Origin of the sequence: Dehalobacter sp. DCA (assembly GCF_000305775.1) — a bacterium.
In the GTDB taxonomy this organism is placed as follows: domain Bacteria; phylum Bacillota; class Desulfitobacteriia; order Desulfitobacteriales; family Syntrophobotulaceae; genus Dehalobacter; species Dehalobacter alkaniphilus.
Genome location: NC_018866.1, coordinates 2526371 through 2757056, shown reverse-complemented (window position 1 = coordinate 2757056; position 230686 = coordinate 2526371). Strand labels below are relative to the sequence as shown.

Genomic DNA, 230686 nt, shown 5'->3' with positions numbered 1-230686 from the left:
ATCATTCATTAAATGGAATAATATTGACCTTTTCCGGCAAGCAGCACTTCTTGTCGGAATTTTGTTTATGAGCGTTTATGCGGCTTTCAGCGATTTGGAAAAATTTTGGGGAAGGAAAATTTGTCTCTAAGACGAATTTATTTACTCTAAACTTCTTTCAAGTTTTGTGACGGCTACGAAGATGGCATACGATGTGCCTGGTGTCGAATGCGTCAGGATGATAAAGCATTTGACTGGTCTAATGCCGCGATGTCCATGGATAGACTAGTGCAGCGTTGCCACGGACGGCAAAGAGCTGCCGGTGCCATGGATGGTAAGGAGCGGCGGTTTCTGTGTTTCTGATTAGGAGGTAATTAATGCGTTCGAAAAAATATATCCGGTTATTCCTGACCGTGCTTTTCAGCATTTTGCTGCTGATTCCGGCCAGGCCGCTGCCTGTTCAGGCAGCAAACCAGAATCCTACTCCCGAGGAGATATCCCAGATCTTTGACCAGGTGGCCCTGGAGGAGAAAGTTCCTGCGGAGATCCTCAAAGCGATTGCGTTCAAAGAATCAGGCTGGCGTCAATGGAATAGTTCGGGCAATGTTGTGACGGGGGGCTCAGGCAGCAGGCCTTACCTCGGCATTATGCAGATTGGGGTATATGATCCTTCCGATTCAGAGACGATTAACCACCTGAAAACGGATATTGCCTATAATATTGCCTATGGGGCTGAAGTCCTCAAATCCAAGTGGAATATGACACCGACGATCGGAGACGGAGACCCCGGAAAACTGGAAAACTGGTATTTTGCGATTTGGGCCTACAACAGCTGGTCTACCGTCAATAATCCGAATACTGCGGCTGCTTCAGGCAGAGTAGCCTACCAGGATAAAATCCTAAAACTGATTGCCACCGATTATTATGAGAGTCTGACTGATCCTGTTAGTATCACACCGGTGCCGAAGTCGCTGCTGCCGGCGGGGACACTGCCATCAAAGAATTCTGTCTGGAAGACGCCCGAACCGATTCACTATGCTGGTTACACTCTGGGCCTTCCCATGATTTCCAGAAGTCAAAACAATTTGCTGCTCTCAACTGTGAAAAGAATTTCCGGCATGGACCGGATCGACACAGCTGTAAAAATTGCTTATGAAGGGTGGCCTTACGGTTGTGAGACGGTCGTAATCGCGAGATCCGATGCTTTCGCAGACGCCTTGGCCGGTGTATCCCTGGCGAAACAGAATCATGCGCCAATTCTTCTTACTTCAAGGGACCAGCTTGACCAGCGGGTGGAAAACGCTTTAACGGTTCTGAAACCACTGAAAGTGATTATTCTTGGCGGTGAAACTGCGTTGTCATCTGGGGTGGAGAACAGACTGAAGGAAGTTGTTTCCTGGACAGAAGATTTTGAGCGGATAGCGGGTCAGGACAGATATGAGACCGCAGCGCTCATTGCGTCCCATTTTCCTGAAGGCAGCGGAGTTGCTGTTGCGACCGGATCAAACTTCCCGGATGCTTTAGGTATTGCTTCAGCTGCCGCGGCCAAAGGATATCCGCTGCTGCTGACGGCAAAAGACAGCCTGCCACAGGCAACCGCAGAACTTCTACAGACCCTGAAACCGTCTGAATTATATATTGCCGGCGGGGAGGGTGCGGTATCTGCCGGGGTCGCCGGCAGCATCACCGGCATCGCAGGTCTCTCCGCAGATAAAGTCCGGCGTTTTGCCGGTAATAACCGCTACAATACTTCGCTTACAGTCGTGCAGTCCCTGTATCCCGATGCCCAAAAAATCTATCTGGCAACCGGGGAGGGTTTCCCGGATGCTTTAGCGGGAGCAGCGCTTGCTGCGAATATGGATACGCCGCTGTTGCTGATTCCGACGGAAGGGCCTGCAGCCGGTTCCGATACCGAGAAATATTTTCAGAGTATCTCTCCGGACGTGGAACTGGTGGTTTTCGGAGGTAAATCCGTCATCAGTGACAATGCGATTATCCGGATCAAATACCAGATGGTTAAAATATAGCATGAGGGGGGACAAGGAGACGGATCTTTGTCCCCCTTTGAATTGTAAAATGAGGAAAACTGTAGTAAACTGATAAACGGTGAAAACGAATTACGTCCTGAAAGGTCGGAACCGATAACGTGGCACATCCCAAACGCACCCTATTTTTCATGCTTACCGATGCTATACTGATTAATCTTGCCCTTTTTTTAAGCTTCTACCTGCGCCTTTCCGAAGAGGCTGATTTGCAGGTGGAGTTTGTTAAATATTTGGGTACTTATTTGAATGCCGCGATCGTATCAACTTTTGTGCTCATCGTGGTGTTTCACTTCTTTGGGTTGTATAAAAATATTTGGCGATATGCCAGTGTCAGAGAGCTTCTTTCTATTGTCTACGCTGTAACCGTCGGTGCGGCGCTTACAGTCATGGTGGTCTATTTTATTTCCCCGCTCAGACTTCCGCATTCGGTCAGCGTTTACTTCTGGCTGATGTTGATTGTTTTGATCGGCGGACTGCGGTTCAGTCAGAGGATGCGCCAGGAGAATGCTATTTTTGCTGTATCCAACAGATCACAGCGAAAAGTGCTCATTATCGGAGCCGGTGACGCGGGCGTTCTTGCTTTACGGGAACTCAAGAAAAGAGATTTTCAAGAAGGTGTACCCGTCGGTTTTATTGACGACAGCAAAAGCAAAATTAATCTTCATGTTCAAGGATTTCCGGTGTTGGGTTCCCGTGACGACATCCGGCGGATTGTTGAGGACTATGCTGTTGACGAGATTATCATCGCGATCCCTTCTGCCGATGGAGAGACTGTCAGGGAGATCGTGGAAATATGCAAGGAGACCCGGGCGGTCTTAAAGATTATGCCCGGCGTATACGACATCCTGAGCGGCAAGATTACGGTGAGTTCTTTAAGGGAAGTACAGGTCGAAGACCTGCTGGGACGTGAACAGGTATCGGTGGATCTGGAAGAGGTGGCAGGCTACCTGAAAAACCAGGTTGTCCTGGTGACCGGTGCCGGAGGCTCCATCGGATCGGAACTTTGCAGGCAGATTGTCAAGTTTTTCCCCTCTAAGCTTATTCTGGCTGGTCACGGAGAAAACTGTATTTTTGATATTGAACAGGAACTGAAGAATTCCCCGATAGTGACGGAGATTTTTGATATTAAGGACGCCGGTAAGGTTAACCTTGTTTTTGAAAAGTACAAGCCTTACGTGGTTTTCCATGCAGCCGCGCACAAGCATGTGCCGCTGATGGAGGTAAATCCTGAGGAAGCATTGAAAAATAATGTTATGGGCACGAGCAATCTGGCTGCAGCGGCCGACAAAAACGGAGTCAGGACGTTTGTACTGATCTCCACGGATAAGGCGGTCAACCCTACCAGTATCATGGGTGCATCTAAAAGGATGGCCGAGATGGTCATCCAGGACTATGACAAGAGATCTGAGACCAAGTTTGTCGCCGTTCGCTTCGGCAATGTTCTCGGAAGCCGCGGAAGCGTCATCCCGACATTTAAAAAGCAGATTATGGCGGGGGGACCGGTAACGGTAACGGATCCTAGGATGACCCGTTACTTTATGACTATCCCCGAAGCAAGCCAACTGGTCATTCAGGCCGGCGCGATGGCCTCAGGCGGAGAAATTTTTATTCTTGATATGGGCAAGCCTGTGAAGATCGTTGATCTGGCCAAGGACCTTATCCGTTTATCAGGTTTTGAACCGGGTAAAGATATTCAGATTGAGTTTACCGGCGTGAGACCGGGTGAGAAACTTTTTGAAGAAATTCTGACTTCGGAAGAAGGAACGACAGCAACGAAACATAAACGTATTTTCGTAGCAAGGCCCAACCATATTGATCATGAGGCGATTGAAGGACTGGTGCAGAAAATACGCGAACGTGGCAGCTATATGGACAGGGAGGAAATCAACACTTCCATCAGGACGCTTCTTCCTGACTTTGGGAAGACCATTAATACTCAGGCAGCGCAGTCCTGACCATCATGAACGCTTGCACCACAGATATAAGGAGGAACTTCTATGCTGGAAGTTAAAAATGTCATTACGCAGAATCATCCTGTTGCCCTGGAACTTAAAAAGAAAATTGAAAACCATACCGCCCGGATCGGCGTGATCGGTCTTGGTTACGTTGGCCTGCCACTGGCAGTTGAGAAAGGTAAGGTTGGTTTCCCGGTTCTCGGATTTGATATTAATGCCGAGAAAGTTGCCATGGTATCAGCCGGAGAAAATTATATCGGAGATGTCAAGGACGAGGAGCTTAAAGAACTTGTCGATAAAAAGATCCTTCAGGCAACCACTGATTTTGCCAAGCTTGCTGACTGTGATGTGGTGATCATTTGTGTACCGACACCGCTGACCATTACCAGGGATCCGGATATTTCCTATATGAAAGCTTCCGCTGAGGAAGTCGGAAAAACCATTCGTCAGGGGCAGCTTATCACACTTGAGAGCACGACATATCCTGGAACCACGCAGGAAGTGATCCTGCCGATTCTGGAACAGTCGGGGCTTAAAGTCGGGATAGACTTTTTCCTGGCCTTCTCGCCGGAAAGAGTTGACCCCGGCAACAAGCGTTTTTCAACGAAGAACACCTCCAAAGTTGTCGGCGGCGTAACGCCTTACTGCCTGGAGATTGCTTATACCTTATATGCACAGACCATTGTGAATGTCGTACCGGTCAGCTCACCGGCTGCAGCCGAACTCACCAAAGTATTTGAAAATACCTACCGCGCAGTCAATATCGCACTCGTAAATGAAATGATGCTGTTATGCGACCGGATGGGGCTTGATGTTTGGGAGATCGTCGAGGCTGCTTCAACGAAACCTTTTGGTATCCATACGTTTTATCCGGGACCGGGTGTTGGCGGCCACTGCATTCCGATTGATCCGTTCTACCTTACCTGGAAAGCCAGAGAGTATGACTTCCATACCCGCTTTATTGAACTGGCCGGCGAGATCAATGTTGAAGTCTCTTCTTATGTCGTCAATAAAGTATACCGGGCTTTAAATTCCCTGAATAAGAGCGTTAAAGATGCCAAACTCCTGGTCGTAGGTGTCGCCTATAAAAAGGATATTGAGGATGTCCGTGAATCACCGGCCCTGATCATTATGGAACTCCTGCGCAAGGAAGGCGCCGTTTTAAGCTACCATGACCCCTACGTACCGGTCATTGAGCCACATGGCGGCAGCACCATGCATCTGGAAAGCATCGCGCTAACCCCGGATGTATTGCAGGAGGCTGACTGCGTCTTAATTATTACTGACCACAGTACTATCGACTACGAACAAATCGTCCAATATGCGCCGTTAGTCGTTGATACGCGCAATGCGACCAAAGACGTGCGGCAGATGCGTGAAAAAATATTCAAGATCTAAGTAAAAGAAGCCCTGTCCCCATGATTGGAGAGTGGAATTTTTGACAGAAGACAAAATAGTATTTGGCGTAATCGGATGCGGAAGAATTGCCCCGAAACATACGGAATCAATTATAGCTATCCCCGGCGCAGAGTTGGCGGCTGTCTGTGACATTGTGCCGGAAAGGGCTGAAGATTTTGCCAGCAAGTACAAGGCGCAGCCGTATCTGGATTATCACGATCTTTTGAAGAGAGAAGATATCGATATTGTCACGATCGCAACCCCGAGCGGAAGCCATGCGGAGATCGGGATTGCAGCGGCCAGGGCCGGCAAACATGTGATGGTTGAGAAGCCCATGTCTATGACGCTCCGCGAAGCAGATCTGCTGATCCGGACCTGCAGGGAGAACGGCGTCAAACTGGCGGTCATTCACCAGAATCGTTTTAACAAATCAATTAAATTACTGAAAAACGCTTTGGAAGCAGGACGTTTTGGGAAACTGACACACGGTCAGGCGACAGTCCGCTGGAACCGGGGCATGGACTATTATCTGCAGGCACCTTGGAGAGGGACCAAACTGCAGGATGGCGGCGTCCTGATGAATCAGTCCATTCATAACATTGATTTATTACAATGGATGTTTGGTCCTGTGGAATCCGTTTTTGGCTATACCCATACCGCGTTAAGAAATATTGAAATGGAAGATGTCGCCGGAGCGGTACTGAAGTTTAAGAACGGCGCAATCGGGCTGATTGAGGCTGCTTCCACGATTTATCCAAAGAATATCGAGGAAACGCTGAACGTTTTTGGGGAAACAGGCTCAGCTGTGATCGGCGGGATTGCAGTGAACCGCGTCGAAGTATGGGAATTTCCAGGCAGCGAAGCTGAAAAACAGCAGATATTCGCTGCCCAGGAGACCGATCCGCCTGACGTGTACGGATTTGGCCACCGGGAAATCATTGAGGATATGATCCAAGCAGTCAGGACCGGCGGGATTCCGGCAGTTCCTGGTGAAGAGGGACGGAAGGCACTTGAAATCATTTTATCCATCTATAAATGCCAGGAAACCGGGGTACCGGTTAAACTTCCGTTAATTGAAGATTAAAAAAAGCCATGCACTTCCTTTCCGGTTGGTACATATTTGTATAGTACACTAAAACCGGAAAGGAGACAGAAAAATGAGACCTCCTTATGATGGACCGGGACCGGGAACATATTCGATGATGCCGGATTATCACCAGACAATGATGCAGGTCGAGCTTGCCGTCAGGCATGGAATGAGAGAAGCGGGGACTGTGAATGTTAGACACGGTGTTATGGAAACAGCCCTTATTGCTTACCTGTTAGGCAAAGGCTTTGACTATTATCAGGCAGTCCGGATCGTAGAATCCTGGGAACGGAATGAAACTTTCCCTATGTAAATGTTATTTATCAAGGTGAAAGTCACTACATGTGAGGATGTTTATGGCAAAACATCCTCGTTTATTTGTATCAGAAAGTATAAGTACTTATTAATACATCTAAAGGAAACTAAGGCTTGGTGCAAGCTAAGTATTCTTAGTGATAGCTTGTTCTTAGAATATTGATAAATTAAATTGTATAGAAAGAAGGGTTTGATTTGGCAGCTGAAATTCATTCCGGAGCGGTTATCGCGGCTAGCGCTATGATTGGGAAACAGGTAAGTATCGCTCCTTTTTGCGTAATAGGGGAGAATGTCGTGATTGAAGACGGGGCAATACTGGAGCCGGGGTGTGTACTGGCGGATGGAGTGAAGGTTGGTAAAGATGTTAAACTTGGATGCCATGTCACCTTGGGAAATCAGGCAGTTTTGGAAGCCGGGGTTACCGCAGGGGATCATACCGTGGTATATCCGGGGACGGTGATTGGAGAAGGTACGTTTATCGGCAGCAATTCCGCCGTAGGGCGTCCGCCGCGCGCAGCAGCAACCAGTACGGTCAAAAACACGGAAAACCTGCCGCCGCTTAAAGTTGGCAAAAAGTGTACCATTGGCTGCTCATCAGTGATCTACTCCGGTACAGAGCTCGGCGACGGGGTCTTTATCGGAGACAGGGCCTTGGTCCGGGAACGTTGCACGCTTGGTGAGAAAGTCGTTGTCGGCAGCGGCAGTGCTGTCGAAAATAATACCAGGATCGGATCTTTTACGAAGATCCAGACAGGCTCCTACATTACCGCATATATGGAGATTGAAGAAAATGTCTTCATTGCGCCGATGGTGACAACGACGAATGACAATTATATGGGGCGGACCGAAAAACGTTTTAAACATATCAAGGGAGCCGTAATCCGCAGGGCAGCGCGGATCGGAGGAGGAGCAATCCTGCTTCCGGGCATCGAAGTCGCGGAAGAGACATTTGTCGCGGCAGGTTCGCTCATTACAAAAGATACAGTTGCCGGGAAGGTCTACAAAGGATTTCCTGCCAAAGCCGTCCGGGATGTCCCGGAAGATGAGCTGATCTAGCTAATGTATTACCGAGACCTACCAGGATAAACAATGATATTAATTCTTGAAATTAACTCGTGCAGGGTGTACCCTAAATATATTGTCTGCAGTTGCTCCATGCCATCCATGGAATAAGCGAAGTGCCAACGCTATCCAACGCTTACAACACGGTATGATGAACTCTAAACAAGACAATTTGTATTCATAGGATCTTTGTTCGACATTAGGCCATCCGGGGCCGTCAGAAAGGGAGGATGCATGTGTCAATTCCACTTTTGGATTTAAAGGCGCAGTACTTATCGATAAAAGAAGAGATTGATCAGGCGGTACTCGGGGTTCTGGACTCCTGTCATTTCATTCTCGGACCGAATGTGAAAGCAATGGAGGAAAAAACAGCAGCGTACTGCGGGACAAAGCACGCTGTTGCTGTTGCCAATGGTACGGATGCACTTGTACTGGCTCTCAAAGCCTGCGGCATTGCACAGGGTGATGAAGTCATCACGACGCCGTTTACTTTTTTTGCTTCGGCAGAGGCAGTTGCGAGTCTCGGGGCAACACCTGTATTCGTAGATATTGATCCGGTCACGCTGAATATGGATATTGACCAATTGGAAAGTAAAATTACCTCCAGGACAAAGGCGATTATTCCTGTTCATATTTTTGGCCAGATGGTCAATATGGATAAGGTCATGGACCTGGCCCAAAAATATGAGCTTAAGATTATAGAGGATGCAGCCCAGGCGATTGGTGCCGAATTTAAGGGCAAAAGAGCCGGAGCTTGCGGAACAGCTGGAACGTTTAGCTTTTTCCCGACCAAGAACCTCGGCGGCTATGGTGATGGCGGCATGGTGGTGACCAACTGCGATGAAATTGCGGAAAAGGTCAGACTGTTCCGTTTCCATGGTTCCAAGACAAAATATTTCCATGAAGAGATTGGCTATAACAGCAGGCTGGACGAGATCCAGGCTGCTATTCTCCGCGTCAAGTTTCAGTATCTGGATAAATGGAACAAAGCCCGCAGGCAAAAAGCCGAACTCTACGACAGCCTGCTTAAACCGTTGGCAGATCAGGAGAAACTGATCCTTCCCGGCAGAGACCCGGAAGCCTATCAGGTGTTCCATCTGTATGTCATGAGAGTCCAGCAGAGAGAAAAAGTCATGGAGAAATTGAAGGAAGCAGGCATTGCTTCAGCGGTCTATTATCCGCTTCCGCTCCATCTGCAGAAAGCTTTCGCGTATTTGGGCTATAAGGCCGGTGATTTCCCTGAGGCCGAAAAGGCCAGCGAACATGCACTGGCGATCCCGTGTTATCCCGAACTGACCTCGCAGCAGCAGGAAGAAATCGTACATGTTATCAACGATTGTTTAATACCTAGCTAAAACTGGCATGCAGACTTAGCGTAATAAACTTATAATCAGTCTGTAAGCCACAGTTCCGCTGTGAGCGGAGCATGGAGTGCGCAGCGCGGCTGTTTGTGCCATGGATGGCACAACAGCCGAAAAGCGGTATTGTGGCTTACAGACCAGCCCCAAAAAGAGTACAATTTAACAGGAGGCACAATGTTTTGGAATAACGGCATTACGAGAAGGAATGAAACCAGGCTTTTTATTTTAGCAATGGCCATGCTTTCAGCAATGATCCTGCCTTCATTTCCTATTCATCCTTCTCTTCCAAATATTCGATTGGACGAGCTGCTGCTCTTCGGTGTCTTTGGCCTGAACATCCTGCTGTTTGCAGCGAAAGGATTCCGCTTCAGTCCCGAAGAAAAACAGCAGTTGTTAAAACGCAAACAAGAACATAAGTGGATTCTGCTGATTTTTGTTTTACTCGTATTCTCCTACGCCATTTCCAACATCTATGGCGTGATCATCAAAGGAGCAGGTTATTACGGTCTCCGGGATGTCATGGAACTGGTGACATTCTGCAAATATTATCTGGCCGTAACGCTGGCCTTATCCATCAATCTGCGTACAGAGGAATTTGACTTCCTGGGCAAGGCTTTCCTCGGAGGCCTAGCTTTTCTGATTATTTTCGGCTGGGGACAGCATTTCAACGTGCTGAATATGAATACCTGGCTGTCGCCCTATTTTGACCAGCAGCATTGGCAGCTGCTTTTGGTCGGCAATCCGGCCAGGGTGCAGGGTACCTTTGACAACCCGAATTTCTTCGGGATATTTACTGTGATGACGCTAGCTTATCTGACCGTTCGCTATTATTTCGGTGAAGATCACGAAAAATTTCCGGTTCTGCTGTTTATTTTGATCGGCTTTGTGATCAAACTGGAATTCCTGACGATATCGCGGACAGCCCTGGTCTGTATTGGGTTGCTTTTCCTTATTTTAAGCATCTGGGCGTTTAGTTATCACCGGCATAATAAAAAAGTACTGGTTAAAATAGCGGCGCTGTTTGTGTTGACGGCAGTTCTTTTCCTGACAGCCTCAGGTGATTTCTTCTACAGGCTGCAGGAAGGACTCGACTTTTCCAACAGTACTTCTTTCCAGGGCCACCTCGACCGCTGGGGAAAGGCAATCGGCAGCATTTGGGATTCTCCGGTCTTTGGCTGGGGTACGCAGAAATACGTGATGACAACACTGGTAGACAATGAGTATGCGTTGTATGCCAGAAGGTATGGTTTTTTCGGACTGGCGATCTATCTGAGCTTCTTTTTGCTCCCGTTTATTCTTGGTATCAGAAACCTTCGCGCTAAGATTGCTGCCTCAGGACGGGGGCTCGTATTCAGCCAGCCGATGCAGTTCATGGCTGCGTATGCCGCAGTGCTGCCGTCCATCTTTGTGTTTAACATCATGGCAGGTATATTCTATAATCTTCAGTTGATGACTTTCTTTGCAATTTGTATGGGTCTGGCTTATAATTCGTTTGCGGAGCAAAGGGGGATAAACGATACATCCTTAAGATCCCTCAGTTCCCTCAAGTAAGGTGGTTTAACGGTGAAGATATTAGTGATCTCTCATATGTATCCTTCATCTCAGAATCCGGCTTACGGCATTTTCATTCATAAGCAGGTTAAAGCGCTGCAGGATCAAGGCTGCAAGATTAAAGTTGTATCGCCTGTGCCTTATGCGCCCTGGCCTCTGCCGACACTCCAGCCGAAATGGCGGGCCTATGCCTCGATACCTGATCACGAAGTAGTGGACGGAGTTGAAGTATACTATCCGCGTTATCTCGAGTTTCCGCGCTCATATTTCCTGGAGCAGTCGGGCTATTTCATGTACCGGGGAATCCGCAGGCAGGTCGCGCAGATTCGCAGGGATTTTCCATTTGAGCTGATTCATGCCCATGTGGCCCTTCCTGACGGCCATGCGGCATTCTTGTTAAAGAAAGACGATGGTGTGCCGCTTGTGGTTACCATCCACGGGCAGGATTTCCAGTCGACAATGTCTAAAAATGAAAAATGCCGCCGGAGACTGTTTGAGGTACTGGAAGGTACGGATAGGATCATTACAGTCAGCTCCAAACTGAAGAACATCATTAGGGACCAAGCTTTTTTCTCGAAGACAGAGGTTATCAATAATGGTATCGACCTGAATGACTGTGTACCGCCGCCGGATATTTTTCCCGGCCATCATTCAGATAGGCACGGTTTTTCCGCTGATATTCTCAGCACAGATCGTAGCGAAAATATTCTAAGTACTGATAGCAGCGGCATTTCCGGTAATACCCGAAAAGAAATCAGGATCCTGAGTGTTTCAAATCTGAAGAAAACCAAGGGCATTGATCTGAATCTCCGGGTGGTTTCATCTCTGGCCGGAAAATATCCTTTACTCAAATATTTTATTGCAGGGGACGGGGAAGAGAGAAAAGCCCTGGAGGATCTGACTGAAAGTCTAAAACTCAAGGATAAGGTTGTCTTCCTAGGGAAACTTGCTCACCCTGAAGTGATGAAAGAGATGGCTGGGGCCGATATTTTCTGTCTGCCAAGCTGGCAGGAAGGCTTTGGCGTCGTCTATATTGAAGCGATGGCCCAGGGGTTACCGGTTATCGGTGTCCGCGGCGAAGGGATCGAAGATGCATTGATCCATGGCCAAAACGGTCTGCTTGTCGCTCCCCGGAATGTCGAAGATCTCACCGGAGCACTTGATTCACTGCTCAGAGATCCTGTTTATTGCCGAAGGCTCGGTAAGGCAGGCAGGCAAACGGTGCTTGACCGGTTTACCTGGTCGAATAATGCGGCCCGAACAGCCGGAGTCTATCAAGGTTTAATAGGAGGCAGGAAAGTTTGAAAATATGCATTCTTACAACAGGCCATCCAGCTCTCGATAACCGAATATTTTACAAGCAAGCTTTGTCTCTTAAGAAAAAATATAATGACATTACCCTGATCGTTCCTGATGAGAGAACTGAATATCTGGAACAGGGAATCCGGATCATTGGCGTGCCAAGAGCGGGGTCTCTTTACGGCCGCTTTAAGCTCGGGGATACCGTTGTTGCCAAAGCGATCGAACTTCAACCGGATATCTGCCATTTCCACGACTTTGAACTGATCTACAAAGTGTTAAAGATTAAAAAAGCACTGCCTGCGTGCAAGCTAATTTACGATGTCCACGAGCATTACCCGGACATGATGCGCATGTCCAGGAAGATCCCGCGGATGTTGAGGCCCTTGGCTACTTTTTTGGTCGATAAAAGTGAACTGTATTATGCTAAAAAATTTGATCAGATCATCACGGCTGACGGTGCGGTCAAAGACCGGTTTGCGGGCAGGAATCCCAGAGTTGATGTGATCTATAATTTTACGGAATTTATACCGCCGGAAGCTGACGCTTCGTCAAAAGAAACGGAGCTCCCGGAAAAGGAATACGATGCCATTTACCAGGGGGATATTACCCTTGAGCGCGGCGTATATATGACCGTCCAGGCTATCAAGCTGCTGAAGGAGAAGTATCCGGACATCCGGATGGTTTTTGTCGGTCCTTTTAACGACGCTGAAGGCAAAGAACTTGTCACCCAATACATAGAAGAAAATGATCTGAGCAAAAATATCCTTTTCACAGGACGGGTGCCCCATGTCGAGGTCCAGGAGTATATCCGAAAGTCCAGGGTTGGCGTTGTTACGCTGCTGCCGCTGCCCAAATATTTTAAGAACATACCGATTAAACAGTTTGAATACATGAGCTGCGGCATCCCTGTTGTCGGCAGCAATCTTCCTCCGATCCAGCATTTTTTGACCAGCTACAACAGTGGGATCATTGTTGATCCGACCAGACCTGAGGATATTGCCAAGGGTCTCGGCATCCTGCTGGCTGATCCCCGACTCTGCAAAGAAATGGGTGATAACGGCATCAAGGCTGTCAGACAAGAATACAACTGGGGCAAGATGGAGGAAAAACTGCTTAAGATTTACAGCAGATTTGAGAATTAAGGCTTAAGAACATACTGAAAAGATGGAAATAGATAGAAGCCTCCAAGAGAAGCCTTAAAGTCTAATAAAGAAAAGCTAAAGAAGAAGTGATAGAGTTTGGATACCCGCCTGATCGCTAAAAATGCTGCGGCCCTGGGAATATCAGGAGTACTTGCCAAGGCCATTGCCGCCGTGGTGGGTATATTTGTTACCCGCTACCTTGGCCCAGGACCATTTGGAGATTACTCCACAGCGTACGCGTTCGTCGGAACGTTTATTCTGTTTGCGGAGCTTGGAATCAGCCAGCTCATGGTGCAGGATTGTTCGAGGAACCTGGCCGAATTGCCGCGGTATTTCGGCAACACGCTGTTTGTCAAGACCGTAATCTCCATTGTGTGTTTTCTATTAATGGTTATCTTTATGTTCCCGGCCGGATACAATACGTCGACCAAAGAAATGGTTGTCGTTTTGGGCGTGGCTGTATCTTTCAATGCGCTGAATCAGTCGGTCTATAACTATTATCAAGCCGTTCAGAAGCTCTACCTGGCTGCAGCGTTCCAGTTTTTGACCACATTTCTGATCGGAGGACTGACCATTGCGGTGATCTTTACCGGTATGGGGGTCGTCGCAATTACGTTTACACATTTGTTTACGTATATACTGATTAGTGTGCTCCTGTTTTTTGCCCTCAGAAGGGAAATCAGGCCGCGCGTTGAACGGAGCAGCCTGATGCTGATGGTCAGGAACGGATTGCCGTTTGGGATTCACCGGATATTTTATAACGTCTTTTTTCAGCTCAGCATTCTGGTTTTGTCACTGACGGCCAGCAATGTCGAGGTAGGGATTTATTCCGCGGCGTACAAGCTTGTCCTGATGCTGATCTTCCTGCCGAGTCTAATGACCAGCGCGCTTTATCCTGTGCTGTATCAGCTCGGGGAAACGGATAAGGACGGTCATCGTAATACGACTGAAAAGGTCTTCAAGTTGCTTTCCGGGATTGGGATCCCAGGTAGCATTCTGATTTTTGTTTTAGCAGGACCGCTGACAACATGGCTGTATGCCGGAAAATTCGATGAATCGATTCCGATCCTGATGATCGTGTCCTGGTTCTTTGCACTGGAATGCATGAGCTTTTCCCTCGGCGATGTCCTGACAACAACCAACCACCAGTGGCAAAGAACCATCGTGCAGGGTTCTGCGCTTGTACTGATGTTTATTCTGATTATGGTCCTGAATCCGCTGTTCGGGATCAGCGGTACAGCGTATGCGCTGATCATTGTCGAGATCTTTATCTTTTGCGGATACTACCTGTTGGTCCGAAAAGGGGTTTATAAGATTCGGATCTGGCGCCAGCTGCCATCAATCATGCTTGCTTCCTTACTGATGGCAGGGACCGCCTGGTTGACAAACAGCTTTCATCCGCTGATATCTGCTGTAATGGCTGGAATCATTTATTGCCTGGCGCTCGTGATATTGGACAGGGATTTCCGGAAGATCGGTGGATTTGTTATTCAAAAGGGTCTTCGAAAATAAAAACTGGGAGGAATCGAACATGCTTCAGTGGCCGGTATTCGTGTTGACCATCATACTTCTTGGTTACCTGGCTGTCAAAAAGCCGCTATGGCTCGTGCCGTCTCTGGCAGTGGCAGTCGCGCTGGAAATATCGATTAGCTGGTATCCTAACCTTGGCTTTTTGGAAAAAATTTTGGGAGAAGTCTCCCTGACCAGGCTTACCAGTATTGTTCTGATCCTGGCGGCATTTTCCCGCGTGTTTTTTTCGGAGGAGATGCGCAAAAAGCTTAGAGCGGTTCTAAAAGATCCACTGACGCTTGTTTTATTGGCTTTTATCATTCTTGGTGGGATAAGTGTTGTATACTCCGCCAACTTTGGCAACACTGTTACTGAAACCATCCGGCTGCTGATTTTATTTGCTGTGTTTATCTCTGCCGCACTTTTGATGGATAAAGAACGCGCCCTGCTGCCTTTCAAAGCCGTACATATCATGGCACTCCTGCTTGCGCTGGTCAGTTTCTATGAAGGAATTACGGGGAACCTGATCTGGCAGGGAGACAAATTGCTGATTGAGCAGACGCTGCGTGTCAATGCTACCTTTGTCGACCCCAATATTTTTGCACGTTACATCATCCTCGGGATTGCGTCGAATTTTGTTCTGCAGATTTATACCCGGGAAAGAAGCCATAGACTGATTTATATGGCGTGTCTGGCCGTCCTGCTGGCAGAATTAGTACTAACCGGTTCCCGCGGTGGATTCCTGACGCTTCTGGCAATTCTGATTGCTACTTTGATCTTTTTGCCGAACAAAAAGGCTGTTCTCTGGGTTCTTGGTTTAGGTGCCCTTTGCGGGGCGATTGTGATCTTCCTGCGCCCGGAGATCTGGGAGAGGATGCTGACGATAACGAAGGGTTTCGCATATTCGAGCGAGCAGCGTTTATACCTCTGGAAGGCTGCAATAGCAATATTCAAGGACCATCCGCTGATTGGGACCGGACTTGGCACTTTCGAGACTGTGTTTAAACAGAGTTATTTTGAGTTTATGAATATCCCCGGCGGAGCGATACGCTCCCACACCACCATTCTGACGATTGCTTCGGAACTGGGGGCCGTGGGGTTGGCCGTACTCACAGCGATCTGGGCAGCGATCCTGTACAGGCTGGCCAAATTGTTCAGCCTCGGACATGATTACCTTGGTATGTTTCAGGAGCAAAACCAATACTTTGCAGGCACGGGCTATGTGCTGTGGGCTGCAACCGTATTTATCAGCTCTCAAGCTGAGGGACGCTTCTTTGAGGATCCGATATTCTGGCTCAGCTGCGGGATGCTAGTTGTATTGAAGCTTTCGCGGAAGTACCGGCTGGAGCTTGACTAATTTGTTAGAGATAGTTCGTTGGCTCAGATTAGTCCAATTTTCTGGGCCTGTCTGTGGGCCACAGATTGATTGCATTTTTAGGGCTTGTCTGTGGGCCACAATACCGCTTTTCGGCGAATTGCGCCATCCATGGCGCAAATGCCGCGCTACGCACTCCATGCTCCGCTTGTCGCGGAACTGTGGCCCACAGACTGATTATAAGGTCGTTTATGTAAGTCTGCATGTATTAGACCATCCATGGCTTGCGTTCATGGTATCACGGTATTAAGCTATCCATGGCCGTCGATGCGTTCCGCATCAGCAGTCCAGCTGGACGCGCTTAGCACATCTTTTTATTACTAGCACAACGTTCTCAAATTCCCTGCTCAAATAATTCATACAAGCTTGATCACCCTAAATTAGGTCTGGGGGTCACAATTCCAGCGTTAAGCGGAGCATGGAGGCGGAGCGCGGCTGTTTGCGCCACGGACGGCGCAACAGCCGAAAGCGGAATTGTGGCGCACAGGCCAACTCGGGAGTTTAACGCAATCATATATTTGAGTATTTATTTCAGGAACGTTGTACTAGAAGAAGCCAAAATAAGTTTAGTAAAGTAGTATGAACCAGGAGTAAAGATGAATATGCGTATTTTGCTTTTGACGCAGTATTTTCCGCCGGAGAAGGGGGCAGCTCAGGTAAGGCTCTGGGAGCTGGCCAAAGGCCTGCGGAACCAGGGGAATACGGTTACGGTCGTGACAGCCTTTCCGAACCATCCCACCGGGATCATCCCAGATGAATACCGGGGGAAAGTGTTTGCGCGTGAGGATATGGAAGGGATCGTTGTTCTGAGAACCTGCATCTATCCAGTGAAGCGGGGCAGATTCTGGCTGCGTTTGCTGAACTATTTTTCTTTTGTGTTTTCCGCTTTTTTAGGGATCTGCCGCAGTGGTCCTCAAGACCTGATCGTTGTGGAATCTCCGCCGCTTTTTATCGGTTTTACAGCTGTCATTACTTCTTTCTTCAAAAGAGCACCCTATATCTTCAATGTCTCCGATCTGTGGCCGGAATCCGCAGTGCAGCTCGGACTTGTCACGAATAAACAGCTTATCGGCATGTGTGAGTGGCTGGAACGCTGTTTTTACCGCAAGGCATTTAAGCTTTCGGCGCAGACTCAGGGGATTGTGGAAGGGTTGAAAAAGAAAGGGGTCAAAGCTGAAGATATCTTATTCCTGCCTAACGGCGTGGATACCGAACTATTTACACCAAGGCCCAAAGACGTGGTATTGGAACAGCAACTCGAACTTGAGGGGAAATATGTGATCCTGTATGCTGGGACGATGGGGTACGCTCATGGGATTGAGACAGCGCTTGAGGCCGCCGATCTGATGCGTGCCGAGCCGGAAATATTTTTTCTGTTTGTCGGCGACGGGTCCGAAAGACCGCGGCTCGAACAGATCGCCCGGGAAAAGGATCTGCCCAATGTCCGCTTCATCGATTTCCAGCCGCTCGAAGAGATTCCACGTTATTATTCGCTGAGCAGTATCAGTCTTTCGACCCTCAGACGCTATAAGCTCTCGGAAGGGGTAAGGCCTTCCAAAGTATTTCCGGCGATGGCCAGCGGTCAGCCGCTGATCTATGTCGGAGAGGGTGAAGGCGCAGAGATTGTCAAAGAAAGCGGCGGCGGAGTGGTGCTCGAACCCGAAAATCCCAAGATCCTTGCCGAGACGGTCTTGCGCCTAAAGGCAGATCCGGAAACCTGCAGGGTACTCTCCGAAAAGGGCCGGGAATATGTCATCAGGCACTATTCCTGGGACAGTATCGTCAGAAACTGGCTTGAGCAGCTTCATTTGAAGAAAGCCTAACGTTGTTTTTTGGCCAAAGCGTAGTAAAATAAAGTAGTCAATAAATAATGAATAAGGAAATAAAAATTTAAGAATAAACGAAGTATAAAAACAATCAATGGATAAATTAAAAAAACAAAAATCAAATAGAACAATAAAACAACATAATAACATGATAGCAGATACTGAAACTAAGAAAGAGGCGTAAGTTTATGAGTCCACGACGAGAACAGTTCCTTCCCTATGCGCTACCGCTTATTGAAGATGATGATATTGAAGCTGTTGTCGACAGCCTAAAATCAAATTGGATTTCCAAGGGTCCAAAGACCGGAAAATTTGAAAAGCGTTTTGCTGAATATATCGGCGTTAAACATGCCATTGCGCTGAATTCCTGTACTGCAGGACTGCACATAGCACTGCTTGCTGCCGGAGTAGGAGCGGGCGATGAGGTAATCACCACGGCGATGACGTTTGCAGCCTCATCAAATGTGATCATTCACTGCGGGGCAACTCCTGTTCTGGTGGATATTGACCCGCAAACCATGAATATCGATCCGGCAAAAATCGAAGAGAAGATAACATCTAAGACCAAGGCAATTATCCCGGTTCATCTTGCTGGGCTTCCGTGCGAGATGGATAAAATTATGCAGATTGCGAAAGAATACAACCTTTTTGTATTGGAAGATGCGGCCCACGGCACGTATACGAAGTATAAAGACAGAATGGTCGGCACGATCGGTGATGCGGCAGCCTTTTCGTTCTATGCGACGAAGAATCTGGCAACCGGAGAAGGCGGCATGGTGACGACCAACGATGATGAGCTTGCCAACAAGATGAGGGTTTTGAGCCTCCACGGCATGAGCCGGAATGCCTGGAACAGGTTTTCTGAAAAAGGCTCCTGGTATTATGAGATTGAATACCCGGGATATAAATACAATATGACGGATATTCAGGCTGCGATGGGGATGACCCAGCTGGCTAAACTGGAATCCATGCAGGCCAGAAGAGAAGTCATCTGGCAGCGTTATAACGAAGCTTTCAGCAAACTTCCAGAGCTTGAAGTTCCGGCCGATTTTGACTATGCCCGCCATGCCCGCCATCTGTATATGATCAGGCTGAATCTTGCTAAGCTTACGGTAAATCGTGCAGAAGTCATCGAGCTGCTTAAGGAAGAAAATATCGGCACCAGCGTTCACTATATTCCGCTTCCATATCATCCATATTACCGGGATACCTATGGCTACAAACCCGGAGATTTTCCAAAGACGGAAGCGCTTTACGAAAGAATTATTTCTCTGCCGCTTTATCCTAGAATGAGTGACGCCGATGTTCAGGATGTTATTGAAGCCGTACAGCGTGTTATTGAAAAGATCAGGTTATAAGAAGGAAGAACAGACTTTCTCCTCCGTTTCTTATAGAATTTAGGAAATTGTTCGAAATCATCTACGAAAGATAGTAAGAATATTTTAAAGGAGTAAAATCCCAAGGAGTGGTAATTTGTTTGCGAAAAGGGTTTTAGACCTGTTGATTTCCATCCCGCTGCTCATTATTTTATCCCCATTGTGGCTGATGATTGTCCTTTGGATCAAAGCCGATTCCGAAGGTCCTGCAGTCTTCAGGCAAGAAAGAGTCGGACGGAACGGAGCGCTCTTCACAATCTATAAATTCCGGACCATGGTTCCGAATGCTGATGCTGTGATGAAGGAAAAAATCGAGCTGCTGAAAAAAGAAGGCAAGTTTGATCCGGACAACTTCATCTTTCAGGATAAGGATGATCCGCGGATTACGAAGAGCGGCAGATTCTTAAGGAAAAGCAGCCTGGATGAGCTGCCCCAGCTTTTGAATATTATCAACGGTACGATGAGCATCGTCGGTCCGAGGCCGGAAGTCCCGGAAATTGTGGACCAGTATACGCCTGAACAGCGTCATCGGCTGGACATGCCGCCAGGAGTGACCGGTCTAGCCCAGGTCAATGGCCGCAGTGAGCTGACACTCACGGAAACCCTGAATTATGACGTGGAATACGTCCAAAACTGGCGTTTCGGCCTTGATCTGAAGATACTTTGGAAGACCCTTTTTATTGTTTTAAAGGGCAAGGGCGCGTACTAATATTGGAATGGTTCAGCACGTTTCTATAATGACTTACGTACTCTTCATGTATGATAAAAGAAACTTTTCCCGTGAGGCGCTTCAGGTGTCTCTTCTTTTTTGGGGGTATTGCTGATTTCGTTCCTTTCCTATTCCAGCAGTGCCGCAAATTGCCCGGCGCTTGTCTGGTCGTGCCAGGCCAGGGACCAGCAGCCTATCCCTCCGAGGCTGAATTCTTTAAGCAGGCAGAGCTTAGCTGCCCAGCTCCGGCTATCATCGTAGTACATGGTCCAGCGATGACCGTGTTCATCTGTATAGCAAAAAGTTGGTGTACCGATGGGATCGGAGGAAGAGGCCTTTCTCGTGCTTACTGCACGGAAGTGTTCAGCAGTTCGCGTGGCAGCGGAAAGACCTAGCGCTTTGGATAACCAGCGCCTACCGTCCTGCCGCCAGGTTCTACCGTAAAACGGTATACCCATCAGGATCTTTGAGGGAGGAATCCGCGTAACGGCATAAGCCATGACCTTGCGCACCCAGCCCAGCGGTGCGATTGGACCCGGCGCAGAGGTTGCATAATGCAGGTCGTAGGACATGATCTGTACGTAGTCGGCATATCCGGCTAGCTCGGCGTAGTTATACTGAACGCACCAGGGCTCCGTTGTGTCGGAAGTCCGGGACATCACAGAGACGAGCGTGAGCTTTTCTAAGGCCGATAGTTGCGTATAGAGGTCTTTCATTAAAGCGGTAAGTCCTGGACCCGTATCGGTCGGGAGCGCTTCAAGATCGACCAGAATTCCGTCCGCTCCGGTATCCCGGATGAGCTTCAGACAGCTTTCCTTGAAAATACTGCGTTTCAGAGGATCACGCAGCATATTCCCGGCAGACTTACCGCTGCCCAGGACCATCGGAACCACTTTGGTGCCGCTGCGCTGTCCGAGAGCGACCAGGTACTTCGGTATTTCAGGATCGGTGAAGACACAGCCAAAGCTGCCATCCGCCTGCAGCAGCCCTGCAAAATTCGGGACTAAGATATCAATTGATTTCAGAAGATTGCCGGAAACGCAGGCCAATTGTTTCTCGTAAGCTGCCTTACTGCCGTATCCATCCCAGAACTGAAGGTTAGTTATCATCTTGAAACCCCACTTCTTAGTTTCTTATCTTCTGATATGAATATTCAGTAAGAAAAAAGAGGGTGCGTGAACACCCTCTAGCATGACTTAATATTCATAAGATCAACGTCATGGAGTCTATCCGCGCCTAAGCGGAGCACGACGCGAAGCGCGGCTGTTTGTGCCATGGAGGGCACAACAGCCGAAGAGCGGTTAGAGTCCATGACGTACACCAGAAATATTTTGTAATTATTTGATCCGCTCTTTCAGCAGCGGGTACAGCTCCGGAGTACTGACTTCGTTGATCCAGCCCATGGACCAGCCGCCGATGCCACCGAGATTGTATTCGTCCATGATATCCAATTTTTCTCCCCAGCTGAGCCGGTCATCGAAATAGGCTGTTCTGCTGTAGCCGCTTTCATCAACGTATTTAAAGGTTGGCACGCCGATCGGGTCCGTCAGGGTGGTCTCTCTGGAGATGGTTGCGCAGAACTGGTCTGCGGTCTGCGTAGCGACTGCCCAGCCAAAAACTTTGGATACCCACCCGCTTCCTTCCGTTCTCCAGGCCCTTCCGTAGTAAGGGACGCCCATCAGGATCTTCTCCGAAGGAATTTCAGTCACGGCATAAGCGATAACTTCTCTGACCCAATCCAATGGCGCGATCGGGCCGGGAGCGGAGGTCGAATAATGTTTGTCATAGGACATGATTTGGACATAATCGACATACTGCGCAAGGTCGCTGTAATCGTACTCGTCGTACCAGGGTTGAGCGGTCTCGGAGGTTTTGGACATGACAGAGACCATGACCAGCTTCCCCTGCGGATGAAGCCGCGTGTACAGATCCTGCATCAGGGCAGTCAGGCCTTCTTCAGAGCTTTCGGAGAGTGCTTCCATATCGACCAGAATGCCGTCGGCATTGGTTTCCGCAATCAGTTTGAGGGAACTGTTCACAAAAGTACTGCGTTTGGTCGCGTTCTGCAGCACGGAATCAGCCGTACTGCCGCTGCTCATGACCATCGGCACAACCTGGGCGCCTTTGCTGTGGCCAAGAGTAACGAGATACTTGGGTGTTTCGGCACTGCTGAATCTGTAGGCAAAGCTGCCGTCGGCCTGAACGGCTCCTGCAAGGTTTGGAACCAGAATATCGATATAGTCCGACAGATCACCCGGAACATAAGACAGCTGGTTCTCATACGTTGTCTTATTAGCATAGCCGTCCCAGAACTGCAGCGAGATTTTTGAATTAACGCTTCCAATCTGGACAATGTTCTGGACTTCGGTACTAATCACGTCAAATCCGCCCAGAAAAAAGAAATTACTCACATTAGCTCTGTTGGTTCCAAGATAAACGGTCGTCGGAGTATTTTGCAAGGCACCTTCGTCTTTGGGAACCAGCAGGATCGGATTATTATTCCTGGCAGCGAGTACAGAGCCTGCCAGCGCATCCGGAAAGGAGCTGCCTGTCGCGACGATCATCTTATCCATATTGAAAGGAAGGCCTTTCAGAATGGCCACATTGGTCTTGTAGCGGTCCAGATCACTCAGCCTGCTGACAGTATACCCGGCTGTTTTGAGCTGATTTGCAGCCGAAGCGCTAATTGCGCTTTCACCGCCGATCAAGGTGATCTCCGTGACACCGAGCTTCTGCAGTGCATTCAGGGTTGCCATGGGGACTTTCTGCGTATCGGTCAGAAGGAGTGGAATTCCATTGGCTGCTGCGTACGAAGAAATGCTGAGCGCGTCAGCAAAGACTTTGCCGGAAGCCAGAAAGGCCCGGGTGTTGCTTTCCACAGAAGTGGTTGAAATATTAGCAGCTGTTTCATAACGATCATTTCCTTGAATCCGGTAGGTCGTTAAGCCATTTGCTTTCAACGCATTTTCCACGCTTGCCGATATCGCTCCCGTCCCGCCAAGAATAAAGACCGAGGAAGCATTTAGCCGCTGGATTTCCGCAAGGACTTCCGGGCGCAGCCGGTTGGATTCGGTCAGCAGCAGCGGCCCGCCGCCTACTACGGCACTGTTGGCCAGAACAGCTCCGGCCAGGGCGTCAGGAAACGCATCTCCGCGGGTCAGGACGACGCTGCTGGCATTGGTCCAGTTATTTGAAGATATTTCGACTGCGGTCTCATATCTGGTTTCTCCGGCAAAACGGGTAAAGGAAGTGGTACTGCTGTCTGCAGCATAGGCAGATTTAGGCGTTTCTCCTGTCCCCATAAACAGGCTGCACGTAAAGAAAGAAGCCAGGGTCAGAGTTGCTATTCCTTTTCTAACCAGGCTTGTCGCTTGCTTTTTTTGATGACGATTCATTTTTAACTTGAACATAAAGATTCTCCTCCATATATTCTGTCTGGCAAAAAACTGGATATCTCTTTATTTCGCCATCAGACTCGAAAGTCCTGTTCAAAATGCAGGAAAATATAAGATCTTGCCGAATTTGTGAAAAACATACAAAAACACAAATCTAAATACAAATACAAAACACAAAAATGTGAGGACAAAAAAATGCTGCCTATAAGCACCAGGAATCCGCTAAAACAAAAAACGATCGGATTGAAAATAAATTTCTTTCTAAACGTAAAAAGTTTTTCAGCACTTTTGCTTTGTTTTATTCTGGTATTTCAAGGCATACCAGACGGCCTGGGGGAGGCCACAGCTGCTATAGAGATATCTGATTCTTCAACACTGCCGGCCCAATCTGAGCAAACGCCAAGCGAAAACAGCGAGCAGCTGTTTATAACGGAAAAATATGATCCGGCAGCCGTACGTTTGGTCGTTGAGAAAACTCAGAACACCGATCTCGATACACTGGCTGAAGCTGTCGGAGGCGAGCTGGTAAGGACCGGGCCGCTTGATTATTGCACACTGCAGTTCGAAGGAACCAAAGATACAAATGAAGCAGCGGATATCCTGCAAAAAACACTTCAAGTCCCGGGAGTTCTAAATGCGTCCTGGAGTAAAAAATATCAGACGGAAGGCGTTGCAGATACGAAAGTTTTCACTACAGCTGTCAGTGATCCCGAATACAGTTACCAGTGGGGGCTGCAAAGGGTAAGGGCCGACCAGGTCTGGCAAGAAGGTGTAACCGGCCAAGGAGTCGTGATTGCCGTGATTGACACCGGCGTAGACCTCGATCATCCGGATCTGGCGGATGCAAACGGCAGCAATCTTGTGAAAGGGTATAACGCGATTACGCGAAGTACTGCGACCTTAGCTGTACAGGACGACAACGGACACGGCACTTCTGTGGCCGGACTGATCGCCGCCCGGAATAATAATAAAGGCATTATCGGAGTCGCCTATAATGCGAAAATCATGCCGATCAAGGCCATGGACAGAAACGGTGAAGGAGAGGATGCCGTCATCGCGGACGGTATTATCTGGGCCGTCGATAACGGTGCTAAGATTATCAATATGAGCCTGGGTTCTGATGAAGAAACCAAAATCCTTGACGACGCGCTGCAGTATGCCGCTGATAAAGGGTGCCTGCTGATTGGAGCTTCGGGTAATGTTTCCGGAAGCACTTCCCAGGTCTACAGCCACCAGACTGTTGCGGGAACCAGCGAGGTGTCTTATCCTGCGGCGAATCCAAACGTTTTGGCTGTCTCGGCTTTGGATTCCTCTGATGTGATTACGGATTTTTCCCTGACAGGACCGGAGGTGCTGCTCTCCGCTCCGGGCAAAAGGATCCTTACCGATTACTGGTCCAGTACAGAGACGGGCTGTGCCTATATGACGGGGACCTCGATCGCGGCACCGTTTGTTACGGGCGCCGCAGCCCTGCTCTGGAGCAAATATCCAGGATTGATGGCCGATCAAATCAAGCAGGCCCTGATAGAATCCGCCTATGATCTCGGGCAGGAGGGCAGGGATGATGACTACGGGTACGGCAGATTGGATATCTACTGTGCGCTGAAGACGTTTGGAACTTTGCAGAGATATGCATCCCCAACCGTTCTGGGCTGGGAAGGCGGCACCGTAGCTGCGGGTAGTGCCGGAGAGGAACCGGCTGTCGAGCTGACCGTCCCGACCGGAGCCTTTGCGTTGCAGGTCGACAGCGCCGGAACGGAAAAAAAGATTAACATTTCCATATCTGAAGCAAAATCTCCGGGCAGTTTTCCTGAAGGGATCATTTCCGGCAGTGGGGTGTATGCAGTCAGCTGGGGAGAAGTACTGCCTGAAAAAGTCCTTAACCTGACGGTCAAAGCAGAGTTGCCTGCCTCATACGCGTACGGATCAGAATCAGACTATCTTGCCTATTTATATCGGTGGAGCGGATCGAGATGGATTAGGATTGGCGGTGGATTCTCTACGAACGCTGCAGAGGTGGAAGTCTCCATCTATGAGCCCGGTACTTATTGGGTTGGCTGGAGTCCGAATTCTAATACGGACAGGATCGCCGGATCGGACCGGATCATGACAGCCTTAGCCATTGCAAGGGAAGTGTTTCCGACCGGTGCAGATACCGTTGTGATTGCCCGCGCTGATGATTTTCCCGATGCGCTGGCCGGAGCACCGCTTGCTTACAAATACCACGCACCTGTCCTGCTGACATACTCTAACGAGCTGCCGCAGGAAGTTTATCAGGCAGTTCAGGATTTGAACCCAAATGAAATTATTATTCTCGGCGGCACGGGGGCTGTTTCAGCTGCCGTCGAAGCAAAGCTCGCCAATATTGCCGCTGTAAAGCGGCTGGCCGGAAACAACCGATATGACACTGCGGCGGCTGTCGCCGACATGCTTGGCACAAAAGGGCAGGCAGTCGTGGTCAGCGGGGCCAACTTTCCGGATGCAATTGCAGCGGCTTCTTTCGCGGCAGTAGAGGGCAAACCAATTTTGTTGACGTCTTCCGGGATCTTAAACAGCGAGACGCTGATTGCTCTGAAGAAAAGTTCCATTATTACTACGGAAGTGATCGGCGGGAACGGAGCGGTCTCAGGAAATGTACTGTCAGAGCTGCCTTCCCCGGTCAGAATCGGCGGTGCGGATCGTTATGCAACGTCTGCAGGCGTTCTCCAAGAACATAAAACTACAGGACAGGTACTATATATAGCTACAGGAATGAATTTTCCCGATGCACTGACCGGAGGAATATTGGCAGCGACAGGCTCATCCAATATTTTGCTCGTTTCCCAAAGTGGTCTGTCTGCCGGTCAAAAAGTTTTGCTGTCATCCTACAAAGGCAAAACGGTGATAGCGATCGGCGGGGCAAAAGCATTGCCGAGTAGTGTCTTGACGGAGATACGGCAGCTCGGATTACTGTAAAATAAGAAGCAATTTGTCTCCTGCGTCAGGTAAATGCCCCAAAAGCCGTCTTATAGAGGGACTGTGAACAGAATGTCACTAAAAAAACAGTGGAAATTTTTGCGCGAATATTGTAGAATAACATAGCGCGATTAATTTGGGTGATTATGTCAATTTCTTAAGGAATACCAATGTTTCCTGTGAAAAAAGTTGTGTGCTTTAGCAGGAATATTGAGTTCTTTAAAGAATAATATATGGAGGTATGAGAAGCTCATTACATAAGCTTCTCTTTACCCATAGAACGTCTAAAGGGATAACCGCCCCTGAGGAACGAGGCTCAGAGGGGGGACGCCCCCGGGTTGGGTGGTGCCTTTAGATATTGCGCAATGTCTAAGGATAATCTTTGCGACACTGTAAAGGGGGGTGAAGAAGAAGATTCCGCATCGAGTAAGGGAGACTGATTCAAAGACAGAAATTAAATTGAATCAGGTTTGCCCGAAGACAAAAAAACCCTTTTTAAAGAAAGAGAGGAGATTTGACTAAATGAGTAGAACGAAGAAGATAGCCGTATTAGCTATCATTGCTATGGTTCTGACCTTGATGCCTGCTGCTATGTTTGCTGCAACAGCTGACAGCACCAGACTTGCAGGTACAGACCGAATTGGAACATCTCTAGAAATTGCTGGCGCAGGCTGGACTACTGCTAGTACAGTAATCCTTGTTCCTGCCGATCAAGCCAACCTCGTTGACGCTCTGGCTGCCGCACCTTTAGCCGGCCAGGAAAACGCCCCGATCCTTTTAACAGGCAAAACAGCCCTTGATGCTAGCGTAAAAGCTAAAATCGCTGCCCTGGGTGCTACCAAAGTTTATGTTATCGGTGCTATTTCCGATGCAGTTGTTGCCGAAGTCAATGCGATTTCCGGTGTTACTGCTACGAAGCTTGCTGGTGCTGATCGCTGGGCTACTGCTAATGCAATCAACGCTAAACTGACCAGCCCTGCTGGTACTTTCGTTGTTGGTTACAATTCGCTGGCAGATGCTCTTTCTGTAGCTTCCTATGCTGCAGCTAAAGACTTCGCTATCGTACTGACCAAAGCTGACGGAACTGTAGATTCCTCCAAAATTGTTGGATCCACCACCTACCTGGTAGGCGGAACCACAGTTGTCAAGGATTATGCAGGTGCTACCCGTCTTTCTGGCGCTGACCGTTTTGCAACCAATACTGCAGTTGTATCCACCCTCGGCTTCAACCTGGGCAAAGTTTATATTGCCAATGGCTTAAGCCTTGTTGATGCTCTTGCAGCTTCTTCACTGGCTGGTAAATACACTGCTCCTATTCTTCTTTCCAACGGTTCCAGCGTTCCTGCTGCAAGCGTTGTAAAAGATAAAGTAGAGACAGTTATTGCTCTAGGCGGAACTAATGCCGTTTCTGATGCAGTAAAAAACAGCGTTACAGCTGCACCGATCAAAGAAATCACCTCTGTAGCTGGTGTTGACGGCAAAGTATATTATTCTACTAACGCCGGACAGTTCTTGGCTTTCACCGTAAATGGTGGACGCACAATTAGCCTGAACGCTTTAGAAAACCTTGGTTATGATATTGAGTTTACTGCAACTGACAATGTTTTCTTCGGTACGGATGTCAGCCTTACGGGCGAATTATTCAAGGATGATCTCGATGGCCTTCTGGTTGACAGTTTCTTTGATTTTGACTATACCATCGTAGTTAAGAAAGATGGGCTTATTGTCGCCGAGTCAGATCCTGTAACAGTAAGAGTTATTGATGGTGACTACGCTGCTGCTAGCGCAATCACCTCCTACAAACTGGCTAAAGTTGATGATGCTGATGCAACCACTACCCTTATTGACAAACTCAGCAGCAACACATTGGTTAAGGGCGAGTATGCTGCCGTTACCGAAGTTAAGGCAGATACTGTCAATGGCAGCAAAAACGTTGACATCTTAGAAGATGTTGTACTAAGTTCTTCGAATCCGTATGTTGTATCTATCTCTGACACTACTCCTACGGTTATGCGTGCAGAAATGCCTGGATCTGCAACGATTACAATCGAATCGGGTTCGGTAACAAAAACATTTACCATCAATGTAGTAGGTGCTTCCGGAGTACGTAAAGCGAGCAAAGTTACAGCTAGCTCTTCTTCTCTAAAAGTTGCTACTACCGGTACAGCATTTCTTCAATTGACTGTTTTAGACCAGTACGGCGATCCATTCGTTGGTGATGAAGATGATGCATATAGTTACGCTATTGATGCTAACGTCTATAATGCAGACAGCGAGATAATTGCTGATTGTGCTGGTGGAGACCCTGATACTAAAGGAAAAATAAACATTGCAGTGGTTGACAATGCTGCAGCTACAACAGGATCCGGTTCCCTCTTTATTAAAAAAGTTAACGCTGATGGTTTAGTTGGTTCCTCAGTGTTAAGCTTACCAGTCGCTGTTTCCGCCCAATCTGCTGTTGCTAAATATGTTATTGAAGCTGCTAATGGGGATTCTGCCGATTACACAATCGACCTTAACCCAGAAGCTGCTGCAAAAGACAAAAATGTAAATGTAGGTCTCTATATTATGGGATACACTTCGGGCGGATATGCGGTAGCTCCTGCAGAAGCTGCTGAGATTGCTGGAATCACAGAAGTATGTCCTTCTAGCTTCCCTGGTATGATAACCGCAGATGCTGCTCCGGCTCTTGGTGGCCTTGTTACAGTAACTGGAAGCCTTATTCCTGGATTTACTGGAACTTCCCAGGTTAAGGTCACAACAACATCTGGTATAGCTGTTGCCAACAGGACGATTACGGTTAAAAACACTGCTCCTGCAATTACAGATGTAACTTTTGAATCTGTAGGCACAGTAACAGACACCAGCCTGCCGATTTCCGAAGTTCTGCAAGTTAAGAATATTGCAACCAACGGTTCCGCTGGTTATGGTAAAATCAAGATCGACGATGCTACTGGTTATATCTTCTATGATGTAAATGTTGCTGGTGACGGCGAAGATGATACCTATGATGTTGGCGATGTACCGATTGGTAAAGTTGAAGTTAAGAAATATGGTACTGGAACCCTTAGCGGTGTGGCTCTGGCAGCTGGTGATATTACCTGGGATGCTGGCACAACTGGCAAAATCTCCATCGGTGTCACTAAATGGGGAGCTCCTACGCCATTCAAGACTATCGTAGTAACAATTAAATAAATTTTATAAAACAAATTACCTTATTAAAATGAGGTAATGAAGAAGGAATCGCTTAAGGGCGATTCCTTCAGGTTACTGACTGACCCCATGATTAAAAAATCATGGGGTCATTTCTTTAGGCGCGCTACGCATGGCGCGTAACTAGACGGTGAAAGTCCGCTATGGGGATGGCAGTTGCATCAATGGAATCATTTTTTACTTTTGTCATTAGAGGATTCCAAAGGCATCTCGCTTAGCATTTAATACCTAAATAGGTGATTCTGCTTGGAAGAAGAATATTTTTCATCTTTACTTCTTTATTACTGATAAATAAGGAGTTATAATAAAGATAGTAAAGCAGTAGTGAGCAATTTATCAACACTTTAGGAGGATAAAAATGAAAATGAAACCCTTATATATACTGCTTCTATTTACGTTTTGTTTAATGATACCGGCGCCGGCGCTTGCACTGGATTATTGGGATCAATTTCCTAATACTATCCATAAGATTGAGTTTAATGATATCAGAACATTGCTGATGAGTCGTAATCCTACAATCAGATATAATACAGAGATGCTTGATAGTATGGCTGGAACGGGTATAAGTGTTTATGATTCAGCACTCAATGCTCAGATTCAGAATTTAACGCTTGCTTACGCTAAGGAAGCTCAGTATATTCAGTATAATACCCAGGTTCAGCAGGTTGAAGTTACCGCACAACAGCTGATTTTAGCAGAAAAAAGCTACCAGGTGTCTTGTAAACAATATGAACTTGGCATGATTTCAAAAAATGCCTTGTCAAAAGCAGAAAATGATGTAAAGAGCCTTACAACTCAGATGAGAGATTTACAAGACTCGCAAAAAAATATTATCAAGCAATTCAACCTTGCCATTGGGCAGGATGCTGATATTCAACTGGAATTAGGTCCGGTTCCTCTAGTACAGGACAAATGGATTAAAGAAATTGATGCTAACAAGGACTATGAAAGCATTAAAAACAATAGTTATAAGGAACGAGCTGCTAATGATTACAATATCCAATCCGATGAAGAGAGAAAATTTAAAGACAGTTTTTATCAGACTTATCAGACGCTTTTAGATAAACAAAAAGCCTTATTGCTTGAGCAGCAAAAAATGACTGTGGCTGGAAACGAATTGAAGTGTGCCCAATTAAAGGCGGATCTAGGAATGCTTTCGCCGATTCAGCTCCAATCCCAAAAATTAAGTTATGAAGGCCAGAAACTTGCACTTATTAGTGCTCAGAATATGTTATTCCTAGCCTATCGGAACTATGAATGGGCTCAGGAAGGTCTAATTGTATCTTCTTCGTCTTCAGCATCATACTAGATGAATCTGTAATCAAATTACTACGAGTGAAATATCTTGGAGAGCAACAGTTAGCTGAAATAAGAGCTTAAGCTACTTAAATGATATACTCCCCTTAAAGTGGACAGTGGAAAAGATACTACAAAAGAGGATAAATAGCCTTCAAAGGTCGTTGATTTAATCAATGACCTTGTTTTTGTTCAGCGTAAGCGATTAATTAATATTAGGGTACCTTGACAATACTAAACCCCGGTACGATGTACTTTCGTTACCGGGGTTCAACGTCATTTATCATTCTTCCATATTCCGGCAGTAGGCCGGAAGTATTGGGGACTAAGGCATAAAATCTTTTATTTTGAAGGGTCTGTTTTGAAGTCAATACTCGGCATCTTGCTAAAGATATGTACCAGGTATGTAAACTATTAAGTCCGTTTTTTTGGCTGTTTCTACAGTGCTGGAAATCACAGCACTAGCCTGGGTTCCCTTTGTTAATATACCAGCTCTTTCTGCCTATTACAAATGGACGGATCGCATTTTCAGCCCGGTTATTAGACAATTCAATTTGACCGTTTTCCAGGAATGTTGTGAGTACCAGCTGGAATACAAACTGGCAAGTGCAAGTATCTGGAGCATTATCAGCAGCAGCCTGAGCGCGGAAACAGTAACTTATACCAAAACGGGCCTGGTTAATGGAACGAGCTACGGGGTTAGAATCAAAACCAAAGACAGCCCCAGCAGCTGGTCGGGCTATTCGGATATTGTTGAAGAAATATCAACAGCTATAATTTGATTTAAACGGGATAAATTGGGATTATTTTTGCCCAAAGCAAAAGGAGACAGCTAGATTTAACAATTATGGATGTCTCTTAAATTTTTCTAAGGCCGATGACAATATCTTTGATAGCGAATTATTCAGCGATATATAAAGGCATTTTTGAAGAAATTATTCACACAACCTTACGGAATCGTTCACCAAACGTTCACAAACATTATCTAAAATGATAGAGGGAAGAATTCCCTTGGAAAAATGGAAACAGGAATAAAACACACATACAAGCATTGATACACGAAAAGGTACAATATACAGAGAGAAGTAATAAAAAAGGAGAATGAAAATGCGAAAACAGTATCGAAAAAGAGCAGTCTCAGTGGCAGCTATCTTATTTATATCGTTCATCTTAGTACCTATACAAGTCATGGGGACGGAAACCGATTCGACAAATGCGGCAAATATGATAACTACTTATACCCTGTTATTTGATAAGATTCAACAAGAAGTTCTTGAAAAGAGTCCAGATGTGGCTGATAATATGGAAACCTTTCTCGACAGTGATACCGGACTGCAAGCCCAGTACACGCGCGATAAGGCAAACTATAGTGTTGTATGGGAGGTTCAGAGCTACTTTTTCCAATACAATGGACTTCAAAAACAGCTAAACAGTGGCCATGCCCAGTTACCAATACTAGAAAATCAATATAATTTGACTAAAATAAAGGCGTCCTATGGAGTGGCTACTGAGCAGGACGTTCTTACAGCTGAAAAAAGTTTGACTGATCTGAAGAATAACTTGACGTCCTATCAAAAAGAAATGGACGATATCCTCAAACAGGTAAGATATCAGCTTGCATTAAAAAGTGATGTAAAAATCATCGTCGACAGTGTACCATACGAGAACATTGATTTTGCCAATATAGAATATGATCAAGATTTACCGAATGCAATGGGAAATAGTTATGATATCGGTCTTGCAGACTGGTCAGGGGATAGCACCAAACTATCTAAAACAGTAATTGAGTTTAAAAGCTCTTTTCAAACTGCCTATGGCAATCTAAAAACGGCTGTTGAAAAAGTAGAATACAATGATCACTATGCAACAATCGATCAAAAAACCTTTAAACTGGCAGAGATAAAATATAAGTATGGCTCAATAACAAAACAAGAATATTTAACTGAGGAATATAATTATATTAATGCCCAGATTAGCAACGATCAAGACAAAAATGATTTATATAAAGCCTATGTCAAATATGAATGGGCCAAAAAAGGCTTAATTGTGAACTAGTTAAGATGTGAAAAGCGGAGGAGCAGGAATGAAAAGACCAAAGAAAAAATGGGTGATCCTGATTGTTGTACTTATTATCTTAATAGTCGCGGGCATTGCAGTAAAAACCTTTGTGTCTGCTAAAAATGAGACTATGAGCACAGTGGTACCGATGCAGACAGCGACATTAAGCAAAGGAACGCTCATAGACAGCATCTCATCCTCAGGAACGATCTACAGTTCGAAAGTAGAAAATGTCTGTTCAAGTGTAAGTGCTCCGATTGACAAGATCTATGTTAAGGTTGGAGACAAAGTCAAGGCAGGACAGCTTTTAGCAACGCTAGATATGGAAGAAGTATACAATAATTGCGAAAAGGCCAAAGCAACTTTAAATGCAGCAAAAAGAGACTTGGATGCGAAAACCACTACATATGAAACAGATAAAGCGCTATACGAGTATGATGGTGTGACAGCGGAAGAACTTAAATCTGCCGAATCAGCGCTTGAAAGTGCCAAAGAAAGCTACGAAAATGCGCAAACAAGTTATAATACTTTGAGTAAAGACCTCAATGAAGGCAATATTACGGCGCCAATAGATGGTACCGTGACAGAATCGAACGCGGAGGTCGGACTGCAGCCGCCGACCGATGATATCCTGTTTGTGGTCGAGAATATCAATGATTTATATGTAACGGCTAATGTCAGTGAGTATAATATTGCGAGCATTAAGGTTGGCCAGGATGTCCAAGTGACGACCAACGTCACTGGGAATACAATTTATCAAGGAACATTATCCTATATTTCTCCTAAAGCCGTTAGTGAGTCTGGCTCAACTGATGTTGAATTCGAGGTTAGGGTGAAAATTCTGAAGCCTGATCCACTGATTAAGATTGGCATGAATGCTTTCCTCGAAATCATCCTCACATCAAAGGAGAACGTTTATTCTGTTCCTTTCGATGCAGTTGTTACTGCAAAAGACGGTACAAATTTCATTGATACAGTGAAAAATAATACCATTGTTCAAATCCCTGTCGAAACCGGTCTCGAAAACTCCACAAATGTTGAGATCTCAGGAGCTGGCTTGGAAGATGGCTTGATTGTTGTTACCAATCCTACAAGTGTGACGGTTGGGCAGACGGTTGACCTGTCAGCGAACTCAAATAGGGCGGCGGTAGGAAAAGATCGAAATGGAACGGCACCATCCGGAACAGCTCCAAGCGGAGCAGCAGGGGGTACGGCTTCTGGGCAATCATCAACGGACGGAACTGCTTCAAAAGGCGTAACTGCGCAATGAACTATAACAAAATGATCAGTGAATCTATAGGGATAGGGTTGATGAGTTCATGATTGAAATTAATAATGCGATCAAAAAATACTATGTTGGAATGCCAAATGAACTGACTATTTTGAAAAATATCAATTTGAATATCAAGGAAGGTGAATTTGTCTCCATCGTAGGGGCTTCTGGTTCCGGCAAAAGTACCCTGATGAATATTATCGGAGCTTTGGACCGTCCAACCTCAGGAACCTATACCCTTGACGGGATATCCATTGAGGATATGAGCCAAAATGAATTGTCAGAAATTCGCAATAAGAAAATAGGCTTTGTTTTTCAGACGTTTAATTTGATTCCCAGATCTACGGCTTTAAGCAATGTTGAATTGCCACTGTTTTATCTGGGGATCCATAAAGAAGAAAGAAGAAAAAAAGCCGTGGAGTTACTAGAACTTGTAGGAATGGGAGACCGGATGACACATATGCCCAATGAGCTTTCGGGGGGGCAAAAGCAAAGGGTTGCCATTGCCAGAGCTTTAGCTAACGATCCGGCAATCATTTTAGCAGATGAACCGACAGGTGCCCTAGATACCCAGACGGGGAAAATGGTGATGGATATTTTTTTGAAAATCCACCGTGAGGAACATAAAACAATTATTTTGATTACCCATAACCCTGAATTGGCCGAAGAGGCAGAACGGCAGATTACGCTGAGTGATGGTATGATTACCGGAGATTTCTATAACAGCGATATTTCCCGCCTAAAGTGTGAAGCAATGGGGGTGAAGGCATGATCTGGGAGAATATCGTTTTGGCCTTGGCCTCCTTAAGAGCCAATAAAATGCGGGCATTGTTAACAATGCTTGGCATTATCATCGGGATCACCTCTGTTATCGCGATCGTGACCATTGGAAATGCTATGACAGCCTCCGTGAGTTCCAATATGTCATCTTTTGGCACGAATAATATTACCGTCATGGTTCGGGAAAAATCGGAGAAACAGCGGACGATGCCCGGAGGCATGATGATGATGACAGGCGGAGGCGGTGGAGCTCCTCCCGGGAGCGGAGGAAAAGGAATGCGCGGAAGCGGCAATACGTCCGAACCTCAGGATTCGGATTTAATTTCGGAAGAAATGATCACAAAAATGGAACAAACCTTTCCAACGGAAATAGCAGGAGTTTCTCTGTCAGAATCAGTCGGGAGTGCGACAGCAAAAGACGGAGACCTCGATGCCAATGTGATGATCACAGGGACTAATACGGATTATCAACTGGCAAATGACTTAGAAATTCTTGAAGGGCGATATATTTCAGACAAAGATATAGAGAACTATCGCAATGTTGCCGTTGTCTCAGATAAATTCGTCAAAAACATGTTTCCGGATGGAACGGATCCGTTGTCCAAGGTAGTCAAGGTCTACACAGACAGCAAAATCGAGCTATATACCATCATCGGCGTGTATAAATATGATGAATCAACGATGGGTCAGCAGAGTACCTCGTCTGAAGAAGACGTATCAACTAGTTTATATATTCCGTTCCCTATCGCTAAATTGGATTCAGATCAAAAAAATTACCAGAGTATTACAGTCATTGCGAGCAGTGGTACGGACGTACTGACATTTTCAGATGACTTACAAACTTACCTTGATAATGTCTATCGCACCAATACTGTCTGGGGTGCCAAGGTGAATAGCATGGAATCTGCACTGGAATCAATAACGAGTACTTTGAATACGATTAAGACGGCGATTGCGTTTATAGCAGGCATATCCTTGCTTGTCGGTGGGATTGGCGTCATGAATATCATGCTGGTATCCGTAACGGAAAGGACAAGAGAAATTGGGACGCGGAAAGCTCTTGGCGCGAAAAACTTCCATATCCGACTTCAGTTTGTGACGGAGGCAGTGATTATTTCCGGCATAGGCGGTCTCATTGGAATCATCATCGGCACGACAGTCGGAGCCATCGTTTCGGTTACGCTCAATGCTCCTGTAACGATTTCTCTGTTGGTGACGATTATCAGCTTCCTATTCTCGATGGCTATCGGCGTATTCTTTGGTTATTACCCGGCCAATAAGGCAGCGAAGCTTGATCCGATCGAGGCGTTAAGGTATGAGTAGATTTTAAAATATAGATTGTATAGAACTTCAAATGAAGTCGCTGAAGTAACCCCGGTACGATGTATTATTGCGCCGGGGTATATTTGCAATTTGTTGTATAAATGGCTAATTATGGCGGACAATTCGTAATGTAGATATGGTATAATATGCATATATTGTATAGATGAAGTATTCGTAGTATCAAATAGGGATAGAAAAGAAAGTCATTCTAAAAGTATTTATTTAAAAAAGTCTAGAATCAGATTTTCTTCTGTCTGGTACTATTTATGTAATAGCTGACGATATTATCTAAGGGGTATTTGTTTAAACAACGGGAGGCAGAGTAATGAGGAAAAGAATTCTAATTGCACTTTCTTTAGTAATATTGCTAATAGGCAATTCTTTACCGACAAATGCTGTGGAGCAAGTGAATAAGGTTACATATAGCAAAAGATACTATTTGCAAGAAAGCCATAAAAAAATTAGTTCCGATCTCTTAAAATTGATTGATGAGCAATATCGGACAAATAAAGAAACGAAAGAGCAAGTAAAGTCAGCCATAAAAAATATGAAAGCGCTGATTAAAGCCGAAGATTCGTCTTCATATGGACTGAATAAATCGAATGATGACTTAGTTTACGTTTATATTCGTGTTAATGATAATGAATCTACCCATATTATTGATAACTACGCCAATAAAGTGAAGAATAGAGACGAGAAAAATCATGTTATTACAGCATGGGTGGAAGTAAATAAAATCAACGTTATTGCCTCTTTAGAAGGAGTAAGATCTGTTAATACTGTTCTTCCTCCTCAAGTCAATGTGGGGTCTGTGACAAGCCAAGGGGACGCTCTTCAAAATGTAGATAGTTTTCGAAATCTTTCGGGTATAGATGGGACAGGTGTAAAAATTGGAATTATCTCTGATGGGGTGGATAATCTCGCAAGTGCTCAAGTGACCGGTGACTTGCCGGGAGATGTTATCACACTCAGTAACACTGTCGGCGGCGATGAGGGAACAGCCATGTTAGAAATCGTTCATGATTTAGCTCCTGGTGCACAACTATATTTTCATGATTGTGGTGACAATGAATTAGCATTTAATGATGCGGTTGATGCATTGGTCAATGCGGGTTGCCAAGTAATTTGTGATGATATTGGCTGGATCACTCAGCCGTTCTTTGAGGATGGCATTATAGCCAGTCATATCAGCAGTGTAATTGACAGCAATAATATTGTTTATGTTTCATCAGCTGGGAATGAAGCACAAAACCATTATCAGGGAATTTATCGGGCTGATAATACCGGATACTACTTCCACGATTTTGATCCTTCTTCAGCAGGTTATTCTCCTTTACTTGTATATATTCCATATGGGGAAACAGTAAGAGTAGTCTTGGAATGGAACGATCGATGGGGAGCTTCAAGTAATGATTACGATTTAATTTTAGCCGATCTAGATGGAACCTCCTTTGTATCTTCAATCGAGGAACAAAATGGTGATGGCTACCCGTTAGAATTTGTGTATTGGACGAATACCAATGCCTCAGGTTATTACCAGATCGTAGTTCCTAAATATGCAGGTGTAGCCAAAACCCTTGAACTATATGTTTACGGGGGCTATATTGCAGATGGGTATTATACATCCTCTGATTCAATATTTGGGCATGCGGCAGTACCTAAAGTAATTGCCGTAGGTGCTGCAAACGCAGATTCTCCTAACAAAATTGCATACTATTCATCACAAGGACCAGTAACTATTTCCTATCCATCAGCAGTCAAAAGAAATAAACCTGACATTATCGGAATAGACGGCGTCAGTGTTACGGGGGCGGGTAGCTTCTCTAATCCATTTTATGGTACGAGTGCTGCAGCACCAGATGTTGCTGCCATAGCAGGCTTGCTCTGGGCGCAGAATCCTTCAAAAAGTGCCAGTGAAATTAGAACAATGATAACTAAGGGCGGTATAGACCTTGGGACTGCTGGTTATGACACGGTATACGGATATGGTATGTTAAATATGATTTTAGCGGCTTCTCCCTGTATACCTGAGAATCTAGCTGCAGCGCCGAGCGATAAAAGTGCGATAATAAGCTGGACGGCAAATGCGGAGAGTGATATAGCCGGATATCAACTGGAGTATAAGACAACAGCGGCGACCAACTGGACCGTCAAAACACTCGCAGGTACAGTAACAAGTACGACCGTAGGCAGTTTGAGCAATGGAGGAACCTATCAGTTCCGACTAAAGGCCAAGGATAGTGCCGGAAACTTCTCAGGATATACAGATATCGTAACTTGTATGCCAGTGGATAATGTAGCACCGGGCGTTCCAACAAACTTTAGGATGACATCGGTTAATGACGGCAGGATAGTGCTGGCGTGGACAGCGCCGACAGCGACGGATCTATCGGGATACCGAATCGCTTATCAAAAAGCCGGAGATACAGAATGGACCGAAATAGGAACAATAGCGAAAATTGTAACGTATACAATGACGGGACTGGAAAACGATATAAACTACAAACTAAAAATACAATCTAGGGATAGTACAGGGAATTGGTCGGCATACAGTTCGGAAATTGAAGCAATGCCCCAGGATAAAACACCACCTGCAGTACCTACGGGACTGACAACATTAGTGGGGACGGATAAGACGATACAAATTAGCTGGACAGCTAATACGGAGACGGATCTGGACGGATATGAAATAGTATGGCAGAAGTATGGAACAACCATTTGGCAGAGTGAAGTCGTAGGGAAAGAAACACTAAGTAAAACAGTAGAAAACTTGACGCATAATACACGATATTACTTTAAAGTTAGAGCCAAAGATTTGAAAGGGAACTGGTCGAACTATTCAACTGTCGTATATGCGATAGCCAAGGATCAAGTCGCTCCGACTAGTCCAGTGGGTCTAGCTGCAGCACCGAGCGATAAAAGTGCGATAATAAGCTGGACGGCAAATGCGGAGAGTGATATAGCCGGATACCAACTGGAGTATAAAGCAGAAGGGGCGGCCTATTGGACCATCAAAACATTTGCGAGTACAGTGACGAGTACAACAATCGGAAGTTTGTACAATGGAAGAACCTATCAGTTTCAGCTAAAGGCCAAGGATAGTGCTGGAAACTTTTCCGGGTATACAGACATCGTAACTTGCGTTCCAGATCTATAGATGAATTCTTAATTTATGATCTCACTCTAGAAAATGGAAAATTTGTAGGGATCAATTAAAAGTGCCTTGACGAAGGTGAACCCCGGAACGATGTTCTTTCGTGCCGGGGTTTAGCGTCATTTAATCATTCTTTTTACCGTCTATTTGGAGGTAACCAAGAAAGCCTCTTTTACAGGTTTGCAACGTTAACAATATCCTATATTTACCGATTACACAGTAATAATGGAAAAGTATAAAATTGAATCTCTTACAATATATATTAAAAAATTGGATATTATTATGGTATAATATGTAAGAAAATGAGTATTTTACAATAGTTCTAAAAATAAATCTCGTATAGTACAGTCAATAGAGGTCAAGATCACATTCAGGAGGCCATCAACATGAAAAAAAACAGATTCTTTTTTTCAGCTGCGATTATCCTTTGTTTCTTACTGGTAGCAACAGCATTGCCAGCAAGTATTCAAGCAGCAACGGCACCTACAGTACCGACCAACTTAACTGCGGCTGCTGCAAGCTCCAGCTCAATTGACTTGACCTGGGATACTGTCGATGGGGCTACCTCATACTGGGTTTATCGGTCGCAGTCTTCAACAACAAACTTTCTGAAGATTGCAACGGTCACGGATGTATCTTATACCAATACAGGCTTATGCGCGAACACAACATACTATTACAAAATAAGAGCTTATAATAGCAGCGGGACAAGCACTTATACATCAGCCGTATCCGCAAAGACCTCTGCTCCCACTGGGGAACCGTTAACCCCAACCGGTCTGGAGGCAACAACGCTTAGTTCGAGTCAGATTGAGCTTGTCTGGGATCCGTCAACAGATGCAGAATCTTATTATCTCTTTAGAGATACTTCGTCTTCAGGCTCTTTTACTACAAAAATCGCCACAGTGAAGACGACCACGTATACCAGCACTGGGCTGACTGCAGGCAAACGGTATTATTTCAAGGTTCAGGCGTATAACAGCGGTTTTGGGACCAGCAGTAAATCATCTTACGCCTATGCCACGACGGAAACGGCAGTGCCTGATATGCCGGATAATCTGGCTGCAACTTCAGTGAGTTCCAGCCAGATTAATCTGACCTGGAGTTCGGTGTCTGCAGCAACATCATATTATGTTTACCGAGCCACCAGTTCTTCCGGGACGTACTCCAAAATAGCAACAGTTACGGATGAAAGTTACAATAATACGGGACTTTCTGCGAATACGACCTATTATTATAAAATTAGATCTTACAATAGCTATGGAACAAGCGATTATTCTTCATATGCCTATGCGACAACTAAATCTGCAAGCAGTACTGGAGACACCTCGAATGCCTATCGACTGGCCGGTACAGACCGTTATGCTACTGCTGCCAAAATTGCAGAAGATGGTTGGGACTCTTCCTATTATGCAGTAATTGCCAGCGGAGAAGGTTTCTCGGATGCTTTATGCGGATCACCACTGGCGGCTAAATACGATGCGCCGATCTTACTGACATCGAGGTATGAACTGAATGCGCAGGCAAAAAGTGAATTGGCCAGCCTTGGGGTAAAGCAAGTATTTATTATCGGAGGAACTGGAATAATATCGTCCTCGGTCGAACAGGCAATTAAAAACCTTGGTATCAGCGTTACCAGAATTGCCGGTACGGACCGCTATAATACATCCTTGCTGGTAGCGGAAAAGATAGGAACTTTTGACCAGGCAGTGGTTGCTACCGGGAGCAATTTCCCTGATGCATTGTCTATTGCTTCGATAGCCGGGATTAAAGGGTATCCGATTCTGCTAACGGACAAGTATTCGATCCAGTCTGATATTCTTTCTTACTTAAAAAGTAAAGTCACGACTACGATTGTGGTCGGAGGTACCGGTGCAATTAGCGACAGCATTTATAACAAGCTGCCTTCCCCTGTGAGACTGAACGGTGATAGCCGGTACACAACGAACCTCAGTATTATCAAATATTTTGCGAGTAGCTTTGATTTTAAAAACTGTTACGCTGCAACCGGTGAAAACTACCCGGATGCATTAACCGGCTCGGCACTTGCAGCTAAAAATAATGCGCCAGTCTTTCTGGTCAGCAGTTCGGTGAGCCTTTCTCTTTTAAACTATATTAAGGATCAAAATATATCGTCATTTACCGCATTTGGAAGTTCCAATGTCCTGTCATCATCTGTCTTAAACAGTATGGTCGCATCAGTGTCGGGAACAAGCAGCAAGATACCTGCCATACCGGATGATCTGACTGCTATTGCCTCAAGCCCGATCGAGATTGATCTGGACTGGGATGCGGTAACCGATGCGACAGGCTACTATGTTTATAGAGCGACATCATCTACCGGGACCTATACAAAAATTGATACCGTCCAAACGAGCTCTTACACGGATGATGGTCTCACAGCTGGAAAAACTTACTATTATAAAGTTAAAGCCTATAACAGCTATGGAGAGAGCGACTATTCCACAAGGGCGTATGACACAACAGATGCAGACTATGCGTTGGATACCCCTTCAAACCTTGAGGCAACTGCCTTGAATTCAAAAGAAATTTACCTGAGTTGGGATGAAGTTGATGGTGCCAGTTATTACTATATCTACAGGTCAACCTCATCCTCAGGTACTTACACCAAAATCAAAACTGTTTCGACCAATTCGTATACCGATACAGGGCTCACAGCGGAGGAAACTTATTATTACAAGATACAGGCATACGGAAGCGATGGGTTGAGCGCCTTTTCATCTGTGAAGTATGACAAGACAGACGCAGTAAGCGTACCTGCTACGTTGACAGCTACAGCATTGAGTTCCAGCCAGATCAAATTGACCTGGGAGACCGTCAGTGATGCCGAGTCCTATTATATTTACAGGGCAACCTCCGAGACCGGAACGTATACCAAGATTGCAACCGTAACCGCTCTTGAATATACAAATACTGGGCTCACTTCAGGAAAAACATACTATTACAACATCAAGGCCTATAATGGCAGCAGTCTAAGTGATTATTCCTCAGTGGCTGAGGCAACGACCGAATAGATATGACCAAAGTCCTATTCTCTGTGCTCCGTTGGTATCAAAATGCCTGTCAACAGTTGTATTAAGTTTTTTGGTGAATTATAATAACCATATTAACACGATAAGGGCAAATCCGTCGAAAGGCGGAGACGCAAAGCCACGGGTCTAAAGCCGAAAGGTTATGGCAGCCGGGTTGCCGAATGGGTAACTGAATTAACACTTAATTAGGGTACCTGTTCCAGAACTTGGAGCAGGTATTTTTTTCTCCCCAGGCGGCAAGAACAACAAATTAAGGTTTTGAAAGGAGTAGAAAAATGTTCAAAAAAAGGATTTTGGTATCGGTTCTGTGTTTGCTTTTTACTTTTGCTGTTGCTCCAACTTATGTTTTTGCTGAAACAGTGACGGGTGACACTACAACAACTGAATCCGAGACCATAACAACTGGCGAGGATGCTACGAATACAACAGACGATACTGCTAACGAAACTACGAATGATGCTACAAATGATACTACAGCTGATACAGTCGATGAAGAAATTGCCGATGAAGCTGGTGTAACGCCGGACAGCTGGCTGTACTCACTCGAACAAATGATTGAAAGTGTTCAGGTGGCCGTGACCTTCTCTGCGGAAGGAAAAGCAGAACTGCTGGTCGAGTTTGCGAATGAAAGACTGGCTGAAGCGGAAATCATGTCCGAGCAAAACCAGTTGGATTTGATGGAACAGGTTTTGAAAGTCTATTCAGATACGATAAAGAAAGCCAATTTCCAGGTTCAACAGATCATTGAGGATACCGAAGCAGTTGACGGAACGGATACTACGGGTACAGATGCCACCACTGCCGAGGAAGAAACCACCGCAGCTACCACTGAAGAAACAACTACGGATGAAACAGCCATGGATGAAACGGTGGCAGTTGACACAGAAGAAAATACCGTCATCAGCAATCTACTTGCCAGCATTGAACTTGTCCAAAGTGATGCCGACAAAATTGTCCTGAAAATCAGCGGCAATCTGACGGAAGAACAGGCTGAGATCATGCAGAATATCATCCAAGCCGAAGTCCAGAATACCATTGCCATTAAAGCCTATGTAGCTGCGAAAGTAGCCTATGCTGAAGCTGTGCAAGAATTTGCAGCAGCCAAGGCGGAATTGGGACAAGCCCGTGCTTCAGGTGATGAGGCTGCCATCGCAGCCGCTCTGGGAAAAGTAGAACAGGCTCAAGCATATAAAAATGACATGCAGGACCTCAGAAAAGATGTTCAGAAAATCAAAGTTGAGACGATGAAAGAAACCAAAGAAGTCCTGAAAGAGCAAGCTCAGAACATAAAGGACTACAAGAAAGCCAATAAAGATCAGGCCGTAAGCGGCGAGGAAGAGAGCCTGGAAGCAGGGGACGAACAGGATGCAACAGTTGCAGACGATCAGAATGCCACAGCCGATGGCCAGTCTACTTCGGATGAAACAACAGTCGATGCACAGGCCGTTCAGAACACGGTCATAAATACCTCTTCAAATAACGGACATAACGGTAAAGGGCAAGGAAAAAGATAGGATTTTATATTTTCGATAACTGAGAATCATTCAAATCACATTAAATACCTCCTTAGAAGAAATAGACAGCTATCAGGCAGATAAAGTGCCAGGGCTGTCTGTTTTTGTGGTTTACAAGGAGAAGAACGCGTCTTTTGAAATAAGCTATCAATCAAAACAGAAGGGTTAGGAAATGACATGTACTATTTTTTTGAATTTTTTATAGTTCAAACTTAGCTAAGAGGTTGTTGTTTCGATGACCTTTATATCCTTTACTCCTGTAAGGGAACCGTTTGCCGTAAGGAATATCCCGCCTGCTATAAGCGAGTTCATAACGTCCATGGCTTCAGTCAGCTGAATATCCTCTCGCGGTTGGGGAACCGTTAGGGAAAACGTGTTCCCTCCGGCAGTTGCGAAGGTTAATCTTGCTGTTCGGTTGGTGGTCACAGCCAATTGAATCACCTCCTTGATGCCTGAAGTTGCCCTCTGCTTTACGCTTCGTTTGTTAATTCATCCGTTCTTCTGAAGTAAACGTCAAGCAGCGTATATTCCGACAGACCGAAGATGGCGTGAGCCGTCTCATAGACAGCTTGATCCGAAGCATTGTAAACAATATTGTTAAGGGTTCGCTGTTTGGTTATCGGAGCGCCGGCGGGGCTGACTCCGGTTTGATAAACCAATACCAGAGCCGCGCCGGATGGTGCTGAAACAACGGCCATTCCAATCATCTCCTTTCTCTTTTATTGGACAGCTTACGGCTGTCTTGTACATATTATGCTTGGCTTGTCCAAAGGTTCCCAAAAAAAATCAGGAATTAACTCTAAGCGGCTTCTTAGGGGGCGGCCACATCTTAATTGTCTCTGCCATATATTCAATCAGCTGGTTGGCCCCTTTTCTTTTTTCTTCTTTCAGGTTCGGATCGATATGCGCCAGATTGGTGAGCGCTGTCGTCAGATCGAAGAAGGTATCGGCGATCGTTTTGCAGTAAGCGTCGCATTTTTCTACATACTTGATGTGAGCGTCGGGGTCATGTTCGGTTTTAAGGTTGTGGGTAAAAGGGGCTGTCGTTGCAGAGGGGGCATCACCGGCAGAGGAGGCATTGTTGGCAGATTGGACTTCTGCTTTGACATTCTCAGGATTCGTTGGCATTGACGCAGCCTTAGCCTGCTCATTTTTTAATTCGGAGATGGTGCTGTCGATCGTCTCCAGTCCTTTTTTAAGTACTTGATTCTCCTGAAGCGCCTGCTCTTTTGCCTGATTGGCCTGATCTCTGTCCTTAAGAGCCTGCTGCAGCTCCTGTTTCGTCATATTGCCGACGTTATTGCGCGCGATAAATTCCTCCCGCTCCTCTTCCGGTAAACCCAGTAAGAGGAGAGCCTGGGTGTAAGTCAAATGGGACACTGGTGTCCCATTTGAGCTGTCGGCTTCTTCAGGGAAGCTAGGCTCGTACTCTTCGTAGAGCTTTATCAGCCTGGAGGCAGTTCGGCGAGAATAGTTCACAGACTCTTCCAGCCACTTAATCCATTCCCCGTGTTTGAGCATGGCCTTGGCTTCCTGCAAATGACGGCCGATTTCAATGGCGCTGGTAAGCAATATTTTCTTAGTTTGGTAGGTTATCATATTTATTTCAGCCGCAATGACAAGCGGTGTGCGTTCGGTAGCCGGATTATCCATACCGCCCATCCGTCCTTTCATTATGAGTCTAATTACAGCATATGTAGATAGGCTTCGGATGGTGAGGGCTTGGTTTTGTGACGTAACAGACAAAAGTAATGGCAATGGCAAAAGATAGCTAAAGATAGCAGGAATAGCTATAGACAATAAACGCAGCGCAATAATAAATAAATCCCACGGGTTTTGAATCCGTGGGATTTTTAATATCAAAATGATTTCACGAAGCACGATAGTCTGAAACTCATCATTGGACATAGCGGCTTCCCTCCAAAACAAAATGGATCCTTTAACAGATATTATGCAATATAAAAAAGAAAAAAACACCCATAAAATACCAAAAATTTACAAAATAATGTTGCCATTTATGGGAAGAAAATATTTGGTAATATCTAACTTAAACCCATTGACCCAAGGCACAAAGGAAGATAAGATAAGAGAGGTGGTGTGCCGACCGACCAGTCGGTTTTTAACGACTATCACATTCATGAATATGTCCTAAAAAGAATACACTTAGAAAGATATTGATTTACGGGGGAGTAGAAAAATGAAATTCAAAATGAAACGGTCTGAGCAGGGTGGCAGCCCGGACTTAAAAAAACCGACCGGGAAGAAGAAAATGATCATTACCGTGATCGTAATCCTGCTTGTCCTTCTGATCGGGGTAAGAATCTACGGGGCAGCGCAATCCGCAGCGGAAAAGAAGGCGGCAGAACAAAACAGACAGAATTATGTCCCGGTGGAAGCCTTGACCTTACATAAACAGAGCATCTCCTCTGCGATTACCTTAAGCGGTAAAGTTGAAGCGGATAAAGAAGCTTCCGTGGTCGTCGGCACCCCGGCCAAAGTGGCGGCGGTCTATACCAAAGTTGGGGACCGGGTCAGCAAGGGCCAGGTACTTTTCAGCCTTGATAAAACCGATTTGATGTCCGGCTATAACCAGGCCGCAGCGGCCTATCAACTGGCGCAGGCCGGCTATGAAACCAATATGGCCAATTATGAAAACAGCAAAAAGAATTATGAGAATATGAAACAGCTGTATGAAATCGGCGCGGTCAGCAAGTCCGAGCTTGATCAGGCTGCCGTGGTGGCTTCGGATGCGGTTCTGGAAACGTATAAAGGCCAGTTGGCCCAGGCCAAGGCTGCCTATGATGCGGCGCAAAAATCCCTGAATGATATGGATGTTAAGGCGCCGATCGACGGTGTCCTTACGGCGCTCGATGTGAAAATTGGGTCGATGGTAACGAGCGCCGTTTCTCCGGCCAGGGTGGTGGACCTGAGCAAAGTATTTGTAACGGTCAGCATTAGCGAGCAGGAGATTAACCGTGTGCACAGCGGCCAGTCTGTCCAGATTGAAGTGCCTGCAGCTTTAGTGAAAGTCAAAGGGGCTATTGACAGTGTAAGTATCGCAGCCAATGCCCAGGGGAAATATACGCTAAAAACCTACATTGACAATAAAGACAGCATGATCAAACCCGGCATGTTTGCCAATGTGACCTTAAACATTGCCGGCAAAGATAATGTCTTGGCTGTGCCGACCGATGCGGTGATTTTTCACGGCGGAAAAGACGTCGTGTATGTTGCCAAAGATAATGCTGCAGCCGAGATGGAAGTAACGACAGGACTTGAGAGCGGCACCGAGACTGAGATCGTCAGCGGACTGACGGAAGGGGACATCGTCATTATCAAAGGGCAGAACTTTGTACAGGATGGTACGGAAATCAAAGTCGTAACTGTTGACGGCAAGCAGGTTGCTCAGGAAACGACGGATACGGCAGCTTCGGCGCAAACAGGGGGAGGCGTTCAGAAGTGAAAATATCTGAAACGTCGGTAAAACGCCCTGTTACAGTCCTGATGCTTGTTTTTATTATCATCATTCTCGGATTTGTGTCCTTCACGCGTATTCCGCTGGACTTGATGCCCGAAATGGAATTGCCTTATGCAATCGTGAGTACATCCTACAATGGAGCAGGCCCTCAGGAGATTGAAAACCTGGTCACGCAGCCAATCGAAAAGGCTGTTTCCACAGCCCAGAATGTCAAAAATATCAGCTCCATCACTTCGGAAGGCAGTTCGCTTGTTATTCTGGAGTTTAATTATGGAGTCGATATGGATCAGGTTGCCCTCGACCTCAGAGAAAAAATTGACCTGATTAAAGATTACTTCCCCGACGGCGTCAGCAGCCCAATGGTCTTGAAACTCAATATGAATTCAACCCCGGTCTTGACGCTTTCTATTTCGTCATCGACGATGAGTCTCTCCGAACTGCAAACCCTGTCGGAAGATACGATCCAACCGAGACTGGAAAGAGCGGAAGGGGTTGCTTCCGTGTCCGTGACCGGCGGAACCAAGGATATTATTGAAATCCGGACAAAAAGTGAGAAATTAGCCGGTTATGGCATTAGCCTCGCTTACCTTCAGGGAATCCTGGCTTCGGAGAATGTCAACCTGCCCGGAGGTACGGTCAAGAAAGGGACCCAGGAGCTGACTGTCAAAACGACCGGGGAATTCATGTCGGTAGCTGAGATCGAGCAGCTGCTTATTCCGCTGCCTACCGGCGGAAATGTTCAGCTGAAAGATTTAGCCGATATCGAATTAAAGCCGGATCAGCAGACAACCATTTCCAAAGCGAACGGCAATCCCGGTGTCAATATTTCGATCCAAAAACGTTCCGACGCCAATACAGTCCAAGTTGCGGAAGCAGCCTATGTAGAGATCGACAAAATCCAGGATGAACTAAAAGATGTCAAGATTACGGTGGTCATGGATAATGCAGCCTATATCAAGGCTTCATTGTATTCGGTCGCGGAGCATGGGGTTATCGGCGCTCTCCTGGCGGTACTGGTCCTGTACATTTTCCTGCGAAATATCCGTTCTACCCTGATTATTGCTTCAGCTATCCCGATTTCCATTATTGCGACGTTTTGTCTATTATATTTTACCGGCATTACGCTGAATCTGATGACGCTGGGCGGATTAATGCTTGGTATTGGCCGTCTGGTTGACGATTCGGTCGTGGTGCTCGAAAATATCTACCGCTTCCGACAGAACGGCTATTCCAGGGTCGAAGCGGCAGTGAAAGGATCTTCGGAAGTAATCATCGCTGTCATGGCTTCCACGCTGACGACGGTCGCAGTCTTTTTACCGATCGTCTTTGTCCAGGGATTAACCTCCACACTATTCCGGCAGTTTGCCTTGACGATCGCGTTTTCGCTCGGAGCATCGCTGGTCGTTTCGATGACGGTTGTCCCGATGCTCGCTTCCAAGCTGCTGAAAGTAGAGCGGAAGAATCAGACTGCTGGTTTTGCTGATGCTGGTAAGACAGGGGAAACGGATAAAGCATATACACAGACCGAAGCGGCTGAAGCATCCGAAACATCCGAAACATCCGAAACAGTGAAAGTAGCCATAACGGATGCAGCGGAAGATGAAGAAAATGGCAGGGGATTCTTCCGTACTCCTGCGTTCCTGGCGAAAGCCCACGATAAATTTGACCAGGGCTATGAAGCGCTGCTCCAGGGGTATAAGAAACTGCTCAGATGGGCCCTGGGCCACAGGAAACGCGTTTTTATCGTTACAACCATTGTCTTTGTCGTTTCCATTGCCTCTGTTGCCGCTGTTGGGACAGAATTCTTCCCGACGACGGATGAAGGCATGCTCTCGATCAGCGTTACGCTTCCTGACGGGGCAAAGGTCGGCGATACCTCGGCGGTCATGCGTGAAATTGAAACGAAGATAGAAGATATTCCCGAGATCGATACCATCTTCCTGGATGCCGGATCATCCGGAACCATGAGCCTGACAGGCGCACAAGGCAACGTTGGTACCTTTACCGTGAAGCTGCTTCCTTTAACGGATCGGAAACGCGGCGTCGTGGAGATCTCCGATGAAATCCGGGACCGGATTAAGGACGTACCCGGGGCCAAAACCAGTGTCGCAGCAACCCAGTCCGTGATGAGTGCCGGTGATCCGATCAGCATCACCATCAAAGGTGAAAATCTGGATCAGCTGAAGAAGATCGGAGACGATTTTGTCACCGTGATTAAAAAAGTCCCGGGAACCCGCGAAGTTAAATCCAGCTATGAAGACGGAATACCGGAAGTTGAAATCAACGTGGACCGTAAGGCGGCCAGCCAGTATGGTCTGAGTGCCGGAACAATCGCCTCTGCGGTAAAAGCATCGATCAGCGGGGCAACCGCGACACAGTTCAAATACAATGGGACCGAAATCGATGTAAAGATCAAAGGGGACGAAACGTTTAACCGGAATCTCCAAGCCCTTGAGCAAATTCCCATTACCACGGGCCTCGGCTATACCGTTACGTTGGGCCAAGTGGCGGATGTTTCCGTCAGCCGCGGTCCTGTCAGCATCAGCAGGGACAACCAGGCGAGGACCCTGACGGTCTCCGGTCAGATCAGCGGCAGGGACGTCGGCAGTGTCTCCAAAGATATTCAGACGGCGCTGGCAGATTACCGGATGCCGAATAATTATACCTATGAAATGGGCGGACAGCAGCAGGAAATGGTCGATGCATTCAGTGACCTGTTCCTTGCGCTCGGACTTGCCGTGGTTCTGGTCTATATGGTCATGGCTTCCCAATTTGAGTCGCTGGTTTATCCGTTTGTCATCATGTTTTCCATCCCGCTTGGATTTGCCGGAGCGTTCTTAGGATTATTCATCACCGGTAAACCATTAAGCGTTATGGGGATTATTGGTATTATCATGCTGGCCGGTATTGTCGTTTCCAATGCGATCGTTCTGGTCGACTATATCAATACACGACGAAGAACGTACAAGGAGGACGTGCATGAGGCAATAATCAATGCAGGACCGATCCGCTTGCGGCCGATCATCATGACGACGCTAACGACTGTTCTAGCCATGCTGCCGCTTTCACTCGGGATCGGGGAAGGCTCGGAGTTTCAGGCGCCGATGGCCATTGTCGTTATCACAGGTCTCCTATTTTCAACCCTGGTTACCCTGGTGCTGATTCCGGTCATGTATTCTTTCACGGATGATCTGTCCAACAAATTCAAACGCAAATTCAGAAAAGACAAAAAGTCTAAACCGGTGATCGCAGTAAACACGGATCAGCATACCCTTTAACTTGTAACAAGGGAAAAAGCTTTACTCAAAAAAAGCTGTAATTAAAAGACGAAGAATTTGATTTTACAGGCATCGGATCGGATAAAGGGGGGAACAACGGTGACCAAGGAACGGAAAAAAACTGAAATCCTCCAGGCAGCCGGCAAAGTATTTTATATCAAAGGCTTTGAAGGAACAAAAGTGGACGATGTCGCCAAAGAAGCCGGGATCGGCAAAGGGACCGTCTATGAATATTTTGATAGCAAGCAACAGCTCTTTGAGGAAATGGCCGTTTATAACTGCGAAGAGCATGGACGCAACATTCAGGACATTTTGGAAAAAGGAGGCTCTTTCAAAGAAAAAATCAGAGTTCTGGCAAAATATCAGGCAGAGTTGGTCAAGGAGCATATGCCGATTGCCAGGATGATGTCCTGTTCCAAGATTATGGTCAGGGAGATGGGAGCGGTCTTTATTGAACAAAATATCCGGGTCGGAGAGATTATCAAAAAGCAAGTCGTGCAGGCCATGGATCAAGGGGAAGTCAGGGCTGATATCGATCCGGAATTTGCTTCGGCGGCAATCATGGGCATAATCATGCAGTATTGCGGCAAAAAAGTGATATTTGCTGAGGCCATGCCTGAGGAAGCGGACTATGACAAAATCGTTCAGATCCTGATGTCGGGAATTGGAATAAAGCCGGATGATAACAGAAGATAGTGAGCAGATCATAAAGAATCAATAAAAAACAGGTACGTTTCCGATGGGCTGAAGGTGCTCTCTGCGGGACGTACCTGTTTTTTATTATATAGAATGTTGACTAGTACCATGTAACCCTAAATCTTGTATATCCTGGCGGCGGATTTCTTTTCATACTGCGTTGTCGTCAATCGCCATACACTCGGTATGGCTCAATCCTCCGCCTTGTCTTAAAAGAAATCTGCTCACCATTATATTACAATTTTAGGGGTTACAAGGTACTAGAATATAGCTTAGTTATATCTTGAAATTCAGTTTGATGACGCCGACCTTGACAAGGGCTCTATAGAAAATACAGGCCAGCGGGAACAGGAATACGCCGAGGACCCCCATCACTTTGAAACCAATCCAGATACTGATCAGAGTCGTCAGAGCGCTTAAACCGATGCGCTCGCCCAGTATCTTGGGTTCAATCACTCTCCGTACGACAATGATAATGATATACAGAATGGCCAGACCTGCGGCCAAGAACAGCTGATCCTGGAAAAGCGAGACAACAGCCCAGGGCATTAGCACGGATCCGGTACCGAGGATCGGCAGGATATCTACGATTACGATCAACAATGAAATGACTGCCACGTATTTTACATGGAGGATAGCGAGACCGGCAAAAGCAATAATATAGGTGATTGTGCTCAAAATGACCTGCGCTTTAAAAAACCCTAATGTAGCATTGCGCAAATCACTTAAGACGTAAGCGACTTTCAGCTTGGAGGAATCTTTGAAGAAGGAGTAGAAGAAACGGTGGATATTGCTTAACTGGAATGTGAACAGGAAAACGGATACCAGGTAGATAATCGACAGGAAGAACATGTTCGGTATCGCCGTGGAGATACTAAGTGTTGAGGAACCGATCGCGGATACCAGGTTGATGTTAGCCAGGTCATTGATCCATTTCATGATCATATCGTTTATTTCGGGAGGCAGCAATCCGATCGTTTCCTGGATACGCCCCGTAACGTTCAAAAACCAAACCTGAATTGCCGGGCCGTTCGATTGAATAAAGTCAAGCAGGTCCAAAAATTGAACATAGAGCTTACTGATGATCAAGTAGAGGAAAATAACAATACTGGCAAGAAAAAACAGGTAGGTCACAGACACGGAGAGTGTCTTGCTTTTAAATCTGGAGACCTTGCTCAACCATGCTGCTGCAGGTTCCAGAAAAAGGGCCGTGAAGTAAGCAAGGACAAATGGCATAAAATGCGGAAGAATCTTATAAAGGCCATATGGAATGACGAGGGTTGCAACAATGATTAATACGGCGATAAATACTTTTTTGGAGTAATCAAGAAGATTTGACATTGTCCGAACCTTTCTTATCAGCGATGATCAGAAAAATATGTTTTTAAAATAGTCCTGTTTAGATAATATTATCGGAAAAGCCTTGAATATGCAATCAAAGTCTGGGAAGCACATGACAAATAATCCTGAAACGGAAAGGGGAATGCCCGTTTTCGTCGAATTACTGCTCAGATAAAAAATTTGAACGAAACTTAAACGAAGCCTGAACATGCAAGATCATTGAATTTAGGCCGGACCTGCAAATCATACAGGAGGGAAAAAAGAACGTGAAATTTGGTAAAAGTCTAAGGTTTTTGATGACAGTGCTTCTGGTATTCTGTCTGGGTTTGGGACTTCCGCTGCAGGCTTATGGCGCGGAAAACGATGCCCTGGATGAAGTCAGAACAATTTTGCAGGAGCAATATGTCGATGTTGTTCCGGATGAGATACTGAACGCGCCGACGGTCGAAAAAATGCTTCAAGGGTTGGGTGATAAATACACCGAGTATCTGACCGCAGCCGAATATGATGACATGATCAATTCACTGAATATGTCCTTTTCCGGAATCGGGATAGAACTGGAAATGGTACAGCAGGGGGTCAAGGTTACCCGGATCATTACTGGTTATGGGGCTGATAAGGCAGGAATCAAACAAGGGGACATTATCCTCGAAGCAGATGGCTATTCCCTGGCGGGAAAGACCTCGGAATATTGCGCTGGCAAACTTCGGGGGACGGAGGGAACCAAGGTTCAGGTAAAAGTCAAAAGAAACGCTCAAATCCAGAGCTTCACTGTCGTACGGATGAAGATTGTGATGCCGCTGGCTGAAGGCCGGGTGCTGGAAGGGCATATTGGCTATATCGCAGTTAATTCCTTTGGCGAGGATGTTGCAACCCAGTTCGGCAAGCAGGCCCTGGCCCTGCAGGAAAAAGGCGTAGACTGCTGGATTATTGACCTGCGTAATAACTCCGGAGGGTATACGAAAGCGGCAATGGAGCTGTTGGGTTATTTTATCGGGGATAAAAGCGCGTATATCATGAAAGCAAGGGGAAACCTGGGTATTGTCGATACAGCCGTCAAGCAGGCTTTCACGATGGAAGGGCCGATTGTCTTGTTGATCAATGGGTACACGGCAAGCGCTTCTGAGATTACATCGGCCGCGCTGAAGGACTATGGCAAGGCGACCGTCATCGGGGAAACGACCTACGGTTCAGGCCGGGTTAAGGCTTTGATCCCATTAAGCAACGGAGACTATTTGAAAATGTCCGTTTACAGGTTTTTCTCTCCGTACTATAACCCGATTGATGAGATTGGAATCAAGCCTCATCTGGATTTGACCGGCGTCAATGAGCTGAATACGGCTGTTTTGATGCTTAAAAACTATAAGTCTGAAGATAAATCACAAGATAAATCAGGGTATATCCAGCTGGAGGCGGGCCCTTATCTTTATCCGCTTTCGGTAAAAGAGCTTCGTCAAACTGAAAATTGGGTACTTGGCAAGAAAATCCTGGATTCAGCTTATGTAACCACAACACTTAAACTCGGAGGCCCCAACGGTTGGGAGCCATTTCCTGAAGAGGTTCTCCAGGACCGCTGGCAGATCTACTACCCGGGATATGAAGAGTCCGGAGATCTTAAAAATATCCCGCTCGGCAAGGTGTTCAACGTGAGCTTTAACCGGGAAATGGATTGGAATTCCGTAACGGCAGACAGTATTGAACTGATCAATACTGCTACAGGAGAAAGAGTCAAGTGCGCATACGTGTTTGTCGATCAGCAGCGTATGACTGTGAAACCGGAAATGAAACTTCAAGCCAATACTGGGTATTGGCTGGTGATACATCCTACAATCAAGGATGCTAAAGGTCAGGCAATTACCGGGGGTGTAGCGTCAGCCACAACGGCGAAATAACTTTTCTTTGTGATTCTTATAACAAACAACGTATAAAAATCACCTTTTATGGGAAAGAATAGAAATAGATTAATCCCAAGAGGTGATTTTTTTGGAAGACCGACGATGCCGGAAAGGTTTGGCAGTGATGCTGACCACGGCGATTATCCTGACTGCTACTGCCCAGACAGTATATGCTGTACCTGAAAAATCAAGAGAATTGCTCTATTCCCGGGTATTGGAAATCCAACAGACTGTCCTTGAGAATGTCATGTCAGATGCCAGAGACATTATTCTGACGAAAGCAAATGAGAATCGTATATTCCGGATTCTTTTGGACAAATTCTCCGGACAGCCGGAAAATCAGATTTCCTTTGTGATCGAACAGCTGCCTTTGGAAAATAAAGTTGTTACCGCAAACATAGAATCAGATACGGTGATTGAGACGGCTAAACTGGCCGAATCGACTGATTCAGCAGATTTGATTAATTCGGTGGATTCAGCCCGGGAGCCTGAAAGGGTTACTTCGGATATTTCCCGCAGCAGTCAAATTGTTTATGACCAGGAAGATGTGATACTTTTAGCAAAAATCATTTATGCGGAAGCCCGTGGAGAAAGCTTTGAAGGTCAGGTTGCCGTAGGGGCAGTGGTTCTGAACAGGGTGGAAAGCCCGAAGTTCCCGGATACGATCCGGGAGGTCATTTACCAGCCGGGACAGTTTTCTGCAGTCCTTGACAGGCAGATTGAACTGACACCGGGAGATGAGGCCTATCAGGCTGCGCTGGAAGCGCTTGAGGGGCAGGATCCAAGCGAGGGCGCTCTCTTCTATTACAATCCGCGGACAGCGACCGACAGTTGGATCAAAACCCGCAGTGTGGTAAGAAACATCGGAAACCATAATTTCTGCGTCTAACACAGGAAGATATATGGTTAATAAGATCAAATAAGGGTATATGGCTATAAAGCTATAAGACTTAGGGTTCTTTCCTCAAAGGAAGGCAGCTGAAACGAATCAAAAGATTTGTCTGCAGCTGCCTTCTGTCGTGAAGAACGCTTAACAAAATAGTTTTATATAAAAAGTTAAGTAAGCTTCACGGTGTCACAGCTGCAGCCTGCTTTTCATATTATGACATAGCACAACACAGCGCAATTTGTAAACATACGAGGAGGTTAAAAGATGTTCGGACATAACAAAGGGTTAGGAATCTTTCCCCAGGGTATTGGGGGTATGCCCGGAGAATCGATGGGTATGACGCCGAGACAGCTCAATTTAGTCGCTTCGGAAGGCTTCAGCGGAAACGGAATGGCGACGATCGGAATGGATAACAATTTTTCGGTCATTGCGCACCTACCGCCCGCCCATACATTTAGTCCTTATGCTCCGGCAGTTTATGCGGCTTATCTGGTTGACGGCAAGGGAAAAAACGGATTTTATGCAGGAACGCTAAGACCGACCGGCAATGGAATGTATCAGGCCAATTTTAGGAGTCCTGTGCCACTCGTACATTATGACAAAGTTGTCATTTCACTGGAGAGCCCGCAGTCCATCATGCAGTCCCCGCAGGGTCCTATTGTCATGAAAGTCAAGGAAGGCTTTTTCCCGGGGCTGGGACCGGTCAAGAAAGCCGGCAGCAATATGTGGGGAAAGGTGAGAGGCTTTGTCGGCAGCAGGTTTGGCAGCAAAGATGAAATCAGCCAGAATCAGCCTGCTCCCGGGCAAAATTCCGGGCAGGTCCCTGCCCAGCGGCCAGTTCAGCAGTATCCCCAGCAGCCCCAACAGTCCCAGATTCCGCAATATTCACAGCAGCCTCAAAATCAGCAGTATCCCAATTATTCGCAGAGCCCTCAGTATCTTCGGAACTCACAGCAGCAGTATCCTCAGTATGCCGCCCAGCAACGTACTTATCCGCAGCAGGGTTATCCACAATGGGGAACGCAGATGCAGCCAAACAGGCAAAGATATGACCGACCGTATATGCCTCAGGGCGGATATCAACAGGGACCGGTTTATGGGCAGAATCCTGCTTCACAAGTTTCAGCTATGCAAAATCCGATGATGCAAACTCCAGCGTCTCCGGCGCCGGTTCAACCTCTGGAATTTCAGCCGGCTGCTCAAGTCATAGAACAACCCAAGAATCAGACGATACAGCAAGTATCGGCCGACGAGCCGAAGGAATCATAACGGGCAGCAAAGTTCATCTTTGCCGGAGTCCGAAAAAATAAATATTAATAATACCTGATAAGACGCACGTGGCCGTAAAGGTCAGGTGCGTTTTAATGATTAATTACCGTTTGCCGTATTCGCCGTGTCCGTCCTGCCAAAAATGGTCAGCAGGCCATAGAGAATAAGGCAAGCCAGCGGTACCACGTATCCCGGAACACTGTCGATGGATTTGAGTTTAAAAGCATATAAGGTGGAAGCACGGCTTTGCACAGGCGTAAAAGGGACACTAAAAGAAACATTGATTGTCATTCCTTCCTTCGGGATCAGCGGAGTCTGAGTCATCTTGAGACGAAGTATTCTGTCCTCCCTTAAAGCACTGATGTCCGGCAGGGACTGACCGTATTCTCCCGGAAAGAATATTCGGGCTGAAACCGGAACAGCGGACCATTTATAAAATAGGGCCGTTGCAAGTTCCAGACCAATAATAATAAAATACCCATGCGGAATCATGATTTTGGTCAGCGGGATGATCAGGGTGCCGACTGGACTGTTGTTACTTGGATGGAGTGCGTTGGAGATCAGGAGGGAGATATAAAAAGGGACCGCTGCCTCTATTATTTTTTCCCCAGTCAAAGATTCGGCAGGAGAGGTGTTCTGATAAATTTGACTGCGGTGATGGAATACGGCAGACATTTTTTGCATTGGCCCCCTTTTAATTATTCAGTATTGCCCGGATCATTTTTGTATTTGGGGTAGAACAGGAAGTAAATAAATAAGATAAGCAAGGGGATAATCGTTTTCGGGAGTTTCTTAATTTCAAATATTTCAATGCCATAAATTAATACAAATTTGGTGCCGGTACTTTGAGGCACTCCGGAGTAAGGTGTAATCAAAGCCAAATTAAACGCCAAACCTTTCGGTTCCAACGGAGTTTCGGGTTCCTGCTGATTTCCTGTGTCATTACCACCTGCTCCGGCATCATTTGACTGGGGAGATAAGGGCAGGCCATTAAGGAATAGCCTGATATCCGGATAAGCCTGCTGATATTGACTGAGAGCAGGAATACCCGAGAAAGCAGAAGACCACTTTGCCAGCAGAGAAGTTGCGAGTCCAAGCGCAATAACTGTCAGGTAACTGAGGGGGATGTTTAATATTTTCAGCGGTATCAGCAACGCTCCGGCGGGGCTGTAGCTATTTTGCGGAAACAAACTGTCAGTCAGAAAAAGGGCCAACGTTAAAGGGATAGGTGTTAAGGGCGGGAACATTTCTGCAGAGGAAGAACTTCCAAAGTATTGATTATTCAGATATTGGTTGCTGTTCAAAAACGTCATTAAAAAAATCTCCTATCCCTTATAATAAGAAAAGACAAACGGCAGAATAAGACGTGGTTTATTTGCTCTTGGGATTTAACCGGCTTAGCAGTTCGGAGACATTGAGCCCTTCAGGGATTCGAAAGCCTTCCGGGATCGTCATGGCAGGGCCGTTTTTGTCGCCTCCGATCGTATCCAGAAGCTGCTGGGCAAGATTTTGGATTTCTTTGGGGAAAGGCAGCTGTTCGGCACTGGGCATACCGTAAATTGTGGTTGTGATCGTCAGGTTCACAGTTGCCATTATTTTCTCCAGATCCTGCTGGATGGAGAAGAAGCTTCGGATGGAAGGATATAGTTTGATCAGGCGCATTTTTAAGTCGATGAGCGCTAAGGTATCCTTTTCGGATACCACTTTACTGAACATTTGAGCGGTCAGGATTTGGCGTTCTTTATCCTGATATGCCGCAAAAGCTTTGGCAGCTTCAGGGTCGTTTTGGATTTCGGCTTCTGCTTCTTTCAGCCTTTGTACTTCCGGTGTTTGCAGAAGCGCTTCGCCGAGTTCGCGTGCTTTAACAATGTATTCCATATGAATTAGGCACCTCCTTATGTATCAGGTTATGCAGTTTAAAATGCCGGAGTGCCTTAAAATGCTAAACAAACTGTAATCAATAGGAAACGAAGAACGAAAAAAGTTTTATTCGGGAAGGATTTAAGGGAAATATGTAGAAAAATATTGCGATGAGGAGGAATGAACATTGCGCACTTACCGTTTGGAAATTAGGGTTATTCAGCTTTCCGTATTGATGGCTGTTATTGTATTGGTCTTTGGGTATGTAAATGTTTGGAACGGAGGAACACCGGAACAGTCCGCCAGCGGCAGCTCGACAGTCCAGAACGGCGGAGCAAGCACTGAGGGCGGTGCAGAAAATGAAGCCGGCAATACCGACGGTGATGCTGTTTTGAATGGCAGCGGTACGACTGTCAATACCAAAATGGTGTGTCTGGGTGATTCATTTACGTACGGTTACCCGGGTGAACCAAGTAATTCCTGGCCGCAGCATCTTGCGGATGTCCTGAAAGTGGAAGTGGTAAATTCCGGTCAGACTTATCAGAATGCATCCAGCCTGCTGGATCGCTTTGAAGAGGATGTAATTGCTGAGAAACCGGGCACAGTTATTATTTTTGCCGGCGTTGGAGATGCCATCCGCGGCACACCACTGGAAGAATACCAAAACAATATCAAAGCCATAGTCGAAAAAGCTATAGCCAATCAAATCAAGCCTGTCCTGGTGCTGCCGATTCCTTTCCCTGACACGGATGAGCTCTATAAACAATACAGGGAATGGGAAACTGCTTATGCACAGGAACAAAAGATTACAACACTTGATTTTAAAGGGGTGCTGTTTGGCGATGGGGACGAGATCCTCAGAAAATATTCCGATGACGGGAGATATCCGAATAAGGACGGCTATCAGGCCATGGGCGATTATGCCGCCACAGTCCTGCAGTAATAATTTAACGTATTAACAAAGAGTCAGAGACAGCCTTCGGGCTGTCTTTTTGACGTCGCGGATGGACTAATGCCGAACAAAGATCCTGTGAATAGCGAATTGCTATGTCTATACCTTCATACCGTGCATGCGTAGGATAGAGTTGGAGCTCCACTTATACCATGGATGGCAAGGAGCGGCGGTATTAATGCGGTAAGAAGACGGAGATAAATCCGAAGAAAATAAATCCGCCCAGTCCTCCAAGAAAGGCCCAGACCGGGTGGTTTTCGCGGGACAGCGGCCATAATTCGGCCAGAACCAGAAACACCATCGCCCCAGCGGCCAGGGCCACAAAAAAACAGAGCGAGGTATGGACAAGCTCCATGGCCACCCTGCCGAGCAAGGCACCCAGCGGAGTAAATATTGCAATCAGGAGAGTCAGCGCCAGAATCTTCGGTTTTCTGATCCCGGCCATTACCAGAGGTGTAGCAGTGGCCATTCCTTCAGGCAGGTTATGCAGAGCAATACCAAGGGCGATGAATGTACCCAATTGACCGGCGGATTCGTGCCCCGCAGCAATGGCCATTCCTTCAGGTATATCATGAAGCGCTATGCCTGAGGCAATCAGGATGCCCATCCGTTTCAAACGGCTGTATCTATGATTGGGAAGCTGACGGTTTCTTGCTTTGAGCAGTCTGTCGGCAGAAGACATCAGTATCATACCGGACAAAATCCCGCCCAGGAGCAGTCCCGGCTGTTTGAAGGATGCAGCCAGCGGCAAAAGATCAAAGGCCACCACAGCAAACATGACGCCCCCTGCTGCGGACAGTAGAACGGCCAGAATCCAATCCGGAGGGTCTCCCAGGAAAAGCACAATCAGGCAGCCGGCTGTTGTGGCCAGTCCGGCAATTGTGCTAATGTACAACAAATACAGTGGAGACTGGAAGTCCAGGAGCATTTTTCCACCCGATTCCTTCGGCAGATTGTCAGCAAATTTGACAGGGCCTTATGAATCTTATTTTCAGACTTCAATAAATATTCGCACTGCCTAAAAAACTTCTGAGACGCACTGAATAGAAAACTTCTTTGTTGGAAATAATTGACATAGAAAGAAGTATTTTGTATATATGAATTTCAAGGTACTGAGAGAGGGAAATTAAATGTTAATATTTGTGAATAAAAGCATAATAAAGTTAATTGTCTGCCTGATCTTGTGTTTTAGTTTCTTGGTGATCAATCCCTGCGGCCAGTCAGCAAACAGTGCGGAAACCGAAGCGTATGACAGTACAAGTCTCATTCGCTTTCATGTTATCGCGAATTCGGACAGTGAACAGGATCAGCTGCTGAAATATGCGGTAAGGGATGAAGTTTTGAAGGCTGCTTCCCCGAACCTGGCTGAATCACAATCTCTGGCCGAATCCAGAGAAATCCTTCTGAGCATGGAAGGCCAGTTACTGGAGATTTCCAGGAGCGTAGTCAAAGAGTGGGGGAAAACCTATCCGGTGACCCTTGATTATGGTGTATTTGCTTTCCCAACAAAATCTTATGGTAATATTGTACTCCCGGCGGGAGACTACGAAGCGGTTGAGATCAAGATAGGAAATGCTGAAGGGGCTAATTGGTGGTGTGTCTTGTTCCCGCCTTTATGCTTTGTTAATGTTGAGGAATCCACATCACTTCCTGTTGACGGCAAGCCTGCTGTGCCGTTGAATACAGCGGCCAAACAAAAAAAGCCGACCTATCAGGGGAAAGAAATCGGCTTTTATCTGGAGCGTTTTTTCTAGTACTTTATTAACCGTATAATGATCATATAGTGGCAAGCAATTTTCCACAATAAAGCGTTGCCGTCAATATATGAAGATTAGGGTTAACATGGTACTATATCCCAAGGATCTCTTTGAGTCGGCGGGCCTGAGTGCGGCTGACTGGGACTTCACTTTTGTCCTTGTCCTGCACGATCACAGTATACGTACCATTAAAATAAGGGACAAGCTCCCTCATTTTTTTTATATTGACCAGATAGCAGCGGTGGGTTCTGAAAAAAGTTTTTGGATCGAGTCTGGATTCCAAATCCCGCAGCGTATAACGAGTCAGGTAGAAGTCAGCTTCTGTTTTGACGTAAACATTGTCCTTATCTGTGGAAATATATATAATTTCTTCCGGCCGGATCAGGATGGTTTTCCCGTTATATTCAGCGGCAATCACTTCCAGGGGTTTGAATTCAGGGATATCCTCCTTGACCGGTTCAGTTTTAGGTTGACCTGGAGCAGGCGTTTTACGCTTTCTTACCGTATTTAAGGCTTCTTCAAGCCGCTTCGGATGAATCGGCTTAAGAAGATAATCGTAAGCATGAACACTGAACGCATCAAAAGCAAATTCTTCATGGGCAGTCGTAAAAATTACCGCCGGTTGTTTCGGGCTCTGGGAAAGCTTTCTGGCAAGTTCAATGCCGTTTAAGCCGGGCATATTGATATCGAGAAAAATAACGGAATAGTCGACACTGTCAATTAGTTCCATGGCTTCAAGCGCGTTTTCTGCTTCCCCAACAATTAGCACGTCTTCAAATGATTTCAAGAGATAACGCAGTTCTTTACGGGCCGGGGATTCATCATCAACCAACAAGGCTCTTATTTTCATATTTTTTGACCTCCCTGAATTCTATTTCTTTAGGACAAAGCATATTATCTTTTTAGAAATTTCTTTTTAGCGGACATTTTTATTATTATTTTAGAAAGGAGAACTTCCTATGAGAAAAATACGGCTGCTGCTGACTTTCATTCTGCTGATCGCAGTCATTACACTTCTGGTCGGCTGCAATATCCTGAATGATCTGATCAAGGAAGGCGGAGGTAATGCTCCTTTAAGCAAACTTCTGGATAAGACTGCTCAGGAAGACACGGTTGAAGTGACTACACAATCTCAGCAGACGGAACAAACTGTAAAACTTTATTTCGCAGATGCTGACGGAAAAGTCTTAATCGAAGAGAATCGAACAATTCCCAAGACACTGAGCCTGGCTCGCGAAACAGTAAGCCAATGGCTGCTGGGGCCGGCCGGAAAATCAAGCGCTTATCCGATGGTAAACCCGCAGACGGTGTTATTGGACATTGGAATCAAAAACGGCATTGCCACAGTAGATCTTAGCAAGGAATTCCTTGAGCCTTACAGCAATGTCGCGGCCGAAACTGCTCTTTATGGTTTAGTCAACACCTTGACTCAGTTTCAAACTGCCCAAATCGTGAAGATCCGGGTCGAGGGGCAGGACATTAAAACCTATCGCGGAATCGGTCTGGAGAACTTAAGGTACCGTAATGATTTGATCGGCTACGCCTCAGGAACCGTGCAGGATGATGAAGTAACTGCTAAAGTATCCCCAAGCGGAATCAATCTTTTCGAACAATAACTTCAATATTTTACCATTTGTTGAAAAGATCAAGATACGTTATGATATTAATTATATAACACCTATCGTTAAAATCATCAATAATATTTGAATTATGAAAATTTTACTAGTGTTAATTTCCGGAATATGGTAAAATACTTTAAAAATGATATGTGCAAATATATACTTATATATAGGGGTTATCTATTTGATTTTTTGAGGTGGGGTGTTCGCATGTTAGAGAACAGAGAGTTAGCAGGTCATCTTGACCATTTGCTTCAGAGGCTCACCGTTTCTACCCAAAGGCAAAAGAGTGATTTCGCAGAAAAGCTTAGTATTTCCCGTCAGCAGTTTGAAGTTTTAACGATTATTTTTGAAAAGGGCCAGATTACGATGGGTGAGCTTTGCAAGGAAATTTCTTCAGCCTGTAGTACGGCAACGGATCTGGCTGACAAGCTGGAAAGAGCCGGCTATGTGGAGCGAATCAGGGAAAAACGGGACCGCAGGATCGTAAGGCTTAATATTTTACCCAAGGGAGAAAAACTGGTCAAATCGGTAATTGAGACAAGGACCGAAAGGCTTGAAAGTATTCTGGAATTTTTTGAACAGGAAGACCGGATGCGTATTATCGGCATTCTGGAAACTTTATCCGATAAATATGAGAGGCTTTCCAGAAAAGAATAAAAATCGAATACAACGTTTATCGAACATTTTTGTCGAAGTAAGATCTTTCTGGCAAAGATGTTTTTTTTTGACGGCAAACCTTTTTTAAAAGTTATATTTCTTGAATCCCGTATTTGCGCTATACTGAATAAAAGTGTTCCGGACAAAAAGCGGAGGTAAATTGTGAAAGAGATTCATGTTAACGAGGTCATTTCCGCAGTGGAGAGACTGTGTATTGAGGCGAACTGTATTCTGAATCAGGATGTTATTGATGCTTTGAACAAGGCTCTTGGCACTGAGGAATCCCCCCAGGGCAGAGAAGTACTTCAGCAGCTTTTGGAAAATGCGGAGATTGCAGGCAAAGAAAATATACCGATATGTCAGGATACCGGGATGGCGGTATTGTTTGTAGAAGTTGGCCAGGACCTGCATATTATCGGCGGAGATTTGACGGGAGCCTTGAATGAGGGCGTACGCAGGGGCTATGAAAAGGGTTTTTTGCGTAAATCTATCGTCAAAGATCCTTTTAACAGGATCAATACCGGAGATAATACACCTGCGGTTATTTATTATGAAATCGTATCAGGGGACAAGATTGGGATTACGATTGCACCGAAAGGGTTTGGCAGCGAAAACATGGGTGCCTTGAAAATGTTTAAGCCTTCGGATGGTTTGCCTGCTGTAAAGAATTTTATTGTGGAAACGGTGGATAAAGCCGGGCCTAATCCCTGTCCACCCATCGTGGTCGGAGTTGGACTCGGCGGCACGATGGAAAAGGCTACCTATTTGGCTAAAAAGGCCCTGCTTCGTCCGATCGGGGAATCCAATCCGGTTGAGGAATATGCCCGGCTGGAACAGGAGCTTCTGACTAAAATTAATCATTTAGGGATAGGCCCCCAGGGTTTTGGCGGTCGGACGACAGCACTGGCCGTAAATATTGAGGTATTTCCGACGCATATTGCAGGGCTGCCCGCAGCTGTAAATATTAATTGTCATGTTACCCGACATCGTCAGGTGGTTTTGGAAGGGAGGGTTTCTTCCTGTGAGTAATGATAAAACGGTTGAAACCCGGAAAATTTCAGCACCGCTGGATGATACGACTGCTGCTTTTCTCAGATGCGGTGAAAAGGTGCTGATCAGCGGAGTCATCTATACCGGAAGAGATGCGGCTCATAAGAAAATGGTTGAGGCCTTAGCTCGGGGAGAGGGGCTGCCCTTTGATATTAAGGGACAGGTGATCTATTTTGTGGGACCCGCCCCGGCTTCTCCAGGTAAAGTTATCGGATCTGCCGGACCGACAACCAGTGGCAGAATGGATGCCTATTCTCCTAGTCTGCTGGCCAAAGGTTTAAAGGGGATGATCGGAAAAGGGCTTCGTTCTCCCGAGGTCATACAGGCCATCAGGGAAAACGGTGCAGTCTACTTTGGGGCGATCGGCGGTGCCGGAGCACTCCTGGCTTCCTGCATCAAGGAAGCTGAGATCATTGCCTATCCGGAACTCGGAACGGAGGCAGTCCGGAGACTTGTTATTGAAGATTTTCCTGCCATTGTCCTGATTGACAGCCTCGGGCAGAATCTTTACGAGACAGGAAGGAAAGAATATCAAATATTGGGGTGATGGTTTGTTCTATTCTTTTGAACTGGAAAGGTACCTCGAAGAATTGCTTCCTGCCAGGGATGGGCTGCTTCGTGAGATGGAAAGCGTTGCTTTGGAGGAAACAATTCCTGTGGTTACACCGGCAGTTGGTCACTTCCTTGAGCTAATGGTCAAGATGACGGATGCCAAGCGTATTCTGGAGATCGGTACGGCGATCGGTTATTCCACCGTTTATCTGGCCAGAGGTGCAGCCGAAACCGGAGGCAGGGTTTATACGCTGGATATGAACAGAGGGAGGCTCAACAGAGCAGAAGAATATCTGAAAAAGGCCGGGCTTACCCATTTGGTTGACTTCAGCTGTGAGAATGCACTGCACGGCCTGTCGAAACTGACGGAAACTTACGATTTGATATTTGTAGATGCAGCCAAAGGGGAGTACCTGGATTACCTTAATCTTATCACACCGCTTATTTCCTCTGGCGGGGTTCTGGTGGCGGATAATGTTCTATTCAGGGGCTGGGTTGTGCCTGGTTCGGTTTTTGACCGAAAGTATGATCGAATGGTCGGTTGTATGAGGGATTTCTTGCAGCGTCTGGCCTGTCTGCCGGGATTTGAGGTAAGCGTGCTTCCGTTTGGAGACGGCATTGCGTTGGCCAGAAAGAACAAGTAGGAATTTGGGCAAGATACGAAGTGAGGATTAACGTATTTAACTAGGATATTTGGTTAATGTATTTGGTAAGGATATTAGGATATATGAGGAGAAATGATGTCAGGTAAGAAGGCTGCGAACGGGTTTCTTGCAATTGTCAGCGGATTGATTCTAATCGCTGTCATGTTGCTGACGGTGATTGAACAATGCGTCTTTGATCTCAATTTCTTCCGGTCGGAATATAACAAACTGGACACGGTATCTGTGACCGGGATGCCGGAAAAAGATCTGATGGTGACGACCACGGAACTGCTGGCTTATATCCAGGGGGACAAGGATAACCTTGAAATCCGTGCAGAGATTAACGGTCAGGAAAGACAGGTGTTTAATCAGCGGGAAATCGTCCATATGGCAGATGTTCAAAGGTTGTACCTGAGCAGCCGCATGGTCCGCAACGCAGGTCTGATTGTCCTGCTTCTGTTTCTGATCTTACTAAGGATAAGCAACGGGAAGAAATACTTCCGTTCCTGGGCCGGCGGCTTTCTGGCCGCGGCAGTCATATTTCTCTGTATATTCGGGGCAGTAGGGATTGCGGTCTGGCGGGATTTTCAAGTGTTTTGGGACAGCTTTCACTATCTGATTTTTACGAATGACCTTTGGCTGCTTGATCCGGAGACCGATATCCTGATCCAAATGGTGCCGGAGCAGTTTTTCTTTGATCTGATTGTCAAAATTCTGGCTCTTTTTGGCTCTGCTGTACTGATCCTCGCTCTTGTCGCTGCAAGAATCCGGTTCGTCTATCAGAAAGTATAAGTACTGATTTAATAATAAATTCTTGAAACAGAAAGGGAGTTCGATAATATGCTAAGATTTGACGGAAGACAGCCCGATGAAATCCGGCCTGTGAAGATTACCAGGAAGTTTACGGACCTTCCCGAAGGCTCCGTCCTGATTGAGGTCGGGAAAACCAGGGTGATTTGCACGGCTACTGTTGAAGATAAAGTACCGCCATTTAAAAAGGGGACCGGCAGCGGCTGGGTCACAGCGGAATACTCTATGCTTCCGAGGGCGACGGCCGTGCGCAATCAGCGTGAGGCTTCCAAGGGGAAATTGGGCGGAAGGACAATGGAGATCCAGCGGCTGATCGGCAGGGCGCTGCGTTCCATTGTCGACCTGAGTAAACTTGGAGAAAGGACCATCTGGCTGGATTGTGATGTCCTTCAGGCAGATGGCGGGACCAGGACGGCTTCGATTACGGGTGCTTATGTTGCCCTGGCTGATGCTGTAAACTACCTGCTCAAAAATCAATTGATTAAGCAGGACCCTTTAACGGACAGTATTGCGGCCATTTCTGTAGGCAAAGTAGATGGGATACCTGTAGCCGATCTTGCCTATGAGGAGGATTCCAAAGCCGAAGTCGATATGAATATTGTGATGACCGGTTCGGGGCGTTTTGTAGAGATTCAGGGTACTGCAGAAGGTCAGCCGTTTGACAAAGAGGATCTGAATTCATTCTTAAACCTCGGTGAATCAGGTATTCAAAAACTCAGCGCTTTGCAGGAGGAAGCGCTGGCCAAAGAGCTTCCGGTAACATAGTCCGAAGGAGGTTTGTAAGGATGAAGGTCTTGCTTGCGACAATGAATAAGGGCAAAGTAATGGAACTGGAGGGATTGCTTAATGACGGAAAAATTGAAATTCTGTCGTTAAGCGATCTTTCGGATTACCAGGAGGTTGAAGAGTCTGGCAGTACATTTGCCGAAAATGCTTTTATTAAGGCGCGGGCTGCCTGTGCCACGGGGAAAATGATTACGCTGGCAGACGATTCAGGGCTTGAAGTGGATGCTCTGGCGGGAGCGCCCGGCGTTCTTTCGGCACGCTATGCCGGGGAACCGAAAAATGATGAGCATAATATAGAAAAACTTCTGACAGACCTGGAAGGCGTACCTGAGGAAAACAGGACTGCCCGCTTCCGCTGTGCACTGGCAATCATCTGTCCTGACGGCCAGGAATATTTGACGGAGGGATCGGTTGAAGGAAGAATACTGACCGAGAGGATTGGAACCGGTGGGTTCGGTTATGACCCTGTGTTTTACCTGCCTGACCTCCAGAAAACGATGGCAGAGCTTAGTCTGGATGAAAAAAATTGTCTCAGCCACAGAGCCCGGGCTTTTGCAAAAGCAGTTCCATTGCTGACAGCGTTAATGAAATCACTTTGATCGTTATTTGATAGTTAAATGACAATCTGAAGTATAAAAAATTAATAGAAATTTGAAATGCATAAAATAAAAATGCTTCTTGACTAGTTTTTTCTCTTGGGATATACTATTCATTGTCACAAAAAGCGGCGGGGTATAGCGCAGTTTGGTAGCGCGCCTGCCTTGGGAGCAGGAGGCCGGGGGTTCGAATCCCTCTGCCCCGACCATAATCAATGCTGCAGTGATTAAAACGTGCGCCTGTAGCTCAGCCGGATAGAGCATCTGCCTTCTAAGCAGGTTGTCGGGGGTTCGAATCTCTCCAGGCGCGCCATTTTTCATTTGAAGTGTATTTCTCAAAAACAAAAAATTATTCATGGTGGATGTGGCGAAGTGGTTAACGCACCGGATTGTGGCTCCGGCACTCGTGGGTTCAAGTCCCATCATTCACCCCATATAAAAAGATTAAGCTTTATCGCAAGATAAAGCTTTATTATTAGGAATGATGGGACTTGAACGGGCGGAAAAAGGAAATGCGACCTATGGAAGCATTTACCCGCCCCGGCGTGATAGCCGCGAAGCGGCGGAGCAAGTCCCATCATTCACCCCATATAAAAAGATTAAGCTTTATCGCAAGATAAAGTTTTTATTTATATTTTCACGGAACAGCTGCCTGCGTCGTGGCGGATGCTTCCGCGGATAGACCGCTCTGGCCGCTGCTGTTTAGTGCAATGATTTTATAATAATAGGTTGTCTCCCGATCAAGGCCTGTATCCGTGTAAGGAGGTGCTGCCACATTTTCCGCTATCGCACTGTAGGTGCCCTCGGGAGAGGATGCCCTGTAAATGGAATAGGATGCTGCCCCGCTGACAGAGGACCAGGAAAGTGTGATCTGACTGGAACTTTTCGATGTTGCCGTAAGATTTGTCGGGGCAGACGGGACGCTGAGCGCAGTCGTAGCACTTGCGACAGGTGAAAAGGCGCTCGATCCGGTACCGTTCATAGCTTTTATCTTATAATAATATGTTGTGTTGGCGGATAAGCCGTTGTTGATATACGAGGTTGAGGATAATGTTGCGATTTGGAAGAAAGATCCAGAGTAGGAAGAAGCGCGGTATACAGCATAGGAAGTGGCACCGTTCACTGTTGGCCAGGATAAGGCAATTTGATGGATACTTTGCGATTTCGCTGTAAGATTCGCCGGAGCAGCCGGGACAGAAGCAATATCGTCCAAAAGGGTGTTCACGACGTTTTGCGGTATTACGGCTGTACCGCCGAAGACAATCAATTTGCTGATCAGATCACTTTTCTGACTGATATAATTCCCGGCAGAAGTGTTGGTCAGAGTGTTGACCAAAATAACCGGGGAATTTGTCTGTGCTGCCAGGGCCGAACCTGCGAGCGCATCGGGAAACGATTGCCCGGTTGCGATACAGCAGGCTGCCAGATTGAGTTGAGCTGAAAATTCATTAATGATTTTAAGGTTGGTTTCATAGCGGTCTGCACCACTCAACCTTTTCCCCGCAGGAAGAAGATTTAAAACACTGATGCTGATGACACCGGTACCGCCAACAACATATGTACTGGTGACATTTTGCAGAGCTTGCTGGATGTTACCGGGCAAGCTGTTTTTGGCCGTAAGCAGGATCGGAATTTCCTTGATCGCGGCGATAGGAGCAGCAGACAAAGCATCCGCAAAGTTTTCGCCCGTGGCAATGATTGCCTGGCTATAGCTTCCCAGCGTCTGGGCGATTCTGACTGAGGTGTCATAGCGGTCAGAACCGGCAATCCTGGATATGGATATCCCCATATAATAGATCTCCCGCTCCACGCTTGTGGAGATGGCTGAAGTCCCACCAATAAGAAAGACATGTGAGACGTGCAGACGGGAAAGTTCGGTCCTGGTCTTGGCGCTTAATGATCCGCTTGAGGTCAGTAGAATAGGAGCATTATACTTCGAGGCGAGCGGAGCGCTGCATAAGGCATCCGGATAATTTTCACCGTTGACGATGACGGCATAGCTGGAAGAACTCCAGCCATACTGGGAAATCAAAGCAGATGTCTCATATCTGTCACTGCCTGACAAACGATTTGAGGTTATGAAAGATGATCCTGGACTGCCAGCGGTCGCGTTAACGATATTGGAAAAATAGCCTATACCGGAACTCCCAACAGCTTTGATCTTGTAATAATAAGTATTGCCTGATGTCAGGCTGCCATCTGTATAATTGGTATATACCGTCGAGGAAATCTCTGTATAGGTCCCTGAATACGAAGCCGAGCGGTAGACCGCGTAAGAGGTCATTCCACTGATTGAATTCCAGGAAAGATAGATTTGCCCTGGTCCGGAGGATTTCGCTGAAAGACTTGAGAAAGATGCAAGGGTCGTGGCGCCAGCATAGGAAGAAAGTGCGCTTGTTTCGTTGTTGTCGGCAGTCTGGACCTTATAGTAATAGGTTTGGCTGGAGGTTAAACCGGTGTCGGTATATTGGTTTGTGGTGACCGAGTTAGTAAAAGAGTAGGTTCCGGAATGGGAAGTTGACCGGTAGATATTGTACTTGTCCGCGCCGTTTACGATAGTCCAGGTTAACGCAATTTCATTCGGACTGAGCGTAGAAGCGGATAAGTTTGTCGGAGCCGACAAAGCGGCGGCAGAAATCTGAGGCATAGTCAGGAAATTGACGAGGAAACATAAGAGTATCACCAATGATTTAGACCTGATTTCTCCCATATGATATTCACCTTCCATCGCATTCTCTTTTAGGGGACCATGAAACAAGTATACCATTTCTTGGTTTATTATCTGTAAATCATTTGTAAATCCTTTGGAGTATTCAATTTAATTTTTTATTGTTATTCTTATTAAAATCATCCATAATAGAAATCAGCAAGAAGATGGGAGGCCTGTTTGTGACAGAAAGATATGTTCAGACTGTGGAAAGAGCGCTGGATATATTGGAAGTGCTGGCCAGTTCTAGGGAATCATTCGGCGTGACTGAAATTGGCAGCAAGATAGGGCTGCATAAAAGCACGGTACATCGGATTATTCAGACTTTATGCTATCGGGGATATGTCGAAAAAGAGAAAGACAGGGAACGGTACCGTCTCGGGATAACAATAGCCGAAGTTGGCAACGCATTTTTCAATCAGCTTGAAGTCCGGAAGGTTGCCGAGCGCTATCTGGAAAGCCTGGCTAAAACCTTTGATGAAGTAGTTCATCTGGTCCTGCCCGACAACGGCGAAGTGGTGTTTATCGATCATAAGGAAAGTTCCCAGTTGATCGGCATGCACTCCAAGGTAGGCAGCAGAGGTTACATGCATTGCACGGCGGTTGGTAAAGCAATCCTTTCCACTTTGCCGGAAGAGGAAGTAAGGCTTATTCTGCAGAAAAAGGGTATGCCCCGTTTTACTCAGCAGACGATTACAGATCCGGAAAAACTGATCAAACAGCTGAAGGAAATAAGAAGAACAGGTATTGCAGTTGCCGCTGAAGAAACTGAAGTCGGGGTCATTAACATAGGAACACCCATTTATGATTATTCGGGCGGAACTATTGGCGCGATCAGCATTTCCGGACCAATTAACAGGCTGATGGAGAAAGGGATTGAAAAGGTCGGTCAGGAAATCAAGCGTGTTGGTCAGGATATATCCTTCAGATTAGGATATTCTGGCCGCTGATATTACAGTAATCTGCCAAAAGAAACGCTTGACGGAAGTAGAAAACTAGTACATAATATTAATACTACATTTTCAAATATTTCAGAATCCTTCTGTATTAGTTTGCATAAAATAACCAAAAGATCAGAATCAAGCTTGAGCAAAAAAAATGAAAAGATGGACATGGAAATAGGTTTAGATCAAATATGAAACGGTGTTTCAAAGAATAAAACAAACTTATTTTTATGCGTACAAAATGAAACAGTGTATCATATAGTGAGACAAGAGTGGGGGGGTAATTGATTATGATGAGAATTTCATCAATAGCTTATAATCAGGATAGAGATTGTATAGGATGCGCTATCAGAGATGAAAAGCAAATATCCACCTATATTCTGTCTTTTCAGATTGCAGACCAGTTGCTGTCGCGTTATCAAGGAAAATGGGGTATTTCCGGCAACGCGATTACACTTCTTTTTACGGATCTAGACCATCCACTGACGATTGATTATGATTCCGGGATCATTAATTACGGATCCCTTACGACAGCATTTTATCATCGCTATAACCCTGCCAAGGGGCTGACAGTGCTGGTCGAGGATATTTGTTCCGACCTTGCGATCCCGCAAAGTGAGCCCATTGAATATGAAGAATATTTTTTTAGATTGTTCGTCAAACTTGTAGAAATTTTCCATGCCCGATGCAATGTTCAGATCTTACCTGGTAAAAATGAAGGCAAATGGGAAATCCGTTTAGGCGAGGGGGAAGCTTCAGGCTGGATCGGAAAAGATGGAATTGCCGAGAACCGGTTTGGTGAAAAAATCGATATAAAACAATGGCAGAGTCTTAGAATTGAAAAAGCAGCGCTTTATGTCTTTGGTTTTAACTCTTTCTGCAAAAACTTCCAGTGTCCGATCAAATAAGGACACTATTTTTTTGTATAATTTTGTTTGACAGGGCAAATTTTTTTAAGTATAATACTGTTTGCGTGTTAGAACTGTCAGGGAATTGCATAACCGATTTTCATTCCAATGGGGTATCGCCAAGCGGTAAGGCATCGGACTCTGACTCCGACACCGGTGGTTCAAATCCATCTACCCCAGCCAACTTTTACATGCGGGAGTGGCGGAACTGGCAGACGCACTGGATTTAGGTTCCAGCGGGTAACTCCGTGCAGGTTCAAGTCCTGTCTCCCGCACCAAAATTGATGATTTCGAGGCAGTTGACCTATAAAGAAGGTTGACTGTCTTTTTTGTTTCTGCGTTTCCAGCCTTAGATTTTCGTTTCTTACGCACTAGATCACAAATTGGCAAAATGGAGGTGCTGCAACAAAGAAGTTGCAGAAGATATAACACCGATTGTGAAAAAATCGAGAAAAAGTATTTAAATGTCGACCGGCAATTATTATAATATGGATGTAGCAGAATAATCCCGGATCCTTGGACTAGAATATCTTTCATATATAATTATTTGATCCGGTCCATAATATGAATAGTAATGACACCAAATGAAGAGAGTGTTTGGAAGGGGAAAAAGAAGTGTCGGGAATTCTAATTTTTTCATCAAACTATGGTGAAGGACATTTCCAGGCAGGCGAAGCACTCGCCGAAGCTTTTCGTCATCAACCTTCGCCAATAGAGGTAAAGCACTTAGATTTTGGTTCTTTTTTTTACTTTAACACGGATTATTTTATGAGGAAAGCCTACGCAACAATGATTAAGAAGACGCCAAAACTCTGGAGAATACTCTTTGAAAAGACGGCAGGATTGACTGCCGAAGATTGCCGGAAGTTTGTGCGGGGATTGGAAACGAAGAAGCTGTTGGACTGCATCTGGAAGTTTAATCCTGATGTGATTGTAAGTACTCATTTTATACCGGCTGCCCTACTGGGTGAACTGAAGCTGAAAGGGCTCCTTTCTGTTCCGCTGGTCACGGTGGTGACGGACTACCTTGTTCACGGCGTATGGATCCACTCCGGAACGGATAAGTATATTGTAGGTTGCAAGGATGCCTGTACCAGGCTCGTGGAGGCAGGAATAGCGCCCCAGAACGTGATTCAGTCCGGGATCCCTCTCCGGTTAAGATTTGAAGAACCCATGCAAAAAAGCGCTGCTAAACAAAAACTACGGCTTGACCTGGACCGGAAGACGGTACTTATCATGGGTCTTAACGGTAAGCCCGTAAGCAATGTCGCAGAACTGAAGGATATTGTCCGGAACCTGGCTCAGGATATTTCGGCACAATTATTGGTGGTTTGCGGCTACAATAAAGAACTGTACCATGCGCTTAACAGTGAAATTCGGGAAACAAATCTCTGCATCAGACTCTACGGTCATGTCGACAATGTTCAGGAACTGATGGCAGCTTCTGATCTTATGATCACTAAAGGAGGAGCACTGACGATTTCCGAAGCGCTGACCATGGGGCTTCCCTTGCTGATGTACAGACCGATCCCAGGGCATGAAAAAGGAAATGCTTATTTCGTTGAACAAGCGGGAGCGGGGAAGGCTTTCGGGACCCCGGATGAACTGATCCACTACACAGTAGAGCTGTTCAAGCATTTGGCCAGACTGGAGACAATGAGTTCTGCGGCCCGGATGATACTGCCGGTCAATCCTTCACAGAATGCAGCCGCGTATATTTTGACACTTAGGAAAAGTACCAAAACCGATTCGTTCAAAACAGAAGCGATTTAGTACCCGGCAGGAAATCTGCTCGCCATTATATTCCAAAATTAGGGTTAACAAGGTAGTAGATTTAAACAGAATATCAAGCGTTTTCCTTGATTCTTTGAAAAACTTCTGATAATATTAACTGGTCAATATCAGGTTTACTGGAAAGGGGAAACGGATGTTTCCTCTTTCTGAGCTTATTGCTTTTTTCCAGGGATTTACGCTTAAGCTAGGTTTGCATTTTTTTGAAAAAGGGCAGAATATCCTGGTGTGAAATGTTGATACTATTTAAATATAAAAAATAATGTAAGGTTAAATTCCAAGGAGGAGCGGACATGTCTGTCAAGATCGAAAAGAAGAACAATAACATCTACGAAATGGAAATTATGGTTGGGGTTGAAGAGGTTTCTGCAGCTTTTGACCGGGTGATGAAAAGAGCTGGCCAGGGACTCAGCATACCAGGTTTTCGCAAAGGAAAAGCCCCCAAGCATATAATAGAAAGGTATGTTGATAAAGACGCTGTGAATAATGAAGTGATGGAGCAGGTCTCTTACCCGGCTTTATTTGAAGCCTATAAAGAGCATTCTATTACGCCAGTTTCCAGACCGGCTATGCAGGTCGTCCAATTCGAGGCAGATAAAGATCTCATTTTTAAAGTTACGGTAGAGACCAAACCTGATGTAGAGCTGGGACAATATAAGGGTCTTGGCATCGAAAAACAGGCTGTTGAGGTTACAGACGAGCAGGTGGCCGAAGAACTGGAACGCCGTCAAAACAGACACGCTAAACTTATTCCGGTTGAAGACGGAGAAATCATTGACCAGGATATCGTCACGATTGACTTTGAAGGATTCCTCGGTGATGTGCCGTTTGAAGGAGGAAAAGGCGAGAATCACGAGTTAACTATCGGTTCCGGCACTTTTATCCCAGGATTTGAGGAACAAATAAAAGGTTCTAAGAATGGTCAGGAACTCGAAATTAATGTCAAGTTCCCGGAAGGCTATCACAGCGAAGAGCTATCTGGAAAAGATGCCATATTTAAAGTCAAGATCAACGGTATTAAGAGAAAAGAACTGGCTGCTCTGGATGACGAGTTTGCCAAAGACGTCAGCGAATTTGACACGTTGGAAGAATTGAAGCAGGATATTAGAGAAAAGATGATTTCAGCTGCAGAAACCAGACGTGACAATGAATATAAGACCGAAGTTATTAAGAAGGTCGCTGAAAACGCAGTCTGTGAAATTCCTGAAGGAATGAAACAGGAGCGCATTGATGCGTTAATGGAAGACCTGCAGCAGAACATGTCCTATCAAGGGATTTCCATGGAGCAGTATTGCCAGTATGTCAATACCAGCAGAGAAGCGCTTCGCGAATCCTTTAGCCAACAGGCAACTGATGGACTAAAAACTGAACTTGTCCTCGAAGCAATTGCGGAAAAAGAAGGAATTACGGTTACCGATGAAGAAATTGAATCCGAGATTAATAGAATGGCTATGCAGTATGGCAGGACAGCTGAAGAACTGAAGTCAGCTCTTGAAGCTCGCGGCGAGATGCAGATGTTCAAAATTAGTTTAACATCAGAGCATACCGTTGATTTCCTGGTCAAGAACAATGGAGCAGGGCAGGAAAGTGCTGCAGCACAGAACACGGATTCAGAGAGTAATGTTGCGGAGGAAAATGAATAAGATAGTTATTGCGACAATGATAAGGGAATTCTCAGTAAAGGGGTGAGCATATGGCAAAGTTTAACGATGAAAAGAATCAACTGAAGTGTTCCTTTTGCGGTAAAACACAGGAACAGGTCAAGAAACTGGTAGCAGGTCCCGGGGTATACATTTGTGATGAATGCATCGAGCTCTGTAATGAAATCATAGAAGAGGAGCTCCAGGATGATGTAGGTTCAGAAATTGGAGAGATACCTAAGCCAAAAGAAATCAGAAGTATTCTTGATCAATACGTTGTCGGTCAGGACGAAGCAAAAAAAGCATTATCTGTTGCAGTTTATAACCATTACAAGCGTATCAGCATTGGCATGAAGGTCGATGATGTCGAACTTCAGAAATCCAATATCATTATGCTCGGTCCAACAGGTTCCGGTAAGACGCTGCTTGCTTCTACACTGGCTAAAGTTCTTAATGTTCCATTTGCTATAGCGGATGCAACCTCACTGACGGAAGCCGGCTATGTCGGAGAAGATGTCGAGAATATTCTCCTCAAACTGATTCAGGCTGCTGATTATGATATTGAGAGGGCAGAGCGAGGGATCATCTATATTGATGAGATCGATAAGATTGCCCGGAAATCTGAGAATCCATCCATTACAAGGGATGTATCAGGTGAAGGTGTCCAGCAGGCACTGCTCAAAATTCTGGAAGGCACAGTAGCCAGTGTTCCTCCACAGGGAGGACGCAAGCATCCCCACCAGGAATTCATCCAGCTCGATACCACGAACATCCTGTTCATTGTCGGCGGGGCTTTTGATGGGATTGACAAGCTGATTCAAAACCGTATTGGCAAGAAAGTGATGGGTTTTGGGGCGGAAATTCAAAAGAAGAATGAAAAGAACGTCGGGGAATTCTTAAGGCAGATCCTGCCGGTAGACCTCTTAAAATACGGGTTAATTCCCGAGTTTGTCGGAAGGCTTCCTGTTATTGTTACCTTGGATGCCCTGGATCAGGATGCGCTGGTTAGCATTTTGACCCAGCCCAAAAACGCTCTGGTTAAACAATATGAAAAATTGCTGGAGATGGACGGTGTAGGGCTGGAGTTTAAAGAAGATGCGCTTAGAGCCATTGCTGAAGAAGCGATTCGCCGTAATACAGGAGCGAGGGGTCTCAGGGCGATTATGGAAGAAATCATGCTGAATGTCATGTATGATATTCCAACCCGTTCGGATGTCACCAAATGCATCGTTACCAAGGATACAATCCTTCAGCGGATTGAGCCTGAGCTTATCACGGTGGACAACAAGAAGGAAGAATCAGCTTAAACAGAATAAATCTAAACCTATGAGATACTGTTAATAGTTTTATGCTATTGGCAGTATTTTTTGTAAACTTAGGGTTTACGTCATGTACCCTAACCGCTCTTTGGCTATTGCGCCATCCATGGCGCAAAAAGCCGCGCTCCGCATCGTGCTCCGCTTGGCCGCGGATAGACTACATGACGTTAAATTTTGGGTCTATTAAGCCATCATATAAAGAATGCGGGATCAGAATCGAGGGGAATTCCGTATAAAGCTTCCAAGCAAATTTTACAGCCGCCGACGAATGAGCTTTGCCAGCGGCTGTTTTTAGTTTGAACCGCTAGTACCACAAATAATGAGTTGTATTCTAGCATGCAAACCTACTTAACCCTAAGATCAGTCTGGGGGACACAGTTCGCTGTGAGCGGAGCAGGATAGCGCAGCGCGGCTTTTTGCGCCAAGGATGGCGCAATAGCCGAAAAGCGGTATTGTGGCTCACAGACTTACCCTCACATAATGGTAATGTAATATACAAAATGAAAAAACAACAATTTGAGGATACTGTTCTAGTCGATCTTCGCTGCAGCAATGATCCTTACTGTTAGCACTGCAAAGCAATGGGACATTTCCAGTATGGCATCGTCAATGGAGCTGCAGAAAATTAAGAAATCATTCAAAGGATCATGCAGGAAATCCTCCGGTAAATCATAACTTCTCTTGAGACGTTCAATGATGATTTTGCCTTCGGAGGCAGCCTGGGCAGGTGATAATAACTGCCAGTCCAATTGATCCATCAGATGGGCATAGAGCGTAGTGAGGACCACCAGTTCCTCTTCGCGTTCTATCTTTATTAACCTGTTCAGGAACTTTTGCTTATCCAGCGATCCTAGTTTTCTCGATTCCGCTTGATTCGGAACTCCCGTTCGAGACGTAGATCCTTGACATTCCAGGACACCGATGCCCTTCTGGTATTCCTGCCAGAGGGTTTCTTCATTGATACCGAATCTTTTCAGGCGGTTCAACAGACTGAATTGGTATTCCGGACAAAGACCGGTCTGCAGGAAAAGAGCCTCTTTCAAAGCCTGTTTGACGGTAATTCCAATCAGTTCTCCCAATTTGCTGTGTTTGCCGGCATAGAAAAGCCGGGAGCCAGACTTGCTGTTGCAGATGATGACCGTCCCGTCTGTGCCTGATCCTGTGGCGATGCCTCTGGAATAACAGCTGCCGGCCATAAGCTCCTGCAGGGCAGCCGTTTTGGCTTCTGTACAGGTCACAAGTGCTCGGGTCAGGGTCTCTTCCGGAAGATCGGCATTGATATACAGCAGAATATTAATCGTTCCAGCCGGAATGTTTACCGTTTCCCCCTGCCGTTCATGGAAGAAAGCTGGATCACCGATCCGGCCGCCGTTCATTTCGACGCCGCCGGTTACCACTGCGGTGACGGTCAGATCTTCGTAGCTTGCAGTCTGAATGGTCACATTGTTCATGGCAGCGGCCGTTAGCAGGCCTGCGGAGGCTTCAGGATCAAGACCCAATTCCGTGGCAATCAACTTCATATGTTCCTCATAGACGGCTGGAGTGATGTCACATGTTAAGCCCATTCCGGAATTAATATCGTGGTTAAAAACAAATTTCAGGTTTTCACGGTAGCCGCCGTTCAAATGGGCGGTACTCAGAACCTTGCGGTCGTCCTTGAAAGAAATAATGATACTGTCTTTATAGCGCTCAACGGTATCACCTGTTTCGTAAGTCCACAGAAGCAAATCATTTTCCTCCGATCCTACCTAATAGTTCCCGGATGCTTTCGAACTTCTCTGCACCATGCTGTAACATGCCGGTGAGAAGGCTGTCAGCTTTGCCACCGGTAAAATCTCCTGTGTAATCCCACTGTTCCGATTCAGGTTCCACAATCATTACTTTTTTGTTTTTAAGGTGTAAAGCCGCTGAAACTTGTTCTAAATTGACGATGTTCCCGTACCCGAAAGGGACAGACAAAACAATGATCAAGTCCGCTTCGTTTAGAAGGTCTTCGTTCATGTTAAACGCTTCGGCGGAGATGGGGGCAAAAGGAGCTTCTTCTGATACGGCAATGCCAAGCTCTTTGGCTTTTTTCCAGTCCGAATCTCCAACATTCAGGACGCCGCAGCTCACCTGATAACCGGCTTGAACCAACTGTTCCATCAGATAGACACCGCTTCCGCCGCCGCAGAGTAAATGGATACGTACATCCCTGGCAGCCTCACTTCGGTCCTTCTTTTTACTTAACGGAATAATATTAAAGCGTCCGGTGATTTCATTCGTAGTAATCGCAACTTCGATATGGTAGCTGTCCCGGATCTTCCGGGCGGTCAGCACTTCAACAGGACTGCCATAAGCCACAATTCTGCCTTTATCGAGAAGAATGATTTTATGGCTGAACTGGGCAGCAAGGTTAAGATCGTGCAAAACAGTAATCACGGTCAGGCCTTTGGTCTTATTCAAACGATCCAGAAGCTCCAGTAATTCGTATTGGTGCTGGATATCTAAATGAGAGGTGGGTTCATCAAGCAGCAGCACTTTGGGTTCCTGAGTTAAGGCTCTCGCCACAATGACCCTTTGCCGCTCGCCTCCGCTTAGTTCGTTCACAGAACGGTCCCTCAAATGCCAAACGTTTGTCAGTTCCATCGCCCATTGAGCAATCTCCATATCCTTTTCAGAATCGCCCTCAAATCTCTTTTGATGGGGCATTCTGCCCATCAGTACCGTCTCCATGACAGAAAAAGCAAAATCCCCTCCGGTATCCTGGGGGACCACTGCAATCGTTTTGGCAAGATCTTTTTTCCTAATCTTAAAAATATTCTGATCATCGAGCAGGACAACTCCCTTTTGGGGAGTAATTTCTGCGGTAATATTTTTCAGCAGGGTAGACTTGCCGGACCCGTTGGGGCCGATGATGGACACAAAACTGCCCTTGCTGATTTCCAGACTTAAGTCTTCCAGAATATTTTTACTGCCATAGGCGAATGTAAGGTTGCTGGCGATGATTGAAGAATCCACTTATATTACTCTCTCTTTCTTTTTCTTCAGCAGATAGATGAAGAAGGGTCCGCCAAAAAGCGCAGTGATGACACCAACAGGGATTTCCTGTGAACCCAGGCATGTCCTGGCAATCGTATCGGTAATCACCAAAAAGGTCCCACCCACCAGAAAGGAGAGTGGAAGCAGGACCCGGTGATCCGGACCAACCATAATCCTGACAATATGTGGAACGATTAGTCCGACAAAACCAATGGAGCCGCAGGATGCCACGGCTCCCGCTGTTGTCAGGGAGGTGGCCATCAGCAGAATGATTTGCAGTTTCCCAAGATTGATGCCAAGATGCTGGGCGGTACTGTCGCCAAATACCATCGCATTCATTTCCTTTGCTAAAGCGAATAAGACAATCACGCCAATAATGATAAACGGTGCGGCAAGTTGGATATGCTCCCAGCTCTTGTTGGCAAAACTGCCCATGAGCCATAGATAAATTTTATCGATATCATCCGTATTCAAAACCATCAGAAAAGACATGACTGCTGACAGAAACGCACTGAGTGCGACCCCTGCCAGCAGCAGTGTCGTGACAACGACTTTTTTCCCGACTTTGGCTAGGGAGTAGACGATCCAGGTTGTCAGAAAAGCACCGATAAAACTGAAAACAGGAATTTCGATCATGCCCAGGAGACCGCCTGCTCCGGTAATGATGGCGACCGTCGCACCCAAACCTGCTCCGGAGGATACACCCATTACGTAAGGATCGGCCATCGGGTTTTTAAAAAAACCCTGCAGGGTACCTCCGATGACGCCCAGAGCTCCGCCAACCAAAGCTGCCAGAATGATCCTCGGAACACGCAGAGACCAGATAATCGTTTGATGGACATGGGGATAGTCTTCGGCATGAAACCAGTGATTCAATAAAGGTACTTTGCTCATGATAATTCCGGCGCTCTCTTTAAACGAAATATCTGCTGAGCCAACCGTTGTGCAAAAAATGCCCACAGCAATCAAAAACAAGGTGAAGCAGATCAGCAGGTACTTCCAACTTTTCCGGTTTTTTAAAACATCCATGATTAATAGCACCGTTAATTTCCAAAAATTTCAGGATGAATAATTTTTGCGATTTGCTCCAGACCGTCAATGACTCTTGGGCCTGAGCGGCTGATTAGGTTGTCGTCGACTGCATATACCTTGTTGTCTTTCACCGCACTTAAGACTTCATAGCCGGTCCTGTTTTGAATATCAGCTGGGGTATGGGCATGAGTATTGATGATGTAATAATTTGGATCGGCTTGGAGCAGACTTTCCATGCTGTAATTATAAAATTTTTCAGTATTGCCGGCAGCAATATTGACGCCTCCGGCAACTTCGATAAGGTTATTGACAAAACTGGTTGAACCGGCCGACATCAGAGGATCGTCCCAAATTTCCACAAATACAGTCGGTTTGGCGACGTCTTTGAGTTTGGAGGTTATATTTGTCATTCTGGTTCTCATATCTGCAGTGACTTTCTTGGCTTCTGCTTCCTTACCGGTCAGAGAACCGGCCAATTCGATATTGCTGATAACCTGATCGATCGTATCGGCGTCGAGTACAACAACCGTCACCTTCAGCTCTTCAAGCTTCTTGATGACATCTTCCTGCACGCCGGCGGCAATAAAGACCATATCGGGCTCGGCAGCGACAATCGTTTCCAGATTCGGGTTCTTAAATCCGCCCATTTTTTCTTTAGTCAACGCTTGCTCGGGATAATCACAGTAATCGGTTACACCGATAATTTCCTGATCAAGGCCAATGGCAAAAAGTATTTCAGTAATAGCAGGGGCTAAAGAAATAATTTTCTGGGGGTACGCGTCAAGGGTGATCTGTCTGCCCATCGTGTCTGTAAATGTTTTTCCCTTCAAGGCTTGCTCATTTTGCGATGAACAGCCTGTGGCCAGCCCAAGGGCCAGGGTAAGCACCAGGGGCAGAATCAACAGCAGTGCAATTGGTTTCTTCTTCATAATCATTTCTCCTTTGTTTCGATTCATTTTAATAAAACAAAATAAAAGTCTCTTATATTCTAAGAGACTTTCCCATTCTAAGTCATTTAATCATTGAAGGAAGTGTTCTTACCATTACATCATCTTCCCAATCCTAGGCAGGTCTCCTGGCTTACGGGTCATTCTCCTCCCGGCCTTCCCAGATCATATCCAGTGGCATTCGGAATTCGTCTCCGCATACAGTGGTGGGTCCGCGCCGGTTTCCCGGTCTTCCCTATTATCCTTATCCTGAGGCACCTGGGATTAATCATTCATTTCTCATTTCCCTACGCTAACAATATTGCATAGAAGGCACTTTTTGTCAATCTGATTTTTTTTTAGGAATCCTTCCGGCTTTTCGGACGCTTTCCCGCAGGAGATATTCAATGTGAGCGTTGACGCTCCGGAATTCGTCGGACGCCCATTCTTCAATAATGCTGAATAGCCTTGGATCGATACGCAGCGGAAAGTTCTTCTTGTCTGCCATTATCCTGCTCCTGCCGACGTTCTTTAATATAGGGTGCCGGTATTGAGTACTGGCTGGGCTGAACGGTCGGAGACAATTGCCACAAGTAGATTGTTGATCATTGCCATCTTGCGTTCGTCGTCAAGTTCAATTGTCCCGCTGTTTTCCAACTGCTGAATGGCCATCTGGGCCATTCCGACAGCACCTTCCACAATTTTCTGACGGGCAGCCAGGATTGCGTTGGCCTGTTGCCTCTGAAGCATAGCGCTTGCAATCTCGGTGGCATAGGCCAGGTGGGTCAGGCGGGCTTCAATTACTTCCACGCCGGCAAGTGTAAGGCGCTCCTGAAGTTCCTTCGCAATTTCTTCGGCTACTTCCTCGGTGTTGCCCCTTAAGGAAACGTCACCTTCTTCATAATTGTCATAAGGATATTTAGTTGCAACATGGCGCAATGCTGTCTCACTTTGGATTTCTACAAACTGTTCATAATTGTCCACATCAAATACAGCTTTAGCAGAGTCCACCACTTTGATCACGACAACCGCAGCAATTTCAATCGGATTGCCGTCGACATCATTGACTTTCAAACGCTCACTGTTGAAGTTGCGGACTTTTAGGGAAATCTTTTTTGCGGCAACGAACGGAACCGTCATCCAGATACCGGGTTCGCGGATACTGCCAATATAGCTGCCGAAAAATGTCAGTACTTTGGCTTGATTCGGCTGGATAACCTGGATGCCGGTTGAGACAATCAGTGCCAGAAGAAGCAGAACCACTGCCAGTACGATATTCGTGAATCCTGTTTCTTGGACTGAGGCGACAATATTAAATGTTGCAGCAGCTAAAAGGGCTAAAAAAATGAGAATGCCTAAGAACCCGTTAATTTTCCATACTTTTTTTTCGATCATAGTTTACCATCCTTTCTTGGAGAAAAATCCAGTCTGATCGAACTGGATCAAACAGCTGGATCATACATTTAATTGATATGATAATGATATCACTTTAATATAATTAATGCAACTGGTTCTGCGGGCGATTTTGGCAATATGTTTTGAATCTTCTGATCTGGTAAATACTACATAGAGAGTCTTGAGCAGGAGGTACAAGAATGGAAGGTTTAGGGTTTGGGTCACTACTGGCGATGATTCAGCTGGCTTTTGTCTTGGTTGTCGGGATTTATTTCTGGACGATGTTAAGGCAGCAGTACTCGACGAGATCTGCTGTGGAGAAGGAGTCCGTGAAACAAAAAGAAAAGCTGCAAAGAATGCGTAAAATATCTTTGACGATCCCACTGTCGGAAAAGACCAGACCGGAAGTCTTTGCGGAGATCATTGGACAAAAAGAAGGCGTGAAAGCACTTCGGGCTGCTTTGTGCGGGCCGAATCCCCAGCATGTCCTGCTGTACGGGCCTCCGGGCGTCGGTAAAACAGCCGCAGCCAGGCTTGTCCTTCAAGAAGCTATGAAAAATTCGCTCTCACCGTTTAAAAGTGAGGCAAAATTTATTGAAATTGACGGTACGACAGCCAGATTCGATGAGAGAGGGATCGCTGACCCGTTGATTGGTTCTGTCCATGATCCGATTTATCAGGGAGCTGGCGCCATGGGGATGGCGGGAATACCGCAGCCTAAGATGGGTGCAGTCACCAAAGCCCACGGTGGGATTCTTTTTATTGATGAAATTGGTGAACTTCACACTATCCAAATTAATAAACTGCTTAAAGTGATGGAGGACCGCAAGGTTATTCTGGAAAGCTCGTACTACAGCTCTGAGGACAGCAATGTCCCTGAGCACATCCACGATATTTTCCAAAACGGCTTGCCGGCAGATTTTAGAATGATCGGTGCGACGACCAGAAGACCGGAGGAAATACCAGCGGCAGTACGCTCACGCTGTATGGAAATTTTCTTCAGGGCGCTTCAGCCGGAGGAAATTGCAGTCATCGCCAAAAACGCTGCCGAAAAAATTGATATAGAGATCACAGACAGAGCATTGGAAGTTCTTGAAAAATACGCCACGAACGGCAGAGAAGCTGTCAATATCGTGCAGCTGGCAGCCGGAGTCGTTCAAAATGAAGGTCATTGCTGTATCGATGAGGAGAACATCGAATGGGTGGTTACGACCGGACAATACACGCCAAGGCCGGAGAAAAAAATTCCGCCTTTCCCCCAGATAGGATTGGTCAACGGCCTAGCAATCTACGGAGCGAACCTTGGCATGCTCCTGGAAATCGAGGTCACAGCCTACCCGGTCAGGAACCGTAAGGGAGAGCTCTATGTAACCGGAATTGTTGAAGAGGAAGAATCAGGTTATGAGGGTAAAAAAACGCGCCGGAAAAGTATGGCGCGCTCCTCACTAGAAAATGTTCTGACGGTGCTTTGCCGGGAGCATAGGATTGAACCGCGTCATTACGATATCCATGTCAATTTCCCTGGGGGAGTTCCAATGGATGGTCCGTCTGCAGGGACGGCAATGGCGACCGCAGTGTATTCAGCAATTAAGAAATGCAAGGTAGACAATACCGCAGCTATGACCGGGGAGTTATCGATCCGGGGCAGAGTAAAACCGGTTGGCGGGATCAGTGCCAAAATTGAGGCAGCCGTCCAGTCAGGGTGTAAAAAAGTATTTATTCCGCAGGAAAACTGGCAGGCCAGGTTTGCTCACTGGGAAAAGGACATCCAGATCATTCCGGTGGAAACGCTCGATGAGATATTGAATGCAGTACTGCAACCTGTTCTGCCGATCACCGACATGGTCGAAGTGGATTTGTCGGAAAAGGAGGTATCGCTGAATAAAGTGCTGAAAAGGATAAAAATTCCATCCGGCAATTTGCATGAACAAGGTAAACCGTGTTAAAATATAGCACTGACAAGTCTTTTGAGGGGAGATAAATTATGCAAGAAAGAGAGATACCGATCCTTCCGCTTAGAGGAATCCTTGTCTTTCCCTATATGGTGATTCATCTTGATGTTGGCAGGGAAAGATCCATGGCAGCCATTGAGGAAGCAATGCTCTTGGATCGCCAGATTCTTCTACTATCGCAAAAGGAAATGGAAATAGACAGCCCGACGATTGATGATCTGTATACAGTAGGCACAATTGTCGATATTAAACAGCTTTTGAGACTTCCCGGCGGGACAATGCGCGTTCTCGTCGAGGGGATCTGCCGTGCCGAGATCAAGGAATTTTTGGCGGAAGATCCTTTCTTTAAAGCGCAGGTAGAAAGATTCCCCGGTAATGAGCGTATGACCCCAGAACTGGAGAATATGACCAGAAGTCTGACCCACCAGTTTGAAGAATATGCGCGTCTCAGTAAAAAAGTATCCCCTGAAGCGATTGGATCGGTGCTTGCTGTAAAAGAGCCTGGTCGGATGGCTGATTTGGTGGCTTCCCACCTGAATTTAAAGATAGAAGATAAACAGGCGGTTCTTGGCGCGATTGATGTAAGCGAACGCCTGGAAAAGCTCACCGAACTGATCATGCGTGAAATCGAGATTCTTGAGCTGGAAAGACGCATTGGGCTCAGGGTACGAAAACAGATGGAAAAGGCCCAGAAAGAATATTACCTGCGGGAGCAGATTAAAGCGATCCAGAAAGAACTGGGCGACAAGGATGAAAAACAGGCTGAAATTGAAGAATATAAAGAGAAGATCGAAAAGGCGAATCTGACGGATGAGGCCAGGGAAAAGGCCTTGAAAGAACTGGACCGCCTCGAAAAAATGGCTGCATCTTCCGCTGAAGGAACCGTTGTCCGGACGTATATTGACTGGATCATCGCGCTTCCCTGGAATAAGGCGAGCAGGGACAAAGGGGATATGCATAAGGCTGAAAAAATATTGGAAGAAGACCACTATGGTCTGGAGAAAGTCAAGGAGCGGATCCTGGAGTATCTTTCTATCCGTAAACTCACGCCAAATATGCGCAGCCCGATACTTTGCTTTATCGGACCGCCCGGAGTAGGTAAAACCTCACTCGCGAAATCCATTGCGAGGTCTCTGGACCGCAAGTTCGTCAGAATGTCCCTGGGCGGCGTTCGCGATGAGGCGGAGATCAGGGGTCACCGCCGGACGTATATCGGCGCATTACCCGGCAGGGTGATTCAGGGGATACGCAAGGTGGAAACGAAAAATCCGGTCTTCCTATTTGATGAAATTGATAAAATGTCTTCAGACTTTCGCGGGGATCCTGCTTCTGCCATGCTTGAAGTGCTTGATCCGGAGCAGAACCATTCCTATGCGGATCACTATCTGGAGGTTCCATTTGATCTTTCCAAAGTGCTGTTTATCATGACAGCCAACTATATCGAAAATATTCCGCGTCCGCTTCTGGACAGGATGGAAGTCATTCATTTAAGCGGCTATACCGAAGATGAAAAAGTCAATATTGCGGTTCGGCACCTCGTACCGAAACAGATGAAAGTGCACGGGTTGAAAGAGATTGTTGTCCGGCTGGATAGCGCCTGCGTCCTGAAGATTGTCCGGGGTTATACCAGGGAATCCGGAGTCAGGAATTTGGAACGCGAAATTGCTAATGTGTTGCGTAAAGTAGCGGTCCGTGTTGTGAAAAAGGAATGGAAGCCGAGGACACTGACACCGGAAGATATTGAAACCCTGCTCGGAGCCCCCCGCTATTTTTACCGAACAGTGGGCTTCGAACCGGAGATCGGCGCTGCCGTCGGCCTGGCTTATACTGAAGTCGGAGGAGATGTACTGACCATTGAAGCTACGCCTCTGGCAGGCAAAGGAAGACTGACGCTGACGGGAAAACTCGGCGATGTGATGAAAGAATCGGCGCAGGCAGGATTGACATTTGTCCGTTCCCAGGCTGAAAGCTTGGGGATTAGCAAGGATTTTTACGATCAGCTTGATTTGCACATTCATGTGCCGGAGGGAGCTGTACCGAAGGACGGACCGTCCGCCGGCATCACGATGGCGACGGCAATGGCTTCGGCGCTTTCTTCCAGAGCTGTCCGGCAGGATGTCGCGATGACCGGAGAGATCACGCTACGCGGCAATGTGCTGCCGATTGGCGGGCTGAAGGAAAAGGTGCTGGCCGCACATAGGGCGGGGATCAAAACGATTATTCTTCCCGAAAAAAACCTGAAGGACCTGGAAGAAATTCCGGAAGAAATCAGGAAAGAACTGGAATTCCGTTTTGTCAAACGAATGGAGGAAGTTCTGGATATAGCCCTTCTTCCGGTTTCTAAATCACAAGAATTCCTGCCGCAGCTGCCGGTCTACAACACGGATTTTACGCAGCCTGAAAGCAGGCCGCTGTAAGCAGCTTAAATAATCTGCTGCTAAACAGGTTTCAGTCTTATATACTGGCAGACGGGAGACAGAGGGGCGTTTTAGTATCTTGTTTCAGAGGAAACAAAGAAAACGTCCCTCTGTGTTTTCCTTTGTTTTCTAACTCCTTAGTCGGTCTCCCGATGTATTTGTCTCCCTTGGATTAATCCCGATTTTGGAGTACAATATTAGCTGTTGATGTTTAAGGACATAGTTGGGACATAACATAGTTGGGATATTGTACTCACGATGTTCCGTTGAGGTGATAGTGTGATTTTTCGTAAAGCAGAATTTATGATTTCGGCAGTGAAGCCGCAGCAGTATCCTGAGGGAACAAGGCCGGAGCTGGCTGTCTCAGGCCGTTCCAATGTAGGAAAGTCTTCTTTGATCAATAAGCTTGTCAATCGGAAGGGGCTGGCCAAGGTTGGCAAAACGCCCGGCAAAACGCAGACGATCAATTTTTTTAATATTAATGATGAATGGTATCTTGTTGATTTACCGGGTTATGGCTATGCAAAAGTGTCTCAGGAGACCCGAATGCAGTGGGGGAAGATGATGCAGACGTACTTTCGTCTGCGTGAAAATTTGAAAGGCGTCATTCAGCTGGTTGATATTCGCCATCAGCCGACCGAGGAAGACAGGATGATGCTGGAAATGCTTAAGGTCAACAACATACCTGTTCTGGTGGTAGCGACAAAAGCAGATAAGATTGCGAGGGGGCAACGACCCAAATATCTCAAAATCATTGCGGAATCTTTCAAAATGTCGGACTGGAAGACGATTATTCCTTTTTCTTCAGAGGACGGTACCGGCCTTCAGGAGCTAAATCAGGCCATGGATGATATTATCTTTCCTGATGCGGAAGACAAGCCCGGAGAGTGATCCGGAAGAATAATCAATGGAGAAGAACAATAGATTTTGAAGAGTAATGCAAAATAAAACATAGAATAATTAAGATTTTTATGGAAAATAATAACATTAATAGCTTTGAATTAATAGTTTAAGAGAAATAGTTTATTGAGCTAAACGGGAGATAAAAAATGATCGATATAATTTTTTTGGTTGTCAGTCTGGGTATTATTCTTCTTGGTGCAGAAGTGTTTACAAACGGAATAGAGTGGCTTGGCAGGAAACTCAATTTGGGTGAAGGGGCTGTTGGCAGTATCTTTGCCGCGGTAGGAACCGCTTTGCCTGAAACATTGATTCCGATTCTCGCGATTCTAACCTCCAGCGGTGCAAGCGGGCATGACATTGGAATAGGGGCAATTTTAGGAGCGCCGTTTATGCTTGGAACACTTGCTTTTTTCGTCACAGGGATTGCTGTGCTGATTTTCCGAAGAACAAACAGACCGATGTATATTCATCCGGAAGTCATTGAGCGGGATCTGAAGTTTTTTCTGATTGTCTATTTACTCGCAATCGTTGCTTCCTTTTTACCGACACACTCTTTGAAAATGCTGATTGTGATTGTTCTTGTGGGGGCTTATTGTGCCTATGTTTACCGGACAATCAAATCAAGCCATGGTGAAGCGAATTTAGAAGAGGAACTTCCTGTGTGCTACTTTTCCCGCAGGGGGGAGCCTAAGCTGATTGTCGTATTCGTTCAGATTATAGCTGCGCTTGCAATTATCATTGCGGGTGCGGAACTGTTCATCAATTCTGTTCAGGCTGTATCGACGGCTGCCGGAATCTCAGTGTTCATCCTGGCAATTATCATTACGCCAATTGCAACTGAACTGCCGGAGAAATTCAACAGTGTTCTCTGGGTGCGTCGTGGTAAAGACACATTGGCCATGGGAAATATCACCGGAGCAATGGTCTTCCAGAGCTCGGTCATTCCGGCAATTGGCATTTCGCTGACCTCCTGGGTTCTGGAACCGCTGGCCCTGGTCAGTGCGCTGCTTGCCCTAGCCTCCGCATCCCTTCAGTATTTCATCATCGTCAAAACGAAAACCCTCTATCCTGCAATCCTGATGATTGGTGGGGTATTCTATGCGATCTTCCTATTCCTTTCCCTAAGAGCGATTTAATCCCGAATGGAAGATATCACAGAAAAAAATAGACAAATGTTCCCAAAACTATGAATAAAGGTTATCCCGGTTTTAATATATTATAATAGGATAATATACGAAACCGGGTGATTTTTTATGGGAACAAGCATTCTAAAAGGCATTACCATAGGCCTGCTCGTCACGGTTCTGACCCTCCTGGCTGTACTGGTCACAACACTGGCTGGAATTGATGAAAAGATAATCGCCTATCTTGTGGATTTTGGTCTTTTGCTGAGTTGCCTGATAGCCGGTTTTCGAGCCAGCAGAGATTCCGGCCGGCTACTTCCTGCAGGACTGGCTGCCGGGGGATATGCTGTGGTTGGCATACTGCTTTTGGCTCTTTATTTTCCGATTGAAAGCCTTGGCGCCGTCAAAATCATTTCCGAGGGAATAGGTCTCGGATTGCTGGCAGGGGTACTCGGTACAGGTTTTCTTGGCTCTGAACGTGTCTCTTATGAACGGCTAAACAGTATATCGTATCCAAACAGTCTGGTGCGATCGAAATGGCCGTTAGAGGAAGACCGGAAATCCACAACTGAGATTCGGAGCAATTCCAGTTGGTACGGTGAAGACCCGGATGCGGAAAGGGCCCGGATCTACGAACTGTGCAGCAAAAAACCGGAACTCACGGAGGAAGAAGAAGCTTTCAACTGGTGGGAAGTTGAAACCAAGAGGCAGCTTCGGCGACGGTAACTATACAATCCAAAAGCGTTGACTTCATTTAAGCTTCTTTTCCACTTGCATTGTTTCAGGGCGAACGAGCAAGAGGGAAGAGGTTTTTTCTTCATTTGAAAAGAGTTTTAGTATAGGTAATCCATATACAGGAAAAGCTAAGCCGAATGATGAGTGCCGCGGTGGACAGAGCAAAAAATGAAAGCAATTGGATAGCTGAAAACAGGGGTGCCGATGATGACGAAAAGAGAAAAAGCCATCCTATTTTTCTTATTGACTTTTATTCTTCTGCTCAGGCTCTATCATATGAATGTCGGTCCTGTTGAAATTGAGGAGAGCTGGCGGCAGGCTGACACAGCATCAATCGCCAGGAATTTTGCGGGTTATGACTTTCATCCGTTTCATCCCAATTTGAACTACGACGGGATGTTTCCAAATATTCCGGCATTGGAAATTCAAGTTACGACTTATCTGATCGCGATCCTGTACAAAGTATTCGGCTATCATTATTTTCTGGCAAGGGCTGTTCCGATTGCTTTTTTTTTGATCTCAGCCCTATATCTGTATCTGCTGGCACGCCTGTATCTGGGGTGGAACGGAGCAGCTTACAGTCTTCTGATTTATGGGATCCTGCCGATTAATCTGTATTATTCCCGGGCGATTATGCCGGAGTCAACAGCCCTGATGTTCTGGATCGGAGGATTTTACTATTTTAACCGATGGATTATCAAGCAAAATAATAGCGGGGATTGTCAAAGAAACAATCACAGGAATCATGGGAATAACGGCAATCATAATCATAGAAATGATGATGTAAATGATTGCGATTATGGCGATCTGCGAAGCAAATACGGTTTGCTTATTTTGAGCTCGTTTTTTTTAGCTTTGGCAATCATGACCAAACCGCCTGTGATTTTTATTGGAATCCCCATGATGTATCTCTGTTTTAAGTATTATGGGCGGAAATGGCTGAAAATGCGTGTTTTTTGGATATACGGCTTCATTACGGCAGCGCTTCCAGCCTGCTATTACTATTTCAGTACTGCTGCTGCAGAGTATAAATTTACACTGGGCATTACCCGTAATATTATTTTTAAGCAGGCGGTTACCGCCTTTTACAGTCCGGAAGCACTTGACTTTTTCACGATAAATTTGCCGAGGGCCCTTGGAATGAGCGGGCTGCTTCTTTGCCTTGCAGGAATATTTTTTTTGCGGGAAAAGCAAAAAGTATTTTTGGTCTGGTTTATCACGATGATTTTCGAGGCAATCTTGATTGTAAGCGAGATCCGGGCATTTTATTACCTGATATTTTTGATGGTGCCGTGCTGTTTGCTGGCCGGTAATCTTTTGGCCAGGGCGGCTTCGGGTCCAGTGGGAAAAATTGCAGGAGTGGTATTGGTACTGCTCTTAATGAAGGAAAGTTATGATCTGGTCAAACCGATGTTCACCATCAACACGGTGATGGCGCAACAAGTAAATGTAGTAAAGCAGCTGACGGATCAGGACGATCTCCTTGTGGTCGGTTCTCTGGATCCGTGTCTGCTGGACTTAACGGACAGAAGAGGCTGGCGGTACAATCTTAGGCTGTATGCTGCAACCCCCAAAGATCCTATTCAGGAACTGGATGATTATATTGCAAGAGGAGCCAAATATTTTGTGCCAATTCAGGGGAAAATATATGGGGATCAGGATGAGAGGCTGTTGAGCTATATCGAAGGAGAATATCCGAAGATCGAGGTCGTACAGGGTTACCCGATTTATGTACTAAAGTGAGCGGCGACTGCTTATCCGCAAACTTACATTTATCTTTGTGGCAATACTGCCTGGAGGAGGCGAGTGATATGAAGGTCCTGATTGGCTTGCCCGCCTATAATGAAGCAGCCGGGATTATTCATTTATTCAACAGCATTGCATCCTACCGAGAGGTCAGCCGGTATAATATTCGGGTCCTGCTGGTGGATGACGGCAGCATCGACAATACTGCAGAAATTGTAAGCACTTACGCCCGGGATCATGGTTATGTAACGCTGGTCAGGCACCACGGAAACAAGGGCCTCGGAGAAGCCGTCAAAACAATTTTGCGTTATGCGCTGGAAAACCTGAAGGATGACGATGTCCTGGTTACCATGGATGCCGACAATACCCACAGCCCCCTGCTGATCGAGAGCATGATTGAAACGCTGAACAGTCGGGATCTTGACTTGGTTGTGGCCTCCAGATTTACTTCGGGAGGATATGAAATTGGGCTGAAAACCTTGCGAAAGTTATTCAGCCGGGGTGCCAGGTGTTTCTTTAAATTGTTTTTCCGCATCAGAAACCTTAATGACTACTCATCTGGCTACAGGGCATACCGGGTGAGAATAATCAGAAAGGCACAGGAACGCTGGAAAGAGCTGATTACGACCAACGGATTTGACTGCATGGCTGAGATCGCTGCTAAATTCAGCAGGATGGGGGTTAAAGCCGGGGAGGTACCGCTTATTCTTCATTATCAACAGAAAGAAGGGGCCAGCAAAATGCAGGTATCAAAGACAGTCAGAGGTTACTTTGCGCTGCTGGCTAAGGTGAGATAAACGGATGATTTATTTGCTGGCCTTGATTTCCATTGCTCTGGGATCGACCGGGCAGTTCGTTCTTAAGCTGGCGGCAGGGGAACTTCGGCTGGACAGCGGAATCTGGAACCTTATTTATTCGATGATCAGCCTGAAGATGGTCTTTGCTGTAAGCTGTTTTGTTTTCAGCATGCTGATGTGGATATTTGTCCTGAGAAAACTGGAACTCAGTATTGCTTATCCAATGGTCAGTCTGGGCTATATCCTGGTGATGCTGCTTTCCTTTTTATTTCTTCAGGAACAGGTTTCAGCCGCCAAGGTCGGCGGGACATTATTAATTGTGGCAGGGGTCATCGTACTAAACATGAAGTAATGTCCTACTTAAAGAATTTCTGATAAAAAGATTACCTGAGTCCATTGAACGGACTCAGGTAATCTTTTTATTGTCTGATGTGTAAAATCTATTCGTTTTTAAATTTTTAAATATTTAAAAAGGAATATCATGTTGGGGCTTGAATCTTAGGCTTCATTGTTCTTTTCGGACGCGCTTTTACAGCCATTTCCTTGTAGTTTGGCGGTTTGTTGGTTGCTTCTCTGGCAGCATTGTCTTTCTTGTTTACGTCCTTGATTACTTCGCTGTTTACTTCCTGAATGATGACCAGAATCATTGGACGTCTGCCGGTTCTCTGATAGAGGTGTTTTCCGACGATATCTTTGACCTTGTTTTTGATTGGCGCCCATTGGTTGATACCCTTTTGCTGGCATTCCTGCATAGCCACTCGGATCAGACACCTGACTTCGCTGATAATTTCTTCCGACTCCCGCACATAAATAAATCCGCGGGTCACGACATCAGGGCCCGCAACCAATGCACCGGTCGGACGGCTGACAGTCAGAACAGCAATCAATATCCCATCCTGCGATAACTGTTTACGGTCGCGCAGTACAATATTGCCGACATCACCGATCCCGAAACCATCGATCAGAACTCTGCCTGCCGGAATACTTTCGGCCATTTTAGCGCCCTCGTCCGTAAATTCCAGAACACTGCCGTTTTCGGCAATAAAAATATTTTCTTTAGGGATGCCGACCTGCTGCGCGAGTTCAGCGTGCTTGACAAGCATACGGTACTCACCATGCACAGGAAGGAAGTATTTCGGTTTCACCATGCTGAACATTAGTTTAAGTTCTTCTTCGCTGGCATGCCCCGAAACGTGCATTCCTGAAATCGGCTCATAGATGACATGCGCACCGAGTTTGAGCAGTTGGTCGATATTGCGGGAAATGGCTTTCTCATTACCGGGAATCGCGCTGGCCGAAATAATGACCGTGTCGTTCTCACTGATTGAGATCTGGCGGTGGTCGCCGCTGGCTATTCTGCTTAAGGCTGACATCGGTTCCCCCTGGCTGCCTGTGGTCAGGATGCAGAGCTGGTTGCCAGGATAATCCATTGCCTTGTCTACCTCAATCAGGGTTCCCTCCGGCATATCAAGATAACCCAGATCCATCGCAATATTAATGACATTGACCATGCTTCGTCCGATTGCAGCAACTTTGCGTTGGCATTTGACGGCAGCGGAAATCGCCTGCTGCAGCCTGTTGATATTTGAAGCAAAACTAGCAAAGATAATCCGTCCTTCGGCGTGGAAAAAGGCTTCATCAATATTTTGGCCGACAGACCGCTCGGACATGGTAAAGCCGGGACGGTCAACATTCGTGCTGTCGGACATCAGGCACAGAACGCCGTGTTCCCCTAATTCGGTAAATTTGTGTATATCCAGGACATCGCCGCTGACAGGCGTATGGTCGAGCTTAAAGTCTCCGGTATGGACAATGGTGCCAATCGGTGTATGGATTGCCAGGCCGACAGAGCCCGGAATACTGTGGCTGATGTTGATGAATTCAACCCGGAAAGCGCCGAGCCGGACCGTGTCATTCGGATGAATGACGTTGAGTGTCGCTTTCGTAATATTTGCTTCCTTCAGCTTGGACTGAATCAGGCCAATTGTAAGGCGTGTCCCATAAACAGGGACATTAAGATCCTTCAATAGATAAGGAAGAGCCCCAATATGATCTTCATGGCCATGGGTAATGAGTATCCCTGCAACCATTGCCTGGTTTTCAACCAAATACGTATAGTCCGGAATCACGATGTCAATACCTAAGAGGTCTTCATTTGGAAATGTCAGACCTGCATCAACCAGGATAATTTTATTATTATACCGGATGACGGTCATGTTCTTGCCGATTTCCCCGAGACCGCCGAGGGGAATAATTTGCAGTTTGTTCTCTTTTGTCAAAAACTTTTACCTCCATATTTTGTGTTGTGTCAAACAAGCAGAAAACAAGCCAAAATACGGTTAAACCCAAACGCCCCGGTGTTTAAGCATATTTCAGTAATTTTTTAATAGCCGTTCTGAGGCACATTAATTATTATTATATCACGTATTTGTGTTTTTAAACAAACATTGCCTGGGAAACCTTTCAGCTGATACGAATTTGAATGGGATCCTTTCGCTTAAAACCTTTTGACTTTTTTTTACTGCCTCAGTATAATAAAGAAAACTTCGCTGGCGCCAAGTCTTTGGCGGTCGCTTCTTGCCATCCTTGGCATTGCGGCACTAAGCCATCCATGGCTGTCGGCAGCATTAGCTGCACTTAGATGTAACAGAAGGGATGTATACATTCTGTTACACTAAAGAAAACTTGGTTGCCACCAAACCTTTTGTTGTTGGCGGCAGTATAGAATTTAGAATGGAATTGGCAGAGGGGCTGAAGGATTTCCTGATTCATTGCCGGCTGGAACTGTACAATCGTATAATATTCCGGTATGAAGTATTTATGTGAGTCTTTCGTCCTTTGGGCCGGAAGATTTTTTTGGTTCGAAAGGAGCCTTTTTATGAGTGAGGACCAACAGATGGCCAAAATATATGATCCTGGCCAGGTAGAGGAAAAATGGTATCAGTATTGGGAACAGAACGGATTTTTTACGCCAAAAGTTGAACCAGAGCAGAAACCTTTCAGCATTGTGATGCCGCCGCCGAACGTAACCGGGTCTTTGCATCTCGGACACGCGATGGATAACACGCTGCAGGATATTCTGGCCCGTTATAAAAGAATGCAGGGATATAATACGTTATGGCTTCCCGGGACAGACCACGCGGGCATTGCTACCCAGGCCAAAGTTGAGGAACAGCTGGCCAAAGAAGGAACGAACAGACACGAACTTGGAAGAGAAAAATTTCTAGAAAGAGTCTGGGCCTGGAAGGAACAGTATGGCGGTACAATTACCCGTCAGCTGCGCAAACTAGGTGCTTCCTGTGATTGGTCACGGGAACGGTTTACCATGGACGAAGGATGTTCCAAGGCTGTAAGAGAAGTCTTTGTCAACCTTTACAACAAAGGCCTGATTTATAGAGGGAACTATATTGTTAACTGGTGCTCCAAGTGCCATACGACTATTTCGGATATTGAAGTCGAGCATAATGAACGGGAAGGAAACCTGTGGCATATCCGTTATCCGGCAGCGGATGGCGGGGAAGGCGTTGTTGTGGCGACGACCCGTCCGGAAACGATGCTCGGAGACGTGGCGGTTGCCGTCCACCCTGAGGATGAACGGTACCGGCATCTTGCAGGAAAGAATGTGATCCTTCCTTTAGTGAAAAGAGAGATTCCGGTGATTACCGATGAATATGTCGAGAAGGAATTTGGCACCGGCGCGGTCAAAATTACGCCTGCGCATGACCCAAATGACTTTGAGATGGGGCTCCGCCATAATTTGGAGCAGATTAATATCATGAACAGCGATGCCACCATCAACGAAAATGGCGGCAAATACCAGGGACTGGATCGTTACGAAGCACGCCGCCGGATTGTCAAAGATCTGGAAGAGCTTGGCCTTTTGCTTAAGATAGAACCGCATACCCATGTAGTGGGGGAGTGTTACCGCTGTTCCACAGTGGTTGAGCCCCGAGTCAGCAGGCAGTGGTTTGTGAAAATGAAGCCATTAGCTGAACCGGCAATCAAAGTCGTGCAGGATGGCGATCTGCAGTTTGTGCCCGACCGTTTTGCCAGGATCTATACAGGCTGGCTGGAAAATATCCGGGATTGGTGTATATCGCGGCAGCTCTGGTGGGGTCATCGTATTCCGGTTTGGTATTGTCAGGATTGTGGAGATGAAGTTTGCGTGAAAGAGGATCCGGCGGCATGTCCGAAATGCGGAAGCCATCACCTGCAGCAGGATCCCGATGTTCTGGATACGTGGTTTTCTTCCGCACTCTGGCCATTCTCAACCATGGGATGGCCCGAAAATACCGCTGAACTGAAACAGTTTTATCCGACGAGTGTTCTGGTTACCGGCAGGGATATTATTTTCTTCTGGGTAGCCCGGATGATTTTTATGGGACTGGAATTCCGGGAAGATGTTCCGTTCCACAAGGTGATGATTCACGGGTTGATTCTTGACCCGCAGGGGCGCAAGATGAGCAAATCACTTGGCAACGGTGTCGATCCGATCGAAGTCATTAATCAATATGGTGCGGACACCCTGAGGTTTATGCTGATTACCGGCAACACACCGGGTAATGATCTGAGATTCCATTTTGAAAAATTAGAGTCCACCAGAAACTTTTTGAACAAAATCTGGAATGCCTCCCGTTTTGTGCTGATGAATCTGGAGGACTACCAATCGGAAGCTAAGGAACAGCCTGCCGGACCGTACGCTGCTGAGCTTACCCTGGCAGACAAATGGATTCTGTCACGCTATGAAGATACGGTTCAGAATGTCACGGCTGCTTTAGAGCGCTTTGACCTTGGGGAAGCCGGCAGACTACTCTATGAATTTATCTGGAATGAATATTGTGACTGGTACATCGAGCTGACTAAAAAACGACTTTATATGAAAGAAAACCAGTCTGAACGCCAGACCGCCCAGCGCATTCTCTTTGAAGTGCTGGAAGGTACAATGAGACTGATTCACCCGTTTATGCCGTTCTTAACTGAGGAGATCTGGCAGCATCTGCCCATCAAAGGAAAGACGATTATGCTCAGCTCCTGGCCGCAGGTTGAAGGATATCGCAACGAGCAGGTTGAAAAAGAGATGAATGTCCTGATGGATATTATCCGGGCAGTGCGCAATATCCGGGCGGAGATGGGTGTCGCTCCGGGCCGCAGGGCAGATATCCTGCTCGTAGCTCCCGAAAAAGATATGCTCTCGGTTCTACAAAGCGGTCTTGCGGATATCCGGCAGCTTGCAGTTGCGGAAAACATCACAATTTTACAGCAGATGGAGAATAAGCCGCCGCAGTCCGCCAGTACGGTTCTTACTGGTGTTACCGTTTATATACCACTGAAAGGGCTGCTTGATTTGGACAAAGAAGTGGCCAAGGTCCGCAAGGAAATTGAAAATATGATCAAGGAACAGAAAAGGCTGGAAGACAAGCTCGGCAACCCAGGGTTTACCTCGAAAGCGCCGGAAGAGGTCGTTCAAAAGGAAAAAGAGAAACTGGATGATATCATGGTCAGAATGCGTTCTCTAAAACTCAGATTATCCGATTTAAGCGAAGAGCTTGAATAAATCTGCAAAGGATTAAGGATAATGACGGAATACGAAAAGACATTGGAATATATTAAGAATCTGACAAAGTTCGGTATTAACCTCGGACTGGAGCGGATTAAGGCTTTGCTGGATCGTCTGGATCACCCGGAAAAGAAATTGAAAGTGATTCATATCGGCGGCACCAACGGGAAAGGATCGACGACGGCAATGCTTCAGTCGATTATGACGCAGGCCGGTTATCGCGCGGGAATGTTTACATCCCCCCACCTTCATGATTTCCGGGAAAGAATCACGATAAACGGAGAGATGATCTCGCCGGAAGATGTGGTTTCAGGGATCAATAAGCTAAAACCCCATCTGGAGGAAATGGAGCGTCTCGGGATTGAACATCCGACCGAATTTGAAGTCTGCACGGCGCTGGCCCTGTGTTATTTTGCTGAGAAACAACCCGATCTGGTCCTTCTGGAGGTTGGTCTCGGCGGTGAAATTGATTCCACCAACGTCGTTACTCCTTTAATATCTGTGCTGACCAGTATTGGCATGGATCATATGGATTATCTTGGAGATACGCTTCAAGCAATTACTGGGGTAAAGGCCGGCATTATTAAGGATGGCGTTCCAGTGGTCACTTCCTCGGACAAGCCGGAAGTTCTGAAGGTCATCGAGGAACGGGCTGCCCAAAAAGGATCCAGGATGATTGAGGTAGGCCGCGATGTACATTGGCGGCACCCGGGTGATGGTTCGCAGCGTTTTGGCTATGAAGGCTTGTGCTGGTCTTATCCGGATCTGGAGCTCGCACTTCTTGGGGAACATCAGTTTACCAATGCAGCAGCTGCGCTAGCTGTCTGTGAAGTATTAGTTGAAACGTATTCCCTGGATATATCTGAAAGTGCTGTCAGGGAAGGTCTCAAAGCAGTCCGCTGGCCGGGCAGGCTGGAACTCTTGCTGCGGAATCCGAGAGTTCTTCTGGACGGGGCACATAATGCCGATGGGATGATGTCTCTGGCTAAGGCGCTGCAGCAGTACGCCGGCGGACCTTTGAAAAGAAACAGGCTGTTGCTTTGTCTTGGCATGCTCAGGGACAAAGAAATAGAAAAAGCCGTTGAGATTATCGCACCGCTGGCCGATGAAATCATCGTGACCAAGCCGGATTCCCCAAGGGCTGGTGACTGGGAGTATGTAGCCAGAATCGCCGAGAAGTATCTAACGCAGGAAAACGTATTGACGGTTGAAGACCCTGCGGGAGCGGTAAGAAAAGGGCTTGAAATAATGAAGTCGGGTGATCTGCTTTGTGTCACCGGCTCCTTGTACATGATCTCCGGGGTAAGAAAATTTTTGCTGGATCATTATACGCATCAAGAATAATCCCACTTCACGCAATTTCTGCCGTGTTTTTTTGCTTGGTACAAGCAGGCATCGGCTTTTTCCAATATGCTGTGACAGTATTCGTAATTGGCCGGTATCATACTGTATCCGCCCACACTGACGGTCAGAGCAGCGTGGCTGCCGGCGGGATTGTTGAACAGTTGGGATATACTGACATGGTAACGTATTTTTTCGGCGATTTCACTTCCGGCAGCCGCATCCGTATCCGGAAGAATCACGACAAATTCCTCTCCGCCATACCTGGCCAGAAATTCGTGAGGTTCATTCAAGCATGAGCGGATGATCTGGGCAACTTTAACAAGCGCTTCATCGCCTTTGGAGTGCCCATGCTGGTCGTTGAATTTCTTAAAGAAATCAACATCAATCATGATCAGCGAAAGCGGACGCTTGTTGGTGGCTGCAAAGCCAAATTCGGAAGCAAGTTTTTCTTCGAAAAATCGCCGGTTTGGGATCTCGGTAAGACCATCCAGGTGAGACATTCTTTCCAAGAGTTTTTGCTGATGGATGAACCGTAAAGTGTTCTTGACCCGGGCCTGAATGATTGTTGGCTTAAAAGGCTTGGTGATATAATCTACAGCACCCAAATTAAACCCTTTTTCTTCATCTTCAATGGAGTCAAGGCTTGTCAGGAAAATAACGGGGATGTTCCTGGTCCGTTCATCGTATTTTAGCTGTCTGAGAACTTCATAACCATCCATTTCCGGCATCACGATATCCAGCAGGATCAGGTCAGGAGAGCACCTTCTTAGCAATTCCAGGGCTTGTCTGCCGTTTCTGGCAGAAAGAAACTGATATTCAGCTAAAGTTTTTTTAAGGAAAATAAGATTGAAGTCCTGATCATCCACTGCAAGAATCGAATATTCTTCCATATCGGCATATCCTTCCTTATTGGGATACTTATTTTTCCAGGAAATATTATAACATATTATGGAACTAAAATTTATTTTTATTTGCACAATATTTAAGCGCTGATCATATTACCATGTACTAATTATTGCAGCTCCTTCATATGATCGGAATAGAATGATTTGAAGGAGTTGCCTGATGGGAAAAAAATTTAGATCAGGTGTTTTGATTTCAATCATAATGGTAATACTAGGATTATCTGCTGTCGGTTGGTTTGTATGGTATACCGGAAAGATGTTTGTCGGGCTTGTTTCCTCAGAGACCGCCGTTACCTCAGAAAATCCGTCAGAAACAAACAGTGAGATCCTCAATTTGCCGGAAATCAAACTTTGGACCTGTCAAATCGGTGTTTATAAGGATAAAGAAAATGCCGAAGCATTGCTGCAGAATTTGCATAACAAGGGCTGGCAGGCTGTGATCATCAGTAAGGAGCCTTATCAGGTTGCGGTGGGTGCCTTTGGCTCCGATGAAGAGGCGCTTTTTTATTACCAGGGCTTATTGGAAAACGGTATTGATTCATGGGTCAGGGAAGTGACGTATCCTGCTTTGCACTATAAGGTCAGCGGCAGCGAAACGGAAACGGTTCTGGAAATACTTGAGCTGGCGAATTCATTATGTGCAGGTCTTGGACAAGACAATGATCAAACTGATGTCGCAGAGAAAATTCAGGATGTTAAAGACAGCGATTATCCGGAAGATTTCAGGCATTTGCAGGATAATTTGAGCGCCCTTAATGCTTCCCTGGATGGTCAGGGGAATTTTCAATATAAGTATAATCAGCAGCTTCTTCAAGTCTTTGCTGAGTATAAATGGGTTACTTACAAGTATTTTGAACAAAATCCCTGATTATTTTGGGTAGGGTCAAAAAAACATGATTAAACAGTAATATCTTGTATTTCCTTCGGTTTAATTGCATTTTCTTTAGGTAGTGATATAATTAACTTATCTTTGAAGTAGACGAAATGGGGGATTTGGATTTGAAAACCTTGAAAATTCCTGAAGCAACGATTATACGGCTTTCCGTATATTCTCGTTATCTGACAGAGATAGACCGCAAAGGAATCATAACAATTTCTTCAGGTGACATTGCTGAAGGAGTAGGCGTAAGTCCTGCTCAGGTTCGTAAAGACCTTGCTTATTTTGGGGAGTTTGGGATTCGTGGAGTAGGTTACAATGTCAAAGACTTGCATAAAAATATTCTTCGGATCATGGGTCTCAGCAATGAGTGGAGCGTCTGCCTCGTAGGACTGGGCAACCTCGGACTGGCCCTGAGTACGTATAAGGGTTTTAAAGAACGCGGATTTTCAATCATCAATATTTTTGACAACGATCCCCAAAAAACTGGGATGAAGATTAACGATATCGAAGTATTGCCGATTGAAACGATGGAAGAAGTCGTCGCCCAAAACCAGATCCAGATCGGGGCAATAACTGTCCCGGCGTCTGCGGCCCAAGAAATTGCCGATAAACTTATTAAAGGCGGAGTCCAGGCCATTTTGAATTTTGCACCTGTGGTTTTAAATGTTCCTCCCACTGTGGAACTCAGAAATGTAGATTTGTCTGTAAACCTTGAAGTGCTGACATTCAATCTGGGCGGGAAAATGGCTTAGAACCTAGAATCGATCATTTGTATATGAAGGAAGGTATTCCAGATACGCTAACGCTGGATGCCTTCTTTTTCTGTTCTAAAATGGATTAAGGCTTTATTAATTTTGTATTTACAGGTAAAATAAGTTATTAAACATTTTTAAGCAATTTTTCAGATGCACAGAGAGCTTTTGGGAGGGAAGAGAATGGCAGACAAGCGTATTTCAATTTACGACACGACGCTGAGGGACGGAGCTCAGGGAGAAGGCGTCCACTTCTCAGCCAAAGATAAACTTTTCTATATGCAGAAAATGATTGAAGCCGGCATCGACTATGTGGAAGCCGGCTGGCCGGGTGCGAATCCCAAAGATGATGAGTTTTACCGTACGATGTCCTCCTGGGCGAATTCTGCCGAAAATCAGGACTGGCGTTTGCGGACGAGGGTCGTTGCATTCGGCAGCACCTGCAGGGTCGGCGAATCTCCGGAAAAAAGTGATTCATTGAACGGACTGATTGCTTCAGGAGCGAATACCCTGACGATTTTTGGGAAGACATGGAAACTTCATGTTGAAACGGTCTTAAGAACAAGCCCACACGAAAACTTAAGAATCATCAGAGAATCTGTTGAATATCTTGTGAAAGCCGGCAAGGAAGTCTTCTTTGATGCAGAACACTATTTTGACGGTTGGCAGGACGACCCTGCGTCTGCGTTAAGCTGTCTGGAAGCCGCCATGCTTGGTGGAGCGAAAGGACTTGTCCTCTGCGACACGAATGGCGGTACCTATACCAGGGAGATCACGAACGGGGTGCAGATCGTCAGGCAGGAGCTTTCCCCTGCCATACTTGGTATTCATACTCATAATGATGGAGGGCTGGCTGTCGTAAATACGCTGGCGGCTGTTGAGGCAGGAGTGAATCAGATCCAGGGAACCTGGAACGGCTTCGGGGAACGCTGCGGCAATGCGAATTTAAGCACGCTGATACCCTGGTTGCAGCTGAAATTAGGCTATCAACTGCTTGAACCTGAGGTTCTGCACAATATTTCTTATTTAAGCAGGTATGTGGCGGAACTCGCCAATTATCCGTTTGATGAGAAACAGCCGTTTGTGGGCAGAAGCGCTTTTGCTCATAAAGCGGGTATGCATGTCGATGCGGTCATGAAGAATAACAAAACCTTTGAGCACATTGACCCTGCTTCGGTCGGGAATGAACGCCGGGTTCTGATCTCCGATCAATCCGGAAAAGCAAATTTGTGTTTGAAAATGCGCCGGTTCAAACCTGAGATTGAAAAAGATGATCCGCTCGTGGAACTGGCGATGGAAAGAATTAAGAAAGCCGAAAACGAAGGATTCCAGTATGAGACGGCAGAGGGAAGCCTGGATCTGCTATTACTGGAGATCCTCGGCAAATACGAACAGCCGTTTACACTTGAAGATTATCACGTTTGGAGTGATCCGCTGCGCGGTGAGCTTGACTCTGTAGCGGTTGTGAAAGTGCAGGTCGGAGACAAGCAGGTTCATATTGCAGCCGAGGGAGACGGGCCGGTTCATGCGCTTGACCAAGCTCTCAGAAGCACTTTGGGTGCCTTTTTCCCGGCTATTGAAGAGAGTGAGCTGACGGACTATAAAGTTAGGGTTCTTGACGGTTCCCGGGGCACAGGTTCAGTTGTCCGGGTTGTGGTTGAAACAAAGCATGGCGTCAATACCTGGGGAACGATCGGGGTATCCAGCAATATTATTAAGGCCAGTGCTAAAGCGCTGCTTGATGCGCTCTATCTGGTTATCTTGAGCTCTCAGGGCAAGGCATAGACTTTTACATTTTTGTCGTAAAAGTGTCAATACACGCTGGACTTGTCAAAAAAAGGGAATAGTGCTAGACTGATAGAAGACTTAACAGCCGGGGGACGATAACCCGGCTTGTTAATATTATTCTTCCGTAAGACCCGTATGATTACTTGATCTTCTTGGGCAGGTCTGCGTGCCACAAGTTTGTAAGCATTATCATAGCTTACGTTGATGATTTGAAGAATAGTAAGATGCTTAGGATGTGACAAAATGATGTTGATTTTGGCTTCGGCTTCGCCGAGGAGGCGTGAGCTTCTGGAGGAATGGGGATATGACTTCAGACTTGTCAGCGCTCCGGTCGACGAAGCTCTTCCGCCCGGTGTTTGGCCCGAGATAGGCGTACAGGATCTTGCTAGACGCAAGGCGCTTTCCGGATTTGAAGCGTGGCTTGATTTAAGCGGTTCGGCTGATGATTTGATTTTAGGCGCCGATACCATTGTGGTGCTGGACCATATTGTGCTCGGAAAGCCTGCTGACGAGGAGGAAGCGGAACGAATGCTTCTTAACTTAAGCGGAAAAACCCACCGGGTGATGACCGCGATTGCGTTAGCCGCAATGGACAAGGCTCGTCAGCAGATCAGCGTGGAGACTGCTGTTGAGATTACAACTGTGTCTTTTCGGGAGCTGAAGGTTCAGGAAATCAAGGATTATATTGCGACAGGGGAACCGATGGATAAAGCAGCCGCTTACGGGATTCAGGGCGGAGCTGCCGGGTTTGTGACAGCAGTCAGCGGTTCCTGGTCGAATGTGGTCGGACTGCCGATGGAGCTTCTGGTGCGAAAGCTTGGGGATAAGGGGATTTCCCCTAAAAAATAAAAGAACCTTGAAGCATGAGGGAAAAGGGATGAATTACCGCCGGCTAAAGGACTTGCCTGAAGATTTAAAGCCAAGGGAACGTCTTCATCAGCATGGTCCGGAAAACCTGTCCACCAAAGAAATACTGGCGATACTGCTGAGGACCGGTTCAAGAGGGGAAAATGTCCTGGAACTATCTGAACGAATCTTGACGGAAACGGGCGGACTGGCTGGCCTGGCCAGATTATCCGTTGATGAATTAAAACAGGTTCACGGCATAGGACCGGCCAAAGCGGCGCAAGTCAAGGCAGCCTTGGAAATCGGCAAACGGAGTGTCTGCGCTGATCCTATGTCACGCCCGGTGATCAACACGCCATCAGACGCGGCCGATCTGGTCATGGAGGAGATGCGGAAGCTCGACCGGGAACACTTCAGGATCATACACTTAAGCACCCGAAACAATGTACTGGGTATAAGTCCTGTATCGGTCGGGTCTCTCAATTCATCCATTGTGCATCCCAGGGAGTGTTTTAAGGATGCCATCCGGCGTAACACGAATACAATTATTTTGCTGCATAATCATCCGAGCGGCGATCCTTCGCCCAGCAGGGAAGACCTTGATATTACCAAAAGGCTTGCCGAAGGCGGAAAAATATTAGGGATTGAGGTATTGGATCATATCATCATTGGGGATAAAAAGTATGTCAGCCTGAAAGAACAGGGGATCATCTAGCCCGACCTTTAGCCTAAAAGTACCACTGTCGAAAGATGACCACAAATATAAAAAAATATTGAAAAATAGGAAATATTCATTAATTTGATGCAAAAAAATGATATAATAAAACGATGCCGTAGCAATACGAAATATGGTATGAAAAATTCCACTTTGTGGGAGACTGAGAAAAGACTGCCAGGCATCACTTGAAATTTGAAATGATTTATCTTGAAGGGAGATTTACAAAACATGGTTTTTTCCAAGGACCTCGGAATCGATCTGGGAACCGCCAATACCCTTGTACATATGAAAGGCAAAGGAATCATAGTACGGGAGCCTTCAGTGGTTGCTATGGATATAGAGAAGAATGAGCCTCTGGCGGTTGGAGACAGAGCCAAGGAGATGATCGGAAGAACTCCGGGAAATATTGTTGCAATCAGACCGTTGAAAGACGGCGTAATCTCGGATTTCAATGTTACTCAAAAAATGCTTAAATATTTTATCAACAGGGCTTTAGGATCAAAATTCTTATTTGCGCGGCCCCGGGTCGTCATTTGTGTGCCGTCCGGAGTTACCGCAGTTGAAAAAAGAGCTGTCAAGGAAGCAGCTCTTGCAGCCGGAGCAAAAGATCCGATCATTATGGAGGAGCCGATGGCTGCCGCCATCGGAGCAGGTCTGCCCGTGAGCGATCCTACCGGGAATATGATTGTCGATATCGGCGGAGGCACAACTGAAGTCGCCGTGATCTCGATGGGAGGCATCGTTACAGCCGGCTCGATCCGGGTAGCCGGAGATGAGATGGATGATGCCATTATTGCGTATATCAAGAAAACTTATAACCTCTCCGTCGGTTATCAGTCGGCTGAGAACATCAAAATGGAGATCGGAGCGGCCTATATGCCGGAAAAAGGTTTGACGTATGCCATCAAAGGACGCGATCTCCTGACAGGTCTCCCCAAGAACGTTGAGATTACTTCCGAAGAAATTGTTGAAGCCTTAAATGAGCCGGTAAATGCTATCGTTGATGCGGTAAAGAACTGCCTTGAGAAAACGCCTCCGGAACTGGCGGCAGATATCATGGACAGAGGCATTATTATGGCGGGAGGCGGATCACTGTTAAGAAATCTGGACAGGCTAATTGCCGATCAGACAGGGATACCCGTCCACCTTGCTGAGGACCCGCTTTCCTGTGTTGCACTTGGTACCGGTAAAGTGCTTGAGAATGAGGAAATTCTAAGAAGGATTGCCGCTATGCAGAAAAATTAAAAGCGGGAGGAGAAATCGGTGGGGAAAAAAATAAATCCCATGGGTATAGCCGTTCTCGTTTTTGCTGTTCTGCTGATCACTTTGACGACGATTCATTTGACCGGACTCGGCAGTCAGTCTCCGAACCCTGTCGGGAACGCCATGCAAAGAGTACTTTCACCGATAGAAAGTGCGATTTGGAATCTGGGAGATGGGATTAAAGATAATTTTCGGGCGATTTTCAGTTTTCGGACTGTCAAAGCAGAAAATGAGGAACTTCGTAAACAGGTAGAAACGCTCACGGGAGACAATCTTCAGCTCAAACAACAGGTACTGGCTGCCCTGCGCTATCAGGAACTTGATGCTGTTTTTCAAAGTCCCTCGCTGGAGAGCTATGAGAAAATTGGTGCCACCATTATAAACCGTAATCCTTCAGCCTGGTATCAGACAGTCACCGTCAATAAAGGCAGTGATCACGGCGTAAAAGTGGATGATCCTGTTGTTGCCAATCTGGGTCTGGTCGGGAAAGTCATTTCTGTCACCCCGAAGACCTCGGATGTTTTACTGCTACTCGACGGAGAGGGACAGGTTGGCGCCTTTGCCAGGGGTAATAAAGGTGAGGCAATTTTTGGGATTGTCAAAGGTACGTATAAGAAAAACACCAGGCTGAATTCCTCAGGAGAACTCGAAATGAATTTCCGGCAGGACGATGAAGTCAATGCAGGAGATTTGGTATATACTTCGGGTTTAGGAGAGGTCTATCCCAAGGACATTCCGATTGGTGTTGTTACCGAGATTAAAATTGATGCGAAAGGCTTGCTGAAAGTAGCCTCGATCGAACCCATTGTTGATTTTGATTCTCTGGAGGAAGTCTATGTAGTGAGCATTCCGGAGGACAGTCGATGAAACGTTTTATCGTAATGTTACTGATTCTTATTGTCTGTCTCATCCTCCCGGGGACAATCTTCCATTATTGGTCATGGGCCGGCATAAAACCTGATTTGGCCATGCTCTGGGTTATTTATATCGCTCTGCATCACCGACCGGCTCAGGGAATTGTGTATGGGTTTGTGATCGGCCTGATTGTGGATTTCTATCTCGGAAGGTATATCGGACTCTATGCGATCATTTTAGCTGTCGTTGCACTGCTGATCAGTATACTTCAGCAGCGCTGGTACAGAGAAAACATTCCGCTTACCATGGTGCTCGTCTTTATCGTAACGGTTCTTGGGCAGACCCTGATGGCCTTGATTGCAACCACCGCTGGACTTAACTGGTACCTCGGCGATGCCGTAAAGGTCATTCTGGGCATTTCTTTCTACAACTGCCTATTGGTTCCGCTTACCTATCCCTTCGTCCACAAGTCTTTTACAGAAGGAATTTTGCAGCCTAAAAAGAAGATCGAACAACAATTATAGTGTTGGTTATACATGATTGCTTAATAGGAGATGAACACGATGGAAGAAAGGAAGAGACAACCTTATCAGAGACGATTAACCGGGCTTAGTGTGGTTGTCGTCCTTCTTTTTTTAATTTTAGGATTTAATCTGTGGTGGCTGCAGATTGCCAAAGCGTCCTATTATTCTAACCTGGCGGCCGGTAATGTGATGAAAACGGTCACAACGTCCGCGGTCCGCGGGGAGATTGTGGACAGCAACAATATCGTTTTGGCCCAAAGCGTGCCGAGGTTTGCGCTGACCCTGGACTGGACGGACCTGCAAAAAGTGAACACCAACTGGAAAGATGTTGTTGCTAACCTCGCAGAATATATTAAACCGTACTGGCCTTATCCAAACCAATCGGTAGAATTGATTACCGAGGATCTTTTGGTGATGATTCGTAACCAGCAGTGGAAGAGCTACAAGACGGTTGTCATTCTGGAAGATATACCAAAAGAACTACAGGCGATTATCGCCGAGCACAGCAATGAGCTGCCCGGCGTCAGCATTGAACCGATAGCGGAAAGGGTTTATCCGCAAAAGACACTGCTTGGTCAGATCTTGGGCTATGTTAGGGAAATAAGCGAGAGTGAAATTGAACAATTCAATGAGCAGGCAGAGTCCAATGATGACGAATATCGCTACACGCAGGGTGACCTTGTAGGGAAAATGGGCGTGGAAAAAAGTTACGATACCTGGCTGCGCGGCAGTCATGGCGTAGAAATTGTCAGCGTCGACGGCAACGCGAGACCGATCGACAAAGAAACGCTCCAGGAAGCCCAGGCAGGTTGTACCTTGCAGCTGACCATCGACAGCAAGATGCAGCGTGTCGTGGAGAACGAACTGGACAGAGTGATCAAGGATATTCAGAAGACCCACCCCGATGCCCAGGCCGGCGCGGCGGTAGTCATCGATGTTAATACAGGCAAAATACTGGCCATGGCTTCCCGTCCTTTCATGGATCCGAATGACCTGATCGGGACAATTTCAGAGGAAACTGCTCAAAAGTATTTCAGCAGTGAAGATGCCGCGTCATTCAACCGGGCGCTGACCGGTACGTATCCTCCCGGTTCGACTTTTAAGATGATTACCGGAATGGCTGCTCTGGAAGCAGGCGTCATTACACCGGACGATACTTTTATGGATACCATGTCTTCGCTGGGGTCCCCGGATGTGCAAAGTGCAGGGGTTGCCGAGTGGGGTGGAAATAATTTTGGCAGGGTGAACCTTTATAGCGGCCTTGCACATTCTTCCAATATCTATTTTCAAATTATTGGCCGCAGGGTTTTTGAAAAAAATCCCGAGCTGATCAAAAAAATTGCCAACGAATTTGGCTTAGGTGTTAACAGCGGTGTTGATTTACCGTATGAAGCGGAAGGGAATGTGCCTTCTCCAGCCTGGAAGGAATCTTATTATAAACCTTATTACGATAAAAAAAGAGAAGAAAAGCTTCAGGAAATTGGGGATAAATATGCGCAGCTTCTGGCCAGTACGAAAGATCAGGATGAGAAAAATAAGCTTCAGCATGATAAAGAAGATGAAATTGCTCAGGCCGAACAGGAATATAAAAATAACATTAATGAGTATGTAAACTGGCGGTTGTACGACAGTTATAACAGTTCGATTGGTCAAGGCGCAAACCACTATTCAATTCTTCAGATGGCTAACTATGTCGCGACCATTGTCAATGGCGGAAAACATTACAAGCCTTATGTTGTGGACAAGATTCTTGACCCTGTGACCAGGAAAGTCGTCCAGCAGAACCAGCCGGAAGTTCTAAACGAAGTTTCCGTTTCCCAACAAAATATTGAAACAATCAAAAAAGCAATGTCGGAAGTAACGAGCGGTGAGGGGACAGCGGCCTGGCTTTTCAGAGATATACCGGAGTTCACCGGCGGCGGCAAGACCGGTACGGCCCAGATTGGTTCGAAGGGAACATCCAAAGAAGAAGCTTATAACGGGATGTTTGTCGCGTTTGCACCGTATGACAATCCTCGGATCGCATTTGCCGGCGTGGTGGAATATGGCGGACACGGCAGTGAAACATCGGGTTATGTCGCGAAAGCAGCATTTAAATATTATTTTGGCTGGAAATAGTCATATAAATAAGAAATACCGGGGAATTTGATCCTCGGTTTTTTCTCTTTACGAAAGGAAAAGCAAAAGGGATTGTAGAATCTTCTTACACAGAAACAGATCAAAGCTTACGCTGGGCTAACAAGGTACTGGTTGAAATTCTGAAGAGGGGATTTATTTTTTACTTGGCAATGGAAAATTATAACTGAAATGTAAGACAATGCATTAATCATTTATGATGAAAGGCAGGCTTGGTTATGGGTGAAACAATTGTAGTAACTTCAGGGAAAGGTGGCGTAGGGAAAACTACTACAACAGCAAATTTGGGGACAGCCCTGGCTTTTGCCGGATTTAAAGTTGCATTGGTCGACACGGATATCGGCCTTCGCAATCTTGATGTTGTTATGGGCCTCGAGAATAGGATCGTCTATGATATTGTCGATGTTACAAGCGGCAGCTGCAGGATCAAACAAGCACTTATTAAGGACAAGCGGTTCAACAGCCTGCATCTGCTTCCGGCTGCTCAGACGAAAGACAAAACAGCAGTAAGCCCCGACGAGATGGAGGTTCTCTGCGAAGAGCTGCGTGAAGAATTTGATTATACGTTGATCGATTGTCCGGCTGGGATTGAGCAGGGCTTTTACAATGCAATCGCCGGTGCGGACAAAGCAATTGTCGTTACGACGCCGGAGGTCAGTGCTGTCCGCGATGCCGACAGAATTATCGGACTATTGGAAAGTTCGGATCTGCGTAATCCAAAACTAATTATTAACAGAATCAGACCACGGATGGTTAAACAAGGGGACATGATGGACATTGAGGATATCGTTGATATCTTGGCTATTGATCTTCTCGGTGTGGTACCGGAGGACGAGAAGATTATTGTATCGACCAACAGAGGAGAACCCGCAGTCATGGACGGCGTTTCCAAAGCGGGCGAAGCTTACCGGAGGATTGCACAGAGGGTAAGAGGCGAAGAAGTCCCATTAATGAACCTGGATGTATCAAATTCCCTGATGGATAAACTGAAAAATTTAGTTGGCATACGCTAGCCCTGCACTGGGGGGAGGTAATTATGTTGTGGGAATTATTATATCGTGTGCTGGGCAAGGACAATTCCGGAAGCCGTAGTCAGGCCAAAGATCGGCTGCGGCTGGTTCTGGTTCATGACCGTGCCACGATATCGCCCTACCTGATGAATCGCTTAAAAGAAGATCTGGTCAAGGTGATATCGAATTATATGGTGATTAACGAAGAGGGATTGGAGGTATACCTGAATCAAGATGAGAAGGAAGTCGCGCTGATGGCCAGTGTTCCTGTAAAGAAAATTAGAAGGGACTATATGGAGAGAACACAGTCGATTTCGTGAGTAAACTGCTCAAGTCAAACAAAAAGGAAGCATTGAGCTTCTTTTTTTGTGAACAAGACTTTACATGGATGTATCGGGACTTGAAGTTAAGGATTGATTTCAAAGTTTCAAGACGTAAAGTCCAAGGGTTTGTGGAAACGAGTCCAGGAACTCTTCTTATTTTGATGGTTAGCCTCCAATCAGGCCTGTCCCAAAATCGACACCAGTGTCGATTTTGAATGCGCATTCGAATTTGGGACAGGCTGTCTATATGAGGTTTGTCACACTCGTAAGCCTGGACGGCTGGAGTATGGAGTCGGGTCGGTATGAAGATGTTCAACGTATTTTAGTAAGAAAAAACCCATTACTTGTCAAGTTATCATTGTGAACGGAGAGATCTGTGATATAATCTTGGTTAGCAGTCTATATATGGAGTATCTCAGATATGATAAAGGAAAGAGATTGGAATTTTATCAGAGGTCTCGATCTTGGAATGGTCCTGGCAGTTGTGCTGCTTTTGGGGGCGAGCCTGCTGATCTTAAGCACGGCTTCCATTAATGTTATGGCGTCAGACCCGTATCATTATGTGAAAACTCAGGTGGTCTGGATCGCTACAGGAATTGTTCTTGCAGTCATTGTTGCGTTTACTGATTATGAAAACTATAAAAAGATCGGTATCTGGATCTACGCTTTCAATATATTCCTGCTTCTTCTCGTTTTTGCTTTTGGTTCTGAAGCGAAGGGTGCGCAGCGCTGGATACCTATCACCTCTACACAAAGCATTCAGCCCTCGGAATTTGCCAAAGTGCTGCTGATTGTTACGTTTGCCAGCTTTCTCAATGAGAGGGAAGGAAAACTGAATAATGTAAAGGATTTTATTCTACCCCTGCTGTTTGTACTGCCGCCTACTTTATTAATATTTCTTCAGCCTGATTTGGGGACTGCGATGGTGTTCGGGGCGATTTTCATTGGAATGATGTTTGTTGCCGGAGCGAATCCGATTAAATTTGGGGCGGTGATTGTCGGCTGCATTGGGGCGGCCATTGGTGCTGTTGCATTGCACTTAGCCACGAACCTTCCCGGACCGCTGAAATTTCTGGAAGGATTGCCGTTGCCTTTGAAAGATTATCAGATTAACCGGTTTATTGCTTTTCTGGATCCCGCCAAGGATACTTCTGGGGATGGATATCATGTTATTCAGTCGGTTTGGGCCATAGGTTCCGGAGGCATTTGGGGCAAAGGGTACCAGCAAGGCACCCAGGCCCAGTATAATTTTTTACCTGAGCATCATACAGACTTTATTTTTTCAGTTGTGGGCGAGGAATTTGGCTTTATCGGAACATCGATACTGTTGTTTATATTCTGCATCCTGCTTTTGCGGATGATTACCGTAGCCACCAAATCGAGAGACAGGTATGGGGTCCTGATTGTCTCCGGAGTCGTATCAATGATTGTTTTCCATGTTTTCATCAATGTTGGGATGGCTTCAGGAATCATGCCTGTCACCGGAATTCCTCTGCCGTTTATTACTTCCGGCGGCAGCTCGATGTGGGCAAATATGCTAGCGGTCGGGCTGGTCTTAAGCGTAAGTCGCAGAGGAGAACGACGAATGTTCTGACACCTTCAATGACAAAAGTTAACAAGCCATTATTCAAATCTGTAAAGAAATTTGTAAAAGAACATTTTCGTCAGGAAGATGTTCTTTTTTGCGTATTTGTTCATATTCTTTATTAGGGTTGTCTCCCTGAAGGAAAACCTTTATAAGGCGGTGGATGAATGGATCCGTTTGAGCGCTGGGATGACTGGGAATTTGAAAAGGCTGCCCGGGAGATCGGACGTGGTTACAGGGATGATCAGGAATATGTTAGGAGCAACTGGAAAGATCATCGGACTTATTTCAATAAAAAACCTTCCGGAGGTCTTTTGGCCGGTTGGAACGGCAGTCAGAAAAGAGTACTTCTTTCGGCTTTTTTGTTTTTAACGATTGTTTTCAGTGCCAGCGGAGAGGACTTTGTTTCCAAAGGCGTCTATGCTGTTTATCAAGGCGGTATGAGCAGTGGAAATATCTATGTGGCATTAAACACGATGGCAAAAGAAGCAATAGGCCTTCAGAACTCTGAAAGCCTGCCGGTGAATTCTGTAAAAGAAGAGATTTTTTATCCACCTGTAGCCGGAGCTGTCAAGGTGGCGTTTGAGAGCACAGATGAGGATGGGACGATCAGCAGCGGAATTGAAATTGAAAGTGCGCTGGGGACTGCTGTGCTCTGCCCCCAGGAAGGAGTTGTACTTGAAGTCAGTGAAAATGAAAAATTCGGAAAAGTGATACGGATCAACTTTGGCAATGGCTGGGAAGGCCTTTTGGGGAATTTTGGCGATATTAATGTTGAACGGGGTGAACCTGTTTCGATGGGGAAAAAATTGGGGACAGTCGGAGTCAGCTCAGCACGGGAAAAACCCTGGCTCTACCTAGAACTGCAAAAAGACGGTCAGCCGGTCGACCCCTTGACATACCTAATTCAGAACTAGTATATAAATTCAAAAATCCCGATTGTACTTAATACTTTTTAATCGATCTGCTAGGGATGGGAACAGAGGGGGATCAAGATGAAAGTTAAAGTTCACCCGACCTTTATCATTCTGTTAATCCTATGTATACTTGCCGGTCAGGTTGTCAGGGCGCTTCTAGTCTTTAGCCTGGTTATTGTTCATGAAGCCTGTCATATACTTGCTGCAAGAGGTTACGGGATCAGGTGTAGGAGTATCGAGCTCTATCCCTATGGGGGGACGGCCGTTCTTGACGACAGTTTTGAAGGAAAAAAGAAGGAGGAGACAATCATTGCTTTTGCTGGTCCAGCCGTCAATGTCGTGTTGTTCTTTTTCATTCAGATTCTTCGCGAAAACGGAACCTTAAGCGGAGCATGGGCGTTGGAATTTGCCAAAACGAATTTCTGGCTGGCAGCCTTTAACCTGCTTCCTGTTCTGCCGCTTGACGGCGGCAGAATTGTCCGTGGCCTGCTGGCGGGGTCTTTTGGTTTTGTCCCGACCACCCGGTTCCTGGCGGCAGCCGGTAAATGCCTTGGGGGTGCTTTTGTTTTCGCTGGTTTCCTGATGCAGGGAATGGGCTTCTATATTTATGAACCGGTTCTTTTTATTGTTCTTGGCATCTTTTTCTGGATTGGCAGCGGCAAAGAGCTGGACAATGCCAGAATTGTTTTTTTAAAGCAGCTCTGCCGCAAGAAAGAGCGTCTTTTGGCGCAGGGGCTGATGCCTGGAAGGAGTCTCGCGGTAAGTAGGGACACTGCGCTTAAACAGATTATTGATAAGTTTTCTGCTGATCATTTCAGTCTCGTCAGTGTAATGGGTAAAGACGATAAGATCGAAAGAACGCTAAGTGAGACTGAAGTTATCCAGGGCATGATGGATTTTGGACTCAATTGCATGGTCGGAAAATTAAAAGAATAAAAAAAGATCATATAGAATGGAATACTGTGGTAATGATCCAAAAGCATGTAAATATCATGCACCGGTAAATATAGAGAAGCATTCAGACTGGGAAGCTCATTCGGTATTCCCTGATTAATGTGCTAAAACTTCCTGGGGCAGCACCCTGAAGGATCATAGTTTGGGACTTTTTAAAAAGGTGTTTGTGGACATCCTCTCTGTCGCCCAGAAAGCGAATCATCTTTTTCAGACCAGGATCGCTGGTCATTGTCAAATGTGTGTCATAAAGCATTTTTGCGCGGATTTCAGCTTCAGCATCGGCCTGCAGCATCGCAGCAGGATCAAGGCTTTGATCGACATAGGTCAGGTTCCAGGGTATACCCTCGGAATTGACGTAGCAAAGTGGTGGTCCTCCAAGTCTGTTGATCGCCTCAGCAATCATCTCCATGTGGCTATGTTCTTCTGCTGCGATAAGACCTAATAACTCCCTTACAAAGTGGTTGGGCATATTAGCACGGTGATTCATATACTGGGTGGCGGCGGAGAACTCGCTATCTTTCCCGCCGTAATGTTCCAGCATGATCCGGCCGAACTGCGGGTCTGGATAATTGACTTCTACTGGAAATAACAGCGCATCGGCGTATTTGAACATAATTTTCCCTCCAATACTTCTTTTCACTTGCTTTCATACGAGCAATTACTGTATTATATTATCCTGTCTGAGAATTGGTCACTTTGTCTTTTCAACGCAAAGAGGGTTGGACTGGCAGACAGGTTGCAAATAGGTGAAGGGAGCTGGTACCCTGTCAACATACATGAAAACGAACATGACCTATACCTGCACGGTGAATACACCTCTTGGAAAAATGACAGCTGCGGCAGTCCAGAATGAGCTAAGCGGTTTATGGTTCATTGGCCAGAAGTATTATCCTGCTGTTACTTCCGGCTGGACAGAAAATTCGGAATATCCCGTTTTTGAAACGCTGCGTCGGCGGCTGGATTTTTATTTTTCGGGACAAGAAGGACAAGCTTGGGAAGAGGAACAGGCAGCAAGTACGGAAAGAAATGCGAAAGGTATCATGGCAGGTATTTCAGTCCCCAAAATGGATTTGTGTCTGGCTCCTGTGGGGACCGACTTCCAGAAGACTGTCTGGGAGATACTGCTGCAGATACCGTATGGGAAAGTCATAACTTACGGGGAAATTGCCCAACGTATTGCTCTGGTCCGGGGGTTAACAACGATGTCCGCTCAGGCGGTAGGCAGTGCAGTCGGGCATAATCCGATCTCCATTTTGATTCCGTGTCACCGCGTGATTGGCGGCAATGGAAAACTCACCGGTTATGCCGGCGGCCTGGACAAAAAGAAAGCCCTCCTGCGTCTGGAAGGTAGGTTTTTGCTTAAGAATAAGGTGCTGTGCTATAATAATTTATCCACAAATAAGTGATCCGTCTCCGTAATGTTATAGACAACGTCAAGCGGAGCAGGGATGCTGAGCGCGGCACACGAAGACTATGGATGGCCTAGTGTTATGATGCCATGGATGGCATAAAGGCAGGTCAAAGCCTTTATGCTGCCGAAAGCGTATATATTATGAAGACCTGCCCTGGATAAATAGGCTCAAGGGGGAAATACATATGAATCAGAAGGATCGTGAATGGATCCGCCAGAAACTCGGCCGGATTTTACCGCAGGTGATTAAGCCCGGTCGTTATGTCGGTGGTGAATGGAATATGATAAAAAAAGACTGGGAAAAGACAGATGTACGGGTGGCATTTGTCTTTCCTGATGTATATGAAGTCGGCATGTCCAATCTTGCGTTACGTATCCTGTACGGCCGCATCAATTCTTATGAAGAGTTTCTTTGTGAAAGGGCCTTTGCTCCATGGCCGGATATGGAAGAAAAATTAAAGCAGGGAGGAATCCCGCTTTACACACTGGAATCTTTTCGTCCTCTGCTGGATTTTGATGTGGTCGCTTTCACGCTGCAATATGAGCTCAGCTATACCAATTTATTAAATGTCCTAAAGCTCAGCGGGATACCGTTAAAATCCGAAGACAGAAAAAACGGGACGGAAAGTGGGGGTGCGTATCCCTTTATATTTGCCGGTGGTCCATGTGCCTACAATCCTGAACCTCTGGCGCCTTTTGTAGATTTCTTTTTCCTGGGGGAAGGGGAAGAACAATTTCCCGCAGTTCTTCACGTGATTCAGCAAGCCAGGAAAAACGGAAAACTGAAGGAAGCTATTCTGGTCGAACTGGCCCAGATTCAGGGAATCTATGTGCCGGGTTTTTATGAGGCCGAATACAAACCTGATGGTTCGATCCAGCAAATCACAGTCAGGGAAGGAATTTCTGAGACAGTCAGAAAGGCGGTGTTGCAGGACTTCAGCTCGGCCTACTTCCCGGAAAAAGTGATTGTCCCGTATACGGAGGCTATTCATGACAGGGTAATGCTTGAGGTCATGAGGGGTTGCACCAGGGGATGCCGCTTTTGTCAGGCCGGAATGATCTACAGGCCGCTTCGGGAACGGTCTCCTGAAGCATTGCTGGAACAGGCGGAGAAATCCATCAAGGCCACCGGTTATGAAGAAATCTCACTTGTTTCGCTGTCGACCAGTGATTATACTTGCATCAACGGTGTCCTTAAAGGTCTGATGGCTAAAATGGAACCCAAAGGGGTCAGTGTATCCCTTCCCTCACTCCGCCTGGATTCATTTGATGTTGAGATTGCCGAACAGGTCCAAAAAGTACGCAAATCCGGACTGACCTTTGCACCGGAAGCCGGAACCCAGCGCTTAAGGGATGTTATTAATAAAGGCGTAACGGAAGAGGATCTTTTAAGGACGGCAGAAGCATCCTTTAAAGGAGGATGGAGCAGTATCAAGCTGTATTATATGATTGGACTTCCGACCGAAACCTATGAGGACCTGGACGGAATCGTCGAACAGGCCAGAAAAGTCCTAGAGTTGTCCAGAAAACTTGGGAAACGCGGCTGCAGGATCACAGTTTCGGCAAGTTCATTTGTTCCCAAACCGCATACGCCTTTTCAATGGGCAGCACAGGATTCCATGGTGACTCTAAGAGAAAAACAGGAATACCTCCGCAAGAAACTGCGGGATTACCGGATCAAGTTTATCTACCACGATGTAGAAGCAAGCTTTCTGGAAGCCATATTTGCCAAGGGTGACCGCAAAGTTGCGGAGCTACTGGAATGGGCGGTTAACGCAGGTTGCAAATTTGACGGGTGGAGTGAGCATTTTCGGTATGATCTGTGGAAGCAGGGAATGGAGGAAATCGGCATTGACCCGCATTTCTATGCCAACAGGCGGATATCAGAGGATGAGATCCTTCCCTGGGACCATCTGAACTCAGGTGTCAAGAAATCTTACTTGCTTGAAGAATATAAAAAGGCCCTGACTGAAGCTGTTACACCTGATTGCCGGGAAAAATGCAGCCACTGCGGAGTCTGTCCGGATCTGGCCAGACCCGTAAAATTCAGTGCGCCTTAACTTTATACAGAACCTAGCCTTGACTGCAGATGGTCTGGGTGATCCCGATGAAATATTCAGATTCACGGATGATGTGTTTGATTACAGCTGCAGCAGTCGGATTCTTCTTGACTGCCTGACTCAAATCTAGAATTTCAAAAAGGAATTTTACAAACCGGCCGCTTTGTTCAAGAGAAAAGCTGATCAGACGAAGAGCCTGATCGGCGACAACCGGTTGCGTATTGCCATATCTGACCAATGTTTCAGTGAGCTGCACAACCTGGCTATGCGTCCTTGTCAGAGACTGTTCCCATTCTTTAAGTTCTCCGACAAATTTTCTTTCTAGATCCGGCACGATTTCCCGGATGACGTTCGTATGCTCATATTCCTGGTGTTTCCAGAAGTTGGCCTCATCCAGCAATCTTAGCGGCGTCTGTTCGCCAGAAGAAAATTGCATTGAAATCCCTCCTCGTTTACAAGTAATGTATTCGGCTTTTTTACAAACATGCCGGAATAAAGAAAGGCTTTACAACAAAGCTTTGGAAGATAGCTCTGATATTTTTATCTTGGAAAGATTGGAAAAGAGGCGGTTATGATGAAGATAAGGCTGGCCTACACCAAGAAAGGTGAAGCCCGGTATATTGCGCATCTAGATTTAACCAGAATGTTGGACAGGGCCCTGCGCAGAGCCCAAATTGAAGTGGCTTTTTCCGAAGGATTCAATCCTCATCCAAAGATTGCTTTTGGTCCCCCTTTGCCAGTCGGTGTGGAAGGAGAACAGGAATATGTCGATATCGAAGTCAAAGAGAATAAAGAACAAGAAAAGGAAGCTATTCGGGAAGAAGCTGGAGAAACAACAGAAGTCGGAGCATGTGATATTGGGAATATCGTTGAGCGGCTTCAGAGCCAGTTGCCCGAGGGCATAAAAATCATAGGCGCTGGGATCGCAGTAAAGGGAAGCAAGGCACTGATGGCTGTGATTAATCTTGCCAGATACCGGACCGAAGCGCTTCTCCTTCGTCCGGTCGAGGCAGAAGAACTCCGTAAAGCTTGCCGGAACTGGCTGAACAGGGACGAAGCAACAGGGATTCGCTATCAGCAGGGCAAAAAAATAGAGCGGAATATTCGTCCGTTTGTTAAAAACATGACACTGATTTCTGAAGAAGGGGTTATTTCTGCGGATGCTCAGAATCATCAGGTACAACTGCGCCTGGATATTATTACCGGAAACGCTGGTTCAGTCCGGCCGGTTGAAATCCTGGAAAGTCTAAAAAACATGGAAGGACTTCCGGTAGATATTTCAGGTGTAACGACAACAAGGGAAGGCCTGTTTATCGAACAGTCCGATGGGGCGCTCAGAAACCCACTCGAAGTGATCGCGACGATATAGTGTCATCTTAGAAATTTGGATTTGATACTAAGCCTGAAAGCAGGGATAAGATTGAAAGAGATTGTCATTACCACTGAGGATCATCGGATGAGGGCTGCGGTACTGGAAGAGGGTAGACTGGCAGAAGTCCTAGATGATTCCGGAAGAGAATCCCGTTTGGCCGGCAATATCTACAAGGGGAAGGTCAGTAATATTGTTACAGGCATACAGGCTGCTTTCATCGATATTGGGCTCGAGAAGAATGCCTTCCTCTATGCAGGGGATATTGTCAATCCAGAATATGTCCAGGTGCAAAATGTACCCGGATCGCCGGTGCCATTGATCGAAAGCCTCTTAAAAGAAGGCCAGGAGGTGATTGTTCAGGTCACCCGGGAAGCTGTCGGTAATAAAGGAGCCAGAGTTACGACCAATCTTTCACTGCCCGGGCGTTTTGTGGTACTCTTGCCCGGGAATCGCGGATATTTGGGGATTTCACGTAAAATAACGGAGGAAACAGAAAGAGAACGTCTTAATCAACTTGCCCAGAATCTCAGCATTGAGAATGCTGGTCTGATTGTCCGGACGATGGCGGAAGGCGTCGCGGAAAAAGAACTGGCTGATGATATTGAAAAGATTTTAGAAATCAATCAGACCTTAACGGAAAGAATCAAAAGCAAGTCTGGCAAGGGACTGATTTACAGCAGCAGCGACCCATTGTCCCGTCTTTTAAGGGAAACGATCGACGAAGAGGTAACCAGGGTTATTACCGATGACGGGGAAATGACTGAGCTGCTCCGGACAAAGCTCAGGGAAGTCAGATGCTCGGTTTCCGGGAAAATATGGACTGACTTTAAAGGGAATTTGTTTGAACGCTATCATATCGGCGATGAAATCCTGAAAGCATTAAAACCCAAGGTTCCGCTCGAAAGCGGAGGCTATCTGGTGATTGAACAGACTGAAGCCCTGACCGCCATTGACGTCAACTCCGGAAAATACACTGGAGAAAGCTCCTTGCAGCATACTCTGCTGAGTCTGAATATGGAGGCTGCTTCAGAAATATCCAGGCAGATAAGACTTAGAAACCTTAGCGGGATTATTATCGTCGATTTTATTGACATGGAACAAAATGAGGATTGGAATCAGCTGCTGGAAATGCTGGAAAAGTCTTTTAAACAGGATAAGGTCAAATGTAAAGTAGTGGGCCGCACCAGGCTGGGGCTAGTTGAGGTAACACGCAAAAAAGAAGGTCAGACCTTAGCTGCCAGAAACACCGAAAAATGCCGGGAGTGCGGCGGAAAAGGCTGGCACGAGAGAAGAGCGAGAGAAGAACCAATTGAACTGTAGGATCAACTGATTGACGAATATAAGGAAAAATGCTAAAATGTTAGAACGTGGTGGCTTCTCACCACAACCGCACTTATTAGGTATGAACTGGTTTCTTGCCGTTTAAGCGGCAGCGGGCTGACCTACGCAGGCGAGTCTGGGACTGGGAGGTGTAGTAAAATGTATGTAATTATCGAAACAGGAGGCAAACAGTACAGAGTCAAGGAAGGCGATGTCGTCAATGTTGAAAAACTTGATGTAGCTGTCGGCCAGGTTCTCGACCTGAATCAGGTACTGCTTGTTGAAAAAGATGGTAATGTAACGGTTGGAGCTCCAGTTGTTGACGGCGTGACAGTTGTCGCAAAAGTTCTGGAACAGGGCAAAGGCGACAAAGTCATTGCATTCCGTTATAAACCCAAAAAACACGTTCGTGTTAAAAAAGGCCATCGTCAGCCTTACACGAAGCTTTCAATTGAAACAATCAATGCTTAATGGTTGAAATTAGAATACGATCAGCATGTTCTTTTTAGGAGGTGATCTTCATGGCCCACAAGAAAGGTGTAGGAAGTACACGAAACGGCAGAGACAGTAATGCGCAAAGACTCGGAGTCAAACGCTCTGACGGACAGTACGTTTTGGCAGGAAATATTCTTGTTCGCCAACGTGGAACCAAACTCCATCCTGGCAAAAACTGCGGCATCGGCAAAGATGATACGCTGTTCGCGCTCACAGATGGTTACGTAAAGTTCGAACGCAAAGATAAATTCCGCAAGCAGGTAAGTGTTCATGCGGAAAACGGGATTACTCAAGCCCAATAACAGATTACACGTCATACCCCTGGGTTAGCCCGGGGGTATGTTTTATTGTTAATTATCTTTGGTGAGGAGAAGAAAAATGGTCAATCTTGATAAAAAGATCCTTTATGAGCAGTTGGATAATTTCCAGATCCTTCGGCATGATTTTCTGAATTATTTTCAGGTCATCAAGGGGTATTTGCAGCTGAATATGCCGGACAAAGCGTTGGCTTATATTGATGAAGTCCTGGTGGAGATTCGGCCGCAGCAAGATATTTACAAGATTGGCCAAAAAACACTGCTTGGGATTCTCCTGGGATGGTATTTTAAGCTGCGTCTGAAAGGTGCAGAATTTGTGTTGGATTTTCCTCCGGAAATGAAAAAAGAAGAATTTTGGCTTGATCATTGGCAGGAAGAATATGCCCTGAGTTTTTCTGGATACACTAAAGACTGTTTAGACCTATTCGTGCAGGGAGATCAGGATGTTGAAACATTAACAGCAAAAATCCAGTTCGGCGTTGTCGACGGAGGATTTTCCTGCGAATTCAGACTATATAAAGAAGACAATCTTTTTGAGCAGAATGTATATTCCCCAGTCTATCAGAAAGCATGAGTTACTTTCTGATAGGTCTAAGCGCAGCTAAGGCTGACGCCAAAGGCTTGGCGCCAGCCAAGTTTTCTTTAGAAAAATCCGAATGAAGGGGTTAACGAATGTTTTATGATCGCGCAAAAATATATGTAAAAGCTGGAGACGGTGGAGCAGGAGCTGTATCTTTCCGCAGGGAGAAGTATGTCCCGTTGGGAGGGCCTAATGGCGGAGACGGCGGCCGTGGCGGGGATATCATCCTCGAAGCGGATGAGGGCCTGCGGACCCTGGTGGATTTCCGCTATCGCCGCCATTATAAGGCAGACCGCGGCGAACACGGGCAAGGCAAGGATATGCACGGGAAAGGAGCAGAAAACCTGGTGTTGCGTATACCGGCGGGAACGATAATCAAAAATGAAGGTACAGGCGAAATTTTGGCTGATCTTACCCGGCATGGGCAAAGGGTCACCATTGCCAAAGGCGGCCGCGGCGGCCGTGGAAATGCCCGTTTTATGAGTAATACAAACAAGGCTCCTACAGTGGCGGAGCGCGGAGAACCAGGGGAAGAGCTTTGGCTTCTGTTTGAACTGAAGCTTCTGGCAGATGTCGGCCTGGTCGGATTCCCAAACGTCGGAAAATCCACACTGATCTCGAGGGTATCGGCTGCCCGTCCAAAAATCGCAGACTATCATTTCACGACCCTGGTACCAAATCTTGGCGTCGTTCAGGTAGAGGATGAGAGTTTTGTCATGGCGGATATCCCGGGAATTATCGAAGGGGCTCATTCCGGCGCAGGACTTGGACATGAATTTCTGCGTCATATCGAGCGTACCAGACTGCTTCTTCATATCCTGGACATTTCAGGTTCCGAGGGCAGAGACCCGCTGGAAGACTTTAAAATCATCAACCAGGAACTCAAACTGCACAGTCCAGCTCTTGCTGAAAGGCCGATGCTGGTTGTTCCGAACAAAATTGATGTTAACGGTTCCGAGGAGAACCTCCGGCGTCTTCACGAGGAATTTGGGGATGCCTATGAAATCTACCCAATTTCGGCGGTAACCGGAGAGGGAATCGATAAATTACTGCACAAGATGATACAAATTCTTCCTGAAGTACCGCTGATTGGACTTTCAGCTGATCCTGATGAACATCGCATGGTTCAGGTCCAAAGCGAGGACAGATTTGTCATTACGCGTGAAGACGGCATGTATATCATTACAGGCAAAGAGATTGAAAGACATGCGGCGATGGCCTACCTCGATACGGATGACGGTATCATGCGCTTCCAGAATATCCTTAAAGTGATGGGAGTCGACGATGCACTGAAGGAACAGGGGATCAAAGAAGGCAATAAAGTATCGATCGGAAAGTTGGAGTTGGAATGGTCGGAGGGAGGACAATAGCATGCTGACAGGCAAACAGAAAAGGTTTTTAAGGGCTATGGGGAATGAAATGGAACCCATTTTAATCGTTGGCAAAGATGAAATTACAGATAATATGATTAAACAGGCCGCCGATGCGTTGGAGGCAAGAGAGCTGATTAAAGGACGGGCGCTCCAGAATTGTGCCGATGACCCGAAAAATATCGCCTCCGGGCTGGCCGAAGCTACCCGTTCAGAATTGGTTCAGGTGATCGGGCGGAATTTTCTGCTCTATCGGAAGGCCAGCGAAAAACCAAAAATAGAGCTGCCCTGACCTATCTTTCTGGTAAGTGAGGACAATTTGCAGGCGGGATATTTCTCAGCATATTTTACTTAAGTATTCTCCTGAGATCAGTCTCCGTAATGTATAGACAGCGTTACGGAGACTTGCCTTAATAATAAAAATTTAGGAGATAAATAATGGAACGGAGTGTTCGAGAGTCAATCGCTGGCGGATGCCGGATTGGCATCATGGGAGGAACGTTTAATCCAATTCATTACGGCCATCTGGTGGCTGCGGAGACAGCCAGGGTCGAATTTGCGCTTGATAAGGTCTTATTCATCCCCACAGGCATTCCTCCGCATAAAGTCGATCACCAGATTGCAAATTCGGATCTGCGTTTTGCAATGGTCGAAATATCTATCCGCGACAATGAGGATTTTATTGCATCCAGAATTGAGATCGACAGGGAAGGCCCTTCATACACCTATGACACCTTAAAAGCCCTGCATCTGTTGTTCCCCGAACAGGAACTTTTTTTTATCACCGGTTCGGATGCGCTCCGGGATATTTTGAGCTGGAGGGAAGCAGAAGGAATTATTGGAATATCCAAAATTATCGGGGCTTCAAGACCGGGGTATGAAATTGGTGGTTTTTTGGGAGAATTATTTGACAGATATCCTTATGCCCAAAACAGAATATTCGAGATGGAAATTCCCGCTCTGGCTATATCTTCGACAGATATCAGAAAAAGGATCTGGAATAACAAGTCTATTCGTTATTTGCTTCCAGAAGAAGTACGGCGTTTCATCATAGAAAATAATATTTACATCAGTAAATAAACATTTGACTTCCGATAGGATTGTATACTATAGTAATAGTTGTTTCATACTATAAACAAAATAAACAAAATTATTTTAGAGGTGAATTCCATGACAAAAACCCTGTACGTGGGCAATCTCCCCTGGAGTACGACTTCAGAGGAACTGACTGAGTACTTTGCTCGGTTTGGCAATGTAATCGGCAGCAGAATCATTACCGACAGAGAAACCGGTCGCTCAAGAGGCTTTGGCTTTGTAGAAGTTGCTTCAGAGGATGCCGAGCGCTTAGCAGAAGAACTTAACGGTAGCGAGTTCAATGACCGTTCATTGACAGTAAACGAAGCGAGACCTCGCCAAACTGTCTAATGTTTTTGGTTAGGGGTTTCTGTTAAGATAAATTCTGATCTTTAATGAGTCGTAGGACTCTATATAAATAGCACATGAAGAATCCTGGTTTATCTTACATTTTCGGACCCTGGACCCGAGAGAATACGGTACAGCAAACTGTACCGTATTCTTGTATGACGCCCATGGGTGGCCTAATGCCGCGATGTCCATGGAAGGGTGAAGCGTTAAATAGCTTTTACGGTGCAGCGTTACTAAGGATGGTATAAAGCTGCCGGCGCCATGGATGGCAAGGAGCGGTAAAATAAGAGAGGTTGAACGTTGTGAACGACCGGCTGGAATATTTCAGAACTTTAGCCTCACAAAAACTTTCGCTGGAAAGATTTCAGCACACGCTTGGGGTAGAGGCTCTGGCCGTGGAACTTGCCCCGAAGTTCGGTGTAAAAGAGGGAGACGCGGGTTTAGCTGCGCTTACCCATGACCTGGCTAAGGAGTATATTTATTTAGAGCAGCTGAAAAAAGCCCGGGAATGGAACCTTATTCTTTATCCGGAAGATCTGGAAATTCCCCAGGTCATTCACGGAAGAGTCGCAGCGTATATGCTGCGGAACCTTTACGCCATAAAAAACGAGGATGTCCTGAATGCGGTTGCGAATCATACCTTGGGGAGACCGGGTATGTCCCCTCTGGAAATGTTGATTTACAGTGCCGATCTCACGGAACCCGGGAGGGATTTTCCCGGTGTAGACAAGCTTCGTCAGAAGTTGTATTATGACCTTATGACAGGTACACTGGCTTGTGTGGAGCATACCTTGTGCTATCTGAAGGAGAACAATAAACCGATTCATCCGCTGACGATTCTGATGTATGAAGATTTGAAAAATGGAAAAGCGTCTAAAGGAGGTTAGAATTTGGAAATAAGTCATGACCAGTTGCAGAAAGTAGTTGACTTTATTGACGATAAAAGAGGCAGAAATATTCTGACCCTTGACTTAAAGGGAATATCCGTCATTGCAGATTATTTTATGATTGCCACGGGAAACAGCACGACTCAGACCAAAGCAATTACCGAGTACCTTGCAGAAAAATTACCCGAGATCGGGCTTTCGGTCTTAAGGATAGAAGGGCTTCCTGAAGCTCAGTGGGTGCTGATCGACTGTGGTGATCTGGTTATACATATTATGACACCAGATACCAGAGAGTTTTATAGTCTGGAAAGACTGTGGGGCGATGCCCGGGAAGTCGTATTAGATAATTGATTTTTAATTCTATATAGAATTAAAATTAAACGATTGAATAATTAATTTGGATATCCAATCTAATATTTTTACGCTTTGAAGGAAAGCAGTACCTGAAAGGGATGGATCAGAGAGACGGCGGTTGGTGTGAGCCGTTTTCACCAGGCGGGGAACTCGTTCCTGAGCAGTGTCCGGGCAGCAACGGATGCCGGTGAGAACCGTTATAATCTTTAAGCGCACAGAATTAGGGTGGTACCGCGGGAGCAAACTCTCGTCCCTTGGGGATGGGGGTTTTTATCTATTTTTGGACTAGTAATATCTACCAGAAGAATGAACATTTGAAACATAAGGCAGAACAACTAAAGGCTGTTCTGTTGGAAAGAACTTTGGAGGTCGGATCTATGCAGGAAAGATATTTGTTCAACGAGATTGAGTCAAAATGGCAGAAAGCCTGGCTGGAGAACAAAGCAGGAAAAACTGAGGAGAATAACGGTAAAGAAAAGTTCTATGCACTTGCCATGTTTCCATACCCATCTGGAAACTTACATATGGGACATGTCCGCAATTATTCGATCGTTGATGTGATTGCCCGCTTCAAAAGGATGCAGGGCTATGATGTGCTGCACCCGATTGGCTGGGATGCCTTCGGCCTTCCCGCTGAAAACGCCGCGATCAAGCATCAGACACCGCCGGCAGAGTGGACCTGGAAAAATATTGCGAACATGAAGCGACAGCTTCAGGAAATGGGTATTTCCTACGATTGGGATAGAGAAGTTGCTACCTGCCACCCCGAGTATTACCGCTGGACGCAATGGATTTTTAATCAGTTCTATAAACATGGTTTGGTCTATAAGAAGAAGGCCGCTGTAAACTGGTGCCCGTCCTGCGCGACAGTGTTGGCTAACGAACAGGTCGTGGACGGTGCCTGCGAGCGCTGCGACACACCTGTTACCAAAAAAGATCTTGAACAATGGTTTTTCAAGATTACGGATTATTCAGAACAGCTCTTAAACGACCTCGATAAGCTCACCGGCTGGCCGGAGAAAGTAAAAACCATGCAGCGCAACTGGATTGGCCGCTCTGAAGGAGCCGAAGCCAAATTTAAAATTGAAGGCACCACAGATATGATCACTGTATTCACAACCAGAGTCGATACGATTTTTGGCGTGAGCTATGTGGTTCTTGCCCCGGAACATCCGCTGGTTACACAGCTCGTCAAAGGAACACAGTATGAACAAGGTGTGCTCGCTTTTATTGAGAAGATGAAAGGCTTGAACGAAATTGCGAGAACCTCATCGGAAGCAGAAAAAGAAGGGATGTTTATCGGACACTACTGCATCAACCCATTAAGCGGAGAAAGGATCCCGATCTGGATTGCCAATTACGTTCTTCTCGAATATGGAACCGGGGCTGTTATGGGGGTCCCGGGACATGATGAAAGAGATTTTGCCTTTGCCGGGAAGTACGGTCTGCCAATTGCGAGAGTCATTCTTGATCCTAAAGTTTCCGCTGCAGATAAAGATATGCCGATGAAAGAAGCTTATATTGAAGACGGGACCATGGTCAACTCCCTTGATTTTGACGGACTGGATAACCGGACGGCCTGGGACAGGATGGCTGCCAAACTGGAAAAGCTGCAGCTTGGTGAGCGTAAAATCAATTACCGCCTTAGAGACTGGCTGATTTCCCGTCAGCGCTATTGGGGTGCGCCTATTCCGATGATTTACTGTGATACGTGCGGCGTTGTGCCTGTGCCGGATGATCAGCTGCCGGTGCTGCTGCCCGATGATGTCGTGTTCAAGGCCGGTGAGAATCCGCTGACCACTTCCCAGAGCTTTGTGCAGACAACTTGTACGAAGTGCGGAGGCCCTGCCAGAAGAGAAACCGATACGATGGACACCTTCATGTGCTCTTCGTGGTACTATCTGAGGTATTGTGACCCGCGGAATCCGGATAAGGCTTTTGACGAGAAAAACACGGCCAAATGGATGAACGTCGACCAGTATGTCGGCGGTGTTGAGCATGCGATCCTGCATCTGCTCTATTCACGCTTTTTTACTAAAGCCCTGAGAGATTTTGGCTACCTCCAGGTGGATGAGCCGTTTGCGAATCTGCTTACCCAGGGAATGGTCTGCATGGACGGTTCCAAGATGTCCAAATCCAAAGGAAATGTCGTCAGCCCTGAGGAGATCATCAGCAAATATGGTGCAGACACGGCCAGAATGTTCATTCTGTTTGCTGCCCCGCCTGAACGGGATCTGGAGTGGAGCGAACAGGGTGTTGAAGGTTGCTATCGCTTTTTAAACCGTGTCTGGCGGCTTATTGTCCAGTATCAAGCTGCCTTGGCTTCTGCAGGAAATGGCAGTACCGCACGTGAATCCTTCGCGGAGCTCGATGCCAAAGCCAAACAAATGCGTTTTACCACACACAGTGCCATCAGGAAGGTTACCAATGATGTCGGCAGCAGATTTAATTTCAATACCGCGATCAGTTCCATTATGGAATTGGTTAACGCACTTTACCTGTATAAAGAAGAAAAGGATGCCAACCTGGCCGTTGCCAGAGAAGGCATTGAAACACTGCTGAAGATCTTGGCACCGTTTGCCCCGCATATCACCGAAGAGCTCTGGGCAGAACTTGGAAACACCGAAAGCATTCATAAACAGGCCTGGCCCATTGAAGATGAGACGGCGCTGATCGAAGAGGAGATCACGATTATTCTCCAGGTAAACGGAAAAGTTCGCGACAAGGTTCAGGTCCCAGCCGAAATTTCTAAAGAGGAACTGGAAAAGATGATTCTGTCTTCAGAAAAAGTCAAACAGCACCTTGAAGGAAAAACCGTCATCAAAGTGATCACGGTTCTGGGTAAACTGGTGAATATCGTTGTGAGGTAAGACGGTTTAAGAAAATAGCTGTTCAAGAGGGACAGACAAGCCTTCAAAATATAGAGACTTGATCGTATCGCTGCTCTGATAAACGCGGTATTCCCTGATGTCCTGTTCGGCAAAGCAGTATAAATAGACTTCCTTGCGCCAGGGATTCACAATCCAATATTCCGATATACCGGCCTGCAGATATAAATTTAGTTTTTTCAGCAGGTCTTTTTTCTGTGTCGAATCGGACAATACTTCAAGAACCAGGGCAGGTACGCCGGTATACCTGCCTTTTTCATTGATATTTTCAGTATCGCAAATCACAATCATATCAGGCTGGACAACATTTTTATTGTCACTGACTGAAAGGGTTACGTCGAACGGAGAAGTCAGCGGACGGCATTTCTTGCCTTTGAAATAGTTGTACAGGACATTGGATATTTCCATGATGATGCACTGGTGGTCATAAGTAGGCGAAGCCAAAAGGTAGACCTCTCCGTCAATATACTCGTAGCGGTTTTCACTTGATTCAGAGAGCATTAAAAAGTCTTCATACGTGATCTTTTCTTGGTCCCAGGAATAGCTTTCAGCTCTTTCAGCAACGACTGAAACATCTTTTCCGGGATCCTCATAGCGTCTAACAACTACTGTTTTTTTGCCGTTTTTCGTGATAATAATGTCTTCAAACCAGGCTAGCTTCAGATAACGGCCAAAATTATTCTGGGCTTCAGTTGAGGTAATTTCCATTAGAGCACCTCCGCATTAGCTAATATAAAAAATTAGCTAATGCAATTGTAACATATTTACCAATTGTGTCAAATTAAAATATACAGTTAAAACCAGCCACGATTCAAATAGAGAATCGTGGCTGGTTTGCCACGGACAATGACACACGAAGTGCCTGGTGTCAACACGTTAGGGATAACAAAGTGTTCAACTGGCCTAATGCTGCGGTGCAATTCAGAAGATCAGAATGAGCAATTAATAATAAGGGTATGGCCTGTAAGGCCCGTACGGATAGGGGCCATAAGCAGAACGGGAACCGTAGGCCAGGCCTGCGCCGTAAGCAAAAGGAATACTCAGTGCTAAAGCGGCTATAGCCAGGAATGGAAGAAATAGAAATCCTGGGTTATTGGAATGAAACAAAATACCGTCCTGACGGACTTCAACAATTTGTCCGTGGTAGGTTTTACCGTCAAAGAGACTTACTGTGGCCTGATTCCCTGCATAAGGAGCAACAAGTTCATAATTTAAATGGGTTCCTCTAAATAATGTCATTGGGAGCAAGAGCACCTCCTTGTAAAAATTTGCCAGTTTCGGCTGATATATTCTATGTCTTGGAATAGAAATGGGAACATTCTCATGATCAGGTTTAAAGTTAAGCGCGCTGATTAACTTGGAAACGGCAAAAAGAGATCCACACAAAGGAATTTGGAAGTAAATGGAGAATAATGGAAAAAGAGGGGGTATGGACGATTGGAGAAAAAACTGAGGCTGCTTTGGTGGGGCATTTTGGGTGTATTACTGGTTCTGGCCGCTGTGAAACTGTTTTTGCCAGTAAACAGTCCGGTTGAAGTTAATCAGGCAGAAGAAAACAGGGAGATTGTAGTTTATATTTCGGGTGCAGTTGTGCATCCCGGTCTTTTGCACCTCCCTTTGAATGCCAGGTTGGATGATGCGCTGCAAGCAGCGGAATTGACAGCTGAAGCTGACCTTGAAGTATTGAATCCTGCCCAAAAGCTCAAGGATGGACAAAAAATAATTGTGGCCTTAAAGAGTACCGGAACGGGTCAATTAACCGGAAATGAGACCCAAAGTGAGACTCAAAATAAGACCGAAAACAGCGCAGCTCAGCCGGGTACAACAGACGGATTATCGACAAAGGTCAATATCAATACCGCAGGTATTAATGAACTGGATACTATTCCGGGGATCGGTCCGGCCTTAGCCCAGCGAATTATTGATTATCGTACGGAAAACGGATGGTTCTCCGCACCGGAAGAGATTCAAAATGTTTCGGGGATCGGTTCAAAGACCTATGAGAAAATGGAAAAGTATATCTCTGTCAGTCCGTAACGTGATAAAGCAGTATGTCTGAGGCAAGTCTGTGGGCCACAATATCCGCGTGCCATGAATGGCACAATCCGCAAATAGCCGCGCTGCGTTATCCTGCTCCGCTCATAGCGGAACTGTAGCTCTCGGACTGATCATAGGGTGTTTGCATACCAAAATGAGAAAAAGGTCATGAAGGGGCATGAAAGCGTCATGAAAGATAAACTGGTCATTCAGGCTATAGCTGTGCTGACAGGTGGATTGCTGGCCGTTCAAAGTGAAAAAGAAGCAAGAATATTCATATTGGCCATCTGCTTGCTTTTAGTCATAGGAATCGTGGTTATCTGGAAACCACTCGATTTTTTTGGCAGGGCTTCCAAACCTGAAGCGGTACTGCTGACCTGCGGGCTTTTAACAGGTTTTTTGTATGGGATACCGGCAGAGAACAATATCGCTTCTCCGCTGCTTATAGAAAGAATTGAGATACAGGGCAGACTATCGGATTGGCGGATTGATGATAAGGCCGGTCAGGGTATTTTCATCCTGGAAGATGTCTATCCCGGAACGGAAGAACGCTTGGGGGAAAAATACAGTTTTCGTGTTTACCCCGAAGAAGATGGGGTGTATATGAAGGGATGGGATCGGGTTAAGCCCGGAGACACCATCTTGGTCACAGCCAGGCTGGAACATCCCAAACCTCCGGGAACAGAGGGCGGATTTGACCTTCCGCTTTATTATGCTGTAAGAGGCTTAAGTGGTACGATTACAGCCTTCGGGGAAGCTGATGTACTGGAGGAAGGTGTTCCGGGTTTTACCTGAAGGATACGTCAGCATGTACATGATATTCTGACCGCGTCCTGGCCAGAGCAAGCCGGTATTCTTGAAGGAATTTTGTTTGGGGATTCCAGCGGGATCTCTGCGAAAACACTGGAGATGTACAAGGCCGCAGGAGTCATGCATGTTTTTGCGGCTTCGGGATCTAATGTGGCCTTTGTGATGGCCCTGGCATGGCTGTTTCTGTTTGGCCTGCCCCGGAAAGCCAGAATTGTCGCAACGATTGGGGTTATCTTGTGTTATGCAGTCTTATGCAGCGGTAATCCGCCTATCTTAAGGGCAACCATTTTAGGAACCTCAGTCTTGATCGGCCGCTTAGGCAGAGGAAAGATGTCGCCGCTTAGATGGCTTCTCTTTGCTGCGTTGATTCTTTATTTATGGAATCCTTTATTTTTGCGTGATATAGGTTTTCAGCTTTCCTTTGCTGCTACTTGGGGAATGCTGGTTCTATCACCCCAGTTGATGAAAAATGCCTGGTTCGGCAGGTTGCCTGAATTACTGAGACTGCCTGCAGCAGTATCATTTGGCGCTCAGATTGCCGTGATACCCATTATGACGAATGTTTTTCACAAACTGTCTCTGGCTGGGCTGGTCACCAATATATTTATTCTTTTTATGCTCGGCGCAGTTCTGCAGATCGGGCTTATTGGAACGGTACTGATTTTTGTTCCGGGTATCCCATCCATTTTTTTTCAAGCTGCAGTATGGCTGCTTGAGATCTCTGACCGTATATTGACGCTGATTGCATCTTTACCTTGGGCCTATTTCTGGGTATTAAACCCCGGCCTGGCCTTTTGGATAGCCTGGTATGGATTTTTGGCAGCGATGCTATTCGGTACAGAAAGAATACAATTCATTTCGAACGTACAGGTCAGAAGACTCAGAACGACAGCGAAGAGATTACAATTTCTGCCCTACCTGTACAGAATGGTTGACACGCTCAAACTTGGAAAGAACGAAAATAAGCCGCACCATATGGGATATTCTAATCTGTGGTCTGCAAAGTTCCTGGATTCTGCCAAACAACTAATTCCTGCGAAACTGTTAAGTTTTATCAAATTTAGATATGTCTTTGCTTTGCTTATGATGCTGCTGCTCTGGCACCCCTGGTCGGCCGGCAATGCCCTGGAAATTTCGTTTATTGATGTGGGCCAGGGGGACTGTATCCTAATTCAGACAGCCCGAGAGAACCTGCTTGTCGATACCGGTCCCCGTAGGGAGAACTACAATGCAGCGGAAAAAATTGTGCTTCCTTATTTGATGGAAAAAAGGATAGGTCAACTGGATTTTCTTTTTATCACGCACGAGGATGCTGATCATTTGGGAGGGGCGCAATATCTGCTGGCCAATTTGCCTGTGGCAAAAGTCGCAGTACCCGAAGCGGGTGATAGGATAACAAATGAAGAATGGCAGTCGGGAATTCCAGCGGAATACTACCGGAACAAAGAAAAGTTTGTAACGCTCAAGGCAGGGGATTATATCCATTTTTCTTCCGGTTTGCAGATTGAGATTATGGCCCCGGTCGAAGAAATGAACAACACCGGCGCTGATTCAAATAATAATTCTCTGGTGATACAGATGGAATATCTGGGAATGAAAATCCTATTGACGGGAGATATGGAAGCAGAAGAAATGGAATCCATCTCAGACAGAGGAACTGACTGGAATTCGAATTTTATAAAAGTTCCGCATCATGGCGGAAAAGGCTCTCTGGATACAGCTTGGTTTGACAGTACCAATCCCCGGGCGGTGTTTGTTTCTGTAGGCAAAAACAGCTTTGGTCATCCTTCCCGGGAGGTTATCAACTACTGGGAAGAAAGAGGTGTACCTATATATCGGACAGATATGGACGGTACAATACAATTAATGATCAATAAAAAGAGCTGTCAGATAACGACAGGCAGGTGACAGCTGCAGATTTCTTTTTTATCCAAATTTATGCTATAATCAACAACTGAACGAATAATTCACACGTTGAAAAGGAGTTATCGATCATGGAAAAACCGATTGTAACAATTGAAATGGCCAACGGGGATGTCATCAAGGCCGAACTTTATCCTGAAATAGCCCCAAATACTGTCAATAATTTTATTTCATTAATTAAAAAGGGCTTCTATAACGGTCTGATTTTTCACAGAGTCATTCCTGGTTTTATGATTCAGGGAGGATGCCCGCAGGGTTCGGGAATGGGCAATCCAGGCTACAGTATTAAAGGGGAATTTTCCGGTAACGGCTTCAAGAATGATCTGAAACATAGCCGTGGAGTCCTGTCTATGGCCCGCTCCAGAATGGAAGATTCAGCCGGTTCTCAGTTCTTTGTCATGGTTAATGATGCACCTCATCTTGACGACCAATATGCAGCCTTTGGCAAGGTGATCGAAGGCATGGAATCTGTCGATCATATTGTATCTGTCGAAAGTAACTATCAGGACAGGCCCAATCAAGAACAGGTAATGAAAAGCGTAACCGTCGACACCAAAGGTGTAGATTACGCTGAACCGGAAACCGTCTAAATATTTTGGTCTGAAACATCAAATTAGTCCAGCAAAGACTAATTTTATACGGAAATACAAAAAATATCAAAGAACATGAATAAAAAGAGGAAGTGCATGGAAATAATACCAAATGAACATCTCTTTTCTCCTCCTCTTTCTTTCCCCTTCATCCGTTGAGGGGGACTTTTTTTGTTGTAAGATCCCAATGATCTTTGGTTGAAAAGTTATTTGTTCTGCGTTATAGTAGAGATAATTCAAAATAATTACTAAATTGGTCATTTTGTAAAAAGAGAGGAAGATATTTCAATGGATTTCGCAGAAAATCATGTAAAAAGCCATGAAGAAATCTTGGAAGCCTACGTGATGGTATTAGCCGATTTAAAAGAAATAATGCAGGAAGACATTATGGTGCTGATCACGAATAGGACGGACGCGCTCTGTCACTACTCCGGCTATAAACTTAATGCGAAGGTGGATTCAAGTTTTAAGGTTAGTGATCACCCTCACCTTGTTGAAGCGATGAGAACAGGTAAAATCAGATCGGATATTATGTCCAAAGAGAGATACGGTATCCCGTTTGCGTCATCCACATACCCAATTAAAGCACCCGATGGAGAAATCATTGGTTGTGTCGGAATCGGTAGAAGCCTAGAAAAAGAGGGTAGAGTTGAAGAAATTTCTCAAGGTTTAGCAGCAACGCTTCAGCAAGCAAACGCCGGATTGCAGGAAGTTGCCTCAGGATCACAAGGGCTTTCTTTCAAAATCAGCAATGTGGTAAAATCCGCAAATGAATCCGCCGTGAAAATTAAAGAAATTAATAAGGTCATTAGCGCTATTTCTGATATATCCTCACATTCCAACCTGCTGGGTTTGAATGCCGCAATTGAAGCGGCCCGCGCCGGTGAACAAGGTCGCGGCTTTGCAGTGGTTGCGGAAGAAATGCGCAAACTTGCTGCCCAAAGTAACGACTCAGCTAAAATGGTTACCGAAATACTTACCCAGATGAGAGAATCTATTGAAGGCATTATTATGGAAATCAACCAAATTGGCGGTATTGCTGAAAATCAGGCCGCAGCGACTCAGGAAATCACCGCTGCAATTGAGGAAGTAAGTGAAAATTCACAAGATCTGGTTGAATTATCAAAAATCACATTGGATGGCAAGTAAGAGAGTTTCTTCTTAACTTCAAGGAGAAAATAGGATATGACATTAGATATCATCAAACTGGATATAAAGAACCGCGATATCCCCTCCGTTTATCTCTGGTACGGCGAGGACCGCTATTCTCTAGCCGAGGCTTTAAAACTGCTAAAAAACTATTATTTGCTGGATGATCCTTCCGGCAGCAATACAGAACTTCTTAACGGAAAAGAACAAACCCGGGAAGAAATAATTCAGGCTGCCAATATGACAGCCTTTTTTTCCGGAAAACTCGTGGTTGTTGACGATCTTACATATTTCAGTACGGGCAGGAGCAAAGGCACTTCCGAATCGGAAAAAAGCACCGAAGAAATGGAACGATCCCATTCAGGGAGAGAAAGCGACCCGGATATCTTGCTGGAATACTGTCTGAATCCCAATCCGTCTACTTGCCTGGTTCTGATATCGGAAAAAGTAAACAAAGGCAGAAAACTGTTTAGGGAAATCAATAAGAACGGGAAAACAGTGGAATTCGCTTTTCCGAAGGGCCAGTCGGAATGGATGGCCTGGCTGCAAAAGCAAGCGCATCAAAACGGGAAGAACCTGAGTGTTCCCGCCGCTTCGTTTCTTTTGGAATGGGCTGGCCACCAAACAGGGGTACTCAGTCAGGAACTGGCCAAATTAGCTCTATATACCGGAGAAAAACAAAACATAGAAATTGAAGATATCCGGAAAATAAGTTTGCCGATGATCGAGACGACGGTCTTTGCGATGTTGGATGCCATCGCGGCAGAGAATACCAAAGACGCATTGGCCAGGCTTAGCGAAGTGCTTAGTCAGGAACATTACCTCAAAGTGCATACAATGATCGTCCGCCATATCCGGCTGTTACTGGCAGCGAGTATTTGGCGGTCCCGCAAGGGCACAGTCAATGATTTTATGGGCACTGCAGGAATCAGGACATTCTTTGAAGGAAATAAACTCTTTCAGCAAGCGGACTCTTTTTCAACCGTCAGATTGGCTGAGGCCATGGAAGATTGTCTTCAGACTGAGCTTGCGTTAAAGAGCAGCGGAGGGAACCCTCAGTTGCTGCTGGAAATAATGGTTATACGATTATGTAAAAAATAACGTAATCATAAAAAGAGGATGCCTCAGGGTTCTGAGATATCCTCTCTAATGTCTATGGAGCGTGAAGCGTTTAAATAGCCTTCACGGATGCTGCGACGTCCATGGAGGGACTAGTGCAGCGTTGCTTAGCTGGCTTTATTATTCAAAGCCTGAAATTTTTTGGCCATTCTGGATTTTTTGCGAGCTGCTTTGTTTTTGTGGATCAAACCTTTGGCAGCAGCTTTATCAAGTGCACGGGAAGCTTTTTGCAGAGCTTCAACAGCATTTTCAGGATTATTGTTTACAGCTTCCTCATAACGACGAATAGCGGTTCGTAAGGAAGATCTGGCAGCAGTATTCTTGGCATTCTGTAATTTGCTTAGTTGGACCCTCTTGATTGCTGATTTAATATTTGGCATACAGTCACCCCCTTCGAAACATCTAACTACCGCACGTTTTTTAGACAAAAGTTATTTTATCATATTTTAGCAATACTATGCAACTAAATTCTAAAAAAAGAATAACCCGCCTTTACAGATTACCATGTCAACCCTATATCTTATACCATCCTGAAATATATTTTACTTTTTTACTGATACAGAACAAATATAACAGAACAAATATATTTCTAATTGACGAATCTCAAAACTCTGTGATAATATAGATTCAAATCAATACCATTATTGTATAAAAGTAATGATGGGGTAAAGTAAACGGTATGAGCTTTCCAGGGAGGAAACGTCTTAGACTGAAAGCGTTTCTATCGCATTGATCGTTGAAGGTTCACCCCTGAACTTCCGGACTGAAACCTTTGGGTAAGTAGGTCTGGACGGAGGCTCCCGCCGTTAAAAGGGAGGGGGTATAAGGAAGAATAAAGTCCCGTACCTACTGAAAAGTGGGGTCTGCTTAGACCCAAATAGGGTGGTACCGCGAAGCACTTTCGTCCCTTCAGGGATGAGAAGTGTTTTTTTAATTGGCTGCAAGGAGCGGCTAGCAAGGCCACGGATGGCCACGGACCACACCTAAGTTTCAGCAGGGAAAGACTTCTTTATTCGTACTCTTAAGAGAGAGCTGGAGTGATCCAGCTAACTGGGGTGGTACCGCGGAAGGCCACAGCTTTCGTCCCGGCGAAGGCTGTGGCTTGTTGTTTTCTGGTGTATCAGAAAAATATGAATGTAGGAGTGAAGGACGATGAAAAGAAAGTTCAAAGGTTTCACAGGGAGTATGGTAGTAGCTTTATTATTGGCGGTCAGCCTGATATTGGGAGGCTGCAGCTCCGGGAAGAGCAGTACGGCAGGCAGTGAGACAACAGAGCCTTACAAAGTGGGTGCGGTTCTCGATATCAGCGGGACTTCCTCTTCTTTGGGCATACCTGAACGCGATACACTGTTGATGATGGTGGACAAGATCAATGCCGAAGGTGGTATTCAAGGGCATCCGGTTGAACTGATCATTGAGGATAATAAAAGTGATGAGATGGAGGCTGTACTTGCTGCAAATAAGCTAATAGAAAAAGGCGTCCTTGCAGTTTTGGGCGGCAGCTCCAGCGGGACCTCGATGGCCATCATGAAAACTGTCCAGGACGCGCAAATTCCGATGATTTCTCTGGCCGCAGCCAGTAGCATCGTTGAACCGGTTGCTGAAAGACAATGGGTATTTAAAACAGCCCAGAGCGATATTGTCATGATCAATAAAATCATTGAATATCTCAAGAAGAATAACATGACGAAGATTGCCTTTATGTATATGAACAATGCTTATGGCGACAATGGCAAGAAGGCCATTAGCGCGGCAGCTCCCCAAAATGGGATCACCATCGTTGCTGAAGAAAAATTTGATGCGACAGACAATGATATGACGCCGCAATTAACGAATGTCAAGAGCAGCGGGGCTCAGGCAGTCGTCGTATGGGCGATTCCGCCTTCGGCCTCCATCCTGACGAAGAACTATAAGGATCTTGGACTGACGATTCCGCTCATTCACAGCCATGGCGTCGGCAATCAGAAATTTATCGAACTTGCCCAGGACGCCGCTGACGGAGTGATCCTTCCAATCGGCAAGCTTCCAGTGACCGATCAGATTGCGGATTCTGACCCGCAGAAAGCAGTGCTTACAAGTTATATCAATGATTACCAAAACAAATACAATACAGCGCCCAATTCATTCGGCGGTTATGCGACAGATGCTTTAAGTCTCCTGGTCAAGGCGATCGAAAAAGCTGGTCCGGATCGCAGCGTCATTCGGAATGAACTGGAAAAAACGCAGGGACTTGTCGGTGTATCCGGGGTATTTAATATGTCCGAACAGGATCATAATGGCTTAAGCGAAGATTCCGCCGTTTTGGTGCAGATCGAAGACGGCAAATGGAAAATATTACAGTAACGAGGGCAAAATTACAGTAACGGAGTGAAACCTGATGGGAGAACAACTACTGCAGCTATTATTCAGCGGGCTTACGCTTGGAAGTATTTATTCCATTATTGCCCTTATCCTGGTCATTACCTATAAAGTAACAGGCATATTAAATCTAGCCCTTGGGGAATTCCTGGTTATGGGGGCACTTTTGACGGTTAGTTTCAAATCGATGGGGATGCCGCTAATAGCGGCCTCCCTTCTTGCCATCATTATTGTCGCCTTGTTGGCGGGGGTACTCGAAAGGCTGACGGTCAACAAAGCCAGGGGAGCCAGCAGCCTGACGATGCTGATCATTACAATTGGTATTTCGATATCCTTAAGGGGGCTGGCCCTTCTGATCTGGGGAACGGATACCTACTCTCTGCCCTCCTTTACGGCTAGTGGACCAATCATGGCAGGCGGGGCGGCACTCAATCCTCAGAGCATCTGGGTATTTTTGCTGGCAGCGGCAACACTGATCTGCGTCAACACTTTTTTTGGACGGACCTACTGGGGAAAAGCAGTTCAAGCTTCCGTCCTCAGTCCCATCGGAGCCCAGCTGCAGGGGATCAATTTGAGTACGATTTCCCTGGCCGCATTTGTTTTTTCAGGGGCTTTGGCTACCGCCGCAGGAATCTGCATTGGACCGGTGACGATGGTCACGTATGATATGGGTTTTATGTTAGGCGTCAAAGGTTTTATCGCGGCAACAATTGGCGGATTGAGCAGTATATCCGGAGCTGTTCTGGGGGGATTAATCCTGGGGCTTTTGGAAGCCTACAGTTCAGGACTGATTTCCTCCGGGTTGAATGATGCGATCTCTATTGTGATTCTTCTTGCAGTCCTTTTAATCAGGCCGGAAGGGATCCTGGGTGCAATCAGCGAGCGTAAAATTTAATCTTAAAACAGGGTTTCCTTTTGGTATTGATTTGATTTCTTTTGAGTAAGATTTACAGCGTCATGTGGTAAGGAGCGTATCTTTGGTGAAAAAGATTATATTTAAATTCAGCGGAGCTGTCATCATGCTGGTATTGTTAATTATCCCGCTCCTGCTTAACAGCAATTATCTTTATGGATTACTGATTGTCATCGGCCTGTATGCGATCGTTGTCCAGGGCTTGGGAATACTGATGGGTTATGCGGGGCAGGTGTCGTTCGGTCATGCGGCGTTTTTTGGTTTAGGCGCTTATACGGCCGCAATATTAACCACGCGTTTTCATTGGCCGTCACTGTTAGCTCTTCTGGCAGCAATTCTTCTTCCTGGAATTGTTGCGGCCCTAATTGGCCGACAGACCCTTAAGTTACGCGAGCTATACCTTGCCCTCGCGACGCTCGGCTTTGGGATTTTAGTCCATATATTATTTACCGAAGGCGGAGAAATAACCGGAGGGCCATCCGGGATCAGCGGTATTCCGCATCTGGGCATTGGCAGTCTTATTTTAAACAGTGACAGGAAATTTTATATCCTGATCTGGATCATTCTGGTCCTGATACTGCTGGGAATACGAAATTTAGTCCGTTCCAGAACAGGCAGGGCCTTATGTGCGATCCGAGAGAGTGAGTATGCGGCAGAAAATGCCGGTATTGACTGTGTCAGGCTTAAGCTGCAGGCCTTTATTTTCAGTGCGCTGCTTACGGGTTTGGCAGGGGGCCTTTATGCTTTCTATATGACCTTTATCAGTCCGTCACCATTTACTTTTCATGCTTCCGTCCAGTTTGTACTGATGGCAGTGATTGGCGGCCTGGGTACCTTTTGGGGACCTTTGCTTGGGGCTGTGGTCGTCGTGGCCTTAAACGAGATCTTAAAAGAGTTGATACCGCTCATCGTTCCCGGAGCCGGCGGTGAATACCAGATCATTATTTACGGAATCATCCTGGTTGCACTCATGATTTACCGTCCGCAGGGGTTAAGCAGTATCGGGGAATTCTTTCAAAGTTCAAAAAAGAGTCTGGTTCAAGATGGAAATGAAGTCAATTAACCTATATACAGAACGATGATTCAAATATCAAATAAGAATTATAGATTGAGTATCAATGCTATAGAAGGAGGGAAAAGGCCATGCTTCTGGAGTTACACAGAATTACAAAACATTTTGACGGCATTATGGCTGTCAAACATGTGTGCTTTGGGGTTGAAGAAGCAAAAATTACAGCGCTTATAGGGCCTAACGGGGCAGGAAAGACGACGATTTTTAACTTGATTACCGGAACGTATCAACCGGATGAAGGTGAAGTGTTATTGGAAGGAAAAACGATCACCGGAATGAAGCCGTATAAGGTAGCTCAGGCTGGAGTAACCAGAACTTTTCAGAATCTGCAGCTTTTCGGCAGCATGACCGTGCTGGAAAATGTTATGACTGGTGCTTACCTGCAGGGGAAAAAGGGCTTTGTCAAGTCATTTCTTTCTTCCCCTGAACGGTCTACGGAAGAAAAGAAAATCAGGGCTGAATCCCTGAAACTGCTTGAAGAGGTTGGTTTAGCGGAGTCAGCTGGTTTGCCGGCAGCAGTTTTGCCGTTCGGACAGCAAAGACTGTTGGAAATTGCCAGAGCCCTTGCTTCTCAGCCCAAACTGATCATGCTTGATGAACCGGCTGCAGGATTAAATGCTGCTGAATCTGAAATCCTGACAGAATATTTGAAAAAACTTCGCAGTCAGGGTATGACCATGATAATGATTGAACATGATATGGAAACGGTCATGGAAGCTGCTGATAGGATTGTTGTCCTAAATTTCGGGGAGGTGATCACCCAGGGAACTCCGGCAGAAATTCAGGCTCACCCGGAAGTGATCAAAGCCTATCTCGGAGAGGATGAGCAAATTGCTTAGTGTAAATGGTCTCAATGTTTATCATGGCTATGTGCATGCGCTCAAAAATGTATCCCTGAATGTCAGGCGGGGAGAATTGCTGGCGATTCTCGGAGCCAATGGTGCAGGCAAAAGTACCCTGCTAGGGACTCTCGCGGGGTTATACAAGCCTGCTGCAGGAGAAATCATTTTTCAGAACAAAAAGATAGCCGGCCAGTTACCGGAAAAAGTCGTCAGAGCCGGTATCGCTCTTATACCGGAGAAAAGAGAGATATTCAGCGGGCTAAGCGTGATGGATAACCTGATGATGGGGGCTTTTCACCGTTATCGTCAGGACAAGGCGGATATCCCAAACGATGTGGAGGAAGTCTTGAAATTATTCCCTCTGCTGCAGGGAAGAGAAAAGGATTTGGCCGGTTCTTTAAGCGGCGGTCTACAGCAGATGCTGGCAATAGGCAGGGCCCTTATGGCCAGGCCCTCACTGCTGCTGCTCGACGAACCTTCCATCGGGCTGGCCCCGCTTGTCGTACGCGAGATCATGGCGATCCTGGTCGGGATGAAAGAGTCCGGTGTCACAGTCGTACTGGTCGAACAAAATACAAAAGCCGCCTTGAAAGTGGCGGACAGTGTAATTGTCATGGAGCGGGGTAGGATTGTTCACTACGGAAACTCCAAAGAAGCAATCTCGGATGCTCTGCTTCAGGAGGCTTATTTGGGCCGGACCCGGATGTGAGTATATTGCGGCTTTACCCAGCGTATGTATCGTATCAAAACCTTAAGAGTTTTAAGAGTCTATCATAGTATATTTTCTACCATAATGATTTCAATGGAATAGATAAACCAGTGAAATATGGATGATCTACAACATCTTCATCCATACCTGCTGCAGCTAAGACGTAGGAACCATCCCTCAGTACAAAACATTCGAGGGTTTTCTCAGCCGGATCGACCAGCCAGTAATGTGGGATTTTGGTCTTTTGGTAAATCTGCAGCTTCTGCAGACGATCTTTGCGCCTGCTGGATGGGGAAATGATTTCAACCACGATTGTTGGCTGGCCATTGATACGGGCTTCTTTGATGATCTGTCTTTGCTGCCCGGAAACGTAAAAAATGTCGGGCTGGACCACGTTGATATCTAATAATGTTACATCAAGAGGTGCCACAAATACTTCGCCTTCGGGATCATTTCCCCGAAAATAATCTTCAAGAATCCATGTTAACCGAAGCAAAACACGTTGATGGCTGACATTTGGAGCAGGCTCTTTCACCATAATGCCATCGAGAATCTCGATGCGGTAACCGGGTTCATCCGGTATTTTCAGATAGTCTTCGTAAGTCAGCTTCCTGGAAGATTCTGCAGTGTATTTGTTTGATCTTTCCTGCACGGAAGAGGCGGTATTTGTGAGTGCGTTAAGAACATCTGCCAGTATATAGCGGTACTGCTTGCCGCTCAACTCGATAAACGGTATTTTTTTCTCACGTGTATATTTCCAAATAGTCTCGGTTGAAAGATCGAGTGCTTCAGCCAGCGCCTGGGCAGTCATAAGCTCCTTATCCATCGACATATCATGATCACCTCAATCAAATTATACAAATTAAGACAACCAAAAACAACCAAAAACAACTAAAAATAATAAAAAATAACATACATTTAGAAAATAATAGTAAAAAAGCAAATAGTATCTTGTCGTCATCCTCAGCAAAATTCAAAAAAAATGCTGGTAACAGTCTGAAAAACTATTACCAGCATCATATCGGTTCAGGGTTGCGTATTTTTGGGGTTTAGCCCAACATTATACGATTGAGCCAAAGCATTTAGATCCGTTCGACCCTGACGCCGGTATCGTGGTCATTCAGGTTCACCTTAGTCAGGTCTGCGGTACTCGGTGTTTTTTCGATGCTTTCAGCGAGCGTTTCTATTTTGATGTATTCCTGATAGCTTTGAATCGCACTCGTGACTTGGTCATCCCCATCGAAATAGATCCGGATGCGGTCCATCATTTCAAAATCATTGCTCTTGCGCATCTGCTGGACTTTGGAAACGAGCTCTCTGGCCAGACCTTCATCGATAAGCTCTCTGGTCAGCGTGGTATCAAGAATAACGAACAGGTTGTTTTCCATTGTGACCGTGAACCCTTCTTTGGCGGAAATCGACACGATGACATAGTCCTTGACGATATCTAGCTGTTCTCCATCCACATCCACTGAGAACGATTCTCCAGCCTCCAGGGCAGCCGCAGCCGTTGAAGCCTCCAGGCTTTCCAGTGCTTTGCCAAGGAGTTTGATTTTCGAGCCGAAGACGGGTCCGGCAGTTTTGAAGTTAGGCTTCAGAATGAAATTCATGAAATCGCTTAAGTTATTCGCAAAAATAACTTCCTTTACATTGAGCTCTTCCTGAATCAGTGGAATTAAATCGGCGATCAGGACTTCATATTTCCCGTCAACTAGGATTTGCTGGATCGGCTGACGGACTTTGATCCTGACCTGTTCCCGGGCAGATCTGCCGAGGGTGACTAAATTCCTGACCAAATCCATTCTGTTTTCGACGTTCTCATCGATCATAGTCGAGACATATTCCGGATAATCTGCCAGGTGGACCGAAGTCTCACCGGTCAGGTTACGGTAGATTTCTTCCGCCAGATAAGGTGCGAACGGTGCTGAGATTTTGGCAATGCCGACCAGGATTTCATACGTGGTGTTATAGACGGCCTTCTTGTCGTCCGACAGGCCGGGATCCCAGAATCTGCGGCGGGAGCGCCGGATATACCAGTTGGAGAGGTCCTCGCTGACAAATTCCTGTATTTTTCGGACCGCTTTAGTCAGATCATAGACAGCGAGATTGGTTTCAACGTCATCGAGCAGGGCGTGATATTTGGAGAGGACCCACCTGTCGAGCTCCGGCCGCTTTTTGTATTCGATAAAGAAATCTCTCGGGTCGACCTCATCGGTATTCGCATAGAGCGCAAAAAAGGTATAGACGTTGCGGAGTGTCCCGAAGAACTTGCTCTGGACTTCCTTAAGGCCTTCGATGTCAAAGCGTTTAGGTGTCCAGGCCGGAGACACATAAAGCAAATACCATCTGAGCGTGTCGGCGCCGTACTGGTCAAACAGTTCAAACGGGTCTACCGTGTTGCCTTTGGATTTGGACATTTTCTGTCCCTGCTTATCTAAAACCAAATCATTGACCAGGACCCGCTTATACGGGGAACGGCCCATCACAAAGGTCGAGATCGCGAGCAGGGAGTAGAACCAGCCGCGGGTCTGATCGATCCCTTCACAGATAAAATCAGCCGGGAACAGTTCATGGAAGTTCTCTTTGTTTTCAAACGGATAATGATGCTGAGCATAAGGCATCGCGCCGCTGTCAAACCAGCAGTCGATCACTTCACTGACCCGGGCCATCGGTTTGCCGCACTTCTCACAGCGGATATGAACATCATCGACGTAAGGTCGGTGCAGTTCAATGGTTTCATCAATCTTTTCGATTGCTTTTTCCACAAGTTCTTTGCGGGAGCCGACTGAAGCGGTATGGCCGCATCCGCAACGCCAGATATTTAAAGGAGTCCCCCAGTAGCGGTTACGGGACAATGCCCAGTCATTAACATTTTCAAGCCAGTTGCCAAAACGTTTTTCACCGACAAAGTCGGGATACCATTCGACTGTTTTGTTATTTGCGACAAGCTGATCTTTTAGTTTGGTCATCGCAATGTACCAGCTTGGTTTGGCGTAGTACAGCAGAGGGGTCTGACAGCGCCAGCAGTGCGGGTAATTATGCTCCATTTTTTCCTTTTTAAACAGTTTGCCCTCGGCATGCAGCCACTTGATGATATCCAGGTCGGCATCCATCACAAAGCTATCCTTCCAAGGCGTTGCGATAAATTTGCCCGATTCGTCCACCGGTTGAAAAACCGGCAGGTTGTAGCGCTTTCCGGTGTTATAATCGTCTTCACCAAAAGCGGGTGCGGTATGGACGATCCCGGTACCGTCCTCTGTCGTGACATAATCGGCAGTCGTCACAAAAAAAGCTTTTTTGTCGGTGGTTAAGAACGGCATCAGCTGCTCATACTCCATATATTCAAGCTCAGTGCCTTTTAATTCCTGCAGGACTTCATAATCGTCGCCGAGTACTTTCGGTGCGAGCGTCTTTGATAAATAATAAATCTCATCATTGCTGCGGACTTTGACGTAGGTCTCAGCCGGGCTGACTGTGAGTGCCGCATTGGAGGGCAGGGTCCATGGTGTGGTCGTCCAGGCCAGGAAATACTCGTCAACTCCTTTGCGCTTAAATTTGGCGATGACGGTATTTGTTTTGATTTCTTTATAGCCCAGCGCGACTTCATGGGAAGCAAGTCCGGTTCCGCATCTGGAACAGTACGGAAGAATCTTGTGACCTTCGTACATGTAGCCTTCTTTGAAGAATTTGTCCAGAATCCACCAGACGCTTTCAATATAATTGTTATCCAGGGTAATATAAGGATGATCCAGATCAATCGAATAACCCATCCGGATCGTCATCTCGCGCCACTGTTTTTCATACGTAAACACAGAGTCGCGGCATTTTTCATTGAACTGGGCGATCCCATACGCTTCTATACCTTGTTTGTCGGAAAGATTCAGCTGTTTTTCAACTTCGATTTCCACCGGCAGTCCGTGCGTATCCCATCCGGCCTTCCGTTTGACCTGAAAACCTTTCATGTTCTGATACCGGCAGACGGAATCCTTCAGGGTTCTCGCCATGACATGGTGAATACCCGGCTTGCCGTTGGCTGTAGGCGGACCCTCATAAAACACGAACGGTTCCGCGCCTTCGCGGTTTTCGATTGTCTTCTGCAGAATATCAATCGAATCCCAGTAATCTGATATTTGTTTTTCCCGTCCAGCAACGGGGTTTTCAGCTAAAGATTTAAATTTTTTCATAGAGATTCTCCTTTATCAATTCATTAATGACTGTTAGTTCCTCGTCAACTAATTCCTCGTCAACCCTCAAGTTATCATATGAAAAAAGTAAAAATCCCTAAGTATAAATAACTTAGGGACGACTAAACCGCGGTACCACCCTGATTATATGTCTGAGGTACATGAAATTACGTCAAACACATCACTCTTACCCGTTAACGCAGGGCAGGCGAAACTTCTTACTGGAACCCTGTTAATTGATCACTTGACAGTGACAAGGTACATATTTCTGAAGTTCAGCTCCCGGGTGATTTTCACTTGAAAGTCGGACGCAATCTCTCAGCATTCGATTGCTTTCTGTGGACTTCCTTTTAAGCTACTGTCCCATTCCTTGCTGTTTGATACTTAAATTGTCTTCAAATTATATCTATTATATGACATCTCATGCAAAAATGCCAAGTACATCTTAAAAATTCTGTTGTTGATCTGCGATAATGTCATAGTATAATTCTTCAAGGAAAATGTCATCCCCTCACAAAACAGATATAATGGGAGAATGAAATTAGAAATGAGCAAGCAAGAAGCAAGAAAAGTAACCATTATCGAAGAATTATTGGCAGGCCATTTATTAAACAAACAAGCAGCAGGGCTTCTAAATCTCAGCGTCAGACAAGTACAGCGGTTGAAAGTGGAGGCCACCGCCAATGGGGTCATGAGCATTCTGCATAAAAACAGAGGACGTAAGCCTGCTAATGCCTTAGATCCAAAGTTAGCCTTGAACATCATTGAGATTTACGAAAAGGAATTGATCAACTATAACTTTTGCCATGCTACCGATGTTCTCGCTGAAGACAAGGGGATATTTGTCTCTGTCAGCACTGTTTCAAGACATCTAAAAGCCAGTGGTATTCGATCCCCAAAGGCCAAACGAAGACCGAAGAAACATCGGTCAAGAAATGCCCGTAAACGTGAAGGAGAACTCGTTCAGATGGATGCTTCCAGTTATGATTGGCTGGGCAATGACTCCTACCTGCACCTTCATGGTGCTGTAGATGATGCCACAGGTCGTATTCTAGCTCTTCATTTCGAAAAGGAAGAAACCTTTGAAGGGTATTGTGAGTTGATGTTTCAGATGAATCAAGACGGCCATTTGCCAAGGGAAATTTACACCGATGGTAGAACAGTCTTTGCTTATGACAGTAAAACAAAAAAGAAACTGACACTAGATGAAGAACTAACTGGTAAAGTCGAGCGTCAACCCCACTTCGCAAGAGCTCTCAGAGAAACCAAAATTCTACTTATCATTGCCAAGTCTGCACAAGCTAAAGGGGGGATTGAAAGGCTCTGGGAAACTTTGCAGGATCGTTTGCCTAAAGATATGAAGCGTAAAGGCATTAATTCAATTGAACAGGCTAATGAATTCCTGAGGCAATATATTCCCTATTACAACCGCAAATTCTCCGTCCAGGCTGCCAGCATGGAAAAGGCCTATTTGCCCAAACAGGATTTGGCTGCATTTCAGTTAACCTTTGCTATACATGAAACAAGAAAGCTTGATTCAGGCCTTTCCTTTTCTTATAGAGGTCAGAAATACCGGTTGCCAATTTCTAAGGATAATAAAGAAATCCCTGCATCCCCTCATGACACGATTACTGTAGCAACCAGTAAACATATCGGAATGCAGGTTCTTTTCAAGGGCCTTGTGATTAAACCAGAACCGCTTAATACTCAGCCTAAGGAAAGTATAATACATATCTCTCAGCCGGACAACTCTACTAATTGCCTACCTTCTGAGACTTTAATTAAACCTAAAAACAAAACTAATTCCCCTTGGTTTGGCTATACCGAAATTTTCTATTCCAAGAAACTTAGGGATGACATTTCTGCTGCACAGTTATCACCCTATCAGGGTGACATTATCGCAGACTATTGACAGTACATCTTAAAAATTCTGCACTGTATAAATTCAGCGTTAATGCAGGTGTAAAATATTAAGGATATTTCAATGTTCTAAGACAGGTTTGTCCTTCATATTCCTAATTATGGAAAGGAGGAGATTATCCTGTTTTTTTGGAATACCCGTCTGAAAGCTGTTGGGGTCATACTACTCTTGGCGCTGCTTGTATTTTCTGTTTACTTTTGCATTTCCAACGATAGTTTTCAGTATACCATAAAAATATTGTCTGAAAAAAGTTTTCCGTTTGAGCTTATACTTCTGGAAGGCGCCCCGGGGATGTCTTATCCACAACGAACCTATATCAGTGATACACGGAATGCTGCTACAGGGATCGGAATGTATTTGCTGACCGGAGTCAACATATCCGACGCTCGGACGTATTTTTTAAGTTTCTATGCACCTCCTTCCGAAGGGCCAACCTGGCTGGGATGGGCCTATTATCCCAATGATCCTGAAATGGAGGGACCGCTGCTCGAACCCCTCGATAATCCGTTTTATCATGATCCTGAACCGGTTAAAAGTGCGCAGGATGTCCTGGTAGGCATCTATCACACCCACAGTGCAGAGTCCTATTTGGGAGATGGCGGTGCAGACCGGTCAGCTGGAGGTGAAAACGGAGATATTGTGGAGATTGGACAGCTATTGACTGAAAAATTGAACCAGGCAGGGATCAATACGGCACATTCCGAGGAGGTTAATGATGCGGTCTATATCCAGGCCTACAATCATTCCTATCTCGCAGCAAAAAAAATGCTCGAGAAAAACCCAACAACCCGTTTGCTGATCGATCTTCACCGGGACGGACTTCCTTCCCAGGTGGGCAAAGATACTGCAAAGATTAACGGACAGGAGTGTGCCAGAGTCATGATTGTGATCGGTCAGAAAAATCAAAACTGGGAAAAGAACGATGCAATTGCGCGTGAAATTATTAAGATTGCGGAGAAAAAATACCCGGGACTGTTTTTCCCAAAAATCCGCTATGCCTCAGAAGCACGCTATAACCAGTATCTCACGGACGGAGCCATCCTGCTGGAAATTGGCAGTCAGCTAAACACGTTGGAGGAAGCACAGGCTGCAGCCGGACCCATAGCCGAAGTATTGAAGGAATATCTCGGTAAATGATATAATTTGCAGTAAGTGCATTTCTTTGTATATAGAAAGGTCCTTCAGCATCATTATGACAAACAATCAAAAAATGATGAAAGCGGCAGGCTTCATGATGGCTGCCAACCTTGTTTCCAGGCTTCTCGGTTTTGTCAGGGAGTCCCTGATGGCCGGACTGTTCGGAAAAACGGCAGCTACTGACGCGTATAATACGGCCTTTATCCTTCCGGACCTGCTTTACTGGCTGTTGGTCGGAGGCGTCTTAAGCGCTGCCTTTATCCCTGTCCTGTCCGAATATATTGCCAAAGGCAGGGAAAAAGAAGGATGGAAAGTCGTGAGCTCGGTAACCAATGCGACATTTCTGCTGCTCTGTATCCTGGTTATCGCGGGCATGCTGCTGACTCCGAAGTTTATTGAGCTGCAGGTGCCCGGATTTAGTCCGGCGAATAAGGAACTTACCATCTATCTTACCCGTATCCTGCTGCTGCAGCCGGTCATTCTGGCTTTGAGCGGGATTACGATGGGCATCCTGAACTCATACAAAATATTTTGGCCATCCGCGCTGGGGACGGTTCTTTATAATGCCAGTGTCATCCTATTTGGGGCGCTTTTTGCTAATTCCGGTGAAGCCCGGAGTATCTCCGGTTTTGCGTTTGGGGTCGTGATCGGCGCTGCGGTAAATTTTCTTGTCCAGGTTCCTTCCCTGCGCAGAGTTGGCTTCCGCTATTATCCAATGATCGATCTGAAACATCCCGGGGTCCGGAAGATCATGGTCTTGGCTGTCCCGATGATTATCATGTACACCTTGAATCAATTTCAGGTCATTGTGAATTCCAACCTCGGTTCTGCGCTTGATCCGGGAAGCTTGACTGCGGTCTGGTACTCTTACCGTCTTTTCCAAGTCCCGGTCGGCATCTTCGCGCTGGCCATCGGTGTCGCTGTTTTTCCGACCTTAACAGAGCAGGCTGCTCTGAAAAAGGCCAAAGATTTTCTCGAGACGATCTCGAGTGCAATTCGGCTGATTATCTTTATTACGGTTCCGATATCGATTGGGATGGTCGTTCTGCGCTTTCCTTTGATCCGGGTTCTGTTCCAGCATGGTGAATTCAGTGCGGGGGATACGGATATCATGGCTGTGCCGCTGCTGTATTTTTCGCTGGGGATTACCGCTCAGGCTATTATTCAGATTCTGCCGCGTGCTTTTTATGCAATGCAGAACACCTGGATTCCGGTTATTCTTGGTCTCGTCGCCATGGCTGTCAGCATAATCTGGATGTACATTTTAGTCGGTCCTTTGGCTTGCGGCGGCTTGGCCCTGGCTGTAACTCTCGGAGCCATTATGCAAATGCTCTTGCTGTTTATCGTACTGCGCCGCAAGCTTGGCAAAATTGACGGGCGCAGAATCGCAGCCGTGTTTAGTAAAACACTGGCAGCCGCTTTGGCTATGGCAGCTGTCGTCATGATTTGGGCGAATCTGCTGACCATTTGGGTCGGAATTGGCAAAATGGGCTCGACGATTGTTTTAATCAGTGGAGCACTCGTAGGCATGCTTGTGTTTTTTATTGTTGCCCGTCTGCTGAAGATGGAAGAGTACCAAATGGCCATCGAGATGCTGATCAAACGACGCAAATAAGGAGGACAAGGGAACAAAAGGACTCCCCCTGTCCCCCGGAATTCCGGAGCCGCCTTGCTTTTCAAGGCGGTAGTTTGGTATAATGATGTGCTGGTATTATATTCGGGGAGAGAAGAAAATCCATGGCAAATGCTTCATCTAAAATCAGAAATTTTTCGATCATTGCCCATATCGATCACGGCAAATCTACTCTTGCCGATCGGCTGATTGAGTATACCGGAACCATGTCCACCCGGGAACTCAAGGAGCAGGTTCTCGACTCCATGGATTTGGAACGGGAGCGTGGTATTACCATCAAACTGCAGGCAGTCCGTTTGCGCTACAAGGCAAAAGACGGAGAGGTCTATGAGCTGAATCTGATCGATACTCCCGGACATGTTGACTTTTCTTACGAAGTTTCCCGGAGTCTGGCTGCCTGCGAAGGGGCTTTGCTGGTGGTCGATGCGGCCCAGGGAATTGAGGCCCAGACTCTTGCCAATGTCTATCTTGCTTTGGAAAATGACCTGGAGATCATTCCGGTTATTAATAAAATAGATCTGCCAAGCGCAGAACCTGACAGAGTCAAACAGGAGATTGAAGATGTGATTGGGATTGACGCGAGTGAGGCGATCCTCGCATCGGCCAAAATGGGGGCTGGGGTCGAAGAGATCCTGGAAGCCATTGTCAAGAGGATTCCTCCGCCTAAGGGCGATGATGAAGAACCTTTAAAATCATTGATTTTTGACTCAAAGTTTGATTCCTACAAAGGGGCGATCCCTTATATTCGATTATTTGACGGTAAAGTCTCCAAAGGAACGAACATCAGGATGATGTCCACCGGAAAAATGTTTGAAATCACCGAAGTTGGTGTTTTTACCCCAGGAATGACGATTGTCGATGAGCTGAGGGCAGGCCAGGTTGGCTATATCGCGGGCAGTATTAAGAATGTCGGGGATACCCGGGTCGGGGATACCGTGACGGATAACGACCATGCGGCGGCGAAACCGCTGTCGGGCTACCGCAAAGCGGTATCGATGGTTTTTTGCGGCCTTTATCCAGTTGAAACTTCCGACTTTGACAGGCTGAAGGATGCGCTGGAGAAACTTCAGCTGAATGATGCGAGTTTAATGTATGAAAATGAAACGTCCGCAGCATTGGGTTTTGGTTTCCGCTGTGGTTTCCTGGGTCTCCTGCACATGGAAATTATCCAGGAGAGACTCGAGAGGGAATTTGGCCTCAGCATTATTACGACCGCACCGAGCGTTGTTTATAAAGTAAATACCACAGCCAAGGAACAGGTCTTAATTGATAACCCTGCGCTTCTGCCGCCTGAAGGAAAGATCGAATCGATTGAAGAGCCTGTGGTCAAGGCTACGATTATGGTACCCTCCGAGTACGTAGGCACCATCATGGAACTGAACCAGGAGAAAAGGGGTACGTTCCTGAACATGGATTATATCACCGCTTCGCGCGTAAGTCTCTATTATGAGCTTCCGTTAAGCGAAATTGTATATGATTATTTTGATCAGCTTAAATCCCGGACCAAAGGGTATGCGTCTCTGGACTATGAACTAATCGGATACAAGGAAGCGGATCTTGTGAAACTCGATATCATGCTGAACGCTGAAATTGTTGATGCACTCTCCTTCATTGTCCATAAAGACAAAGCATATTCCCGTGGACGCAAACTTGTTGAAAAGCTGCGCAGCCTGATTCCGCGGCAGATGTTTGAGATACCTGTCCAGGCCGTGATCGGCGCCAAGGTCATTGCCAGGGAGAATATCCGGGCTATGCGCAAAGATGTTCTGGCCAAATGCTACGGCGGTGACATTTCCCGGAAACGCAAACTGCTGGAAAAGCAAAAAGAAGGCAAGAAACGCATGAAACAAGTCGGCAATGTGGAAATACCCCAGGACGCTTTCATGGCAGTGCTCAAGATGGACGATTAATTTACTTTGCTCGGGTTAGACCCTAGGCAGCACCTCCTGCGCCGTCGCCGTGCTCCGCTTGGCGCTGGACATCCATTACGGTGACTTAGTCTGCAGCTTGGGAACGTAAATATTAAAAATCGTTGTATTAGGTGATTCGTATGACTTCTTTATATGTTCATGTTCCGTTTTGTGTAAAAAAATGTTCTTACTGCGCATTCTATTCGGTACCTTATACTGCTCCCATTATCGCAGACAGTAGAATATCCGGTAGCGTAGATGGGGCTGACCATATGTTATTATCAGACCCGGCCTCCGATTTGGTCTTCGTCTATTTGCGCGGACTGGAGCGGGAGCTTGAGTTGCGAGCTAAGGAAGCCTCCCAGGGGGTTTCTTCTCTTTTTATTGGGGGCGGAACGCCCACGGTTCTGGATGCCAGTCAGCTTGATCGGCTGCTGAGTCTGATTTACCGGTATTATTTTAAGGCCCTGAGCCGGACAGACTCGATAGAACTATCTGATCCGATAAGGGATCCCCGTATCAATACTTCCAGGACCGGTCAGGTCCTAGAAAAAACAATTGAGTGTAATCCCGGCATACTCGACCGGGAGAAATTGATGCTCTGCCGGACGTACGGGATCAACCGGATATCGCTCGGCGCTCAGAGCTTTGATGACCATCTGCTGAAAAGCATCGGCAGAATCCATACCGCGGAGGATATTCACAGGAGCGTCACCCTTATTAGACAATCGGGGATAGATAACCTGAACCTTGATCTGATTTTTGGACTTCCGGGACAGAAAATGGGAGATTGGCAGGATACGCTTCGCCAGGCCATCGCATTGTCGCCTGAACACCTTTCACTCTATGCACTTACGCTTGAGGAAGATACCCCGCTGCATAAAGAATATGCATACAGTCAGGCAGGCAGTCCGGACTGCAAAGAAACCTTGGATGGCTTGAACAGCCGGAATCGCCTGGATTGTCTGCCGGATGATGACTTGCAGGCCGATATGTACGAATGGGCGGTTTCTTATCTTCAAAGCTGCGGCTATGGCCGCTATGAAGTTTCCAACTTTGCGAGGCCCGGTTTTGAATGCAAACATAACCGGTCTTATTGGCGAGGGCAGGATTATATAGGTCTTGGACCGGGGGCAGTCTCATGTCTGAACAATGTTAGAACCAGGAATTCAGAGGATATTGCCGGTTATACCCGGATGTTGGAATCTGGACAAAGGCCTTTGGACCCTTCGGCAACCGAAGTACTGACCAGAGAGCAGCAGATCTCTGAATTTATGATGCTGGGGCTGCGTACGGCAGATGGAATCGACACCGCAGAATTTTCTGCCAAATTTCAAACAGAAATTCAGGATATTTATGGACAAATTTTGCAAAACTATATTGATAGAGATATTTTCCGGCTTGCCGAAGGCAGGTTGAAAATTAACCCTGCCTGCTTTTTCGTGCTCAATGCGGTTCTGGTGGATTTCATTTTGTAGCTAAATTTAACGATGCTCTAAGCTGAATTGCAGCTGGATTGTACACGATTCGATGATTATTCCTCTTGACATTATTTTACCATCATGCTAAATTATGTTCAGATGATTAGCACTCACCTTAGTAGAGTGCTAACAAATCAATCGGAGGTGGCACTTTGATGGAAATGGATGAAAGAAAACACAAGATTTTAAAAGCGATTGTGCAGGATTATATTGCCACCGCGGAGCCTGTCGGTTCCAGAACCGTTTCCAAAAAGTTTGAGCTGGGGGTGTCTCCGGCGACGATCCGCAATGAGATGGCAGATCTCGAAGAGTTGGGACTTATTGAACAGCCCCATACATCTGCAGGAAGGATTCCTTCCGACTCAGGCTATCGCTATTATGTCGATTATCTGATGGACCCTTTAAGCCTGAACCATGATGAAAAGAAAAATATCAACCAGGAGATCACCAGCAGACTCAGCGAAGTGCAGGAAGTCATCGAATACACTGGAAAGCTTATTTCCCAGGTGACGAACCTGACCAGTATTGTACTTGGACCAAAAAGCCGAAGCGGTATTCTAAAGAATTTGTATTTTCTCCCCTACGAGCAGGGGAAGGCCATCATGGTGACCGTGAAAGAGAATGGTTCGGTAGAGAATAATATTGTCGATATCGGTCCGGATACAAGCCCGGAGGAACTTCAGATTCTGGCGAATATTTTCAACCAGAAAATGAGCGGAACCAGGGTACAGGATCTGAAAAAAGGCCTGATCAACGAAATATACAGCGAGCTCTCCAGAAAACGCCGAATTATTGATGGAATGATGGGTATTTTGGAAAGAATGTTTGATGATAAGGATGGAGAGTCCGAAGAACGGGTCTACCTTGGTGGGACATTAAATATGCTTGATCAGCCTGAATTCAGGGATATCAATAAAGTTCGAAAAAACGCCGAATTATTGATGGAATGATGGGTATTTTGGAAAGAATGTTTGATGATAAGGATGGAGAGTCCGAAGAACGGGTCTACCTTGGTGGGACATTAAATATGCTTGATCAGCCTGAATTCAGGGATATCAATAAAGTTCGAAGTCTCTTTTCCGTATTTGAGGAGAACAATAAGCTGAAGGAGCTTCTAAGTCATGATCAAAAAGGATTAAGTATCATGATCGGAGCGGAAAATGCTGATCAGGTATTTAAAAATTGCAGTATTATATCTGCAACCTACCAGATTAACGGGAAACAGTTTGGTTCAGTGGGAGTTTTGGGTCCGACCAGAATGGATTACGGCAAAGCGATTGCGATTGTAGACTATATGAACAAACAGCTTGACCGAATTGCTGACAGAGAGGCACCAGAGGACCCGGACTTAGATCAAGAAGGGAGGCAACTGCGTGAACAAAGAAAAAACAAATCAAGCGTCTGCAAACGCTCAGGAAGATAAAGAAAACCAGAACATTGGGCAGGAGAATGAAGAATGCCTGACTGAGGAGATTGACCCTGTCGATCATTTGCAGCGCCTGCGTGAGGAAATCGAAGAGCATAAGTCCAAAGCGGAAGACTATTATGCCCAGATGCAAAGACTGAAAGCTGAATTTGACAATTTCCGCAAAAGAACTCAGAAGGAAAAAGAAGACACTGCCCGGTATGCTTCGGAAAGGGTCATTCAGTCCCTGCTGCCGGTCCTCGATAATTTTGAAAGAGCGATTGCTTCCAGTCGAAAAAACAAAGATTTTGAAGCATTATCCCAGGGTGTGGAAATGATCGAAAGAATGTTTGTGAAAGTTCTGGAAGATGAGGGGCTCAAAATCATTGAAACCGTCGGCCAGGAATTTGATCCGAATCTCCACGAAGCCCTGCTGAAAGAAGAATCCGACCAGCCGGAGAATATGATTCTGGAAGAACTTCAAAAGGGATATTATCTGAAGGATAAAGTGATCAGGCCCAGCCGGGTCAAAGTTTCAGGCTGATAGTATTAAGCTAAATCTCAGTATGATCAAAGAGTATATGAGTTGAAAGAAACGAAAAATACGATATGAGAATTTGCAAGGAGGAAATCAAATGGGTAAAGTAATTGGTATTGACTTAGGAACCACCAACTCTTGTGTTGCAGTACTTGAAGGTGGTGAACCTGTTGTAATCCCTAATCCTGAAGGAGCGCGCATTACACCTTCAGTCGTCGGCTTCTCCAAGAACGGCGAGAAACTGGTAGGTCAGGTGGCTAAACGCCAGGCTGTTTCCAATCCGGACAACACGGTTAGTTCGATTAAGCGTCATATGGGCACTAGCTATAAAGTGACTTTGATGGATAAATCCTATACACCGCAGGAAGTATCTGCAATGATCCTGCAGAAGCTCAAAGCTGATGCGGAAGCTTATCTGGGGTCTTCAGTCACTCAGGCTGTCATCACCGTTCCGGCGTATTTTACCGACGCCCAGCGTCAGGCTACCAAAGATGCCGGCACGATCGCCGGTCTTGAAGTTCTGCGTATTATCAACGAACCTACTGCAGCAGCACTGGCTTATGGACTTGACAAAGAACATGACCAGACCGTACTCGTTTACGACCTTGGCGGCGGAACATTTGACGTCTCGATCCTCGAACTGAGTCAGGGAATGGTCGAAGTTAAAGCGACAAATGGGAACAACCTTCTCGGCGGTGACGACTTTGACCAGCGTTTAATGGATTACATTGTTGCCGAATTTAAGAAGAGCAACGGTGTTGATCTTGCCAAAGACCGGATGGCCCTGCAGCGTCTGAAGGAAGCTGCTGAAAAAGCCAAAATTGAGCTTTCCGGCGTTGCCCAGACGAATATTAACCTGCCGTTTATCACGATGTCTGCTGAAGGGCCGCTTCATCTGGATATGAATATCACCCGCGCCAAATTTGAAGAACTTGTAGCAGATTTGATCGAAAAAACAATGGGACCTACCCGTCAAGCGATGGAAGATGCCAAACTTTCCTTCAACGAAATCGATCAGGTGATTCTTGTCGGGGGATCTAGCAGAATCCCTGCAGTCCAGGAAGCCATTAAGAGAATCAGTGGCAAGGAACCACATAAAGGTGTTAACCCGGATGAAGTCGTTGCGCTCGGCGCGGCTATCCAGGGCGGGGTACTGGCCGGTGAAATGAAAGATATTGTTCTGGTTGACGTTGCCCCGCTTTCCCTCGGGATTGAGACCCTGGGCGGTGTATTCACCAGGATCATTGATCGGAACACGACCATTCCGACCACCAAATCCCAAGTCTTCTCGACTGCAGCCGATAGCCAGACTTCGGTAGATATCCATGTGCTTCAGGGTGAGCGCGAGATGGCTGCTTACAATAAGACGCTCGGCCGCTTCCAGCTTACCGGAATTCCGCCTGCCCCAAGAGGTGTGCCGCAGATCGAAGTCAAATTTGACATTGACGTAAACGGTATTGTACACGTTTCGGCGAAAGATATGGCAACCGGTAACGAACAGAAAGTAACCATCACGGCTTCAACCGGCTTAAGCAAAGACGAAATTGAAAAGATGCGTCAGGATGCCGAGGCCAATGCTGAGAAAGACAAACAGGCCAGAGAACTGATTGATGCCAGAAATCAAGCAGATTCACTGGCATACCAGGCTGAAAAGACCCTGAAGGACTTTGAAGGCAAAGGCGACGCCGCCGAGCGGGATGCGATCAAGAAGGCTGCTGAAGAACTCAGAGCCACGGCCGGCAGCGATAATGTCCAGGAAATTAATGCGAAATCGGAAGCGCTGACCAAAATCCTCTATCCGTTTGTGGAAAAAATGTATCAACAGCAGGGAGCACCCGGTGCAGGTTCGCAGGGACCTGACGCGGGACCAAATCCAGGACAGCAGGATACCGGAGCCGGCAAGGAAGATGACAATGTTGTCGATGCTGAATATACCGAAGTGGACAAGGATAAATAAACAGAATCAGTATTAATCAGATCATTTGTTTAATCGATTAATCATGAAGAGTCTGCAGATAATAACGATATTGAAACATAAAAGTACCGGTATTTAGCCTCAAAGCTAAATACCGGTACAACGCGCCTTGAATCTTAACATATTAATGATAATGGTAGTATAATGATACATTAGAAAGAGTCTATAGGTAATCAAAAGGGTCTAAGGGTGCAGCAGTATCTTTGGACCTGCTTCGGCATTCGGAGGAATGCAGGTCTTATTTATGTCTCATGCGGTCTTGTATTGATATTTAGGGAGGAGTTTCAGCTTAAATTATGAAACGCGATTACTATGAAGTTCTGGGTGTCAGCAAATCTTCCGGCGTGGATGAAATTAAAAAAGCTTACAGGAAGATAGCAAAGGAAAACCATCCCGATGTCAAACCGGGAGATAAGCAAGCGGAAGAACGCTTTAAGGAAGCTACCGAGGCTTATGCGGTATTGAGCGATCCGGATAAGAAAGCAAAATATGACCAATATGGCCACTCCGGGGTGGACTTTAACGGACAGGGCTTTGGAGGATTTGGCGATTTCTCTGATTTTGCTGATTTCGGCCTTGGAGATGTTTTTGAAATGTTTTTCGGCGGTGGTATGGGCGGAGGCTCCAGAAGAAAAGGCCCGGTGAAAGGCGCCGATTTGAGATATGATCTGTCCATCACGCTGCATGAAGCTGCCTTTGGCATAAAGAAGCAGATTGAAGTTCCGGTCTCAGTATACTGTACCGAGTGCGGAGGAAGCGGCGCGGCTCCCGGCACGAATCCGACCACGTGTTCACAATGCGGCGGTACCGGGCAAATCAGGGCAACTCAGCGTACACCGTTCGGGCAGATCGCTACGACCAAGACTTGTGCTGCTTGTGGCGGAAAAGGGACAATGATCAGCTCTCCGTGCAGCAAATGCAACGGCAAGGGTAAAGTGAAAGAAGTTAAAAAGATCGAAGTCGATATCCCAGCAGGCACGGAGGATGGATTAAGTCTGCGTTACAGCGGTTATGGCGAGGCTGGAGAAAGAGGAGGACCGTCCGGAGACCTGTATGTTGTTCTGCTCGTTAAGAAGGATGAATTCTTCCAGAGAAACGGCAATGATATCTACGTTGAAATTCCGATCACTTTTGTTCAGGCCGCCCTGGGTGATGAAATCGACGTGCCTACCCTTCACGGAGATGTCAAAATAAAGATACCCGAAGGAACCCAGACATCGAAAGTCTTCAGAATCAAAGGAATGGGTGTTCCTTACCGGAGAGGCAGCGGGTGCGGTGACCAGCATGTCAGGGTGATTGTAGCAACGCCTACCAAACTCACGGAAAGGCAGAAAGAGCTGCTCAGCGAATTTGGAAAAATAACGACCGAAGGCCAGCAGCTTGGTAAAAAATCGCTTTGGGACAAGGTGAAGGATAATGTCCGGGATGCTATCGGTTAATTGCAGTTTAACGGCGAATAAGATCTGAGAAAAGGGAGTTTGCAATGGATTGGACTGAGATAGCGGTAACAGTATCATCTGAGGGAGAGGAGGCTGTTACCGATCTTTTTTATCGGATAGGCAGCAAGGGTGTGGTTGTCGAATCGCCTGAGCTGATTAAAGGGTATGTTGAATCCGGGATCTGGGATTATCACATCTATGCGGATTTAGAAGTAACGGGAAAGTGTGTGGTCAAGGGTTATTTCCCGGAGGATGAAAGCTTAAGTCCCAGGATCGCCTCCTTACGGGAAGAACTTCTGCTCTTCAAGGAATTATTTCCGGACTGGATGGTGGAAACGAATTCCGTGATGGTGAAGGAAGAAGACTGGGAGAATGAATGGAAGCAATACTTTAAACCAGTCCGAATCGGCAAACGCTTCCTGATCAAACCGACCTGGGAACAGGCGGATACGCAGGATCAGGTGGTCATCATTGAGATTGATCCCGGGATGGCTTTTGGGACGGGTACCCATCCGACAACCGCTCTCTGCCTGGAGGCGCTGGAAGACCATATTCAGGAAGGTTCGGACGTCTTTGATATTGGCACCGGCTCCGGGATCCTGGCTGTGGCGGCCGCCAAGCTCGGCGCAAATGTCCAGGCCGGAGACATTGACGGCCTGGCTGTGCGGATTGCGCGGCAAAATGCAGCGCTGAATCACATGGAAGATAAAATTAAGGTCGAAACGGGAAACCTCGGTGAGGTCTTTACGGGGAAAGCTGATGTCGTCATCGCCAATATCATCGCGGATGTAATCATTGAACTCCTGCCTTCCCTGCCTCAGCTGATGAAACCGGAGGGTATCCTTCTTGCTTCCGGCATCATTGATACCCGGGAAGACAATGTACTGGAAAAAATGAATGCGGCAGGCCTCCGCTGTATCGGAAGGCTTGAAGATGCAGGCTGGGTGCTGCTGAAAGCTACGTTTGCTTGAGTGTATCGAGAGAGGGAATCCTATGCACCGTTTTAAAATCTCGTCCCGCGAAAAGGACACTTTTAACATAACCGGAGAAGAACTTCATCACCTGACTCATGTGGTGCGGCTTGAATGCGGCGCTAAAGTCATGGGCTTTGATAATTCCGGCGGTCAGTGGGTCGGGGTCATTGAAGAACTAGCCAGGGACTCAGCCTGCTGCAGAATTGTTGAAGAGGAATTCCCTGACGTGGAAGCAAAGGCAAGGGTATACCTTGTCATGGGACTGGCCAAGGGAGAAAAGATGGAGTGGGTCATCCAAAAAGGGACTGAGCTCGGAATGGCCGGACTTATCCCTTTAAGGACGAAACGGTCTGTCCTGCAACTGGAAGGAGCTAAAGCACGGGACAGGGTGGTCCGTTGGCAAAGAATCGCAGCTGAGGCTGTGAAACAATCTCACCGGGTCATCGAACCGGAAATTATGGAAGTAGCCGATTGGACGCAACTGAAGGGACTACTGCCGGCAGAGACGCAGTGGCTGATTCCTTATGAAGATGAAAAGACGCACTCCTTAAAGGAAGTGCTTCAGGGATATGAACCCAGATACCCGATTGCTGTGCTTATCGGGGCCGAAGGGGGCTTTGCGCCGGAAGAGGTGGCCTGGGCCGAGGAAAAACTTCAGGCCAGGAGTGTCTCTTTGGGACCGCGTATTCTGCGGACAGAGACGGCAGCTCTGGCAGCTCTTGTGATGGCTCTCGCTTACTTCGGCGATCTTGGATAGATGCTTTGATCATATTTTATGTTAGTTCATAAGCCAGAAGAATTTTTATATTTTCTATTCGGGCAGTTATTTGATGGATGTTGTATTGTTAAGAGGAAAAGAAGCCAAGCGTATGAATAAAGAAGATAAGCAGATGATAACCGAAAACATGAAAAACGCAGAAGGCTTGAAGGTAAGTTTTCTGACGCTTGGCTGCAAGGTCAACCAGACTGAAAGCGAAGCACTTTCTCAGCTGCTGGCCGGTGAAGGTTATAAGACCGTCCAGGAGGCTGATTCTGCCGACATGATCATTATTAATACCTGCACCGTAACCGGTAAAGGGAGCATGAAATCCCGCAAGCTCATCCGTAAGATGGTCAAGGATCATCCGGGGGCGATCATCGCTGTCATGGGCTGCTATGCCCAGCTAAGTCCTGATGAGGTTGCAGGGATCGATGGAGTTGGTCTGATCATGGGAACTCAGGACCGGAGTTCCCTGCTTCAGTTTTTACGCGATATTCAGGATGAACGTGCTGCCGGTGCTTCAGCAAAGAAGCCGGCCGAACCTTTAAGACCTCTCCGCAAGGTCAAAAGTTTTGAGGAAAGCGTGAAATATGAGGAGCTTCCGCTGATCAAAAGTGAGAGCCGGACACGGGCCATGCTGAAGATTCAGGATGGCTGCAGCCAGTTTTGTACATACTGCATCGTACCCTATACCAGGGGGCCGTCACGTAGCCGTGATCCTGAAAATGTCTACCGGGAGGCCAGGGAACTTTTGAAGGCAGGATACAAGGAAATTGTACTGACCGGTATTCATATCGGCGCCTTTGGCAGGGACTTTACCGATAAGAATATGAATCTGGGACTTCTGGTCAGTGAGCTGGTGAAACTTCCGGGGATGAAGAGACTCCGGCTTGGTTCGATTGAACCGATGGAGTTTTCACTGGAATTACTGGAGGTTATTGCTGCCAATGCAGCAGTATGCCCCCATTTCCATATTCCGCTTCAGAGCGGTTCCAACAAGATCCTGGGAAAAATGAACAGACCTTATACGATAGAGGATTATGCTGCTTTGCTGAAGCAGATAAGGGCCAGAGTTCCAGACGCGGCAATCGCCTCCGATATTATGGTCGGCTTTCCCGGAGAAACAGATCAGGATTATCAGGACGGCCTGCGTTTTATTGAGAGCTGCGAATTTTCCGGTATTCATGTTTTCCCTTATTCCCGGAGGCCCGGTACGCCCGCGGCGGATATGCCGGAGCAGATACCCAACCGTATCAAAACAGCCAGGGTCAGGGAACTGATTCAGATCGGTCAAAAGAGCCGAAGAAAATACGAGAGAAAATTTATTGGAAAACAGCTTGAAGTACTTTTGGAGAATGTGGATCAAGACGGAAGAGCCCGCGGACATACCCGAAATTATCTGGAACTTCGAATTCCGTCCAGCCTGGCTGAGAGCGATCTCATCACTTATGCTGTCCGTGAGGAGGATCTGGTTTCTGTCCCAGGAAACGCTGCTAGCAGAGAAATCAATGAAGCTGAATAAAGCACAATTTGTCAAATGGTGTTTAATCTTCTAATATTTTATAATATAATAATTAACAAATAATCCTCAAAACACAAGGAGCCACAATGAAGAAGATCGGGAATTGGAAGAAGCCCCTTATTATTGTGTTAATTGTAGTCATTGCGCTGGGTGTATTATTATTAAAAGCACCATTGTACGCACAAGTCCGAAGCTATGCGGTGATGTGGGCTTACACCAAATATGAAAATTCCAAGAGCCTGATGGATAAACAGCAAGTCTCTGTTCAGATCCCGGGTGGTTCCAGTACGGAAGAAAAAGACTGGTACCCGTTTGTCATGGTGTTTAACGATAATGAAGGTTTTTCACAGTACACCGGAAGAGACCTTTCCCTGTCGATACTCTATAATTTTGGCGCGTTCAGCTGGAATTACGGTTCGTCCACGCTTTACAAGGATGATTCGCCTTATTATGCGAGCTTCTATGGGGGATATCTGATCAAGGACAACTCTGGGCAAAGCAAGTATGGTTTTTCTGCAGATGGAAAGCTGAATATCAGTGAAATAATGGCTGTAACAGAATATGATTATAAGAAGCTGGTCCTGGACAGCCTGGGCTGCCCTGCCGAGCAGCAAAAAATGGATGTTCTTTCCTCCGAGGTCAAGAGCGGAGTCCCGTATGCGGGTTATGAGGGCTGGGAACAAATCGATGCAATCATCCTGGTAAACAGTCCGGCCCACAAATATGAAGGCAGCCGTCGGGCTTACATTCAGTACGGCAATCCGCTCAAAAAAACCAGCCTGGAGGATTTCCCGCTGATTGCATCCCGTACAAGAATTTATGCGAGATATTTTAAGGAGTTTGACAGTACAGTCTTTTTGTATATTTTGACTCCTTTTGCAGATACGCTGGAGCAATGCGACCAACAAATTCTCAGTAAGACAGTGATTGCGAAAAGCGAATAACCCGGAAGCAAAGGACATTAATCTAAACAGTAGGAACATGTAGGTTTAGAGTTGATAGGGTATTAAGGATACAAAATTGGAGGTTCGGTTCGTGGACAATTGTATTTTTTGCAAAATCGTCAACAAGGAGATTCCTTCAACCATTGTTTTTGAGAACGATGACATTCTGTGCTTTAAGGATATTAATCCCGTGGCGCCTGTTCACATTCTGGTTATTCCGAAAAAGCACCTGACCAGTCTGAATGATCTGACAGAAGATGACATGGCTGTGACCGGCAGGATTTTTGTCCTGATCAAGCAGCTTGCAGCAGAATTCGGGGTCGCGGAATCGGGCTACAGGGTTGTTGTGAACTGCGGACCTGACGGAGGTCAGGAAGTCGGACATCTGCACTATCATCTGATCGGCGGCAAGCCGCTGGGCAAGAAAATCGGCTAAACATCTTTTGGAAAAACCGTCAGATTAGGACTGAGTTGTGTTTTGATATGCAAAAAAAGCAGGCTCCTTCCAGCTTGACGTGTCCATATTCATCCTTTATAATTATTTCGTATCATTTACCAGTGGAGGGAGGGATAAAAAATGAGTGAAGTCAGAGTCGGTAAAAATGAATCCCTGGATTCCGCACTCCGCCGGTTCAAGCGAAATTGTCAACGTTCGGGGGTATTATCGGAAGCTCGCAAACACGAGCATTACGAGAAGCCAAGCGTTAAGAGAAAAAAGAAATCTGAGGCTGCGCGGAAACGTAAATTCAAATAAGGGAGTTGGCTCCAATTGTCCCTGAAGGATCGTCTGATTGAGGATATGAAGACAGCTATGAAGGCCAAAGAGGAGGGGAAGGTTAGACTTTCTGTTATCCGAATGGTACGGGCTGCCATCAAATACGCTGAGATAGACAAGAAAATGGAGTTCAACGATGATAATCAGGTTATCGAGGTTCTTGCCCGCGAGTTAAAAATGCGGCGGGATGCGATGGAACAGTTTGCCAACGCGAACAGGCCCGACAAAGTTCAGGAGCTCGAAGAGGAAGTCGCCATCCTAATGGAATACTTACCTCAGCAGCTCACTGAAGGGGAAATCCGCGAAATAGCTAAAGAAATCATCGCTGAAACCGGTGCCCAAGGCCCCAAAGATCTGGGGAAAGTCATGGGAATTATTACGCCGAAGATAAAAGGAAGAGCCGAAGGGAAGCTTGTGAATCAAGTCGTGAGAGGACTCTTGGGTTCCTAAAAAAGAGTAGTGAAAAACTGCCGCTAAATAAGCGGCAGTTTTTTTAACGGTAAACTTACGGTTTACGCCATGTACCTGAATGGCTCTTCGGCTGTTGCGCCATCCAATCTGTTCTTTCGTTTCCCTCTGTTCTCCGCTGTTCTCCTGATCTCCCGCTAACTGCTTGGACTATTCTCTGCTCCTGATGCATAGACATGCTATGAAGGGAGTGGTAAGCGTGCTGAAAAGGCTTCAGAAACATGCTGGTGAGATCCTGGAGTTTCCGACGGATGTCCTGGATAACGGACCTAAAATAACCATTATCGGACGCAGTGAGATCATCATAGAATATTTTGATGAAGTGGTCGGATTTTCGGATCAGGAGATTACTTTGCGGACTTCCGAGGGTAAACTCTGTCTTAACGGAGATAAATTCATCCTTACAGCTGTGCAGGATCATGAGATCAGTATCCGCGGCCGGTTAACCGGACTAAGCTTTGGGGAGGGCTGAAGGTGTTCGGAAAATTTGGCAGGTACCTGCACGGAAGGGTAACCATTCAAGCGCAGGGTAAGAATTTAGCTGGATTTATTAATGAGGCGCTTAAAGACAGGATTGAATTTTATAATGGAAAAAAATTGACGGATAGCTTTTTGGCCGAGATCAATGCTGCAGATTTCAGGCGTTTGCGCAAGGCAGCCAAAAAAGCAGGAATCAAAATCAACATCCGGAACAGATACGGGTTTCCGTTTGTAGCGCTACGCTGGCAAAAACGCAAGGGTCTGATTTTTGGTGTTTTTATCATCATTGCAGCACTCACGGTTCTTTCTCAGTATGTGCTTTCCATTAGTGTGGAAGGAAACAGCAGGGTATCAGCGAATCAGATTATTGCTGAAGCCGGGAAAGCCGGCTTAAATAAATGGGTGCTGAAAAGTTCCCTTGACCTTGATCAGATGAGCAAACAAGTTCAAGAGAGCATGCCTGACCTGGTCTGGATGACGATGGAAGAGCGCGGAACGAATATCAAAATCAGAGTCGTGGAAAAAACCCTGCCGCAAACCGTTTTATTCCAGGGAGATCTTCTGGCAGCCAAAACAGGCTATGTGGAAGATGTGATCGTCATTCAGGGGCAGGCGCTAATTGCTGAAGGACAGCTGGTTACCGCCGGACAGGTTTTGATCAAGGCTGCAGGAGGAATGACGGAATACAGCTTTGACGTATCTGGTCAGAACAGAGCCAAACAAAACGCGACCGATGCGCCGGCGGCCAAAGGCTTTGTCCGGGCAAGGGTCTGGTACAGCGCGGACAAGATTATTCCCCTGGAAGAAGACAGGACGGAAAAGACAGCAAATAGGACCAATGGCTGGGGAATAAAAATAAATAATCGTGTAATAATGATAATGAATCAGGACAGCCCCTATTCAGATTCGATCCAAGAAACCTGCACATATGCATTGCCCGATTGGAGGAATTGGCGTTTTCCTGTCGAATTGTTAAAAGTACATTATGAAGAAACTCAAAAAGTACATGTAAGCCGTACAGCAGCAGAAGCAAAGAAGCTTGCCGAGACCCTGGCCAGGGAGGAATTGAAACAAAAACTGCCTTCAGGGGTCAAAGTACTGCACGATAAAGTCCGGATCCTTTCATCCAAAAAAGGAACGGAACATGTCAGGGTTGAAGTTGAGACCTTTGAAGATATCGCGGTATATAAAAAATAAGCAAATATCTTTGCATTTGGAGGAACTCACACTTGCGTAATGAATCAAAACTCAACCTAAAAGATAAAGAAGAAGCATTAAACCTGTTCGGTCTCGAGGACGTCAACTTAAGATTTTTGGAAGAGCGTCTCGGCTGTCAGATTGTTTTTCGCAGTGAAGAGATGACGATTTCAGGTGAAGAACAACAGGTCAAGCTTGCCGAAGCAGTCCTCAGACAGCTTCTGGACTTAATTCGGAAAGGCAATACACTGACCCTGGCCGATGTAACGTATGTTGTTTCCCAGGTGGAAGAGGGCAGCGTGAAGGATATGGCTCAAAACCTCACCCATATCATCGCGACGACGCAAAGGGGGCGCCCGATCAAACCCAAGACGCTCGGACAGGCCAAGTATGTTAAAGCCATTGCCAAGGATTCACTCGTCTTTGGCATCGGACCCGCCGGGACAGGAAAGACCTATCTGGCGGTGGTCATGGCGGTCAAGGCGCTGAGGGCCAAAGAAGTGAACAGGATTGTTCTCACCCGGCCTGCGGTGGAAGCCGGAGAAAAACTCGGTTTTTTGCCCGGCGATTTGCAGGAGAAGGTCAATCCGTACCTCAGGCCGCTCTATGATGCGCTCTATGATCTTCTTGGACCGGAAACGACCGCGCGGTATATTGAGAAAGGCACGATTGAGATTGCTCCGTTGGCCTATATGCGCGGGCGTACGCTAGACGATTCATTTATTATTCTGGATGAGGCCCAAAATACATCCCCGGAGCAAATGAAAATGTTTCTGACCAGGCTTGGATTTGCCTCCAAAGCAGTGGTTACCGGTGACATTACCCAGGTTGACCTTCCCCGCGGTAATTATTCAGGGCTGATTGAAGTACAACATATCCTGAAAGGTATCGGAGATATTTCCTTCCATTACTTTACTTTGGACGATATTGTACGTAACCCGCTTGTACAAAGCATTATTCACGCTTACGATGCGCAAGATATAAAAGAGGACAAGCAGTCCGGTAAGGATTGATGGGACTTGAATAAAAAATTGAAAACAATGCTTTTGCCTAAAAAGACCAAGAATGCTATGACAAAATACCAGATAGCATTATTTGTGCTGTTCTTTATTCTTTTAACCGCGATATTGGCCTCGGATCTTTTTCAGTCTAAATTAAATATTGAATCCGGTGAGCCCAGTCCGGAATTGATCACGGCACCTTATGAAAAGAAAGTGACAGATCTCGCCAAGTTCCAGGAAGAACAGGAAGCAGCGGCAAATGCAGTCGGACCTGTTTATATGGCCGATGACGATCAAATCTCCAACTTGTCAAAAGATTTGGATCGGACATTTGAGATTCTGGCGGATCAGAAAGATTCTAAGGACAGTCTTACAGAAAAAATGGACGAGCTCCGCAAGAAAGTCCCTTATAGCGAATTATCGAACAGCACGCTTGAAGCGCTGCTGAATTTGTCTGATCACGAGATTGTATCTGCCTCCGGAACTAGTTCAGTTGTCATCCTTGGGATAGCAAGCGATGCCGAGACCGGAGCGAGATCTCAGGCAGAAGTATCACTTTTACGGGACCGAATGAGTGAACAGATCAATCAATCCAACGTAACTGAACCTGTGAAAGAACTTATAAATAAATTTATTGAACAGTGTGTGATCAAACCGACACTGACCATCGATGAAGAAGCGACAAAGAAAATGCAGGATATTGCCATTTCTAAGGTTAAACCATCCATCCGGACCTATCGAGAAAATGAAAAAATTATAGGACCGGGGGAAATTGTTGATGATCAGATTTATCAGGCCCTGCAGGCGTACGGATTGATCAAAGTAGAATCTCCATGGAAGCCGGCTTCCGGTATTGCAATTATTGTCCTGGTTTCGATGATTATTTTGATTTTGTTCGCCTACCAGTTCAGCCCCGACACGTTTACCCACTGGCAAAGGATGGTGCTGATCGGACTTCTGATGATTGTTGCGCTGGCCATGGGTAAAGCCTTTATGGCGATCAGTCTTGGGGACAATGATTTAAACACTTTGACGGCTATCCTGATACCTGCGGCCTGGGTTACGATGACGGTTACACTCCTGCTTGGCGTTAAGATCGCAGTTCTGGTAGGCGTCATTCTGGCTATTTTCACCGGGATGATGGCAGATCCAGGGAATATGGGAGCAGCAGGTTCGCTGGCAGCCTTATTTTCTTTGCTTAGCGGCATCGTCGGCATACAGGGTGTTGCTAAACTGGACCGCCGTTCTGAGCTGGCCAGGGCAGGATTGTTTGTGGCTTTGGTAAACATTGCCCTTGTAAGCGGTGTTGCCTTGATCCTTCAGATTAGTCCGACCGATTGGCTGATCGGATGCATGCTGAGCGTTGCCAACGGATTTCTGACGTCTGTTCTTACCATGGGTGTTTTGCCTTGGCTGGAACAAGGCTTTAACATTACATCGGCTGTAAGGCTGTTGGAATTATCCAACCCGAATGCGCCGCTGTTGAAAAGCTTATTGATCGAAGCGCCAGGGACTTACCATCACAGCGTCCTGGTCGGAAATCTGGCCGAAACTGCCGCTGAAGAAATTAAAGCTGATCCTGTGCTGGTTAGAGTCGGCGCGCTCTATCATGATATCGGCAAGCTGAAGAGACCGTATTTCTTTATAGAAAACCAGTTTTCCAAGGATAATCCCCACGAAAAGATTGCCCCGACGCTTAGTTCCCTAATTATCATTTCCCATATCAAAGACGGACTAGAAATGGCCAAAGAGCATAAGCTTCCATCCAATATTCAGGATATTATTGCGCAGCACCACGGGGACAGCACGGCATCGTTCTTTTACCATAAAGCACTCGAAGAGAATCCGGATATTTCGGAAGAAGCTTTCAGGTATGACGGGCAGCGTCCCCAGTCTAAAGAGGCGGCGCTGGTTCTTCTGGCGGATAATGTTGAAGCAGCCGTTCGTTCCCAGAAGGACAGTTCGCCGGGAAAAATTGAAGGATTGGTGCGTAAGATTATCAAGGAGAAATTTGATGAGGGCCTGCTTGACCAATGTGACTTAACCTTTAAGGACCTGGATAAGATATCTATAGCATTTGTTAAGGTTCTAAGCGGAATATTCCATTCCAGGATCGAGTACCCTGAATTGCCGTCAGCCAAGACCAAAGTGGCAGAGGAAGCGGGCACTGGTCAGAAACAGGAGGAACCCAAAACGCAAAAAGAGAATGAGTCTCCGACTAAGCAGGACAGCGAGCCTGGTTCGCCGTCTGAAAAAAATAATTCTCACGGATAGGGGGGAGAAAAAGACTTGCTCTTTAAAGGCAGGTCTTTTCTGAGAAATGGAACTAGATATCAGTTGGGAAGAGGATTCTGTTGCAGAAGATGAACAAAATAAAATAGCAAAATTGCTTCGTGCGGGCATTCAGAAAGCGCTTCTTGAGGGAGGCGGCCAGGATGACGCTGAGATCGGACTTGTCCTGACCAATGATGAATCCATTCATCTCCTGAATAAGACGTACCGCGGAATTGACAGCCCTACGGACGTCCTGTCTTTTGCCCTTCGGGAAAAGGGGGAAGGGGAGCCGGAGATTTATTTTAATCCTCAGTCGGACAAAGATAAGAAAGAACGGCTTGAGTATTCTCTCGAAGAAATTATCGACGAAGAAGATGATAAAGATCTTGACGAATACGAAGAAGATAATTTTGAGGAGTACGAAGAGGATGACGATGATTTGAGCTACTGCGATACGACTCTCGGTGATATCGTGATTTCTGTCGAAAGAGCTCGTTCTCAGGCCATTGCGTATGGGCATTCCTTTGCCAGAGAGATTGTTTACCTGGCAGTGCACGGAACACTGCACCTTCTGGGGTACGATCATGGCAGTGAGGAGGATTCCAGTGTCATGAGGCGTCTGGAGGAACAGGTTATGGATCAGCTGAGCCTGCTGCGCTGACAAGGGGGAAGAATAATGCCGGATATCCATAAGCCTGCTGGTTTTATCGGCAGCTGCAGACGGTCTTTGCAAGGGATTGCTTACTCGCTGAGAACAGAAAAACACCTCAGATTTCATTTTTTTGTCGCTGCGGTTGTTGTTCTGGCCGGCGCTTACTTTCGTCTTTCAGGCATTCACTGGCTATTTATTATTTATGCCATTGGCAGCGTTCTGGTGGCGGAATTGTTCAATACCGCGCTGGAAAGCGCGATTGATTTGGCTGAACCCGGGTACCATCCCCTTGCCGGCCTCGGCAAGGATGTTGCTTCCGGTGCCGTACTGGTTGCCGCCATACAGGCCGTGATTATCGGAATCATTATATTCGGATCTTATATTTTTTAGGGTAGGTCTGTGGGCAACAATACCGCCTTTCGGCCGTTGCGTCTTCCTTGACTTGTCGCTCCTTGCCCTCCATGGCACCGCGACATTAGGCCATCCGTGGCCGTCAAAAAGCCGCGCTCCGCATCGTGCTCCGCTCACGGCGGAACTGTGGCCCACAGACTGATTACAAGATACCTCTGATAAGAATAGTTTGCATGTCGTTAGATTTCTCTAATCTAAGGGGGCGGATGTGGATGAGGAATGATCAGTCTATAGATATCAACCAGACTGCGGAGCTGATTCGCCAGGCGCATCAGGCTTGTGAAGATGCTTATGCCCCTTACTCTTGCTACAAGGTTGGAGCCGCCGTTCTCTGGGAATCCGGGAGGATCACTTCCGGTGTTAATGTCGAAAATGCCTCTTACGGACTGACTGTTTGTGCGGAACGCAATGCTGTGTTCCATGGGATCGGTTTGGGGGAAAGGCGGATCAAAGCGGTTGCTGTCACAGTTCCACGCGAGGAAATGCCATCCCCATGCGGGGCCTGCCGACAGGTGATCCGGGAGTTCGCAACGGATTGCCTTGTTTTGCTCAGCAATGGCGGCGGAGAAATCAGGCAAATCAGTTTGAACGATCTTCTCCCTGATTCGTTTGGTCCGGAGTTTTTAAAATAAGCATTTTAAATACACAATTTTATTTATGATACGAGACTTCATGATATAAGGAAGGTAAAGCATTTGAACAAACAAGAGAAAAAAGGTTTTCGATCGGGTTTTGTTGCGGTGATCGGACGGCCCAATGCCGGGAAGTCGACCTTGCTGAATACGCTTTTGGGCCAGAAAGTGCTGATTATATCCGACAAGCCGCAGGCAACCAGAAACAGAATCCGGTGTATCCTTACCGAAGAACGCGGGCAGATCATCTTTTTTGACACGCCCGGTATTCATAAACCGAAGCACCGTCTGGGTGAATACATGGTCGCGGCCGCCAAAAGCACTTTGCAGGGCGTCGATTTTGCGATATGCGTCGTCGATGTCTCTGTACCGTTTGGATCGGGGGATGAATACGTGCTTCAGGTCATTAAGGACAGCGGAGTTCCATGCATTCTGGCCTTAAATAAAATTGACCTGATTTCCAAGGATCAGCTGCTGGAGAAAATAGCCGACTTTGCCAAAATAGCAGATTTTAAAGAAATCGTTCCAATTTCAGCTTTACAGTCCGAGAATACCACGAAGTTAATGGATCTGATTTTTGAAGCACTTCTGCCTGGCCCAATGTACTTTCCGGATGATGTCGTCATTGACCAGCCGGAGAAGTTTGTCGTTGCAGAGCTGATCAGAGAAAAGCTGATGAACCTGACCAGAGAAGAAGTTCCGCACTCGGTCGCTGTCGTGGTCGATAAGATGGAAGAGAAAAAATCCCTGATTAAGATAGAGGCTGTGATCCTCGTCGAACGTGATTCCCAGAAAGGAATTGTGATTGGCAAGGAAGGAAATGTCTTAAAAGAAGTCGGAAGGCTCGCCCGGGAAGAAATTGAAACGCTGCTGGGCAGCAAGGTATTCCTTGAACTTTGGGTCAAAGTCAAGAAGGACTGGCGCAACCAGAATAACCAGCTCAGGGATCTGGGATATAATCTGAAGGACCTGAAAGAATAAATGTCGCGGGGTACATTAGGGTTATTAAAAAAATAGGGTATCTTAGAATATTAGCGATACGGGAAAGTATAAAAGAACGCTGAAGGGAAGGTAGACTTATGAAAATTGCCGGAAGAATTGACCATACGCTTCTGAAATCTGAAGCGACGGAGAAGGATATCGTCGGTCTTTGTCATGAGGCTGTCAAACACGGTTTTGCTTCCGTTTGTGTAAATCCCGTGTATATCTGTACCGCCGCACGCCTGCTGCACGGAACGAGTGTCATACCGTGCACGGTCATAGGTTTTCCACTTGGAGCTGCGTTTACCGAAATAAAGATGCAGGAGATTCTGGCAGCGAAAGCCCATGGTGCGCGGGAAGTCGATGCCGTGATGTGCATCGGCAAAGCCAAATCCGGCGATTGGAAGGCCGTGCAGCGTGACGTGAATTTGATGGTTCAGACGGCACAGGGCTGCGGTCTAAAAATAAAAATGATTATTGAAACCGGGCTTTTGAACGAGGACGAAAAGCAGAAGGCGGCTGAAATTGTCCGGGAAGCCGGAGCAGACTATATCAAAACATCGACCGGTTATTTTGGTGGCGCAACAGTTGAAGACGTCAAGAACCTGAAAAACTGGACAGGCCCTGGTGTTAAAGTCAAAGCATCCGGCGGAATCAAGACGAAAGAGTTTGCCTTGGAACTGATCAAAGCAGGTGCCGACAGACTCGGAACCAGTTCCGGGATCGTAATAATCCAGTAGTATTTAGTTCTTAGATGTATTAACTGTTTAGTCAATAGAAATTACATAAATAGGAATGCTATCCAAATAGATAGCATCTATTGAAGATATAATAGGGAATAAAGACACGACCGGGGATGATGTTGGGATATGGCGGTCTATCAGGCGGATGCAATTGTGATCCGCAGCAGGGAGTATGGTGAGTCGGACAGGCTTATCACGCTTTTTTCAAGGGAAAAAGGAAAGCTGGAGGCTGTGGCCAAGGGGGTTCGGAAACCCAAAAGCACCCAGAGGGGCGGGACGCAGCTTTTTACGTATGCCGATTTTTTGCTGTACAGGGGGAAAACACTGGATACGGTGAATCAGGCTCAGCCCCGGGAAAACTTCATCCATCTCTGGGACGATTTTGACCGGACGATCACCGCGTCGGCAATGGTCGAGCTGCTGGATATTTCTACTGTCAGGGAACAGCCTGATCCGGAACTGTTCACCCTTACCTTAAGCTTTCTTTTTTTGCTCAAACATCTTGACCCGTATATGGCTCAGGCCGCTTATGCGCTTAGGCTCATGCACCTGCAGGGTTATCTGCCGTCGATGGAGGGTTGTACCGAATGCGGCAGAGACCTTTCCGGCGAACAGGTCTATTTGAGTGCGGAGGCCGGAGGTTTTCTTTGCGCAGCCTGTAAAAACAACCGGATTGTCAAAGCGCTGAATCCGGGAAGCCTGGCCCTGATGCGCCAGCTGTACCAGGCCGATCTCGTGAAGATTGATCGACTGCGCTGGAACAAAAAAATGCGGCAGGAAATCCTCGAAAGTCTTTGCCATTACTGTGAACAGAAATTTGAACGCAAACTCCTGGCCTGGAGACAAGGCAGTGAGTTCTGGAACAAGTGAGTTCTGGAAGAATTGACAGTGAAGCTTTATTGGCATATAATATTTCAGATAAAGGTATACTGCATATAAGCAGCTTCCTTTTTATGAAAATATTTTGTCCGCATAGATGGAAAAGATGCCTGCAATAGCCGCTAAGAGAGTCCGGGAGGGTGAGAGCCGGACAGGTGAAAACAGGTTGGGCAGTCTGGAGCGGATCAGGTTCAAAGAGGATTCCAAGTTACGTGACAAAGTTACGTAAGTATATTGGAACCAAGCAGGGTGGAACCGCGGGAAATACTCTCGTCCCTGCAGCAATTATTTGCTGTATGGATGGGGGTTTTTATTTGTATATCGGAAAGTATAATACTTTCTGATATCTAAGTGCAGCTAAGTCTGCCGCCAAAGGCTTGGCGCCAGACAAGTTTTCTATATTTGAACGGAGGAAATCATATGAAATTTCAAGATCTTATTCTGGCTCTTAACCAGTTTTGGGGAGAGCAGGGATGTATTATTGCTCAGCCCTACGATATTGAAAAAGGCGCAGGAACGATGAACCCGGCCACTTTTTTACGGGCGCTGGGACCGGAACCCTGGAATGTGGCTTATGTGGAGCCGTCCAGGCGTCCGACCGACGGCAGATACGGTGAAAACCCGAACCGTCTGCAGCACTATTTTCAATACCAGGTCATTCTGAAGCCTTCGCCGGATAATGTCCAGGAGCTTTATCTGGAAAGCCTGGAGCGACTCGGAATTAATCCGGCCGACCATGATATCCGGTTTGTGGAAGACAACTGGGAGTCCCCTACACTGGGGGCCTGGGGCCTTGGTTGGGAAGTCTGGCTGGACGGCATGGAAGTCACGCAGTTCACCTACTTTCAGCAGTGCGGCGGCATTGACTGCAAACCCGTCTGCGCAGAAATTACGTATGGGATAGAAAGGCTGGCGACCTTTATTCAGGGCAAGGACAGCGTCTTTGATATTGAGTGGGTCGGAGACATTAGCTACGGTGATATTTATCTGCAGAATGAAATTGATTTTTCACGCTACAACTTTGAAGTGGCTGACATCGATGCGCTGCGGCAGTGGTTTGATATGTACGAGAAGGAATCAGAGCGGACCGTCCAGGCAGGCCTGGTCGTGCCGGCCTACGATTATGTACTGAAATGCTCTCACGCGTTTAACCTTCTGGAAGCCCGGGGGGCGATCAGTGTGACGGAAAGAACCGGGTACATTGCCAGAGTAAGACACCTGGCCCGTCTGTGTGCCCAGGCCTATGTCACCCAGAGGGAAACACTCGGGTTTCCTTTACTGAAAAAAAGGGGGGAATAAAAATGAGCAAGGACTTTTTACTGGAAATTGGCATGGAAGAAATGCCCGCCAAATTTGCACCAGGTGCTGTGGCCCAACTGGAGAACAATGCCCGAAAAATGCTGGCGGAACTGCGTTTAGCGTATAAGAATCTGCAGTGCTATGTGACACCGAGGCGTCTGGCGCTCTATGTAGAAGCTCTGGCTGAGAAACAGCAGGATATCAGTGAGGAAGTCAAAGGACCTGCCCAGAAGGCAGCGTTTGATGCTGAAGGCAAACCGACCAAAGCTGCTGAAGGATTTGCGCGCGGACAGGGCGTCAAGACCGAAGACTTTTTTCTGAAAGAAATCAATGGCGTGCCCTATGTGTATGCTGTAAAATACCAAAAAGGCGAAGAAACCGAAAAGCTGCTGTCACAGGTCTCGCTGAATCTTGTTACGAGCCTCAACTTCCCGAAACCGATGCGCTGGGGAGATTATGAGATCCGTTTTGCACGCCCGATCCGCTGGCTTATCTCCTTGTTTGGCGACGAGGTAATCCCTTTCAGCTATGCCGGAATTCAGGCCGGAAGAACCTCACGTGGACACCGTACGCTTGGCAGCTATATCCGGATCGTTCAGCCGGCTGAATATCTGAATGCGCTGGAATCGGTTTTTGTGCTGGCTGACCAGGAGAAAAGAAAACAGAATATCTGGAGCCAGATCCAATTGTTGGCCGCTAAGGTCGGCGGCAAAGTCGACCAGGACGAGAACCTGCTGACTGAGATCTGCCATCTGGTGGAATATCCGACCGCTCTTCTGGGCGAAGTCGATGTCAAATATATGGTCCTGCCGGGAGAAGTCATCACCACGCCGATGAAGGAACATCAGCGTTATTTTCCGGTCAGGACGGAAGACGGCAAATTGCTGCCATACTTCATTACGGTACGGAATGGTGATAGAACCTCGCTCGATATCGTGAAAGAGGGCAATAAGAAAGTGCTCAAAGCCCGTCTGGAAGATGCTGCTTTCTATTACCGGGAAGATCTGAAAAGTCCGCTGCATACCCTGATTCCGAAACTGGGCAGGGTTGTGTATCACGAGAAACTTGGTACTGTCGGACAAAGGGTCGCCCGTCTTCAGAAACTGGCCGTCGCGATTGCGAACGAAATGGGTCTGGATATAAAAGAAACAGCACAGGTCGACCGGACGGCCTATCTGGCCAAAGCAGACCTTGTGTCGCACATGGTTTACGATTTCCCTGAACTCCAGGGAATCATGGGTGCGTACTATGCCGGAAGCAATGGTGAAGACCCGGCGGTGTGTGCCGGAATCCTTGAACATTACCGGCCGCGTCATGCCGGAGATGCGTTCCCTTCCTCTGTAACCGGGAAAGTGGTCAGTCTCGCTGATAAACTTGATGCGATCGTCGGTTCTTTCGGGATCGGCATCCAGCCGACTGGTTCGCAGGACCCGTATGCACTAAGGCGTCAGGCGCTTGGAATCGTCGGCCTGATGGTTCAAGATGAACTGGACCTGTCTCTTCTGCGGCTAATCGAAGAGTCCTACAGCATCTTCAGCACACAGGGAATTACGTTGGAATCGTTGGAGAAGATCAGACCGGCCCTTCTGGACTTCTTCGTCCAAAGGGTCCGCTACCTGCTCCAGGAATCTGGACTGCGCTACGATACGATTGATGCTGTCATGGCCCACGGAACAGAAAAGCCTGCTCATCTGATGAAAAAGGCCGTAGTACTCGCCCAAGTCAGGGATGAAGCTGACTTTGTCTCCTACAGCAACGCCTATGTCCGTTGCGTGAACCTCTGCAAGAAAGCAGCTGCCGCTGCATGGCAGGTTTCCGATTTACAAGTAAGCTCGGAGCTGGCGCTCGCCGAATGTCTGCACGAAAAAGCTCCACTGATTCGGACGGCTGTGAACGATGCGGATTTCAGGAAAGCCTACGCATTTGCTGCTGAGATCGTACCATTGATCGAAAAACTGTTTGAAGATGTCATGATCATGGTCGAAGATGAAAAGCTCAGAAATGCTCGTCTGGGATTGTTGAAGAGCTGTGTGGAAGCCCTGGGCTGTCTCGGAGACCTGACACTTCTAGCGTAGGTTCGCCTCATTTTTCAGAGGGATGACATTGATTCTCTGTATGTCTCTGTATGTCTGATTCTTCTGATGCTTGATTTAGATTATTTCTGGAGGTATTTTGGATATTTTCTTAAATGTATTTTTTATTTTTCTTTTTAATGATAAGGCTTTCCTTTTTTCGAATATGTTATATAATATAGAAATATGACATACTATATCATTGGATTATCGTCAATGTGCTACGATATTTGAACTTTAGTTTCTATTTTCCGGAGGGTGAGAAAAATGCAGCTTTCCGAGCGCCAGGAGAAGATCCTCGAACTTGTGAAAAAATCCAGCCCGATGACGGGAGAACAAATAGCCAGTCAGCTGAATTTGAACAGGGCGACCTTAAGACCTGATCTGACAATTCTGACCATGGCGGGTGTATTGGAGGCGCGTCCCCGAGTCGGCTATTTTTATAATGGAAATGCGGGACCTTCACCTATCGCCCAAAGGGTCAGGCAGCTCAGAGTCGGTGATTTCAAATCGATTGCAGCTGCTGTCAAGGAGAGCGTCTCCATTTACGATGCAGTCGTATCCATGTTTACCAACAATGTCGGCAGTCTGATCGTGATTAATGATGAACGTGAGCTTAAGGGGATGGTTTCCCGCAAGGATATCCTGAAGGCTTCACTTGGCAATATGGATCTGCACGGGATGCCAATCAGTGTCATCATGACCAGGATGCCGAATATTATCATGGCCGCGTCCGATGAATCCGTACTCGAGGCCGCCAGAAAGCTGGTACAGCACCAAATTGATACGCTTCCGGTCGTCGAAAGCTATATCAATGAGGGAGGTCGCGAAAGTTTTGAGGTAGTTGGCAGATTTACAAAGACCAATGTAACCAGCCTGTTTGTAGAATTGGGCCAGGATAAATTTCCAAATACCGCAAAGTGGTTTTAGAGGAGAAAGCGAGGGGGTGTTTTGGTGACCGATCAAATCCCGGTAATTTATGTAATTTCCGATGCGCTGGGAGAGACGGCAGAGTTTGTCAGCAGAGCGGCAGCAGCACAGTTTAACGGAATAAAGACAAAAATTCGCCGGGTGCCTTATGTTCTGGATGAAACGCATATCGATGACATCCTGGAAGAAGCGGTAGAGGAACAGGCAATTCTCGTTTACACGCTGGTCCTGACAAATTTGAGGCTCTACATAGAACGACGGGCCAAGGAAAAAAATCTAATCACCATCGATATTTTGAGTCCACTGATTTCGGCATTGGCTGATAAAACCGGACTTGATCCCAAAAATATACCCAATGTTACGCACCGACTGGATGAACAGTACTTCCGGAAGGTAGAGGCTGTGGAGTTTGCAGTTAAATATGACGATGGCAAGGACCCGCGAGGGCTGCTGTATGCTGATGTCGTCCTAATAGGCGTGTCCCGGACCTCAAAAACACCGCTAAGCATGTACCTTGCCCATAAAGGGATTAAGGCTGCGAATATCCCGCTGGTGCCGGAAGTGACACCGCCCCGGGAACTGTATGAAGTTCCCCGAAATAAAGTCTTCGGGTTAATCTTAGGCCCGGAAAAACTGAACCAAATACGCAGTGAACGGCTGAAAACGCTGGGACTTGGAGCATTTGCCGATTATGCCAATCTGAACAGGATTATGGAAGAGCTCGACTATGCCAAACAGATTATGAAGAAGATTGGCTGTGTAATCATAGATACCACCAATAAAGCGGTCGAAGAAACCGCAAGTGTGATTCTGCAGAAAGTAACAATAAACGGGGAGTTGAGAAAAGATGGTTGACAAAAAATATGTGTACTTGTTTCGTGAAGGCAGTGCCGACATGAAAAACCTTCTTGGAGGCAAGGGAGCAAACCTGGCTGAAATGACCAACATCGGACTGAATGTCCCGCAAGGCTTTACGATTACCACGGAAGCCTGCCTCGAATACTATGACTGCGGCGAGCAGCTGCCCGGAGGATTATGGGAACAGATCCTTCCCGCGATCCAGGATGTTGAGAAAGCAAGCGGCAAGAAATTTGGCGATCCCGAAAATCCGCTTCTGGTTTCGGTCCGTTCCGGTGCGAGGGTTTCCATGCCCGGGATGATGGATACAATCCTGAACCTCGGTTTGAACGAAGGAACAGCCAGCGGCGTCAGCAAGGCAACAGGCAATGAGAGATTTGCTTTTGACTGCTACAGACGCTTTATCCAGATGTTTGGCGATGTCGTACTTGGAATTGCCAGCCACAAATTTGAGAATATCCTGGAAGAAGTCAAAGAAAAGCAGGGTGTAACGTTCGATTCCGAGCTTTCTCCGGAAAGCCTGAAAGGACTTGTGGTCAAGTTTAAAGCGCTTGTTAAGCAGGAGACCGGCGTACCATTCCCTGATGATCCGTATGAACAGCTTAAGGAAGCGATCACCGCCGTTTTCAAATCCTGGAACAACCACCGGGCGATCGTGTACCGGAAAGCCAATGGTATTCCGGACAGCTACGGCACCGCCGTCAACGTCCAGTCGATGGTATTCGGCAACATGGGTAATGACTCCGGTACGGGCGTGGCTTTTACCCGGAACCCGTCAACCGGTGAAAAGCACTTGTATGGGGAATATTTGATGAATGCCCAGGGTGAAGACGTCGTTGCAGGCATCCGTACACCGCTTTCGATTGACAGCCTGCAAAATGACAATCCTGAAATTTACCGCCAGTTCAGTGAGATTGCCAAAAACCTGGAAACGCATTATAAAAATATGCAAGATATCGAGTTCACGATTGAGAAAGGCAGACTCTACATACTCCAGACCCGTAACGGAAAATGTACGATTTCTGCTGCAATCCGCATTGCTGTTGAACTTAGTCAGGAAGGCCTCATCACCAAAGAAGAAGCAGTCGAGAGAATTGATCCGCATCAGCTGGAAAAACTGCTGCACCGCAGAATCGATGATGCCGCGAAGCTCGATGTTGTAGCGACAGGACTGCCTGCCTCACCTGGAGCAGCTTCCGGCAAGATTATCTTCAGTGCGGATGAAGCCGAAAAGCTTGGCCAGGCCGGAGAAAAAGTCATCCTCGTTGGTACGGAAACCACCCCGGACGATATTCACGGCATGCTTGCAGCCCAAGGGATTCTGACCAGTAGGGGAGGCATGACCAGCCACGCTGCTGTTGTAGCCAGACATATGGGCAAACCTGCAGTCTGTGGTTGTGATGCTTTGAAAATTAACCTTGCCGACAAGATCTTTATGATCGGCGATGATGCTTATCCCGAAGGTACCGAGATTACGATCGACGGCGCAACAGGCAGGGTCATCAGGGGAACTGTTCCGATGAAGGATCCTGACTTAAGCGGTGAATTCCAAAAAATTCTGGAGTGGTCCGATGGAATCAGAAAGCTTCAGGTTATGGCCAATGCCGATAATCCGCCTGATGCCGCCAAAGCAAGAGAATTCGGCGCCCAGGGCATCGGACTTTGCCGGACGGAACACATGTTTATGGATCCTGCCCGTATCCCGATTGTCCAGAAGATGATTCTGGCTCAGACGCTCCCCGAAAGAGAAGCTGCCTTGGTTGAACTTCTGCCGATGCAGGAAGGCGATTTCTACGGCATTTTGAAGGCCATGCACGGACTGCCGGTGACGATCCGTCTGCTGGATCCGCCTCTCCATGAATTCCTGCCAAATGGCGAAGAACTTGCTCTTGAGATTCAGGAATTAAAACTCACGGCCAACCTGGAGGATGAAAAAGTCCAAAAGGAAATCAAGGCTAAAGAGGTTCTGCTAAAGAAAGTCCGCGGTCTCCAGGAGATGAATCCGATGCTCGGCCATCGCGGCTGCCGTCTTGGAATCTCGTATCCGGAAATCTACGCGATGCAGTCCAGAGCTATTTTTAAAGCTGCTGCTAGACTCGTGAAAGAAGGAGTTGACGTGCGTCCGCATGTCAAGATCCCGCTCGTCATTCATCATAAAGAACTTGAAATTTTGCGCAAGCAAACCGAGGAAATCGCTCAGGAAATCATTAAAACCGAAGGCGTCAAGATCAACTACCAAATCGGAACGATGATCGAAGTGCCGAGAGCGGCGCTTACCGCAGACGAAATTGCACCGTTTGCCGAGTTCTTCTCGTTTGGAACCAACGACCTTACCCAGACTGTTTTAGGCTTCTCCCGTGACGACGCCGAAGGCAAATTCCTGCCCGACTATTTGAACCAAAATATCTTGGCCAATAACCCATTTGCAGTCTTAGACCGGGACGGCGTCGGCAAGATCATGAAGATCTGCGTCGATCTCGGACGTAAAGCAAATCCGGGCATCAAAATTGGAATCTGCGGCGAACACGGCGGAGATCCCTCCTCTATCGAATTCTGCCAGGAAATCAACCTGGACTATGTCTCCTGTTCGCCCTTCCGCGTACCGATTGCCCGCTTAGGTGCTGCGCAGGCTGCATTAAAGAATCGCGCTTAAGCGGCACTGCACGATATCAAAACCTAGACCAATGGGAATGACGTCATCAACAACATTGAGGCGTCATTTTTTTTGTTTGGGTGGTTGTAGTTGTAGGCTGTATTGTGATACGCAGACCTATCTACCCGAATATTAAGAGGTCTTGTCAGTATAATGTCTTTACGTAATGTGGTAAGCAATCAGCCCCATGGCGCAGTTAACTGACAATTTAACGTGAAAGATGACTTTTACAGTATTTTGTAAATATTTTATTTTATGATACAATTTAATGCTTTAAGCAGGATTTTTAAACTTAATGTTGAATTAAACAGTTAAAGAATTGAAAGAACGTCTGAAGGATTTTTGTGAAAAATAAAAGACGAAGTACAAAGTCTTAGCTTATTCCGCCAGAAAGTGGCGGAATTGTGGCCTCAGATGCTATTTCTTTTGTTTTCGCGTCTGATCCCTTTTGATTCTTGTGAAGAAGGTGGTTGTAGATGTCCCAGTCGATCAGGTTAAGAACGGAGGAACATGAATTTCAGCGGCTCTCGCCTCTGGCAGCGAAAAGTGCCGAAGCAAGGAGAGCGAGAGAAGAAGTCGAATGTAGCGTTCGAACCAGGTTTCAACGAGACAGGGACAGAATTTTGCACAGCAAGCCTTTTCGCCGTCTGAAACACAAAACGCAGGTCTATATTGCTCCTGTCGGAGATCACTATCGAACCAGGATGACGCACAGCCTGGAAGTCGCACAGATCTGCCGGACTATTGGCCGGGCGCTGAGCTTAAACGAAGATCTGATTGAGGCAATTTCCCTGGGTCACGATGTCGGTCATACACCTTTTGGACACGTCGGAGAAGAAACGCTGGCCTCCCTGATCGGCCATTTTGAACACAATGAACAATCGGTCAGGATCTACACTGTCCTTACCGGAAACGGCGAGGGCCTAAACCTCACGGAGCAGGTTCTGGACGGAATTCTACACCATACTGGTCCTGGGATGCCCAATACATTGGAGGGGCAGATTGTAAGGATTGGAGACAGGATTGCCTATCTCTGCCACGATTTTGACGATGCTTTGCGCGCTGAGATTCTGTCCGTGAACGACCTTCCGGCCACGATCAGAAAAGAGATCGGCTCCAGCACCAGCGAAATGATCACGACCATGGTCCTCGATATGATTCAGGCTTCCGAAGGCAAGGACACGATTTGTCAGTCCGCAGAAATCTCCGCAATCATGAAAGAATTCCGCGACTTCATGTTTGAGAGAGTATACTACAGTAGCTCACTGCAGGAGGAACGCAGCAAAAGCCGATTGATTTTGGGAATTCTTTTCGATTACTACCTGCATCACCCGGAAATTCTGCCTGAAGATTATCTGAGATGGACAGGGGGAGATCTGAAACAAGCCATCACTGACTATGTTGCGGGTCTGACAGACAACTATGCCATCAGCATCTTCAAACATCTTTTTATTCCTAAAGAGTAGCAGGGAGATAAGGTACTAAACAAAAAGTGCAAAAAATTGTCTCAAAATAAGAAGGAAAAATAAAAAGTTTATCGAAAAAGATAAAGGCTTGTCAGAAAAACGTAAATCCATGAAGGGCGTGCTGGTATGGATCATAAAATATCTGAGGATTTTATCGAAGAAGTACGCCGCCAAGCTGACATTGTTGAAATTATCTCTGAACATGTGGTGCTGAAACGTACGGGCAAAAACTATCAAGGGCTTTGTCCGTTTCATTCTGAAAAGACGCCGAGTTTCAATGTAAATCCCGATCGTCAGATGTTCTACTGTTTTGGCTGCCACACCGGCGGAAATATTTTTTCTTTCCTGATGAAGAAAGAAGGCTTAGCCTTCATCGAAGCTTTGAAGAAGGTAGCCGGGAAGTATGGGATGGAGCTGCCGGAAAGAGAGCTTTCTTCGGAGGAAAGGAAGAACGAAGCCCAGCGCAGCCGCTGGCGGGAGATTCATGAGTGGGCTGCCGGCTACTACCACGACGTGCTTCTGCATCGTCCCGAAGGACAGGATGGACTGGCTTACTTTGAACACAGAGGGATTGGCCCCGAAGTCATCCAGGATTTCCGTCTTGGGTTTGCGCCGGACAGGTGGGATGGTTTGATCAGGGAGCTTGCAGACAAAGGAGTCGCACCGGAAGAACTGGCTGAATTCGGGCTCGCTGTCCGTAGGGAAACCAGTGAGCAGGGAATCAGTTATTACGACAGATTCCGCAACAGAGTGATTTATACCATCCTCGATGTCAAAGGGGCTCCGATTGCTTTTGGCGGAAGGGTGCTCGATGATTCTACACCTAAATATCTGAATTCACCGGAAACAAAATTTTTTCATAAAGGACGCAATCTTTACGGCATTCATCTGGCTTCCCGGGGAATCAGGGAGGCAGGGTATTCTTTGCTCCTTGAAGGGTATATGGATACAATCGCAGCGCAGAGAGCAGGCTTCACAAATGCTGTCGCCTCACTCGGAACCGCCCTGACTAAGGATCAGTCCAGGCTGCTTAAAAAATATTCAGGCAAGATCGTAATCGGCTATGACTCGGATAAGGCGGGGATTCAGGCAGCCCTGCGGGCTGGTGAGATCCTTCTTGATGAAGGCCTGAACATTCAGGTGCTGCTGTTTGAGGATGCCAAGGATCCCGATGAATTCCTGAAAAAGCACACCGTCGCTGAATTCCGCAAGAAGCTCGAAAATACCATCACTTTCATCGAGTTTAAATATAAAATGCTGATCCGGGACACCCCCCTGCGGACCATACCGGATAAAGCAGAGCTGATCAGAAAGCTTGCTCCCGATATCCTTAAAGTTTCAAGCGTAGTTGAGAAAGAAGGATATGAAAGATATCTAAGTCTGGAGCTCGGTCTCACGCTCGAAGCAGTTCAGCACGAGATCGACAGCTTGACGAAGAAAACCAGAGAAAACAGGGGCAATTCCGAAATTTTTTCGCAACAACAGGATATTTCTGTAAAAAAAAGAAATACTATAGAAGGGACGGACATTGACAGTTCTCAGGAATCTTATGTCCATTTAGGAGTTTTCCGGGCTGAACAGACCATTCTCAGAATCATCCTGGAGAATCCCAATTATAAAAATCAAGTAGCTGACAACCTGGATAAGGAATTTTGGAGGCTGCAGGAACATAGATATATCTTCGAGAATTTCCCGGAAAACAGTTTGAATCTTATCAATAATGATAGCTGGTATGAGAAGGTTCAAAGGCGTCTTGCCGAAATATATGAATTGTCCATCGATTTCGATAAAGCCGATATGCTCCTTAAGGACTGCATTGCTTTGATTAAGGAGACAAAGAAGAAAGAGACGATCGAAGATTTGCAGGCCAAAATGATTTTATTGGAAAAAACTGGAGATATGGCTGGGGCGCTTGCCCTGCTCCAGGAGATAGGAGAGCGGTTGAAACGTGGCGAGAAATAATAAGAAACAATTTGTTGCGAATTATCCGCTGGAAGGGGAGAATTCCGTGACCGTAGATGAAATGAAAAAGGAAAATGTCTCGACTTTAATTGAGCTGGGCAAAACCAAGGGTAATCTTACCTATGATGAGATTGCCAATGCTTTGCAGAAGGTCGACCTTTCTGAGGACCAGATTGAGGAGATCTATGACCAGCTGAGCGGGCTCGGCATTGATGTTGTTGACGACAGCGTCGAAGTGGTTATCGACAAAGAAACAAAAGATCTTGCCGACGAGATCGCTAATGAAACAGACATTGACCTTTCCATTCCTGAAGGTGTGGGGATCGACGATCCCGTCAGGATGTACCTGAAGGAGATCGGCCGGGTTCCTTTGCTGACAGCGGAAGATGAGATTGAACTGGCTCTCAAGATGGAGGCCGGGGATGAAATGGCCAAGCGCCGTCTGGCGGAAGCAAACCTGCGTCTGGTGGTCAGTATTGCCAAGCGCTATGTGGGCCGCGGCATGCTTTTCCTGGACCTGATCCAAGAGGGCAATCTTGGTCTGATTAAAGCTGTGGAAAAATTTGATTACCGCAAAGGCTTTAAATTCAGTACGTATGCAACCTGGTGGATCAGACAGGCCATCACGCGCGCGATCGCCGACCAGGCCAGAACGATCCGCATACCGGTTCATATGGTCGAAACGATTAATAAACTGATCCGGGTCAACAGACAGCTCCTGCAGGAACTGGGCCGCGATCCAACCCCGGATGAAACAGCCAAGGTCATGGAGATACCGGAAGAACGTGTTCGGGAGATCTTGAAGATCGCTCAGGAACCTGTTTCTTTGGAAACACCGATCGGGGAAGAGGAAGATTCCCACCTCGGAGATTTTATTCCCGACGAGGATGCTCCGGCTCCCTCTGAAGCCGCGTCATTCATCCTGCTCAAGGAACAGCTTGAAGAGGTCCTTGAGACGCTCACCCCGAGAGAAGAGAAAGTCCTCAGACTGCGTTTCGGACTCGACGACGGACGCACCAGGACCTTGGAGGAAGTCGGCCAGGAATTCGGCGTAACCAGAGAAAGAATCAGGCAGATCGAGGCCAAGGCGCTGCGCAAGCTCCGCCATCCAAGCCGCAGCAAAAAATTGAAGGATTATTTAGACTAAAATCAGGACTTTCTTAAAAAATTCTTCTTAACTAAAGACAATAAATAAGACTAAAAAGGATTAAGAAAAGTTGAGATAAATCCAGATAACGCAAGATGAAATTGATAAAACATGCTTGACCATCGCGCAATAATTCCGTATAATAAACGTCGCAGGCTTTCCTCGATAGCTCAACGGTAGAGCAATCGGCTGTTAACCGATAGGTTGCTGGTTCGAATCCAGCTCGGGGAGCCATATTTTTTGGGCCTATAGCTCAGCGGTAGAGCGGCCGGCTCATAACCGGTTGGTCCCTGGTTCGATCCCAGGTGGGCCCACCACCAAAAATAATGAATTTGAAATCAAAAACAAAACTCTGGTGCAAGCCGGAGTTTATTGTTATAGGGATGATAACATTGAGGAATACAATGGTTTCAGAACAGCAAGATAATAAGCTGGAAAATAAAACGGCCATAAAGCTTGGCTCCCGCCTGGAGACAATTGCGTCACTGGTGCCAGCCGGCGCCAGAGTCGGGGATATCGGTACGGACCACGCCTATCTGCCTGTCTATCTGGTACAGGCCGGAGTGATTTGCCAGGCTGTCGGGGTAGATGTCCACAGAGGGCCTTATGAATCTGCTGTCGAAAATGTTAAAGCCTATGGACTACAGGGCAACATCCAGATCCGGCACGGAGACGGACTAATTCCGCTGGAGTCCGGAGAAGTCGATACATTGGTCATTGCCGGTATGGGCGGCGTGACGATCCTCGAAATACTCGCCACGAAGCCGGACGTACTGCAGAGCGTTCGGACATTGATCCTTCAGCCGCAGGGCGCAGAAAACAGGGTCAGATTCGGACTGCTTTCCGAGGGTTGGAGGCTGAGTGAAGAATGTCTGACAGAAGAAGACGGCAGGCTGTATACCGTCATTTGCCTGTCCCGCTCAGAAGGTCTGGATAGAGAGGAAGTCGAACAGCGGATGAAGCAGGTCATTCAGGATATTGCCGCGGACTGTACCGGAGTGCCTGCGTTGGAAGCAGCGAAGGATCTGGAACAGACACTGCGTAATTTTATCTGGCAGTTCGGACCGCTGATCATCGAACGCAAAGAACCCCGATTAAACGACATCATTGCCGACACCACGAGCAATCTCAGAAGAGTCGTTTTGGAAATGATGCGCACAAACAGGGCTGCAGTTTCCCAGAGAGCAGAACAGATGAGGCAGGAAATCGCCATGATGGAGGTAATAAAAAGATGGCTGTATCAGTAGGCCAGGTTGAACAACTCATCGAAAAGATAGCGCCGCGTTCCTGGGCAGAAGACTGGGACAATCCCGGACTCCTGGTCGGCAGCAGCGCCCAGCGAGTCAATAAGATGCTACTGACGCTGGACGGAACCATGGAAGCCGTCGAAGAAGCTGTTTCGGAAAAAGCTGAACTGATTGTTTCCCACCACCCGCTGCTGTTTAAACCGCTGAAAAATCTCCGAATGGACAACCAGGCGGCATTGGTCCCCCTTTCGCTTTTCCGCAATGGGATCTCATATTATGCTGCCCACACGAATCTGGATCAGTCGTATTTGTCATCGAGCCTGACGTTTGCGGAAATGCTCGGACTGCAGAAAACAGAGTTCCTGGAAACCACCTCTACTGAGAAACTAATCAAGATCGTCACTTTTGTTCCGGAAGAATACGTCGAGACTATCCGGAAGGCTCTGACCGCCGAAGGCGTCGGCAGTGGAATTACCGATGGCGAGCACAGTGATGCCTACAGCGAATGTTTCTTCCAGACGAACGGTGAAGGCATGTTCCGGGCGCTGGACGGAGCCGAGCCAACTATAGGAAAAGTCGGAGAGCTGACCAGAGTACCCGAGATCCGGCTCGAGAGCATTGTCGAAGAGCGCAGCCTTGGCAGAGCGGTTAAAGCTTTGCATAAGGCACATCCGTATGAAGAACCCGCTTACGACCTGATACCACTCCGGAATACCGGAAAACCCAGAGGATACGGGGTGATCGGAACATTACTGAAACCTGTCAGACTAGCCGATTTGTGGGAAGGATTTCTGAAACAGCTTACGGAGAAGTATGGCCATGACTGTTCTTCAGTGCGATTGGCAGGAGATCCTGACAGAAAGATCAAAAAAATTGCCATTTTAAATGGCAGCGGAAGCAGTTTTGTGGCGAAGGCTGCCTTTAAAGGCGCTGATTTATATATCACAGGAGAGATCGGCTACCATAACGTGCTGGATTGTCTCGAATCAGGTATGGCCGTCGGTGAGCTCGGGCATTTTCTTAGCGAAATCCCAATGATCCATGCGCTTTACGATTATATTAGAGCCGATCGAACAATGGATGACGTAGAACTGGTTATCAGCGCGACGAGCAAAATACCGTGGTTGGAACGTGGATAAAGTTATCAACATGATTGAATTGTCTGAAAGATAAATTTATAGTTGGTTCCAATAGCGTCCTGGTTATTTTTGGGCGGATGATCATAAGAACTCAAAAGTTATGCACAATTTGTTCACAACCTGTGCATAACTAAGAATTAAAATAATTACAAAATTATAGGGAAAATTTGATTATAGTGTTATAAATTGTAGCTTGAATTTTGTTTTTGGAATGATATACTGTGATTACGCCGTAATTTGTCGATGCAACTAATGTCGAAACAAATCATTGAATTCCTGATATACGCTATATAAAATAGGCAACAAATTGATTACGGCGATTTACTTTAGATACGCTTAAGAATTATTTGACCAAACACAAATAATCTAGTAAGATTGGATAGCGAAGTCAACCGGATGGTCGCGGGGACAAGTGCCGAAAGGCCGTCTCTGAGGAAAGTCCGAGCTCCGCAGGGCAGGGTGCCGGGTAACGCCCGGCGGGGGGAGAATCCCTTCGAGGAAAGTGCAACAGAGATATACCGCCGCTGCCAAGCGGTAAGGGTGGAAAGGTGAGGTAAGAGCTCACCGGCAGTCAGGTAACTGGCTGGCCCTGCAAACCCCACCTGGAGCAAGACCAAATAGAGGAACGATGGAGCTGCCCGCTCTGTTCCCGGGTAAGGTCGCTTGAGACTGTCGGTAACGACAGTCCTAGATAGATGATCATCACCTCGCAAGAGGTACAGAACTCGGCTTATAGGTTGACTTCGCTTACATACTTTGTTTATGAAAATTGAATGTTATATCACCTAGTGGTTATTGACAAAAGGTAACATGTTACGTATACTAAAAAAGTAACATGTTACCTTTTGTTTATGGAGGCGAAAAAATGATGAACGAACTGGAACAACAGGCTAATATTTTCGGAACCATCTTTGTATTGTCAAACAGGCTGCAGGTACTTGGGGATGCTTTTGATAAGAATATTACCATTAAGCAGTGGCTTTTTTTAGTCAGTGTAGCCCATTTTGAAGAACCGCCGACGGTTAGCGAAGCAGCTGATTACATCGGTTATTCCAGGCAGAATGCCAAACGCCTGGCAGCGACGCTCGAAGAAAGCGGATTTATAACCATCTCCAAAGACAAAAATGATGCCAGAGCTTTGAGAATTGCACTCACCCCAAAATTCAACACCTATTTTGGGGAACGGAGACAGAGAGAATTGGCATTCATGCAGAAGCTTTTTAACGGATTTGACCCTGAATTAACAGATGGATTTTACCAAGGGTTAGTCAAGCTCGGCCACAATATCGAAATGATGGAGAATGAAAATGAAGAGATTAAGGAGTAAAAAAATGATAACGTTAGGTGTTGTTACAGGTATTCTTGCAGCGATTATTTTGCTGGCCGTCATTTACTTTATCCAACCTTATTCGTCTTTAAAATCAGACTTTAATAAGACGGCTGCCCAGCTTATTTCCGAGACCCAACCGGAAACAGAAATGTTTTCGCAGCAGGATATTGCTGATCTGCCTGAGCCTGTACAAAAATATTTTAACCACTGCGGCTATATCGGTACTTCCAAAATGTCCTGGATGAAAACCGAATTTAAAGATGTACCTTTCTCCACCGGCGTGGATAAGGCAACGCTTACCATTGACTATACGCAGTACAACTTTGTTGAAACGCCGAACCGCTTGGCTTTCATTGACAGTGCGATGTACGGAATACCTTTTCAGGGCTTCGACAGTTACAATCAGGGCGTGGGCTCCATGAAAGGTGTAATCGCCAAAGCCTTTACGCTGTTTGACCAAAAGGGTGTCGAAATGGATGAGGCCTGTCTGGCAACGGTGCTCGCAGAGAGTTTGTATGTACCGAACATTGCCTTACAAGGCTACATCACTTGGGAAGCGATTGACGATACGCATGCCAAAGCGTCGATTACTTCCTTCGGTATAAGCGCGAGCGGCATCTTTACCTTCAATGAAACGGGAGAAATGCTTGAATTTACCACCAATGACCGAATGGCTGTAGGTTTTGACGGCAGTAAGCAAAGCATCCCCTGGTCGGCGGTATATGAAGGTTATGAGAGGAATGAGAACGGCATCTTCAAACCGACCATTTTAAAGGCAGTCTGGCATTATCCGGAAGGTGATCTGGTTTATTTTAACGGGAAAATTTTATCTTCAACAACGTATCTTCATTAACGTAAATAAAACCGTTATGTAAAAGACCTCGTCTAACAAATCTAGAAAATATTTATCGTTTAGCTTCAAGCCGTTCTAGTCTTTCAGAAACACGTTGATTGGTTTCGATCTGACTCTCGCGGAAATCGAATAAAGCATTGACTTTTCCAGAAAGATCATGCTCCACACGCGCTTGGCTTTGGCGAATATTGATGATGTCCCCCTTAATTGTTTGTATGTCTTGCTGCATCTGCTCTTGGCTAACGGCAATTGTATCTATACTCGTCCAGATTTGCTGCTGGCCTGCCTTGAGCTCTTGCTGACTAGAGTGAAGCTGCTGCTGACTTGCCTTGAGCTGCTGCTGATCAGAGTGAAGTTGCTGCTGACTTGCCTTGAGCTGCTGCTGATTAGAGTGAAGTTGCTGCAGCCCTTCTTCGAATCGATCCTGCCGGCTATCAAGTCGTTCCATTCTATTCCCAAGAGAACCCAATTGATCCAGTACCAGTTCCTGAAATTGATCGTTATCCATCTGTTTTACCTCCTTTCAGTTGATGTTACTTCCTAATATCCTTATTATACCATATAATGGATGATATGGGAACATATGTTTGCACAAAATATTTTTGTTTTTGCCTTTGGACAAAGCTATAAATATATTTTACAGTGTTTCTAGTGCAATGGAAATGGTCTGGATGACCAATTTATATATCGAGCACCTTCAGGCTGACGTTTCGGATTACCTGGCTGAAGACTTTTTATTTTGAAAAGCACTAAAAAAACCGCCGATGGCGGTTTTGTGGCGATTATTCCTTGGCGTGCCTTTTTTGTTCTTTTTTTGCCCCGAAAGTTCTATCTGAGGTTCATAGATCTCTTGTTTAACTGCCTGGAATTGAAATCATTCAGATCAAACGCACATTCATATTCACGGTTGGATGATCTTCAATGGAATCTTGGATAAGATTATTGCTATAGAATTTTTGGTGTTTTAGATACTGAGCATAGTGTTGCAGCCATAAGGCATGAAATTCCTTATCAATCTTAAAGTCTATGAGCTTATCTAATAAATCTGAATTTAGGTTTTCTTCTACTAAGTGAGCGTATATTTCCAATATCTGATTTTCTAAGGCAAACCCAATCTTACAGATATTTTTCTGCCCGGCTAATTCAATCGCCTCCCCGATAATGCTCCCGGCAATGTCGGCAATACCTGCTGTGATTAGCGGGATGTCTACGTTATGTTCAAGAAAAAGCTCAGTAAAAAATCCGGCATGCTTTTTATCAGCTTCGACGATTTTGAATAGAGCTTTGTTAAATATCGGGTCGTCGCTTTCAGACAATTGGGACTGATAATAATGAATCTGAAGGTTCTCTAGCTCGTAGATCCTTTTTAATTTTGCTGTTCGTTTTTCATCCATTTTAAATCTCCTATAGAAGAGTAAGTATTCATTTTAGAAGAGTAAGTATTCATTAGTTTTCTCTGGTTTTGTAAAAATTATTTGCCAATGATCTCTCAAATTGCATGCCGAGAATAATGGTACTATCTCAAAAATCAGATCAAATCGATTTCACTAAGCAAGAAATGTTGGATACTGCGATAAAATTTATTGCTTAGTTGGCAGAATAACAAAAAATTGGTATTGATACCCGCGGTAATAAGTGGTATGTTTTTTATGGCACAAAATCAAAATGGGGTGAATGTAATGGTTGAAAAAAAGAAAAAGAAGAAAAAACTGAAAAAAGTTTTTATGATCATAGCACTGGTAATCGCAGGCATTGTTGCCGGGACGGCAGCATTTGCCTTCTATTTCGCTAAGGGAGGCAGTCTGCCCGGCGACAGTGTGAATTTGAACAATCGGGTCAGTATTCTTTTGATCGGGACGGATAAAAGGCCAGGGGCAAGTTCTTACAATTCGGACTCGATTATTGTAGCCAGCTTTGACCCGAAGACGAAACTTATTTCCTTACTGTCCATTCCGAGAGACACCCGGGTAACGCTCCCCGGATCAAAAAACTATTGTAAGATCAATGCCGTTCCCATGTTAAAAGGGATTCCGGAGCTGGAAAAACAGGTTACCGAACTGACCGGTATTGAGCTGGACGGGTATGTCCTGACGAATTTTGATGGGTTCAAGGACATGATCGATACGCTGGACGGGATCACCATTGACGTGGAAAAAGACATGAAGTATGAGACCGGGGATAAAGAGGACGGCTATATCAACCTAAAAGCCGGGGTACAGGAATTAGACGGGACAAAAGCGCTCCAATATGCCCGTTTCCGTCATGACGCAACCGCCGATATCGGGAGAACCGCCAGGCAGCAGAAAGTACTGACCGCTGTAGGTAAAAAAATGCTTCAGCCTGCCACCCTATTAAAATTGCCCGAGCTAATTCCGGAATTAATGAAGGCTGTGGAAACAGACTTGTCTCTGAAAGATCTCCTAAAACTCGCCGGGGCGGCCAAGTCCTTTGAAGAGGCAACGATCGTGACCCAAACACTGCCCGGCGATGCGATTAATCTTGACGGGTTAAGCTACTGGGAGGTAAACAGAGACGCAGCCAAAGAAGTCGCTCAGAACCTTCTTTTGGGTAAAACCACCGATAAAGTCTGGGACAGTACGGTCCTTGCCTCCTTGGATCCGGAAGTTAAAGCCCACCTTGCGGCCCCGTCTACGGCAGCTGCGATCGATATACCGGAAATATCCGGCGTAACTGCACCTGAACCGGGAGCCATACCCGTGACTACGATCCAAACGGAGCAGTATTCAGGAACAATCACCTGGTCGCCTGCTGACAGTACCTTTGTTGCAGGTCAGGAATATACAGCGACGATTACGCTCGTTCCTAAAGCAGGGTATACCTTAAAAGGCGTCGGTGCGAACTTCTTTACCGTACCGGGAGCAGCAGCGCATAATGCTGCAGGATCCGGGGTCATTACGGCAGTGTTCAAGGCGTTACCACCTATAGCGTCAGCAGCCACCATCGACATTTCGGGAATAGCCGGGGTTACACCGCCCGCACCGGGAGCGGCACCTGTGACAGCGATCACCGAAACGGAGCAGTATACGGGGTCGGTCACTTGGACACCGGCCGACGCCCTCTTTGTGGAAGGCCAGCAATACACAGCGACCATCACACTGGTTCCGAAAGAAGGATATACATTGGAAGGCATTGGCGCAAACTATTTCACAGTACCGGGCGCAACAGCGACAAATGCGGCCGGATCGGGGGTCATAACAGCGGTATTTCTACTATGATGCCGTATACCAATACCGTATTAACCAGCCGGGGTTGTCCTTTTCAGTGTGAATTTTGCTAAAATAGCTGTGCTTATGTTCATAAAGTATTTTGAAATAAACCGATTAAACATGTTATTCGGGAAATTGAAGAACTTTCAACAAAACTGCCTTTGAAGTCAGGCTGAAGAGATCCTGATTTCAAAGGCAGAATACTGCGTACGGCGGAACGGTTTTGGTCACGTTTTGTTTGTAATGGCAATTCGGGGGAGGGCAGCCTTTTGGCCGCTGCTGTTCTGAGTTACCGGGAAAATGGAGGTTATATTCATAACCGGGATAAAGACAGGTGTATTGCCATCTGCATCAGACAGGACCAAGATGCCATATTCATTTTTATAAACCAGTCCTGAAGCCTGAACGATAGACCCCAAATACATTTGGACATCTGTTGAAACCGGCACATAGTCGTGATAAGCAGTAATCAGGTTTTTGTCACAACCGTCTGGGAACTGTGGCGGGGGCAGGTAGGTGATCGAAGGATCGTATACCGTTCCATCGCCTGTATAAATTGCGGCAATGGCATTGAGCGGAATCGCTTCTTGCTGTCCGTTATCAAGCAAAATAAAAATCATTCCGTAGGTTCCTTCGGGGGATACATACAGTTGATACGGAGTCCCGGTGATCGCGGAAGGACTAAAACCTGTTAAAAAAACGGACATGGTATTTGTGGGATACAAGGTGATCAGCTGCTCAATAAGGTGCGCCAACTGCGCATAGCTGAAGCAAAGCGCAGTATCCGGTTTCACCGGGGTGTAAGTTAAAACTAATCTTGGATCAAATGGTTCGTAGTTGATGCTATTCGTGGCAACTGCAACGACAGAAGTGCCGTCAGAATTCGTCAACGCCATGCCGTTGTTGGGATAAGTTCCGTTCAGCCAACCATTGATCAGCGTTATGACATCAATTTGGACAGTGGTATATAAATCTTCTGTTGTAATATCAATCTCGGATGGTGTTGCAGTGAAAGCAGGACGTGTATTGTAAGTCACGGTGGCTGTACTAAATGGATCGGTTACTCTGTTGACAACAAGCGGACTTGGAGCAGCACCGCTTTTAACAATCACAGATAATTCGAGCAAGGCACTGTCAACGGAAGTGACCGGTAACACAGGCAAAACAATTTGCAGGAAACTGATGCAGTTTTGAAATGAACTATCTGTACCGGAATAAACCAGTGGGTAGGATGAAAAATTCATGTCGGGCAGGTAAGATGAGACGAAAGTCGTATCGGGTATATTCAGGGTTAGCGTAGCCATTTTCATACCTTCTCTCAAAATTAATGACTGTAACTGAAAATTCGAGTTTGTACATCATATGTTTTTTGGGACAAGATGTTTCAGGCTACGATTGATATTTTCCTTCTGTTACGAAAAAACTGGTGAACAATGACATGTTCATCAGTTTTTTATTTTATATAAGTCTGAATATCAGAAAGAGAGCGCAAAGTTCGTCTAGGGTAAGGTTAGGACTCTCTGGAAAAGAATGTGACTTTTTCCTGAGTTCACTCGTTTTATGGATGAAAGGAGAATTTACCCTATGCAAGAATCGTCACCGCGGCTTACGAACACTTTTTCAACAAAATACAGTAGTTATGGCGAGATGCTTTTTAAAATCGCCATGGTTCATCTTGGAAGTAAAGAAGATGCGGAAGAAGTCATGCAAGACGCATTTTGTAAACTATTGTACAACTCACCTGGGTTTAACGATGATCAACACGAAAAGGCCTGGCTGATCAAAATTACTGTAAATCTTTGCAAAGATAGGCTTCGGAGTGTGTGGCACAAACGCGTTATAAAAATGGAGGCGATAGAAGCGTACTATGAAGATCCTATTGACAGTGATGTCATGAAGGAGATTCTTAAGCTCCCTGTAAAATTAAAAGCAGTGATCTATCTGTTTTATGTTGAAGATTATTCGATTAAGCAAATACGTAACCTTGAATGACGGCAGTAAAGTCCAACTAAGGCTTTTTAAAGAGGGATATGTTTACTACAACGGTGTTGATTTATTCTTTAAAGTAGACAGCAATGCTTTTATGAATCTTTGGAATGAATTGATTTAATGAGGATCGCATTGATAGGAAAAAATGTAGGGAATACACTAATACGGCCCCTATTGCGGTTGCAGATTCATAGGATGCAATGACCTGCGACAGACCTTATCGAAAGGGATTAAGTGAAGATGAAGATACCCGGCTGAAGGGTTAAACGTGCAGATCCCTTTTTCGGTAAAAGACATAGGTGGAGATACAAAAGATAGAAACAAGCCCGAGCGAGAGTATAACAGCCGTTAGGTCGAGCCCATTACCCTCTGCCAAATTAACATAACTAAAATATTTAAAAGGCGAGAGTAGGTTAAGAGCGTTCAGCTTGTCTGTTATGTCCGTTATTTTGGATATCACGAATGCAGCGAAGAGTATCCCCGCGGCAAGGGAACCCGAAGTTTTCGGATTCTTGAGGAAAGCTGACAGTGCTGTTCCAAGCGAAAGGAAGATAAGCTGAACGATGAACATGCTCAACATGAACATTACTATTTCACTTGAAATGTCATTTCCCTTATTGTAAGCAGCGACCATAACAAGTGAAGAAACAAGCGTTACAACATTCAGAATGACCACATTCACAAAGGCTGCAAGAAGCTTGGAAGTGATAATGGTATCTCTTGAGACGGGCTTGATCATCAGAAATTCGGTCGTCTTGTCGCGTTCCTCTTTGGCAACAATACCGGCTCCGAGCAAAACAGCATGGATGGCAGCCGCAATCTCAATGTAAAGAAACAACATTGCAAAATACCCGGACATCGTGGTTACATCGAATGAGCCCATTCCCAACAGCGCTTTGATGGAGTAGGGTATATTGTCAAAAATTTTGTTGTACTGTCCGCCTGCCGAATAGGCGGTATATTTACCCATGCCGCTTAAAACTCCCAAAAACATACAAACGCACCATATGATCAATGCTTTTTTATTGGCCTTTAATTCTCTTAAAAAAATATTCATGATCCGACCTCCCTTTTAGTGAAACCCAAAGTTAATCAGCTCACGGCATGGATATCTTTTTTGGCATAAATGATATAGGTGGTTACCGTTGCAATAATAACAATAACAGCGCCTGTGATAAGGTAGGGGGCTTCATAGTTTGAATTTCTAATAATATAAGAAGGATTAAAATATTTAAACGGTGAGAGAAAGCGTGCCGCATCATTTTCACCGGCGGCTAAAAGCGCTCCGATAAAGAAAAATCCAAAAACGACCCCGAGTGAGACCGGAAGCACGGATTTTAACTTTGGAATGATCACCGCGACTGCAGCCCCGATTGAGAAAAAAATGAGCTGAATGAAAAGCAGCGTGAGATTGATCATAAAAAACAGCGTAACGCTGAAATCCGCTGTCTTAACCATGGCGGCAAGGATGGAGGCAGCCGCATAATAGATTACGTTCGTGATTATGAGCATGGTTAGTGCAGCCAGAAGCTTGGAGCTGACAATAGCCGAACGCGAAACAGGCTTGACGAGAAGAAAATCGGCTGTCCTTTCCCTCGTTTCTTTGGAAAGAATGGAGACGCCGAGATTCATGGCCTGAATGGCACCGCACAGTGTGATAAATGTGAATATCATCGAATAAAAGCCCAAAAGAGAAGTGATGCTGTCAAGCGAAATACCGAGTATTGCCCTCACCGACGCCGGGTAGCCGCCCAGCAGCCTTTTAAAATCTGCCGCATCATTCGCAATTGCGGGATAGACAGAAAAGTAAATCCCAGCGAGTGCAATCAAAGTGCATGTCCATAGAATCGTCGATTTTCGCAGCGAGTTAAGCTCGTGCCAAAACATATTCATAACGATCAACCCTCCTTGGCATAATAATGCATGAAGATCTCTTCAAGGTCAGGTTCGTAAATGGATATGTTGACAAGCTCAATCTCCGCGATTTTTTTCATCATAGAATTAATGTTGCCTTTGAAAATAAAATCAGCCGTATTCTCTTTGATTTCAAGCCGGCTTACACCACTGATATTGAAGATTTCTCCGGCTATGGGAGATTTTGCTTCAATTTTAAAACTCTTATAGCTATCTGCCTGAAGCGTGCTCATTTTTTCAAGTTTTATGATTTTACCGTCTTTGATGAATGCTACCCTGTCGCACATCCTCTGAACTTCGTCAAGAATATGCGATGAAAAGAATACAGTGGCACCCTTTTGATTCTCCTGCGCGATAATGTCAAAGAACTTTTGCTGCATCAGCGGGTCTAAGCCACTGGTTGGCTCGTCGAGTATGATCAGTTTAGGCTCGTGGAGCAACCCCTGAACAATGCCAACCTTTTTTTTGTTGCCAAAAGAGAGATCGTCGATCTTTTTCTTGAGGTCGAGATCCATGATCTCCGCAAGCTCCTTAATTTTCTTCATGCAGTCCTTTTTGTAAAAGCTCGCGGAATATTTGAGCAGATCGATAACCTTCATGTTATCGTAATAAAATACCTCACTTGGCAGATAGCCCACTTCTTTGCGTATTTCCGGGAACTCACTGCAATTTTTACCGAAGATTTCGGCGCTTCCCTTGGTGGGGTAGATAAGCCCGAGCAACGTTCGGATGGTCGTCGATTTGCCGGCGCCGTTTGGCCCGATAAACCCAAAGATCTCTCCTTCCATGACATCAAGATTCACGTCGACGATGCCCCTTGCCTTGTTGTAACTTTTCGTGAGATTCTTCGTTTGAATGACGGTCATTGATGTTACCTCCTCCTTGTCTGTTAAGGATACACACATCATTTTTGAATGAACATAGTACTTCCCTCAGGTTAGACTTATTGTATCACAGCCGTTTTTTTTTATGTTATATTAGCAGTAAATTTTTTGCAAAACAAAATATTCGTAGTTGCATCAACATTTTCCTTCTGGTATAATTGCGTTATCGTAAATCAAAGGGGAGTAGCTGGATAATAAAGTCGTCAAGACGGATTTCGATCCCGGCTTTATTGCAATTGACTGATTGTAAGCGAGACCTTTGCCCTTGGGGGTGAAGGTTTTTTTTATTTATATTTAAATAAGATATGAATGAAGTCAGGTGAAAAATATGTTCGGTTATGTCGTCGCCAATATCGATAAGCTAACTTCCGAAGAAAAACTACACTATCGGTCGTGCTACTGCGGTTTATGCCAGACGCTGGGAGACCGTCACGGCACCCTTAGCCGTATCACACTAAACTATGACATGACTTTCCTCGTACTGTTCCTTTCCGCGCTTTATCAGAAAGATACTACCATTCAAACCGGGCGATGCATCATGCATCCCCGCAAACCTCACTGCTATTGGCAGAACGAGATCTCAGATTATACCGCCGATATGAGTATTGTCCTGACTTATTTCAAATTTCTTGATGATTGGAAGGACGAACGGAAGATCCTGTCGCTGGGTGAAGCCAAGCTGTTCGAAAAGAAATACAGGCAGGCTGCCATCCGCCATCCCCGGCAATGTGCTGTCATCAGTGAGTGCTTGAACACCCTTTCCGACATAGAAAAATCAGGGGAACTGAAACCGGATATTCCTGCAGGTTGTTTCGGCAGACTCATGGGCGAAGTGTTCGTTTTCAAAGAAGATGACGATGCTCAAGATTTACGTAACTTTGGAGAATCGCTTGGCAAATTCATTTACATTATGGATGCCTGTCTTGATCTCAAAAAGGACATCCAAAAGGAATGCTATAATCCGCTGACTGCGTTGTCAACAGATCATTTTCCGCAAATATTAAATCTGCTTATGGCCGACTGTATGGAAAAATACCGACAACTGCCAATCAAACGCGATCAAAACCTTATTGAAAACATTCTCTATTCAGGCGTTTGGACAAGGTATGAAGCAGCGAATAAGAAAGTGAAGGGGAGATAAGAAAGAATGATATCCGATCCTTATCAAGTACTTGGTGTTCCTCAGACGGCTGCGGATGATGAAATAAAAAAAGCCTATCGCAAACTGGCCAAAAGATACCACCCGGACCTGAACCCCGGCAATGCAGAAGCGGCTAAGAAAATGAGTGAAATCAATGCCGCTTACGAACAGATCAAAAGCGGAAACCCCTACCCAAACACCTATTACAACGGAAGCAACGCTTACCGGGAATATGCTTCCTCAGCGTATGATTCGGTAAAACACTATATCAATTTGGGCTATTTTCGCGAGGCGCTGAATATTCTGGCCAGGATGAGTGACCGAAGTGCCGAATGGTACTATTGCAGTGCTGTTGCCAATGCCGGTATCGGCAACATCATCATTGCGCTGAACCACGCCGAAACAGCCGTACGCATGAATCCCGGCAATCCGGAATACCAACGCATCTTAAATATGCTGCAACGCGGCGGACGCGTTTATCAGCAACAAAGACGCAGCTTCGGCATGCCGAATGACACGCTGGACAAACTCTGTTTTGGCTTATGTATCGCGGACCTTTGCTGTCCGTTCTGTTGATGAGAATTGCGTAAGGAGTGGGAACAATGGGTAATTTGAAAAATAAGCTGACACGTTTGATGATTGGCCGGTACGGAATTGATCAGTTGTATTATGCTTTACTTGGGGTCTGGTTTGTATTGCTGATCGCCAATACGTTTATCCGTTCCGGTATCATCAGTATTTTGATGGGGGCCGTTCTGGCTGTAATGATCTTCAGAAGCTTATCCCGAAACATCTATAAAAGACGCCAGGAAAACGATAAATTCATGAAAATGTGGAATAGGATTAAGGCTGAAGGTTCTTTGACGATGCGCCGAATCAAAGAAATTAAAACCCACCGTTTCCGCAAATGTCCGCACTGTAAAAGAGTACTTCGGCTGCCGCGGCGAAAAGGCAAACATACAGTAAAGTGCCCTTGCTGCCATCATGAATTCGAGCTCTATATCCGCTTATAACTAAGAACAAATAAATTTGATCATAGTAGTACTTCATAAACTGCAAGAACTAAAAAGAATAACCTTGGAACTTTCAAGTCATTCCAAGGTTATTTTTTTTAGTTAATATTTTGCTTTGATGATCTGTTTAATATCTTTTTCCATCACCGTCAGGAATTGTGGGGGGTTGGGGGCGTCCGGATAATGGGATGACGGACTGACGGACTGACGGACTGACGGTTGATGATTGATGGTTGATGGTTGATGGTTGATGGCGGTTGACTTGAAGTTTGGATTTATCTATAAACAACATAAATATATCGAAAAATGATAAATTAATATTGACTTACAATAATATACCATTTACAATAGAACCAAAATAGATAGAAAGGGTATGATACAATGTGGAATCCAAGTAAGTCCGTAAGACTATCTTCCATTTGTACCAAGATCGCCATTGTCCTGGTCATATGCGCAGCTTTTGCTATGCCGAATTTAATCCCTACATATGTAAACTACACAGGAAAAAATCCTGAAATCATTCATTCCTTGCTCCTAACGGTCTATGCCTGTGTTCTGCCGGGGATGTTATCCTTGATCTGCCTTGGCAGGCTTCTTTCCAACATCAGGCGGGAAGAAGTGTTTGTAGAAAAAAATGTCAAGCTCCTGCGGGCGTTGTCATGGTGCAGTTTTGTCGTCTCCGCCATTTTGTTCATCTCAGGATTTTATTATATTCTTTTTGTGATTATAGCCGTTTGTGCCGCTTTTTTAGGGCTGATCCTGAGAGTGATCAAAAATGTTTTTGAACAGGCGATCGTTATCAAAAGAGAAAATGATTTTACGATTTAGGGGAGGGATTCTCATTGATTGTCGTTAATCTCGACGTTATGATGGCAAAAAGAAAAATTCCTGCCGGTGAGCTGGCGGATAAAATCGGAATCACTCCGGCTAATCTTTCAATTCTGAAAAACAACAAGGCCAAGGCTATCCGCTTTTCGACCTTGGAAGAAATCTGCAAGGTTCTGAATTGCAAGCCCGGAGATTTATTAGAGTATCGGAAAGGAGAACAGGGAGATGAATAACAGTACGGATACGGCAACCTATACAAGGAGTGATATTGTTTTCGCATTGGCCATGCTGGTCTGCGGCTTCTTATATTGGAATCTGATCCTGGCTGCCGGTCTTGGTGCGGGTGTTACCTTATTTGCAGCGATATTCTGTCTGTCTACCGTCCTATATCTGAAATCAGGTAAGTTCCGTCAAACAAGAACGAGCTGGTTGTGTTTCATTGTCATTATCCTGTCGTCCCTGGTTTTCTTGCTTTTTGACAATATCCTGATCAAAGGACTGAATTTTATCTTTCTTACAGCCGCTGTCATCTATTGGATCAGCCTGTCTACGGGCAGAAACCTGGAGAAAAGGATCTCCGTTTATATCCTGGGCGATTTTTTTAATCAAGTTTTGGTCATCCCATTTCGCAATTTTGCCTGCTGCTTTGGCGCGGTCAAGGGACTGTTTGGCAGAAATCAAAAGGGAAAATCCCTTCTGGCCGGAGCGGTTGGTATTCTTGTGATGATTCCGATCCTGGCCGCAGTCATCAACCTATTGACACGAGCCGATGCTGTTTTCGCAGGGATGATCGCCAATCTGCAGTTTTCGGTATCGATGAATATTATTGTCCAGATATTGATGGGGATTCCCGTTGCCTGTTATCTATACGGATTGATTTACGGCGACCGGCATGGGAGGAATACGGGATATGTCACCATCGAGACTGTTGACAAAACGGCCGCTGCTTTCCGTTTTTCCCCGGGAGTGACCGTATACACCGCATTGACAGCATTGAATCTTGTCTTTATGGTCTTCTTCCTTTCTCAGATCACCTATCTTTTCTCGGCATTCAATGGCCGTCTCCCGGAACTCATGACGCATGCGGAGTATGCCCGCAGAGGCTTTTTTGAACTTTGTGCGGTAGCCGGAATCAATATGGTCGTGATTACGGTGGCCCATCTCATTGTGAAAAGGGACAAGGTGAGGATTCTGCAAATAGAAACAGCCATTTTATGCCTTTTCACCCTGATGTTGATCATTACGGCCATTAGCAAGATGGTGATGTACATCCATTATTTTGGTTTGACCCCGCTGCGTGTCTATACGACCTGGTTTATGCTTGTACTGCTCTTTCTGTTTGCGGTGATTGCCGTCAGACAGTTTAAAAAATTTAACGCAGCCAGGATCATGCTGGTCGGATTTGTAGTGTTTTTCATGATCCTGAGCTACGGGAACATCGACGGCCGAATTGCTGCTTATAATATTGACAGATACAGTAACGGAACCCTGGAGAATCTCGATGTGCAGGCTTTGTCCGGCTTGTCTGAGGCAGCGGTCCCGTACATCTACACCTTATACCAGGAAACAACTGATCAGAGCCTGAAGGCGGATCTTAAAGCAGCCATTGATCAATCAGCTGGATCTGCGCTCGGAGCGTCGCGTCAAGAAACATTCCGGGATTTCAATTTTCAGCGGCATACGGCGGAAAGCATCAGAAAGATGCTCTGATAGCTCCGGCAGCCCCTTTTGATTGCGAATAGATCTGAACACGCCTGACCCCTCAAGGCTTTTCGCAAGCAGGCCAAAAGCGACACTGCTGACGATACAAAATAAGAGGAAAGCCCAGGGACTTAAAGGTATTCCTTTAAGTCTCTGGGTCCTGCAAGAACTTCCCGGCCTATATACAAGGTACCGTCATCCTTGGTTTTGACATTCCATTTAACCAGTGTAATATTGCCTTCCGCGATCTCTATCCCCGTGATCGAACGGGGATGAACACAACTGCCGTCATTGAAATAAAGCGGTTTACCCGCATCAGGGAACATGGGCCTATGGGTGTGACCGGCAATCAACATGTGCTTTTCCTGGTTGACCCATTCAGTAAGGTTTTGTTCTATAGAATCTTTCTTATGATAATTTTTGGCTGTACTGGTGGGGTCTTTGAAGCCGAATAACTCAAGTTTCTTCCATACATATCTGACCAGAAATCTTCTTAACCCCCAAAACGTATAGTCCAACATACTGCCTTGGTGCCCGTGGATCAAAAGAATTTTTCGGTCTGAATCCTTATACCGTAAAACGAGCCCCTCGCGAAATTTAACATTCTCAAATAAAGGAACGTGACGCTTCTCCTCGGCATCATAGTACCGGTTAAAGCATTTCTGTACAAAATGATCATTACTTTTGACCATGTCATGGTTTCCGTAAATGAAATAAACGCGGCCTTCATTATAAAATTTTTGCAGGAGTGAAAATGTATCCTTATGAACAGGCACGATGTCCGACATGTTTTTATACTTCCACAGTTCGTCACCGTCACCAAGCTCGATATACGTGTACTGTTCCTTATAATAATGCGTTAACGCTGCAAAATACAGATTCTCATTCCCGGAAAAATCGTCAGCCCAGCTGCCGTCCCCCCTATGGACATCACTCATTAAAATCATCTTCGAGGAATCGTCAATAGGGATTTCTTCAGCAGATTGAAAAGCTTTGGATATACGATCCACAGCGTTCATACAATACCACCCGCCCAAAAGCATCTTCGTTTAATGTCAATATATTCAGGGGGCAGTATCAAGAGTGCCGGTCTTCTTTCGACGATATAATCGATAACAAAAACTGCCAGTGTAGAAAAGGTAAATATGTTAATAATAAGTGTACATTCCAAAAAGGAAAGGAGGGAAAAAGTAATGGCAAAATATAGACTTCCTATAGACAAGAGTCAGGCAGCTAGTTCAATGGGTGTAAGCTTAGGCCCTGATACATCTGCTAGACAAAATGGTTCCGTAGGTGGATACATGGTGAAGAAGACTTTTGAAAGCCTTGGCATGCGTTAAACTGATTTTCGGGAACAAATGATTATAAGCCGGAAGGGAACCGTGAGAGAATACGGTTCCCTTTTCTTTAACCTTAAATAGGATACCTCAAAATTTCAATCATTATACCGGTAAAAAATTCCTAAAAGTATCTGGAAGAAGTCATGGATATCCTCATGGGGTTTGTTGAATAAGAATCTCTTTCGGTAAGTCAAATGTACCTTCGGGGATGGAACCTGCACCGACTTTAATGTCTGTATATTCTGAGGTGTTGGTCTGCCCATCCTGAACCAGTTCAAACTTAATGACGATTCCGTATTTTGTACTTAACCAATCTTTATAATTCCCTTGGCCGCTGGTTACAGAAATTATTTTGCATTCCAATCCGTTAAGCATTTGTGTTCCGATGATTTGGTAACTTACATCAGCATTTTCATCTGTATCTAATGCCAGTGAATAGTCCATGGGGGTAATATTGTCATTCCCTTTATATTCGTTAATATTTACCTTTGCAGCCACATTTTGTCCTGGCCGGTAGGAAACGATTTCTCCCTTTTCTAAATCGAAGATGGAGATCGTTCTTTGCCCATTCGTAATCGTATCCGTTTTCATTTTGGTATCTTGGAACCAAACGCTGCTTTCGGAAGATACCCCCGCATTCGTTGTTACAAGATGATAAGAAATCTCTCTGAGACCGGCACCTTTCATAATTAAATTTGAAACCACTTCCTGATCACTGGTGTCATCGGTTCCAGCGGAGGAAACTGCAGCCGAAGGAGCAGAAGAATTGTTTTTAAAGCTGCAAGCGGAAAGGATCAAGGTACTTATGAGCAATAGGACGGTAATCGTAAGAAGCTTCTTGTCAGTAATTTTCATGATTTACCTTCTCCAAGCGTAATAGGTTATTGTCGGTTAAGAAGATATTCGTCATGGACAGGAAAATACCCTTTGAATTAAGCTTAGCCCACCAATTTTAATAGACAAACCTTGGTGCAATTGTTAGAGAAAGAAGATACAATAAAAGCAATAAAAGACGAAGCCTATAAAATATTCTGTTGTACATAAAATAACGAAAAATAACGAAAAGAGGTTAGATCATGAGTGACCAAATGAGGAACGACCATGAGAACGACCATAATGATTTTTATCAATCTCTAAGGAAAAAGATCAAGGACTACTTCACAAGTGAGGAAGGTAAAACGAATAAGTATGCAGAGTATATCCTGATTGCCCCCGACTTATTTCATCTTCTGTGCAAACTGACTGTAGACAAGGAAGTCAACGTAGACGATAAAGCAAAACTGGCGATTGCGATTGCTTATTTTGTCTCACCGATTGATTTAATCCCTGAGCTCTTTGTAGGACCGGTAGGATTTGTTGACGATATATCCGTGGCTGCTTATGTCCTGAACACCATTATTAATAACACGAGCCCGGAAGTTGTCCGCAGGCACTGGGCCGGTGAGGGCGATATCCTGATTAAAGTCCAGGAAATCATAAAAGTTGCCGATAATATGGTTGGCACCGGACTGTGGAAGAAAATTAAAGGGATGTTTAGTAAATAACGCAATAGGGTATAACAAAGAATGAAGATAAAATGGAGTGTAATATCATGCAATATACGCTACTTGGAAAAACGGGACTTCAAGTTTCAAGGCTGGGGCTTGGCTGTATGCGGTTCCCGAAAAATGAAAAAGAAGCGATAGAAATGGTGCGGTATGCGGTGGATCACGGAGTCAATTACCTGGACACCGCTTACATGTATCCAAACAGTGAAATGATTACCGGGAAAGCACTTCAACGGGGCTATCGGAATAAGGCGCTGATCGCCACTAAAAGCCCTATATGGAAAATCGGCAGACACGGAGACTTCGAGAAATACTTGGATGAAGAGCTGGAACGCTTGGGAACCGATCATATCGACATGTATCTTCTCCACAACATGAACCATGACAATTGGGAGAAAGTCAATCATTTTGATGGTCTTACTTTCCTTGATAAAATGATCCAAAAGGGTAAAATACTGCACAAGAGTTTTTCTTTTCATGGGACACTACCGGCATTCAAACAGGTCGTGGATGCCTTTGACTGGGAAATGGCACAAATTCAGCTGAATATTCTGGATGAAAATCAGCAGGCCGGGATTGAGGGGTTGAGATATGCGGCAGGAAAGGGTCTGGCGGTTGTTATCATGGAACCGTTAAGGGGCGGCTACATGCTGGCTAACGTTCCCGAAGCAGTCGCTGATTTGGTTCATCAATATCCGGAGAAGAGATCCTTGGTCGCGTGGTGTTTCCGCTGGCTTTACAATATGCCTGAGGTTTCCGTGATTCTTAGTGGGGCCAGCACGCTGGAGCAGTTGAAGGACAATTTGCGGATCTTTGATGAATCTGCAGTCAACGCAATGTCCGAGGCCGACCAAAATCTGATCAAAAAAATCCGGGAAGCTTTCGAGTCTAATAACAGCATCGGCTGTACAAGCTGCAGCTATTGTATGCCCTGTCCCCAAGGCGTAAGCATTCCTGAAATATTCAGGCTCTATAACAGCCACCAGCTCATGAAAACGCATTGGGTAGACAAAGGGATGTACAGGGAAAGTTTGCTCCCCTCCGGTTCCGGAGCTGATCAGTGTATTTCTTGCGGAATCTGTGAGGAACATTGTCCGCAGGCGCTGAGTATCCCGGTTTTGCTGAAGAAAGTACATGAGGAATTTACGGCGAAAACAATCGGTGGGTGGAGTTGATTTTTGTAGAAAAACTATGTATCTATAGGATATTGGCGCATGGTTTTCTTAATAATTCTTCGATTTCCTCAGCAGGCATTGGTCGGTAGAAATAATAACCCTGAACCTCGTTGCACATGTTCCGACTTAAGAATTGTACTTGTTTCTCGGTTTCCACCCCTTCGGCAATAACCTCCAGGTCTAGATTTTTAGCAAGATTTATGATAACTTTGGTGATTGCTCTGTCTTTTTCATCTTCTTCAATACCATGAACAAAATGCATATCCATCTTCAAGCGATCGATCGGCAAATTTTTCAGCCTGTTTAAAGAGGAGTATTCTGTGCCAAAGTCGTCGATAGAGATGGTAATCCCTAATTTCTTAAAATCGTTTAAAACCTGAATAATATTTGCTTCATTTATCGCAGAACCTTCTGTAATTTCTAATTCCAGATACTTGGGTTGAAGTCCGGTTTCTTGAAGGACATTTGCGATCTGCTCAACAATATTCGGGTCACGAAGTTGATTTACCGAAATATTAACAGACATCCGCACCGGAGGATATCCTTTTTCCTGCCAGATCTTATTTTGCCGGCAAGCTGTTTTAAGTACCCATTCTCCGATCGTGTTAATGATCCCACTTTGCTCGGCAATCGGGATGAATACTGCCGGGGATACCATTCCCAACTCCGGATGCTTCCATCTTAACAAAGCTTCCATTCCGATGATTTTTGCTTCCGGAAGATGGACCTGAGGCTGGTAATACACTAACAATTCTTCGCGTTCTAAAGCTCGGAACAGACTGTTTTTCAGTATCATTTTATTCCGAATGTCCTCTTTCATCTCGGAAGAACAGAGGGCATACTGGTTTTTCCCTTTTTCTTTGGCCTTATACATCGCAATATCCGAGTTTATAATTAACGTTTCTGTATCTTGTCCATCAATAGGATATAGCGCAATCCCTGCACTTGCTGTAACAAAGAATTCCTTACCTCTTAATACCGCCGGTTCTTTGAATAAACCCATTATTTTATCGGCAACGGCCATAACATCTTGATAGTCGGAAATATTATTCAGCATAATCAGAAATTCATCGCCGCCAAAACGGGATACCGTGTCGGTTTTGCGGGTGCATTCCAATAATTTCTGCCCGACTTTAGTGATCAGTTCGTCCCCGCCTTCATGACCCAAAGTATCATTAACCGTTTTGAAAGAATCAAGATCCAGGAAAATCACCGCGAGCATCTTTTGAATCCGGCCGGCTTGGTGGATCGCTTGCGTAACCCTGTCCTGGAACAACACTCGGTTGGGTAGCTTCGTTAAATGATCATAGTAGGCTAATTGTTTAATTTCTCTTTCCGCCTGGACTTTCGTCAGAGCGTCTCCCAAAATATTTGCAATGACCTTGAGTAAATCAATCTGGTCTTCACGCCATTTTTTAGGGATTCTGCGGGAATCAATCCCGAATGAGCCTAATATCTGACCGTTCCCAGCAATGGGTAGGCAAATTTCTGATTTTGTATGAATCATTTTGCCCTCTGATATCTGATTCATGAGGATCGAGTCTTCCGCTCCCGGGCATTCTATCGCTTCTCTGATAACACGATCATGCCGGTACCAAGCAAACGGAAGGGTAACGCGATGTTGCTCCCTGTCCAGTAGATAGATCCATGCCCTGTCCATCTCAAAAAACCGTCCGCATTCCTCAAGCGCCTGATTGATTTTCTGCTCTAGATTCATTTGATTTGCTGTGATGAAATCCGAAGAAATCTTCGAGATTAATTTCTGCAGTTTTATCTGCTCAGCGTTTTCTTTCAGTCTGCGAATGTACAGTTTATTGACATAGAAAGCCAACCCAAGAACGACAAGGAAAAATAAGATTCTTGCCAAATAGTGTTGAGCATTTATCTCAATGTTAACCTTTGGCGCGATGAACCAGCCCAGAATCTGGGTAGATATGATGGAGATTCCCAATGACACTAAGATAATGCGTTGATTGAACACCAGGGCGATAATTACAAAAATAATAGGAAACGCCCAAACCGTAATACTCCCGGTTTCAATTAACCTTAAAGTAAAAATTGGAATGGCCACAACACTCGCCACAAAATAAGTAATATCTTTTTTATTTTCCGCTATAGGCATCCACTTCACGAACAAAATGACAAGTCCTAGAAAAAGAATAGCAATACTTGTCAATATGACAGGCGTTAAATCGTTTGTCATGTTAAAAAGAAAAAACGAAACAAAATTGATAACGCCGCAGGCAAACATAGCAAAGGCCATATAGCTGATAATATTTCCGCGGGTGGATTCATTTAAGATGGTTTCTTCAGCATTGATGATCTTTTCCGGCTTCATCAGTCCGTATTTTTTAATTGCGTAGCAAATGACGATGAGCGACATCGAGATAATAAAAGGAGCCAATTGGGGAAGCGGCATTTTCCAAAAAGTGCTGGCGACAATATCCGTAAAGGATGCAAAGATTAAAGTCGCAATAATCCAAGATAGGATGAGTCTTGCCTTTTTCTTACTATTGGGGGCAGAAGCTTTTCTCCCCCATAACCAAATCATTCCTGCGGAAACGATGCAGAAAATAATATAATAATAATTGAAAAAAGAATTAAAGCCACTATTCGGAACATTAATCCAGCCATTGACCGTATGAATTAACTTATACTTCGATTCCGCAGAACCGGAGATCCCATAAATATACATTGTCAGGACTGAGGGGAAATAAAGCAGCAGGTATAGCCACCATTTGTTTAACAAATTTTTTTTCTCGGTTAGAATTAAACTGAAATGAAGCAGGATGCTGAAAAACGAACCCCAACCAACGACTGAGATCCTACGCCAGATTAAGCTAAGTTCTTGATTCTGGGCAGAAACGCAAATGGAAAACCCGAAAGCCCATAGACTCAAGGAAATGCACAGCGCAAAAAAAGCTTTGTTCAATCCGGCTTTCGGGTCAAGATAAAGTGTATAGGCCCCAAGAGAACCGCTCATTACACAAGAAAAGAAAAATAAAACTGAAAAAAAATGTGATGATTCCATATTTCCCTTCTCTGATGGAAATACTGCTGAGATCAGATTTACATCATTTTTGATAAAGTAATCAATGGCTATTAAACAAATTATTCTACTTTTAACTACATTTTCCTTCATCATTTTTCAGAAAGCATCAACTATTTTACAGAATTGCCTTATAATGCAAATGAAGATTGAACTTTATGTCAAAAAACGTGTCAAAAAATAAAGGAAAAAAAAAGGCTATAAAGCCTTTACCTTGTTGTCAATAATTTTTATTTTTAAGCTATTATTTGTCAGTTCATCTCTCATTTCCCGGATAGCTTGCCAAGTCATATCTTGTTTTTCGGAAAATTCATTTTGCTTCTCAGTAAATTCATTTTGCTTGTCGCTGAGCATTTTAATCTCTGTTCGTAAAGCCTTTTCCATGGAGCTTAGCTTTTCCAGAATTAAATCCGATTTATCCATACGCTCATCCCCCTGCTTCTAGGATCTATCATATCACCGTACGAATACTTCTACAAGAACTAACTTTCCATTTATAAGGGATTTCCTAAACCCGAGGGTTTAGGGCTTAATGCTTTGCCGCGTGTGCCCGTGGTGGGGTTGGTAGGCTTTTTTAGTCAAAATCAAACAGCGCATTGAGCTCCTGTTCTGTTAGCTTGGACAATATCGTTTCTCCGGGCTGGATGACGGAATCGATCAGCTTTTTCTTTTTAGCCTGCAAGGCGTTGACTTTTTCTTCAATGGTCCCTTGGGTCAAAAGCTTGATGACCTGGACCGAATTGTTTTGCCCGATCCGGTGCGCGCGGTCCGTAGCCTGGTCTTCAACGGCCGGATTCCACCAGGGGTCAAAATGAATGACAGTATCGGCACCCGTCAGGTTAAGGCCCGTCCCGCCTGCTCTTAAAGAAATAAGAAAGACCTTGCCTTGACCGTTATTAAAGGCTTGGGCCATTTGAGTTCTTTCCAGAGCCTTGGTAGAACCGCTCAGGTAAAAGTGCGCGATCTTATGCTGGTTAAGGTCGTCCTGAATCAAATCCAGCATCGAAGTAAACTGGGAAAAGACCAGAATCCGATGTCCGGCGTCCAGCGATTCTGTCAAAATCTCCTGAAACAACAGCATTTTGCCGCTTCCCCCCGTATAATTTTCAATAAACATTGCCGGATGGGAGCAGATTTGCCGCAGGCGGGTCAAGGCTGCCAGTATTTTAATCTGGCTTTTGGCAAAACCTGAGACAGCCAGTTCCTCGGCAAGCTGACGTTTCGTTTGCTGGAGGTAGGCCAGGTAGATTTTTCGTTGCTCATCTGTCAAAGCTGCTTTGATCTCCGTTTCAATTTTGGGGGGCAGTTCTTTTAGGACATCCACTTTCAGTCTGCGCAGGATGAACGGCTTGATCTGCCTGCTCAATTCCTGAAGAGATTCCGTGTCTCCTTTCGACACGGGCAGGGCGTATTTCTTGTGAAATTCCTGGTGGCTGGGCAGATAGCCGGGCATAATGAAATGAAAGATGGACCAGAGCTCCGACAGGGAATTTTCAATGGGTGTTCCGGTTAGAGCAAAATATCCTTTGGCTTGTATTTTCTGGACAGACTTGGCATTGAGGGTTTGCGGATTCTTGATGTTTTGGGCCTCATCCAAAAAACAATAGGAAAATGCCAACTTGGAGAATTGTTCAATATCACGGCGCAGTACGGCATAAGAAACGACAACAAGATCAGCTGGCGCAATCCGGCTGATTTGTTCCTGCCTCTCCGCAGGCTGCCCATCGATGACGAGCACATGAAGGTCAGGCGTAAATTTCTCTGCTTCACTTTGCCAGTTGTAGACCAGGGAAGTCGGTGCGATGACTAAAAACGGTAATAAAGAGGAGGGATTTTGGGCAGCAGTGAGCTTTTCCGATAGAACGAAGGCTAGGACCTGCAGGGTTTTGCCGAGACCCATGTCATCGGCAAGGATACCGCCCAGACCATAGGAAGCAAGCGTCTTCAGCCATTTAAAACCTGTTTTCTGGTAATCACGCAGCACCTGCTGCAGCGGCAGCGGAGGATCATATTCCCCGTCCTGGGGCTCCAGAATGCTTTGGACCAGTTGTTTGAAAGCCTTATTGCGTTGGATTCCAGAAAGGTCGGCCTGCCTGAGGAAGCTGTCAATGTACAGGGCCCGGAACTTCGGGAGGTGAAGCGTTTGGTTGGTTAAATCCTGCCCCTTCAGATCCAGGTGATCGAGAAGTTTGCTCATGGCTTCCAAGTCATGCTGCTGCAAATCAAGAAATGAGCCGTCACGCAGGCGGTAGTATTTTTTCTTCATCTGCAGGGATTGAAAGATATCAGCTAATTCCCCCGGATCAACATCACCGCAGGTAAAAGAGACTTCCAGCATATCCAGGGATTCATCCAGACGAATCCGGCCGGAAAAGGTGGCGGAAGTTTGAATTTTCAATCGGAAATCATCGGAATAGTAGGTTTCTGCCAGATCTTGAAGCTCCGGAAATCCCTTGACGGTAAAATCAAAGATCTTCTCGTCATCCTCCAGACTGATTTTGCCTTCGGATACGATAAAATCAGCCTGTTCAAAGATATTCAGGATCTTTCTTTCCTGCTCAAGATCCCGGATCAGGATTTGATCATTACCTGGCGCAGTCCGGAAGCCCCCGCGTGAAGAAAACGGATTAATCAAGATCTCCCCGTAATGAAATTCCAGGCGGGCTGTAACTCCGTTTTCTCCGGCCCGGTCAAAATAGATCTTCGGCTGCAAATCCTCACGGATAAATCTGTCTGCAAGTGTTGGCTCTACGCTGACTGTCGCGATTTTTTGCATAAACGGGAGGGCTTCTGAAGCAAACCGGTCTTTTTGCGCCGCAGTAAACAGAATACCTGGACGCTGCTTGCCGTTCAGGGCTTTGAGCAGGTTGGGCAGGAATTCGGTTTGCTCCTGAGAGACCTGATAAATCTGCCGGTTGTAAAGATAATATCTCCCATCTGCGGTTAACGGGACAGGCGGTTCATTTTGCAGCAACAGAAGGATATTTTGTTCTTCGGCCTCTACGGAAAAGTCTAGCGGGATATCCTTCCGTCTGATATTTACAGTTAGAATTTCCGTTGTTTCGTAGCCGTTGGCAAAACCGGCATGCAGGGAAAAAGGCTTTGATCCCAGCGCATCCAATAATTTGCCCAAATAGTAAGTGCTGAGTACAAACGGTTTTTGACTGAACGGAGAAGCTGTATAGGCAAAATAGGAGACATTCCTGATTTCCTGGAAAGCTTCATATTGGGCCAGCATATCCTGGAGCATGGCGATCAAAGGCGCGTCAGTTTCTTTAAATTTGTGACGGGTCGGATCATAGGTGAATTTTGCCCCAAAGTCCAGAGAATGCTCATTTTTTACGGCAAGTAAAAAATCCTTTAAGTTTTTAACAACATAAGGACGCTTTAAGCCTACTTTCAGCTGAAGTTGGGCACTTATTTTGCGAAAAACCGTACTGAGCTGAAGTCCCACCTCAAGGTTAAGCTCTTCCAGCGGATTCTCCTGCTTGCGGTCGGAGATGAAAGTCATGAACTCACTGCCGGCCTTGGCGGAATCGGAAAATGAAGACTGTATGGCAGAAAGTTTTTGCCGTGCAGTTTTTAAAACTGCGACGACATGTTTACAGGCTCCGGGATATTCGGCGTAGGCCGGGCAAGTGCAATGAGCGGCGCTCACGGTCCCGCTTTGATTTAACACGATACGGACATTATAGCGCCAATTGCCGGTGACATTCGCTTCGATGACCCTTTGCTCAGGGTCAAAATTGAAGTTGCTTACCTTCCGGCTCTGTGCATAAATGACACCGAGCTCGTAAGATTTTCGATTGCCGGCAAGGGCTTGAATCTCCCTTTCTGTGACGTTGAATAAGGCCATGAAAGGATCTCCTTAGAGGATCGATTTTGTACAATACTCCTAGAATACCATAAAACGGAGGAAATATCATTTTAACGGCATGTGTTCCGGTTGGCATTTTAGCAGATATCTTGGGACAGCTGTTTATTAATAGAATGGATTGAGTAAAAAATTGCAAAAATAATTGTAAGCTGGCTAAAAGATTTGTAAAATAAGAATAAAAAGGGAGTGATAGCATGTTAATCGTTACGACCGAAAATATCAAAGGTTACAAAGTAACAGATGTTAAAGGTCAGGTGTTCGGTCTCGTTGTTCGCAGCCGGGGATTAGGCGGGAATATCATTGCTGGGCTGCGCAGTCTTATCGGCGGGGAAATCCATGAATATACCGCCCTACTTGAAGATACCCGTAAACAGGCGATAGACCGTATGGTTAAGAATGCCCAGGCTATGGGAGCAAACGCTGTTGTGATGATGAGGTTTGATTCCAGCGAAATTGGACAGACCATGAGTGAGATTGTCGCCTTTGGAACTGCGGTTGTGGTGGAGAAAGAAGCTTAAGATGAGAATAGCGGCTGAAATCTATATATTATTGGAAGTTGGGATATTTCTTATTATTGCCTTCCTTTCATGGTTAATTTGGGATAAACGCTATCGAAAGAATCATGGAAACGATATACCCAAAGGGTATATGGCTACGGATGAAGTTTTTATCGACCCAGTTAACGGTAAAAAACTTAAAGTCTATTATGAACCGGAAACCGGTAATCGGTTTTATAAAGAAGTTAAAGAGGAATGATGGCCAGCAAAGGAAGCCAGATTAACAACTGGATAACCGGAACAATACCGGAATATTCCACCAACAATCCTACCAGACCTACGCCAAGACCGCCGATCCCGAATCTCAACATGAGGCCTGAAGCCATCGCAGCATTTTTGCTGATCATATTGCCGCAGATGAAGTGGGTATGCTAACCTTCATCGCGGCTTTTTCTCACCTTAATCAATTTTTAAATTTATAGAAGAATATGAATGATATTAAAATAATTAATTATTGCATTAATATAATTAACATATTAGTTGACAAAATTAATATTTGTTGCTATTCTTAATTTGTAAAATCTTAGAGTGGTTCCAATTTGGGGGTGAAAATAATTAAATACAAAGCGCCGGGTTTGTGTCCGATTTGCGGACATAGCCTGTATGTCAGTAAACTGAACTGTATGAACTGCAACACTACCCTGGAAGGGCAATTTACCCCGTGCAAATTTTGTCAGCTCCCTCCCGACCAGCTTGAATTTATTGAAGTTTTTATTAAGTGCCGGGGTAACATCAAAGATGTGGAAAAAGAACTGGGAATTTCTTACCCTACCGTCAGGGGACGCCTGGACAGCGTCATTCAAGCATTAGGGTATAAAGTGGATGGTTCGGATCTGCAGGAGGAAAGAGAAAACCGCAAGGAGATTCTGGACGCTCTAGATCGCGGAGAAATCACTTCGCAGGAAGCCGCCAGCCGCCTGAAAAAGCTTGGAAAATGAGAAGGTTGGAGAATAAGAAAGGGAATGATGTCATGAGCAGCGAAAGGTTAAAAGTCCTGGAAATGATTCAAGAGGGTAAAATTACTGCAGCCGAAGGGATGGAGCTTCTGAAAGCCATCGAGGAAAGTGCACCTGAAGTCACTCCTGCCGTATCGGTTTTTGCGAACCGTTTTTTACGGGTTCGAGTAGAAGGTGAGAAAGCGCCGAAAGTCAACGTCAATATTCCGATGAACCTGGTTAAATCGGTGACAAAGCTGGCCAATGCGGCGATGGCCTTCATCCCGCCGGAAGCAAAAGGTGAAATCGACAAAAGAGGAATCGACCTTGAATACCTGCTGAATGAACTTATCCAGGAATTAGAACAAGGATCTTCCGGCGGTAAACTGGTAGATGTCGATGTCGATGATCCGCACGAAGGAAGGATGAAGGTTGAGGTATTTGTGGACTAAGCAGCCGCGTAAAGCTTTTCTGATCGTGGTCAGCATCCGAAACAAAAACCACAGGAAATGGCTGATTCCTATCCCGGTTTGGGTAGTGGAAGATACTTTCGAGGCCATACAGGATATCGCCTGGGTATGGGAGCGGATCATGAAGCTTAAGGGAAAGCGCGACGAGGAAAAATGCGTCGGCGGGGAAATACAAGCCGCCGATAAATGGCGCAGAACTATCGCTGGAATGCCTGTGAGCTCCGTTCTCCAAACCGTCATGGATATCATCCGGGAGTTGCGTATCCACGGCAGATTTACGATGGTTGAGATCGAAGACAAGGCAATCCAAATCTATGTGGACTTCGTTTAATAAGGGGAACAGATCATGCGCAAATTGATCCTGACATGTTTGACCAATGTTTTGGCATTATTAGCCGCTTCTTATATCGTACCGGGAATTACGGTAAATAGCCCGCTAACATTGCTTGGGGCTGGGGTACTGCTTGGTGTGATCAACCTGTTCATCCGGCCCGTGGTTATCCTGCTGACCCTTCCCTTTAACTTACTGACCCTCGGCTTATTTATCCTGGTTGTCAATACTTGGATGGTCATGCTTACGGCGGCATTAATGCCCGGTCTGGGAATCCACGGATTCGTCGCAGCCTTTTTGACATCCCTCATCGTGTCGCTGTTTAACTGGTTAATCAAGGATATAAAAAAATGATCAAGCCTATTGATATACGCGCCCTGAGATGAATGATTGTTTGCGGAATGAATACTGCTTTTTGGGGAGAAAATGGCCGGTGCCGATTCCGCCTATATGTCGGGGCAAATCCTGCATATCAACGGCGGGACGATCATCAATAATTAGAAGAAGCGAGGTTTATAGGCCAGTTCGCTTTACAAAACAGTTTTAAGCAGGCGGCTTAACAAAAATGCTGCTGTTTCCGTGGAGAGGTGTTCCACGGGATTTTTTTTTATCCAGGGAGTAAAAGATTATTGACACATATATCGGCAGATGATATATTATATATCGTAGGAAGATATATCGGAGGATGATTGGTTTGGATAATAATACACCTTTGACAGAAGCCTTGTTTTATATCTTATTGGCGGTCCGCACACCGAATCATGGCTACGGGATTATTCAGAATATCAGCGAAATGACCGGCGGAAGAGTCACATTAGGACCGGGGACCTTATACGGGGCGATTAATTCCATGCTTTCAAAAGGGTGGATCCGTTTATACAGTGAGGATAAGGAATCCAGAAAGAAAAAAGAATATCTTCTGACGAGCCGGGGTGCGGAAGTCTTTCATAACGAAGTCCAAAGGCTGAATGAACTTGTCAGGAATGCAAAAAAGATAAACGAGGGGCGGATATAAAAGATGTTAAAATTCAGAATGTATTATGACAAAGATGCCGAACAGGATTGGCTTCAAAAAATGTCTTTGGAAGGATGGGCCTTTCAAAAATTTTTCCTTGGATTTTATACATTTGAACCCTGCGACCCTGGTGAATACAATTATCAGATCGATTTATTGGATAAATGGGACGGGGACAAGGCTGATTATGCATCTTTCATGGAAGATACGGGCGTAGAAGTCGTCGGTCAGTGGTTCAGATGGGTCTTTCTGCGGAAAAAGGCTGCGGACGGTCCCTTTGAGATGTATACGGATGTCCAATCCAAGATCATGCAATACAGTAAGATCAAGCGTTTTTTCACCGTCTTTTTGGCCATAGAGATCATCTGTTTCTTTGTGGAGTTGATGGCAGCCATGGATAGCGGTGAGGTTGTCTTTGGCGCTTTTACCGTTTTGCTTGGGATTATTGCTTTAGCAATGTTAAAGATCGTGTGGAAATGCCAGTGGAAAATTGAGCAGTTAAAACGTGAGGTAATGTGAAGAAGATAATGAATCCTTATTGCATAGGGGCCTGGAAATTTTGAGATTGCTGCTGTTGTACGGCCTGTCTTCCCTTTTCTATGGACGTCAAGTCCTTGGGACTAATGATGGCTAGCAGCTGTTCTAATTCTCCGACGTGTTGTCTTTCTTCATCAGCAATATGATGGAGAACCTTTTTTGCTCTCTCATCATTTGTTGCCATAGCATGAGATTCATAGCCAATAATTGCTTCGTACTCCCCTGCAATATCAACCCGAAGGGCCTGAGCCAACTCCTCATTGGACATCTGCTTAGGGACATTTGCTACAAATGGGTTTCCAAGTAAGGCCATAAGATCATATCCTTCCTATGAAAATGAGTTTATCTTATAGTCTGCCTGTTTATGAAAGCAGTAATCAGGTATTTATTGGTAACGATTACGGCAGCCAGTAAACAAACGATATGCACCCTTGATAAAGGCGTTTTTTCTTTATTGGATATGTATTCAATCAATGAGCGGCAAGGATCAAATCGGTAAGGGGGTAGAATAATGGAATTCAACAGCCTTAGCCAGTACATACGCTATATTGAATTAGACAGGGAGCGCGTCCCATCCTTTGCGGAATACCCCTTTGATTTACCTGCTATCAAGAACTTAGACAGGTTGTCTTTTCACCCCAAAGTAACGTTCATAGTAGGTGAAAATGGTTCGGGAAAATCAACTATTTTAGAATCAATCGCGATTGCGTTTGGTTTTAATGCGGAAGGCGGGACAAAAAATTTTAATTTCACTTCCAGAGCGACGCATTCAGACTTGAATCAATATATCAAAATTATTAAAGGAGCCAAAAGACCCAGAGATGGTTTCTTCTTCAGAGCAGAGAGCTTTTATAATTTTGCCTCCAATGTTGAAGATTTAATGTTGGAAGGGGTTTATGGCGGAAGGTCACTGCATGAACAGTCGCATGGCGAGTCATTTTTTGCGGTTTTTCAGAATCGGTTTTGCCGGGAGAGTATCTATATACTGGATGAACCGGAGGCGGCGTTATCCCCTTCACGGCAAATGTCGATGCTGACAAGGATGCATGAACTGATCAACGAAGGGTCTCAGTTTATCATTGCCACGCATTCCCCGATCATCATGGCCTACCCGGATGCCTTGATCTATCAGATTCGTGACGGATTTGAGCAGGTACGCTATGAAGAGACGGAGCATTATCAAATCACGCGTTCTTTCTTAAATAACACGAAAAAAATGCTGGATATTTTATTAGAATAAATGGAGATCGTTTTATTATACAAGAAATGGAAAAGCAAAGGAAAACCGACAATGATAATAAGTGTAAGCAGGCGAACAGATATTCCGGCATATTATGCAAAATGGTAAAAGACGGAGCGAACATTCGGACATTCAATATCATTAAACCGACGTCCTATCAGAAAATAGAATTAATACAGCGGATTGCAGAGACCGCAAAACAGTTCGGAATGGATATGGATACCTGTGCAGAGGATATTGATTGCGGAGAATTTGGCATCCGTCAGGCACATTGTATTGATCAAGAGCGCTTTGAACGTTTAGGCGGATATTATCTGAACGTTGAAAAAGACAAAAACCAGCGGCCGGAATGCGGTTGTGTTGGAATGGAATTTTCCATCTTCTTTTTTATTGTTTTTCGTGTTTCTGATTTTGTTTCCGTTGGCCATATCAATCACTCCTTTACACATCGTTATTTTCGATGGATTGCTTATGGGCATTCTTATTTTGATTTTGATTTTCCCTTGTCAGCGGAGTTTGATTTTTGGCTTTTTCCATGCGGGCTTTCTTATTATCAGGCTGACTGTCTTTGGTCATGATGAATATCTCCTGTCGAAAAAATTATCCGTTAACAATTAGTATTTCATGTTCGAAAAAGTCCATACCTTAGAGTTTCATTGCAATTTATTGTCAAAAAAAAAAGTGGCGCAATACCGGCTGGAAAAGGCTTCCCGTACCCATTTTTGACGGGGATATAGAAGAAGTCAAATTACAGCAACAGGATATTTTATAGGATAATCTAGAAAAGGACAGCCCTTCCTATTTATTAAAATACGAAAAATATAAGTTTTCTTTAAAAAATGAAAAACCTAAAGGAGGTACTGAAATGGATTTCGATGCAATTTATTACAAGGAAGCGGACATACCGAGGATCAAATTCTAGACTGTTAGAATACGAAAGTTGTCCTTATGAAAGACAGGCATTTCTCCATACCTTTGTTTTCTTTTTCATTATTTTTTGATTGAAAGACGCGGCATGAAAAGCACATAGGCTGTTGACATGCCGTTTTTTTATGGGGTAGAATTCAAATAATGAGAATCAGCGCAAAAGAATCCTGAGAAGATCTGAAAGGAGAACAGGGATTGGTAAAGAGATTATTGGTTGCGATTTTTACCCTGACGCTGGTGTGTTGGCAGGCACCGACGGTCTGGGCCGACTCAAGCTCGGTGATGAGCGCCGACAAGTCCGTCAGTATTGCCGGTCAATCCACCACAATTAAGGCGGTGCGCGCCGATCTGAATGATCCCAATATCCGTGTGCTTTCCGTGCCGGCAGGCAAAGTCGGCGAGGTTAAGCCCTTCGAGCAGATCATCGGCAGCATAGACAAAAACAAGTATGAGGTATTAGCGGCAGTCAACGGCGCGTTCTTTGAGGCCTACAATGAAGGCAAGAAGCCCATAAACGGGACGTTGGTACATAACGGGGCAACGATGCACTATGAAACCAGCAGCATGATAGGTTTCGGCAGCGCCGGCGAAGCGGAGCTGGATAGGGTGTCTTTCAGGCAGTACGTCTATGTCGACGTTAGCGGAGGCAATTATCTCTATAAACAACTCTTTTACTTGCGCAACTGGAATGTCATCAGGCCAGCCGGCTATACGGGTTATCGCGAGGCGATAATCACCCCGGATTACGGTACGGAAACCGGGGACACAGATATGGTCTGTGTGGTGGTACGCAATGTCAAAGACGTGACGGGTAGCGTTTATACAGCGGGCGGTGCGAAAGTTCTGCAGAAAGGTACGGTTACGAATATCAGCCAGGGCAATACGGCAATTCCGGCTGATGGATTTTTGTTGCTGATGCCGGCTGACAGCGCCTACCGCCAGCTATTCCATGTTGGATCGACGATTGATTTTGTGCGGCAAGTATGGAATAGCCGCACCAATACGGATGATACGGCCGATTGGATCAATTTGACCAACATCACCGGTTGCGGCCCGAGCCTCATCTTGGATGGACAGGTGACTGCCGATCCGGTCGGCGAGGGCTGGAACGACCCGAAACTCACCACGGCTGCCGGCAATCGTTCGTTCATCGGGCTGACGACCGACAAACAATTGGTTTTCGGTACCACGCCGGGTCTTACGATCAAAAATTTGGCTCAGGTTGCCCAGGTGTATAACCTAACAGACGCCATGAATTTAGACGGCGGCGCCTCCAGCGCCCTGTGGCTGGGCGGCAGGACCATAACGCCCGCCGGGCGCCAACTCTCCAATATCATCGCCGTCGTACGGCTGAAAGTTTCCGAGCCGGCCATGCCGGCGAGCGGAATTACTGCGGACAGAACCATTGACGGGGGTAGTACGCCGGCTACCTCAGTAAAAGTGTCCCAAGAAGGATGGCTAAAGGCCGATTCAGTGGTCGTCGTCCCCGGAGAAAACAACCATTTGATCGACGCCCTGGCAGCAGCACCCTTGGCCGGCCAGGAGCAGGCGCCGATCCTTATGGTGGAAGGTGGCGTCCCAACGGCCGAAGTGATTGGTGAGATAAAACGGCTGGGAGCAAAAAGAGCTTACTGCATCGGCTTCCAAGCGGATGTCGTGTCTGAGAAATTGAAAGCAGCCATCCCCGATCTCGAGGCAAAAGTGCTGCAAGGAGAAGGGCGCGCGGAGACGGCGGACCTGGTAGGAAAGGAAATTACTGATCCACATGGGGTATTCCTCGTAGGTTTTGATGCTCTGGCCGACGCCGTGAGCGCCGGGCCCTATGCAGCGGCCAACGGATGGCTTATCCGCATAACGGATGGAGCCGGCGTCTATCATCCCGAAGCTTGGAGTTTACTAAAGGCTGGACTAGACGCCAATCATTTGGTTATCTTGGGTGGTACGTCCAGAGTCCAGGATACAAACGGATTCCGCCGCATGTCCGGCGTGGATCGCTACGTGACCAACCAGGATTTTAACGAGAAGATGGGGCTGGCGACCAGCAAGGTTTACTTTGCTGACAGTTACTCTTTGGCCGCGGCTCTGATGGTTGCACCGTTGGCTGCCCAGAACAATTGCCCGGTTGTCCTGGCGGAAAAAAACGATCCGAACCAAGCCAGGTTTCCCGCCGGAGTCACCAACGACGCTACCGTTATCGGCATCGGCTCGCCTGCCCGTTGACCTGGGAGATCGCTGATCAAGGCAACACTCACCGGGTGCGCCACGCATGTCGCGTAACTTGATTGAATCGAGGGGACATTAATGAACACGAATATAGACTTTTTAAAACTGGCAGAGGAACGCTATTCAGTGCGCAACTTTACCGACAAAGCGATCGAACAGGATACGCTGGACAAAATATTGAAAGCGGGACACCTCGCACCGACTGCTTGCAACCGCCAACCGCAGAAGATTCTGGTCATCAACAGCGAAGAAGGATTGGCAAAGCTCAGAAAATGCACGAAATGCCACTTTGGCGCATCTGCCGCAATGCTTATCTGCTACGATAAGAACGAATGCTGGCAACGGGAATACGACGGCAAGATCAGCGGAGTTATCGACGCGAGTATTGTAACAACACACATGATGCTGGAGGCTACGACGCTGGGCGTGGGCACGACGTGGGTCATGTACTTTATACCTGAGGCTATTAGGGAAGAGTTTGCGATTCCGGACAACATTGAGCCGGTCGCCTTGCTGGTGATGGGTTATCCTGCGCCGGATGCAAAGCCTTTCCCCGGACATTCGGAATTTAAGCGAATAGAAGATGTCGTATCATACAACAAGTTCTGACAAAAGATTCTGATTAACACGATAACTGTGCGCTGTGTTGTACGAGGGCGGCCTTGCGGCCGCCAATTCCTCTAATAAATTATGCCTTAAAACCAGCCATGCTCTCCGGACAGCTTAGCTGGAGTATTTTATTCTTGGGGGGGATCGTAGAGATCGTCCGTGGTAGTATCTACCACTTTAATATCTCTCTTGGTTGCCAGATCCCCACTGGAAGTGGCAAAAATATTTTTTGCCATAATGAGGTCCATGACCGTCCCGACTTGGGCAAGCGTAAGGCCTGCCTTTGGCTGGGGAAGGGTAATGGTAAACGCCTTACCACCTATGGTTGTGAATACCATTCTTAAAACTTTCTGGTTCGTTATTGCCATGCTCTGTCACCACCCTGGAATTATTTGGCCGGTTTATTCATCGGCCAGCTCGAAAATTTTCAGGCGGCGGATATCTGTCAATGGATAATCCACCAGGCTTGATAATGCGACAGCCACATCGTATACGTCCTGATCAGCTGCCGTTGCTTTAACGCCGGTCAGGCTTTTTTGCCGGAGAACAGGTGCGCCGCCGGCGGTAGTCCCTGTCTGATAGCGGGTTGCCAGCACGGAGTCCAACGTGTTTACCACGAAAGTCATAGGCTTACCTCTTTTCCTGGTTTTTTGCTTGTCCGAAGAGCATGTCCTTTTTAGTATATGCCCATTGTTTTCCAGGCGTTCAGGCAAAGAGATTAATCTCAAGGCGAAAGACAACAAAATCAGCCGATTTTCATATATGATCCGCCGGCTGATAAGCCATGCGTATAAAAATATTGAAAATTTGGGAGGTATTGGCATTAAGCTGAAGAATTAATTATATTCGTATAGTTATAAATAGTGGAGAGGGGAGTAACTTAATGAAGATTAGAAAAAAAACAGCTTTGATTCTTACGGTCTTATTTGTCTTCATTGTGGTATTAGCTGGTTGTACCCAAAATCAGCTGGCAATCTTTAATGCCTATATGAAAATGCAAGATGTGGCTTCAATGCAGCAGCATATGACGATGTCTCTTCAAATGTCCGGCACAGGGTTTGATCAGGCAGACCAAGAACAAATCGATTCAGTTGCTGAGATGTTAAATAATGCGAAACTCGATGTCGTTTTGAAAATGAATTGTAACGAAGAAAAAACAATCGCTAAATTACAGGCAGATTGTAACGTAATTGCATCCGGTCTTAATATTAACATGCCGTTTTGGGTAGATGAAGATTTCTCAGGAAAAACTCCAAAGCTAATTGAAGTCTTTAAAATTCCGCAAATTGCAGCAGCATATTTACCCCCTGGATATGCTGGAAAGCCATATATGGTTATAAATCCTTTTGATGCGAAAAATACGGATCTTAAAAATATGGATGTGACGAACCTTATAAAATTGCAGTCAGATCTACAGAAAAAAAGTACTGATTTTCTAAACAGTTATGTTCAAAGGTTCAACCCGAATATTGACGTCGTTAGTGAATCGGCAAACGATGGCCTTGGCTCACAAAAATATACGATAAAACTTAATGATGCACAATTGAAGGAATTTATCCGTTATGCGATGAATAACTTTGCTAAGGACAAAGAAGCGTCGAACTTCTTAAATGACTATTTCACGATAATTGCTCAGTATAGTGAGCTTTCGGACAGTTCATCGGAATTTGGTTCTATTGATGAAGAGTCTTTGACTGAATTTAATTCAGTCATGGATCAATTGAATGATGTTCCTATTCTAGGGGACAAAGGCATCGAGTTAACGTATACGATTTCAAGCGAAGGTTATATCACCCATGAAAATGGAAGTATTAACCTAAAGCTCGACATGGCAGCATTAAATAAATTGATGAATGATACCGTAGGCGGAGAAGAAATTCAATCGGATGTTACCGGCATTTTGAATCTTACGTTTAACTATGATACAGATATAACAAACATTAACGTACCCGTGGACATTCAAATGCCTGAGTTAAATTCAAGCAACTCGTTTAGTTATCTTGACCTGATACCAAAAACAGACGTAGAAGTGGTTAACAGCACATATAAGGTTCTGCCCGGTGATACGTTAGCTACGATCGCCTTAAACCATTACGGAAGTTACAAATACTCCGGTAAGATATATGAGGCAAATCGTGACATGATTGAGAAGAATAATAACCGTTTATACGCAGGAATGGTTTTAACCCTTCCGCCTGAGGGGCTGCTTCCGGATATCGTTGCCGGTGAAAAGCAAAGAATATATACCGTGAAAGCAGGAGATACCCTGGCAAAGATAGCCCAATTAGAGTATGGTGATGCTTCACTTTACATGAAAATATACGCAGCAAATAAAAATATACTATCCAGTCCAGATTTGATTTATGAGGGACAAAAGATATTAATTCCATAAAATTATAGTTGTATCCACAATAAAGGAAATCCAGCTATTCCAGACAGCCGGATTTCTTTTTATTAATGAACAAAAGATGCAAAGAATTTACAAAGATGGACAAAAGATATTCAGTGTTAGCAACCAGTTTATCGACATGAAGTTTAAGTCTCTTCGTATCGGCCCACTCGAATTTGACCTGAGCCTTATTGCCAAGCCCCTTGGAGATTTAACGATCCCTCCATTTATCAAGTTTCATCTCCTAAAATTTTACTTTATAAATGAAAGATAATACGCCTGTTTGGTTGCGCAAGAACCCCGGTCTGTAGTTTGTATTTTGACTTGAATAAGAGTATATACTATAAACAAAGAGGAAATCATGCAGACTAATGATAACACATATTGGCAAAACAAACCATTTATTTACAAAAGATGTATGATATGTGAGCTCTTTTTGCAGTCACGGTCAACGATGGATGAAAGAAAATAAAGCGCATGCTTCAGAGAATTATATCATCATCTGATATCATGGGGGGTCTGTTATGTCTGAGATTTATCTTGCAGGCGGATGTTTTTGGGGTATGGAAAAATATATTGCGTCTATTCGCGGGGTCCGTTCCACGCAAGTGGGCTATGCCAATGGCAAGACCGCGAACCCGACCTATGAGGATGTGTGTCAGCGCGGCAGCGGACATGCCGAGACGGTGTATGTAGACTATGATCCGGAGATTGTGCCGCTGGAATTCTTGCTGGAATTATATTATCAGGCGATTGATCCGGTCTCACTTAACCGGCAGGGCGGCGACAAGGGGACGCAATACCGTACCGGGATTTATTATGCGGATATTAATGATCTGCCGGTGATAGAACGGTCCCTGGCCAAGCTGCAAAAAAACTACGATAAACCTGTCGTGATCGAGATAAAAGCAATCGAGAACTTCTGTCCGGCGGAAGCGTACCACCAAAGATATCTGGATAAAAACCCGGAAGGCTATTGTCACATCGGCAAGGATCAATTCACGAAGGCGGCAGGGGCCATTATTAACCCAGACGATTATCAGGCGCCGGATCCTGGCAGGCTGCGCCAAACCCTGACCGGAATGCAGTACGAAGTGACGCAGAATAATGCCACCGAGCCGCCGTTTCATAACGCGTTCTGGGACATTTTCCGGCCGGGTATTTACGTGGATATTACGACAGGCGAGCCGCTTTTTGTCTCCTCGGATAAATTTGAATCAGGCTGCGGCTGGCCGAGCTTTACCAGGCCTATCGATCCGAATGTAGTCTCGGAAAAGACCGATACTTCCCATAGCATGCTGCGGACCGAGGTCAGGAGCCGTGCCGGTGATGCCCATCTGGGGCATGTGTTTGCTGATGGGCCAAGGGAATCCGGCGGTCTGAGATATTGTATCAACAGCGCCTCGCTGCGGTTTGTGCCCAAAGAAGATATGGAGCGGGAAGGGTACGGAAATTTAATTGGACGCGTGAAGTAAAAGATTGCTATGATGAAATCTTCAGATTTTCTGTTATGCTTATCAATATAAATTAGTGTTTTATAGTCGTTTCCGAAACGTAGATATTTGACTGTCTTTGAAGCAGGTTGTCTTATAACAAGGATAGCGGTTTATTCGCTCATTCTCTAAGCATACCGCTCCTAAAGCGGCTTTTGTGAGGAATCATGTTAACGCATGATTCCTCTTTTAAGTGCGCCCGGCATGGGCAACAACTCGGCGGTGAGAGTCCGCTGCACGCTTGGTAGTAGGAAGTGCTAGCCGAACGGCAAGGGTGTCCATCGTGAGGTGGAATCTAAAGGAAGCCGTAAGCAAAGTCCTGAACCGACGAACAGAAACCGCATATAAGGCTGAATCAGGGTGGACGAGTTTGCTTAATAAAACAAAGTCCAATACTACCCGAACCCTGTACAGTAAATGCGGCGGTTACATGGGATGAAGGTTGTTGTTCTTACCCGGGGAGATCTCATACCACGCTCCCGACAAGAGGGACGCATTCGACGACCCACAGGAGCAAACCGCGCAGTGATGTGTAGCTGAGGCATGAGAAGTCAGCAGAAGCTATAGTACCGCGGAAACGCGGGAAGGGCTGAACAGTAGTAGTCTTTTGAAGAAGGAAGAAGGTGGACGATGTGAAGAAGGCAGAATACGAGGGAAACCTTGGCTGCCGCCCGGAAGATAGGGTGGAACCCGAAGACAACGGCGGAGCGCGGAGCATCGTTGAACGAGAAACCAAGGAAAAAGACGGTGCAGTCGACCTAATGAAAAGACTTCTGGACAGAGAAAACCTGAACAGGGCTTTCAAAAGGGTTAAGTCAAACGGTGGAGCAGCAGGAGTCGACGGAATGACCGTGGATGAAATGCTGCCCTGGCTCAGGAAACACAGAGAGGAGTTGCTACAGAGTTTAGGAAACGGGATGTACAGGCCTCAACCGGTTAGGAGAGTAGAGATACCCAAACCGGATGGAGGAGTACGAAAACTTGGTGTGCCAACGGTCATTGATCGGATGGTGCAACAGGCATTGGTGCAGATATTGCAACCAATCTTTGAACCGCTGTTTTCGGAGGCAAGCTACGGCTATCGACCGGGGCGCAGCGCACAGCAAGCCATGAAGGAAGCGAAAGAGTACTACGAACAGGGATATACCCG

205 protein-coding genes, 7 tRNA genes, 1 other RNA gene, 2 pseudogenes, 2 riboswitches and 3 other annotated features (1 of these 220 only partly in view) are annotated in these 230686 nt (G+C 46.1%); of the genes and pseudogenes, 172 read left to right on the top strand and 43 right to left on the bottom strand.

Features of this window, described 5'->3' with window-relative positions; genetic code table 11:
- Positions 1-356 precede the first annotated feature (356 nt).
- From DHBDCA_RS13240 to DHBDCA_RS13165, 15 genes are all read left to right on the top strand, one after another.
- The gene (locus DHBDCA_RS13240) at positions 357-2006 is read left to right on the top strand and encodes a cell wall-binding repeat-containing protein (protein ID WP_015044729.1); all 1650 of its coding nucleotides are present in this window, start codon (positions 357-359) and stop codon (positions 2004-2006) included.
- A gap of 119 nt (positions 2007-2125) precedes the next feature.
- Positions 2126-3979 (top strand): polysaccharide biosynthesis protein, encoded by a 1854-nt coding sequence (locus DHBDCA_RS13235; protein ID WP_015044728.1) that lies wholly within the window; start codon positions 2126-2128, stop codon positions 3977-3979.
- A gap of 42 nt (positions 3980-4021) precedes the next feature.
- Positions 4022-5377 carry a nucleotide sugar dehydrogenase gene (locus DHBDCA_RS13230; RefSeq protein WP_015044727.1) on the top strand — a complete coding sequence of 452 codons (1356 nt, stop codon included), beginning with the start codon at positions 4022-4024 and terminating at the stop codon, positions 5375-5377.
- A gap of 40 nt (positions 5378-5417) precedes the next feature.
- Positions 5418-6461 (top strand): Gfo/Idh/MocA family protein, encoded by a 1044-nt coding sequence (locus tag DHBDCA_RS13225; RefSeq protein ID WP_015044726.1) that lies wholly within the window; start codon positions 5418-5420, stop codon positions 6459-6461.
- Positions 6462-6534: 73 nt separating this feature from the next.
- The gene (locus DHBDCA_RS13220) at positions 6535-6777 is read left to right on the top strand and encodes a hypothetical protein (RefSeq protein ID WP_015044725.1); all 243 of its coding nucleotides are present in this window, start codon (positions 6535-6537) and stop codon (positions 6775-6777) included.
- A 197-nt stretch (positions 6778-6974) separates the two neighbouring features.
- A complete protein-coding gene (locus tag DHBDCA_RS13215; protein ID WP_015045398.1) occupies positions 6975-7835 on the top strand; it encodes an N-acetyltransferase in 861 nt (286 codons plus the stop codon).
- A gap of 242 nt (positions 7836-8077) precedes the next feature.
- The gene (locus tag DHBDCA_RS13210) at positions 8078-9196 is read left to right on the top strand and encodes a DegT/DnrJ/EryC1/StrS family aminotransferase (protein ID WP_015044723.1); all 1119 of its coding nucleotides are present in this window, start codon (positions 8078-8080) and stop codon (positions 9194-9196) included.
- A gap of 180 nt (positions 9197-9376) precedes the next feature.
- Complete coding sequence (locus DHBDCA_RS13205; protein ID WP_015044722.1) at positions 9377-10753, top strand: O-antigen ligase family protein; 1377 nt, start codon at positions 9377-9379, stop codon at positions 10751-10753.
- A gap of 12 nt (positions 10754-10765) precedes the next feature.
- Positions 10766-12058, top strand: a complete 1293-nt coding sequence (locus tag DHBDCA_RS13200) for a glycosyltransferase family 4 protein (protein ID WP_015044721.1) — start codon at positions 10766-10768, stop codon at positions 12056-12058.
- Entirely contained in the window at positions 12055-13197 is a 1143-nt protein-coding gene (locus tag DHBDCA_RS13195; RefSeq protein ID WP_015044720.1) for a glycosyltransferase family 4 protein, read from the top strand. Before DHBDCA_RS13200 ends, DHBDCA_RS13195 begins: the two co-directional genes overlap by 4 nt.
- 96 nt (positions 13198-13293) lie before the next feature.
- A complete protein-coding gene (locus tag DHBDCA_RS13190) occupies positions 13294-14709 on the top strand; it encodes a flippase (protein ID WP_015044719.1) in 1416 nt (471 codons plus the stop codon).
- 19 nt (positions 14710-14728) lie between these two features.
- Positions 14729-16063 carry an O-antigen ligase family protein gene (locus tag DHBDCA_RS13185; RefSeq protein ID WP_015044718.1) on the top strand — a complete coding sequence of 445 codons (1335 nt, stop codon included), beginning with the start codon at positions 14729-14731 and terminating at the stop codon, positions 16061-16063.
- A 620-nt stretch (positions 16064-16683) separates the two neighbouring features.
- A complete protein-coding gene (locus DHBDCA_RS13175) occupies positions 16684-17904 on the top strand; it encodes a glycosyltransferase family 4 protein (protein ID WP_041225818.1) in 1221 nt (406 codons plus the stop codon).
- 191 nt (positions 17905-18095) lie between these two features.
- Positions 18096-19265, top strand: coding sequence for a DegT/DnrJ/EryC1/StrS family aminotransferase (locus tag DHBDCA_RS13170; RefSeq protein WP_015044716.1), 1170 nt, complete (start codon positions 18096-18098; stop codon positions 19263-19265).
- A gap of 115 nt (positions 19266-19380) precedes the next feature.
- Positions 19381-19992 carry a sugar transferase gene (locus DHBDCA_RS13165; protein WP_015044715.1) on the top strand — a complete coding sequence of 204 codons (612 nt, stop codon included), beginning with the start codon at positions 19381-19383 and terminating at the stop codon, positions 19990-19992.
- Positions 19993-20120: 128 nt separating this feature from the next.
- On the opposite strand, the gene DHBDCA_RS13160 is transcribed toward DHBDCA_RS13165, so the two are convergent.
- Both DHBDCA_RS13160 and DHBDCA_RS13155 read right to left on the bottom strand, forming a co-directional pair.
- Positions 20121-21101 (bottom strand): glycosyl hydrolase family 18 protein, encoded by a 981-nt coding sequence (locus DHBDCA_RS13160; RefSeq protein WP_015044714.1) that lies wholly within the window; start codon positions 21099-21101, stop codon positions 20121-20123.
- A 228-nt stretch (positions 21102-21329) separates the two neighbouring features.
- Positions 21330-23402 carry a cell wall-binding repeat-containing protein gene (locus DHBDCA_RS13155; protein ID WP_015044713.1) on the bottom strand — a complete coding sequence of 691 codons (2073 nt, stop codon included), beginning with the start codon at positions 23400-23402 and terminating at the stop codon, positions 21330-21332.
- Between the two features lie 180 nt (positions 23403-23582).
- Between DHBDCA_RS13155 and DHBDCA_RS13150 the strand changes: the two genes are divergently transcribed.
- The 3 genes from DHBDCA_RS13150 to DHBDCA_RS13140 all read left to right on the top strand — a co-directional run bounded on the left by DHBDCA_RS13150 (position 23583) and on the right by DHBDCA_RS13140 (position 30864).
- The gene (locus DHBDCA_RS13150) at positions 23583-26342 is read left to right on the top strand and encodes a S8 family serine peptidase (protein WP_015044712.1); all 2760 of its coding nucleotides are present in this window, start codon (positions 23583-23585) and stop codon (positions 26340-26342) included.
- A 522-nt stretch (positions 26343-26864) separates the two neighbouring features.
- A complete protein-coding gene (locus DHBDCA_RS13145; protein WP_015044711.1) occupies positions 26865-29537 on the top strand; it encodes a cell wall-binding repeat-containing protein in 2673 nt (890 codons plus the stop codon).
- 376 nt (positions 29538-29913) lie between these two features.
- The gene (locus DHBDCA_RS13140; protein ID WP_015044710.1) at positions 29914-30864 is read left to right on the top strand and encodes a TolC family protein; all 951 of its coding nucleotides are present in this window, start codon (positions 29914-29916) and stop codon (positions 30862-30864) included.
- A 372-nt stretch (positions 30865-31236) separates the two neighbouring features.
- On the opposite strand, the pseudogene DHBDCA_RS15845 reads toward DHBDCA_RS13140, so the two are convergent.
- Positions 31237-31423: pseudogene (locus tag DHBDCA_RS15845) on the bottom strand (transposase); the annotation flags it as partial.
- Here DHBDCA_RS15845 and DHBDCA_RS13135 point away from each other — a divergent pair.
- The 8 genes from DHBDCA_RS13135 (at position 31406) to DHBDCA_RS13100 (ending at position 44006) form a co-directional block, all read left to right on the top strand.
- On the top strand, positions 31406-31633 hold the full coding sequence (locus DHBDCA_RS13135) for a hypothetical protein (protein WP_015044709.1): 228 nt from the start codon (positions 31406-31408) through the stop codon (positions 31631-31633). The pseudogene DHBDCA_RS15845 and the gene DHBDCA_RS13135 overlap by 18 nt on opposite strands.
- Positions 31634-31952: 319 nt before the next feature.
- Complete coding sequence (locus DHBDCA_RS13130; protein ID WP_242824919.1) at positions 31953-32906, top strand: TolC family protein; 954 nt, start codon at positions 31953-31955, stop codon at positions 32904-32906.
- Between the two features lie 28 nt (positions 32907-32934).
- On the top strand, positions 32935-34179 hold the full coding sequence (locus tag DHBDCA_RS13125) for an efflux RND transporter periplasmic adaptor subunit (protein WP_015044707.1): 1245 nt from the start codon (positions 32935-32937) through the stop codon (positions 34177-34179).
- A gap of 49 nt (positions 34180-34228) precedes the next feature.
- Positions 34229-34954, top strand: coding sequence for an ABC transporter ATP-binding protein (locus DHBDCA_RS13120; protein ID WP_015044706.1), 726 nt, complete (start codon positions 34229-34231; stop codon positions 34952-34954).
- Positions 34951-36285, top strand: coding sequence for an ABC transporter permease (locus tag DHBDCA_RS13115; RefSeq protein WP_015044705.1), 1335 nt, complete (start codon positions 34951-34953; stop codon positions 36283-36285). Before DHBDCA_RS13120 ends, DHBDCA_RS13115 begins: the two co-directional genes overlap by 4 nt.
- 325 nt (positions 36286-36610) lie before the next feature.
- The gene (locus tag DHBDCA_RS13110; protein WP_015044704.1) at positions 36611-39442 is read left to right on the top strand and encodes a fibronectin type III domain-containing protein; all 2832 of its coding nucleotides are present in this window, start codon (positions 36611-36613) and stop codon (positions 39440-39442) included.
- Between the two features lie 383 nt (positions 39443-39825).
- Positions 39826-42474, top strand: coding sequence for a cell wall-binding repeat-containing protein (locus DHBDCA_RS13105; protein WP_015044703.1), 2649 nt, complete (start codon positions 39826-39828; stop codon positions 42472-42474).
- 95 nt (positions 42475-42569) lie between these two features.
- A riboswitch (cyclic di-GMP riboswitch) is annotated at positions 42570-42654 on the top strand.
- A gap of 113 nt (positions 42655-42767) precedes the next feature.
- Entirely contained in the window at positions 42768-44006 is a 1239-nt protein-coding gene (locus DHBDCA_RS13100) for a DUF5667 domain-containing protein (protein ID WP_015044702.1), read from the top strand.
- Between the two features lie 216 nt (positions 44007-44222).
- Here the strand turns inward: DHBDCA_RS13100 and DHBDCA_RS13095 are convergent, their stop codons facing one another.
- From DHBDCA_RS13095 to DHBDCA_RS13085, 3 genes are all read right to left on the bottom strand, one after another.
- Positions 44223-44438 carry a DUF2922 domain-containing protein gene (locus DHBDCA_RS13095; protein ID WP_015044701.1) on the bottom strand — a complete coding sequence of 72 codons (216 nt, stop codon included), beginning with the start codon at positions 44436-44438 and terminating at the stop codon, positions 44223-44225.
- Between the two features lie 38 nt (positions 44439-44476).
- Complete coding sequence (locus DHBDCA_RS13090; protein WP_015044700.1) at positions 44477-44704, bottom strand: DUF1659 domain-containing protein; 228 nt, start codon at positions 44702-44704, stop codon at positions 44477-44479.
- Positions 44705-44792: 88 nt separating this feature from the next.
- Complete coding sequence (locus DHBDCA_RS13085; protein ID WP_041225926.1) at positions 44793-45659, bottom strand: DUF3102 domain-containing protein; 867 nt, start codon at positions 45657-45659, stop codon at positions 44793-44795.
- 544 nt (positions 45660-46203) lie between these two features.
- On the opposite strand from DHBDCA_RS13085, the gene DHBDCA_RS13075 reads away from it, so the two are divergent.
- The 3 genes from DHBDCA_RS13075 (at position 46204) to DHBDCA_RS13065 (ending at position 51458) form a co-directional block, all read left to right on the top strand.
- The gene (locus DHBDCA_RS13075; RefSeq protein WP_015044698.1) at positions 46204-47469 is read left to right on the top strand and encodes an efflux RND transporter periplasmic adaptor subunit; all 1266 of its coding nucleotides are present in this window, start codon (positions 46204-46206) and stop codon (positions 47467-47469) included.
- Positions 47466-50762, top strand: a complete 3297-nt coding sequence (locus tag DHBDCA_RS13070; protein ID WP_015044697.1) for an efflux RND transporter permease subunit — start codon at positions 47466-47468, stop codon at positions 50760-50762. The genes DHBDCA_RS13075 and DHBDCA_RS13070 overlap by 4 nt, the downstream gene beginning before the upstream one ends.
- Before the next feature lie 99 nt (positions 50763-50861).
- Positions 50862-51458, top strand: coding sequence for a TetR/AcrR family transcriptional regulator (locus DHBDCA_RS13065; RefSeq protein ID WP_015044696.1), 597 nt, complete (start codon positions 50862-50864; stop codon positions 51456-51458).
- A gap of 276 nt (positions 51459-51734) precedes the next feature.
- Here DHBDCA_RS13065 and ytvI read toward each other — a convergent pair whose 3' ends face one another.
- A complete protein-coding gene (ytvI, locus tag DHBDCA_RS13060) occupies positions 51735-52799 on the bottom strand; it encodes a sporulation integral membrane protein YtvI (protein ID WP_015044695.1) in 1065 nt (354 codons plus the stop codon).
- A gap of 266 nt (positions 52800-53065) precedes the next feature.
- On the opposite strand from ytvI, the gene DHBDCA_RS13055 reads away from it, so the two are divergent.
- From DHBDCA_RS13055 to DHBDCA_RS13045, 3 genes are all read left to right on the top strand, one after another.
- Positions 53066-54691 (top strand): S41 family peptidase, encoded by a 1626-nt coding sequence (locus tag DHBDCA_RS13055; protein ID WP_015044694.1) that lies wholly within the window; start codon positions 53066-53068, stop codon positions 54689-54691.
- Positions 54692-54782: 91 nt separating this feature from the next.
- Positions 54783-55583, top strand: a complete 801-nt coding sequence (locus DHBDCA_RS13050; protein ID WP_015044693.1) for a cell wall hydrolase — start codon at positions 54783-54785, stop codon at positions 55581-55583.
- A gap of 264 nt (positions 55584-55847) precedes the next feature.
- Positions 55848-56852 carry a hypothetical protein gene (locus DHBDCA_RS13045; protein WP_015044692.1) on the top strand — a complete coding sequence of 335 codons (1005 nt, stop codon included), beginning with the start codon at positions 55848-55850 and terminating at the stop codon, positions 56850-56852.
- 99 nt (positions 56853-56951) lie between these two features.
- Here the strand turns inward: DHBDCA_RS13045 and DHBDCA_RS13040 are convergent, their stop codons facing one another.
- Genes DHBDCA_RS13040 through DHBDCA_RS13030 form a run of 3 tightly spaced genes read right to left on the bottom strand, consistent with a single transcriptional unit; the run spans position 56952 to position 58730 of the window.
- Positions 56952-57527: a hypothetical protein gene (locus DHBDCA_RS13040; RefSeq protein WP_242824918.1), complete on the bottom strand. Its 576-nt coding sequence runs from the start codon at positions 57525-57527 to the stop codon at positions 56952-56954.
- Between the two features lie 23 nt (positions 57528-57550).
- Positions 57551-58165: a hypothetical protein gene (locus DHBDCA_RS13035; protein WP_015044690.1), complete on the bottom strand. Its 615-nt coding sequence runs from the start codon at positions 58163-58165 to the stop codon at positions 57551-57553.
- A gap of 58 nt (positions 58166-58223) precedes the next feature.
- Complete coding sequence (locus DHBDCA_RS13030; protein ID WP_015044689.1) at positions 58224-58730, bottom strand: YlbF family regulator; 507 nt, start codon at positions 58728-58730, stop codon at positions 58224-58226.
- A 169-nt stretch (positions 58731-58899) separates the two neighbouring features.
- Between DHBDCA_RS13030 and DHBDCA_RS13025 the strand changes: the two genes are divergently transcribed.
- Positions 58900-59655, top strand: coding sequence for a GDSL-type esterase/lipase family protein (locus DHBDCA_RS13025; protein ID WP_015044688.1), 756 nt, complete (start codon positions 58900-58902; stop codon positions 59653-59655).
- 184 nt (positions 59656-59839) lie between these two features.
- Here the strand turns inward: DHBDCA_RS13025 and DHBDCA_RS13020 are convergent, their stop codons facing one another.
- Positions 59840-60592: a ZIP family metal transporter gene (locus DHBDCA_RS13020; RefSeq protein ID WP_015044687.1), complete on the bottom strand. Its 753-nt coding sequence runs from the start codon at positions 60590-60592 to the stop codon at positions 59840-59842.
- Between the two features lie 202 nt (positions 60593-60794).
- Between DHBDCA_RS13020 and spoIIR the strand changes: the two genes are divergently transcribed.
- The gene (gene spoIIR / locus DHBDCA_RS13015) at positions 60795-61418 is read left to right on the top strand and encodes a stage II sporulation protein R (protein WP_015044686.1); all 624 of its coding nucleotides are present in this window, start codon (positions 60795-60797) and stop codon (positions 61416-61418) included.
- Between the two features lie 94 nt (positions 61419-61512).
- Here spoIIR and DHBDCA_RS13010 read toward each other — a convergent pair whose 3' ends face one another.
- Entirely contained in the window at positions 61513-62271 is a 759-nt protein-coding gene (locus DHBDCA_RS13010; protein WP_015044685.1) for a LytR/AlgR family response regulator transcription factor, read from the bottom strand.
- Positions 62272-62380: 109 nt separating this feature from the next.
- Between DHBDCA_RS13010 and DHBDCA_RS13005 the strand changes: the two genes are divergently transcribed.
- The 11 genes from DHBDCA_RS13005 (at position 62381) to DHBDCA_RS12955 (ending at position 68572) form a co-directional block, all read left to right on the top strand.
- Positions 62381-63037 carry a GerMN domain-containing protein gene (locus tag DHBDCA_RS13005; RefSeq protein WP_015044684.1) on the top strand — a complete coding sequence of 219 codons (657 nt, stop codon included), beginning with the start codon at positions 62381-62383 and terminating at the stop codon, positions 63035-63037.
- 213 nt (positions 63038-63250) lie between these two features.
- Positions 63251-63700, top strand: coding sequence for a MarR family winged helix-turn-helix transcriptional regulator (locus DHBDCA_RS13000; RefSeq protein ID WP_015044683.1), 450 nt, complete (start codon positions 63251-63253; stop codon positions 63698-63700).
- Between the two features lie 162 nt (positions 63701-63862).
- Positions 63863-64729: a fumarate hydratase gene (locus tag DHBDCA_RS12995; protein WP_015044682.1), complete on the top strand. Its 867-nt coding sequence runs from the start codon at positions 63863-63865 to the stop codon at positions 64727-64729.
- Entirely contained in the window at positions 64722-65297 is a 576-nt protein-coding gene (locus DHBDCA_RS12990; RefSeq protein ID WP_015044681.1) for a Fe-S-containing hydro-lyase, read from the top strand. The genes DHBDCA_RS12995 and DHBDCA_RS12990 overlap by 8 nt, the downstream gene beginning before the upstream one ends.
- A gap of 4 nt (positions 65298-65301) precedes the next feature.
- Positions 65302-65946, top strand: coding sequence for an O-methyltransferase (locus DHBDCA_RS12985; RefSeq protein ID WP_015044680.1), 645 nt, complete (start codon positions 65302-65304; stop codon positions 65944-65946).
- 93 nt (positions 65947-66039) lie between these two features.
- Positions 66040-66738 carry a TIGR01906 family membrane protein gene (locus tag DHBDCA_RS12980; RefSeq protein ID WP_242824917.1) on the top strand — a complete coding sequence of 233 codons (699 nt, stop codon included), beginning with the start codon at positions 66040-66042 and terminating at the stop codon, positions 66736-66738.
- 48 nt (positions 66739-66786) lie between these two features.
- Positions 66787-67521, top strand: coding sequence for a ribonuclease PH (gene rph / locus DHBDCA_RS12975; protein ID WP_015044678.1), 735 nt, complete (start codon positions 66787-66789; stop codon positions 67519-67521).
- A gap of 20 nt (positions 67522-67541) precedes the next feature.
- Positions 67542-68141 (top strand): XTP/dITP diphosphatase, encoded by a 600-nt coding sequence (locus tag DHBDCA_RS12970; RefSeq protein ID WP_015044677.1) that lies wholly within the window; start codon positions 67542-67544, stop codon positions 68139-68141.
- A 129-nt stretch (positions 68142-68270) separates the two neighbouring features.
- Positions 68271-68347 (top strand) — tRNA-Pro (locus tag DHBDCA_RS12965).
- 27 nt (positions 68348-68374) lie between these two features.
- A tRNA-Arg gene (locus tag DHBDCA_RS12960) sits at positions 68375-68451 on the top strand.
- A gap of 45 nt (positions 68452-68496) precedes the next feature.
- Positions 68497-68572: transfer RNA gene (locus tag DHBDCA_RS12955), tRNA-His, on the top strand.
- Positions 68573-68775: 203 nt separating this feature from the next.
- Here the strand turns inward: DHBDCA_RS12955 and DHBDCA_RS12950 are convergent.
- Positions 68776-70848: a cell wall-binding repeat-containing protein gene (locus tag DHBDCA_RS12950; protein WP_015045397.1), complete on the bottom strand. Its 2073-nt coding sequence runs from the start codon at positions 70846-70848 to the stop codon at positions 68776-68778.
- A 179-nt stretch (positions 70849-71027) separates the two neighbouring features.
- On the opposite strand from DHBDCA_RS12950, the gene DHBDCA_RS12945 reads away from it, so the two are divergent.
- From DHBDCA_RS12945 to clpX, 7 genes are all read left to right on the top strand, one after another.
- Entirely contained in the window at positions 71028-71795 is a 768-nt protein-coding gene (locus DHBDCA_RS12945) for an IclR family transcriptional regulator (protein ID WP_015044675.1), read from the top strand.
- 284 nt (positions 71796-72079) lie between these two features.
- Entirely contained in the window at positions 72080-72697 is a 618-nt protein-coding gene (locus DHBDCA_RS12940) for a hypothetical protein (protein ID WP_015044674.1), read from the top strand.
- 109 nt (positions 72698-72806) lie between these two features.
- Positions 72807-72880, top strand: a tRNA-Gln gene (locus DHBDCA_RS12935).
- Between the two features lie 10 nt (positions 72881-72890).
- A tRNA-Leu gene (locus tag DHBDCA_RS12930) sits at positions 72891-72975 on the top strand.
- A gap of 337 nt (positions 72976-73312) precedes the next feature.
- Complete coding sequence (locus DHBDCA_RS12925; protein WP_242824916.1) at positions 73313-74470, top strand: MGDG synthase family glycosyltransferase; 1158 nt, start codon at positions 73313-73315, stop codon at positions 74468-74470.
- Positions 74471-74781: 311 nt separating this feature from the next.
- Positions 74782-76131, top strand: coding sequence for a trigger factor (gene tig / locus DHBDCA_RS12920; protein WP_015044672.1), 1350 nt, complete (start codon positions 74782-74784; stop codon positions 76129-76131).
- A 50-nt stretch (positions 76132-76181) separates the two neighbouring features.
- The gene (gene clpX / locus DHBDCA_RS12915; protein ID WP_015044671.1) at positions 76182-77435 is read left to right on the top strand and encodes an ATP-dependent Clp protease ATP-binding subunit ClpX; all 1254 of its coding nucleotides are present in this window, start codon (positions 76182-76184) and stop codon (positions 77433-77435) included.
- Positions 77436-77977: 542 nt separating this feature from the next.
- Here clpX and DHBDCA_RS12910 read toward each other — a convergent pair.
- The 6 genes from DHBDCA_RS12910 to DHBDCA_RS12885 all read right to left on the bottom strand — a co-directional run bounded on the left by DHBDCA_RS12910 (position 77978) and on the right by DHBDCA_RS12885 (position 83821).
- Positions 77978-79174 carry an adenosylcobinamide amidohydrolase gene (locus DHBDCA_RS12910; RefSeq protein WP_015044670.1) on the bottom strand — a complete coding sequence of 399 codons (1197 nt, stop codon included), beginning with the start codon at positions 79172-79174 and terminating at the stop codon, positions 77978-77980.
- A 1-nt stretch (position 79175) separates the two neighbouring features.
- Entirely contained in the window at positions 79176-80447 is a 1272-nt protein-coding gene (locus DHBDCA_RS12905) for a heme ABC transporter ATP-binding protein (RefSeq protein ID WP_015044669.1), read from the bottom strand.
- Positions 80448-81497, bottom strand: coding sequence for a FecCD family ABC transporter permease (locus DHBDCA_RS12900; protein WP_015044668.1), 1050 nt, complete (start codon positions 81495-81497; stop codon positions 80448-80450).
- Positions 81498-81511: 14 nt separating this feature from the next.
- Positions 81512-82429 carry an ABC transporter substrate-binding protein gene (locus tag DHBDCA_RS12895; protein ID WP_015044667.1) on the bottom strand — a complete coding sequence of 306 codons (918 nt, stop codon included), beginning with the start codon at positions 82427-82429 and terminating at the stop codon, positions 81512-81514.
- A 118-nt stretch (positions 82430-82547) separates the two neighbouring features.
- Positions 82548-82724: riboswitch (cobalamin riboswitch) on the bottom strand.
- Positions 82725-82769: 45 nt separating this feature from the next.
- Positions 82770-82934 carry a hypothetical protein gene (locus DHBDCA_RS15075; protein WP_015044666.1) on the bottom strand — a complete coding sequence of 55 codons (165 nt, stop codon included), beginning with the start codon at positions 82932-82934 and terminating at the stop codon, positions 82770-82772.
- Between the two features lie 23 nt (positions 82935-82957).
- The gene (locus tag DHBDCA_RS12885) at positions 82958-83821 is read right to left on the bottom strand and encodes an SPFH domain-containing protein (RefSeq protein ID WP_015044665.1); all 864 of its coding nucleotides are present in this window, start codon (positions 83819-83821) and stop codon (positions 82958-82960) included.
- Between the two features lie 200 nt (positions 83822-84021).
- On the opposite strand from DHBDCA_RS12885, the gene lonB reads away from it, so the two are divergent.
- The 8 genes from lonB to DHBDCA_RS12845 all read left to right on the top strand — a co-directional run bounded on the left by lonB (position 84022) and on the right by DHBDCA_RS12845 (position 93847).
- On the top strand, positions 84022-85767 hold the full coding sequence (gene lonB / locus DHBDCA_RS12880) for an ATP-dependent protease LonB (protein WP_015044664.1): 1746 nt from the start codon (positions 84022-84024) through the stop codon (positions 85765-85767).
- 38 nt (positions 85768-85805) lie between these two features.
- The gene (gene lon / locus DHBDCA_RS12875) at positions 85806-88190 is read left to right on the top strand and encodes an endopeptidase La (RefSeq protein WP_015044663.1); all 2385 of its coding nucleotides are present in this window, start codon (positions 85806-85808) and stop codon (positions 88188-88190) included.
- Between the two features lie 279 nt (positions 88191-88469).
- Positions 88470-89081, top strand: a complete 612-nt coding sequence (yihA, locus tag DHBDCA_RS12870; RefSeq protein ID WP_015044662.1) for a ribosome biogenesis GTP-binding protein YihA/YsxC — start codon at positions 88470-88472, stop codon at positions 89079-89081.
- Between the two features lie 158 nt (positions 89082-89239).
- Positions 89240-90229, top strand: a complete 990-nt coding sequence (locus DHBDCA_RS12865; RefSeq protein ID WP_015044661.1) for a sodium:calcium antiporter — start codon at positions 89240-89242, stop codon at positions 90227-90229.
- A gap of 117 nt (positions 90230-90346) precedes the next feature.
- Positions 90347-90943, top strand: coding sequence for a hypothetical protein (locus DHBDCA_RS12860; protein ID WP_015044660.1), 597 nt, complete (start codon positions 90347-90349; stop codon positions 90941-90943).
- A gap of 213 nt (positions 90944-91156) precedes the next feature.
- Entirely contained in the window at positions 91157-92695 is a 1539-nt protein-coding gene (locus DHBDCA_RS12855) for an ArnT family glycosyltransferase (protein ID WP_015044659.1), read from the top strand.
- A 68-nt stretch (positions 92696-92763) separates the two neighbouring features.
- Positions 92764-93495, top strand: coding sequence for a glycosyltransferase (locus tag DHBDCA_RS12850; RefSeq protein ID WP_015044658.1), 732 nt, complete (start codon positions 92764-92766; stop codon positions 93493-93495).
- A gap of 4 nt (positions 93496-93499) precedes the next feature.
- Positions 93500-93847 carry an EamA family transporter gene (locus DHBDCA_RS12845; protein ID WP_015044657.1) on the top strand — a complete coding sequence of 116 codons (348 nt, stop codon included), beginning with the start codon at positions 93500-93502 and terminating at the stop codon, positions 93845-93847.
- Positions 93848-93974: 127 nt separating this feature from the next.
- Here DHBDCA_RS12845 and DHBDCA_RS12840 read toward each other — a convergent pair whose 3' ends face one another.
- Positions 93975-95774: a ribonuclease J gene (locus DHBDCA_RS12840; protein ID WP_015044656.1), complete on the bottom strand. Its 1800-nt coding sequence runs from the start codon at positions 95772-95774 to the stop codon at positions 93975-93977.
- Positions 95775-96150: 376 nt separating this feature from the next.
- Between DHBDCA_RS12840 and DHBDCA_RS15525 the strand changes: the two genes are divergently transcribed.
- From DHBDCA_RS15525 to DHBDCA_RS12830, 3 genes are read left to right on the top strand one after another with little or no spacing between them, the layout of a single operon-like run.
- Positions 96151-96321 (top strand): hypothetical protein, encoded by a 171-nt coding sequence (locus DHBDCA_RS15525; protein ID WP_167967850.1) that lies wholly within the window; start codon positions 96151-96153, stop codon positions 96319-96321.
- A gap of 52 nt (positions 96322-96373) precedes the next feature.
- Positions 96374-99049: a valine--tRNA ligase gene (locus DHBDCA_RS12835; protein WP_015044654.1), complete on the top strand. Its 2676-nt coding sequence runs from the start codon at positions 96374-96376 to the stop codon at positions 99047-99049.
- 21 nt (positions 99050-99070) lie between these two features.
- On the top strand, positions 99071-100396 hold the full coding sequence (locus tag DHBDCA_RS12830; RefSeq protein WP_015044653.1) for a bifunctional folylpolyglutamate synthase/dihydrofolate synthase: 1326 nt from the start codon (positions 99071-99073) through the stop codon (positions 100394-100396).
- Here the strand turns inward: DHBDCA_RS12830 and DHBDCA_RS12825 are convergent.
- The gene (locus DHBDCA_RS12825; RefSeq protein ID WP_015044652.1) at positions 100387-101286 is read right to left on the bottom strand and encodes a diguanylate cyclase; all 900 of its coding nucleotides are present in this window, start codon (positions 101284-101286) and stop codon (positions 100387-100389) included. The two genes, DHBDCA_RS12830 and DHBDCA_RS12825, sit on opposite strands and share 10 nt — an antisense overlap.
- A 175-nt stretch (positions 101287-101461) precedes the next feature.
- Here DHBDCA_RS12825 and DHBDCA_RS12820 point away from each other — a divergent pair, with 175 nt between their 5' ends.
- From DHBDCA_RS12820 to DHBDCA_RS12755, 14 genes are all read left to right on the top strand, one after another.
- Positions 101462-102169: an SPOR domain-containing protein gene (locus tag DHBDCA_RS12820; RefSeq protein ID WP_015044651.1), complete on the top strand. Its 708-nt coding sequence runs from the start codon at positions 101462-101464 to the stop codon at positions 102167-102169.
- A 131-nt stretch (positions 102170-102300) separates the two neighbouring features.
- Positions 102301-102933, top strand: a complete 633-nt coding sequence (locus DHBDCA_RS12815; protein WP_025206122.1) for a redox-sensing transcriptional repressor Rex — start codon at positions 102301-102303, stop codon at positions 102931-102933.
- Positions 102934-103116: 183 nt separating this feature from the next.
- Positions 103117-104718 (top strand): citramalate synthase, encoded by a 1602-nt coding sequence (gene cimA, locus DHBDCA_RS12810; RefSeq protein ID WP_015044649.1) that lies wholly within the window; start codon positions 103117-103119, stop codon positions 104716-104718.
- Between the two features lie 246 nt (positions 104719-104964).
- On the top strand, positions 104965-105570 hold the full coding sequence (locus DHBDCA_RS12805) for a Maf family protein (RefSeq protein ID WP_015044648.1): 606 nt from the start codon (positions 104965-104967) through the stop codon (positions 105568-105570).
- Between the two features lie 28 nt (positions 105571-105598).
- The gene (radC, locus tag DHBDCA_RS12800; protein ID WP_015044647.1) at positions 105599-106282 is read left to right on the top strand and encodes a RadC family protein; all 684 of its coding nucleotides are present in this window, start codon (positions 105599-105601) and stop codon (positions 106280-106282) included.
- Positions 106283-106513: 231 nt separating this feature from the next.
- Positions 106514-107530, top strand: a complete 1017-nt coding sequence (locus tag DHBDCA_RS12795; RefSeq protein WP_015044646.1) for a rod shape-determining protein — start codon at positions 106514-106516, stop codon at positions 107528-107530.
- 18 nt (positions 107531-107548) lie between these two features.
- On the top strand, positions 107549-108415 hold the full coding sequence (mreC, locus tag DHBDCA_RS12790) for a rod shape-determining protein MreC (RefSeq protein WP_015044645.1): 867 nt from the start codon (positions 107549-107551) through the stop codon (positions 108413-108415).
- Positions 108412-108927: a rod shape-determining protein MreD gene (gene mreD, locus DHBDCA_RS12785; RefSeq protein WP_015044644.1), complete on the top strand. Its 516-nt coding sequence runs from the start codon at positions 108412-108414 to the stop codon at positions 108925-108927. The genes mreC and mreD overlap by 4 nt, the downstream gene beginning before the upstream one ends.
- A 39-nt stretch (positions 108928-108966) precedes the next feature.
- Complete coding sequence (mrdA, locus tag DHBDCA_RS12780) at positions 108967-111045, top strand: penicillin-binding protein 2 (RefSeq protein ID WP_015044643.1); 2079 nt, start codon at positions 108967-108969, stop codon at positions 111043-111045.
- Between the two features lie 236 nt (positions 111046-111281).
- The gene (gene minD, locus DHBDCA_RS12775) at positions 111282-112076 is read left to right on the top strand and encodes a septum site-determining protein MinD (RefSeq protein ID WP_015044642.1); all 795 of its coding nucleotides are present in this window, start codon (positions 111282-111284) and stop codon (positions 112074-112076) included.
- 26 nt (positions 112077-112102) lie between these two features.
- Entirely contained in the window at positions 112103-112393 is a 291-nt protein-coding gene (gene minE / locus DHBDCA_RS12770) for a cell division topological specificity factor MinE (RefSeq protein WP_193352158.1), read from the top strand.
- Positions 112394-112817: 424 nt separating this feature from the next.
- On the top strand, positions 112818-113990 hold the full coding sequence (gene rodA / locus DHBDCA_RS12765; protein WP_015044640.1) for a rod shape-determining protein RodA: 1173 nt from the start codon (positions 112818-112820) through the stop codon (positions 113988-113990).
- A 158-nt stretch (positions 113991-114148) separates the two neighbouring features.
- Positions 114149-114898 (top strand): murein hydrolase activator EnvC family protein, encoded by a 750-nt coding sequence (locus DHBDCA_RS12760; RefSeq protein ID WP_015044639.1) that lies wholly within the window; start codon positions 114149-114151, stop codon positions 114896-114898.
- 78 nt (positions 114899-114976) lie between these two features.
- Positions 114977-115834, top strand: a complete 858-nt coding sequence (locus DHBDCA_RS12755) for a M50 family metallopeptidase (protein WP_015044638.1) — start codon at positions 114977-114979, stop codon at positions 115832-115834.
- Positions 115835-115916: 82 nt separating this feature from the next.
- On the opposite strand, the gene DHBDCA_RS12750 is transcribed toward DHBDCA_RS12755, so the two are convergent.
- Positions 115917-116465, bottom strand: coding sequence for a manganese catalase family protein (locus DHBDCA_RS12750; protein ID WP_015044637.1), 549 nt, complete (start codon positions 116463-116465; stop codon positions 115917-115919).
- Positions 116466-116640: 175 nt separating this feature from the next.
- On the opposite strand from DHBDCA_RS12750, the gene DHBDCA_RS12745 reads away from it, so the two are divergent.
- Both DHBDCA_RS12745 and DHBDCA_RS12740 read left to right on the top strand, forming a co-directional pair.
- The gene (locus tag DHBDCA_RS12745) at positions 116641-117258 is read left to right on the top strand and encodes a methylated-DNA--[protein]-cysteine S-methyltransferase (RefSeq protein WP_051014062.1); all 618 of its coding nucleotides are present in this window, start codon (positions 116641-116643) and stop codon (positions 117256-117258) included.
- A gap of 190 nt (positions 117259-117448) precedes the next feature.
- Positions 117449-119323 (top strand): TIGR03960 family B12-binding radical SAM protein, encoded by a 1875-nt coding sequence (locus tag DHBDCA_RS12740; protein ID WP_015044635.1) that lies wholly within the window; start codon positions 117449-117451, stop codon positions 119321-119323.
- A 13-nt stretch (positions 119324-119336) separates the two neighbouring features.
- Here the strand turns inward: DHBDCA_RS12740 and DHBDCA_RS12735 are convergent, their stop codons facing one another.
- Positions 119337-119759 carry a DUF2935 domain-containing protein gene (locus tag DHBDCA_RS12735; protein ID WP_015044634.1) on the bottom strand — a complete coding sequence of 141 codons (423 nt, stop codon included), beginning with the start codon at positions 119757-119759 and terminating at the stop codon, positions 119337-119339.
- A gap of 135 nt (positions 119760-119894) precedes the next feature.
- Between DHBDCA_RS12735 and DHBDCA_RS12730 the strand changes: the two genes are divergently transcribed.
- The 12 genes from DHBDCA_RS12730 (at position 119895) to leuS (ending at position 130313) form a co-directional block, all read left to right on the top strand.
- Positions 119895-120692, top strand: coding sequence for a TIGR03936 family radical SAM-associated protein (locus DHBDCA_RS12730; RefSeq protein WP_242824915.1), 798 nt, complete (start codon positions 119895-119897; stop codon positions 120690-120692).
- A gap of 51 nt (positions 120693-120743) precedes the next feature.
- On the top strand, positions 120744-122015 hold the full coding sequence (locus DHBDCA_RS12725; RefSeq protein WP_015044632.1) for an Rne/Rng family ribonuclease: 1272 nt from the start codon (positions 120744-120746) through the stop codon (positions 122013-122015).
- Between the two features lie 159 nt (positions 122016-122174).
- Positions 122175-122486, top strand: coding sequence for a 50S ribosomal protein L21 (gene rplU, locus DHBDCA_RS12720; protein WP_015044631.1), 312 nt, complete (start codon positions 122175-122177; stop codon positions 122484-122486).
- Between the two features lie 50 nt (positions 122487-122536).
- A complete protein-coding gene (rpmA, locus tag DHBDCA_RS12715) occupies positions 122537-122812 on the top strand; it encodes a 50S ribosomal protein L27 (RefSeq protein WP_015044630.1) in 276 nt (91 codons plus the stop codon).
- 76 nt (positions 122813-122888) lie between these two features.
- Positions 122889-123401: a Spo0B domain-containing protein gene (locus DHBDCA_RS12710; protein ID WP_015044629.1), complete on the top strand. Its 513-nt coding sequence runs from the start codon at positions 122889-122891 to the stop codon at positions 123399-123401.
- A 98-nt stretch (positions 123402-123499) separates the two neighbouring features.
- Positions 123500-124777: a GTPase ObgE gene (gene obgE / locus DHBDCA_RS12705; protein ID WP_015044628.1), complete on the top strand. Its 1278-nt coding sequence runs from the start codon at positions 123500-123502 to the stop codon at positions 124775-124777.
- Between the two features lies 1 nt (position 124778).
- Positions 124779-125069, top strand: coding sequence for a ribosome assembly RNA-binding protein YhbY (yhbY, locus tag DHBDCA_RS12700; RefSeq protein ID WP_015044627.1), 291 nt, complete (start codon positions 124779-124781; stop codon positions 125067-125069).
- A gap of 146 nt (positions 125070-125215) precedes the next feature.
- Positions 125216-125857: a nicotinate-nucleotide adenylyltransferase gene (gene nadD / locus DHBDCA_RS12695; protein ID WP_015044626.1), complete on the top strand. Its 642-nt coding sequence runs from the start codon at positions 125216-125218 to the stop codon at positions 125855-125857.
- A gap of 90 nt (positions 125858-125947) precedes the next feature.
- Positions 125948-126202, top strand: a complete 255-nt coding sequence (locus DHBDCA_RS12690) for an RNA recognition motif domain-containing protein (RefSeq protein WP_015044625.1) — start codon at positions 125948-125950, stop codon at positions 126200-126202.
- 302 nt (positions 126203-126504) lie between these two features.
- Positions 126505-127089 carry a bis(5'-nucleosyl)-tetraphosphatase (symmetrical) YqeK gene (gene yqeK, locus DHBDCA_RS12685; RefSeq protein WP_015044624.1) on the top strand — a complete coding sequence of 195 codons (585 nt, stop codon included), beginning with the start codon at positions 126505-126507 and terminating at the stop codon, positions 127087-127089.
- Between the two features lie 3 nt (positions 127090-127092).
- Complete coding sequence (rsfS, locus tag DHBDCA_RS12680; protein ID WP_015044623.1) at positions 127093-127440, top strand: ribosome silencing factor; 348 nt, start codon at positions 127093-127095, stop codon at positions 127438-127440.
- A gap of 66 nt (positions 127441-127506) precedes the next feature.
- Positions 127507-127701: a binding site (T-box leader), on the top strand.
- 119 nt (positions 127702-127820) lie between these two features.
- Positions 127821-130313, top strand: coding sequence for a leucine--tRNA ligase (gene leuS, locus DHBDCA_RS12675; RefSeq protein ID WP_015044622.1), 2493 nt, complete (start codon positions 127821-127823; stop codon positions 130311-130313).
- Between the two features lie 6 nt (positions 130314-130319).
- Here the strand turns inward: leuS and DHBDCA_RS12670 are convergent, their stop codons facing one another.
- Together DHBDCA_RS12670 and DHBDCA_RS12665 are read right to left on the bottom strand one after the other, a co-directional pair.
- Complete coding sequence (locus DHBDCA_RS12670; RefSeq protein ID WP_015044621.1) at positions 130320-131039, bottom strand: type II toxin-antitoxin system Phd/YefM family antitoxin; 720 nt, start codon at positions 131037-131039, stop codon at positions 130320-130322.
- A 234-nt stretch (positions 131040-131273) separates the two neighbouring features.
- The gene (locus tag DHBDCA_RS12665; RefSeq protein WP_242824914.1) at positions 131274-131570 is read right to left on the bottom strand and encodes a hypothetical protein; all 297 of its coding nucleotides are present in this window, start codon (positions 131568-131570) and stop codon (positions 131274-131276) included.
- 198 nt (positions 131571-131768) lie between these two features.
- Between DHBDCA_RS12665 and DHBDCA_RS12660 the strand changes: the two genes are divergently transcribed.
- The 6 genes from DHBDCA_RS12660 (at position 131769) to holA (ending at position 137941) form a co-directional block, all read left to right on the top strand.
- On the top strand, positions 131769-132368 hold the full coding sequence (locus DHBDCA_RS12660; protein ID WP_015044619.1) for a helix-hairpin-helix domain-containing protein: 600 nt from the start codon (positions 131769-131771) through the stop codon (positions 132366-132368).
- Positions 132369-132536: 168 nt separating this feature from the next.
- Positions 132537-133163, top strand: a complete 627-nt coding sequence (locus DHBDCA_RS12655; protein WP_015044618.1) for a DUF4131 domain-containing protein — start codon at positions 132537-132539, stop codon at positions 133161-133163.
- Between the two features lie 72 nt (positions 133164-133235).
- Complete coding sequence (locus DHBDCA_RS12650) at positions 133236-135086, top strand: ComEC/Rec2 family competence protein (protein WP_015044617.1); 1851 nt, start codon at positions 133236-133238, stop codon at positions 135084-135086.
- Between the two features lie 86 nt (positions 135087-135172).
- Positions 135173-135691 carry a peptidylprolyl isomerase gene (locus DHBDCA_RS12645; protein WP_015044616.1) on the top strand — a complete coding sequence of 173 codons (519 nt, stop codon included), beginning with the start codon at positions 135173-135175 and terminating at the stop codon, positions 135689-135691.
- 288 nt (positions 135692-135979) lie between these two features.
- Positions 135980-136840, top strand: a complete 861-nt coding sequence (locus tag DHBDCA_RS12640; RefSeq protein ID WP_015044615.1) for a methyl-accepting chemotaxis protein — start codon at positions 135980-135982, stop codon at positions 136838-136840.
- Between the two features lie 36 nt (positions 136841-136876).
- Entirely contained in the window at positions 136877-137941 is a 1065-nt protein-coding gene (holA, locus tag DHBDCA_RS12635) for a DNA polymerase III subunit delta (protein ID WP_015044614.1), read from the top strand.
- A gap of 125 nt (positions 137942-138066) precedes the next feature.
- Here holA and rpsT read toward each other — a convergent pair whose 3' ends face one another.
- A complete protein-coding gene (gene rpsT / locus DHBDCA_RS12630) occupies positions 138067-138339 on the bottom strand; it encodes a 30S ribosomal protein S20 (protein WP_015044613.1) in 273 nt (90 codons plus the stop codon).
- A gap of 268 nt (positions 138340-138607) precedes the next feature.
- Positions 138608-138871 (top strand) — a binding site (T-box leader).
- Between the two features lie 240 nt (positions 138872-139111).
- Here rpsT and DHBDCA_RS12625 point away from each other — a divergent pair.
- The 5 genes from DHBDCA_RS12625 (at position 139112) to DHBDCA_RS12605 (ending at position 143853) form a co-directional block, all read left to right on the top strand.
- Positions 139112-140302, top strand: a complete 1191-nt coding sequence (locus DHBDCA_RS12625) for an ABC transporter substrate-binding protein (RefSeq protein ID WP_015044612.1) — start codon at positions 139112-139114, stop codon at positions 140300-140302.
- Between the two features lie 34 nt (positions 140303-140336).
- A complete protein-coding gene (locus DHBDCA_RS12620) occupies positions 140337-141212 on the top strand; it encodes a branched-chain amino acid ABC transporter permease (RefSeq protein WP_015044611.1) in 876 nt (291 codons plus the stop codon).
- Positions 141213-141297: 85 nt separating this feature from the next.
- Positions 141298-142293, top strand: a complete 996-nt coding sequence (locus DHBDCA_RS12615; protein WP_015044610.1) for a branched-chain amino acid ABC transporter permease — start codon at positions 141298-141300, stop codon at positions 142291-142293.
- Positions 142294-142373: 80 nt separating this feature from the next.
- Entirely contained in the window at positions 142374-143141 is a 768-nt protein-coding gene (locus DHBDCA_RS12610) for an ABC transporter ATP-binding protein (RefSeq protein WP_015044609.1), read from the top strand.
- Complete coding sequence (locus DHBDCA_RS12605) at positions 143134-143853, top strand: ABC transporter ATP-binding protein (protein ID WP_015044608.1); 720 nt, start codon at positions 143134-143136, stop codon at positions 143851-143853. Before DHBDCA_RS12610 ends, DHBDCA_RS12605 begins: the two co-directional genes overlap by 8 nt.
- Positions 143854-143929: 76 nt before the next feature.
- Here the strand turns inward: DHBDCA_RS12605 and DHBDCA_RS12600 are convergent, their stop codons facing one another.
- Both DHBDCA_RS12600 and ileS read right to left on the bottom strand, forming a co-directional pair.
- On the bottom strand, positions 143930-144685 hold the full coding sequence (locus DHBDCA_RS12600) for a Uma2 family endonuclease (protein ID WP_015044607.1): 756 nt from the start codon (positions 144683-144685) through the stop codon (positions 143930-143932).
- A 250-nt stretch (positions 144686-144935) separates the two neighbouring features.
- The gene (gene ileS, locus DHBDCA_RS12595; protein WP_015044606.1) at positions 144936-148037 is read right to left on the bottom strand and encodes an isoleucine--tRNA ligase; all 3102 of its coding nucleotides are present in this window, start codon (positions 148035-148037) and stop codon (positions 144936-144938) included.
- Between the two features lie 111 nt (positions 148038-148148).
- Positions 148149-148417, bottom strand: a binding site (T-box leader).
- A gap of 155 nt (positions 148418-148572) precedes the next feature.
- On the opposite strand from ileS, the gene DHBDCA_RS12590 reads away from it, so the two are divergent.
- The 42 genes from DHBDCA_RS12590 (at position 148573) to DHBDCA_RS12385 (ending at position 193125) form a co-directional block, all read left to right on the top strand.
- Complete coding sequence (locus DHBDCA_RS12590; RefSeq protein WP_242824890.1) at positions 148573-149949, top strand: ISNCY family transposase; 1377 nt, start codon at positions 148573-148575, stop codon at positions 149947-149949.
- A 300-nt stretch (positions 149950-150249) separates the two neighbouring features.
- A complete protein-coding gene (locus DHBDCA_RS12585; RefSeq protein WP_242824913.1) occupies positions 150250-151095 on the top strand; it encodes a stage II sporulation protein P in 846 nt (281 codons plus the stop codon).
- A 55-nt stretch (positions 151096-151150) separates the two neighbouring features.
- Positions 151151-152710, top strand: a complete 1560-nt coding sequence (gene murJ / locus DHBDCA_RS12580; RefSeq protein ID WP_015044604.1) for a murein biosynthesis integral membrane protein MurJ — start codon at positions 151151-151153, stop codon at positions 152708-152710.
- A 122-nt stretch (positions 152711-152832) separates the two neighbouring features.
- A complete protein-coding gene (gene lepA / locus DHBDCA_RS12575) occupies positions 152833-154638 on the top strand; it encodes a translation elongation factor 4 (protein ID WP_015044603.1) in 1806 nt (601 codons plus the stop codon).
- Between the two features lie 140 nt (positions 154639-154778).
- On the top strand, positions 154779-156116 hold the full coding sequence (hemW, locus tag DHBDCA_RS12570; RefSeq protein WP_015044602.1) for a radical SAM family heme chaperone HemW: 1338 nt from the start codon (positions 154779-154781) through the stop codon (positions 156114-156116).
- Between the two features lie 158 nt (positions 156117-156274).
- On the top strand, positions 156275-157069 hold the full coding sequence (hrcA, locus tag DHBDCA_RS12565) for a heat-inducible transcriptional repressor HrcA (RefSeq protein WP_015044601.1): 795 nt from the start codon (positions 156275-156277) through the stop codon (positions 157067-157069).
- A 17-nt stretch (positions 157070-157086) separates the two neighbouring features.
- Positions 157087-157542 carry an HrcA family transcriptional regulator gene (locus DHBDCA_RS12560; RefSeq protein WP_242825025.1) on the top strand — a complete coding sequence of 152 codons (456 nt, stop codon included), beginning with the start codon at positions 157087-157089 and terminating at the stop codon, positions 157540-157542.
- Positions 157493-158068: a nucleotide exchange factor GrpE gene (gene grpE, locus DHBDCA_RS12555; RefSeq protein WP_015044599.1), complete on the top strand. Its 576-nt coding sequence runs from the start codon at positions 157493-157495 to the stop codon at positions 158066-158068. The genes DHBDCA_RS12560 and grpE overlap by 50 nt, the downstream gene beginning before the upstream one ends.
- 91 nt (positions 158069-158159) lie before the next feature.
- Positions 158160-160019 (top strand): molecular chaperone DnaK, encoded by a 1860-nt coding sequence (dnaK, locus tag DHBDCA_RS12550; RefSeq protein WP_015044598.1) that lies wholly within the window; start codon positions 158160-158162, stop codon positions 160017-160019.
- 314 nt (positions 160020-160333) lie between these two features.
- Positions 160334-161476 (top strand): molecular chaperone DnaJ, encoded by a 1143-nt coding sequence (gene dnaJ / locus DHBDCA_RS12545; RefSeq protein WP_015044597.1) that lies wholly within the window; start codon positions 160334-160336, stop codon positions 161474-161476.
- 44 nt (positions 161477-161520) lie between these two features.
- Complete coding sequence (gene prmA, locus DHBDCA_RS12540) at positions 161521-162447, top strand: 50S ribosomal protein L11 methyltransferase (protein ID WP_015044596.1); 927 nt, start codon at positions 161521-161523, stop codon at positions 162445-162447.
- Between the two features lie 22 nt (positions 162448-162469).
- Positions 162470-163207, top strand: a complete 738-nt coding sequence (locus DHBDCA_RS12535) for an RsmE family RNA methyltransferase (RefSeq protein WP_015044595.1) — start codon at positions 162470-162472, stop codon at positions 163205-163207.
- Between the two features lie 73 nt (positions 163208-163280).
- Positions 163281-164732, top strand: a complete 1452-nt coding sequence (mtaB, locus tag DHBDCA_RS12530; RefSeq protein WP_015044594.1) for a tRNA (N(6)-L-threonylcarbamoyladenosine(37)-C(2))-methylthiotransferase MtaB — start codon at positions 163281-163283, stop codon at positions 164730-164732.
- Between the two features lie 86 nt (positions 164733-164818).
- Positions 164819-165676 (top strand): hypothetical protein, encoded by an 858-nt coding sequence (locus DHBDCA_RS12525; RefSeq protein ID WP_015044593.1) that lies wholly within the window; start codon positions 164819-164821, stop codon positions 165674-165676.
- Between the two features lie 91 nt (positions 165677-165767).
- Positions 165768-166112 (top strand): histidine triad nucleotide-binding protein, encoded by a 345-nt coding sequence (locus DHBDCA_RS12520; RefSeq protein WP_015044592.1) that lies wholly within the window; start codon positions 165768-165770, stop codon positions 166110-166112.
- Positions 166113-166253: 141 nt separating this feature from the next.
- A complete protein-coding gene (rpsU, locus tag DHBDCA_RS12515; RefSeq protein ID WP_015044591.1) occupies positions 166254-166430 on the top strand; it encodes a 30S ribosomal protein S21 in 177 nt (58 codons plus the stop codon).
- A 15-nt stretch (positions 166431-166445) separates the two neighbouring features.
- Entirely contained in the window at positions 166446-166901 is a 456-nt protein-coding gene (locus tag DHBDCA_RS12510; protein WP_015044590.1) for a GatB/YqeY domain-containing protein, read from the top strand.
- A gap of 217 nt (positions 166902-167118) precedes the next feature.
- Positions 167119-167391, top strand: coding sequence for a YabP/YqfC family sporulation protein (locus DHBDCA_RS12505; protein ID WP_015044589.1), 273 nt, complete (start codon positions 167119-167121; stop codon positions 167389-167391).
- A 2-nt stretch (positions 167392-167393) separates the two neighbouring features.
- Positions 167394-168596 (top strand): sporulation protein YqfD, encoded by a 1203-nt coding sequence (gene yqfD, locus DHBDCA_RS12500; RefSeq protein ID WP_015044588.1) that lies wholly within the window; start codon positions 167394-167396, stop codon positions 168594-168596.
- Positions 168597-168628: 32 nt separating this feature from the next.
- Positions 168629-169609, top strand: a complete 981-nt coding sequence (locus tag DHBDCA_RS12495; protein ID WP_015044587.1) for a PhoH family protein — start codon at positions 168629-168631, stop codon at positions 169607-169609.
- A gap of 6 nt (positions 169610-169615) precedes the next feature.
- Positions 169616-171871, top strand: a complete 2256-nt coding sequence (locus DHBDCA_RS12490) for an HD family phosphohydrolase (protein ID WP_015044586.1) — start codon at positions 169616-169618, stop codon at positions 171869-171871.
- Between the two features lie 46 nt (positions 171872-171917).
- A complete protein-coding gene (ybeY, locus tag DHBDCA_RS12485) occupies positions 171918-172532 on the top strand; it encodes an rRNA maturation RNase YbeY (RefSeq protein ID WP_015044585.1) in 615 nt (204 codons plus the stop codon).
- 15 nt (positions 172533-172547) lie between these two features.
- Entirely contained in the window at positions 172548-172913 is a 366-nt protein-coding gene (locus DHBDCA_RS12480; RefSeq protein ID WP_015044584.1) for a diacylglycerol kinase family protein, read from the top strand.
- A 233-nt stretch (positions 172914-173146) separates the two neighbouring features.
- Positions 173147-173566: a cytidine deaminase gene (gene cdd, locus DHBDCA_RS12475; RefSeq protein WP_015044583.1), complete on the top strand. Its 420-nt coding sequence runs from the start codon at positions 173147-173149 to the stop codon at positions 173564-173566.
- Between the two features lie 63 nt (positions 173567-173629).
- Positions 173630-174547, top strand: a complete 918-nt coding sequence (gene era, locus DHBDCA_RS12470; RefSeq protein ID WP_015044582.1) for a GTPase Era — start codon at positions 173630-173632, stop codon at positions 174545-174547.
- 98 nt (positions 174548-174645) lie between these two features.
- A complete protein-coding gene (gene deoC, locus DHBDCA_RS12465) occupies positions 174646-175287 on the top strand; it encodes a deoxyribose-phosphate aldolase (protein WP_015044581.1) in 642 nt (213 codons plus the stop codon).
- A 129-nt stretch (positions 175288-175416) separates the two neighbouring features.
- Positions 175417-176160: a DNA repair protein RecO gene (gene recO / locus DHBDCA_RS12460; protein ID WP_015044580.1), complete on the top strand. Its 744-nt coding sequence runs from the start codon at positions 175417-175419 to the stop codon at positions 176158-176160.
- A 429-nt stretch (positions 176161-176589) separates the two neighbouring features.
- Positions 176590-177468 carry a glycine--tRNA ligase subunit alpha gene (gene glyQ, locus DHBDCA_RS12450; RefSeq protein ID WP_015044578.1) on the top strand — a complete coding sequence of 293 codons (879 nt, stop codon included), beginning with the start codon at positions 176590-176592 and terminating at the stop codon, positions 177466-177468.
- Positions 177469-177470: 2 nt separating this feature from the next.
- Positions 177471-179543, top strand: coding sequence for a glycine--tRNA ligase subunit beta (gene glyS / locus DHBDCA_RS12445; RefSeq protein WP_015044577.1), 2073 nt, complete (start codon positions 177471-177473; stop codon positions 179541-179543).
- 264 nt (positions 179544-179807) lie between these two features.
- Entirely contained in the window at positions 179808-180470 is a 663-nt protein-coding gene (locus DHBDCA_RS12440; protein ID WP_015044576.1) for a helix-turn-helix transcriptional regulator, read from the top strand.
- A gap of 24 nt (positions 180471-180494) precedes the next feature.
- On the top strand, positions 180495-181325 hold the full coding sequence (locus tag DHBDCA_RS12435; protein WP_015044575.1) for a pyruvate, water dikinase regulatory protein: 831 nt from the start codon (positions 180495-180497) through the stop codon (positions 181323-181325).
- Positions 181318-183981: a pyruvate, phosphate dikinase gene (ppdK, locus tag DHBDCA_RS12430; RefSeq protein ID WP_015044574.1), complete on the top strand. Its 2664-nt coding sequence runs from the start codon at positions 181318-181320 to the stop codon at positions 183979-183981. The genes DHBDCA_RS12435 and ppdK overlap by 8 nt, the downstream gene beginning before the upstream one ends.
- A gap of 476 nt (positions 183982-184457) precedes the next feature.
- Entirely contained in the window at positions 184458-185447 is a 990-nt protein-coding gene (locus tag DHBDCA_RS12425; protein WP_015044573.1) for a deoxyguanosinetriphosphate triphosphohydrolase, read from the top strand.
- A 126-nt stretch (positions 185448-185573) separates the two neighbouring features.
- Positions 185574-187409 (top strand): DNA primase, encoded by a 1836-nt coding sequence (gene dnaG / locus DHBDCA_RS12420; protein ID WP_015044572.1) that lies wholly within the window; start codon positions 185574-185576, stop codon positions 187407-187409.
- Positions 187410-187470: 61 nt separating this feature from the next.
- Positions 187471-188556: an RNA polymerase sigma factor RpoD gene (rpoD, locus tag DHBDCA_RS12415; protein WP_199269253.1), complete on the top strand. Its 1086-nt coding sequence runs from the start codon at positions 187471-187473 to the stop codon at positions 188554-188556.
- Positions 188557-188715: 159 nt separating this feature from the next.
- Positions 188716-188790, top strand: a tRNA-Asn gene (locus DHBDCA_RS12410).
- 8 nt (positions 188791-188798) lie between these two features.
- Positions 188799-188873 (top strand) — tRNA-Ile (locus DHBDCA_RS12405).
- Between the two features lie 66 nt (positions 188874-188939).
- Positions 188940-189803 carry a tRNA (adenine(22)-N(1))-methyltransferase gene (locus DHBDCA_RS12400; RefSeq protein WP_242824912.1) on the top strand — a complete coding sequence of 288 codons (864 nt, stop codon included), beginning with the start codon at positions 188940-188942 and terminating at the stop codon, positions 189801-189803.
- Positions 189788-190942 carry a Nif3-like dinuclear metal center hexameric protein gene (locus tag DHBDCA_RS12395; RefSeq protein WP_015044569.1) on the top strand — a complete coding sequence of 385 codons (1155 nt, stop codon included), beginning with the start codon at positions 189788-189790 and terminating at the stop codon, positions 190940-190942. Before DHBDCA_RS12400 ends, DHBDCA_RS12395 begins: the two co-directional genes overlap by 16 nt.
- Before the next feature lie 384 nt (positions 190943-191326).
- Positions 191327-191691, top strand: an RNA gene (gene rnpB / locus DHBDCA_RS14720) — RNase P RNA component class A.
- A 116-nt stretch (positions 191692-191807) separates the two neighbouring features.
- Complete coding sequence (locus DHBDCA_RS12390; protein WP_015044567.1) at positions 191808-192269, top strand: MarR family transcriptional regulator; 462 nt, start codon at positions 191808-191810, stop codon at positions 192267-192269.
- Positions 192270-192273: 4 nt separating this feature from the next.
- Entirely contained in the window at positions 192274-193125 is an 852-nt protein-coding gene (locus tag DHBDCA_RS12385; protein ID WP_015044566.1) for a DUF6544 family protein, read from the top strand.
- 52 nt (positions 193126-193177) lie between these two features.
- On the opposite strand, the gene DHBDCA_RS12380 is transcribed toward DHBDCA_RS12385, so the two are convergent.
- Positions 193178-193633, bottom strand: a complete 456-nt coding sequence (locus DHBDCA_RS12380; protein WP_015044565.1) for a hypothetical protein — start codon at positions 193631-193633, stop codon at positions 193178-193180.
- 370 nt (positions 193634-194003) lie between these two features.
- Complete coding sequence (locus tag DHBDCA_RS12375) at positions 194004-194519, bottom strand: hypothetical protein (protein WP_015044563.1); 516 nt, start codon at positions 194517-194519, stop codon at positions 194004-194006.
- A 255-nt stretch (positions 194520-194774) separates the two neighbouring features.
- Between DHBDCA_RS12375 and DHBDCA_RS12370 the strand changes: the two genes are divergently transcribed.
- Positions 194775-196361, top strand: a complete 1587-nt coding sequence (locus DHBDCA_RS12370) for an LCP family protein (RefSeq protein ID WP_015044562.1) — start codon at positions 194775-194777, stop codon at positions 196359-196361.
- Positions 196362-196579: 218 nt separating this feature from the next.
- On the opposite strand, the gene DHBDCA_RS12365 is transcribed toward DHBDCA_RS12370, so the two are convergent.
- Complete coding sequence (locus DHBDCA_RS12365) at positions 196580-197656, bottom strand: DNRLRE domain-containing protein (RefSeq protein ID WP_242824911.1); 1077 nt, start codon at positions 197654-197656, stop codon at positions 196580-196582.
- 280 nt (positions 197657-197936) lie between these two features.
- Here DHBDCA_RS12365 and DHBDCA_RS12360 point away from each other — a divergent pair, with 280 nt between their 5' ends.
- On the top strand, positions 197937-198344 hold the full coding sequence (locus DHBDCA_RS12360) for an RNA polymerase sigma factor (protein WP_034378686.1): 408 nt from the start codon (positions 197937-197939) through the stop codon (positions 198342-198344).
- 259 nt (positions 198345-198603) lie between these two features.
- Here DHBDCA_RS12360 and DHBDCA_RS12355 read toward each other — a convergent pair whose 3' ends face one another.
- Genes DHBDCA_RS12355 through DHBDCA_RS12345 form a run of 3 tightly spaced genes read right to left on the bottom strand, consistent with a single transcriptional unit; the run spans position 198604 to position 201121 of the window.
- A complete protein-coding gene (locus tag DHBDCA_RS12355) occupies positions 198604-199398 on the bottom strand; it encodes an ABC transporter permease subunit (RefSeq protein ID WP_015044558.1) in 795 nt (264 codons plus the stop codon).
- Between the two features lie 35 nt (positions 199399-199433).
- On the bottom strand, positions 199434-200234 hold the full coding sequence (locus tag DHBDCA_RS12350; protein WP_015044557.1) for an ABC transporter permease subunit: 801 nt from the start codon (positions 200232-200234) through the stop codon (positions 199434-199436).
- A gap of 5 nt (positions 200235-200239) precedes the next feature.
- The gene (locus tag DHBDCA_RS12345; protein WP_015044556.1) at positions 200240-201121 is read right to left on the bottom strand and encodes an ABC transporter ATP-binding protein; all 882 of its coding nucleotides are present in this window, start codon (positions 201119-201121) and stop codon (positions 200240-200242) included.
- A gap of 346 nt (positions 201122-201467) precedes the next feature.
- Here DHBDCA_RS12345 and DHBDCA_RS12340 point away from each other — a divergent pair, with 346 nt between their 5' ends.
- From DHBDCA_RS12340 to DHBDCA_RS12315, 6 genes are all read left to right on the top strand, one after another.
- Positions 201468-202280, top strand: coding sequence for a DUF5685 family protein (locus DHBDCA_RS12340; protein WP_015045388.1), 813 nt, complete (start codon positions 201468-201470; stop codon positions 202278-202280).
- A 6-nt stretch (positions 202281-202286) separates the two neighbouring features.
- Complete coding sequence (locus DHBDCA_RS12335; RefSeq protein ID WP_015044554.1) at positions 202287-202856, top strand: DnaJ domain-containing protein; 570 nt, start codon at positions 202287-202289, stop codon at positions 202854-202856.
- Positions 202857-202882: 26 nt separating this feature from the next.
- Positions 202883-203293 (top strand): BRcat domain-containing protein, encoded by a 411-nt coding sequence (locus DHBDCA_RS12330; protein ID WP_015044553.1) that lies wholly within the window; start codon positions 202883-202885, stop codon positions 203291-203293.
- Between the two features lie 381 nt (positions 203294-203674).
- Entirely contained in the window at positions 203675-204121 is a 447-nt protein-coding gene (locus tag DHBDCA_RS12325) for a DUF2975 domain-containing protein (RefSeq protein ID WP_021315597.1), read from the top strand.
- Between the two features lie 14 nt (positions 204122-204135).
- Positions 204136-204354 (top strand): helix-turn-helix domain-containing protein, encoded by a 219-nt coding sequence (locus DHBDCA_RS12320; protein ID WP_015044550.1) that lies wholly within the window; start codon positions 204136-204138, stop codon positions 204352-204354.
- Complete coding sequence (locus DHBDCA_RS12315; RefSeq protein ID WP_015044549.1) at positions 204347-205831, top strand: DUF4153 domain-containing protein; 1485 nt, start codon at positions 204347-204349, stop codon at positions 205829-205831. The genes DHBDCA_RS12320 and DHBDCA_RS12315 overlap by 8 nt, the downstream gene beginning before the upstream one ends.
- A 122-nt stretch (positions 205832-205953) precedes the next feature.
- Here the strand turns inward: DHBDCA_RS12315 and DHBDCA_RS12310 are convergent, their stop codons facing one another.
- Entirely contained in the window at positions 205954-206841 is an 888-nt protein-coding gene (locus tag DHBDCA_RS12310) for a metallophosphoesterase family protein (protein ID WP_015044548.1), read from the bottom strand.
- Positions 206842-207015: 174 nt separating this feature from the next.
- On the opposite strand from DHBDCA_RS12310, the gene DHBDCA_RS12305 reads away from it, so the two are divergent.
- Positions 207016-207162, top strand: a complete 147-nt coding sequence (locus DHBDCA_RS12305; protein ID WP_041225799.1) for a small, acid-soluble spore protein, alpha/beta type — start codon at positions 207016-207018, stop codon at positions 207160-207162.
- 153 nt (positions 207163-207315) lie between these two features.
- Here DHBDCA_RS12305 and DHBDCA_RS12300 read toward each other — a convergent pair whose 3' ends face one another.
- Complete coding sequence (locus tag DHBDCA_RS12300; protein WP_015044547.1) at positions 207316-208017, bottom strand: DUF4412 domain-containing protein; 702 nt, start codon at positions 208015-208017, stop codon at positions 207316-207318.
- A 221-nt stretch (positions 208018-208238) separates the two neighbouring features.
- Here DHBDCA_RS12300 and DHBDCA_RS12295 point away from each other — a divergent pair, with 221 nt between their 5' ends.
- Positions 208239-208706: a YkvA family protein gene (locus tag DHBDCA_RS12295; protein ID WP_015044546.1), complete on the top strand. Its 468-nt coding sequence runs from the start codon at positions 208239-208241 to the stop codon at positions 208704-208706.
- Positions 208707-208753: 47 nt separating this feature from the next.
- Positions 208754-209884 carry an aldo/keto reductase gene (locus DHBDCA_RS12290; protein ID WP_015044545.1) on the top strand — a complete coding sequence of 377 codons (1131 nt, stop codon included), beginning with the start codon at positions 208754-208756 and terminating at the stop codon, positions 209882-209884.
- Positions 209885-209906: 22 nt separating this feature from the next.
- Here the strand turns inward: DHBDCA_RS12290 and DHBDCA_RS12285 are convergent, their stop codons facing one another.
- The 3 genes from DHBDCA_RS12285 to DHBDCA_RS12275 form a co-directional block, all read right to left on the bottom strand.
- On the bottom strand, positions 209907-212915 hold the full coding sequence (locus DHBDCA_RS12285) for an EAL domain-containing protein (RefSeq protein WP_242824910.1): 3009 nt from the start codon (positions 212913-212915) through the stop codon (positions 209907-209909).
- A 216-nt stretch (positions 212916-213131) separates the two neighbouring features.
- Positions 213132-213356 (bottom strand): hypothetical protein, encoded by a 225-nt coding sequence (locus DHBDCA_RS12280; RefSeq protein WP_015044543.1) that lies wholly within the window; start codon positions 213354-213356, stop codon positions 213132-213134.
- 151 nt (positions 213357-213507) lie between these two features.
- Entirely contained in the window at positions 213508-216789 is a 3282-nt protein-coding gene (locus tag DHBDCA_RS12275) for a DEAD/DEAH box helicase (protein WP_015044542.1), read from the bottom strand.
- Between the two features lie 215 nt (positions 216790-217004).
- Between DHBDCA_RS12275 and DHBDCA_RS12270 the strand changes: the two genes are divergently transcribed.
- The 9 genes from DHBDCA_RS12270 to DHBDCA_RS12235 all read left to right on the top strand — a co-directional run bounded on the left by DHBDCA_RS12270 (position 217005) and on the right by DHBDCA_RS12235 (position 220637).
- Positions 217005-217328 (top strand): heavy metal-binding domain-containing protein, encoded by a 324-nt coding sequence (locus tag DHBDCA_RS12270; RefSeq protein WP_015044541.1) that lies wholly within the window; start codon positions 217005-217007, stop codon positions 217326-217328.
- Position 217329: 1 nt separating this feature from the next.
- On the top strand, positions 217330-217566 hold the full coding sequence (locus DHBDCA_RS12265; protein WP_015044540.1) for a hypothetical protein: 237 nt from the start codon (positions 217330-217332) through the stop codon (positions 217564-217566).
- The gene (locus DHBDCA_RS15520) at positions 217563-217742 is read left to right on the top strand and encodes a hypothetical protein (RefSeq protein WP_167967849.1); all 180 of its coding nucleotides are present in this window, start codon (positions 217563-217565) and stop codon (positions 217740-217742) included. The genes DHBDCA_RS12265 and DHBDCA_RS15520 overlap by 4 nt, the downstream gene beginning before the upstream one ends.
- A gap of 179 nt (positions 217743-217921) precedes the next feature.
- A complete protein-coding gene (locus tag DHBDCA_RS12260) occupies positions 217922-218305 on the top strand; it encodes a DUF2089 domain-containing protein (protein WP_034378691.1) in 384 nt (127 codons plus the stop codon).
- Between the two features lie 5 nt (positions 218306-218310).
- On the top strand, positions 218311-218754 hold the full coding sequence (locus DHBDCA_RS12255; RefSeq protein WP_015044537.1) for an SHOCT-like domain-containing protein: 444 nt from the start codon (positions 218311-218313) through the stop codon (positions 218752-218754).
- A complete protein-coding gene (locus DHBDCA_RS12250; RefSeq protein WP_021315599.1) occupies positions 218735-219103 on the top strand; it encodes a hypothetical protein in 369 nt (122 codons plus the stop codon). The genes DHBDCA_RS12255 and DHBDCA_RS12250 overlap by 20 nt, the downstream gene beginning before the upstream one ends.
- A 15-nt stretch (positions 219104-219118) precedes the next feature.
- Complete coding sequence (locus tag DHBDCA_RS12245) at positions 219119-219457, top strand: phage holin family protein (protein WP_015044535.1); 339 nt, start codon at positions 219119-219121, stop codon at positions 219455-219457.
- Between the two features lie 340 nt (positions 219458-219797).
- Positions 219798-220118, top strand: a complete 321-nt coding sequence (locus DHBDCA_RS12240) for a PadR family transcriptional regulator (RefSeq protein WP_015044534.1) — start codon at positions 219798-219800, stop codon at positions 220116-220118.
- Positions 220119-220121: 3 nt separating this feature from the next.
- Entirely contained in the window at positions 220122-220637 is a 516-nt protein-coding gene (locus tag DHBDCA_RS12235; protein WP_015044533.1) for a DUF2812 domain-containing protein, read from the top strand.
- A 16-nt stretch (positions 220638-220653) separates the two neighbouring features.
- Here the strand turns inward: DHBDCA_RS12235 and DHBDCA_RS12230 are convergent, their stop codons facing one another.
- Entirely contained in the window at positions 220654-220968 is a 315-nt protein-coding gene (locus tag DHBDCA_RS12230; protein ID WP_015044532.1) for a demethoxyubiquinone hydroxylase family protein, read from the bottom strand.
- Positions 220969-221166: 198 nt separating this feature from the next.
- Here DHBDCA_RS12230 and DHBDCA_RS12225 point away from each other — a divergent pair, with 198 nt between their 5' ends.
- Positions 221167-221895: an AAA family ATPase gene (locus DHBDCA_RS12225; RefSeq protein ID WP_015044530.1), complete on the top strand. Its 729-nt coding sequence runs from the start codon at positions 221167-221169 to the stop codon at positions 221893-221895.
- Between the two features lie 26 nt (positions 221896-221921).
- Positions 221922-222245, top strand: a pseudogene (locus tag DHBDCA_RS15840) (DUF1848 family protein); the annotation flags it as partial.
- On the opposite strand, the gene DHBDCA_RS15965 reads toward DHBDCA_RS15840, so the two are convergent.
- A complete protein-coding gene (locus DHBDCA_RS15965) occupies positions 222195-222323 on the bottom strand; it encodes a hypothetical protein (RefSeq protein ID WP_343205464.1) in 129 nt (42 codons plus the stop codon). The pseudogene DHBDCA_RS15840 and the gene DHBDCA_RS15965 overlap by 51 nt on opposite strands.
- A 694-nt stretch (positions 222324-223017) precedes the next feature.
- On the opposite strand from DHBDCA_RS15965, the gene DHBDCA_RS12215 reads away from it, so the two are divergent.
- Together DHBDCA_RS12215 and DHBDCA_RS12210 are read left to right on the top strand one after the other, a co-directional pair.
- Complete coding sequence (locus DHBDCA_RS12215) at positions 223018-225042, top strand: cell wall-binding repeat-containing protein (protein ID WP_021315590.1); 2025 nt, start codon at positions 223018-223020, stop codon at positions 225040-225042.
- An 81-nt stretch (positions 225043-225123) separates the two neighbouring features.
- A complete protein-coding gene (locus DHBDCA_RS12210; protein ID WP_015044526.1) occupies positions 225124-225654 on the top strand; it encodes a nitroreductase family protein in 531 nt (176 codons plus the stop codon).
- A gap of 128 nt (positions 225655-225782) precedes the next feature.
- Here DHBDCA_RS12210 and DHBDCA_RS12205 read toward each other — a convergent pair whose 3' ends face one another.
- Complete coding sequence (locus DHBDCA_RS12205; protein WP_015044525.1) at positions 225783-226022, bottom strand: DUF2922 domain-containing protein; 240 nt, start codon at positions 226020-226022, stop codon at positions 225783-225785.
- 33 nt (positions 226023-226055) lie between these two features.
- Positions 226056-226280 (bottom strand): DUF1659 domain-containing protein, encoded by a 225-nt coding sequence (locus tag DHBDCA_RS12200; RefSeq protein WP_015044524.1) that lies wholly within the window; start codon positions 226278-226280, stop codon positions 226056-226058.
- Between the two features lie 257 nt (positions 226281-226537).
- Between DHBDCA_RS12200 and DHBDCA_RS12190 the strand changes: the two genes are divergently transcribed.
- From DHBDCA_RS12190 to ltrA, 4 genes are all read left to right on the top strand, one after another.
- On the top strand, positions 226538-228046 hold the full coding sequence (locus DHBDCA_RS12190; RefSeq protein WP_015044522.1) for a LysM peptidoglycan-binding domain-containing protein: 1509 nt from the start codon (positions 226538-226540) through the stop codon (positions 228044-228046).
- 521 nt (positions 228047-228567) lie between these two features.
- Positions 228568-229518 (top strand): peptide-methionine (R)-S-oxide reductase MsrB, encoded by a 951-nt coding sequence (gene msrB, locus DHBDCA_RS12180; RefSeq protein ID WP_015044521.1) that lies wholly within the window; start codon positions 228568-228570, stop codon positions 229516-229518.
- Positions 229519-229819: 301 nt separating this feature from the next.
- Complete coding sequence (locus DHBDCA_RS15515; protein WP_021315529.1) at positions 229820-229975, top strand: hypothetical protein; 156 nt, start codon at positions 229820-229822, stop codon at positions 229973-229975.
- A 184-nt stretch (positions 229976-230159) separates the two neighbouring features.
- On the top strand, positions 230160-230686 hold the 5' portion of the coding sequence (gene ltrA, locus DHBDCA_RS12175) for a group II intron reverse transcriptase/maturase (protein WP_015042619.1). Its footprint extends 871 nt past the window's final position; 527 of the gene's 1398 nt are visible here — the first part of the coding sequence; the start codon lies at positions 230160-230162; its stop codon lies beyond the right edge, outside the window.

Excerpts from the sequence above, each read along its gene's own strand:
- mrdA (WP_015044643.1), top strand. The coding sequence starts at position 108,967 with ATGGAAGAAAGGAAGAGACAACCTTATCAGAGACGATTAACCGGGCTT.
- DHBDCA_RS12235 (WP_015044533.1), top strand. The coding sequence starts at position 220,122 with ATGTTAAAATTCAGAATGTATTATGACAAAGATGCCGAACAGGATTGG.
- DHBDCA_RS13030 (WP_015044689.1), bottom strand. The coding sequence starts at position 58,730 with ATGGAATACATTGTTAAAGCACGCGAACTCGGCGAAGCGCTTCTGCAA.
- DHBDCA_RS12855 (WP_015044659.1), top strand. The coding sequence starts at position 91,157 with ATGATGACGAAAAGAGAAAAAGCCATCCTATTTTTCTTATTGACTTTT.
- clpX (WP_015044671.1), top strand. The coding sequence starts at position 76,182 with ATGGCAAAGTTTAACGATGAAAAGAATCAACTGAAGTGTTCCTTTTGC.
- DHBDCA_RS12850 (WP_015044658.1), top strand. The coding sequence starts at position 92,764 with ATGAAGGTCCTGATTGGCTTGCCCGCCTATAATGAAGCAGCCGGGATT.
- DHBDCA_RS13105 (WP_015044703.1), top strand. The coding sequence starts at position 39,826 with ATGAAAAAAAACAGATTCTTTTTTTCAGCTGCGATTATCCTTTGTTTC.
- DHBDCA_RS12895 (WP_015044667.1), bottom strand. The coding sequence starts at position 82,429 with ATGAAGAAGAAACCAATTGCACTGCTGTTGATTCTGCCCCTGGTGCTT.
- DHBDCA_RS12535 (WP_015044595.1), top strand. The coding sequence starts at position 162,470 with ATGCACCGTTTTAAAATCTCGTCCCGCGAAAAGGACACTTTTAACATA.
- DHBDCA_RS12425 (WP_015044573.1), top strand. The coding sequence starts at position 184,458 with ATGTCCCAGTCGATCAGGTTAAGAACGGAGGAACATGAATTTCAGCGG.
- DHBDCA_RS12940 (WP_015044674.1), top strand. The coding sequence starts at position 72,080 with ATGATGAGAATTTCATCAATAGCTTATAATCAGGATAGAGATTGTATA.
- msrB (WP_015044521.1), top strand. The coding sequence starts at position 228,568 with ATGTCTGAGATTTATCTTGCAGGCGGATGTTTTTGGGGTATGGAAAAA.
- prmA (WP_015044596.1), top strand. The coding sequence starts at position 161,521 with ATGGATTGGACTGAGATAGCGGTAACAGTATCATCTGAGGGAGAGGAG.
- DHBDCA_RS12835 (WP_015044654.1), top strand. The coding sequence starts at position 96,374 with ATGAGTGAGGACCAACAGATGGCCAAAATATATGATCCTGGCCAGGTA.
- DHBDCA_RS12295 (WP_015044546.1), top strand. The coding sequence starts at position 208,239 with ATGAGTGACCAAATGAGGAACGACCATGAGAACGACCATAATGATTTT.
- DHBDCA_RS12950 (WP_015045397.1), bottom strand. The coding sequence starts at position 70,848 with ATGGGAGAAATCAGGTCTAAATCATTGGTGATACTCTTATGTTTCCTC.
- DHBDCA_RS12330 (WP_015044553.1), top strand. The coding sequence starts at position 202,883 with ATGGGTAATTTGAAAAATAAGCTGACACGTTTGATGATTGGCCGGTAC.
- DHBDCA_RS12620 (WP_015044611.1), top strand. The coding sequence starts at position 140,337 with ATGGGAGAACAACTACTGCAGCTATTATTCAGCGGGCTTACGCTTGGA.
- yhbY (WP_015044627.1), top strand. The coding sequence starts at position 124,779 with ATGCTGACAGGCAAACAGAAAAGGTTTTTAAGGGCTATGGGGAATGAA.
- DHBDCA_RS12560 (WP_242825025.1), top strand. The coding sequence starts at position 157,087 with ATGTTTGATGATAAGGATGGAGAGTCCGAAGAACGGGTCTACCTTGGT.
- DHBDCA_RS12860 (WP_015044660.1), top strand. The coding sequence starts at position 90,347 with ATGGGAACAAGCATTCTAAAAGGCATTACCATAGGCCTGCTCGTCACG.
- DHBDCA_RS13110 (WP_015044704.1), top strand. The coding sequence starts at position 36,611 with ATGAGGAAAAGAATTCTAATTGCACTTTCTTTAGTAATATTGCTAATA.
- DHBDCA_RS12315 (WP_015044549.1), top strand. The coding sequence starts at position 204,347 with ATGAATAACAGTACGGATACGGCAACCTATACAAGGAGTGATATTGTT.
- DHBDCA_RS15965 (WP_343205464.1), bottom strand. The coding sequence starts at position 222,323 with ATGGCCAACGGAAACAAAATCAGAAACACGAAAAACAATAAAAAAGAA.
- DHBDCA_RS12690 (WP_015044625.1), top strand. The coding sequence starts at position 125,948 with ATGACAAAAACCCTGTACGTGGGCAATCTCCCCTGGAGTACGACTTCA.
- DHBDCA_RS12610 (WP_015044609.1), top strand. The coding sequence starts at position 142,374 with ATGCTTCTGGAGTTACACAGAATTACAAAACATTTTGACGGCATTATG.
- DHBDCA_RS13045 (WP_015044692.1), top strand. The coding sequence starts at position 55,848 with ATGTTCGGACATAACAAAGGGTTAGGAATCTTTCCCCAGGGTATTGGG.
- DHBDCA_RS12900 (WP_015044668.1), bottom strand. The coding sequence starts at position 81,497 with ATGGATGTTTTAAAAAACCGGAAAAGTTGGAAGTACCTGCTGATCTGC.
- cdd (WP_015044583.1), top strand. The coding sequence starts at position 173,147 with ATGAGGAATGATCAGTCTATAGATATCAACCAGACTGCGGAGCTGATT.
- DHBDCA_RS12385 (WP_015044566.1), top strand. The coding sequence starts at position 192,274 with ATGATAACGTTAGGTGTTGTTACAGGTATTCTTGCAGCGATTATTTTG.
- ytvI (WP_015044695.1), bottom strand. The coding sequence starts at position 52,799 with ATGTCAAATCTTCTTGATTACTCCAAAAAAGTATTTATCGCCGTATTA.
- DHBDCA_RS13085 (WP_041225926.1), bottom strand. The coding sequence starts at position 45,659 with ATGGATAATCCGGCTACCGAACGCACACCGCTTGTCATTGCGGCTGAA.
- DHBDCA_RS12200 (WP_015044524.1), bottom strand. The coding sequence starts at position 226,280 with ATGACTTTCGTGGTAAACACGTTGGACTCCGTGCTGGCAACCCGCTAT.
- DHBDCA_RS12225 (WP_015044530.1), top strand. The coding sequence starts at position 221,167 with ATGGAATTCAACAGCCTTAGCCAGTACATACGCTATATTGAATTAGAC.
- DHBDCA_RS13205 (WP_015044722.1), top strand. The coding sequence starts at position 9,377 with ATGTTTTGGAATAACGGCATTACGAGAAGGAATGAAACCAGGCTTTTT.
- DHBDCA_RS13175 (WP_041225818.1), top strand. The coding sequence starts at position 16,684 with ATGCGTATTTTGCTTTTGACGCAGTATTTTCCGCCGGAGAAGGGGGCA.
- holA (WP_015044614.1), top strand. The coding sequence starts at position 136,877 with ATGACATTAGATATCATCAAACTGGATATAAAGAACCGCGATATCCCC.
- cimA (WP_015044649.1), top strand. The coding sequence starts at position 103,117 with ATGGCAGACAAGCGTATTTCAATTTACGACACGACGCTGAGGGACGGA.
- lonB (WP_015044664.1), top strand. The coding sequence starts at position 84,022 with ATGGAAGGTTTAGGGTTTGGGTCACTACTGGCGATGATTCAGCTGGCT.
- DHBDCA_RS13090 (WP_015044700.1), bottom strand. The coding sequence starts at position 44,704 with ATGGCCGTTGTTTCAGCACCATCCGGCGCGGCTCTGGTATTGGTTTAT.
- DHBDCA_RS12400 (WP_242824912.1), top strand. The coding sequence starts at position 188,940 with ATGATAACATTGAGGAATACAATGGTTTCAGAACAGCAAGATAATAAG.
- DHBDCA_RS12360 (WP_034378686.1), top strand. The coding sequence starts at position 197,937 with ATGCAAGAATCGTCACCGCGGCTTACGAACACTTTTTCAACAAAATAC.
- DHBDCA_RS12825 (WP_015044652.1), bottom strand. The coding sequence starts at position 101,286 with ATGGAAGAATATTCGATTCTTGCAGTGGATGATCAGGACTTCAATCTT.
- DHBDCA_RS12285 (WP_242824910.1), bottom strand. The coding sequence starts at position 212,915 with ATGGAATCATCACATTTTTTTTCAGTTTTATTTTTCTTTTCTTGTGTA.
- DHBDCA_RS13240 (WP_015044729.1), top strand. The coding sequence starts at position 357 with ATGCGTTCGAAAAAATATATCCGGTTATTCCTGACCGTGCTTTTCAGC.
- DHBDCA_RS12600 (WP_015044607.1), bottom strand. The coding sequence starts at position 144,685 with ATGTCGATGGATAAGGAGCTTATGACTGCCCAGGCGCTGGCTGAAGCA.
- DHBDCA_RS13220 (WP_015044725.1), top strand. The coding sequence starts at position 6,535 with ATGAGACCTCCTTATGATGGACCGGGACCGGGAACATATTCGATGATG.
- DHBDCA_RS13100 (WP_015044702.1), top strand. The coding sequence starts at position 42,768 with ATGTTCAAAAAAAGGATTTTGGTATCGGTTCTGTGTTTGCTTTTTACT.
- DHBDCA_RS13000 (WP_015044683.1), top strand. The coding sequence starts at position 63,251 with ATGTTAGAGAACAGAGAGTTAGCAGGTCATCTTGACCATTTGCTTCAG.
- DHBDCA_RS13020 (WP_015044687.1), bottom strand. The coding sequence starts at position 60,592 with ATGCTCCTGGACTTCCAGTCTCCACTGTATTTGTTGTACATTAGCACA.
- rodA (WP_015044640.1), top strand. The coding sequence starts at position 112,818 with ATGATAAAGGAAAGAGATTGGAATTTTATCAGAGGTCTCGATCTTGGA.
- radC (WP_015044647.1), top strand. The coding sequence starts at position 105,599 with ATGAATTACCGCCGGCTAAAGGACTTGCCTGAAGATTTAAAGCCAAGG.
- DHBDCA_RS12300 (WP_015044547.1), bottom strand. The coding sequence starts at position 208,017 with ATGAAAATTACTGACAAGAAGCTTCTTACGATTACCGTCCTATTGCTC.
- DHBDCA_RS12230 (WP_015044532.1), bottom strand. The coding sequence starts at position 220,968 with ATGGCCTTACTTGGAAACCCATTTGTAGCAAATGTCCCTAAGCAGATG.
- DHBDCA_RS12525 (WP_015044593.1), top strand. The coding sequence starts at position 164,819 with ATGAAGAAGATCGGGAATTGGAAGAAGCCCCTTATTATTGTGTTAATT.
- DHBDCA_RS12590 (WP_242824890.1), top strand. The coding sequence starts at position 148,573 with ATGAAATTAGAAATGAGCAAGCAAGAAGCAAGAAAAGTAACCATTATC.
- DHBDCA_RS12395 (WP_015044569.1), top strand. The coding sequence starts at position 189,788 with ATGGCTGTATCAGTAGGCCAGGTTGAACAACTCATCGAAAAGATAGCG.
- rpsU (WP_015044591.1), top strand. The coding sequence starts at position 166,254 with ATGAGTGAAGTCAGAGTCGGTAAAAATGAATCCCTGGATTCCGCACTC.
- spoIIR (WP_015044686.1), top strand. The coding sequence starts at position 60,795 with ATGTTAATATTTGTGAATAAAAGCATAATAAAGTTAATTGTCTGCCTG.
- DHBDCA_RS12265 (WP_015044540.1), top strand. The coding sequence starts at position 217,330 with ATGAGAATAGCGGCTGAAATCTATATATTATTGGAAGTTGGGATATTT.
- DHBDCA_RS12755 (WP_015044638.1), top strand. The coding sequence starts at position 114,977 with ATGAAAGTTAAAGTTCACCCGACCTTTATCATTCTGTTAATCCTATGT.
- DHBDCA_RS12305 (WP_041225799.1), top strand. The coding sequence starts at position 207,016 with ATGGCAAAATATAGACTTCCTATAGACAAGAGTCAGGCAGCTAGTTCA.
- deoC (WP_015044581.1), top strand. The coding sequence starts at position 174,646 with ATGAAAATTGCCGGAAGAATTGACCATACGCTTCTGAAATCTGAAGCG.
- DHBDCA_RS12335 (WP_015044554.1), top strand. The coding sequence starts at position 202,287 with ATGATATCCGATCCTTATCAAGTACTTGGTGTTCCTCAGACGGCTGCG.
- DHBDCA_RS12325 (WP_021315597.1), top strand. The coding sequence starts at position 203,675 with ATGTGGAATCCAAGTAAGTCCGTAAGACTATCTTCCATTTGTACCAAG.
- mreD (WP_015044644.1), top strand. The coding sequence starts at position 108,412 with ATGAAACGTTTTATCGTAATGTTACTGATTCTTATTGTCTGTCTCATC.
- DHBDCA_RS12805 (WP_015044648.1), top strand. The coding sequence starts at position 104,965 with ATGATGTTGATTTTGGCTTCGGCTTCGCCGAGGAGGCGTGAGCTTCTG.
- DHBDCA_RS12280 (WP_015044543.1), bottom strand. The coding sequence starts at position 213,356 with ATGGATAAATCGGATTTAATTCTGGAAAAGCTAAGCTCCATGGAAAAG.
- rpsT (WP_015044613.1), bottom strand. The coding sequence starts at position 138,339 with ATGCCAAATATTAAATCAGCAATCAAGAGGGTCCAACTAAGCAAATTA.
- DHBDCA_RS12760 (WP_015044639.1), top strand. The coding sequence starts at position 114,149 with ATGGATCCGTTTGAGCGCTGGGATGACTGGGAATTTGAAAAGGCTGCC.
- DHBDCA_RS12370 (WP_015044562.1), top strand. The coding sequence starts at position 194,775 with ATGGCACAAAATCAAAATGGGGTGAATGTAATGGTTGAAAAAAAGAAA.
- DHBDCA_RS13230 (WP_015044727.1), top strand. The coding sequence starts at position 4,022 with ATGCTGGAAGTTAAAAATGTCATTACGCAGAATCATCCTGTTGCCCTG.
- DHBDCA_RS12205 (WP_015044525.1), bottom strand. The coding sequence starts at position 226,022 with ATGGCAATAACGAACCAGAAAGTTTTAAGAATGGTATTCACAACCATA.
- DHBDCA_RS12340 (WP_015045388.1), top strand. The coding sequence starts at position 201,468 with ATGTTCGGTTATGTCGTCGCCAATATCGATAAGCTAACTTCCGAAGAA.
- rplU (WP_015044631.1), top strand. The coding sequence starts at position 122,175 with ATGTATGTAATTATCGAAACAGGAGGCAAACAGTACAGAGTCAAGGAA.
- DHBDCA_RS12290 (WP_015044545.1), top strand. The coding sequence starts at position 208,754 with ATGCAATATACGCTACTTGGAAAAACGGGACTTCAAGTTTCAAGGCTG.
- DHBDCA_RS13160 (WP_015044714.1), bottom strand. The coding sequence starts at position 21,101 with ATGATAACTAACCTTCAGTTCTGGGATGGATACGGCAGTAAGGCAGCT.
- nadD (WP_015044626.1), top strand. The coding sequence starts at position 125,216 with ATGGAACGGAGTGTTCGAGAGTCAATCGCTGGCGGATGCCGGATTGGC.
- DHBDCA_RS12845 (WP_015044657.1), top strand. The coding sequence starts at position 93,500 with ATGATTTATTTGCTGGCCTTGATTTCCATTGCTCTGGGATCGACCGGG.
- DHBDCA_RS13150 (WP_015044712.1), top strand. The coding sequence starts at position 23,583 with ATGCTGCCTATAAGCACCAGGAATCCGCTAAAACAAAAAACGATCGGA.
- DHBDCA_RS12750 (WP_015044637.1), bottom strand. The coding sequence starts at position 116,465 with ATGTTCAAATACGCCGATGCGCTGTTATTTCCAGTAGAAGTCAATTAT.
- DHBDCA_RS12380 (WP_015044565.1), bottom strand. The coding sequence starts at position 193,633 with ATGGATAACGATCAATTTCAGGAACTGGTACTGGATCAATTGGGTTCT.
- DHBDCA_RS12270 (WP_015044541.1), top strand. The coding sequence starts at position 217,005 with ATGTTAATCGTTACGACCGAAAATATCAAAGGTTACAAAGTAACAGAT.
- rpmA (WP_015044630.1), top strand. The coding sequence starts at position 122,537 with ATGGCCCACAAGAAAGGTGTAGGAAGTACACGAAACGGCAGAGACAGT.
- glyQ (WP_015044578.1), top strand. The coding sequence starts at position 176,590 with ATGAAATTTCAAGATCTTATTCTGGCTCTTAACCAGTTTTGGGGAGAG.
- DHBDCA_RS13140 (WP_015044710.1), top strand. The coding sequence starts at position 29,914 with ATGAAAATGAAACCCTTATATATACTGCTTCTATTTACGTTTTGTTTA.
- DHBDCA_RS12625 (WP_015044612.1), top strand. The coding sequence starts at position 139,112 with ATGAAAAGAAAGTTCAAAGGTTTCACAGGGAGTATGGTAGTAGCTTTA.
- DHBDCA_RS12365 (WP_242824911.1), bottom strand. The coding sequence starts at position 197,656 with ATGGCTACGCTAACCCTGAATATACCCGATACGACTTTCGTCTCATCT.
- lepA (WP_015044603.1), top strand. The coding sequence starts at position 152,833 with ATGGCAAATGCTTCATCTAAAATCAGAAATTTTTCGATCATTGCCCAT.
- DHBDCA_RS15520 (WP_167967849.1), top strand. The coding sequence starts at position 217,563 with ATGATGGCCAGCAAAGGAAGCCAGATTAACAACTGGATAACCGGAACA.
- DHBDCA_RS12665 (WP_242824914.1), bottom strand. The coding sequence starts at position 131,570 with ATGACATTATTTAGAGGAACCCATTTAAATTATGAACTTGTTGCTCCT.
- ileS (WP_015044606.1), bottom strand. The coding sequence starts at position 148,037 with ATGAAAAAATTTAAATCTTTAGCTGAAAACCCCGTTGCTGGACGGGAA.
- DHBDCA_RS12865 (WP_015044661.1), top strand. The coding sequence starts at position 89,240 with ATGATCGATATAATTTTTTTGGTTGTCAGTCTGGGTATTATTCTTCTT.
- DHBDCA_RS12670 (WP_015044621.1), bottom strand. The coding sequence starts at position 131,039 with ATGGAAATTACCTCAACTGAAGCCCAGAATAATTTTGGCCGTTATCTG.
- DHBDCA_RS13035 (WP_015044690.1), bottom strand. The coding sequence starts at position 58,165 with ATGACGTTTTTGAACAGCAACCAATATCTGAATAATCAATACTTTGGA.
- rpoD (WP_199269253.1), top strand. The coding sequence starts at position 187,471 with ATGAAAAAGGAAAATGTCTCGACTTTAATTGAGCTGGGCAAAACCAAG.
- hemW (WP_015044602.1), top strand. The coding sequence starts at position 154,779 with ATGACTTCTTTATATGTTCATGTTCCGTTTTGTGTAAAAAAATGTTCT.
- tig (WP_015044672.1), top strand. The coding sequence starts at position 74,782 with ATGTCTGTCAAGATCGAAAAGAAGAACAATAACATCTACGAAATGGAA.
- lon (WP_015044663.1), top strand. The coding sequence starts at position 85,806 with ATGCAAGAAAGAGAGATACCGATCCTTCCGCTTAGAGGAATCCTTGTC.
- DHBDCA_RS12730 (WP_242824915.1), top strand. The coding sequence starts at position 119,895 with ATGATGAAGATAAGGCTGGCCTACACCAAGAAAGGTGAAGCCCGGTAT.
- dnaG (WP_015044572.1), top strand. The coding sequence starts at position 185,574 with ATGGATCATAAAATATCTGAGGATTTTATCGAAGAAGTACGCCGCCAA.
- DHBDCA_RS13155 (WP_015044713.1), bottom strand. The coding sequence starts at position 23,402 with ATGTTCAAGTTAAAAATGAATCGTCATCAAAAAAAGCAAGCGACAAGC.
- dnaK (WP_015044598.1), top strand. The coding sequence starts at position 158,160 with ATGGGTAAAGTAATTGGTATTGACTTAGGAACCACCAACTCTTGTGTT.
- DHBDCA_RS12820 (WP_015044651.1), top strand. The coding sequence starts at position 101,462 with ATGGGAAAAAAATTTAGATCAGGTGTTTTGATTTCAATCATAATGGTA.
- DHBDCA_RS13120 (WP_015044706.1), top strand. The coding sequence starts at position 34,229 with ATGATTGAAATTAATAATGCGATCAAAAAATACTATGTTGGAATGCCA.
- DHBDCA_RS12640 (WP_015044615.1), top strand. The coding sequence starts at position 135,980 with ATGGATTTCGCAGAAAATCATGTAAAAAGCCATGAAGAAATCTTGGAA.
- DHBDCA_RS13075 (WP_015044698.1), top strand. The coding sequence starts at position 46,204 with ATGAAATTCAAAATGAAACGGTCTGAGCAGGGTGGCAGCCCGGACTTA.
- DHBDCA_RS12440 (WP_015044576.1), top strand. The coding sequence starts at position 179,808 with ATGCAGCTTTCCGAGCGCCAGGAGAAGATCCTCGAACTTGTGAAAAAA.
- DHBDCA_RS13040 (WP_242824918.1), bottom strand. The coding sequence starts at position 57,527 with ATGTCTGCCGTATTCCATCACCGCAGTCAAATTTATCAGAACACCTCT.
- DHBDCA_RS13010 (WP_015044685.1), bottom strand. The coding sequence starts at position 62,271 with ATGAAAATAAGAGCCTTGTTGGTTGATGATGAATCCCCGGCCCGTAAA.
- DHBDCA_RS13115 (WP_015044705.1), top strand. The coding sequence starts at position 34,951 with ATGATCTGGGAGAATATCGTTTTGGCCTTGGCCTCCTTAAGAGCCAAT.
- hrcA (WP_015044601.1), top strand. The coding sequence starts at position 156,275 with ATGGAAATGGATGAAAGAAAACACAAGATTTTAAAAGCGATTGTGCAG.
- obgE (WP_015044628.1), top strand. The coding sequence starts at position 123,500 with ATGTTTTATGATCGCGCAAAAATATATGTAAAAGCTGGAGACGGTGGA.
- DHBDCA_RS12735 (WP_015044634.1), bottom strand. The coding sequence starts at position 119,759 with ATGCAATTTTCTTCTGGCGAACAGACGCCGCTAAGATTGCTGGATGAG.
- DHBDCA_RS12970 (WP_015044677.1), top strand. The coding sequence starts at position 67,542 with ATGAAGGTCTTGCTTGCGACAATGAATAAGGGCAAAGTAATGGAACTG.
- glyS (WP_015044577.1), top strand. The coding sequence starts at position 177,471 with ATGAGCAAGGACTTTTTACTGGAAATTGGCATGGAAGAAATGCCCGCC.
- DHBDCA_RS12885 (WP_015044665.1), bottom strand. The coding sequence starts at position 83,821 with ATGATCGAAAAAAAAGTATGGAAAATTAACGGGTTCTTAGGCATTCTC.
- recO (WP_015044580.1), top strand. The coding sequence starts at position 175,417 with ATGGCGGTCTATCAGGCGGATGCAATTGTGATCCGCAGCAGGGAGTAT.
- DHBDCA_RS12345 (WP_015044556.1), bottom strand. The coding sequence starts at position 201,121 with ATGACCGTCATTCAAACGAAGAATCTCACGAAAAGTTACAACAAGGCA.
- DHBDCA_RS12350 (WP_015044557.1), bottom strand. The coding sequence starts at position 200,234 with ATGAATATGTTTTGGCACGAGCTTAACTCGCTGCGAAAATCGACGATT.
- DHBDCA_RS12740 (WP_015044635.1), top strand. The coding sequence starts at position 117,449 with ATGAATCAGAAGGATCGTGAATGGATCCGCCAGAAACTCGGCCGGATT.
- DHBDCA_RS12275 (WP_015044542.1), bottom strand. The coding sequence starts at position 216,789 with ATGGCCTTATTCAACGTCACAGAAAGGGAGATTCAAGCCCTTGCCGGC.
- DHBDCA_RS13145 (WP_015044711.1), top strand. The coding sequence starts at position 26,865 with ATGAGTAGAACGAAGAAGATAGCCGTATTAGCTATCATTGCTATGGTT.
- DHBDCA_RS12585 (WP_242824913.1), top strand. The coding sequence starts at position 150,250 with ATGTCTTATCCACAACGAACCTATATCAGTGATACACGGAATGCTGCT.
- DHBDCA_RS12375 (WP_015044563.1), bottom strand. The coding sequence starts at position 194,519 with ATGGATGAAAAACGAACAGCAAAATTAAAAAGGATCTACGAGCTAGAG.
- DHBDCA_RS12190 (WP_015044522.1), top strand. The coding sequence starts at position 226,538 with ATGAAGATTAGAAAAAAAACAGCTTTGATTCTTACGGTCTTATTTGTC.
- DHBDCA_RS12310 (WP_015044548.1), bottom strand. The coding sequence starts at position 206,841 with ATGAACGCTGTGGATCGTATATCCAAAGCTTTTCAATCTGCTGAAGAA.
- DHBDCA_RS12980 (WP_242824917.1), top strand. The coding sequence starts at position 66,040 with ATGATGTCAGGTAAGAAGGCTGCGAACGGGTTTCTTGCAATTGTCAGC.
- leuS (WP_015044622.1), top strand. The coding sequence starts at position 127,821 with ATGCAGGAAAGATATTTGTTCAACGAGATTGAGTCAAAATGGCAGAAA.
- DHBDCA_RS12480 (WP_015044584.1), top strand. The coding sequence starts at position 172,548 with ATGCCGGATATCCATAAGCCTGCTGGTTTTATCGGCAGCTGCAGACGG.
- DHBDCA_RS12245 (WP_015044535.1), top strand. The coding sequence starts at position 219,119 with ATGCGCAAATTGATCCTGACATGTTTGACCAATGTTTTGGCATTATTA.
- DHBDCA_RS12355 (WP_015044558.1), bottom strand. The coding sequence starts at position 199,398 with ATGAATATTTTTTTAAGAGAATTAAAGGCCAATAAAAAAGCATTGATC.
- DHBDCA_RS15075 (WP_015044666.1), bottom strand. The coding sequence starts at position 82,934 with ATGGCAGACAAGAAGAACTTTCCGCTGCGTATCGATCCAAGGCTATTC.
- rph (WP_015044678.1), top strand. The coding sequence starts at position 66,787 with ATGCTAAGATTTGACGGAAGACAGCCCGATGAAATCCGGCCTGTGAAG.
- murJ (WP_015044604.1), top strand. The coding sequence starts at position 151,151 with ATGACAAACAATCAAAAAATGATGAAAGCGGCAGGCTTCATGATGGCT.
- DHBDCA_RS12710 (WP_015044629.1), top strand. The coding sequence starts at position 122,889 with ATGGTCAATCTTGATAAAAAGATCCTTTATGAGCAGTTGGATAATTTC.
- ppdK (WP_015044574.1), top strand. The coding sequence starts at position 181,318 with ATGGTTGACAAAAAATATGTGTACTTGTTTCGTGAAGGCAGTGCCGAC.
- ybeY (WP_015044585.1), top strand. The coding sequence starts at position 171,918 with ATGGAACTAGATATCAGTTGGGAAGAGGATTCTGTTGCAGAAGATGAA.
- DHBDCA_RS12645 (WP_015044616.1), top strand. The coding sequence starts at position 135,173 with ATGGAAAAACCGATTGTAACAATTGAAATGGCCAACGGGGATGTCATC.
- minD (WP_015044642.1), top strand. The coding sequence starts at position 111,282 with ATGGGTGAAACAATTGTAGTAACTTCAGGGAAAGGTGGCGTAGGGAAA.
- DHBDCA_RS12830 (WP_015044653.1), top strand. The coding sequence starts at position 99,071 with ATGACGGAATACGAAAAGACATTGGAATATATTAAGAATCTGACAAAG.
- DHBDCA_RS13125 (WP_015044707.1), top strand. The coding sequence starts at position 32,935 with ATGAAAAGACCAAAGAAAAAATGGGTGATCCTGATTGTTGTACTTATT.
- dnaJ (WP_015044597.1), top strand. The coding sequence starts at position 160,334 with ATGAAACGCGATTACTATGAAGTTCTGGGTGTCAGCAAATCTTCCGGC.
- DHBDCA_RS13005 (WP_015044684.1), top strand. The coding sequence starts at position 62,381 with ATGAGAAAAATACGGCTGCTGCTGACTTTCATTCTGCTGATCGCAGTC.
- DHBDCA_RS12795 (WP_015044646.1), top strand. The coding sequence starts at position 106,514 with ATGGTTTTTTCCAAGGACCTCGGAATCGATCTGGGAACCGCCAATACC.
- DHBDCA_RS12745 (WP_051014062.1), top strand. The coding sequence starts at position 116,641 with ATGACCTATACCTGCACGGTGAATACACCTCTTGGAAAAATGACAGCT.
- DHBDCA_RS12210 (WP_015044526.1), top strand. The coding sequence starts at position 225,124 with ATGAACACGAATATAGACTTTTTAAAACTGGCAGAGGAACGCTATTCA.
- DHBDCA_RS12655 (WP_015044618.1), top strand. The coding sequence starts at position 132,537 with ATGAAGGGGCATGAAAGCGTCATGAAAGATAAACTGGTCATTCAGGCT.
- mtaB (WP_015044594.1), top strand. The coding sequence starts at position 163,281 with ATGGATGTTGTATTGTTAAGAGGAAAAGAAGCCAAGCGTATGAATAAA.
- DHBDCA_RS13130 (WP_242824919.1), top strand. The coding sequence starts at position 31,953 with ATGAAAATGCGAAAACAGTATCGAAAAAGAGCAGTCTCAGTGGCAGCT.
- DHBDCA_RS12390 (WP_015044567.1), top strand. The coding sequence starts at position 191,808 with ATGATGAACGAACTGGAACAACAGGCTAATATTTTCGGAACCATCTTT.
- DHBDCA_RS13185 (WP_015044718.1), top strand. The coding sequence starts at position 14,729 with ATGCTTCAGTGGCCGGTATTCGTGTTGACCATCATACTTCTTGGTTAC.
- DHBDCA_RS13170 (WP_015044716.1), top strand. The coding sequence starts at position 18,096 with ATGAGTCCACGACGAGAACAGTTCCTTCCCTATGCGCTACCGCTTATT.
- DHBDCA_RS15525 (WP_167967850.1), top strand. The coding sequence starts at position 96,151 with ATGTATACATTCTGTTACACTAAAGAAAACTTGGTTGCCACCAAACCT.